Origin of the sequence: Marivirga tractuosa, from assembly GCF_042140215.1 — a bacterium.
In the GTDB taxonomy this organism is placed as follows: Bacteria; Bacteroidota; Bacteroidia; order Cytophagales; family Cyclobacteriaceae; genus Marivirga; species Marivirga tractuosa_A.
Map to the genome: position 1 here is coordinate 2898773 of NZ_CP159478.1, position 230686 is coordinate 3129458.

The 230686-nt window shown below is 33.8% G+C and carries 212 protein-coding genes, 5 tRNA genes and 4 pseudogenes (2 of these 221 cut by a window edge); 130 read left to right on the forward strand and 91 right to left on the reverse strand.

What is annotated here, in order from left to right; translation table 11 throughout:
- On the reverse strand, window positions 1-3296 hold the 5' portion of the coding sequence (locus ABWH96_RS13050) for a S8 family serine peptidase (protein WP_375577971.1). Its footprint begins 910 nt before the window's first position; 3296 of the gene's 4206 nt are visible here — the first part of the coding sequence; its start codon is at window positions 3294-3296; its stop codon lies beyond the left edge, outside the window.
- Window positions 3297-3422: 126 nt separating this feature from the next.
- On the opposite strand from ABWH96_RS13050, the gene paaN reads away from it, so the two are divergent.
- Together paaN and ABWH96_RS13060 are read left to right on the forward strand one after the other, a co-directional pair.
- On the forward strand, window positions 3423-5090 hold the full coding sequence (gene paaN, locus ABWH96_RS13055; protein ID WP_375577972.1) for a phenylacetic acid degradation protein PaaN: 1668 nt from the start codon (window positions 3423-3425) through the stop codon (window positions 5088-5090).
- Between the two features lie 584 nt (window positions 5091-5674).
- Window positions 5675-6097 (forward strand): response regulator, encoded by a 423-nt coding sequence (locus tag ABWH96_RS13060; protein ID WP_375577973.1) that lies wholly within the window; start codon window positions 5675-5677, stop codon window positions 6095-6097.
- A 26-nt stretch (window positions 6098-6123) separates the two neighbouring features.
- Here ABWH96_RS13060 and ABWH96_RS13065 read toward each other — a convergent pair whose 3' ends face one another.
- The 3 genes from ABWH96_RS13065 to ABWH96_RS13075 are packed head-to-tail and all read right to left on the reverse strand — an operon-like array spanning window position 6124 to window position 7541.
- Window positions 6124-6243 carry a Dabb family protein gene (locus ABWH96_RS13065; RefSeq protein WP_375577974.1) on the reverse strand — a complete coding sequence of 40 codons (120 nt, stop codon included), beginning with the start codon at window positions 6241-6243 and terminating at the stop codon, window positions 6124-6126.
- A gap of 34 nt (window positions 6244-6277) precedes the next feature.
- Window positions 6278-6553 (reverse strand): hypothetical protein, encoded by a 276-nt coding sequence (locus ABWH96_RS13070; RefSeq protein WP_375577975.1) that lies wholly within the window; start codon window positions 6551-6553, stop codon window positions 6278-6280.
- 52 nt (window positions 6554-6605) lie between these two features.
- The gene (locus tag ABWH96_RS13075) at window positions 6606-7541 is read right to left on the reverse strand and encodes a mechanosensitive ion channel family protein (protein ID WP_375577976.1); all 936 of its coding nucleotides are present in this window, start codon (window positions 7539-7541) and stop codon (window positions 6606-6608) included.
- A gap of 83 nt (window positions 7542-7624) precedes the next feature.
- On the opposite strand from ABWH96_RS13075, the gene ABWH96_RS13080 reads away from it, so the two are divergent.
- Window positions 7625-8398 (forward strand): SOS response-associated peptidase, encoded by a 774-nt coding sequence (locus tag ABWH96_RS13080; protein WP_375577977.1) that lies wholly within the window; start codon window positions 7625-7627, stop codon window positions 8396-8398.
- 55 nt (window positions 8399-8453) lie between these two features.
- Here the strand turns inward: ABWH96_RS13080 and ABWH96_RS13085 are convergent, their stop codons facing one another.
- Complete coding sequence (locus ABWH96_RS13085; protein ID WP_375577978.1) at window positions 8454-9401, reverse strand: OmpA family protein; 948 nt, start codon at window positions 9399-9401, stop codon at window positions 8454-8456.
- Between the two features lie 77 nt (window positions 9402-9478).
- Here ABWH96_RS13085 and ABWH96_RS13090 point away from each other — a divergent pair, with 77 nt between their 5' ends.
- Complete coding sequence (locus tag ABWH96_RS13090; protein ID WP_375577979.1) at window positions 9479-10174, forward strand: NAD-dependent deacylase; 696 nt, start codon at window positions 9479-9481, stop codon at window positions 10172-10174.
- Window positions 10175-10211: 37 nt separating this feature from the next.
- Here the strand turns inward: ABWH96_RS13090 and ABWH96_RS13095 are convergent, their stop codons facing one another.
- The 3 genes from ABWH96_RS13095 to gyrB all read right to left on the reverse strand — a co-directional run bounded on the left by ABWH96_RS13095 (window position 10212) and on the right by gyrB (window position 14264).
- Complete coding sequence (locus ABWH96_RS13095; protein ID WP_375577980.1) at window positions 10212-11072, reverse strand: prephenate dehydrogenase; 861 nt, start codon at window positions 11070-11072, stop codon at window positions 10212-10214.
- The gene (locus ABWH96_RS13100; protein WP_375577981.1) at window positions 11072-12229 is read right to left on the reverse strand and encodes a pyridoxal phosphate-dependent aminotransferase; all 1158 of its coding nucleotides are present in this window, start codon (window positions 12227-12229) and stop codon (window positions 11072-11074) included. The genes ABWH96_RS13095 and ABWH96_RS13100 overlap by 1 nt, the downstream gene beginning before the upstream one ends.
- Before the next feature lie 73 nt (window positions 12230-12302).
- Complete coding sequence (gene gyrB / locus ABWH96_RS13105; protein ID WP_375577982.1) at window positions 12303-14264, reverse strand: DNA topoisomerase (ATP-hydrolyzing) subunit B; 1962 nt, start codon at window positions 14262-14264, stop codon at window positions 12303-12305.
- Window positions 14265-14428: 164 nt separating this feature from the next.
- Between gyrB and ABWH96_RS13110 the strand changes: the two genes are divergently transcribed.
- Complete coding sequence (locus tag ABWH96_RS13110) at window positions 14429-15880, forward strand: leucine-rich repeat domain-containing protein (protein WP_375577983.1); 1452 nt, start codon at window positions 14429-14431, stop codon at window positions 15878-15880.
- A gap of 23 nt (window positions 15881-15903) precedes the next feature.
- Here ABWH96_RS13110 and ABWH96_RS13115 read toward each other — a convergent pair whose 3' ends face one another.
- The 3 genes from ABWH96_RS13115 to ung all read right to left on the reverse strand — a co-directional run bounded on the left by ABWH96_RS13115 (window position 15904) and on the right by ung (window position 17746).
- Window positions 15904-16371 carry a hypothetical protein gene (locus ABWH96_RS13115; RefSeq protein ID WP_375577984.1) on the reverse strand — a complete coding sequence of 156 codons (468 nt, stop codon included), beginning with the start codon at window positions 16369-16371 and terminating at the stop codon, window positions 15904-15906.
- An 83-nt stretch (window positions 16372-16454) separates the two neighbouring features.
- Window positions 16455-17030, reverse strand: a complete 576-nt coding sequence (locus ABWH96_RS13120) for a Crp/Fnr family transcriptional regulator (RefSeq protein ID WP_375577985.1) — start codon at window positions 17028-17030, stop codon at window positions 16455-16457.
- 53 nt (window positions 17031-17083) lie between these two features.
- Window positions 17084-17746, reverse strand: coding sequence for a uracil-DNA glycosylase (ung, locus tag ABWH96_RS13125; RefSeq protein WP_375577986.1), 663 nt, complete (start codon window positions 17744-17746; stop codon window positions 17084-17086).
- Window positions 17747-17863: 117 nt separating this feature from the next.
- Here ung and apaG point away from each other — a divergent pair, with 117 nt between their 5' ends.
- Window positions 17864-18250 carry a Co2+/Mg2+ efflux protein ApaG gene (gene apaG, locus ABWH96_RS13130; protein ID WP_375577987.1) on the forward strand — a complete coding sequence of 129 codons (387 nt, stop codon included), beginning with the start codon at window positions 17864-17866 and terminating at the stop codon, window positions 18248-18250.
- A 145-nt stretch (window positions 18251-18395) separates the two neighbouring features.
- Window positions 18396-19031, forward strand: a complete 636-nt coding sequence (locus ABWH96_RS13135; protein ID WP_375577988.1) for an O-methyltransferase — start codon at window positions 18396-18398, stop codon at window positions 19029-19031.
- On the opposite strand, the gene ABWH96_RS13140 is transcribed toward ABWH96_RS13135, so the two are convergent.
- Genes ABWH96_RS13140 through ABWH96_RS13150 form a run of 3 tightly spaced genes read right to left on the reverse strand, consistent with a single transcriptional unit; the run spans window position 19013 to window position 20290 of the window.
- A complete protein-coding gene (locus ABWH96_RS13140; RefSeq protein ID WP_375577989.1) occupies window positions 19013-19435 on the reverse strand; it encodes a putative toxin-antitoxin system toxin component, PIN family in 423 nt (140 codons plus the stop codon). The two genes, ABWH96_RS13135 and ABWH96_RS13140, sit on opposite strands and share 19 nt — an antisense overlap.
- Window positions 19436-19439: 4 nt before the next feature.
- Window positions 19440-19652, reverse strand: coding sequence for a hypothetical protein (locus tag ABWH96_RS13145; RefSeq protein ID WP_375577990.1), 213 nt, complete (start codon window positions 19650-19652; stop codon window positions 19440-19442).
- Between the two features lie 53 nt (window positions 19653-19705).
- Window positions 19706-20290: a methyltransferase domain-containing protein gene (locus tag ABWH96_RS13150; RefSeq protein ID WP_375577991.1), complete on the reverse strand. Its 585-nt coding sequence runs from the start codon at window positions 20288-20290 to the stop codon at window positions 19706-19708.
- 115 nt (window positions 20291-20405) lie between these two features.
- Here ABWH96_RS13150 and ABWH96_RS13155 point away from each other — a divergent pair, with 115 nt between their 5' ends.
- Window positions 20406-21338 (forward strand): chromosome segregation protein SMC, encoded by a 933-nt coding sequence (locus tag ABWH96_RS13155; RefSeq protein ID WP_375577992.1) that lies wholly within the window; start codon window positions 20406-20408, stop codon window positions 21336-21338.
- Window positions 21339-21473: 135 nt separating this feature from the next.
- Window positions 21474-22613 carry an acyloxyacyl hydrolase gene (locus ABWH96_RS13160; RefSeq protein ID WP_375577993.1) on the forward strand — a complete coding sequence of 380 codons (1140 nt, stop codon included), beginning with the start codon at window positions 21474-21476 and terminating at the stop codon, window positions 22611-22613.
- On the opposite strand, the gene ABWH96_RS13165 is transcribed toward ABWH96_RS13160, so the two are convergent.
- From ABWH96_RS13165 to ABWH96_RS13175, 3 genes are all read right to left on the reverse strand, one after another.
- Window positions 22614-24464 (reverse strand): PAS domain-containing protein, encoded by a 1851-nt coding sequence (locus ABWH96_RS13165; protein ID WP_375577994.1) that lies wholly within the window; start codon window positions 24462-24464, stop codon window positions 22614-22616.
- Window positions 24465-24558: 94 nt separating this feature from the next.
- A complete protein-coding gene (locus ABWH96_RS13170; RefSeq protein ID WP_375577995.1) occupies window positions 24559-24861 on the reverse strand; it encodes a hypothetical protein in 303 nt (100 codons plus the stop codon).
- 47 nt (window positions 24862-24908) lie between these two features.
- Window positions 24909-25352, reverse strand: coding sequence for a hypothetical protein (locus tag ABWH96_RS13175; protein WP_375577996.1), 444 nt, complete (start codon window positions 25350-25352; stop codon window positions 24909-24911).
- 143 nt (window positions 25353-25495) lie between these two features.
- Between ABWH96_RS13175 and rpsF the strand changes: the two genes are divergently transcribed.
- From rpsF to rplI, 3 genes are read left to right on the forward strand one after another with little or no spacing between them, the layout of a single operon-like run.
- Complete coding sequence (rpsF, locus tag ABWH96_RS13180; RefSeq protein ID WP_085515787.1) at window positions 25496-25867, forward strand: 30S ribosomal protein S6; 372 nt, start codon at window positions 25496-25498, stop codon at window positions 25865-25867.
- Window positions 25864-26121, forward strand: coding sequence for a 30S ribosomal protein S18 (gene rpsR / locus ABWH96_RS13185; RefSeq protein ID WP_013452439.1), 258 nt, complete (start codon window positions 25864-25866; stop codon window positions 26119-26121). Before rpsF ends, rpsR begins: the two co-directional genes overlap by 4 nt.
- Window positions 26122-26144: 23 nt before the next feature.
- The gene (gene rplI, locus ABWH96_RS13190; protein ID WP_375577997.1) at window positions 26145-26588 is read left to right on the forward strand and encodes a 50S ribosomal protein L9; all 444 of its coding nucleotides are present in this window, start codon (window positions 26145-26147) and stop codon (window positions 26586-26588) included.
- Between the two features lie 60 nt (window positions 26589-26648).
- On the opposite strand, the gene ABWH96_RS13195 is transcribed toward rplI, so the two are convergent.
- Together ABWH96_RS13195 and ABWH96_RS13200 are read right to left on the reverse strand one after the other, a co-directional pair.
- Window positions 26649-29090, reverse strand: a complete 2442-nt coding sequence (locus tag ABWH96_RS13195; RefSeq protein ID WP_375577998.1) for a CHAT domain-containing protein — start codon at window positions 29088-29090, stop codon at window positions 26649-26651.
- A gap of 107 nt (window positions 29091-29197) precedes the next feature.
- Window positions 29198-30151, reverse strand: coding sequence for a hypothetical protein (locus ABWH96_RS13200; protein ID WP_375577999.1), 954 nt, complete (start codon window positions 30149-30151; stop codon window positions 29198-29200).
- A 315-nt stretch (window positions 30152-30466) separates the two neighbouring features.
- On the opposite strand from ABWH96_RS13200, the gene ABWH96_RS13205 reads away from it, so the two are divergent.
- Entirely contained in the window at window positions 30467-31831 is a 1365-nt protein-coding gene (locus ABWH96_RS13205) for an ATP-binding protein (RefSeq protein WP_375578000.1), read from the forward strand.
- Here the strand turns inward: ABWH96_RS13205 and ABWH96_RS13210 are convergent.
- Complete coding sequence (locus ABWH96_RS13210) at window positions 31818-32720, reverse strand: DUF2279 domain-containing protein (RefSeq protein ID WP_375578001.1); 903 nt, start codon at window positions 32718-32720, stop codon at window positions 31818-31820. The genes ABWH96_RS13205 and ABWH96_RS13210 overlap by 14 nt on opposite strands.
- Window positions 32721-32861: 141 nt before the next feature.
- Between ABWH96_RS13210 and ABWH96_RS13215 the strand changes: the two genes are divergently transcribed.
- The 6 genes from ABWH96_RS13215 (at window position 32862) to paaD (ending at window position 37254) form a co-directional block, all read left to right on the forward strand.
- Window positions 32862-33425: a DUF4256 domain-containing protein gene (locus ABWH96_RS13215; protein ID WP_375578002.1), complete on the forward strand. Its 564-nt coding sequence runs from the start codon at window positions 32862-32864 to the stop codon at window positions 33423-33425.
- Between the two features lie 70 nt (window positions 33426-33495).
- Window positions 33496-34083, forward strand: a complete 588-nt coding sequence (locus tag ABWH96_RS13220) for a TetR/AcrR family transcriptional regulator (protein WP_375578003.1) — start codon at window positions 33496-33498, stop codon at window positions 34081-34083.
- Between the two features lie 124 nt (window positions 34084-34207).
- Window positions 34208-35206, forward strand: coding sequence for a 1,2-phenylacetyl-CoA epoxidase subunit PaaA (gene paaA / locus ABWH96_RS13225; RefSeq protein ID WP_375578004.1), 999 nt, complete (start codon window positions 34208-34210; stop codon window positions 35204-35206).
- Window positions 35207-35318: 112 nt separating this feature from the next.
- The gene (locus ABWH96_RS13230) at window positions 35319-35960 is read left to right on the forward strand and encodes a phenylacetic acid degradation b (protein WP_375578005.1); all 642 of its coding nucleotides are present in this window, start codon (window positions 35319-35321) and stop codon (window positions 35958-35960) included.
- A gap of 3 nt (window positions 35961-35963) precedes the next feature.
- A complete protein-coding gene (paaC, locus tag ABWH96_RS13235) occupies window positions 35964-36719 on the forward strand; it encodes a 1,2-phenylacetyl-CoA epoxidase subunit PaaC (protein ID WP_375578006.1) in 756 nt (251 codons plus the stop codon).
- A gap of 49 nt (window positions 36720-36768) precedes the next feature.
- Window positions 36769-37254 carry a 1,2-phenylacetyl-CoA epoxidase subunit PaaD gene (gene paaD, locus ABWH96_RS13240; RefSeq protein WP_375578007.1) on the forward strand — a complete coding sequence of 162 codons (486 nt, stop codon included), beginning with the start codon at window positions 36769-36771 and terminating at the stop codon, window positions 37252-37254.
- Window positions 37255-37309: 55 nt separating this feature from the next.
- Here paaD and ABWH96_RS13245 read toward each other — a convergent pair whose 3' ends face one another.
- Window positions 37310-37708 (reverse strand): hypothetical protein, encoded by a 399-nt coding sequence (locus ABWH96_RS13245; protein WP_375578008.1) that lies wholly within the window; start codon window positions 37706-37708, stop codon window positions 37310-37312.
- 172 nt (window positions 37709-37880) lie between these two features.
- Between ABWH96_RS13245 and ABWH96_RS13250 the strand changes: the two genes are divergently transcribed.
- From ABWH96_RS13250 to ABWH96_RS13265, 4 genes are all read left to right on the forward strand, one after another.
- Entirely contained in the window at window positions 37881-38591 is a 711-nt protein-coding gene (locus tag ABWH96_RS13250) for an SDR family NAD(P)-dependent oxidoreductase (protein WP_375578009.1), read from the forward strand.
- Window positions 38592-38683: 92 nt separating this feature from the next.
- Complete coding sequence (locus ABWH96_RS13255) at window positions 38684-39124, forward strand: hypothetical protein (protein WP_375578010.1); 441 nt, start codon at window positions 38684-38686, stop codon at window positions 39122-39124.
- A 9-nt stretch (window positions 39125-39133) separates the two neighbouring features.
- Window positions 39134-39382: a hypothetical protein gene (locus ABWH96_RS13260; RefSeq protein WP_375578011.1), complete on the forward strand. Its 249-nt coding sequence runs from the start codon at window positions 39134-39136 to the stop codon at window positions 39380-39382.
- A gap of 71 nt (window positions 39383-39453) precedes the next feature.
- Complete coding sequence (locus tag ABWH96_RS13265; RefSeq protein WP_375578012.1) at window positions 39454-39708, forward strand: hypothetical protein; 255 nt, start codon at window positions 39454-39456, stop codon at window positions 39706-39708.
- Between the two features lie 166 nt (window positions 39709-39874).
- Here ABWH96_RS13265 and hflC read toward each other — a convergent pair whose 3' ends face one another.
- From hflC to ABWH96_RS13280, 3 genes are all read right to left on the reverse strand, one after another.
- Complete coding sequence (gene hflC, locus ABWH96_RS13270; RefSeq protein ID WP_375578013.1) at window positions 39875-40816, reverse strand: protease modulator HflC; 942 nt, start codon at window positions 40814-40816, stop codon at window positions 39875-39877.
- Between the two features lie 27 nt (window positions 40817-40843).
- Entirely contained in the window at window positions 40844-41833 is a 990-nt protein-coding gene (gene hflK, locus ABWH96_RS13275) for an FtsH protease activity modulator HflK (RefSeq protein WP_375578014.1), read from the reverse strand.
- A gap of 69 nt (window positions 41834-41902) precedes the next feature.
- Entirely contained in the window at window positions 41903-43372 is a 1470-nt protein-coding gene (locus ABWH96_RS13280; protein ID WP_375578015.1) for a M20/M25/M40 family metallo-hydrolase, read from the reverse strand.
- An 81-nt stretch (window positions 43373-43453) separates the two neighbouring features.
- Here ABWH96_RS13280 and ABWH96_RS13285 point away from each other — a divergent pair, with 81 nt between their 5' ends.
- Entirely contained in the window at window positions 43454-43870 is a 417-nt protein-coding gene (locus ABWH96_RS13285; RefSeq protein WP_375578016.1) for a nucleoside deaminase, read from the forward strand.
- A 1-nt stretch (window position 43871) separates the two neighbouring features.
- On the opposite strand, the gene ABWH96_RS13290 is transcribed toward ABWH96_RS13285, so the two are convergent.
- From ABWH96_RS13290 to ABWH96_RS13310, 5 genes are all read right to left on the reverse strand, one after another.
- Window positions 43872-44480: a hypothetical protein gene (locus ABWH96_RS13290; protein WP_375578017.1), complete on the reverse strand. Its 609-nt coding sequence runs from the start codon at window positions 44478-44480 to the stop codon at window positions 43872-43874.
- Window positions 44480-45451 (reverse strand): YheT family hydrolase, encoded by a 972-nt coding sequence (locus tag ABWH96_RS13295; protein WP_375578018.1) that lies wholly within the window; start codon window positions 45449-45451, stop codon window positions 44480-44482. Before ABWH96_RS13295 ends, ABWH96_RS13290 begins: the two co-directional genes overlap by 1 nt.
- A 119-nt stretch (window positions 45452-45570) precedes the next feature.
- Window positions 45571-45963, reverse strand: a complete 393-nt coding sequence (locus ABWH96_RS13300; RefSeq protein WP_375578019.1) for a hypothetical protein — start codon at window positions 45961-45963, stop codon at window positions 45571-45573.
- Window positions 45964-46123: 160 nt separating this feature from the next.
- Window positions 46124-46801 carry a molecular chaperone DnaJ gene (locus tag ABWH96_RS13305; protein ID WP_375578020.1) on the reverse strand — a complete coding sequence of 226 codons (678 nt, stop codon included), beginning with the start codon at window positions 46799-46801 and terminating at the stop codon, window positions 46124-46126.
- Window positions 46802-46891: 90 nt separating this feature from the next.
- Complete coding sequence (locus ABWH96_RS13310) at window positions 46892-47281, reverse strand: START-like domain-containing protein (protein WP_375578021.1); 390 nt, start codon at window positions 47279-47281, stop codon at window positions 46892-46894.
- 166 nt (window positions 47282-47447) lie between these two features.
- Here ABWH96_RS13310 and ABWH96_RS13315 point away from each other — a divergent pair.
- Window positions 47448-47524, forward strand: a tRNA-Met gene (locus ABWH96_RS13315).
- Between the two features lie 305 nt (window positions 47525-47829).
- On the opposite strand, the gene ABWH96_RS13320 is transcribed toward ABWH96_RS13315, so the two are convergent.
- From ABWH96_RS13320 to ABWH96_RS13330, 3 genes are all read right to left on the reverse strand, one after another.
- Window positions 47830-48423 carry a tetratricopeptide repeat protein gene (locus tag ABWH96_RS13320; RefSeq protein WP_375578022.1) on the reverse strand — a complete coding sequence of 198 codons (594 nt, stop codon included), beginning with the start codon at window positions 48421-48423 and terminating at the stop codon, window positions 47830-47832.
- A gap of 74 nt (window positions 48424-48497) precedes the next feature.
- Complete coding sequence (locus tag ABWH96_RS13325) at window positions 48498-49349, reverse strand: DUF3108 domain-containing protein (protein WP_375578023.1); 852 nt, start codon at window positions 49347-49349, stop codon at window positions 48498-48500.
- Window positions 49350-49395: 46 nt separating this feature from the next.
- Window positions 49396-50211, reverse strand: coding sequence for a 2,3,4,5-tetrahydropyridine-2,6-dicarboxylate N-succinyltransferase (locus tag ABWH96_RS13330; RefSeq protein WP_375578024.1), 816 nt, complete (start codon window positions 50209-50211; stop codon window positions 49396-49398).
- A 22-nt stretch (window positions 50212-50233) separates the two neighbouring features.
- Here ABWH96_RS13330 and ABWH96_RS13335 point away from each other — a divergent pair, with 22 nt between their 5' ends.
- The 8 genes and pseudogenes from ABWH96_RS13335 (at window position 50234) to ABWH96_RS13370 (ending at window position 57224) form a co-directional block, all read left to right on the forward strand.
- Window positions 50234-51364, forward strand: coding sequence for a glycosyltransferase (locus ABWH96_RS13335; RefSeq protein WP_375578025.1), 1131 nt, complete (start codon window positions 50234-50236; stop codon window positions 51362-51364).
- A 128-nt stretch (window positions 51365-51492) separates the two neighbouring features.
- Window positions 51493-52155, forward strand: coding sequence for a metal-dependent transcriptional regulator (locus tag ABWH96_RS13340; RefSeq protein WP_308348133.1), 663 nt, complete (start codon window positions 51493-51495; stop codon window positions 52153-52155).
- Window positions 52156-52249: 94 nt separating this feature from the next.
- A pseudogene (locus tag ABWH96_RS13345) lies at window positions 52250-52960 on the forward strand (metal ABC transporter solute-binding protein, Zn/Mn family); the annotation flags it as partial.
- Between the two features lie 111 nt (window positions 52961-53071).
- Entirely contained in the window at window positions 53072-53857 is a 786-nt protein-coding gene (locus ABWH96_RS13350) for a metal ABC transporter ATP-binding protein (protein ID WP_375581485.1), read from the forward strand.
- 1 nt (window position 53858) lies between these two features.
- Window positions 53859-55151 carry an iron chelate uptake ABC transporter family permease subunit gene (locus ABWH96_RS13355; RefSeq protein ID WP_375578026.1) on the forward strand — a complete coding sequence of 431 codons (1293 nt, stop codon included), beginning with the start codon at window positions 53859-53861 and terminating at the stop codon, window positions 55149-55151.
- Window positions 55152-55229: 78 nt separating this feature from the next.
- Complete coding sequence (gene azu, locus ABWH96_RS13360) at window positions 55230-55796, forward strand: azurin (RefSeq protein ID WP_375578027.1); 567 nt, start codon at window positions 55230-55232, stop codon at window positions 55794-55796.
- Between the two features lie 53 nt (window positions 55797-55849).
- Complete coding sequence (locus ABWH96_RS13365; protein ID WP_375578028.1) at window positions 55850-56731, forward strand: metal ABC transporter permease; 882 nt, start codon at window positions 55850-55852, stop codon at window positions 56729-56731.
- 31 nt (window positions 56732-56762) lie between these two features.
- Window positions 56763-57224, forward strand: a complete 462-nt coding sequence (locus ABWH96_RS13370; RefSeq protein WP_375578029.1) for a thioredoxin family protein — start codon at window positions 56763-56765, stop codon at window positions 57222-57224.
- 238 nt (window positions 57225-57462) lie between these two features.
- Here the strand turns inward: ABWH96_RS13370 and ABWH96_RS13375 are convergent, their stop codons facing one another.
- Window positions 57463-59487, reverse strand: coding sequence for an FAD-dependent oxidoreductase (locus ABWH96_RS13375; RefSeq protein ID WP_375578030.1), 2025 nt, complete (start codon window positions 59485-59487; stop codon window positions 57463-57465).
- Window positions 59488-59595: 108 nt separating this feature from the next.
- Here ABWH96_RS13375 and ABWH96_RS13380 point away from each other — a divergent pair, with 108 nt between their 5' ends.
- Entirely contained in the window at window positions 59596-60057 is a 462-nt protein-coding gene (locus tag ABWH96_RS13380) for a DinB family protein (protein ID WP_375578031.1), read from the forward strand.
- Between the two features lie 37 nt (window positions 60058-60094).
- Here ABWH96_RS13380 and ABWH96_RS13385 read toward each other — a convergent pair whose 3' ends face one another.
- From ABWH96_RS13385 to ABWH96_RS13395, 3 genes are all read right to left on the reverse strand, one after another.
- Complete coding sequence (locus ABWH96_RS13385; protein WP_375578032.1) at window positions 60095-60442, reverse strand: hypothetical protein; 348 nt, start codon at window positions 60440-60442, stop codon at window positions 60095-60097.
- Window positions 60415-60675 carry a hypothetical protein gene (locus ABWH96_RS13390; protein ID WP_375578033.1) on the reverse strand — a complete coding sequence of 87 codons (261 nt, stop codon included), beginning with the start codon at window positions 60673-60675 and terminating at the stop codon, window positions 60415-60417. The genes ABWH96_RS13385 and ABWH96_RS13390 overlap by 28 nt, the downstream gene beginning before the upstream one ends.
- 100 nt (window positions 60676-60775) lie before the next feature.
- The gene (locus ABWH96_RS13395; RefSeq protein WP_375578034.1) at window positions 60776-61849 is read right to left on the reverse strand and encodes an o-succinylbenzoate synthase; all 1074 of its coding nucleotides are present in this window, start codon (window positions 61847-61849) and stop codon (window positions 60776-60778) included.
- A 102-nt stretch (window positions 61850-61951) separates the two neighbouring features.
- On the opposite strand from ABWH96_RS13395, the gene ABWH96_RS13400 reads away from it, so the two are divergent.
- From ABWH96_RS13400 to ABWH96_RS13455, 12 genes are all read left to right on the forward strand, one after another.
- Window positions 61952-63172, forward strand: coding sequence for an S-adenosylmethionine:tRNA ribosyltransferase-isomerase (locus tag ABWH96_RS13400; RefSeq protein WP_375578035.1), 1221 nt, complete (start codon window positions 61952-61954; stop codon window positions 63170-63172).
- Window positions 63173-63189: 17 nt separating this feature from the next.
- On the forward strand, window positions 63190-64080 hold the full coding sequence (locus ABWH96_RS13405) for a mechanosensitive ion channel family protein (RefSeq protein WP_375578036.1): 891 nt from the start codon (window positions 63190-63192) through the stop codon (window positions 64078-64080).
- A 126-nt stretch (window positions 64081-64206) separates the two neighbouring features.
- Entirely contained in the window at window positions 64207-66093 is a 1887-nt protein-coding gene (gene serA / locus ABWH96_RS13410) for a phosphoglycerate dehydrogenase (RefSeq protein WP_375578037.1), read from the forward strand.
- Between the two features lie 229 nt (window positions 66094-66322).
- Window positions 66323-67105, forward strand: coding sequence for a hypothetical protein (locus tag ABWH96_RS13415; RefSeq protein ID WP_375578038.1), 783 nt, complete (start codon window positions 66323-66325; stop codon window positions 67103-67105).
- Window positions 67106-67436: 331 nt separating this feature from the next.
- Complete coding sequence (locus ABWH96_RS13420) at window positions 67437-67832, forward strand: YbjN domain-containing protein (RefSeq protein WP_375578039.1); 396 nt, start codon at window positions 67437-67439, stop codon at window positions 67830-67832.
- Window positions 67833-67847: 15 nt separating this feature from the next.
- Window positions 67848-68549: a PspA/IM30 family protein gene (locus tag ABWH96_RS13425; protein WP_375578040.1), complete on the forward strand. Its 702-nt coding sequence runs from the start codon at window positions 67848-67850 to the stop codon at window positions 68547-68549.
- A 22-nt stretch (window positions 68550-68571) separates the two neighbouring features.
- The gene (locus ABWH96_RS13430) at window positions 68572-69129 is read left to right on the forward strand and encodes a DUF4178 domain-containing protein (protein ID WP_375578041.1); all 558 of its coding nucleotides are present in this window, start codon (window positions 68572-68574) and stop codon (window positions 69127-69129) included.
- Between the two features lie 26 nt (window positions 69130-69155).
- Window positions 69156-69920, forward strand: coding sequence for a hypothetical protein (locus tag ABWH96_RS13435; RefSeq protein ID WP_375578042.1), 765 nt, complete (start codon window positions 69156-69158; stop codon window positions 69918-69920).
- Window positions 69921-69946: 26 nt separating this feature from the next.
- A complete protein-coding gene (locus ABWH96_RS13440) occupies window positions 69947-70816 on the forward strand; it encodes a DUF350 domain-containing protein (protein WP_375578043.1) in 870 nt (289 codons plus the stop codon).
- Between the two features lie 62 nt (window positions 70817-70878).
- Window positions 70879-72423 (forward strand): polyamine aminopropyltransferase, encoded by a 1545-nt coding sequence (locus ABWH96_RS13445; RefSeq protein WP_375578044.1) that lies wholly within the window; start codon window positions 70879-70881, stop codon window positions 72421-72423.
- Window positions 72424-72430: 7 nt separating this feature from the next.
- The gene (locus tag ABWH96_RS13450) at window positions 72431-72811 is read left to right on the forward strand and encodes an S-adenosylmethionine decarboxylase family protein (protein WP_375578045.1); all 381 of its coding nucleotides are present in this window, start codon (window positions 72431-72433) and stop codon (window positions 72809-72811) included.
- A gap of 6 nt (window positions 72812-72817) precedes the next feature.
- Window positions 72818-73843, forward strand: a complete 1026-nt coding sequence (locus ABWH96_RS13455) for a potassium channel family protein (protein WP_375578046.1) — start codon at window positions 72818-72820, stop codon at window positions 73841-73843.
- Window positions 73844-74636: 793 nt separating this feature from the next.
- Here the strand turns inward: ABWH96_RS13455 and ABWH96_RS13460 are convergent.
- The 4 genes from ABWH96_RS13460 to ABWH96_RS13475 all read right to left on the reverse strand — a co-directional run bounded on the left by ABWH96_RS13460 (window position 74637) and on the right by ABWH96_RS13475 (window position 77552).
- Window positions 74637-74710, reverse strand: a tRNA-Arg gene (locus tag ABWH96_RS13460).
- Between the two features lie 28 nt (window positions 74711-74738).
- On the reverse strand, window positions 74739-75950 hold the full coding sequence (gene sucC / locus ABWH96_RS13465; RefSeq protein WP_375578047.1) for an ADP-forming succinate--CoA ligase subunit beta: 1212 nt from the start codon (window positions 75948-75950) through the stop codon (window positions 74739-74741).
- 259 nt (window positions 75951-76209) lie between these two features.
- Complete coding sequence (locus tag ABWH96_RS13470; protein ID WP_375577610.1) at window positions 76210-77157, reverse strand: IS3 family transposase; 948 nt, start codon at window positions 77155-77157, stop codon at window positions 76210-76212.
- Window positions 77154-77552, reverse strand: coding sequence for a transposase (locus tag ABWH96_RS13475; RefSeq protein ID WP_375577609.1), 399 nt, complete (start codon window positions 77550-77552; stop codon window positions 77154-77156). Before ABWH96_RS13475 ends, ABWH96_RS13470 begins: the two co-directional genes overlap by 4 nt.
- Window positions 77553-77683: 131 nt before the next feature.
- Between ABWH96_RS13475 and ABWH96_RS13480 the strand changes: the two genes are divergently transcribed.
- The 8 genes and pseudogenes from ABWH96_RS13480 (at window position 77684) to ABWH96_RS13515 (ending at window position 85112) form a co-directional block, all read left to right on the forward strand.
- A complete protein-coding gene (locus ABWH96_RS13480; protein ID WP_375581486.1) occupies window positions 77684-78343 on the forward strand; it encodes an ABC transporter ATP-binding protein in 660 nt (219 codons plus the stop codon).
- Window positions 78344-78602: 259 nt separating this feature from the next.
- Window positions 78603-79580, forward strand: coding sequence for a PorP/SprF family type IX secretion system membrane protein (locus ABWH96_RS13485; protein WP_375578048.1), 978 nt, complete (start codon window positions 78603-78605; stop codon window positions 79578-79580).
- Window positions 79581-79865: 285 nt separating this feature from the next.
- Window positions 79866-81066 (forward strand): annotated as a pseudogene (locus ABWH96_RS13490) (acetyl-CoA C-acyltransferase).
- 5 nt (window positions 81067-81071) lie between these two features.
- Complete coding sequence (locus tag ABWH96_RS13495) at window positions 81072-81317, forward strand: hypothetical protein (protein ID WP_375578049.1); 246 nt, start codon at window positions 81072-81074, stop codon at window positions 81315-81317.
- Between the two features lie 60 nt (window positions 81318-81377).
- The gene (locus ABWH96_RS13500) at window positions 81378-82172 is read left to right on the forward strand and encodes a thymidylate synthase (RefSeq protein ID WP_375578050.1); all 795 of its coding nucleotides are present in this window, start codon (window positions 81378-81380) and stop codon (window positions 82170-82172) included.
- A gap of 11 nt (window positions 82173-82183) precedes the next feature.
- A complete protein-coding gene (locus ABWH96_RS13505) occupies window positions 82184-83269 on the forward strand; it encodes an acyloxyacyl hydrolase (protein ID WP_375578051.1) in 1086 nt (361 codons plus the stop codon).
- Window positions 83257-84009 (forward strand): GIN domain-containing protein, encoded by a 753-nt coding sequence (locus ABWH96_RS13510; RefSeq protein ID WP_375578052.1) that lies wholly within the window; start codon window positions 83257-83259, stop codon window positions 84007-84009. The genes ABWH96_RS13505 and ABWH96_RS13510 overlap by 13 nt, the downstream gene beginning before the upstream one ends.
- A gap of 5 nt (window positions 84010-84014) precedes the next feature.
- Window positions 84015-85112: an alanine racemase gene (locus tag ABWH96_RS13515; RefSeq protein ID WP_375578053.1), complete on the forward strand. Its 1098-nt coding sequence runs from the start codon at window positions 84015-84017 to the stop codon at window positions 85110-85112.
- Window positions 85113-85279: 167 nt separating this feature from the next.
- Here the strand turns inward: ABWH96_RS13515 and ABWH96_RS13520 are convergent, their stop codons facing one another.
- The 20 genes and pseudogenes from ABWH96_RS13520 to ABWH96_RS13615 all read right to left on the reverse strand — a co-directional run bounded on the left by ABWH96_RS13520 (window position 85280) and on the right by ABWH96_RS13615 (window position 103178).
- Window positions 85280-86578 carry an amidohydrolase gene (locus ABWH96_RS13520; protein ID WP_375578054.1) on the reverse strand — a complete coding sequence of 433 codons (1299 nt, stop codon included), beginning with the start codon at window positions 86576-86578 and terminating at the stop codon, window positions 85280-85282.
- A gap of 273 nt (window positions 86579-86851) precedes the next feature.
- Entirely contained in the window at window positions 86852-87619 is a 768-nt protein-coding gene (yaaA, locus tag ABWH96_RS13525; protein ID WP_375578055.1) for a peroxide stress protein YaaA, read from the reverse strand.
- 231 nt (window positions 87620-87850) lie between these two features.
- A complete protein-coding gene (locus tag ABWH96_RS13530) occupies window positions 87851-88243 on the reverse strand; it encodes an acyl-CoA thioesterase (RefSeq protein WP_375578056.1) in 393 nt (130 codons plus the stop codon).
- Entirely contained in the window at window positions 88240-89826 is a 1587-nt protein-coding gene (locus ABWH96_RS13535) for an alpha-amylase family glycosyl hydrolase (RefSeq protein ID WP_375578057.1), read from the reverse strand. The genes ABWH96_RS13530 and ABWH96_RS13535 overlap by 4 nt, the downstream gene beginning before the upstream one ends.
- A 171-nt stretch (window positions 89827-89997) precedes the next feature.
- Window positions 89998-92207: pseudogene (katG, locus tag ABWH96_RS13540) on the reverse strand (catalase/peroxidase HPI).
- 600 nt (window positions 92208-92807) lie between these two features.
- Window positions 92808-93146 carry an arsenate reductase (glutaredoxin) gene (gene arsC, locus ABWH96_RS13545; RefSeq protein WP_375578058.1) on the reverse strand — a complete coding sequence of 113 codons (339 nt, stop codon included), beginning with the start codon at window positions 93144-93146 and terminating at the stop codon, window positions 92808-92810.
- A gap of 58 nt (window positions 93147-93204) precedes the next feature.
- Window positions 93205-93747, reverse strand: coding sequence for an ATP-dependent protease subunit HslV (gene hslV, locus ABWH96_RS13550; RefSeq protein WP_375578059.1), 543 nt, complete (start codon window positions 93745-93747; stop codon window positions 93205-93207).
- Between the two features lie 82 nt (window positions 93748-93829).
- Window positions 93830-95524, reverse strand: a complete 1695-nt coding sequence (locus ABWH96_RS13555) for a pyruvate dehydrogenase complex dihydrolipoamide acetyltransferase (RefSeq protein WP_375578060.1) — start codon at window positions 95522-95524, stop codon at window positions 93830-93832.
- Between the two features lie 173 nt (window positions 95525-95697).
- Window positions 95698-96312 carry an OmpH family outer membrane protein gene (locus ABWH96_RS13560; protein WP_375578061.1) on the reverse strand — a complete coding sequence of 205 codons (615 nt, stop codon included), beginning with the start codon at window positions 96310-96312 and terminating at the stop codon, window positions 95698-95700.
- Between the two features lie 126 nt (window positions 96313-96438).
- Window positions 96439-97158 (reverse strand): rhomboid family intramembrane serine protease, encoded by a 720-nt coding sequence (locus tag ABWH96_RS13565; RefSeq protein WP_375578062.1) that lies wholly within the window; start codon window positions 97156-97158, stop codon window positions 96439-96441.
- Window positions 97159-97198: 40 nt separating this feature from the next.
- On the reverse strand, window positions 97199-98101 hold the full coding sequence (locus ABWH96_RS13570) for a histone deacetylase (protein ID WP_375578063.1): 903 nt from the start codon (window positions 98099-98101) through the stop codon (window positions 97199-97201).
- Window positions 98102-98252: 151 nt separating this feature from the next.
- Window positions 98253-98417 (reverse strand): DUF1328 domain-containing protein, encoded by a 165-nt coding sequence (locus ABWH96_RS13575; protein WP_375578064.1) that lies wholly within the window; start codon window positions 98415-98417, stop codon window positions 98253-98255.
- Between the two features lie 465 nt (window positions 98418-98882).
- Window positions 98883-99449, reverse strand: coding sequence for a hypothetical protein (locus tag ABWH96_RS13580; RefSeq protein WP_375578065.1), 567 nt, complete (start codon window positions 99447-99449; stop codon window positions 98883-98885).
- Window positions 99450-99515: 66 nt separating this feature from the next.
- Complete coding sequence (locus ABWH96_RS13585) at window positions 99516-99860, reverse strand: phage holin family protein (RefSeq protein WP_375578066.1); 345 nt, start codon at window positions 99858-99860, stop codon at window positions 99516-99518.
- 16 nt (window positions 99861-99876) lie between these two features.
- Window positions 99877-100371 (reverse strand): DinB family protein, encoded by a 495-nt coding sequence (locus tag ABWH96_RS13590; protein WP_375578067.1) that lies wholly within the window; start codon window positions 100369-100371, stop codon window positions 99877-99879.
- 10 nt (window positions 100372-100381) lie between these two features.
- A complete protein-coding gene (locus ABWH96_RS13595) occupies window positions 100382-100549 on the reverse strand; it encodes a Lacal_2735 family protein (RefSeq protein WP_375578068.1) in 168 nt (55 codons plus the stop codon).
- A 34-nt stretch (window positions 100550-100583) separates the two neighbouring features.
- Window positions 100584-101180, reverse strand: a complete 597-nt coding sequence (locus ABWH96_RS13600; protein WP_375578069.1) for a hypothetical protein — start codon at window positions 101178-101180, stop codon at window positions 100584-100586.
- Between the two features lie 53 nt (window positions 101181-101233).
- Window positions 101234-101458, reverse strand: a complete 225-nt coding sequence (locus ABWH96_RS13605) for a hypothetical protein (RefSeq protein ID WP_375578070.1) — start codon at window positions 101456-101458, stop codon at window positions 101234-101236.
- Between the two features lie 65 nt (window positions 101459-101523).
- Window positions 101524-102525 carry a 3-oxoacyl-ACP synthase III family protein gene (locus ABWH96_RS13610; RefSeq protein ID WP_375578071.1) on the reverse strand — a complete coding sequence of 334 codons (1002 nt, stop codon included), beginning with the start codon at window positions 102523-102525 and terminating at the stop codon, window positions 101524-101526.
- A 140-nt stretch (window positions 102526-102665) separates the two neighbouring features.
- On the reverse strand, window positions 102666-103178 hold the full coding sequence (locus ABWH96_RS13615) for a gamma carbonic anhydrase family protein (RefSeq protein ID WP_375578072.1): 513 nt from the start codon (window positions 103176-103178) through the stop codon (window positions 102666-102668).
- A 121-nt stretch (window positions 103179-103299) separates the two neighbouring features.
- Here ABWH96_RS13615 and ABWH96_RS13620 point away from each other — a divergent pair, with 121 nt between their 5' ends.
- The 7 genes from ABWH96_RS13620 to secG all read left to right on the forward strand — a co-directional run bounded on the left by ABWH96_RS13620 (window position 103300) and on the right by secG (window position 110412).
- On the forward strand, window positions 103300-104061 hold the full coding sequence (locus tag ABWH96_RS13620) for a YceI family protein (RefSeq protein ID WP_375578073.1): 762 nt from the start codon (window positions 103300-103302) through the stop codon (window positions 104059-104061).
- An 87-nt stretch (window positions 104062-104148) separates the two neighbouring features.
- The gene (gene pabB, locus ABWH96_RS13625; RefSeq protein ID WP_375578074.1) at window positions 104149-105435 is read left to right on the forward strand and encodes an aminodeoxychorismate synthase component I; all 1287 of its coding nucleotides are present in this window, start codon (window positions 104149-104151) and stop codon (window positions 105433-105435) included.
- 120 nt (window positions 105436-105555) lie between these two features.
- Entirely contained in the window at window positions 105556-107022 is a 1467-nt protein-coding gene (gene miaB, locus ABWH96_RS13630) for a tRNA (N6-isopentenyl adenosine(37)-C2)-methylthiotransferase MiaB (protein ID WP_375578075.1), read from the forward strand.
- Between the two features lie 11 nt (window positions 107023-107033).
- Window positions 107034-108299: a sigma-54 interaction domain-containing protein gene (locus tag ABWH96_RS13635; protein WP_375578076.1), complete on the forward strand. Its 1266-nt coding sequence runs from the start codon at window positions 107034-107036 to the stop codon at window positions 108297-108299.
- Window positions 108289-108816 carry an LptE family protein gene (locus tag ABWH96_RS13640; RefSeq protein ID WP_375578077.1) on the forward strand — a complete coding sequence of 176 codons (528 nt, stop codon included), beginning with the start codon at window positions 108289-108291 and terminating at the stop codon, window positions 108814-108816. The genes ABWH96_RS13635 and ABWH96_RS13640 overlap by 11 nt, the downstream gene beginning before the upstream one ends.
- A 35-nt stretch (window positions 108817-108851) precedes the next feature.
- Window positions 108852-109982: a hypothetical protein gene (locus ABWH96_RS13645; RefSeq protein ID WP_375578078.1), complete on the forward strand. Its 1131-nt coding sequence runs from the start codon at window positions 108852-108854 to the stop codon at window positions 109980-109982.
- A 4-nt stretch (window positions 109983-109986) separates the two neighbouring features.
- On the forward strand, window positions 109987-110412 hold the full coding sequence (gene secG, locus ABWH96_RS13650; RefSeq protein WP_375578079.1) for a preprotein translocase subunit SecG: 426 nt from the start codon (window positions 109987-109989) through the stop codon (window positions 110410-110412).
- Window positions 110413-110594: 182 nt separating this feature from the next.
- On the opposite strand, the gene ABWH96_RS13655 is transcribed toward secG, so the two are convergent.
- The 4 genes from ABWH96_RS13655 to hppD form a co-directional block, all read right to left on the reverse strand.
- On the reverse strand, window positions 110595-110747 hold the full coding sequence (locus tag ABWH96_RS13655) for a hypothetical protein (protein WP_375578080.1): 153 nt from the start codon (window positions 110745-110747) through the stop codon (window positions 110595-110597).
- Complete coding sequence (locus ABWH96_RS13660; protein WP_375578081.1) at window positions 110740-111096, reverse strand: metallophosphoesterase family protein; 357 nt, start codon at window positions 111094-111096, stop codon at window positions 110740-110742. The genes ABWH96_RS13655 and ABWH96_RS13660 overlap by 8 nt, the downstream gene beginning before the upstream one ends.
- A gap of 208 nt (window positions 111097-111304) precedes the next feature.
- Window positions 111305-113026: a phospho-sugar mutase gene (locus tag ABWH96_RS13665; RefSeq protein ID WP_375578082.1), complete on the reverse strand. Its 1722-nt coding sequence runs from the start codon at window positions 113024-113026 to the stop codon at window positions 111305-111307.
- Between the two features lie 290 nt (window positions 113027-113316).
- Window positions 113317-114411 carry a 4-hydroxyphenylpyruvate dioxygenase gene (gene hppD / locus ABWH96_RS13670; protein WP_375578083.1) on the reverse strand — a complete coding sequence of 365 codons (1095 nt, stop codon included), beginning with the start codon at window positions 114409-114411 and terminating at the stop codon, window positions 113317-113319.
- Window positions 114412-114571: 160 nt separating this feature from the next.
- On the opposite strand from hppD, the gene ABWH96_RS13675 reads away from it, so the two are divergent.
- The 18 genes from ABWH96_RS13675 to gldC all read left to right on the forward strand — a co-directional run bounded on the left by ABWH96_RS13675 (window position 114572) and on the right by gldC (window position 132773).
- Entirely contained in the window at window positions 114572-114979 is a 408-nt protein-coding gene (locus tag ABWH96_RS13675; protein ID WP_375578084.1) for a hypothetical protein, read from the forward strand.
- 354 nt (window positions 114980-115333) lie between these two features.
- Window positions 115334-117541, forward strand: coding sequence for a sodium-translocating pyrophosphatase (locus tag ABWH96_RS13680; RefSeq protein WP_375578085.1), 2208 nt, complete (start codon window positions 115334-115336; stop codon window positions 117539-117541).
- Between the two features lie 174 nt (window positions 117542-117715).
- The gene (locus ABWH96_RS13685) at window positions 117716-119644 is read left to right on the forward strand and encodes a GAF domain-containing protein (protein WP_375578086.1); all 1929 of its coding nucleotides are present in this window, start codon (window positions 117716-117718) and stop codon (window positions 119642-119644) included.
- A 47-nt stretch (window positions 119645-119691) separates the two neighbouring features.
- The gene (locus ABWH96_RS13690) at window positions 119692-121293 is read left to right on the forward strand and encodes an ATP-dependent DNA ligase (RefSeq protein WP_375578087.1); all 1602 of its coding nucleotides are present in this window, start codon (window positions 119692-119694) and stop codon (window positions 121291-121293) included.
- Window positions 121286-123715, forward strand: a complete 2430-nt coding sequence (locus ABWH96_RS13695) for a ligase-associated DNA damage response DEXH box helicase (protein WP_375578088.1) — start codon at window positions 121286-121288, stop codon at window positions 123713-123715. Before ABWH96_RS13690 ends, ABWH96_RS13695 begins: the two co-directional genes overlap by 8 nt.
- Before the next feature lie 39 nt (window positions 123716-123754).
- The gene (locus tag ABWH96_RS13700) at window positions 123755-124186 is read left to right on the forward strand and encodes a DUF2147 domain-containing protein (RefSeq protein ID WP_375578089.1); all 432 of its coding nucleotides are present in this window, start codon (window positions 123755-123757) and stop codon (window positions 124184-124186) included.
- Between the two features lie 4 nt (window positions 124187-124190).
- Window positions 124191-124838: a ligase-associated DNA damage response endonuclease PdeM gene (gene pdeM, locus ABWH96_RS13705; protein WP_375578090.1), complete on the forward strand. Its 648-nt coding sequence runs from the start codon at window positions 124191-124193 to the stop codon at window positions 124836-124838.
- A 141-nt stretch (window positions 124839-124979) separates the two neighbouring features.
- Window positions 124980-125528 carry an RNA polymerase sigma factor gene (locus ABWH96_RS13710; protein ID WP_375578091.1) on the forward strand — a complete coding sequence of 183 codons (549 nt, stop codon included), beginning with the start codon at window positions 124980-124982 and terminating at the stop codon, window positions 125526-125528.
- 2 nt (window positions 125529-125530) lie between these two features.
- Window positions 125531-126424 carry a hypothetical protein gene (locus tag ABWH96_RS13715; protein WP_375578092.1) on the forward strand — a complete coding sequence of 298 codons (894 nt, stop codon included), beginning with the start codon at window positions 125531-125533 and terminating at the stop codon, window positions 126422-126424.
- A gap of 119 nt (window positions 126425-126543) precedes the next feature.
- Entirely contained in the window at window positions 126544-127440 is an 897-nt protein-coding gene (locus tag ABWH96_RS13720; protein ID WP_375578093.1) for a cell division protein FtsX, read from the forward strand.
- Window positions 127441-127529: 89 nt separating this feature from the next.
- Entirely contained in the window at window positions 127530-127739 is a 210-nt protein-coding gene (locus ABWH96_RS13725) for a DUF3098 domain-containing protein (RefSeq protein ID WP_375578094.1), read from the forward strand.
- A 2-nt stretch (window positions 127740-127741) separates the two neighbouring features.
- Window positions 127742-128539 carry an undecaprenyl-diphosphate phosphatase gene (locus tag ABWH96_RS13730; protein WP_375578095.1) on the forward strand — a complete coding sequence of 266 codons (798 nt, stop codon included), beginning with the start codon at window positions 127742-127744 and terminating at the stop codon, window positions 128537-128539.
- Window positions 128536-129231 carry a tRNA pseudouridine(55) synthase TruB gene (truB, locus tag ABWH96_RS13735; RefSeq protein ID WP_375578096.1) on the forward strand — a complete coding sequence of 232 codons (696 nt, stop codon included), beginning with the start codon at window positions 128536-128538 and terminating at the stop codon, window positions 129229-129231. Before ABWH96_RS13730 ends, truB begins: the two co-directional genes overlap by 4 nt.
- Window positions 129218-130153, forward strand: coding sequence for a bifunctional riboflavin kinase/FAD synthetase (locus ABWH96_RS13740; protein ID WP_375578097.1), 936 nt, complete (start codon window positions 129218-129220; stop codon window positions 130151-130153). The genes truB and ABWH96_RS13740 overlap by 14 nt, the downstream gene beginning before the upstream one ends.
- Before the next feature lie 65 nt (window positions 130154-130218).
- Entirely contained in the window at window positions 130219-130914 is a 696-nt protein-coding gene (locus ABWH96_RS13745) for a CoA transferase subunit A (protein WP_375578098.1), read from the forward strand.
- A 3-nt stretch (window positions 130915-130917) separates the two neighbouring features.
- Window positions 130918-131580, forward strand: a complete 663-nt coding sequence (locus tag ABWH96_RS13750; protein ID WP_375578099.1) for a 3-oxoacid CoA-transferase subunit B — start codon at window positions 130918-130920, stop codon at window positions 131578-131580.
- On the forward strand, window positions 131580-132398 hold the full coding sequence (locus ABWH96_RS13755; RefSeq protein ID WP_375578100.1) for a M48 family metalloprotease: 819 nt from the start codon (window positions 131580-131582) through the stop codon (window positions 132396-132398). Before ABWH96_RS13750 ends, ABWH96_RS13755 begins: the two co-directional genes overlap by 1 nt.
- Before the next feature lie 36 nt (window positions 132399-132434).
- Window positions 132435-132773, forward strand: coding sequence for a gliding motility protein GldC (gldC, locus tag ABWH96_RS13760; RefSeq protein WP_375578101.1), 339 nt, complete (start codon window positions 132435-132437; stop codon window positions 132771-132773).
- 29 nt (window positions 132774-132802) lie between these two features.
- Here gldC and ABWH96_RS13765 read toward each other — a convergent pair whose 3' ends face one another.
- Both ABWH96_RS13765 and ABWH96_RS13770 read right to left on the reverse strand, forming a co-directional pair.
- Window positions 132803-133183: a PH domain-containing protein gene (locus tag ABWH96_RS13765; RefSeq protein ID WP_375578102.1), complete on the reverse strand. Its 381-nt coding sequence runs from the start codon at window positions 133181-133183 to the stop codon at window positions 132803-132805.
- A 93-nt stretch (window positions 133184-133276) separates the two neighbouring features.
- Window positions 133277-134374 (reverse strand): esterase-like activity of phytase family protein, encoded by a 1098-nt coding sequence (locus ABWH96_RS13770; protein WP_375578103.1) that lies wholly within the window; start codon window positions 134372-134374, stop codon window positions 133277-133279.
- Between the two features lie 186 nt (window positions 134375-134560).
- On the opposite strand from ABWH96_RS13770, the gene ABWH96_RS13775 reads away from it, so the two are divergent.
- The 3 genes from ABWH96_RS13775 (at window position 134561) to ABWH96_RS13785 (ending at window position 135718) form a co-directional block, all read left to right on the forward strand.
- Window positions 134561-134752 (forward strand): cold-shock protein, encoded by a 192-nt coding sequence (locus tag ABWH96_RS13775; RefSeq protein ID WP_013452942.1) that lies wholly within the window; start codon window positions 134561-134563, stop codon window positions 134750-134752.
- Between the two features lie 150 nt (window positions 134753-134902).
- Entirely contained in the window at window positions 134903-135343 is a 441-nt protein-coding gene (msrB, locus tag ABWH96_RS13780; RefSeq protein WP_375578104.1) for a peptide-methionine (R)-S-oxide reductase MsrB, read from the forward strand.
- A 57-nt stretch (window positions 135344-135400) separates the two neighbouring features.
- Window positions 135401-135718, forward strand: coding sequence for a lipocalin family protein (locus ABWH96_RS13785; protein WP_375578105.1), 318 nt, complete (start codon window positions 135401-135403; stop codon window positions 135716-135718).
- Window positions 135719-135821: 103 nt separating this feature from the next.
- Here the strand turns inward: ABWH96_RS13785 and ABWH96_RS13790 are convergent, their stop codons facing one another.
- The 4 genes and pseudogenes from ABWH96_RS13790 to ABWH96_RS13805 form a co-directional block, all read right to left on the reverse strand.
- Window positions 135822-136661, reverse strand: coding sequence for a substrate-binding periplasmic protein (locus tag ABWH96_RS13790; protein WP_375578106.1), 840 nt, complete (start codon window positions 136659-136661; stop codon window positions 135822-135824).
- A gap of 60 nt (window positions 136662-136721) precedes the next feature.
- Window positions 136722-137123: pseudogene (locus ABWH96_RS13795) on the reverse strand (hypothetical protein).
- A complete protein-coding gene (gene lipB / locus ABWH96_RS13800) occupies window positions 137107-137847 on the reverse strand; it encodes a lipoyl(octanoyl) transferase LipB (RefSeq protein ID WP_375578107.1) in 741 nt (246 codons plus the stop codon). The pseudogene ABWH96_RS13795 and the gene lipB overlap by 17 nt, the downstream one beginning before the upstream one ends.
- A 3-nt stretch (window positions 137848-137850) precedes the next feature.
- Window positions 137851-138846 (reverse strand): bifunctional phosphoglucose/phosphomannose isomerase, encoded by a 996-nt coding sequence (locus ABWH96_RS13805; protein WP_375578108.1) that lies wholly within the window; start codon window positions 138844-138846, stop codon window positions 137851-137853.
- A gap of 62 nt (window positions 138847-138908) precedes the next feature.
- Between ABWH96_RS13805 and ABWH96_RS13810 the strand changes: the two genes are divergently transcribed.
- Window positions 138909-139256, forward strand: a complete 348-nt coding sequence (locus tag ABWH96_RS13810; protein ID WP_375578109.1) for a YraN family protein — start codon at window positions 138909-138911, stop codon at window positions 139254-139256.
- Between the two features lie 173 nt (window positions 139257-139429).
- On the opposite strand, the gene ABWH96_RS13815 is transcribed toward ABWH96_RS13810, so the two are convergent.
- From ABWH96_RS13815 to ABWH96_RS13825, 3 genes are read right to left on the reverse strand one after another with little or no spacing between them, the layout of a single operon-like run.
- Window positions 139430-140449, reverse strand: a complete 1020-nt coding sequence (locus ABWH96_RS13815; protein WP_375578110.1) for a glycosyltransferase family 9 protein — start codon at window positions 140447-140449, stop codon at window positions 139430-139432.
- Between the two features lie 3 nt (window positions 140450-140452).
- Window positions 140453-141484 (reverse strand): PHP domain-containing protein, encoded by a 1032-nt coding sequence (locus tag ABWH96_RS13820; protein ID WP_375578111.1) that lies wholly within the window; start codon window positions 141482-141484, stop codon window positions 140453-140455.
- A 3-nt stretch (window positions 141485-141487) separates the two neighbouring features.
- Complete coding sequence (locus ABWH96_RS13825) at window positions 141488-142165, reverse strand: helix-hairpin-helix domain-containing protein (RefSeq protein ID WP_375578112.1); 678 nt, start codon at window positions 142163-142165, stop codon at window positions 141488-141490.
- Window positions 142166-142296: 131 nt separating this feature from the next.
- Here ABWH96_RS13825 and ABWH96_RS13830 point away from each other — a divergent pair, with 131 nt between their 5' ends.
- Genes ABWH96_RS13830 through ABWH96_RS13840 form a run of 3 tightly spaced genes read left to right on the forward strand, consistent with a single transcriptional unit; the run spans window position 142297 to window position 145329 of the window.
- Window positions 142297-143823, forward strand: a complete 1527-nt coding sequence (locus ABWH96_RS13830; protein WP_375578113.1) for a hypothetical protein — start codon at window positions 142297-142299, stop codon at window positions 143821-143823.
- Between the two features lie 31 nt (window positions 143824-143854).
- Window positions 143855-144403, forward strand: coding sequence for a bifunctional pyr operon transcriptional regulator/uracil phosphoribosyltransferase PyrR (gene pyrR / locus ABWH96_RS13835; protein WP_375578114.1), 549 nt, complete (start codon window positions 143855-143857; stop codon window positions 144401-144403).
- The gene (locus tag ABWH96_RS13840; protein WP_375578115.1) at window positions 144400-145329 is read left to right on the forward strand and encodes an aspartate carbamoyltransferase catalytic subunit; all 930 of its coding nucleotides are present in this window, start codon (window positions 144400-144402) and stop codon (window positions 145327-145329) included. The genes pyrR and ABWH96_RS13840 overlap by 4 nt, the downstream gene beginning before the upstream one ends.
- Here the strand turns inward: ABWH96_RS13840 and ABWH96_RS13845 are convergent.
- Complete coding sequence (locus ABWH96_RS13845) at window positions 145326-145616, reverse strand: phosphoribosylpyrophosphate synthetase (protein ID WP_375578116.1); 291 nt, start codon at window positions 145614-145616, stop codon at window positions 145326-145328. The two genes, ABWH96_RS13840 and ABWH96_RS13845, sit on opposite strands and share 4 nt — an antisense overlap.
- A 58-nt stretch (window positions 145617-145674) precedes the next feature.
- Window positions 145675-145977 carry a hypothetical protein gene (locus ABWH96_RS13850; protein WP_375578117.1) on the reverse strand — a complete coding sequence of 101 codons (303 nt, stop codon included), beginning with the start codon at window positions 145975-145977 and terminating at the stop codon, window positions 145675-145677.
- Window positions 145978-146116: 139 nt separating this feature from the next.
- On the opposite strand from ABWH96_RS13850, the gene ABWH96_RS13855 reads away from it, so the two are divergent.
- Entirely contained in the window at window positions 146117-147487 is a 1371-nt protein-coding gene (locus ABWH96_RS13855; RefSeq protein ID WP_375578118.1) for a cystathionine beta-synthase, read from the forward strand.
- A 62-nt stretch (window positions 147488-147549) separates the two neighbouring features.
- On the opposite strand, the gene ABWH96_RS13860 is transcribed toward ABWH96_RS13855, so the two are convergent.
- The 3 genes from ABWH96_RS13860 to ABWH96_RS13870 form a co-directional block, all read right to left on the reverse strand.
- Window positions 147550-147633, reverse strand: a tRNA-Leu gene (locus tag ABWH96_RS13860).
- Window positions 147634-147836: 203 nt separating this feature from the next.
- Window positions 147837-147909, reverse strand: a tRNA-Lys gene (locus ABWH96_RS13865).
- Window positions 147910-148109: 200 nt separating this feature from the next.
- Window positions 148110-148182 (reverse strand) — tRNA-Lys (locus ABWH96_RS13870).
- Window positions 148183-148421: 239 nt separating this feature from the next.
- On the opposite strand from ABWH96_RS13870, the gene ABWH96_RS13875 reads away from it, so the two are divergent.
- Together ABWH96_RS13875 and rlmD are read left to right on the forward strand one after the other, a co-directional pair.
- Window positions 148422-149141, forward strand: coding sequence for a tol-pal system YbgF family protein (locus ABWH96_RS13875; RefSeq protein WP_375578119.1), 720 nt, complete (start codon window positions 148422-148424; stop codon window positions 149139-149141).
- Between the two features lie 377 nt (window positions 149142-149518).
- Window positions 149519-150919 (forward strand): 23S rRNA (uracil(1939)-C(5))-methyltransferase RlmD, encoded by a 1401-nt coding sequence (rlmD, locus tag ABWH96_RS13880; protein WP_375581487.1) that lies wholly within the window; start codon window positions 149519-149521, stop codon window positions 150917-150919.
- Here the strand turns inward: rlmD and ABWH96_RS13885 are convergent, their stop codons facing one another.
- Window positions 150920-152872 (reverse strand): OmpA family protein, encoded by a 1953-nt coding sequence (locus ABWH96_RS13885; RefSeq protein WP_375578120.1) that lies wholly within the window; start codon window positions 152870-152872, stop codon window positions 150920-150922.
- Window positions 152873-153069: 197 nt separating this feature from the next.
- On the opposite strand from ABWH96_RS13885, the gene lon reads away from it, so the two are divergent.
- From lon to ABWH96_RS13920, 7 genes are all read left to right on the forward strand, one after another.
- Window positions 153070-155565 carry an endopeptidase La gene (lon, locus tag ABWH96_RS13890; protein WP_375578121.1) on the forward strand — a complete coding sequence of 832 codons (2496 nt, stop codon included), beginning with the start codon at window positions 153070-153072 and terminating at the stop codon, window positions 155563-155565.
- Window positions 155562-156611, forward strand: a complete 1050-nt coding sequence (gene porQ / locus ABWH96_RS13895) for a type IX secretion system protein PorQ (protein WP_375578122.1) — start codon at window positions 155562-155564, stop codon at window positions 156609-156611. Before lon ends, porQ begins: the two co-directional genes overlap by 4 nt.
- On the forward strand, window positions 156608-157996 hold the full coding sequence (hslU, locus tag ABWH96_RS13900; RefSeq protein ID WP_375578123.1) for an ATP-dependent protease ATPase subunit HslU: 1389 nt from the start codon (window positions 156608-156610) through the stop codon (window positions 157994-157996). Before porQ ends, hslU begins: the two co-directional genes overlap by 4 nt.
- 126 nt (window positions 157997-158122) lie before the next feature.
- On the forward strand, window positions 158123-158851 hold the full coding sequence (locus tag ABWH96_RS13905; RefSeq protein WP_375578124.1) for an SDR family NAD(P)-dependent oxidoreductase: 729 nt from the start codon (window positions 158123-158125) through the stop codon (window positions 158849-158851).
- Between the two features lie 140 nt (window positions 158852-158991).
- Complete coding sequence (locus ABWH96_RS13910; protein WP_375578125.1) at window positions 158992-163092, forward strand: hypothetical protein; 4101 nt, start codon at window positions 158992-158994, stop codon at window positions 163090-163092.
- A 239-nt stretch (window positions 163093-163331) separates the two neighbouring features.
- Window positions 163332-165095 carry a UvrD-helicase domain-containing protein gene (locus ABWH96_RS13915; protein ID WP_375578126.1) on the forward strand — a complete coding sequence of 588 codons (1764 nt, stop codon included), beginning with the start codon at window positions 163332-163334 and terminating at the stop codon, window positions 165093-165095.
- 93 nt (window positions 165096-165188) lie between these two features.
- Complete coding sequence (locus tag ABWH96_RS13920; RefSeq protein ID WP_375578127.1) at window positions 165189-167228, forward strand: OmpA family protein; 2040 nt, start codon at window positions 165189-165191, stop codon at window positions 167226-167228.
- Between the two features lie 100 nt (window positions 167229-167328).
- Here ABWH96_RS13920 and dapA read toward each other — a convergent pair whose 3' ends face one another.
- The 3 genes from dapA to ligA are packed head-to-tail and all read right to left on the reverse strand — an operon-like array spanning window position 167329 to window position 170751.
- Entirely contained in the window at window positions 167329-168231 is a 903-nt protein-coding gene (gene dapA, locus ABWH96_RS13925) for a 4-hydroxy-tetrahydrodipicolinate synthase (RefSeq protein WP_375578128.1), read from the reverse strand.
- Window positions 168203-168733: a DUF6913 domain-containing protein gene (locus tag ABWH96_RS13930; RefSeq protein ID WP_375578129.1), complete on the reverse strand. Its 531-nt coding sequence runs from the start codon at window positions 168731-168733 to the stop codon at window positions 168203-168205. Before ABWH96_RS13930 ends, dapA begins: the two co-directional genes overlap by 29 nt.
- A 50-nt stretch (window positions 168734-168783) precedes the next feature.
- Window positions 168784-170751 (reverse strand): NAD-dependent DNA ligase LigA, encoded by a 1968-nt coding sequence (gene ligA / locus ABWH96_RS13935; protein WP_375578130.1) that lies wholly within the window; start codon window positions 170749-170751, stop codon window positions 168784-168786.
- Window positions 170752-171360: 609 nt separating this feature from the next.
- On the opposite strand from ligA, the gene ABWH96_RS13940 reads away from it, so the two are divergent.
- Window positions 171361-173523: a S9 family peptidase gene (locus ABWH96_RS13940; RefSeq protein WP_375578131.1), complete on the forward strand. Its 2163-nt coding sequence runs from the start codon at window positions 171361-171363 to the stop codon at window positions 173521-173523.
- 572 nt (window positions 173524-174095) lie between these two features.
- Here ABWH96_RS13940 and ABWH96_RS13945 read toward each other — a convergent pair.
- Window positions 174096-175766 carry an AMP-binding protein gene (locus tag ABWH96_RS13945; RefSeq protein WP_375578132.1) on the reverse strand — a complete coding sequence of 557 codons (1671 nt, stop codon included), beginning with the start codon at window positions 175764-175766 and terminating at the stop codon, window positions 174096-174098.
- A gap of 993 nt (window positions 175767-176759) precedes the next feature.
- Between ABWH96_RS13945 and sufB the strand changes: the two genes are divergently transcribed.
- The 7 genes from sufB (at window position 176760) to ABWH96_RS13980 (ending at window position 183372) form a co-directional block, all read left to right on the forward strand.
- Complete coding sequence (gene sufB, locus ABWH96_RS13950; protein ID WP_308348527.1) at window positions 176760-178205, forward strand: Fe-S cluster assembly protein SufB; 1446 nt, start codon at window positions 176760-176762, stop codon at window positions 178203-178205.
- Window positions 178206-178255: 50 nt separating this feature from the next.
- Window positions 178256-179011: a Fe-S cluster assembly ATPase SufC gene (gene sufC, locus ABWH96_RS13955; protein ID WP_375578133.1), complete on the forward strand. Its 756-nt coding sequence runs from the start codon at window positions 178256-178258 to the stop codon at window positions 179009-179011.
- 18 nt (window positions 179012-179029) lie between these two features.
- A complete protein-coding gene (gene sufD / locus ABWH96_RS13960; protein WP_375578134.1) occupies window positions 179030-180355 on the forward strand; it encodes a Fe-S cluster assembly protein SufD in 1326 nt (441 codons plus the stop codon).
- A gap of 434 nt (window positions 180356-180789) precedes the next feature.
- Window positions 180790-182028 (forward strand): aminotransferase class V-fold PLP-dependent enzyme, encoded by a 1239-nt coding sequence (locus tag ABWH96_RS13965; protein WP_375578135.1) that lies wholly within the window; start codon window positions 180790-180792, stop codon window positions 182026-182028.
- Between the two features lie 10 nt (window positions 182029-182038).
- A complete protein-coding gene (locus ABWH96_RS13970; protein ID WP_375578136.1) occupies window positions 182039-182482 on the forward strand; it encodes a SufE family protein in 444 nt (147 codons plus the stop codon).
- Window positions 182483-182493: 11 nt separating this feature from the next.
- Window positions 182494-182835: an SUF system Fe-S cluster assembly protein gene (locus ABWH96_RS13975; RefSeq protein WP_375578137.1), complete on the forward strand. Its 342-nt coding sequence runs from the start codon at window positions 182494-182496 to the stop codon at window positions 182833-182835.
- Window positions 182836-182955: 120 nt separating this feature from the next.
- Window positions 182956-183372 (forward strand): BrxA/BrxB family bacilliredoxin, encoded by a 417-nt coding sequence (locus ABWH96_RS13980; protein ID WP_308356366.1) that lies wholly within the window; start codon window positions 182956-182958, stop codon window positions 183370-183372.
- Window positions 183373-183432: 60 nt separating this feature from the next.
- Here the strand turns inward: ABWH96_RS13980 and ABWH96_RS13985 are convergent, their stop codons facing one another.
- The gene (locus ABWH96_RS13985) at window positions 183433-183822 is read right to left on the reverse strand and encodes a DUF1987 domain-containing protein (protein ID WP_375578138.1); all 390 of its coding nucleotides are present in this window, start codon (window positions 183820-183822) and stop codon (window positions 183433-183435) included.
- Between the two features lie 158 nt (window positions 183823-183980).
- On the opposite strand from ABWH96_RS13985, the gene ABWH96_RS13990 reads away from it, so the two are divergent.
- The 13 genes from ABWH96_RS13990 to ABWH96_RS14050 all read left to right on the forward strand — a co-directional run bounded on the left by ABWH96_RS13990 (window position 183981) and on the right by ABWH96_RS14050 (window position 214078).
- Window positions 183981-186515: a hypothetical protein gene (locus ABWH96_RS13990; RefSeq protein ID WP_375578139.1), complete on the forward strand. Its 2535-nt coding sequence runs from the start codon at window positions 183981-183983 to the stop codon at window positions 186513-186515.
- Window positions 186512-189706, forward strand: a complete 3195-nt coding sequence (locus ABWH96_RS13995; RefSeq protein WP_375578140.1) for a SpoIIE family protein phosphatase — start codon at window positions 186512-186514, stop codon at window positions 189704-189706. The genes ABWH96_RS13990 and ABWH96_RS13995 overlap by 4 nt, the downstream gene beginning before the upstream one ends.
- Window positions 189703-191073 carry a hypothetical protein gene (locus ABWH96_RS14000; RefSeq protein ID WP_375578141.1) on the forward strand — a complete coding sequence of 457 codons (1371 nt, stop codon included), beginning with the start codon at window positions 189703-189705 and terminating at the stop codon, window positions 191071-191073. Before ABWH96_RS13995 ends, ABWH96_RS14000 begins: the two co-directional genes overlap by 4 nt.
- A complete protein-coding gene (locus ABWH96_RS14005; protein ID WP_375578142.1) occupies window positions 191074-194178 on the forward strand; it encodes a High-affnity carbon uptake protein Hat/HatR in 3105 nt (1034 codons plus the stop codon).
- Window positions 194175-195218, forward strand: a complete 1044-nt coding sequence (locus ABWH96_RS14010; protein WP_375578143.1) for a hypothetical protein — start codon at window positions 194175-194177, stop codon at window positions 195216-195218. Before ABWH96_RS14005 ends, ABWH96_RS14010 begins: the two co-directional genes overlap by 4 nt.
- The gene (locus ABWH96_RS14015) at window positions 195215-196504 is read left to right on the forward strand and encodes a hypothetical protein (RefSeq protein WP_375578144.1); all 1290 of its coding nucleotides are present in this window, start codon (window positions 195215-195217) and stop codon (window positions 196502-196504) included. Before ABWH96_RS14010 ends, ABWH96_RS14015 begins: the two co-directional genes overlap by 4 nt.
- Before the next feature lie 136 nt (window positions 196505-196640).
- Window positions 196641-208577, forward strand: a complete 11937-nt coding sequence (locus ABWH96_RS14020) for a PKD-like domain-containing protein (RefSeq protein WP_375578145.1) — start codon at window positions 196641-196643, stop codon at window positions 208575-208577.
- Between the two features lie 195 nt (window positions 208578-208772).
- On the forward strand, window positions 208773-210059 hold the full coding sequence (locus ABWH96_RS14025; protein ID WP_375578146.1) for a citrate synthase: 1287 nt from the start codon (window positions 208773-208775) through the stop codon (window positions 210057-210059).
- A gap of 96 nt (window positions 210060-210155) precedes the next feature.
- Window positions 210156-210416 (forward strand): acyl-CoA-binding protein, encoded by a 261-nt coding sequence (locus ABWH96_RS14030; protein WP_375578147.1) that lies wholly within the window; start codon window positions 210156-210158, stop codon window positions 210414-210416.
- Window positions 210417-210421: 5 nt separating this feature from the next.
- Window positions 210422-211615 carry an aspartate aminotransferase family protein gene (locus tag ABWH96_RS14035; RefSeq protein WP_375578148.1) on the forward strand — a complete coding sequence of 398 codons (1194 nt, stop codon included), beginning with the start codon at window positions 210422-210424 and terminating at the stop codon, window positions 211613-211615.
- A gap of 44 nt (window positions 211616-211659) precedes the next feature.
- Window positions 211660-212331 carry a hypothetical protein gene (locus ABWH96_RS14040; RefSeq protein WP_375578149.1) on the forward strand — a complete coding sequence of 224 codons (672 nt, stop codon included), beginning with the start codon at window positions 211660-211662 and terminating at the stop codon, window positions 212329-212331.
- Window positions 212324-212896, forward strand: a complete 573-nt coding sequence (locus tag ABWH96_RS14045; RefSeq protein WP_375578150.1) for a TlpA family protein disulfide reductase — start codon at window positions 212324-212326, stop codon at window positions 212894-212896. The genes ABWH96_RS14040 and ABWH96_RS14045 overlap by 8 nt, the downstream gene beginning before the upstream one ends.
- A 102-nt stretch (window positions 212897-212998) precedes the next feature.
- Entirely contained in the window at window positions 212999-214078 is a 1080-nt protein-coding gene (locus ABWH96_RS14050; protein WP_375578151.1) for an alkane 1-monooxygenase, read from the forward strand.
- A 90-nt stretch (window positions 214079-214168) separates the two neighbouring features.
- Here the strand turns inward: ABWH96_RS14050 and ABWH96_RS14055 are convergent, their stop codons facing one another.
- Both ABWH96_RS14055 and ABWH96_RS14060 read right to left on the reverse strand, forming a co-directional pair.
- Complete coding sequence (locus ABWH96_RS14055; protein WP_375578152.1) at window positions 214169-215239, reverse strand: MFS transporter; 1071 nt, start codon at window positions 215237-215239, stop codon at window positions 214169-214171.
- A 45-nt stretch (window positions 215240-215284) separates the two neighbouring features.
- Window positions 215285-215500 (reverse strand): PspC domain-containing protein, encoded by a 216-nt coding sequence (locus ABWH96_RS14060; RefSeq protein ID WP_375578153.1) that lies wholly within the window; start codon window positions 215498-215500, stop codon window positions 215285-215287.
- A 154-nt stretch (window positions 215501-215654) separates the two neighbouring features.
- Here ABWH96_RS14060 and ABWH96_RS14065 point away from each other — a divergent pair, with 154 nt between their 5' ends.
- The 5 genes from ABWH96_RS14065 (at window position 215655) to ABWH96_RS14085 (ending at window position 220977) form a co-directional block, all read left to right on the forward strand.
- The gene (locus tag ABWH96_RS14065; protein ID WP_375578154.1) at window positions 215655-217451 is read left to right on the forward strand and encodes a hypothetical protein; all 1797 of its coding nucleotides are present in this window, start codon (window positions 215655-215657) and stop codon (window positions 217449-217451) included.
- A gap of 178 nt (window positions 217452-217629) precedes the next feature.
- Window positions 217630-218610, forward strand: a complete 981-nt coding sequence (locus ABWH96_RS14070; protein WP_375578155.1) for a pyruvate dehydrogenase complex E1 component subunit beta — start codon at window positions 217630-217632, stop codon at window positions 218608-218610.
- Window positions 218611-218842: 232 nt separating this feature from the next.
- The gene (locus ABWH96_RS14075; RefSeq protein ID WP_375578156.1) at window positions 218843-219424 is read left to right on the forward strand and encodes an RNA polymerase sigma factor; all 582 of its coding nucleotides are present in this window, start codon (window positions 218843-218845) and stop codon (window positions 219422-219424) included.
- Complete coding sequence (locus ABWH96_RS14080; protein WP_375578157.1) at window positions 219381-219932, forward strand: hypothetical protein; 552 nt, start codon at window positions 219381-219383, stop codon at window positions 219930-219932. Before ABWH96_RS14075 ends, ABWH96_RS14080 begins: the two co-directional genes overlap by 44 nt.
- The gene (locus ABWH96_RS14085) at window positions 219916-220977 is read left to right on the forward strand and encodes a hypothetical protein (protein ID WP_375578158.1); all 1062 of its coding nucleotides are present in this window, start codon (window positions 219916-219918) and stop codon (window positions 220975-220977) included. The genes ABWH96_RS14080 and ABWH96_RS14085 overlap by 17 nt, the downstream gene beginning before the upstream one ends.
- Window positions 220978-221035: 58 nt before the next feature.
- On the opposite strand, the gene ABWH96_RS14090 is transcribed toward ABWH96_RS14085, so the two are convergent.
- The 3 genes from ABWH96_RS14090 to ABWH96_RS14100 form a co-directional block, all read right to left on the reverse strand.
- Window positions 221036-221434, reverse strand: coding sequence for a DUF1573 domain-containing protein (locus ABWH96_RS14090; protein WP_375578159.1), 399 nt, complete (start codon window positions 221432-221434; stop codon window positions 221036-221038).
- Between the two features lie 109 nt (window positions 221435-221543).
- The gene (locus tag ABWH96_RS14095; protein WP_375578160.1) at window positions 221544-222947 is read right to left on the reverse strand and encodes an ATP-dependent RecD-like DNA helicase; all 1404 of its coding nucleotides are present in this window, start codon (window positions 222945-222947) and stop codon (window positions 221544-221546) included.
- Window positions 222940-223401 (reverse strand): PaaI family thioesterase, encoded by a 462-nt coding sequence (locus tag ABWH96_RS14100; protein ID WP_375578161.1) that lies wholly within the window; start codon window positions 223399-223401, stop codon window positions 222940-222942. The genes ABWH96_RS14095 and ABWH96_RS14100 overlap by 8 nt, the downstream gene beginning before the upstream one ends.
- A 40-nt stretch (window positions 223402-223441) precedes the next feature.
- Here ABWH96_RS14100 and ABWH96_RS14105 point away from each other — a divergent pair, with 40 nt between their 5' ends.
- The 5 genes from ABWH96_RS14105 to ABWH96_RS14125 all read left to right on the forward strand — a co-directional run bounded on the left by ABWH96_RS14105 (window position 223442) and on the right by ABWH96_RS14125 (window position 226264).
- Window positions 223442-223948, forward strand: a complete 507-nt coding sequence (locus ABWH96_RS14105) for an NUDIX domain-containing protein (RefSeq protein ID WP_375578162.1) — start codon at window positions 223442-223444, stop codon at window positions 223946-223948.
- A 40-nt stretch (window positions 223949-223988) separates the two neighbouring features.
- Entirely contained in the window at window positions 223989-224561 is a 573-nt protein-coding gene (locus tag ABWH96_RS14110) for a hypothetical protein (protein WP_375578163.1), read from the forward strand.
- 4 nt (window positions 224562-224565) lie between these two features.
- Window positions 224566-225456, forward strand: a complete 891-nt coding sequence (locus tag ABWH96_RS14115) for a DUF3822 family protein (RefSeq protein ID WP_375578164.1) — start codon at window positions 224566-224568, stop codon at window positions 225454-225456.
- Between the two features lie 2 nt (window positions 225457-225458).
- Complete coding sequence (gene coaD / locus ABWH96_RS14120; RefSeq protein ID WP_375578165.1) at window positions 225459-225923, forward strand: pantetheine-phosphate adenylyltransferase; 465 nt, start codon at window positions 225459-225461, stop codon at window positions 225921-225923.
- A gap of 104 nt (window positions 225924-226027) precedes the next feature.
- The gene (locus ABWH96_RS14125) at window positions 226028-226264 is read left to right on the forward strand and encodes a hypothetical protein (protein WP_375578166.1); all 237 of its coding nucleotides are present in this window, start codon (window positions 226028-226030) and stop codon (window positions 226262-226264) included.
- A 434-nt stretch (window positions 226265-226698) separates the two neighbouring features.
- Here ABWH96_RS14125 and ABWH96_RS14130 read toward each other — a convergent pair whose 3' ends face one another.
- Window positions 226699-227571, reverse strand: a complete 873-nt coding sequence (locus ABWH96_RS14130) for a hydroxymethylglutaryl-CoA lyase (protein WP_375578167.1) — start codon at window positions 227569-227571, stop codon at window positions 226699-226701.
- A gap of 140 nt (window positions 227572-227711) precedes the next feature.
- Here ABWH96_RS14130 and ABWH96_RS14135 point away from each other — a divergent pair, with 140 nt between their 5' ends.
- On the forward strand, window positions 227712-227951 hold the full coding sequence (locus ABWH96_RS14135) for a hypothetical protein (protein WP_375578168.1): 240 nt from the start codon (window positions 227712-227714) through the stop codon (window positions 227949-227951).
- Between the two features lie 22 nt (window positions 227952-227973).
- On the forward strand, window positions 227974-229197 hold the full coding sequence (locus ABWH96_RS14140; RefSeq protein WP_375578169.1) for a lipopolysaccharide biosynthesis protein: 1224 nt from the start codon (window positions 227974-227976) through the stop codon (window positions 229195-229197).
- Here the strand turns inward: ABWH96_RS14140 and ABWH96_RS14145 are convergent.
- A complete protein-coding gene (locus ABWH96_RS14145) occupies window positions 229187-230272 on the reverse strand; it encodes a DegT/DnrJ/EryC1/StrS family aminotransferase (RefSeq protein WP_375578170.1) in 1086 nt (361 codons plus the stop codon). The genes ABWH96_RS14140 and ABWH96_RS14145 overlap by 11 nt on opposite strands.
- 179 nt (window positions 230273-230451) lie before the next feature.
- On the opposite strand from ABWH96_RS14145, the gene pfkA reads away from it, so the two are divergent.
- Window positions 230452-230686, forward strand: partial view of a 6-phosphofructokinase gene (gene pfkA, locus ABWH96_RS14150; protein WP_375578171.1) — the beginning only. Its footprint extends 737 nt past the window's final position; only the first 235 of its 972 coding nucleotides appear in the window; its start codon is at window positions 230452-230454; the stop codon falls past the right edge of the window.

Consider the following 230686-nt stretch of genomic DNA (forward strand, 5'->3'; position numbering starts at 1 on the left):
AATTCGCTTGTGCTTTTAGCCAAACCTCGCATCTTGGTATTTTCGGAGGATATATCAAGACTTACCTCCATTTTGGCTCTAAGCGGAATTACTTTTGCCTCTATTTGGATTTTTTCAGAAGGGAAATCACCCGTTTCATTCCTTAAGTAAAGTGTAGAGTCTTTCGTAATATTCTCTATTATAAATGCTGAGCCCTTATATATCTGATTCTCTAATAAACTATCCGAATAAACCGTCAATTCTTCAATATTAGGATCTTCCAAAATCAAATCATCATTCATACAAACCTCTACATTTTCTAACTGAGGCTTTGCTGATCTTTCAAAAACCTTGAAAGATTTTGAAATAGTATCTTGACACCCAATATTTGTACTTATTATCAATTCAGCAGAATAATCACCTACTGAATCAAGTATGATGTTGGGATGTTGCTTGGAGGAAGAAAAACCATTACTGAATTTCCATTGCCAACTAAAAGCATTTTCACTTTCATCTTGAAATCTGAAGGAATTTGTTTCATCAGGATCGATTAAAATAGTATCTGATGGTAAAGAAAAATCTGCCAACGGCTTTTGAATTGAAACAACCAATCGCTTCCTGAGGCCGGAAATACCCAAAGAATCTTTTTCCACTACATAAAAAGTGGTGTCCTTAGCTAAAGCCCCTACTTCAAAGTCCGTGCCTGAATAAAGTACCGTGTCCACAGTTGCTGATGCATAAATATCATACTCATGATTTTCAGGAGCAGATATAATTGGATTATCATTTTTACAAATAAAAACTTGTCTGCCAAAAGGTGGTAAAGTAAAACTTAAAGAGTCTTTTTCTTTAGCTTTTGAAACTAAAGCTTTCAAATCGTTTAAATTATTAGCACGCAAAACTGCTAGAGAAATGGAATGAGTTGAAAAAGCTTGAAATTCTGCTAGCATAATTCCATGAAGGCCTGCTATATTATTCCCTCCTGCCTTCTCTCCTGCCATTTGTTTAGAAAAAGAATTCTGTAATACATTTTGAATTACATTTTGCTTTAAACTGTCATTTTCCAAATCACTGTCATGAGCATTTTCATTTCCTAAATCAAGTGCATAAAAAACAGAGTCTTGATCAGATAATAAACTTAAACCCACATATTCATTTTCTGATTCATCAAAGGCATAAGAAAGTTGGAGAGCACTATCATATTTTAGTGTATTGTTTATTTTATCACCTAAAGCATAGTCAGTAAATAAAGAAAAGTATATGGAATCATAATCATTTTCACTCCTGTTTTCTAATCTATATTGATGAATTAAAAAATCGCCTTCATCATCCCACCCTAAAAACCTTTGATTTACATAAATATCAAGAGCTGACGGAACTTCATCATTTTCTTTAAAAACACTCCTAACATCAAAATCAGCAGTAATATCATCATATCGCTTTAAAGATTGAATACTTTGAAAATCATCTACATATTGAAAAGAATTGGCATTAATTAAAGTATTTCTTACTAGGCTATCTTCTCCAGCAAAAAGAATTAAACCCATATGGTCAATCAGTTTATTTCCATTATGAGTTACTGCATAATTATTGAAAGGTGTTTCACTACTTCTTCCAAAATTTCCAGTTGCCGTAAAACCAAAATTCCAATTATTATAATTGAATAGTTTAATTTTTGGACTACTCTGTATTTGAAATGATTGGTAATCCTCATAAAATTCTCCATCAAATAATACTCTAAAATTTAGTGCTTCATCTTCTGGTAAGTTTTCTGAAAGTACTACTTTAAAAGGATTGCTATCATTACTTACTTTTTCAAAAGTATCTAATGACTCAATAGTATAATCCCCTTGTAAAATAGTGACATAAGGGCTTGATGAGGTCAACTTTGCATTTACATTCTCTGTTATTTCTAAATAATTTGTGAATTCCAAAGTGATTTCCAGTGTGTCGCCAAAGTAAGCCGCTTCTTCCAATCCATTAGTATAATTCACATCACTTATTCTAATGGAAGGTGTATCAAAATCAGCTATAGATTTAAATACATTTAATCTCCCCTTACCAAATTTGTATTGAAAATCGCTATTGTTTCCCACATCACTAATGTCATCACTGCTTACCCTCAATTGTTCCATAACCTGAGAAGCATTCCATTCTGGAAATACAGAACGAATCAGGGCTGCGGCACCTGCCACCATAGGGGCAGCATAAGAAGAGCCACTATCATTGCCATAGGTATCATTATTTTCAGTAGTATAAATTCCCACCCCAGGAGCAACTAAATCAATAAAATCGCTGTAAGTAGCATTGGTATTTCGACTATCATCAGAATTCACATAACCTACAGAAAGTACATTATCATATGAAGCAGGAAAAAAATCTAATTCAGCATCTGTATTTCCAGCAGCTGCAACTACTACCACATCTTTTTCCAAAACTGCATAATTAATAATGTCTTGTGAAAATTGAGAATATCTACCAGTACTTCCCCAAGATAAGTTGATAACATCACAGCCTTGATCAGCCGCGTAAATTATGGCTTCATAACTATTTCTAGAAAAATTATCCTCCGTTTTAAAAATTTTAATGGGCATAAACTTGGTATTAAAGCCTACTCCAGCAATTCCTGTATTGTTATCGGTTGCAGCAGCCGCTATTCCTGTAACACCAGTTCCATGAGTGCTTCCATCTGCTTCAGGAGAGTTATCATTATCGGCAAAATCCCATCCGTAATAATTATCTATGTATCCGTCATTATCATTATCCACACCATCAATTGGGTCATTAACATTCAAATACAAATTCCCTACTAAATCCTCATGATCCAAATCCGCTCCAGTATCTATTACACCAATCACAATATCCTCATCACCTTGTGTGACATTCCAAGCATCATAAATATTGATTTGAGCTAAGTGAAATTGAGCTTGTCCAAATTGTGCCTCTGGATCATTAGGCACATACAAAGGCTTAACATTAGGATATTGCTCGGCATATTCAATATTTTCGAAGCTGTTCAAATAATCAATATACTCAGCTTCTGTAATATCTTCACTAATCTCTAATTTATAAATATTATCTAATCGGCTATCTCCAGCAGTTCTTTGATTATTAGTAGTCCTATTTTTTATAATTTGAATATTCTTAATATTTCCATCCTGTTGCAGTCTATCAAGGCTTAATTCATTAGCTGTATTTTTTCTTGCAGATGAATCTTCCTTTTTGAGTTTCACTACAATTAGTCCAGGAACATAATCTTGTGCTAAACTTTGCTGAAAAATAAAAACAACCAGCAATAGTGGTAAAATGTACTTCATAGGTTGACTTTTAAGGTATTGTTTTTTCTAAAAATTTTTCCTCTTACAGAAAAGCATTTTCTCGCTTCAAATCTTAAATGTATATTTAGGCTTTGAGAATATAACACAAATTTAAAAATATTATCCATGAGTTTATACGAAAAGCACAAAGACACTTTAAAAAAGGCAATAGATGCTGTTCATGATCGCTCTTTTTATGCGCAATATCCTGAGCATCCATCTCCAAAAATATACGGAGAAACTGCTGATAAAGATGGTCAAGACAAATTCAAGGCAAGTTTAGATAAAAAATTTGAAGATTTACTTCAAGCGGATCCAGAAGCATGGGTTGGACAGGAAGAATCTCCTTACTTACAAAAACCATTAGGGATTTTATATCCATCATTCAGTGCTGAAACATTGATTGATAGAAGTCAAAAAGCTTGGACACAATGGAGAAACACTCCTATTGATGATAGAGCAGCTATTTTAGTAGAAAGTTTGGACAGATTTAAAGAACGTTTCTTTGAAAATGCCTATGCAACTATGCATACTACTGGGCAAGGTTATATGATGGCATTTCAAGCATCAGGTCCTCATGCAGCTGACCGAGCTATGGAAGCTGTTGCTTTTGGATATGATGAATTAAAAAGATTTCCTGAAAAGAAATTTTGGGATAAACCAATGGGCAAATTCAATGTACAGTTGAATAAAAGCTGGAAACCTATGCCAAAAGGACTAAGTATGGTGGTAGGTTGCAGCACCTTTCCTACATGGAATTCAGTCCCAGGCTTATATGCTTCATTAATCACAGGAAACCCATGCATAGTGAAGCCACATCCAGGTGCTATTTTACCAATGGCCATTGTAGTTTCTGAAATTCAAAAAGTATTAAAGGAAAATGGAATTGACCCTAATGTTTGTCAATTAGCTCCTGATACTTATGATAAAATGATCACCAAAGACTTGGCAGAAAACAAAGCTATAAAATTGATTGACTATACAGGTAGCTCTGCGTTTGGCAGCTATTTGGAAGGATTAGAAGGCAAAATTGTCTTCACAGAGAAAACAGGGGTTAATTCAGTTATTTTGGATTCTGCTGAAAATATTGACAAAGTAGCTCAAAACTTAGCCTTCTCGGTTTGTTTATATTCAGGTCAGATGTGTACTTGTCCTCAAAACTTCTTCATCCCTGAAGGTGGGATCAATACTCCTGATGGCAAAGTAAGCTTTGAAGACTTTGCACAAAAATTAGTGGACAATATTAATGGATTGGTAGATAATCCTAAGGCAGGACCATTTGTATTAGGAGCGATTCAAAATGCAAATACGCTAAGCCATACTGAAGAAGCTAAGAAAATGGGGGGCAAAGTATGGTTAGAAAGTAGAACGATTGCTAATCCCATGTTTGACAAAGCTAGAACAGCTACTCCGATTGTAGTTGAAATGGATACATCTGATGAAGATAAATTTACCAAAGAGTTGTTTGGCCCTGTAGTTTTATTAATTAAAACTAAAGACACCAATCAATCAGTGGATTTAGCATCAAGCTTAGCGGAAAACCACGGGGCTATTTCTTGTGCAGCTTACACTACAGATGAAACAACTAAAAATTTGATAATGGATAAAATGGGAATGGCCGCTACTTCTGTTAGTTTTAACTTAACTGGTGCTATTCATGTGAATCAAAATGCTGGTTTCTCTGATTTCCATGTTACAGGAGGTAACCCAGCTGGAAATGCTTCATTGACTAATCCTGAATATGTAATTAAAAGATTTACTTGGGTAGGATTTAGAGAGCCTGCTGAAGGGTAAAATATAGAAAAATAATTGTTGAAAACCCGAGCTGAGAGGCTTGGGTTTTTTTATGTCCAAACTGATAAAACTTAATTTGGACAGATATTCAGTTAAAACTGAAATGGTTTAAACCGCAAAGTAACTCTAAGATTTTCACGGAGATTCACAAAGTATATATTAGCTAAAGCTGAAAAGATTAAACCAATACATGTCCCGAAATAATCAGGAAAGGGACAATAGAAAATAAAATATTTTTAACTAAAGCGAAAAAATGAATAAATAATAAAAATACAATTTTACAACACTAAGTAATTCACCTAATAAATTTTAAGTTCATTACTTATTTCATCTAATATATGTTACTCAGGTTCATAAATAGCTTATTAAGTAAAATATTAAATACATTTTGCAACTGATTAAAAATCATGTAGCCTCAATTATTCAATTAATCCAGCAATAGTCTCTCTTCATCGAAAACATGAATCCTTATATAGTTCTATTCAGTTAATAATAATACATTTACAATACATTCATCATTATCCATCTTTTATAATCTAATAGTAGCATCATCATTAGGCCTACATTTTTTAATCCTTAAGGCTATGGATACTTTTGACATTTTATTGGTAGAAGACAATGAGGCCGACATCCTCATCACGCAGGAAATATTGAATCAAGGAGAAGGTTTGAATACGCTTAATTCATTAAGTACAGCAGAGGAAGCAATTCTATATTTAAATAAAAGGGCGCCTTTTCAAAATGTTAAAAAGCCAGACTTAATTCTTTTAGATTTAAACTTACCCAAGAGCAATGGTTTTGCAGTATTGGTTGAAGTAAAAAGTACTCCAGAATTAATGGATATTCCAGTAATTATTTTAACCTCTTCAAGCTGTGATTATGAGAAAGAATTTGCGATGAAAAACCATGCTGATCTTTATATGGAAAAGCCTTTGGATTTAAATCGAATGAAAAGATTTCTAAAAGAAATGGAATACAATAAGGTAAATAAAATTAACAATATTTAAGTCATTAGGTGCATTGGATTAAAAGGTTAATCATCTAATCCTATTATCTCAGAATCATAAACTTTAACGTCTTTCCATAGGTGTTTATATCTTTCTATAAATTTAAGGTGATCAGGATGCTCTGCATAAATTTCGTAATCATCCATAGTTTCAAACCATGTGAAAATTGAATAATTAAATTCATGGTTCAGTCACCTCTCTTGATTTAGTAGAACCAGTAATTCCCACTTCTGATTTATGAACTACTTTAATTGAAAGGAGTTTTTGCAAACCTTTTTCAAATTCCTTTTTATCATCCTCAGAAATACTATCATTTAAATAAAAATAGACATTATGCTGTAACATACCTTCAGTTGATCGGACTTCATTATTGTCTGACCCTTTACTTGAGTCTTGGCAAGACAAGCTTAGGCATGAAACTGATAACAAGACTATAAACTGAAATAACTTCTTCATTTTTTTAAAAATTTAGAGTAATGAAATGACATATAGGATTATTAAGTGGAAATTACTTATTGCCCAAACCATTCTTTGGACCTATGTTCATTTCCGATAACTTCTCCCCTCCTTTTATACCAAAATCCAATGTTCTGATTGGGAATGGTATAGTAATATCTTCTCTATCGAATGCATCTTTAATTGCCATTATAGCTTTAGAACGCATTTCCAAAAATGTTGGGTTATCTGGAAATTTAATCCAAAATTTAATTTCAAAATTTATGGAGCTGTCTCCAAATTCTTTATAAGTAAATATCATATCATCTTTTCGGATTACCCCTTCCATATTTTGAAGTGTTTCCAATACCAAATCATGAACTTTATGAAGGTCATCACCATAAGAAACCCCAACTGCCAAATCAATCCTTCTTTCTCCTAGAACAGAATAATTGGTAATTGAATTTGATAATACGTCTTTATTAGGGATATATACCTCCTGGCCTTGATAAGTCCGGATAACGGTAACTCGTAGATTTGTTCTGCTTACAATACCCATTAAATCATCAACTTGGATAACATCATCTATCAAGAACGGCTTTCTAAAAGCTAGAATAATACCTGAAACAAAATTTGCTGCAATATCCTGAAATGCGAAACCTAATGCCAAACCTACTACCCCTACACCAGCCAATAGAGAGGTTACTGCTTTATCCAGATTCAAAATATCAAGGATAATAAATAGCCCAATACCTAACATAGCATAATAGATAATGGTCGAGAAAAGGTTTTCTAGTGCTTTATTATCTGATGATTTCCTAAATACCTTAATGAATAATTTCCGAACCAAACGAGATAAAACAACAAACAGGATAAATAAAATGACGGAAAGTAACATATTCGGAATCATTTCCACCAAAACTTCCAGCCATGACTCCACCTTGTCTGTCACTGCTTCTATTGGCTTTTCAAATTTATTACTTACTGAATCAATAGTATTATTCTGCATTATTAGGTAGGCTTTTTGTTATGTATAATTTTTAAGTTCTTAATTATTTCGATAAATCCAAAATAATTTCTTTACATTAAAATATGTGTTATGATGTTGCCTATTTAACCCAAAAGAAACAAAAGTATGCTAAACGGCATCCTGATAAGGATATGAGTGCTTTTGAAGATTTATTTGATGAGAATGGTAATCCTGTCAAACCCACTTTTCATGCTATGGGATTTGAACACCCCAAATTACCAATTATTACCAATGAACAGCCAGATGAATTCAATTTATTTCAGTGGGGTTTAATACCTTCTTGGACTAAAGCCGAAAAACAAGCAAACGAAATTCAAAACAAAACTATAAATGCTCGAGGTGAAAGTATGTTTGAAAAACCAGCTTTTAGGAAGGCTGCAGTAGAAAAAAGATGTATTATAATGGTAGATGGTTTTTTTGAACATCATCATCAAAAAAAGCAATTAGTGCCTTATTATATCAGTTTGAAAGATAATACTCCTATTAGCTTGGCTGGGATTTGGGAAAAATGGGAAAATCCTGAAAATGGAAAAGAAATCAATACTGTAAGTGTGGTAACGACTAAGGCTAATCCATTGATGGCAGGAATTCATAACAACCCCAAATTAAAAGAACCAAGAATGCCTTTAATTCTACCAGAGGAACTAGAAATTGAATGGTTATTAAATATTGAAGATAAAGTAAGTGAGGAACAAGTAAAAGCACTCATTCAACCCTTAGATGAAAATTTAATGCAAGCATGGCCAGTTAAACCAATCAGAGGGAGAAAAAATAGAGCACAAACTGCTGATATTTTACAAAAACATGAATTTGGCGAACAGTTGGACTTATTTTGAAAGTCAAAAACTTAAAGTTAGAGATAGATTCCTACCTCTAACTTTAAGCTTTAAATTAATTGCTTTCCAATATTTGAAATAATTCATCCAGTTTAGGAGTAAGTATAATTTCCGTTCTTCTATTTTCTCTTCTACCTTCAGCATTTTCATTCGATGCTTTAGGAGAAAATTCTCCTTTACCAGCAGCTGTTACTCTCTCTGGTGAAGCTCCATTATTAGTCAAAATCTTAACAATTGAAGTAGCTCTTAAAACACTCAAATCCCAATTGTCCTTTAAATACCGATTATTTCCTGAAATAGGCACATCATCTGTATGTCCTTCCACTACAATATTCACATCCTGATTATCCTTCAGAACTTGTGCTAACTTCTTTAAAGCTTCTGCTCCTTTTTCATCCACCACAGTACTTCCAGAGTTAAATAAAAGTTGTTCCGCCAAGGAAACATATACTTTCCCATTTTTAACTTCAACAGTCAAATCATTTTCTTTAAAATTAAGAAGTGCTTCACTTACTTTTTGCTTTAATGCGTTTACAGCAGCCTCTTTATCTGCCAGAATTTTTTCTAACTCAGCAACCCTTTCTTCACGTTCCGCCAAATTAGCAGCTAGTTCATCATTTTTCTGTTTGGAGATTTCCAAATCAGCTTCCATTTGCAAGAGTTGCTTTTCTTTATTACTTAAATCTTTATTGAGCTTTCCACTACTGCTCATCAATTTATCATAATAATCGTTCAGTGTTTCATATTGCTGTTGCAAAGAGTCTAAGCTATTTTGAGAAGCTTGATAAGCTTTCCTAGTTTGTTCTAATTTCTCTTGTTCTTCAGTTAGTTCTGCCTCTAAGGATTCTATGGCATTTTCTTTCATTTTCACTTCATCCTCCAACTCCATTTTTTCTGCATCTAGCTTAACCTTTTCCGCTAAAAGCTCATCATATTTTTTCTGTGTTACGCAGGCTGCACTACTAAAAATTATTAAGGCAATAAAAATTGTTCTTGCTATCATTTTTTCAGGTTTTATTATATTGAAGTCTCTAACGAAACGAATTAAATATTGATTGTATCTATTCAAAATTTAAAGTTATGAAAAAGAAATTAGTAGTCTTAACAGGAGCTGGAATAAGTGCAGAAAGTGGAATCCCAACATTCCGAGGAGCTGATGGATTATGGGAAGGCCATGATGTGATGGAGGTAGCCTCTCCTCAGGGATGGGAAAAAGATCAGTCATTAGTATTGGATTTCTACAACCAAAGAAGAAAGGCTGTTTTGGAGGCTGAACCTAATGACGCACACAAAATACTTGCTGAATTGGAAGAACATTATGATGTTCAGATCATTACCCAAAATATAGATGATTTGCATGAAAGAGGCGGTTCTTCGAATGTTTTGCATTTACACGGTGAAATTAAAAAAGCCAGAAGCTGTGTGGATGAAAATCTAGTTTATGAACTGGACGGTTGGGAAATCAAAGAAGGAGACTTATGTGAAAAAGGCTCTCAGTTACGCCCCCATATCGTTTGGTTTGGTGAAATGGTTCCTATGATAGAACCAGCTGCTAGAATTACCGCTTCCGCAGATATTTTATTAGTTGTGGGTACTTCCCTGCAAGTTTACCCTGCTGCGGGTTTAATTCATGAAGTCGGGCATGATGTGCCCATTTATGTAGTAGATCCCAGCACTCCTGAATATTATGGAAGCAATCAGGTTACAGCTATAGCTAAAAGTGCGGTTGAAGGGATGAGAAAATTAAAGGAGAAATTAAAAGAGCAAAGCCAATAAATCCTCAAAATCATTTTCATTGACTTATAAGTCTTAATTATTTCAGTACTTTTTTAATCTCATTTGCTTTATGCATCAATGCTTTCAATGCAGCACTATCCCCTACTTCCAATTGCTTTTGAAAGTGCTGTAACTGCATAATATATTCATCTAAAGCTTTGCTAAGATGTGTTTTATTCTGCTGAAAAATAGGTGCCCACATATCAGGGGAGCTTTTGGCTAAACGGACAGTACTGGCAAATCCACTTCCTGCCAAATTAAGAATGTTTTCTTCATCTTTTTCAATATTCAATATCGTCAAGCCTAACATAAAAGAACTTATATGCGAAAGATGGGATACATATGCCAGATGCTTATCATGGTTTTCTGCATCCATGAAGATGTTGTTCATTCCAACTGTCTCAAATAACCAATTGGCATATTTCTGTGCAAGATCATTACATAGTTCAAACTCACAAATAATATTTTTCTTACCCTCAAAAAGCTTAGGAAATGCGGCTTCTGGCCCTGAATATTCTGTTCCAGCTATTGGATGTGCAGCGACAAATTGTGCTCTTTTAGAATGTTGGCTCACGCATTGACAAATACTGGCTTTAGTTGAGCCTGTATCAATTACTACAGTTTTATCAGAAATTTTAGTTAATAATTCAGAAAGGATAGCCTGAATAGCACTTACAGGAATGGCTAAGATAATTAAATCTGAACCTAGTACTTCTTTATCATCTGCTGATTTGATTTCATCAATCAAATTCAACTCAAGGGCTTTTGCAGCATGATTATGGTTTTGATCCACTCCAAAAATTTTGATATCTGGAAACTTACTTTTGATGGCTAAAGCAAAACTCCCTCCTATTAATCCTAAACCAAAAACACTGAGGCTATTAATTATTCTGTTCATTATTGATAATTTTGAAGGCGATATAATGCCATCTTAAACTGATTTTCATTGGCGCATAAAGATATTCTGATGAAGCCATGCCCTTGTGTTCCAAATATAAAGCCTGGGCTTAGAAAAACTTTATATTCATAAAGCAAATGATCAATCAATTCCTCCGATGAAGAAATATTAGCAGGCAATTTTGCCCATAAAAATAATCCTTGCTGATTTTTATCAAAAGAACATCTTAATTTATTTAAAATCTGTTCAGCTAGTGATCTTCTTTGTAGATAAACAGCATTTAAGTTTTCAAACCAATTTTCCCCCAATTTTAAGGCTTCCGCAGCTGCTAGCTGTAATGGTTTAAACATACCACTGTCCATATTGCTTTTTACTTTTAGAATAGCATCTATAATATCCTTTTTACCTGCACACCATCCTACTCTCCAGCCTGCCATATTATGCGATTTACTTAAAGAATTAAGTTCGATTGCTACTTCTGAAGCTCCTTCTATTGATAAAATACTTTGATAATCCTGATTTAAAATCATGGAATACGGATTATCATTCACTATCAAAAAATGATGCTTTTTAGCAAGTGCAACCAATTTCTGAAGCATTTCTTCTGGATATTGAACACCTGTTGGCATATGAGGTGAGTTAAGCCAAAATAATTTTACATCATCCAAATCCATTTTTTCAATTGATGCTATATCCAATTGCCAATTATTCTCTTCTTTTAAATCGTAATAATTAATATCTGCTTGAGCTAAATTGGAAACAGCTGCATAAGTTGGATAACCTGGATTAGGAACTAAAACCTTTTCACCAGGATTAACAAATGCTTGGGTTATATGCATGATTCCTTCTTTGGAACCAACTAAGGGTAAAATTTCTGTTTCTGCGTTTAGATCAACTTGAAAATATCGAGTATAGTAATCCGCTATTGCCTTTCTCAATTCAGGAATACCCCTGTATGATTGATAAGCGTGAACATCTGGATGAACTGAAGCTTCATTCAAAGCCCGAATCACAGAAGGATGTGGTGCTAAATCAGGACTCCCTATTCCTAGATTTATTACTGGAAAGTCTGGACTATCCAAACTCCTTACTTCTTGTAATTTTTTACTAAAATAATATTCCTCTACACTCTTAATTCTATTAGCTGTTTCTACCATAATCTAAATTTAGAAAACAAAAAAGCCCGAACATTATGCTCAGGCTTTAATAATAATGATTTATCGAAAATGTTTAAATATCTATTTTAGCATATTTTGCATTTTTTTCTATAAAATCTCTTCTTGGTGGTACCTCATCCCCCATCAACATACTAAATAAATGATCTGCTTCAGCAGCTGATTCCACAGAAACTTGCTTCATTTTTCTAGTATGAGGATCCATGGTAGTACTCCATAATTGCTCAGGATTCATTTCACCTAAACCTTTATATCGTTGCAAGTGAACTGCACCTTCAGTACCGTCCGGAGAAATCTCTTTTACCACTTCTACTCTTTCATCTTCTGTAAAGACATATCGCTCTGTCTTACCTCTTTTGATCAAATAAAGAGGAGGTTGTGCGATATATACATATCCTTTATCAATTAATTCACGCATATAGCGGAAAAATAAAGTCAAAATAAGGGTACGAATGTGAGAACCATCCACATCGGCATCGGTCATGATCACAATTTTGTGGTATCTTAATTTCTCTAAATTAAGAGCTTTTTCATCATCTTCCGTTCCAAAACGAACTCCTAATGCAGTTAAGATATTCTTGATTTCGTCATTATCGTAAATCTTATGTTCCTGCGCTTTTTCTACATTCAAAATTTTACCTTTCAATGGTAGAATAGCTTGGAAGTTACGATCACGTCCTTGCTTTGCAGACCCACCCGCTGAATCTCCCTCCACTAGGTACAATTCACAAATTGATGGGTCTTTTTCAGAGCAATCGGCTAGCTTACCCGGCAATCCAGAACCTGACATCACGTTCTTTCTTTGCACCATTTCCCTAGCTTTCTTGGCTGCATTCCTTGCTTGTGCTGCCAAGATTACTTTTTGCACAATGGTTTTGGCTGCCTTAGGATTTTCCTCCAAGAAATATTGCAAGGTTTCAGAAACACAGCTTTCAACTGCACCCATTACATCTGAATTCCCTAATTTAGTTTTAGTCTGACCTTCAAACTGAGGTTCAGCTACTTTTACGGAAATAATAGCCGTTAACCCTTCACGGAAATCATCACCAGTAATTTCTATTTTCTGTTTTTCTAAAAGCCCTGATTTATCAGCATAACTTTTAAGTGTTCTGGTGAGAGCTCTTCTGAAACCAGAAACGTGAGTACCTCCCTCAATTGTGTTAATATTGTTTACATAAGAAACCACATTTTCACTGTAGGAAGTATTATAATTTAATGCTACTTGAACTGGAACACCATTTTTCTCCCCTTCCATATAAATAGGTTCAGGAATTAATTTTTCGCGACTTACGTCCAAGTATTCAACAAATTCTAAAAGACCACCTTCAGAAAAGAAATTTTCCTCTTTTGAGTTACCTTCTTCATCTTTATCTCTGTGATCTTGTAATTTAATCTTTATTCCAGCATTCAAATAAGCCAATTCCCTCAAACGAGAAGCAACTGTTTCATATTTAAAAACTGACTCAATGAAAATTGATTCATCTGGCTTAAACTGGATTTTAGTACCCGTTACATCAGTCTCACCTACTGGTTTAACAGGTTCTTTCGGAAAACCTTCAGAATATTCTTGTTCGTAGATTTTACCATCACGACTATATACTGTAGCCTTCAACATTGTAGATAGAGCATTCACACAAGAAACCCCTACACCATGTAGACCACCTGAAACTTTATAAGAATCTTTATCGAATTTACCACCAGCATGTAGAACAGTCATTACAACTTCTAAAGCCGACCGACCTTCTTTTTCATGAATATCAACTGGAATACCACGACCATCATCCATTACTGTAACTGAATTATCTTCATTCAATTCTACAGTTATAGTGGTACAATGCCCTGCCATAGCTTCATCTATGGAGTTATCCACCACTTCCCAAATCATATGGTGAAGTCCTTTTACACCAACATCACCAATATACATGGCTGGTCTTTTCCTAACTGCTTCTAAGCCTTCTAAAACGGTAATATTACCCGCTGAATAATCTTTGTTCTTATTATCTTTTTCTGTACTCATAGTGTTTTTACCAAAAGGTCAAAAATAGGTTATTTTAATGGATTTTGATAGCTTTATAATGTGTTTTTTCGACTTTCGAGCATATTCTATTCTTAAAGGAATTTAAAATTAAATTTGTCACTATCATTTAAATACTATATATTTAGTTTTAAATAGATGCTTTTATGAAAAAACTGACTTTTCTAATAATATATATACTGATATTTTGCCAAATATCTGAAGCACAAAAATTTTACAACAAACAAGATTCTATTGATTACCATCATTATTGCATGATTATGTCAGGCGGATATAAAGTCACTGTTGAGAATGGAGTTTTTAAAAGAACGCTAATCGATAGTAGTTATCAAAATACTGATAATTACATAAGTTTCGATTCCGCATATAAACTAATGAAGCAAATTAAAAAGTTTGATTACGAAATTCGAAAACAGAATGAAGATTATACTAAAGGAAGTGATTTGGACATAACTAATAAGTTTGATACCATTACTCACATTTCCTTTAAAGGTAGAGATTTAAAAAGACTACCCATTTTTAAATTATTGAAATGTAAAAACCTAGAAGAGATTGAGTTGGTAAATACCTCGGTTAAAAAAATCCCGTGGTTATTAAACTGGTCAATTTTTGGATTGGATAGTTTAAGGACACTTAGGATTTATAACCATGCGCCAAGTAAAAGCATCAAATTCAAGAAAAACAACAATGTTGAAGAACTAGTTTATAGAGATAGCCCCTATTCTCCTCTTCCAACAAATTTACATAAACTAAAGAATGTAAAGGAGATAGATCTCGCAAGAAATGACTTTCGTGATGATGCTAAGTTCCATCTTGAAAAACTTCAAAACTTAGAGCATCTTAATTTATCACGAAATAATATTGATCTCAGTAATTTAGCTGAGGATACAGTTCATAATTTAAAATACATAGTTCTTTCCTTTAATAATTTAACTGCTATTCCAAAAGAAATTGGCTTATTAAAAAATTTAGTAGACTTACAATTTGCTGAAAATGATATTAAAAGCGATTTGATTCACCCTGCTTTAGGGAGTTTAAAAAGCTTGAAAGTATTGTCTTTTTATAGGAATGATTTGGATAGTATTCCTGCATTCATCTTTAAGCTGAAAAACTTAAAAGAATTGGATTTATATTACAATAGAATCGAAAAACTTCCAGAGGAATTGGGCAATCTAAGGAATTTAGAAAGATTTTATGTGGCCCATAATCGATTCTATAGCATTCGAGAAAGCATTGGAGAATTAAAATCTTTAAAGGAGTTTTATATTCACCATAACAGAATTTCCTATTTACCTGAAAGCATAGCCAAATTAAAGCAAATAACTGATTTCCATATCCAAAACAATTATTTCCAAGGCTTTCCTGAATTTATATTAAATTATGAAAAACTGGTGGATTTGGATATTTCATTCAATGACATTCATAAATTCCCCCCAGAAATAGTTAAACTCAATCAATTGAAATACTTATGGATGCGTGGAATAACTTTTGAAGCATCAGGAAAAGAAGAGGCTGAAGAACTGAAAAATACTTTAGAAACTTTACAGAAAAATGGTGTGAAAGTAAGTATAGAATTAGAGCAAAAGATTAAGCCGTGATCATATTTCGCTCTAATTGAGTTCTAGCTTTTCCACTTAGTCTTTAACAATAATATCAGTCCGCAAACAAAAGCAATCGCTTCACATAGAACTCTTGTCCAATGCCAATTTCCCCATCTAATTAATTCCTTTGAAAGTGCTTCATTTGTAATTGTTTGTTCAGCAAAACTTATATTCGCTTCTTTGAAATAAATGAAATACGTTGAAAAAAACATGATTGCAGAAATAAACATTACCCACAATAAAATATCTGTTTTTGACTTCCCAAGCAGACTATAAAAAAAAGTAATGGTGGGTAAAATTATTGATGCAATTGTGAGTGGTGCATAAAACTGATATAGCCTTTTTCCATAGGTTTTATGAAGTTCAAAAAAAGCATCACTTGATAACTCTTTCCAATAAGGAACAATTAGTACTGCTTCTGCAAGCTGCGTCCCTAAAAAAACACCCATGATGCAAGTAGATAAGAGTAAAAGAATTTTTTGAGCCATTTTTTTATTATTTTAGTATTTACTTGAAAGCATCAAAGTTACTCTACCTAAAAATCAATTCCATTTACATAGGTTGATAAATACTACCCGCGTGAAAGTCTTTTTCTAATTCTACTTAATTGTGTTGGTGTAATGCCCAAATAAGAAGCGATGTGATATTGAGGAATTTGCTGTTCTAATTTCGGAAATTGTTTTTGAAAAATAAGATATCGTTCTTCAGCATCTAATAATACAATTTCAATTTCTCTTTGTTCTTTCTGAACGAAATAATATTCTGCTAAAATTCGTGATGCTCGCTCAATGTCTGGGCAAGTCGAATAAAGTGCTTGCACATCTGTATATTTTGCCACGCGAATAGTACAGTTTGTTAGTGCTTGTTGGTTTATTTTGGTTGGTTTATTAGTTATTAACGAAGAATAACCGCCAATTAAGCAGGGGTTAACGAAAAAATGTTTGTTATACTCAGCCCCTTTGTCGTTTCTGTAAAATACTCTAATAATACCATCCTCTAAAAATCCAAGTTCTTTTGCAATTTTCCCTTCTGATATGAAGTAATCTCCTTTTTTTAGAATTCTAGGTTCAAACAAATCCGAAAATTTGTTCCAACTTTCAGCTGAAACTGAAGTCAAGTCGTTGAAAAAATTTTTTAGATCTATCATTATTTTGTCTGGGAGTGTTATCGATTGTGGCCTAATCGTTTTCTAATTCATAACTACCAATCAATTATCTTTTTATTTTGAGAAACTAAAAATTCATTGCATCTACTAAAGGGCTTAGATCCAAAAAAACCTCGATGTGCCGCAAAGGGGGATGGATGGGGTGATTCGATTATAAAATGTTTGCTTCGGTCAATTACAGCTCCTTTTTTTTGTGCATAAGCACCCCACAAAATAAATACTAAATTCTCCTTTTCATCAGAAAGTTTTTGAATAACGGCATCCGTAAATTCTTCCCAACCCTTCTTTTGATGAGAGCCTGGAGATTTAGCTGCAACAGTTAGCGTTGCATTCAACAAAAGTACTCCTTGCTTTGCCCAGAATGTTAAATCTCCATTTGGGGGCATGGATTTACCCAAATCAGCTTTTCTTTCTTTGAAAATATTGACCAATGAAGGCGGCATGGGAACACCAGGATGAACAGAAAAACACAATCCATTGGCTTGGCCTTGCCCATGATAAGGATCTTGACCTAAGATCACCACTTTAACATCATCAAATGGACAAGCATCAAAAGCTATAAAGATTTCTTTTGCCGGAGGATAAATAGTTTTATTCTGATATTCAGATTTCACAAAACTTGCTAATTCATTAAAATAATCCTGCTTAAATTCATTTGAAAGCTTTATTTTCCAGCTACTTTCGATTCTAACTTCCATTGATATTATTTTTTCCAAAATTATAAAAAGTTCTAAAAAGCCAATAGTTTTATTCGAATGTAATAAAACTATAAACTATTCATGCGGTTGGAGCGTTGATTTGATTATATTTACATTATGGTTCAGTCAATTACTAGAGGTATACACGTTAGCATCGAAACAGAATTTCAGCCGGAATACAGCAGTCCGGTTCAATTTCACTATGTATTTACATATAAGGTAGTGATTGAAAATAAAGGTGATCAAACTGTGCAATTACTCAGAAGACAATGGTTTATCCATGATGCTGGCTTTGAAATAAAAGAAGTTGAAGGTGAAGGAGTAATCGGTCAACAACCTATATTAGAACCTGGACAAAAACATACCTATGTTTCTGGATGTAATTTAAAATCGCCATACGGAAAAATGCATGGCTATTACTTTATGGAAAGAATGTTGGACGGCCAATTAATTGAAGTAAGAATTCCTGAGTTCAACATGATTGTTCCTTATAAACTGAACTAAATTGAATTTCTTTTTAGTAAGAGAATATTTCAAATATTTACACTTAAACACTGACGAGCACTCACTCCACTCCCCTTTTTTCTATCAATTTTATTTAAAGTTTATTAAAAGTAAATCTTATTCAAATGCTTGGGAAAGCATAGAAATGAAAAGAAAAGGTTTATTAAAGGATGAAACTGAAATTAAAATTGTTGATTTAGGAGCAGGTTCAAAAGTAGAAAAATCAAATAAACGAAAAGTAAAATCAATTGCACGACACAGCCTATCAAGTGCAAAATTTTCACGCTTCCTTTTTAGATTGATACAGGATTTCAAATTTGAAAATATAATAGAATTAGGCACAAGCTTAGGCATCAATACCGCTTATTTGGCAACAGCAAATCCAGAAGCTTCCATTTTTACCTTTGAGGCAGATCCAAATGCATTAAAAATAGCAAAGGAAATAAATAAAGAACATGAAAACATACTATTTTATGCAGGAGATATTTCTAACTCACTGCCAAATACGCTTCAAAATTCCAACCCTAAAATTGATTTAGTCTATGCTGATGCAAATCACACAAATGAAGCTAGTATTAACTATTTTAATATAATTTCACCCTATTTAACTTCTCAATCAATTTATATTTTGGATGATATTCATTGGTCAGCCGGTATGCAGAAAGCCTGGGAAGAATTAAAAGGACGAAAAGAAGTCACTTCCAGTATTGATTTATTTGATGCAGGCTTGTTGTTCTTCAATCCTGATTTTGAGAAGCAGCATTATGTATTGGATTTTTGATCTAATAGTAAATCTTTGAATTCTGTAGAAGATAAAATTTTGACTTTTGGAAAACTTATTTCATTCAAAATTTTAAAATCATTATCATGAGTTACAATAAAGTCTGCATTTGCAGCAATCGCACAATCAACAAATTTATTATCATCTTCATCTATCAATAAATTGAATTTATAATAATTGGTGATAAAATTCACATTACTCAAATTTTCAAATACACCAAGTACAGACTCACTTACTTGTTGGTTCATATGGATAGATAATATTTCTGAATATTCCAATAAGATATCTGTTGTAACATATAATTGATATTTATTTTCTATAAGACTATTAAATACCCAATGAAGCTTGGATCTATCTGAAATACTGACTAGCAATACATCGGTATCTAGAACGACTCTTTTCAATATACTATCTAAGTTTTCTATTTAAAAAATCATCCACTTTATCATCATTCCAACCCTTTTCTTCCCAAACACTGTTTGCTGATTTAATAGCCTTTTCAGCAAAATATTTTGCAAGTAAGTTTTTTAATTCTTTTAAATCATCATCTGATAGATCAAAAGAAAATGCTTTCAAAATTTCTAATTGAGCATTTGATAATGGTTGATTAATACTTCCCATAATATTTATATTTAATCTATAACATTTATATCTTAATAAAAGATTCATTTAAGTTAATGAATAGGCTTCAACTTTACAAAAAGCTCACTTCCCTGCCTTTCAGGAATAGAATTATAAGCTATTTCCATTTTTTTTATCATAAAATAATCAGAAAACAATTGCTGATATTCTTCTTGATTCCCTCCAAACGGTGGGCGATCATCGTTTAAGGGGATATTGAAAAGTAATCCAACCAAATGACCATCAGGCTTTAATAACTCTAACATCTTTTTGGCATAATCCCTTCTCAATTCAGGATTTAAAGCACAGAAAAAAGTTTGCTCGATAATAAAATCATATACACCCCTTGCTTCAAAAAAATCAATATTTAATAGTTGGCTTTTAGGAAAATCAGGATTTTCATCTGCAAATTTCTTCAACGGAATTGGAGAATAATCCAACAAATAAACATCTTGAAAACCATTTCCCCATAAATAAGCTGCCTCATAAGCATTTCCACATCCTGGAATCAATATTTTTGCTTTTTTATCCTTTATTTGATCCATAAAATGAGTAATTGCTGGCGAAGGATAACCTATATCCCAACCGAGTTGATTACTATTATATCGTGCTGTCCAATAAGATTCATTTAACTCCATGCGGTAAAATATAATATTTGTTTAAATTTGCAGTTTGTATTTAACGAAGAAAATATACTATTTGTAGTATAATATTATAATTTCATCAGCAAACTTATAAAAAGTTCGACCTATTATGTCAGAGGAATCAAAAAATTCAAGCTATAGTGAATTAGAAAAAGAGAGTAAAAGCTCTAACAGAAAAATCATAATCATTGCATTTTTAGTGGTAATTGTAGCCGTAATTGGTGTTAAATTTTATCTGGATTCAGAAAAAGAAAATGAGCAATTACAGCAAAATTTAGAACAAACTTATGGCGAACTTGACAGTATTAGTACCCAATTAGATCAAAAAATTGCTGAAATTGAGTCATTAGGTGGCGATATTAGTGAACTTCAGCTGATCAGAAAAAACTTGGAGTCTGAAAAAGAAGAACTAAAGCAGTCTAATAATTGGGCTGCCAATCAAATTCAACGATATAAAGATAAGGTAGGAGGATATGAAGAATTATTAAACCTACAAGATGAAAAGATTAAAAAATTGGAGGCCATTAATAAAGAATTACTTTCCGAAAACACCAATCTAAAAACAGAAAAAAATGTCCTTAATGATAGCATTTCAAAGCTGAAAAACAATAGAGAAACCCTTGAAGACAAAGTTGCCATGGCCTCAAGGCTGAAAGCTGAAAACATTAAAATCATTGCCATAAACAAACGAGGGCGTGAAAGAGATGACAAGGAATTTAAACCAAGACATTTAGAAAAATTGAAAATCAAATTCAATTTAGCAGAGAATAGTGTAGCTCAACCTGAGGGAAAAGACATTATATTAAGAGTTATCAATCCAGTGGGCAATGCGCTTTTTGATGTTGCGACAGGTTCCGGATCTTTTATGATTGATGGTAAAGAAATGTTCTATACCGCTAAGCAAGAAATCCTTTTTGACAACACACAGCAAGAACTTTCTTTTATTTATGATAGAGGAGAAGAATATGAAGAAGGCGTTTATCAACTTGAGCTTTATGCCGATGATTATGTGATCGGCAAAGAGAAATTTGTTATAAACTAACCAAATTTTTCAAACCTATTAATTTATCACTGAATAAGTAACTCTATAGGATTTTATAAACTTTGTAAAACCTAATGACTAGAGATTACAATACTTACTTCATTAATTAAATAAAATAATTATTCTCTACGGCTCATGAGGCATATTTATCTATTGCTGTTAGTATCCATTATTGTAGTTTTTGAGTCATATGGACAGGAAGACAATCATTATTTTATACCTGAACTATCAGTAGGTTCCATAGTACCAAACTATTTAAACTCCCCTAAGATTGGTTTAAAAGTTGGGACAACCCTTACTTACTACAAAAGCACAAATTCTGAAAACCTAACGAATCAATATTACAATAATCCTCTTCTTGGCATCCAAGCTGGATTATATCATTTAGGTAATCCTTCTGTTTATGGCAATGAATTCAATCTTATGCCAGTTTTGGGTTTAAGAATGAAGAGAGGTATGTTCCAATGGGGAATTGGGGCTTCTTATCATACCAAAACACATAGACAAAATGAATTAAACCAATCTATTGGGAGTCATTTAAACTGGGCTTTTCAATGGATGTATTACCGTTCATTTTCAATATTCGATAACAGAAATTTTAGAGTTGGATTTGGCTATAGACATTCATCCAATGGCCATACTCAATTACCCAACTACGGTTTAAATTCTGCAGTTATTTCGCTAGCAGTTACTCCACAGGAACTCAAGACTAGTACTCCAAAAAAATCAAGTGTTCCAAAAAGCAGAAGTCCTTTTATTTTAGCAAGATCAGGCGTTGGAATTCATGAGTTAGGAAGTACCACTAATCCAGTGGGTGGTGAAAAGAAATTAGTTTTTAGCCAGAGTATTGGCTTCGGTTTTACATTTAAAGAACATTTTAGATGGTATGCAGGCTTTGGCACTCGCCACTATCAGCATTATGCAGACTCCATTAAGAATAGTGTTAAATTACAGGAATTAAATGTGCACCCTAATAATCATTTTTTCATGATGGGTATTGAATATTTAGTATACCATGTTGGAATTTCTATCGAGGGGGGAATTAATTTATCAAAACCTTTTTATTATCATTTTGCCGAAGAATATGAAAATACTGAAAGTTTGAAATATACACTGAAAAAGATCTTTCCAAGTAGAATGGGATTAAAATTATATTTGATCAACACCGCAAAAAAGCCGAAACATAATGTATATATTTCGGCTCATATTAATGCAAATTTTGGTCAAGCAGACTTTTCAGAAGCAAGTTTAGGCTATGTTTTTAATATTAAATAATTATTTCAAGCCTAATCTTTCTAATTGCTCATTAAATAATTTTTGTGCAACTTCTTCTTGTTCAATCACATACCTTACCCCAATATATTTCTCAGGCTTTCCATCGGCATCCAAAATAGGTGATATAGTAGCATCTACCCAATAAATCGAACCATCTTTTGCTCTATTTTTTATTACACCTCTAAATATTTTTCCTGACTGGATGGTATCCCACATTAACTTATATATCTCAGATGACATATCAGGATGACGAAATAAATTATGCCCCTTCCCTATCATTTCTTCCCTAGAGTACTTAGCGGTATCAATTAATTTCTGATTTACATAAATGATTGTCCCGTGTAAATCTGCTTCGGAAACAATGGTAGTTTCATCTAGAATTTCTTCTCGTGCCTTCATCTCAGCCTGCATTTTCTCCATATCTTTCATCTGTCTTTCCATCTCATCAGCCTGAGCGCTCATTTCCTCCATATTCTGTCGAAGTTCTTCTTCTTGTTGCTGAAGTTGTTGATTTTGTTCTTCAGTCTCTTTATTCTTACGCTCCATTTCCTCCTGAGTGGCTTGCAATTCTTCCATGTTTTGATGCAACTCCTCAGCTTGCGAACGCATTTGCTCCTCTTGCTCTTGTGAAAGCTCTAATAACCGTTTTGTATTAGCATTTATCTTATTCATGCTAAAAGAAGTAGCCAAGCTTTCTCCTAATTTCTTTAGGTAATCCACCTTATAATCTGGTAAAACTTGAAAAGAAGCTACTTCTAGAATCCCCTCAATTTTTTCATTCGTCATTAAAGGCATAATGACAATATTCTTAGGAGGAGCATCACCTAAGCCACTTTTAATCCGAACAAAGTCATCTGGAACTTCTGTCAAGAAAATCATATCTTTCTCGAGGTAGCACTGTCCAATTAAACCTTCTCCGGGCTTTACTTTATCTTTAATTGTTTTTTTTCTTCCAAATGCAAAAGCCGCTTTCATTTCCATGAAAGGCTCATCATTTTCTTCCTCCTTTTCAACCAAATAAATTGCGCCCTGATTGCCATCAACATATTTCACAATCTCACTAATCACTTCTTTTGATAAGGCGGCAAGATCATCATATTGACGCGTTAAATTATTTATTCGGCCTAAACCTTCTGTCACCCAAGCTCTATTCTTCTCTTCCTCCTGCGCTTTTTGTACCTCTTCCAAATTTTTCTTTAAAACATCTTCGGATTCATGCAAATCACGGGTTTGCTTTTCATTATTTTCTATTAGTTTCTGGCTTTTCAATTCAGAACGGTAATTAATATAAGCCAACATGAAAACTATGGTATAAGTCAATAAAATGGACACCACATAGTTCATTTCAAATAAAAAGCCTTCAGTAATGAAACTAATATCCGTATTCTCTATCCAGTAAAATGGTAAATACTCAACCCCAATAAAAACAACCAAATTAAAAATAACCGAAAATATTAAATAATTTTTCTCTCGGATATCAAACACTAAAAAAGGTAAAATTGAGAATGCAATCATAATTAAAAACAATACGATTGGTAATTCATCATTACCCTGAATGAGGTTAGAAGTAAAAACTGCTGTTAGTAATAATGGCGTAAGAGCTGATAATATCCTCGCGAGATATATGAGAGAAATTTTATTCAATACCCATACCAAAATCATACTCACTATCCCTAAAACAGGAATAGCAATTAGTTCAGGAACATAAAGGAAAGAAATTATGGTAAAGGGAAGCGCTACAAACAAAATATTAAATAATGCCACTCCATTACTTAAACGGATTTTAGCATTTACATAATCTGGTAATTTTTTATTTACTCCGGTATTTTGTAGGCGGGAAAAAAAATTCATAAAATAAAAGTGTAAAAAATTTAAAATTATTAGAATTCAATGATAATTAAAAAAACAGTGAATATAAAATGGCGAATTGATATTAATTTGGCACTTAAACTGTGATTTGAGGACTTTTCTGTTCTTTATATACAGATTTTTCAAAAATTATAAAAGTTAAAAACCCATAATAAGAAACCGATATATTACCGAATTGATATTCAAAATGACTATATAGCAAGCGGTTATGATATTCAAATGAACCAAGTTCTTTTAAATCATCTGAACTTAATTTCGAACTTTGATGAATATCTCCATAGTCATTAGCTACTCTTTGAAAATAGGCATCTTGCTTTGGTGCTAGTAAAACTAAAAGAAAAAGCAGTAGAATAAAAAACAGTAAAACTTTTCTAGTCATATTAGAAAAACTGATCTAATTTAAAAAAGTTAATACTAATTCAATATTTATAGGTTTTTGCATTCACCAGAATAATCTTCCACAAATTGAAGATACAATTCATTGTTCGATTCTTCTTTATAAATCTCTAGAACGTAAACTCCAGAAGTAAGAATTTTAGCTTTTTGTTGCATCCATAAAGTGTCGGATTGAAAAACTATATCATCGGAAATTCCTCGAGCGAGAAAATAGTCTGTTTTTAGCGTGTCCAAATTAATCCAACAGGTATATTGCTTTAAGGGGAAAAAGCCTACTGAATCATTCTGACCACCTATATCATAATATAAAGCATCAAAATCTACTCCACTGTCATTATATAAAGCTAAATTCACATCATTATTCTCTAATTTACCACATACAACAGGTATGCACAAATCTTGACTTGTCAATTCCATATCGGAACAAGAAAATGATATTAAAATCAACACTAAAAGAGATAAAATATATTTCATAGTAATTCGCATCAATGATTAAGACAGCCGATAATCAAGAAAGGTTGCAAGGAAATTATAAATAATAAATAAACTTTACGTCTGGATTTGCTCAATATAAAGATTATCACTATTTTTGCGCTTCAAATTTAAATAATTATACAATGCAATTGAAAAATTACGAGACGGTATTCATACTTACTCCCGTTTTATCTGATGCTCAGATGAAGGATGCTGTCGACAAGTTCAGAAAAGTCTTAGAAGACAAAAAGGCTGAAATCATTAATGTTGAACAGTGGGGCTTAAAAAAATTAGCTTACCCAATTCAGCATAAAAGCACTGGTTTCTATAACCTAATTGAATTCAAAGCAACCCCTGAAATTGTTGCTGCACTGGAGTTGGAGTATAGAAGAGACGAGAAAATCATGAGATTCTTAACAGTAGCTTTAGATAAGCATGCTATAGAATACGGAGAAAGACGCAGAAAAGGCGCATTTAATAAACCTAAAGAACAAAAAGAGGAGGTAGCGAAATGACACTTCATAACGAGCCAATTAACCAGAAAAAGCAGGATAATCAAAAGAAATATTGTCGATTCAAAAGATACGGCATCAAATATATTGATTACAAAGATCCTAACTTCTTATTGAAGTTTGTAAATGAGCAAGGTAAATTATTGCCAAGCAGAATTACAGGAACAAGTGCAAAATATCAGAAAAAAGTGGCGCAAGCAGTAAAAAGAGCAAGACACATTGCTTTATTACCTTATGTTACTGATTCATTAAAATAATTAACCCAAAAATATTTATAAAAATGGAAGTAATCTTAACACAAGATATAAATGGATTGGGCTATAAAAATGATACAGTAAATGTTAAGCCCGGATATGGTAGAAATTATCTAATCCCTCAAGGATTTGCTATAATTGCTAACAATTCAAACGCAAAAAAAATTGCCGAAAATATTCGTCAGGCAGCTCATAAAGCAGCAAAATTGAAAAATGATGCTGAAGAATTAGCTAACAAGATTGGTGATTTAACTTTGAACATTAAAACTAAAGCTGGAGAAAGCGGTAAAATATTTGGTGCAGTAACTACTGTTCAAATTGCTGATGCTTTAAGAGTGAAAGGTTTTGATATCGATAGGAAGAAAATTGCTATCTCAGGAGATATTAAGCAATTAGGAGAGTATAAAGCAAATATCGACCTACATAAAGAAGTGAAAAAAGAAATTTCACTTGTAGTTGAAGCTGACTAATATAGCCAAAAAGATAAATTAAAAGCCTTTTGTAGCAATGCAAAAGGCTTTTTTTATGCTCTACTTTCCCCACAAAATGAAAGGAGCCCAATAATAAGGAGCACTATAATCAGAGTTAATCATGGATAGTTTTGCCTCTCTTAGTCCACTTGAAAATGAATGAGTCTCATTTCCCAATTCTTCTTGATAAAATGATTGCATTAAAAGAGAAGTAGATTCATCCGCAACCTTCCATAAAGAAAGTATTAAATTATCTGCCCCTGAATAAGCAAAAGCTTGACCTAAACCCATTACACCTTCCCCCCTATTAATTTTACCCAATCCTGTTTCACAAGCTGATAAAACTACTAATTCTGCATTTATGCTTAATCCATAAATCTCTCCAACATATAAAATATTATTATTTGGCTCCTTATCATCTTGCTTAAAATATACACCTGATAAATCTGGAGATTGTAAATCAACAGTTCCATGAGTTGCCAAATGAATAAATCGATATTCATCTAGAGCAGAATTTTTAAACCGCGCTTTGGTGGCATCGGATTTCACTAAAGATTCAATTGACATAGCACGCTGATCACACCATGATTTGAAATGCTCGCTTTCTTGTTCTGAAGCTGGCAACATTGCAATTCCTTGCCCAAACTCTATAGGAGAAATCAATAAGGCTTCATTACCATATCGAGCATTATCATTCGATTGATATAAAGAAGCTGAATAAGAATAATGGATGTCAAATGATTTGACCAAATAATCCAAGTTATAAAAAGCTGAATTATCGTTTTGGGTTTTTACTAATGCCTCAAATGGAATAGTTGCTAATTCACCATCAGGAATAAGCACTAATTTATTGATATCCTTATTTAACTTAATAGGAAATAAATAATCGTATAAGTTATGAGCAATAGATTGAAAGCTACCTTGTAGATTATATATTAATGTATTTCTGTAGGCTCTTAAAAACCTTAAAACATCATCCAGTTCATAAATCCTATGATAGGATAAACCATCCTTTGTAATCAAATAAAGAATGATTTGATTACTCTTGGGTGCCATTGAATACTCAATAATTGCCTCATCATTTTTTAATTTATCTTGAATATCTCTTAAGCTTACAAATGAATCCTTGTGTTTCAAGTTAAAATACTCCGGATATTCCCGTTCTAATTTTTCAATAAATTGCTGATGTTTTTGTTTTAACTGAAAATATTGATCGCGAAGCAAGTTTAATTTTGATATTTCAGATTCTAAGGAAATTTGAGTATTCAGATATGCTAACTCACTGGATAGTGCTTTCTCTTGTTCTAATACTTCAGCTGGAATTCCCGCAAAACTTTGGGCTTCAGACTCCACTACAGCAGTCTTTAATAAGGAAGATTTTGATATTTCAGCATATTGAAAGGCTTTTTCCAAAAATCCAGTTCCTAATAAGGTTACCTTTTGTAGTTGTAGTGCTATTCTTTGACCATCCTCATAAAGCTCAGAAGCTAAATCACTCAATTCCAATAAATCTTTTTTATTGGTTGTTCCTGCCCTAATATTTTCTAATATGCTGTCTGCTTCATCTATAGTGGCTAAGGCTAACTCCAAATGTGATTTCTTAAGTGAATATCCAAAATAGAACGACTCAAGGATTATGGCTTTACGCATCAAAAGTGTAAGCTGAATATTGAGCTTATTTGCGTCATCTGCAGTAGGATTTTTAGTAAAATCTGTAGCATCAAATTCAAAACTGTTTGCTTTTAAAGCCTTTTGTATGAATTCTAAAGATTTTACGTAAGAACCAGATTTTAATTCCAGTTCAGATAATTGGGCAAAAACATTAGCTAACTCTGAATTTCTTTGCCCGTAGTTTTGAAGATAAATAATTCTAGCCTCATTCAAATAATCATTTGCTAATACCAACTGATCAGTTGCTAAATAAACATTACCAATATTGGCTTTAATAAAAGCTTCAGTTGGTAATCCAGCTTCATGACTTCTCTTCCATTTGCTTAAGGCTTCATTTAAAATTCTTAATGCATTAATTTGATTTCCTTGATTAATTTCTGCTAAGCTTGTGTTAATAGAAATCTGAATAATTTTATCTAAATTCTCAGCTTCTGATTCTGAATAAATATCCAATGCTTTTTCATAATAGCTTACTGCTATTGCAGGTTCATTCCTTACATAAACTAATCCAATATTATTTAATAGGTCAGCAATATTACTTTGATTTAATCCATCAATCTCTTGGTAATTCGCTAATGATTGCTGTAAAAATTCTAAAGCCTGATCGGTTTTCCCTTGATTCCATAGAATAAGACCACGATTTTTCAACCATCTAGCATAGAGCTCGGGCTTAGGATGGGTTTGTATATTTTCATCATTGGCTAATAAATCTAAATATTCACTTGCTTTATCATTTCTACCTTTTAAAAAGTATAATTCAGCAAGCAATAGTTTATTCTCATTTGAGGAAGTATCAGTTAATGCATTTCCAATAACAACATCAATATTCATATTCCTACTTTGAAATATAGAAGTATGATATTCTTCTGATAATAGTTGCCCCAACCCAAAAAATGGTAAAAAAATCAGGCCTGAAAAAATGAAAAATCTGAACATAATTAAAAATTATAAGTGTAGTTTAGATTAATCACATGTTTTCTAGTAAGCCCGTCTGGGTTAAAATCTCTATCTGTTATTCTTTGACCATAGATTAAATTAAGGCTTGAGAAAACATTAAATTTATAATTTAAGCCAAATAAAGCTGATAGCGCTAATCCCGTAGTACCGTCTAGTTTTTCATATTCATTATTTTCATTCAAGGCTCGATCTTTAGTAATTCTATAAATAGGCAATAGCCCAACATTAAAACTTAGTCTGGACATTCTGAAATTTCGCTCAAAACGCATCATAACATCTGTCCCTCTTTTTAAATTACGCCCAACATCATGTTCTCTCACATAGTCCATTCCACCTTCATACCAGCTCCATGAATTAACGGAAGCATCAAAGGTATTTTCATTTTGATGAATTAAAGGCTGTTGGTATCCTACAGAAATCAACCATGTATCATTTATAAAAGAAGCTCCTGCTACAATATCATAAGTACCCAAGGAAGTCTGATAGTACATTGGAAAAACTGCATCGCGTCCTGGAACCTGCGCATCAGATCTGTTAGTAGGAATCTTGGCACCTAAAGTTCCCATAATATCAAATTCTGGATTAGTAAATAGGTTTTTAGTTAAGCTTAAAGAAATGTCTCCAATACCTGAATTGCTACCAAAATTACCATTTATGAACATGAAGGGGATTTTTACTTGCAAGTCATATTGACCATTAATAGACAAACCGAAATCTAAAATACCTGCCCGTATGACTGCAGAAGTATTACTTTGGCCTTCATAAAAACCTACTGAAATTGAACGAAGCTTTATTGGAATATTTTTATTAAAATCCTGACTTGGTTTCATTGCACCCATAGTACAAAAACCAGCATCACTACAGCCCTGTCCAGTAAGAAAAAAAGGAATTAATAAAAATGCAAAAATCAATAATAGGTTTTGATTTATGATCATAAACTTGATAGTTTATAAATATAAACTTAGATTTAATAAGTGAAAATGTAATAAAAACTTATGTAATAATAAAGATTTATTTAGATAAAATAGGATTTTGCTATTATATTTTTTTCTTACAAAAACTACATTTAGCGTAAATTAGAATTGATTTTGAAGAATTTATTTTAGAAAATGACCATTTAATGACATCTATTATAACAATTTAAATATCATATATTACATTTACACTTTTATGATTAAAGTAACTTCTTAAAGAAAATTTTTTAAACTATATTCATACAATATTTTTTATCATCTTTTTAAATTTTTCTGATGAAGTACTGGGGGGAGTATAAAATTAGATTGGCCAAAACTATTTTAGGACAAAATGAGGCTATTCAGAATTTATCATATTATCGTAATCAATTATTTTTCTATCTAATATTATATACTTTAGCCTTTTCACCATTAGCTATCTTACCTGGTATAATAGCCTCCTATTTAACAGGCTTTATTTATCTTCTTATTTTAAATATTATAACCTTTTTAGTTTTAATATTCTTAGCATTTATCAAGCCACTCCAAATCGCAATCAGAAAAATGATTTTCGTTTCCCTATTGTTCATTATTGCTTGGGTACTGCTTTTTAATTTGAAACTGGAGGGGCCAGGATTAATGTATCTATTTTCTGTTACAATAGTGACCTGTCTTATTCATTCAGCTAAATTTGCTTATGTATTAATATTTATAAACTCAGTGCTTTTAGGTCTTTTAGGATTAAACATTGAACTTCAATGGTTTACACTTTCTTTAACTGAAAACCAAAGCACAACCACTTGGTTTGGCATAGTAGTTAATCTTATCTTTTTGAGTATCATTATTGTAGCATGTTTTGAAATAATATTTAAAAAGTTAGAAAAAATCATTATTCAGCAGAGACAATTAAATGAAATTGTTAATCAGGATAATTTAAAAATGTTAGACACCCAAAAAGTTTTAAAAGAGAAAAATGAAGAGTTGAATCAATTTGCTCATACAATAGCACATGATTTAAAAGAACCTTTACGCTCTATGCAAGCATTTGCAAGTTTAACTGTTAGTAAATATAAAGAAGCAATACCTGAAAAGGGTCAGGAATTTTTAGGTCATATTCAAACTTCTTCTGAGCGCATGGCATTATTATTAGATTCACTTCTTGAATATGCTCAATTGGGTAAAGGAAAAGAAAAATCTGTTTTTTCTGTGAAAGAATTGGTGAAAGAATTAGAAAAAGACCTAAGTCAATTAATTAAAGAAAATGATGCACGAATACATTATAATGGCTTACCTCAAATAACAGGATATGAAATTGAATTTAAACAACTACTTCAAAACTTAATTGCAAATGCTATTAAATTTAAAAGAGATGAAGAAAAAGTAGAGGTTAAAATTAAATCAAAAGAAACGGATGATCATTGGGAATTCTTAGTTGCAGACAACGGAATTGGAATAGATTCAAAACACCAAAAAAAGATATTTACAATCTTTCACCGGTTGCATAAGAATAAATTTCCAGGGACGGGATTAGGGTTAGCCAATTGTAAAAAAATAGTAGAAATCCATGGTGGTAACATTTGGGTGGACTCAATACCAGAAAAAGGAAGCACTTTTTACTTTACTATCAGTAAAAATTTAGAGAAAACTACTACAAGTGAATAAAGTGAAACACCCAACCATATTCAGTATTATACTCTACTGCCGGTGCGGGAAATTTCGTTAAATTCAAAGCTTCAAACAAGCCATTTAGAAAAGTACTTCTAGTTTTAATCTTTCCAAAATCAATATCTGGAGATAAGAAAAACTGACGATATCTATTAATCTCAGCTACTCTCTCTCCTCCTATCCTTATGGGATTCTCAAATTCTGAAAGCATTCCTCCCCCACTATATCCTACAGCCAAATTCAACCAATTTGGAAATCTTTGATTTGGCATAATTCTGTTAAGATTGAAACTTAGCCAATAAGTTTGAGCATTATAATCAGTAAAAAGACTTTCGAGAGCATTTTCACCTAAAATCCGCGGATTAATCTTAGAATAGGGGCTTGGAAAATATGAAAATTTAAATTTTATAATTTGTTCATCTGCAAATTTCTGCTGAAACATAAATAATAAAGTTCCTGCTGTATTAGCATAAACATCTCCCCAAGAAAAGCCATATCCTTCATAAAGTCCATCAAAAATCTCAATTGGAAGCTGAAAAATAAAGCCCAAACTTCCCCCAAGAAAAATAGCAGTATTTTCTTTTACCCCACTCCATTTTAACATTTCATAGCCAGCCCTGCTTTGATGATATGCTATATAAGCATGCGCTACTTTATCCATTTGCATCCAGCCAGCATTATCATTATAGAAATGCATGGGTACTCGATCATGATCTTTGTACCAAACTTCTGATAAGTATAATATTCCAGCGGTATAAGTTGTGGCCATTAAACCAACAGAAATGCTTAAGCGCTTTTTATTTAGTTGCGTTGAATCTGATTGTCCAAAAATATTAATTGATAGAAAAACAGATAAAATAAGGATAAAAATGAATCTCCTTTTCATATAGTATAAAATTACTGTAAAAAGACACAGGAAATGTTCAAAAGGATTGAAAAAACGAATTCAAATTTATGGTCTGAACCATGCATATCAATTTAAGAAAATAAATTTGTATATTAATTTCAGAAATCTAGACATTAAAAAATGGGGACTCAAAATACATTAAGTAAAGAAGAACAATCTGATTTACTGGAAAAGCTGAGAGCACGATTTGAAAAAAACATGCATAGACACCCAACTATCAGTTGGCTTGAAGTGAAAACCCGAATAGAATCTATTCCTGAAAAATTATGGACACTAAATAAGATGGAAGTTTCCGGAGGCGAACCTGATGTAGTAGGGAAAGATAAAGAAACTGCTGAGTACTTCTTTTATGATTGTTCCAAAGAAAGCCCTAAAGGCAGAAGAAGTATCTGCTATGACAGAGCCGCACAACTTGGTCGAAAAAAATACCCGCCAGAAAATAATGTGGAAGACATGGCTAAAGAAATAGGAATCGAACTGTTGACAGAAACCCAATATCGGTTTTTACAATCACTAGAAAGTTTTGATATGAAAACCTCAAGCTGGATTAAAACTCCGGATACTATCCGAAAATTAGGAGGTGCCCTATTTGGAGATTACCGTTATGAAACCGTTTTCATTTACCACAATGGAGCTGATTCATACTATGGAGCTAGAGGATTTAGGGGATGTCTTAAAGTATAATCAATAATGTCTATCGAAAATTATTTGAACTATATTTCCCTAACGAACGTTTGTTTATTATATTTGGAAAATGATTACTAAGACTAAAGTAAATAGAAAACAACAAATAATAGAAAAAGCAACTGAACTTTTTCAAAAGCAAGGCTATGCAGCAACTAGTATGCGTGATTTAGCTGGATATATTGGAATTGAAGCAGCAAGTTTATATTCCCATATAAAGTCAAAGGAAGAAATTTTACAAACCATTTGTTTTCAGATGGCAAATGATTTTTTTCAGTCATTAGAGAAAATTGAGCTGGAAAAATTAAGTGCAGATGAAAAGTTAAAAAAGGCAGTAGTTTCTCATGTTGAAGTACTTACAAAAGATAGTGCTGCAAGTGCAGTGTTTTTTTCAGAGTGGAGGCACTTAAGTGAGTCTTATTTGAAGGATTTTTTAGCCATGCGCAACAATTACGAAAACAAATTTATTCAAATATTGATTGATGGGCATAAAGAAGGTGTTTTTAAGAAAATGGATGCAAAATTTACTGTATTAGCATTGCTTTCTTCTATTAACTGGATGCCTTCATGGTATAAGCCTGAAGGTAAATTAACACCTGAAGAAATAGCTGAAAATGTAACAGATGTTTTTATCAACGGACTAAAAATTAGATCTTAAATAGATCCTATTGGGCAATAACATGAGTAATTGTAATCTCGATAACTATAGGGACTGATAATCAGTACCAAATGACAATCTTTTGTGTTTTATAAATTTAGAAATTATAAAAAATTAAAAAATTATGTACGGAGGCGGACAAGTATTTGAATCTTCATCAGTTAACAATGAATTATTAAAAGATGAAGACCCACAAAAATTAGCAGAATTTGAAGCTCGCATTGCAAGAGGTGAAAAAATAGAGCCTAATGATTGGATGCCAAAGCTATACAGAAAGCAATTAATCAGAATGATTGAGCAACATGGTCATTCGGAAATTATTGGGGCTTTGCCAGAAGGAACTTGGATAACAAGAGCTCCTGGTTTCAAAAGAAAATTAGCTTTAATGGCAAAAGTTCAGGATGAAGTAGGTCATGCTCAATTACTCTATGGTGCTGCCGAAACATTAGGCAAAAGCCGTGAGCAAATGATCGAAGATTTGATCACTGGAAAATCAAAATATTCCAATATCTTCAATTACCCTACTTTCACTTGGGCAGATTCATGCTTTATTTCTTGGCTAGTAGATGCTGGAGCTATAGTAAACCAATTAGCGAATGCAAGAGGTAGTTATGGCCCATATTGCCGTGCCTTAGATAGAATTTGTGCGGAAGAATCATTCCACTTAAAATATGGTCACCACTGTGTAATTCACTTGGCTACAGGAACTCCAAAGCAAAGAGAAATGATGCAGGAAGCAGTAGATAGATGGTGGGCTCCAATGATGCACTTCTTTGGCCCTTCTGATAAAATGTCAACGCATACTCAAATTTTGACCAAATGGAAAGTTAAAATGGCGACTAATGACGAATGCCGTCAGCAGTTCTTGGATATGTATGTTCCAAAAATCTGGGAATTAGGATTAACTATTCCTGATGAAAATTTGAAAAAGAATTCTGAAACAGGAGAATGGGAATTTACTGAACCAGATTGGGAAGAATTCAAAAGAGTAATTAATGGTGACGGTCCTTGTAATAAAGAGCGTTTAGCAGTTAGAAGAACAGCAGAAGAAAGAGGCGCTTGGGTTAGAAGAGCATTAACTGCTAAAACAAAAGGCGAAGAATACGTAGCACCCTTGGCTTAATTGCGAATTAGTTACCACCTTCGTCATTCCCGCGAAGGCGGGAATCTTACTTAATTGAAAGAAGAGCAGTACCTAATTATTAATCTTTAATTACTAATTATTAATTAAAAAAATGTCTGATTTTTTAAACTCATTAGATCCAAGGATCAATAGATTAAATATTCCTGCTGAATTTGGAACTACTTTCCCTTCAAAAGAAAACAAAGATCAATTTGTAACTTTTGAGGTATTCGTTCAGCCTAAGGAAAATAAACCTTTTCAGCATGAAGGTATAGTGCATGCGCCAACTATCGATATGGCATTTTTATTTGCTAAAGAGCAATTTAGTCGTAGGGGTATGAGTTGCACTGGTGTTTGGGTTGTGAATACTAATAATGTTCAAGTTTCACCTATCACTGAAAATGATGAAGACATTTATGATTTCATTCATGAAGAAATAATGGAGGGTGCTGAAAAAGGGGATTCCGAGGAATACGAAATTTTCCACTTGAAAAAAAGAGGGAAGCAACATGCACATGTAGGTAGTTTAGATGCCACTTGTTTTGAAGAGGCTCTTTTTAAAGCTAAGGATAAATTCCAAGAAGAAAAATCAGTCCTAAATATTTGGGTAGCAAAATCTGAAGATTTCATGAAAATTGATGGGGAAGATTTTGCAGATATTTGGGAAACGTTGCCTGAGAAGAAGTATCGTGATGCCATGGATTATAAGGCTACTGATAAAATCAAGAAATTTAAAGCAGAACAAAACGCATAAGTCATGACTGAAGAAGCATTAAAAGATTTATTATATAAAATAGCAGATGATTTATTGATTTTAGGTCATAGAAACTCTGAGTGGACAGGAGTTGGCCCATTATTGGAAGAAGATATTGCATTCTCCTCCATGGCACAAGACAAAGTAGGTCAGAGTTTAGCTTTTTACAAATTATTGCATGAATTAGGTGAACAAGAGCCTGACACAGTAGCTTTCACAAGAAATGCTGATCAGTTTCACAATAGTCAATTTGTTGAATTGCCAATTGGAGAATACGATTTCAGTTTAATCCGTCATTTCTTATTTGACCATGCGGATTATATCAGATTTAGTACATTAGCGGATTGCCCTATTGAAGAAGTTGCCCAAGTAGCTAGAAAACTGAAAGGTGAAATCAAATATCATGTAATGCATGCCAATACTTGGATTAAGCAATTGGCAACAGCAAATGAAGAGGCTCATGATAGACTTCAAAATAGTTTGAATGAAGCACTTCCTTACGCTTTGGGTATTTTCGAACCTTCTAAGTTTGAGCAAGAAATTATTGATGCTGGAGTGTACCCTGGCGAAAAAGCGATAGAAGAGCAATGGAAAGAAAATATTGCCATCGTTTTAGAAGAAGCTAGTCTTAAATTACCAGATTGGGATACTGTTAAACCAGTTTATGGAGGAAGATATGGAAAACATACGGAGCACCTTCAGCCTTTAGTTGAGGAAATGAGTGAAGTATTTAGAGTAGATCCAACTGCAGATTGGTAATCAACGATTCATTGAATAAAGGAGCATTTGAATTATAACCATTTTAGAAATGACATTAACTGAGGATAAAATATTAGAATTATTGAAGGAAGTTAAAGATCCTGAAATCCCTGTTATATCATTGGTAGATTTAGGGGTGATAACAGGTATAGAGATCGAAAAGAATCATGTGACTGTCAATATGACCCCTACATTCATTGGTTGTCCTGCTATGGATTATATGAAGCAAGATGTAGTGGATGTGCTCAATAAAAATGGAATTGAGAACCACACAGTAAACCTAAACTTAAAAACCACCTGGAGTTCTGATTTGATATCAGACGAAGGCAAAAGAGCGCTAAAGAAATTTGGGCTTGCTCCTCCCCCAGTGCATAATAATGTAATCGAGGATTTGGACATCATTGAGCATGCAGAATGTCCGAATTGCGACAGTACCAATACTAGTCTAAAATCTCCATTTGGCCCTACGCTTTGCAGGTCTTTACACCATTGCAATAGTTGCGGAGAAGCATTTGAGAGTTTTAAGCCGATATAATATGAAACAAAAAGGATATCTATTTAGCAAAACAGAGAATAATTACATCATAAAACTAATAAATAGCTAATTGAGTGATGCTATAAGTCACGAAAGCAAAAGCTGAAGTTACCAGAAGTTTTATTATTCTTATCTTCTTAATTTTCATAATTACTTCTCTATGTCCACTTAAGTTAATTTGTTCCATAGAAGTGTTAAAAAGAAATGGAACTCTATTAATAGTATTTAATCCTAGATAAATCACCATCCCAATTATTGGAAATAACCAAAGTAATACAAACCCATTAAAGAAATCATCTACTAATTTTCCTTCAGTAAATATTGAAATTTCATTTGGAAGCTTATAGTAGTAAAAAAGAGGCATTCCTATTAAAAATATTAGCATTATACTTGAAATAAATTCAATAAATCTATCAAAAGGGCTAAGGTGTATTTTTAAGGCTTTTAGGTTCATATAATTGATTTTTTATCATTGGTTTAATAAATTAGTTAAAAGAAATTAAAATAACAACTATCCCGTCATTATCATTTTAACTCAAAAAAAACTTACAACACAATTCCTTATTAAAAATAATAAACATTAGATCTTGTTTAATGTTAGTATAAATAAATTTAAACAAGTGATTATGTCATTTAAAAATAAAAATATTTTAATAGTAGGTGCAAGTTCAGGAATTGGGCTGAGTTTAGCTAAAAAATTACAAAAACAAGAAGCTAATTTGATTTTAGCCTCTAGAAATAAACCCGATTTATCAGGTGATTTTCAATACATAAAATTAGATGTATTAGATATGAAAGATGAATTGAAAGAGTTGCCTGATACACTTCACGGATTAGCGTATTGCCCTGGAAGTATAAATTTAAAACCCTTTCAAAGCATAAAAGAAAACGATTATATCAATGATTTTAGATTAAATACTGTAGGTGCTGCTATGGTAATTCAACAATCATTGAAAGCGCTTAAAAACGCAAAAGGTGCTAGTATAGTATTGTTTAGTACAGTAGCAGCCAACACTGGCTTATCTTTTCATGCGTCTATTGCTTCAGCTAAAGGTGCACTACAAGGATTTGGTTTAAGTTTAGCAGCGGAATTAGCATCCAAGCAGATAAGAGTCAATATGGTAGCTCCCAGTTTAACGGATACCCCTTTGGCAGAAAATTTATTATCTTCTGATGATAAAAAAGAAGCTTCTAATAAAAGACATCCAATTGGAAGGTATGGTAAAGCTGAAGATATTTCAAATGCTGCTACATTTCTTTTAGATAGTGAAAATAGCTGGATTACAGGACAAATACTAGGCGTAGATGGTGGAATGGAGAGAATTAGAAATATTTAATTATAAGTTAAACAATTGACTCAATAGTATGTTAAAATCTTAACTTTTTAAAGCATAAATATTTTTTTTTAACAAATACAATTTTTAAAATTATGAGTAACGAAACACAGTCATTAAAAGACAATTTGGTATCACACCATGAAGGTTCACATGCAAAAATTTCTTTCGTTGAAGGTAAACCAGTAGCAGTAGTAGAGGCTACTAGTACATACATTCCTATTGAAGAATTCAAAAATATTTTTAATGAAATAGGTAAGTTGGTGGATTCAAAGAAAATCACAAAACTAATTTTTGACAAAAGAAAGTTAACAGTTTTTCATCAACCGTCTATGGAGTGGTATTTCACCGAGTGGAAAGAACAGATGTGGCATAAAGGTTTGAAAACACACAGAAAAATTTTGCCTGATAATAAAGTTTTTCAGCAAAGTGTGAAAATTGGTAGAGAAAAAATTAAAGAAGAGCATCCAAATTTAAAATTTAATGAAATGGACATTCAGTATAAAGAATCATTACAGGATGCTATTGACAATTAATAAATATTTATGACAAAAAGTACTGTAGAAGAGTTAAAGTTAGAATTAGAAAAGTCTAACAAAGAAATTAGACTTTTAAAATCAAAATATGAAAACCAAGTTGGGGAGCTAAAAAAAGAGGTTTCTTATTTGAAGGAACAATTAATGGCTCAACAAGATATGCTTAAGATGGCAGTAGAATATGCTGATAAGCTAGGAAAAGAGTTAAAAGGATTAAAAAAGAGAATAGACTCAGGTAATTTTCAAAGCATTCATTAACTGTTTTAAATGTTGCTCTAAAAATGTTACATTTCTTCAAACAATTTTGATAAACGGTAGATTACTATTTCATGAGTAAAATTCCAGAATCTTATTACTTTTATAAAGATCAATTAAGGAGAGCTAAAGAAGAAAAAGATAAACTTAAAAAAGAATATGAATCAAAAATTAATAGTTTAAATGATGAAATTTCTTTTTTAAAAGAACAAATACAATCTCAGCATACCATGATTGAACAATCAATTGAATATGTTATGAGACTTGAGCAACAAGTTAAAACTTTTGATTTAGAGCTTTCTACTGAAAAAAAAGATAAGCTTGATTAAATAAATAATATTTTACGGTTTATGACTAAAGCATCCATCAAAAGTGGATGCTTTTTTTTGTAGAATGAAATTGATTAAAATTAAGAGGAAATAAAAAGGCATCTGCAATAAAACATATGCCTTTTAAATATTAATATTTTGCTCCAAATAATTTTGGATATAAAATTTAATTCATCGATTTCAAATATTTATACAGATCACTATCAGTAGATAAAATGACTGTTGTCTGATCATTAAAAGTATTTTGAAAAGTTTCCATAGATTTTAGAAAAGAATAAAGTTCCCTTGATGCACTATTCTTATTATAAGCATTGGCGTAAATTGCTGCAGCTTCTGCATCAGCTTTACCTTTTATCTGTTCAGCCACTTTAAAAGCTTCAGATTGTATGCTTTTCAATTCTCTTTCTTTCTCACCATTAATACGTGAGGCTTCCCCCTGCCCTTCTGAACGAAATTTATCGGCTATTCTAAAACGCTCAGATTTCATTCTTTCATAAACTTGAGTTCTAACTTCCTCTACATAATTGATTCTTTTGAATCGAAAATCCAATATTTCAATTCCTAAATCCTGGGTCTGTAAATTAGCAGATTTTTGAATGTATTCCTGAATACTATCACGACCAACATTGATCTGGACTAAACTATCCTCTACGATTTCGCTTATTGCACCACTCGAGATTGGCGTTCTATTACTTGTTCTTACTGCTTCTTCCAAATAATTATTAGCAATAAAATCACGTGTTTCTCCATCTAAAATATCATCTAAACGAGACTGGGCACCACGCTCATTGGTCAAACGTTTAAAAAATTGAAGGGGATCTGTAATTTGCCAACGAGCATAAGTATCTACGAAAATAAACTTTTTATCTTTTGTTGGCACTTGATTAGGATCACCATCCCATTCTAAATATCGCTTATCAAAGAAATTGGCTGTTTGCACAAATGGGACTTTAAAATGAATTCCAGCATCTTTTACAGCCTCACCCACAGGCTTTCCAAATTGGGTAATGATAACTTGTTCCGATTCACGAACTATATATGCACTCTGAGCAATTACTATTAAAGCAACTACTACTATGACTAATATGGTTATTAATGATTTTTTCATATCTACTATTTCAATATTTTAAAATAATTACTGATTAATTTTTTTACCTGATTTTGTAGCCATATTTAACAATGGCAATACATTTCCTCCCTTTTCATCAGTAATGATTTTTTCTCCTAATTTAGGCACTACTTCCTGCATAGTTTCTAGATAAATCCTAGTTTTAGTAACACCTGGCGCTTTAATGTACTCAGTATAAAGCTCATTAAATCTAGCTACTTCCCCTTCAGAATTATTGACCCTTTCGGTTGCATAACCTTCTGCTTTTTGAATAGTCTCTTCGGCCTGTCCTCTTGCTTTAGGAATCACTTTATTATACTCAGATTTAGCTTGGTTAATCAAGGTTTCTTTTTCCTGCTGTGCTTCGTTAACAGCATTAAAAGCACCTCTAACTGGCTCAGGCGGAGTTACATCCTGCAATACCACTTGCTCAATCCTTACACCCAATTCGTAGTCGTTGGAAATCTCTTGAATTAATACCTTCAATTTTCCTGCAATCTCTGCTCTACCAACAGTTAGAACTTCATTTACTGTTCTATCCCCCACAATTTGCCTCATGCCAGATTCAGAAATATCTCTTAAAGTTTCTTCTGGGTTTCGTACCTTAAACAAGAAGTTATAAGGGTTATCAATTCTATATTGAACCACCCATTCTACATCTGCCAAGTTTAAGTCACCTGTTAGCATTAAGGACTCTCCTTCTGCACCACGCTTGCTAAAAGTAGATTGCACCCCAGCACTGGTTGTTCTAAAACCAAATTCTTGTTTTTGCTGACGCTCAACAGGAACTTTAGTCACTGATTCCACAAAAGGAATCTTAAAATTTAATCCAGACTCAAGGGTTCTGTTGTAAGCTCCTAATCGAGTTACCACCCCAACCTCTTCTGCCCCAACCTGAAAGAAAGTACTGATAACAGCTGTTAAAACTACTACCACCACTACGATCAAACGTATGTTTTTTACTATTTTTTGAAAGGACTCTTTGGCTTTGTCCCCATCAAATTCAAATTCTGCCATATTTTTGCTATTTTATTGGTTAATTGTTTTCTACTATATTATTAATTATTAATTACTAATTTTTAATTATCACTCTCCCCATTTCCACTCATTACCTAATTCTAGTTCTTCTCTAAGCCCTTGTTCAATCAAAAATTGTTTGGTTTGCTCGAAATCTAATTTTTTTGCTGGAATTTCTTCCTGATTAGCCAATTCCCATAAAAACATACCCCCGAAACGTACTGTGTTCTTCAAATGTTCTTCATTTACTAAATCAAAATCATCCCCATTAGAATGATAATAGCTGTAAACTTTCCTTTCAAGATTCCCAACTAATCCTACTACGGGAACACCTTCCATCATAAATGATTGATGATCACTATGAAGTCCCGCTCTATTCGCATTAGAATTTTCATAGCTAGAATCCACAGCTTTTATTTTATCACCTATTGCGTCAAACACTGGCATCATTTCTTCCCTACCAGTCGAATTAAATCCTTTTGGATTGCCGCTCATATCTATATTCATCATATAAGCTACATTGCCAAGTTCATCTTTATCAGCCAACATCTTTACCATTTCTTTAGACCCAAGTAGCCCTTGCTCCTCTCCCATGAACATTACAAACTTAATATTTCTCTTTGGTTGTAAATCAAGTGCTTTATATGTTCTTGCGATATCAAGTATAGCTGCTATTCCAATTCCATTATCAATAGCGCCAGTTGAAAGATCCCAGCTATCTAAATGGCCCCCTATAATTATATTTTCTTCTGTTTTTTCTTTAGCAGGAAGTGTAGCTATTACATTTCTTGATTTAATCATTTCACTGGTATTACTCATTTGAATATGAGAAACAATTTTTTCACCCTCTTTCAATTGATTTTTAAGCTCCATTCCTTTTTCATAACTAATGCAAATAGCAGGAATATCAATCAAGCTTCCAGTTACTGATGCTGTTCCCGTTAATAATACTCCACCAGGAACTTGATTTGTGATAATGATACCTTTAGCACCATATTCAATAGCTAAAGCTGTTTTTTCAGAACGATGGATATTTTTTAATCCTTCTGGACTTCCATCTAAAATCCCGATATATACTAATGCGATTTTACCTTTAACTTCATTCTTCAAACTATCGAAATCTGCTCTTAATCCATTATTCACATCAATAACCTCATGCTCTACATCTGCTGTAACAGGGGAATGCCCTAAAGAAACGACTTCTTCAACCTCTTCATTATTGATTTCTAGATGAACTGAATCACGAGCCCAAGCTTCTACCTCAAATTCATGATATTCCACATCTTCATAGCCATAAGATTTAAATAGCTCATAAGTATACTCTTCTGCTTCTGCCCCATTCTCAGAACCAGTTAAACGATGGCCTATTTCGGTAGTCATTTTTTCTAAGGTTGAATAAGCTTCACTATTCTTTTGAACTTCTTGGTTTATTGCACTTAAAACATTTTGATCCTCCTTTTGATTAGTATCACATGATATAATAAGGAAAATAGGTAAGATAAAAAATAGTAGTTTAATGGTTTTCTGTGTATTTTTCATTGTTATCGTTTTTGAAAATTGAAGTTAAGCAAATCTAAGCACAATATTGAAATTCTAATACTTGATATAAAATAAAAGCTTATGGATACGGAATTTTGGATGAAAATGGCGATTGATTTAGCCAAAGAAAGTAAAACACCTTTTGGTGCAGTATTGGTTGATCCTGAAGGTCAACATGTAAGTGGATATAATACTACTATTTTAGATGGAGCTGTAGCACATGCAGAAATAAATGCTCTTAATAAAATCAAGCAGTTGGATTATGATAGAGCGGAAGAATTAACACTAATCACCACAGTAGAACCTTGCCCAATGTGCATGTCAGCAATAATTTGGGCAGGTATTGGTGAGGTCATTTACGGATGCGATATTCCAACTGCCTCAAAATATGGGAATCAAATTAAAATTAGGGCAAAGGAAGTAGCCGCTGAATCTTGGTATGCACCCATAATAAATGGTGGATTTTTAGCTAAAGAATGTGAGGAATTGTTTAATTAGATTAAGGTTTAAGATAGTTTTTAAATCCTAAGAACTCTTCTAATTGATGTTCAGGCACCTTGTGGAGTTGTAATTGTTCGTAATAATCATAAAAAACAGCTTCCGTAACCTTCTCGCCCAATAAAAGCTTTAATAGATAACTCCTTTGGCAGAGCTTAAATAAATTAGGTGGTTTTTGAACCCTATTAAATATTACGTTAGTCAAATGATTTGACAAACTATTCAAATTAGATAACTCATCCAACCAACTAAATCCTTCCTTAACAAGAGCATTTTCTATTTCGGGTAAAATTTTTGAAAGCTCTATTTTATTTTGAATAAAATTCCTTTTTGGCATTCCTGAATAAATTTGGGATAAAGTTTCCCAATAGGTTAAACTGAGTTTTTCAGAATTCTGATTATGAAAACCAAATACAATTTCTTCAATCCTATCAATTTTGATTGCCAATTGAATTTCCAACATTAATCCATCTTCATAAGGTGTACTATTTAGTACAACTAATTTCCATCCTTCCTTGAAGGCTTGATGAAATGCATCATATCCCTCAATTTTAAAATACTGAAAGTCATTTAAAAAATTCTCTAAATTTCGAATGACTCTCTGCTTCATTAGGATCTATTTAAAATTTCATTAAAAAATGAGAAGGCTCTTTCCTCAGCATATGTATAGGCTTTTCCTTTTTGAATAAAACCTACATGTCCTCCATAATTTGTTAATTCTAATTCAATATTTTGATTACGCTCAGCTTCAGATTCAGGATAACAATCTCCAGTCAGCATTGGATCGTTTAACGCATTTAAAATGTAAGTAGGTATTTTAATATTTTTCAAATGCGGATAACATTGAACACTATCGTAAAAATCTTGAGCATCCTTATAACCAAATATTTTTGCACTGTAATGGGTATCAAATTCATGGAAATTAGAAAAACTTTGCCAGGGCTTAATCTCAATTAGATTCGGGTATTGTTCCTCTTTCTCTCTTAATTTGATATCCAGTTTTCGCATAAACCGATTTTGGTAAAATTTATTTTTCTTGAGCGCTAACATTCGGGAACTACTAGATAAATTGCATGGGACACTTACTGCCATTGCTGCTTTAATTTCAGTAGGTAGCTTATTTCCATTTTCACCGACATACTTTAAAGTGAGACTTCCGCCCATACTAAAACCAATCATCACAATTTCTTTATAACCTTCTTTTAGAGCTTTAGCTACCACTTCTTCTACATCTTGAGTAAATCCATGATGATAAAGAAACTCTCTGCGATTCATTTCTCCGCTACAGCTCCTACAATTCCATGCCAGGACATCCCAATTATTTTGACTAAATAATTTAGCTATACCCAAAATATAAGGTCGATCTGAACTTCCTTCCAATCCGTGAGAAGCTATAATAATTCTGGAATTATTATTTTTTACCCAATCAATATCCAAAAAATCACCATCTCTGGTTTCTATTCTTTCACGAGAATATTGAACCCCTTTTACTTTTCTTAAGGCACTTGGAAATATGGTTTCCATATGCTGATTAAATAAATAAAAAGGAGGCTTATATTGATTATTTTTGATTACTGGCATTCTAAATTATTTAATAAAAACGAAGATAATAAACACTTTCTTCCGCTTTATTTAAAAAGCATAAAAAAACCCGATTGTTTCCAATCGGGTAGTTAATATATTTTGCAAAGCTTTTAATTTTAAGCAGTAGCTGATTGCTTTGAAGTACTCATTTCATATTCATACAACCATTCTTGTCCAGCTTCTACTGAATCAAATAATTTCATTTTTCTACCTGTAGCGGCAATAATTGAATTTAAAATCAAAGTTGATAATTTACTTAGTCCACAAACAACAGTTGCTTTTGATTTAGGGTTATTCTTTTTTACGGTTTCTTTTATTTTGGACAAAAGCTCTTTGTTAAATCTAGCATTCGTAGCATTAACACAAGACAAAACTGATTTATCAGGAAATTCTGCAACCAATTTTTGAACAGCATCAAAGGTAGGGATGGCTTCTCCACCATTTGTGTTTTCTATATCGGTATAAACCATTTTAACCCCTTTATAATTAATAACTTTGCAATATGACATAATGAATTAATTTAATATTTTTTATCACTTATTTAATTTTTATTCAATTAAGTAATTATTTCATAAATAAAGAAATTTTAAGGATAATGAATTTTAAAAAAATAAAAAATTTAGATAAACAGCATAAAAATAAGGATAAAGACACTTAAAATATTAAGTATTAATTATGCTCAGTATGATTACAGATTACTTGAGTGCTTGTACGGCCTCCTCCCAAACAATTTGGGCAGTAAGTATATAATTCTTTTTCTCCTTCACATACAGGGCATTCATTAATACCTTTTCCATCACACTGATGACAGGTTTTATAACTTCGATTCCCCATAGCACCTAATTGAATTAAGACTCCATCGCCACTACAAGCAGTACATCCAACTTTACCTTTAGCTTCGCAATAATCACATTTCTTGAGTAGTTGCTTTTCACCATTACAGGTAGTACAAGTTTCTAACCTATATCCACTTAAATCACAGTATTGGCATGAAAGGCTTTTGTTTAGTTGAAGCTCTAATAGTTTTTTTAGTTCTTCAGCATTCTCATAATAGGTACCTGCTTTACCCATTATTTCAAAATATTTATCTAAAAAACTTTGGCTATTCTGGTACTGTCCTATCTCATATAAAGTTTTGGAAAACAAATAAGGCATCTCAGAAGGTAACTTAACACCTAATTTTAGAATTTTACGAAATTGGATATTAGCACTCTCATAATCTCCTTTTTGCATTGCGGACTGTGCATTTTCATAGTAGAAATTGAGCGTCTCCTTCTGGTTTTGGGCAAATGAAAATTCAAGTTTGAAGAGAGAAAAAGTAAATAGAATTAAGAAGAAATATTTCATTATATAATCAACAATAAATAAATTGGAGTAGTGGTAAATCTCTTACCTAAACGCACAAAAATAATAAAGATTCCTTAAAAATTAGAAATATTACCCTCCAACTATTTCTTTTAAATTATTAATTAACCCTTCCCATACTTCATACTGTTCTTGTTCATCTTCAAAATCTGAATAATCAACCACTTTTATGTACATAGATTGAGTGATTTCATTTTCATCCAAATGAATTTCAATGTAAGCTGGATCATCTTCCTCTCCTTCTTCAGGAAATTCAAATTTCACAAACTGATTAACTCGATGCCCCGCCATAATTGCTGGATGATCTTCTTCATCATAGATGAAATTATATTCTTTATCCTCATTTATATTTACATCATCAGCAAACCATTGAGACAAGCCGCTAGCAGTACTTATATAAGGATAAAGCATCTTTTTGGATGCGTTAATTTCGAAATCCCCTGTAAATTTTTTCAAACCCATAATCGCTTCTTTTTAATGGTTGATAAGTTATGATTAAAAATGATATATCACAATAAATTCTTTTTCATTTTTTTTGGAATATGAAATCATAATTCATTATGTTTGCACTCCAATTTCGGATACGCTATTAAATCAAACGGATTTAAAGCACTAAAAATTGTTTTATGGCGAGGTAGCTCAGTTGGTTAGAGCGCAGGATTCATAACCCTGAGGTCGGCAGTTCAAATCTGCTTCTCGCTACCATTTAAAGGCAACTTCGGTTGCCTTTTTTGTTACTACTTTTTTAGAATTTATTTAACTAGAACTATATAATTAAATAGATTTAAATTTATCATTTAATTAAAGAAATTCACTGAGTTGCTCAGTTGGTTAGAGCGCAGAATTCATATCCGCTAGCTACCGGACGGCATCAGCTGGTAAGCTGACAGGTAAATCTACTTCTTACCACTCTTTAATGGCAAGCAAAATTTTCTTTTTTGTTACTGCTTAAGCATAAAAAAAGGTGCTGAACTTATATCCAAAACCTTTTTCAAAATTATGATTTATAATCAATTACAATATTGATTATAAAAATCATCTGCTCCCTCATATCCTATATTTTTAGCCATTTGAATATCATTGCAAGCACCTGATTGACTTAAATGTAACTTCAATGCGCCTCTATAAAAAAATGCTTCAGCATTTTCCCTATCAGTATTTATGGCTATATTATAATATTCCATCGCCTCTTCTACCTTTCCTGATTTGTGAAAAGCTCTCGCCAAAAGAGTAGCAGACTTTGATGAATTTGTGTTTAGTTTATAGGCTTTTTCAAATTGAAAAGCTGCATTTTCGTAGTCTTTTTCTCTGTAATACTGCTTTCCATAGCTTAAATATGCACCTATATTTCTAGGGTTAATTTCAATAACTTTCTGAAAATCTTTTAAAGCTTTTTCATATTGGCCCGTTTCTTCATAAGCTCTTCCACGATTATAAATTGCAATTTCATGAGATGGCTTCATCTCCAAATGCTCATTATAAGCCTGAATTGCCTTTTTATATTCTCCCGAATTATAAAATTGATTTGCTTTTTCTAATTCATCCTGTTCTTCACAAGAAAATAAACAAATAGAAAATACAATTAGAATAGATAAATACTTCATTATTGGTTAATAAAAAATTAAAAATTCGAAATTAATTGAATTGGTCTGAAATAGCTAAATTTTAAGAAACATGATTAATTACTCATGTCAAAATTTATAGGATATTTGATATTGCGAAAAGAAGTGATTTCCAGCCCTCCTGAACCAACAGTAAGATCCGCATTGATTTTTAAAGGGATCTTATTTCCATCAGCCGAAAACCATGCTGATATCGAATTCTCACCGTCAAATATTTTTGTTTTAGGCATCACTGGAGTTACCTTATGCGCTCTTACTTTACCTATTGGAAGTTCAATTGTTTCATCTCCCAAATAAACAATTTCAAGATTGTAAAAAGTATCTTCGAAAAAAGCAGGAACTTTAATAGTATCATTTGGCATTAAAGTATCAAAATCAACTGATCTGAAATAAGCAAACCCACTAATCAGATCTCTAATTTGAGGTGGAAATTCATAATACATAGGTTCTCCATAGCTATCATCATTTTTACCTTTGCTTTTTACCTCAAGCATTTGGGAATTATGATCATAATTTACGAATTCGTTTTTCCTATAACCACCTTCTTTTATAAATCTATAAGCTTGATGAGGTACTAAAGAGGCTGTATCTATGTAACCACCCCAATGATCATCAATTTTAGCAACCCAATCTACCATTCCGGTAGTCTTCGCCCTTACATCTACTTTATAGGCTCCTCTATTATTTATTCTATAAGGATTCTTATGAACCTTAATTTGACCTTTCCCTACTGTTATAAAACTGTAATAGATTTTATATTCGATTTCCTCTCCTGCTTCAAAAGGAATATTTTCTATTACAGGAAAATCCTCTCGGGGAATTTCAGAATATAAATCCTCATAATTTTTCTGGCAAAAGGCAGATCCAATCAATAAACTGGAAAGGAAAAATAATATCAACTTCTTCATAAATAGACTTCTTCTCAAATAAAATGCCAAAACATTTTCTTAACGATTAAACCGCAACATTATTCTCTCTGAGTGCTGCATTTAAAGAGGTCTTTTTATCTGTACTTTCCTTACGTTTTCCAATTATTAAAGCACAAGGAACTTGGTATTCGCCAGCAGGAAATTTCTTAGTAAAAGATCCAGGAATCACAACAGATCTTTCAGGTACATAGCCAATATGTTCAACAGGTTTTTCACCCGTAACATCTATAATTTTTGAGCTTGCAGTTAAAGTAACATTAGCTCCTAAAACAGCTTCTTTTCCTATACGAACTCCTTCAACAATTATACATCTTGAACCTATAAAAGCATTGTCTTCAACTATAACAGGAGCGGCTTGTACTGGTTCCAAAACTCCACCAATTCCTACACCCCCACTTAGGTGAACATTCTTACCAATTTGTGCACAACTTCCTACCGTTGCCCAAGTATCAACCATTGTTCCGCTATCTACATAGGCTCCGATGTTTACGTAAGATGGCATCATTACAACCCCAGTATTTACGAAAGAACCATACCTTGCGATAGCATGTGGAACTACTCGAACTCCCAGTTTTTCATAACCTTTTTTAAGCTTTATTTTATCATGGAACTCAAAAGGGCCAACACTTATAGATTGCATTTTTTGAAGAGGGAAGTATAAAATCACTGCCTTCTTGATCCACTCATTCACTTTCCAATTTCCTTCACCATCTGGTTCAGCAACTCTAATTTTTCCATGGTCTAATTCTTCCACTACAGTCTTTACTGCAATCTGAGTATCTTTATCTTTTAACAATTCTCTATTGTCCCAAGCCTTTTCAATAAATTCTTTAAATTCCATTTTCTGTTTATATCTTTAATCTGTGGATGATAAAATAAAAATCTTAATTGCATCGGTTCTTAAACCAGCAGATGATGTTCGTTCTTGTTATAAGATTGGACAAACATTAGCGCAAACAAATAAATATGAGGTAAATATCATAGGCTTTGAATCAAAAAAGAAAGTTGAGAGTGAAAATATTTTTCTCCATCCGCTCTTTAAATTCAAAAGAAATTCATTTAAGAGATTAAAAGCTCCCTTTATTGTATTAAAAAAATACTTTGAATTAAAACCTCAACTCATTATAGTTAATACACCTGAATTACTGTGGGTTATGCATATAATCAAAATATTATTTGGCACTAAAATTATCTATGATATACAGGAAAATTATAATTTAAATATAAAGCAAAATCAAATATACAGTGTAATATCAAAATCACTAGCCTTATTCTATATTAGCATAAATGAAAGTCTTTCAAAACATCTTATAGATGGGTTTATTCTTGCAGAAGATATATATGAAAAACAGCTCAAATTCATACATAAAAAACCCTGTATCAAACTTTTAAACAAATCTTTAGAAGAAATTAAAAAGGGAATTAATTCTATTAAATTGACCAAATATGATTCTTTAAAATTCATATACAGTGGGACGATAGGAAAGGAATATGGAACACTAGAAGCAATTCAATTCTGTAAAAAGCTGTATAATATCAATTCAAAAATCACTTTAATAATTATCGGCTATTCACCTAATATTCAGTATCTTAAATTAGTTAAAGAAGCAATACGTAATGTTGAATATATTCAATTAAAAACTGATGGTAAGCCAATTCCACAGTCTGAAATTATTGCTGAAATCAATAATTCTGATATTGCATTACTACCCTATCAGTTAAATCCTAACATTTCTGGACGCTTCCCTACCAAGATATATGATTATCTGGCTTTGGGAATACCTATGGTTATCCCACCTCACGCTCAATGGAAAACATATCTTGATCAATATCAGGCTGGAATCTGTACAGAATTCAATAATCCAGATATTGAAAATTTTGTACAAGAATTATCATCGACAACTTTTTACACAGAAAGTCCTACAGATGAAATTCAATGGAAAAGCCAAGAGATGCTTTTAATAGAATTTACCAGAAAAATCATATCTAAATAATTATTTAGACTAATCTAATTTCAATAAAAAAGATTATTTAAAGTAAAATAATAGGCTTTTAAATAATTGTGAAAAATATTTTTAGATTAACCTAATTTTATTTTACCTTGCAGTAAATTTCAATATAAATGAAGAAACTTAGTTTTGCTGAGGAAAATTATTTAAAGGCAGTATACCATCTTTCCAATGCAGGGGAATTGGATGTTACCACCAACTCCATAGCAGAGGAAATGGATACAAAAGCTGCTTCAGTTTCGGATATGTTGAGGAGACTTTCCGAAAAAGAAATGGTGGTTTATAGAAAATACCAGGGAGTGAAAATTTCTGAAACAGGAAAAACTGCTGCCTTACAGGTGATCCGAAAACACAGACTTTGGGAAGTTTTTTTAGTAGAAAAATTAAAGTTTAACTGGGATCAAGTTCATGAAATAGCCGAGCAATTAGAACACATAAAGTCCCCCCTACTCATCCAAAGATTAGATGATTTTTTAGGGCATCCAAAATTCGATCCGCATGGTGATCCCATACCAGACGAAAATGGATTATTCAAAGAAAAGCCTCAAGTGCCTTTGGCCGAAGTTGAGGTTTCAGGTGACGGAATTGTAGTCGCAGTGAAAGATACCAACTCCATGTTTTTACAACATTTAGATCGTATCGGAATTTACCTTGGAGCCAAAACTAAAGTCACCGAAAAAGTTGAGTTTGACGGTTCGATGGAAATCCTCGTTGACGGAAAAAATAAATTATTCATCAGTAAAGAAGTAGCAGAAAATGTACTGGTCACACACTAAATTATTACTCTTCCTTTCTCTAATTATTTTCAGCTTTTCTTGCACAACAAAAGAAAAGAAAGAAGGGCAAACTTATATAGTTTGTACCACTGGTATGATCAAAGATGCGGTGGAAAATATAGTTGGAAATAAAGCCAATATTGAAGCCTTGATGGAACCGGGAGTTGACCCCCATTTATACAAGGCAACTCAAGGTGATTTGAAAAAATTACAGCAAGCTGATATCATCGTTTATAATGGTCTTTTCTTAGAAGGAAAAATGGGAGATGTGCTCCAAAAATTAAGCAATAAAAAAACGGTAATTGCCATGGCAGAATTACTCCCAAAAAATTCCTATATCAATAACACTGAATTTCAAGGAGCATTCGATCCTCACATTTGGTTTGATGTTAATTTATGGAAAAAAGCAGTTCAATTATTAAGCAAGGAATTAATAAAAAATGACAGCTTAAACCAATCTTTCTATAATCAGAATGCAAATAAATTTTCAGCTCAATTAGATAGTCTACATAAAGCAGTTCAATCTCAAATCAATTTAATCCCGGAAGATAAAAAAGTATTAGTAACTGCCCATGATGCTTTCGCCTATTTCGGCAGGGCTTATGTTGTTGATGTTAGAGGTCTACAAGGAATCTCTACCCTATCGGAATTTGGATTAAGAGATGTGAGTAATCTAGTAGACTTTATAGTTCAAAATGAAATTCCAGCTATTTATACCGAGACTTCCGTTTCAGAAAAGGCGATTAATGCCGTTTTGGAAGGATGTAAAAGTAAAGGACATGATGTAGTGATCGGTGGTAGCTTATATTCCGATGCTATGGGTGAAGAAGGAACATTTGAAGGCACCTACATTGGCATGGTTCGATTCCAATGTGGAAAAAATAGTAAGTGGGTTATCAAAAAACACAAAAGAGAAATGAATAGACAAGTAGATAATCCAATAATTGAAATTCATGACCTATCAGTAGCTTATGAGCGAAAACCTGTGTTATGGGACGTGGACTTAAGTTTACCTGAAGGGCAACTTATTGGCATAATTGGTCCAAATGGCGCTGGAAAATCCACTTTATTAAAAGCAATAATGGGGCTATTACCTCTCAATAGTGGCTACATACAAATTAATGGCAAGCCCCTGGAAGAAATGCGTCACAAAATCAGTTATGTACCCCAAAGAGAAAGTGTAGATTGGGACTTCCCTACTTCAGTTTATGAGGTAGTGATGATGGGTAGATATGGTCAGCTGGGATTATTCAATAGACCTAAAAAAGCGGATAAAGAAATTGTGATGGACAGTTTGAGAAAAGTTGGCATGGAGGATTTTAAAAACCGCCAAATTTCTCAACTTTCTGGAGGTCAGCAGCAAAGAGTTTTCCTGGCACGTGCCTTAGCTCAGCAAGCGGATATTTATTTTATGGACGAACCTTTTGCTGGAGTTGATGCAGCCACTGAAAAAGCCATTATCAAATTATTGGGAGAAATGTCTGAACAAAATAAAACGGTAATTGTAGTGCATCATGATTTGCAATCTGTTGCTAAATATTTTGATTGGATTATTCTTTTGAATATGCGATTAGTGGCTTCTGGGCCAATCAATGAAGCCTTTACTCCTGAACTCCTTCAAGAAACCTATGGTGGAAAATTGACTTTATTGACCGAAATAAGTGATTTAATTCAAAAACATAGATTTCCAAACCGAGAATAATATGTGGGAAAATGCGCTTAGTTTTTTTGATTTTAATGATGCCAATGTAATCTACGTTTCATTAGGCACAATTATATTAGGTGCTGGTGCTGCAGTGGTAGGTGCTTTTACATTCTTTAGAAAAAAAGCTTTGATTGGAGATGCAATTGCTCATTCAATTTTACCAGGGGTTTGTCTTGCTTTTATTCTAAGTGGTACAAAAAACTACTTTCTACTCATAACTGGTGCCTTTTTTACAGGCTGGCTTTCAATCATAGCAGTTGACTACATAGTTAAGAAATCAAAAATAAAAGAAGACACTGCCATTGGGCTAATTCTATCAGTCTTTTTTGGTGTCGGAATAATGCTATTGACCTACATACAACAGACGGGAAATGCTGCTCAAACAGGATTAGATTCATTTCTATTTGGCAAAGCGGCTAGCATGTTAGCTCAAGATGTTATTATATTTTCTGCAATCAGTATTTTGCTGATGATAATGATTTTCCTTTTCTATAAAGAATTAAAACTCATCACTTATGATAAAGACTTTGCACAATCAATTGGCTTACCTGTAAAATGGATTGAGTTTTTATTAAGCTCTTTGACTGTTTTGGCTGTAGTTACCGGTATTCAAGCAGTAGGAGTTGTTTTGATGGCTGCTCTCTTAATAACCCCTACAGCAGCTGCAAAATACTGGTCAGGAAGTCTATCTATCATTTTAATACTAGCCGCATTAATAGGTGGGTTTTCAGGTGTTTCGGGAGCATTCATTAGCTACATAGCACCCAATATGCCGACTGGCCCTTGGGTGGTGATGGTATTATCAATATGCGCTATATTCTCTATACTTTTTGCTCCAAGAAAAGGATATTTCTCTCGCTTATGGCAACAATTAAAAAATAGAAGGCAAATCCAAGATGAAAATATCCTAAAAGCATTTCATCAAATAGCAGAAAATGAAAACTCTTTTGGTGAATCAAAATCAATCGAGAAATTAAGGGAAAAACGTTATTACACCATCCGATTAATGAAAAGGATTCTAAAACGCTTGAAAAGACAAGGCTACCTCAAAAGCACAAAGGGAGGATATTTTTTATCAGATTATGGACAAAGAAAAGCAGCCCGTTTGGTTAAATTACATAGATTATGGGAATTATACCTTACGGAATATTTAAGAATAGCTCCTGACCACGTACATGAGGATGCCGATACTATAGAACATTTGATAACACCCGAGCTAGAGAAAAAATTAGAAGAAAAATTGGGATATCCAGAAGTGGATCCCCATAATTCAAAAATACCCTATAATTAATTGATTAAAACAAAACATATATGCTAATCATACGATTGTATAATATAAGTATAAGTTAAATTTTTAAACATAAAAACCATGAGATTACTAAAATTAACACTCAGCATTTTAAGCATAAGTTTATTCATTGCTTGCGGTGGAAACGATTCAAAACAGGAATCAAGTTCAGAAGAAAAAGCCATGACCTCCAAAGAAATCATGCAACAAAAAGCACAAGAAAAAGAAAATGCACCTAAAGAGACTGCTTCAACTGAGAACAGTGAATCCGAAGTTGTAGAATTGACCATTGAAGGAAATGACCAAATGCAATTCAATTTGGATGAGATGAAAGTTAAGGCAGGTTCAACTGTAAAATTAACGTTAAAGCATGTTGGAAAAATGACAAAACAACAAATGGGGCATAATTGGGTGCTTTTAAAACAAGGGACTGATATTATGGAATTTGGACAAAAAGCGGCTGGAGCAGCTGAAAGTGATTATATTCCTCAAGATGAGGCAAATAAAGTAATCGCTAATACAAAGACTTTAGGTGGTGGTGAAGAAACTACCATTACTTTTGAAGCACCTGCAAAAGGTACTTATGATTTCATTTGCTCATTTCCAGGTCATGTAGCCTTAATGAAAGGTAAATTTATAGTAGAGTAAATTTTAATTAGGCATCATCTTATTAAGGTGATGCCTTTTATTTTAAATAATCCATGTCCGATTTTTATATAATTCTAACAGGAACATTAGTAGCCATTGCATGTGGAATTTTAGGCTGTTTTTTGATTTTAAGGAAAATGGCAATGGTTGGAGACGCCATTTCTCATGCAGTACTCCCTGGTATAGTGATGGCATTCTTATGGTCGGGCAGTAGAGATTCTGTTACCATGCTCATCGGTGCTGGTACACTTGGCGTATTAACCACCATAATTATTGAATTTTTACATAAAAAAGGAAAACTTCAGACCGATGCCTCTATAGGGGTAACCTTTACTTGGCTATTTGCATTAGGCGTCATTTTAATTTCAGCTTATACTGGTCAGGTAGATTTAGATCAAGAATGTGTACTTTATGGTGAAATAGCTTATGTTCCTTTAGATACTATCATATTATCATCAGGAACTGATATTGGACCTAAAGCACTTTATTTAATTGGGAGCGTATTGGTCTTCGTTATTCTTTTTGTAACCATCGGATTTAAGCAATTGAAAATCACTTCTTTTGATCCAGAATATGCGGTGGCTTTAGGTATTTCTGCCACACTTTGGAATTATTTATTAATGGCTTTTGTCTCCTTCACCACGGTGGCATCTTTCGAATCTGTAGGAGCTATTTTGGTGGTAGCATTTTTAATAGCCCCGGCAGCAACTGCATATCTAATAAGTAAAAAGCTTAAAACCATGATTTGGCTAACCTGCTTAATCGGCTTTATCAGTGCTATACTAGGTTATTATTTAGCTGCAGCACTTAATGCTTCCATTGCGGGAGCAATGGCAACAGTTTGTGGATTAATATTTGCTATAGTTTTTACATACGTAAGAATTATGAGCAAAAAAGTCACAAAGGTTACAAATTTTGAATCTGCAAAGGCTTAAATTTGTTATTAGTTTACTTAATAAAATAAAGATGAAAACCACAATATTCAGCATAGGAGTTATATCACTTTTCACCTTGTTTTCTTTCATTTCTAAGCCTGAAAAAGCTGAAAAGAAAGAAATTAACTGGCTTACTATTACCGAAGCCTATAAAATGAACCAAAAAGAGCCTAGGAAAATTTTTGTAGACGTTTATACCAATTGGTGTGGCTGGTGTAAAAAAATGGATAAGGAAACCTTTTCAGATCCTGAAATAGTGGATATGGTGAATGAAAAGTTTTATGCTGTTAAATTAAATGCTGAGAATACTGAGCCTATTACCATGGCAGGCGATACCACTACAGCGCAAATGATTGCTAGATCGATGGGCGTTACAGGCTACCCTACTATAGTTTATATCAAAGAAGATTTTAAAACCATTCAACCTGTTCCTGGCTATCAAAATGCCAAAAAATTTAAAGATACGTTGGAGAAGATATTGGAGTGGGAATAAATAAGTTGGCAGGTTTTCTGGTTGTCGAGTTGACAGGTTTGATGTGCTAATGAATTGATTATTTGATATGCTGATAATTTCAATATTAATCTTGTTGATAACAATTACTATGTTTCTATTATAGAAAGAAATATAATTGATTTATTGGGATTCCGATTCCAAAACCATTCTAAACCCTTTATTAAATCTAGATTATCAGAAATTTTAAATCTTGATTCTTGTATCTTTATTCTTTGTATCAAATTTCCAAAGCCAGCTCAGTTGCTTGCTTAATGGCTTTTTTAGCATCCAATTCAGCTGCTTCGTAAGCGCCACCTATCAAATGTGTTTTAATTCCTTTTTCAGTTAACTCATTAAAAAGACTTTTTTCAGGTAATTGACCAGCACAAAGGATGATATTATCTACCTCTAATAATTCTTGTTTTCCGTCCTTTGAAATATATAAACCTTTATCATCAATTTTTTCATATTGAATATTGGTTACCATTCTCACCTGACGATTTCGTAATGAATTTCTATGTACCCATCCAGTGGTTTTACCAAGCTTTGCTCCCATTTTGCCTTCAGAGCGCTGTAGCATAATGATCTCTCTTGGGGCAGCAATTTTAATAGGTTTTCCTTCTACTCCTCCCCTTTTTTCAAAATCCATATCTACTCCCCACTCTTTGAAAAAAGCCTGTAAATCATCATGGTTTTCTTCCTCTGGATGAGTCAAGTATTCGGCAACATCGAAACCTATTCCTCCAGCACCAACTATGGCTACTTTGTTACCCACTGGCTTATGAGCTTTTAATACATCAATATAGGAAAGTACTTTTTCATTTTCCTGTCCCGGTATTTTAGGATCTCTTGGATTGACTCCTGTAGCTACCACAACTTCATCGAAATCTTTCAATTCCGCAGCGGAAACTTTCTTACCTAAATGTAATTTTACACCAGTTAATTCAATTTGCTTTTTAAAATACCTTAGCGTTTCATAAAACTCCTCTTTACCCGGTATTTGCTTAGCCATATTAAATTGACCGCCAATTTCTTTAGCCCCATCAAATAAAGCGACATGATGTCCTCTTCTAGCTGCTTCTGTACTAAATGCTAAACCAGCTGAACCAGCGCCTACCACAGCAATATTTTTGGCTTTTTGAAATGGTTGTGCAACTAATTCAGTTTCATGACAAGCTTTTGGGTTTACAAGACAACTACTGGTTATATTTTTAAAAACATGATCGAGACAAGCTTGATTACAAGCAATACAAGTATTAATCTCATCTTCCCTGCCTTGCTCTGATTTGTTAATTATTTCAGGGTCTGCTAAGAATGGACGTGCCATAGATACCATATCTGCCTGACCTGAAGACAAAATCTCTTCAGCTGTTTCTGGCATGTTAATTCGGTTTGTGGTAATTAAAGGAATTTTCACTTCCTTTTTCATTCTTTCCGTTACCCAAGTAAAAGCCGCCCGCGGTACACTCGTTACAATTGTTGGAACTCTAGCTTCATGCCATCCAATTCCAGTATTGATAATGGTAACTCCAGCCTTTTCTAATTCCTTGGCTAATTGCACCACTTCTTCCCAAGTGCTTCCATTAGGAATTAAATCAAGCATAGATAAACGGAAAATAATGATAAATTCTTTCCCAACTGCTTCTCTAACTGCTTTGGCTATTTCAATCGGAAATTTAATTCTGTTTTCATAGCTTCCGCCCCATTCGTCAGTTCTTTTATTGGTATGCTTTACTATAAATTGATTAATCAGATAACCTTCAGAGCCCATAATTTCTACTCCATCATAACCTGCTTCTTTAGCTAATTGTGCTGACTTTGCATAATCCTTAATGGTGGATTTTATCCTCCTTCCAGACATCTTCCAAGGTTTAAAAGGATTAATGGGTGCTTTTATAGCTGAAGGAGCTAAACTAAATGGGTGATAACCGTATCTGCCAGCATGTAAAATCTGCATACATATTTTGCCACCAGCTTCATGTACTGCATCTGTGATGATCCTATGCTTTTTTGCATGGCTTTTTTTGGTCATTTGAATTGAAAAAGGTTTCAACCAACCTTGCCAGTTGGGAGAAACTCCACCTGTCACAATCAATCCAGCTCCACCTTTAGCTCTTTCAGCATAAAAAGCAGCCATTTTCTCAAAGCCATTTTTAGCTTCTTCTAAGCCAGTATGCATAGAGCCCATTAAAACTCTGTTTTTCAATTGAGTAAAACCTAAGTCTAAAGGTTCAAATAAATTCGGATAAGTTGAATGTGCCATAAGTAAATTTAGTATGCATGCAGAACAAATAGCAATTTATATAATCTTTTTTAAAAGCCTTAAAATATCGTGATTTTATCTGTATTTTCGTCACAAAATTGAAAGAATATGCAAGTCATCACCAATCATAAGGTTATCAGAAATAATTTTGAAAAGGCAGTAGAAAAGGTAAATGAGGCAGATCTAGTTATGATTCCTGCGGGTTTTAATAATCATATTATTTGGAATATAGGCCATGCAATTGTTACACAGAATGTTCTCCTTTATGGAATGTCAGGTCTGGATTTCACACTTCCTACTGATTTTATAAAACGATATAAAAAAGGAAGCTTTCCATCTGAGATAGAAAATCCTAAAACTGAATTGGAGAATATTTTTGAATTAGGCAAAATTGCAGATGAGCAATTGAGCTATGACATAAGAGAAATGAGATTTGGTGATTATCAAAAATATGAAACCAGCTTTGGCATTACTTTAAGTAGCTTTAATGATGCTTTGCAATTTAATAATATTCATGAAGCGGTGCATTTAGGGTATGTGATGGCTATTAAGAGGGCTTTGGGCTACTGAGTTTAACCACAAAGTTCACGGTGGTTTTCACAGAGAATCAAAAATTTCTTTTTTCAATTTTTTTATCATCCATTTCAGTTCCAAAGAAATCAGTGACGATTACTTTTTTCTGATTTTCATTAACAGTGTAGATGATTTTTACTTCCTTTCTATTGGTGATTTTGTACAAAATAAAACGATGTTCTATTTCATGAAAGTTTAGCTTTGATTCAATTCTTCCTCTAGATGGATTCTTATCCAAAGTGTATACTAAATTCATTATTTCAATGGATTTCATATCCGCTTTTTCAGGACTATGTGTTTTATAGAGATATTCTAATAATTCAAAATAATAAAACTTTGCTTCAGGGGTAATTTCTACTTTGTACTTCTTTTCTTTTTCCAATTTTCAATTTCGGTTTTGAAATCTGAAATTTTTATAGTTCTGCCTTTTTCAATAGATTCAATTGACGCTTTTGCTCTATTTATTAATTGTTGTTCAGTGTTTTGAAAAAAATCAGAAGATTCAGTATGTGAAACTTCTTTTTGTAATAGTCTCATATAAATTTCTAAGAGTTCTTCATCCTCTATCCTGTCAATCAGTTCATGAATTGTATTTTTAACAACATTTGTCTTCATTTCATTAAATTAATTAAATTTCATTAAACATAAAATTAGATATTGCATTTTAAACCGAATCTTAAATAAATTAGTTTAACCATCCATTTAAATTAATAAATCATAATTCCTCCCATTTCTTTTCAACATCATAATAAGTCTCTCCATTTGCTATGCTGATGGGTGATGCAATATTGTTATGATACAACTGACCAGTACCCAAGCCTTGTGGCATTTTTACTTTTAAATAAGATGCTAATTGGCAAATAGCATTTAAGCCGACATTGGATTCTAGCATACTAGTCATCCACCAGCTTATATTCAATGATTTAGCAATCTTAATCCATTCCAAAGTAGACTTAATTCCACCAATCAAACTCGGCTTTAAAATAATATATTGCGGTTGGATTTGCTTTAATAGATTTACTTTATCCTTATAAGCATTTACTCCTATCAGCTCCTCATCTAAAGCGATAGGCAAAGGAGTTGAAGCACAAAGTTTTGCCATTTCAATTAACTGACCTGCTTTTATAGGTTGTTCTATAGAATGCAAATCCAATGCAGCCAATTGAGTTAGTTTACTCATGGCTTCATCAGGAGAAAAAGCCCCATTAGCATCCACTCTTAAAGTGATATCATTTTTGCTATATTTATCACGAATGGATTTCAAAAGTTTCAATTCAGTTCCAAAATCAATTGCTCCAATCTTCATTTTAATGCAATCAAAACCTTCCTTTAATTTTTCCTGAATTTGCTTTTGCATAAAATCCTCACTTCCCATCCATATTAATCCATTGATTGGAATTCTTTCTTTTCCATGATAAAATGGGGTATCAAAGATCATTTTTTTACCTCCATACAAAGCATCCAGTAAAGCGGTTTCGACTGCAAATCGAATAGATGGAAAGCCTTCAGGTGAAACATCTTGAGCAATTTCGAATGCTTCTTCTATAGATTTCGGAACTTGCATGCCAATCAGTTGCTCGCAAACCTTTTCTAATTCAGTCTCCATTTGATCTAATGGCTCTACACTTAGTCCTTTCAATGGTCCCGCCTCCCCTATTCCAATTAACTGATTTTCTGAAAACAGCTTTAAATACCAGGTGTCTTTTTCCTTTAGAGTACCGCGAGAAGTGCCAGCTTCAAATTTGAATTGGAGGGTGTGGTGTTGGATGGAAGCGGTGGTTATTTTCATGTTGAATTAATATTTATGCTAATTTATAAAGGTTTTCTCTGTCATTTTAACTGAATTTGAAAAATATGCCCACTATCTTTGTGCTGAAATCCAGTGGTGAAAATGAATTTACTTGAAAAAGCATCTCAAATCGACTTAAAAAAATATCAATACGAACTTCCCGAGGAACGAATTGCAAAATTTCCTTTAGAAAAAAGAGACTATTCTCAATTATTGGTTTACCAAAAAGGAAATGTTCAGCATCAGCATTTTTATGATATAAAATCACATTTACCTGAAAACAGCAGTCTGATTTTCAATAATACTAAAGTAATCCCTGCTCGAATTCATTTTCAGAAGCAAAGCGGAGCTAAAATCGAGATATTCTTGCTTTCTCCATTGCAACCAACCCCGGAAGTGGCACAAGCTATGTTGGTGAAAAATAAGTGCGTTTGGCATTGCATGGTGGGCAATCGTAAAAGGTGGAAAATCCAAGACCAGCTAGAAAGATTTTTTGAGACAGATTACGGCAAAATCAAAGTTACGGCTACTTATGCCGATTATGATCAAAACCATATCCAATTTGAATGGGATAATGATGCAGTGCCATTTGTGGAGATAGTGGAATTGATGGGAACTACTCCTCTTCCGCCCTATTTGAATCGTACTGCTACGGAAGAAGATAAACCGCGCTATCAAACGGTTTACTCTAAAAATGAAGGTGCTGTTGCAGCACCAACAGCTGGTTTACATTTTACTGATGCTATACTAAATGATATTCAACAATCACATCCTATTCATGAACTTACTCTGCATGTTGGAGCAGGAACTTTTCAACCCATAAAAGCAGAAAATGTATTGGAACATGATATGCATTGCGAGCAAATTCAAATTGAAAAATCCACTATTGAATTTCTAGCCCAAAGTGATACTCCAATTATTGCTGTGGGTACTACTTCTATTAGAAGTTTGGAAAGTGCCTATTGGTTCGGGGTGCAATTAATTAATAATGAAGCTAATACCTTTCATATTAAAAAGCTATATCCTTATGAAAGGGGATTTGAACAGCTAACTAGCAGAAAAGAAAGTTTCCAAGCCATTTTAGATTTCATGGAATCAGAGAATCTGGAAAGTTTACATGGCGATACTGAAATCTTTATTTTTCCAGGCTACGAATTTAAGGTAGTCAATGGTTTAATCACCAACTTCCATCAGCCGGAATCCACTTTGATTTTATTGATAGCTGCTTTTATAGGAGATGATTGGCAAAAAGTTTATAGTGAAGCCTTAAAAAATGACTATAGGTTTCTCTCTTATGGAGATTCTTCCTTATTATTACCTTAAATCATTATATTCGGTTTATGGAATCATTTACAAATGGAATTAAAGAGTTTTGGGCAAAATTTAATGAGTTACTAAATGTAGTGATATTTGATATCAAGGGGAGTGATTTCACATTGCTCACACTTCTATTTATTATAATATCTAGTATTCTATTAGTCTTTCTATCTAAAAGGCTTAGTAAATTATTAGTCAGAAGAGTTTTAAATAGATATATAAAAGACACTGGCGTCTCTGATTCAATCGGCACCATTTTCAGATATTCGGTTATTGTTATTGGGTTCATTACCATTTTTCAATCTGCCGGATTTGACTTAAGCACTTTAGGATTATTAGCTGGTGCATTAGGTGTTGGTATTGGTTTTGGTTTGCAGAACGTTACTAATAACTTTATTTCAGGGATTATCATTCTTTTTGAGCGGCCAATTAAGGTAGGAGATAGAATTGAAGTAGGTGACATCAATGGAGATGTGTATTCCATTTCCATGCGGTCTACCACCGTCATCACCAATGATAATATTTCCGTGATAGTTCCCAATTCAGAATTTATCAATAGTCAGGTAATCAACTGGAGCCATAATGACAGAAGGGTTCGCTTTAAGTTTCCATTAGGAGTCTCCTATAATGAAGATCCGGAAAGAGTACGAAAACTAGTTCTGGAAGTATTACATGATCATTCAGGTGTTTTGGATGAGCCCAAGCCAGATTTATGGTTCGAAGGTTATGGAGATTCATCATTGGATTTCAATTTGGCGGTTTGGACATCCGATTATATACAGAGACCAGGGGTTTTTAAAAGTGAATTGTACTATGCTATTTTCAAGAAATTCGGAGAACACAATATCGAAATTCCATTTCCACAACGAGATTTACATTTGAAATCGGGCTGGAAGGATAAAATAGACAATTAAGAAAACATAAGTTAATATAGTATTAGTATGAGTTAATTTAAGCATATTATTAACCTAATAAAGTCCTCAATATTGATAACTGAAATTGCGTAACAATAATTAGAATTTAATACCAATAAGCTCACCATGGATAAATATTTCATCATCGATTTTGACAGTACGCTTACCCGAGTAGAAGCAATGGATTTGTTGGCTTCCATTTCCCTTCAGGGCTTACCTCAAAAAGCTGCTGCAGAAGCACGTATCAAGGAATTAACCGATTTGGGAATGAATGGTGAGATTTCATTTCGAGATTCTTTAAAAGAAAGATTATTGCTATTAGAAGCAAAGGAATCTCACATCCCTCCTTTGATTGAATTATTGAAAAAACAAGTATCCCCTTCTTTTCTAAGAAATAAAGACTTCTTTGAAAAATATGCTGATTCCATTTTTGTGATTTCTAATGGATTTAAAGAGTATATCACTCCTATAGTGACCGAATTAGGCGTTAAAGAAGAGCACATCTATGCTAATGAGTTACTTTTTGGTGATAACGGTAAAGTGGTTGGATTTAGTGAAGATAATCCATTGTCAAAAGATGGAGGTAAAGCCGAAGTTATACGTAAATTGGATTTAGATGGCGATATTTATGTAATCGGTGACGGGCATAATGATTATGAAATTAAGGCTGCCGGCTTAGCCAATAAATTTTATGCCTTTACAGAAAATGTGAGTCGAGAAAAAGTAATGGAGAAAGCCGACCACATTGCTCCATCATTAGAAGAAGTACTATTTGAAAATAAAATTATGTCAGCATTTTCATATCCAAAAAACAGAATTAAAGTTTTGCTATTGGAAAACGTACATCCAATTGGTGTAGATCTTCTAGAAAAAGAAGGTTTTACAGTAGAAGAATATCCAGCGGGATTAGATGAAGCCGAATTAGCTGAGAAGATAAAAGGAGTTTCCATCCTGGGTATCAGATCTAAAACTCAGGTGACTGCAAAAGTACTAGAGAATGCTGATCGCTTAATGGCGATCGGTGCTTTTTGCATTGGTACCAATCAAATTGACCTTGAAGCTGCTCAGGAAAAAGGAGTTGCAGTATTTAATGCACCATTTAGCAATACTCGCTCAGTAGTGGAATTGGCCATAGGCGAAATCATTATGCTGACTAGAAATATCTTTGATAAAGCTGTTTTAATGCACCAAGGGAAATGGGATAAATCTGCATCAGGCAGTAAAGAGATAAGAGGTAAAAAACTTGGAATTATTGGTTATGGAAATATTGGCGCCCAGCTTTCAGTAGTTGCAGAAAGCATTGGACTGGATGTATATTATTATGATTTGGAAGAAAAGCTTGCTTTAGGAAATTCCACTAAAGTTGATAGTCTAAAAGAACTATTACAAACAGCAGATATCATCAGCTTACATGTTGATGGAAGACCTGAAAACAAAAATGTGATTGGAGAAGCTGAGTTTAAATTGATGAAGGATAACGTAATCTTTATCAACTTAAGTCGTGGTCATGTGGTGGATATTCCAACTTTAAAAGCTAATATTGAATCAGGTAAAATTAAAGGTTGTGCAGTAGATGTTTTTCCTCAAGAACCGAAAAGCAATAAAGATCCATTTGAATCTGAATTAAAAGGTTTGCCTAATACTATTTTATCTCCTCATATTGGAGGAAGCACTGAAGAAGCCCAGGAAAATATTGGAAATTTCGTTCCGAACAGAATCATGGAATACATCAATACCGGAACTACCACTAATAGTGTGAATTTTCCTAATTTGACTTTACCTAGGTTACAAAATGCTCATAGATTAATCCATATTCATAAAAATGTTCCGGGCATCATTGCCAAAATCAATCAGTTGTTTGCCAAACATGAGATTAATATTTCAGGTCAATACCTAAAAACCAATGAAAAAATCGGGTATGTTATTACAGATATTGATAAAGCCTATTCTAAGGATTTAATTAAAGAGTTGAGAGCAATTGAACATACCATTAAGTTTAGGGTGTTATATTAAGTTAGCAGGTTGACGGGTTTTCAGATTACCAAGTTAGGTAAAATAGGTCAGTACCGAAGGTCAGACCGTCAATGGATTTGAAATAGAAACAAGGTTGAACTAAGTAGATATAATTGGTGAAGTCAGGGAATCCTAGGTCAGACGATAGTCAGACTGGCTTAAAGTCGTTAAACTAGACTCTAACTAAACTTTTTCCCTTAGCACAAGTATAATTCCTAAAACCTTTACCATGAAAAAACTTATCGGAATCATCAACCTCCTCTCAGTTCTTGCTATTGTTTATTGGAATTATTATGTGAGTACCGGAGCCATTAACGGTAATAAAATGGGGCAATTGAGCGATGAAATTAATAGCCTCCTCACTCCTGCTGGATATGCTTTTTCGATTTGGGGAATTATTTATTTGGGATTGTTCATTAATGCCATCTGGTATTTAATTCAAGCTTTCAAAAATAAGCATCAAGAAACTTTAGCACAACAAGGCATTTGGTTAACAGTTGCTAATATAGCTTCAGGATTTTGGCTTTGGTTTTGGTTAAATGAGCAATTTTTGGTTTCAGTTAATTTTATGCTGATAATTTTAGCTGCTTTAATGATTGCGGTTGTCCGATTAAAAATGGAGAAATGGGATGCTCCAAAAGAGATCATAGGTTTTGTTTGGTGGCCTATCTGTTTATACAGCGGATGGATAACCGTAGCCACGGTAACTAATATTGCAGCTTATTTAAAAACCGAAAATCTCAATCTCTTCTTCTCAGAAGAAGTATGGACTATCATCATGATCTTGATTACTACAGTTCTATTTCTGTATTTTCTATATACACGCTATATGCGAGAGTTCAATGCCGTTGCTGTTTGGGCTTTAATTGCTATTGCTGTTCGGCATTGGGAAAATATTCCGTCCATTTCTATTACTGCTATTCTTTGTGCTGCTGTCCTACTCATTTTATCACTTTTTCAAGGATTTAAGTATAGAAAAAGTAACCCTTTTATGCCTGGGTTTTTGAAATAATAACCATAAAGCAATTACTACAGATATCACATTTTTAATAGTAAACGATTTTTTAGAAAAAGAGCAACAAGTAAATAAACACTCGTCAAATATCCTTGTACCCGCATCAAGTACAAAAATTGATTGATGCTTAATAATTTTAGTAGTAAACTATCTCCATATCAAAAGCCTGGAAATAATAATTTGTATATAAAAAAGTATAAATTAGCAAATTGAAAAAGAAAAAGTGATTGAGCTTAAACTTCAATTCATATTTCAATTTTTTTTTATTATAATTGAACTATCAATTAATACAAATTTTTCACCAAAATATATAATTAATAAAAATACAATGAGCGAACATTTCGAAAAGGTAAAAAATTTCCTGATAGAATTAGAATATACTATTTTAAAGGAAGATCCAAACGAAGAACTTTTTATAGTTGAAAAAGAAGACACGGGTATAACCAATTTAATCATTGATTGCGAAGATCCGATATTGATAATTGAGGGAGTACTATTTGAAATAAAAAACAAACAGTCGACTGTATTTGAAGAACTTCTTGCTAAAAACCGAGAAATAATACACGGTGCTTTTGTACTTGACGAAAACAGGACTAAAGTTTTGTTTAGAGATACCTTGCAACTAGAAAACCTAGACCTTAACGAAATAGAGGCAACACTCAATTCATTGGAGTTGTTGCTAAGCGAGTATTCAACGCAAATAATTGAATTTTCTAATCAATAATTTTAATTTAAAAAAATGGGAATATTTTCAAGACTTTTTACTGTAGGCAAAGCTGAAACCAATGCAGCTATTGATAAATTAGAAGATCCAATTAAAATGACCGAACAGGGCATTAGAGATCTTAAAAAAGATTTGGACAAAAGCTTACAAGCACTTGCAGAGGTAAAAGCAATGGCAATTAGAAGCAAGAGACAATTAAATGAGTCGAAATCTTCTGCTCAAACTTATGAGCAAAAAGCAATGATGTTGCTTCAAAAAGCAGAAAAGGGTGAGCTTGACGCCAATGAGGCGGACAGATTGGCTACTGAAGCACTTAGTCGTAAAGAAGACGCTACCTCAGATGCAAACAGGGCACAGGAAGAAGTAAACCGATTTGACAATAACATAGCTCAGTTGGACAATAATGTTAAGAAGTTAAAGTCTACTATTAACCGATATGAGAATGAGTTAAAAACATTAAAAGCTCGCTCTAGAGTGAGTAGTGCAAGTGCTAAAATAAACAAACAATTATCTGGAATTGACAGCTCAAGTACTGTGGGGATGTTGGAAAAGATGAAGGAAAAAGTTGATCAGCAGGAAGCTATGGCAGAAGCCTATGGAGATATTGCATCTGAAAGTAGAAGTATTGACGATGAAATTGATTCCGTATTAGGTGAAAAATCTGTTTCAGCAAGTTCTTCCTTAGAGGCTCTTAAAGAAAAGATGAAGAAAAAATAATCATTTAAACTAATCTCTCTTTATGGGACTTTTCGATAATTTTTTTTCAAAGAAAAAAGATGAACCGCAATATGACAGTACTAATATCAGAGTACAGGATTTAGATGTAGGTTTTGTTTTTGAATATGATCTTTCTACCTGGGAAGTTCAAGCTGTTTATGAATATGATTGGGGAGATGATTATTTCACCCATGAATTCAAAATAAGTAATGGAGAGAAAACCCTCTTCCTTTCTTTGGAAGAAGACGATGAAGTTATTCTTTCATTGTCAAATAAAATAAAGGTTAAAGCCTTAGGAGATGAAGTGCTTCAAAAATTAATGTCAACACAAAAGCCACCTGAAAAATTAACATTTGAAGGTTCGGAATATTTATTAGAAGAAGAGTCTCCAGGTTACTTTAATGATTTATCAAAAGGTAGTGAAGCATGGGAAGAATTTATTGCCTGGGATTACACAGACCAATCAGGAGATAAACTCATTACTATTGAGCAATGGGGTGAAAAAGAATTTGAAGCATCTTCTGGTAAATTTATTAATGTCTATGAAATTTCTAGTATTCTTCCGGCAAGTAAAGACTAACATTCTGTAGAAATAAATGAATTATTATGAGTCGTAACACAATTAAATTTATCATTGCTGCCATAATTTTATTTATGGTTATAAAAACCTGTTCAAGTAGCAGCAGTGAAACATCCGGATGGGAAAAATCTCCTGTCGATAACATTGTACAAGAATATTCCGACAAATCCGATTTCTCAATCATTTTAGCTGATATGGATGCGGAAGGAACTGGTTCCTCTACGATCTACAAACACAAATACAAGGTTTTAATACCTGAACAAGACACAGTGCTTGTGAAAGAAACTCCATGGAAAACGGTTTCTGATGTGTTTTTTGATCAGCACATTAATGATTTGGGGATGGAGATAGTGTATAAGAAAAATGGCGAATTGCATAAAGAGACCGCACCTGCCGGCTACAGTAACTTTATTGGCAATGATAAATATGGTAGATGGCAGCAGCGTGACGGTGGCTCTTTTTGGCAGTTCTATGGCCAATATGCATTCATGTCTAGTTTGTTTAATTTAGCTGCCTATCCTGTCAGAAGACCTTATTATGACAATTACCGTGGAGGATTTTATGGATCTGGCAGATCATATTATGGAGGAAATGGTGGACCAAGTTACGGTACTCAAACCTATGGAAAGACTGGTAGAAACACCACTTGGGGATCAAAACCTTCAACTTTTAAAAGTGATGTTATAAGCAGGGTTTCACGTTCGGCTACAACAACAAAAAGAGCACGAAGTGCCTCAAGATCATCTAGTAGATCATCTTACAGATCCAGAAGCGGTGGGTCAGGTAAATAATAACTTCTCAATCTGAATATAAAATTATGACAATTTCTGAATTCTCAAATGTAATTTACAATGCCATCGCTTATATGGCATTGGCATTCGTGTTGTTTTTCATTGGTAAGCTGGTATATCAGTTGGTACATAAGGATATCAGTATTAAAGAAGAACTCGTAAAGAAAGACAACCTTGCTTTTAGTATGGCTCATACTGGGTATCTTATAGGTTTATTAATTGCTATAGGAAGTGCTATTATAGGACCCTCTGAAGGATTGATCAATGATATTATTGATATTTCTATATATGGCGCTCTTGCTATTGTCCTTTTAAATATTTCTGTAATTATTACAGATAAAGTTATTCTCACTAAATTCTCAGTAAGGAAAGAAATTATTGAAGACCAGAATGTAGGCACTGGAGTTATTGAAGCAGCCGTTTCCATTTCATCAGGTTTAATTATTTTCGGAGCTATCACAGGTGAAAGTGACAGCCTGAGCGCAGGTTTAATTTCTGCTATAGCATTTTGGGCAATCGGTCAATTTGCTCTTATTCTTGTTGCTAAGATATATAATATTATTACTCCATATGATATACATGAACATATTGAGAAGGATAATGTAGCAGTAGGAATTGGTTTTGCTGGAGCCATAGTAGCTATGGGTAACCTCATTAGATTTGGTATTTCCGGGGAGTTTTACGGTTGGGCTTCAAAATTATCAGAAGCTGGTCTTGAAATTGGAGCAGGATTGATTTTACTACCTGTTTTACGCTATTTAACAGATAAGATTTTATTACCTGGGGAAAAACTTACCGATGAAATCATAAATCAAGAACATCCTAATTGTGGAGCAGCAATAATTGAAGCTTTTGCTTATATCGGAGGTTCAGTTTTAATTACTTGGTGTTTATAATCTAAAAACCAATCTTATTTTTATTGCCCGATTACTAAATTGAATGGAAAGAAGTAGATTTTATGGATATTAAAAGGTCGACACTTTTAAAGGCTGCTATTTTTGCAACAGGTTTTTCAGGTGTAGTTGCGGAGTATATCCTTTCTACATTGGCAACCTATTTTTTAGGTGATTCCATTTTTCAATGGATTATAATCATTTCACTGATGCTGTTTTCTATGGGAGTAGGGAGTAGAATTAGTAAATCATTTGAAAAAAACCTTCTGAAACGGTTTCTACTTGTAGAGTTCACCCTATCATTTCTTGTTTCCTTTTCACCGCTGATAGTTTATACGGCATCAGCTTATACCTCCGCAATTGCAGCATTAATATATTCGCTTGCTATTATTATAGGCTTGCTGATAGGTATGGAAGTGCCTTTGGTTATTCGAATGAACAATAAATTTGAAAAACTGAGATATAACATTTCAAGTATTTTGGAAAACGACTATTATGGAAGTTTGCTTGGAGGAGTTTTTTTCGCTTTTATAGGATTACCACTACTTGGGCTTATCTACACTCCATTCATTCTTGGTTTTGTAAACTTAATTGTAGCAACAGCTTTAATCGTTGGATTATGGAGCGAGCTCAAAATGAAAGAACGCAAAACCATTTCGACTTCAGGTTCTTTTATTTTAGCAACTTTAATTATTGGCTTATTTATAGCCAAACCCATCATTCTATTTGGAGAACAAAGCAAATATCTTGATAAAGTAGTATATAGCGAGCAGACAGCCTATCAACGCATAGTACTTACGCAGTGGAAGGAAGATTATTGGCTTTACCTTAATGGAAATCAACAATTATGTACTAAAGACGAGGTCATGTACCATGAACCACTAGTACATCCTGCCATGAAGCTTCATCCTCATCCTGTAAACGTATTGGTATTAGGCGGTGGAGATGGCTGTGCGGTTCGTGAGATATTAAAATATCCATCTGTAGAATCTATTAAACTAGTGGATTTAGATCCTGCCATGACTGATCTTGGGAAAACCCATCCTGTTCTAACCAATTTAAATAAAAACTCATTACTGAATGATAAGGTTGAAATAATTAATGATGATGGCTACAAACTCATACAAAATGATAAAGATTATTATGATGTTATTATCATAGACCTACCTGATCCGCGCTCCGTTGAGCTGGGAAGATTGTATAGCTACGAATTTTACCGTAGTTGTTATAGACAATTAAGACCGCAGGGAGTTATCATCACGCAAGCTGGAAGTCCTTATTTTGCCACTAAAGCCTTTTTATGTATTGGAAAGACAATGAAAAAAGCAGGGTTTCTTACGCAAGCCATGCACAATCAAGTAATTACCATGGGTGAATGGGGATGGAGTTTGGGGCAGAAAAAGTCTCCCTATGAATCTTTAAAAGAGCCTATGTTAAAACTAGATTTTAGTGATATTGAAACCACTTGGATCAATAATGAAGCGATGAGTTTATTGACCTCATTTGGTAAAAATACTTATATGTGGGAACAAGATAGTGTAGAAGTTAATCAAATACATAATCCTGTTTTATACAAATATTATTTAAAAGGAAATTGGGACTTATACTAATCACCTTATGTCAAAAACTTTAGAATATAAATCAATATTGCCAAAAATATTCAGCTTAAGGTGTTGGGCTAAAAATGTTGATTCCGAATATCTAAAAAGCAGATTCAATCAGCTATTGAGTGATACGGGCTTCACAGTGTTAAACTTTTCAGAGCACCATTTTCCGGTTCAGGGATATACCTCAATTTGGCTCTTGGCAGAATCACATTTAGCTATACATACTTTTCCGCAAAATGGGTGGAGTTATGTAGAACTTAGTGGTTGTAATGAAGAAAAAACATTGCAATTTAAAAAATTGCTAAAAGAAACAAATCTAGAGATCTCTTTTGAAGAAGATAAGATGGCCGTAAGTCATCCAGAAAATAATAATACAAAAAGTATTAAATAATCAGGTATGAGGAAATTAAAATATCTGTTTATCGGATTAATTTTTTATGTGATTGTTATTGGTCTGATTGGTCATATTGAATCACTATCTCCAACTAGCAATATCAAAGACATCTATGATGCGTTTTGGTTTGCCATAGTTACACTTACAACTGTAGGTTATGGAGACCTTTACCCTACCACCCCACTCGGCAAAATTTTAGGACTTTTATTAATTCTAGGTAGCATAGGAGTGTTAGGATTTATTATTGGAGAAATAACAACTAAAATCAATCAGTATATGGAAAAGAAAAAAAATGGTTTTTACGGTACAGATTTCGAAAACCACTATATAGTTGTAGGCTGGAATGATTTTGGCCGTCAGGTAGCAGAACAAATCTACAATACAGGTCACAAAATCGCTTTTGTGGTAGATTCAAAAAATGATATTGACCTTATCAAATCTGTTTTCCCTTCGGATAATTGCTTTTGCCTATTTACTGATTATAAAAACCGAGAAGTTTTTAAAAAAGTAAATATTGAGAAATCCAGGGCTTTATATGTGAATTTTAATGAAGATACTGAAAACCTTGTTTTCGTATTGAATTTGAAAAAGAGATATCCTGATGTTAATATTGTTGTAACTTGTAAAAACCCAAGCTTAGTAGAAACTTTTAAAAGTGCAGGTATCACCAAGGTAATAGCTCACTCAGTTGTAGCTTCAAAATTAGTAGCCAGTTATATATTTGAACCTCAAGTAGCAACTTATACGGAAGACTTGATGACTACTAGTGTTTCTGAAGCAGACTACGACATTCAACAATATAAAATATTGGATTCTAACCCCTATATTGGTTCAATGTATATAAATGCATTTATGAAGCTTAAGGAAAATTACAATGCAGTAGCCATCGGTTTAGTAATAGATGATAAATTGGTGAAAAGCCCCAAATCTGATTATAAATTAAAGTCAGGTGATTACTTTATTTTGATTTCAGACGGTGTAAATAAAATGAAATTAGAAAAAGACTTTGGGGTAAAAGAAGGTGCTTAGGAAAGTTAACAATTAAAAACTAATCATCTATTTTGAAATCCGTTTGTCACATATCATTCAAATAAATACTTAATCCTTTGATAGGTAAAGTTCTTAAGGGTACCCCCATATATTCAGCCAACAATGTTGTGACTGGACAATAAAAAATTATTCCACAACGGCAATTATTGGTGCTTATCTCCTACTCCTCTTATCTTTTCGTAGACCTTCTGACGTAGTTTTGTGCCGGAAGCAATGAAAATATAGGGAATTTTGTTTTATCGAAAGTTTTTGAGGGTTTATTTATTTGCAAAATAGATCTTGCCAAATCTAATATTTTCAACCACCACCCTGCGAAGCATGGCGGGAACGGGGAAGCACTAAAAGGAAAAATACCTGATAAAATGACGATTTTCAGACAAGATCAACAAGGAGGTCTGGATAAGACCGGAAACCAATGAGCAAAATACCTGCAAAGCTTGCAGTTGATGCAACATAACGAACATCACAAGGAATCATGTACAGAAGAAATCCCTCCAAAAATCAACTCCCAAACTACCCCGCTACAATAAATTGTATATCAATTACTTTTATTGATAATCCCAATATCAGGAAACGCAAGTACCATTTTTTGTGGTTGTTACAAGGGTGAAAAACGTATCGTTTTTCCATTACAGACTGTCAAAATCTATACTTGAAAAATACACCTTCCCAGGTTTCCAGATTGATCCGTTTGTTGTGTAGCTCTTTGATAATAAAAAAACCTCTCAAATGTCCTTTGAGAGGTTTTAAAGTCTTTTGAAGAATTAATAAGTGCACCTGAAGGGAGTCGAACCCCTAACCCTCGGAGCCGAAATCCGATACTCTATCCAATTGAGCTACAGGTGCCTATTAATTAGTAATTAATAATTATTAATTACGAAAGTGCTTCTTTCACTCGTTCTGCTGCATCTTTCAATACAATAGCAGAAGTTACTTTCAAGCCTGACTCTTCTATGATTTTCGCACCTTCTTCAGCGTTTGTTCCTTGTAAACGAACGATGATTGGCACTTTTATATCTCCTATGTTTTTATAAGCTTCTACAACTCCTTTGGCAACTCTATCGCAACGAACGATACCACCAAAAATATTGATTAAGATAGCCTCTACTTTAGGGTCTTTCAAAATGATTCTGAAACCAGCTTCAACTGTCTGAGCATTTGCGCTACCTCCAACATCCAAGAAATTAGCTGGATCACCGCCTGATAATTTGATGATATCCATAGTAGCCATTGCTAACCCTGCACCGTTTACCATACAGCCAACATTACCATCCAACTTCACATAATTTAAACCTGATTCAGCTGCTTCTACTTCAGCAGGATCTTCCTCAGATTTATCACGCATTTCTGCTAAATCTTTATGACGGAACAATGCAGAATCATCTAAATTTACTTTAGCATCTACTGCTAAGATTTTGTTATCAGATGTTTTCAATACAGGATTGATTTCAAACATTGAAGAATCCGTAGCATCGTAAGCATTGTAAAGAGAATGGATGAATTTCACCATATTTTTGAAAGCATCACCTTCCAAACCTAATTTGAAAGCTACTTTTCTAGCTTGAAATCCTTGTAATCCAACGCGAGGATCTATCCACTCTTTGATAATTTTATCTGGTGTATTTTCAGCAACATCTTCAATATCAACTCCACCTTCAGTAGAAGCCATAATTACATTGCATCCTTTTGCTCTATCCAATAAGATTCCAACATAATATTCTTTAGGCTCATGTTCGCCTGGATAATATACATCCTGAGCTACTAATAACTTGCTCACTAATTTACCTTCTTCACCAGTTTGATGCGTCACTAAAGTACCTCCTAAAATAGCTTTAGATTTTGGTGCTACATCCTCTAAGCTTTTGGCCAATACTACTCCATTTGAGTCTGTCTCTTTCACTTTTCCTTTTCCTCTTCCTCCTGCATGGATTTGCGCTTTTAGCACATACCACTCGGTTCCAGTCTCTTGATTGAGCTTTTTAGCAGCTTCAGTAGCTTCTTCAGGTGTATCGGCAACGATTCCTTTTTGAATGGTTACTCCGTACTTTTCAAGTATTCCTTTGGCTTGATATTCGTGTATGTTCATTCTTGGATAATTTTTGTGCGAATGTACGGCATTTAATATTATTATTCAACCTGTAAGGCTAATTACGAATTACAAATTTAAAATTATGTGTGTAAGTGTCGAGGTATTTAGGTGAGGATGTATTGATGTTGAGACACATTCCATATTTAACTAAATTGAAAGTAAGGCATGAAACTAAAGTAGAAATAAGGTTGAAATATGAAGTTAGGAGTTAGAAGCTTGAAGTATGTCGATCCCTAAATAGCATTGACCGTTTTGGTTAAACATTCATTTTATAATCCCACGGGCAATTATGAGCCTGAGGTTCTTTTCTTGGGCAAACTTCTAAGGGGCTCGATGCCCCTTGGAAGTTTTTCCTTCCCTCGGTGTAAATAATCACCTTCGGTCTATCTTGGGCATTTAAAGTTAATAAATTCTCTTTAAATTCATTAGGAGAATGTTCCATTTTAAATGCTCTGTGTTTCCTAGATTGATTATAATGATCAACAGCATTTTTTGTTTTCCTTTTTAAATCGTTAAAACTCCTTATTTCCCATTTTTTCAAGTATTCATTTTTAATTGTTCCGTTGACCCTTTCAGCATAGGCATTATCGGTGGCATATTCACCCATGCTAATGTGCATGCCGTTTTTTCTCAGCTCACCGGTGTAGGTTAAGCTGCTGTATTGAGCCCCTCTGTCCGAATGGTGTATGCTATCTCTTAAATCAGCACCCGTTGATTTCAATACCATTTGCAGTGCCTTTAAGTTTGCCTCTTTTCTCATATGGTCACTGACCCTGTAACCTAATATTATTCTGGTATAGACATCTACGATAAATATCAAGTAGTAAAACCTTTCATGGAGATAAAAATAGGTTATATCGCTCTGAAGCACTTGATAGGGCCTTGTTATCTGCATGCCTTCTATTAAATTAGGATAGCTTATAACACCTCTTATCGTAGTTCTACGGTGGTTTCTCTCAGGATTTACTCCATAACCCAGTGAAATAAATATCTCGCAAAATTTATCCCTGCCCATAAACTTAGGTTTAAGCGTATAGTACATCTTTTCAACCCCACAACCCGGATGAACCTTCTTGATTTGATCCGCCAACTTTACCAACTCTTCCAGTTCTTTATCAAAAGAAAACTGTCTTTGCTTGGCTTGATGGACTGATTGCTTGCTTGTCCCAACTGCCCTGTAAAGTTTGTTTAGGCTATAGCTCATTCTTTCCCTGTTCTTTTGGAACCACCAGAGTGTGGGGTATTGAAGTTTTTTTTGATATCGATATCATATTGCTCTTTCGCCAACTCTATCATCTTCTCTAAATAGTCAATATTTATCTGCTTTTGACCTACTGCCTGCTCCAGCTCTTTAACTTTTTCTTCAAGCTCCTTGACCTTATTGAATTGACTGTCTTTCATCTCAACTATCCTGACATTTCTCTCATTATAAGAAGAAAATTTATAAATCCATTTGTAAATAGTGACATTTGATATATTATAATGTCTCTCCATTTGACAGACACTCATAATGCCTTTTTCAAAATCACCTACGATTTTACGCTTGAATTCCTCAGAAAATCTCTTCCTGGCTTTGATACGTTTTCCCGTTTTTATCATAACTTTATTCGATTAAAAACGGTCAACTTATTTCAGAGAATGACAGTAATATAGATATTTAATAATAGATTCCAGATATTTCAACTTTCATATTTCATATTTCACCTTTTCATTATCTTTGAGCCATGAGCATATTGAGAGCTAAAAATATTCAAAAGCATTACGGTGATCTAAAAGTTTTAGATGGCATTGATTTTCAGTTGGATGCCGCTAAGATCAGTGCAATTGTAGGCCCTAGTGGAGCTGGAAAAAGTACTTTATTGCATATATTAGGAACTCTAGACCAAGCCGACAGTGGCGAGCTATTTTTTAATGATAAAGATATCAGTCAACTAAAAGGAAGCCGACTATCCAGTTTCAGAAACAGTGCGATTGGCTTTATCTTTCAATTTCATAACCTATTGCCTGAGTTTACAGCCGAGGAAAATATTCTAATTCCAGCCTACATTTCCAAAAAAGACGAAAAAGCATCTTTGGAAAGAGCAAAAGAATTAATGAAGATTTTGGGCATAGAAGAAAGATCTCATCACAAACCAGGTCAGCTCAGTGGTGGTGAACAACAAAGAGTAGCCGTAGCCAGAGCCTTAATGAATAACCCTTCCATTGTATTTGCGGATGAGCCAAGTGGAAATTTAGATTCCAAAAATGCCGAAGAGCTCCATTCCTTATTCCTAAAATTAAGAGATGAATTAGGTCAAGCCTTTATAATAGTGACCCACAATAAAGAATTAGCAGCCCTTTCTGATGAAAGACATGAGATGAAGGATGGGAAACTGGGTAGATTGGATTAAGTTAGCAAGTTTTCAATTTGACATGTTGGCAAGTTGAGAGATGCATAATTTTCTAGATACTAGCTACTTGATACTCTATACTAGCAAGTTAGAAGTCAGAAGCTCGAAGTTTTTGGCTTGTCTATTGTCAACTGTCTTTTGTCTACTTCATCTAGGTTCTTCTAAGTATTTCCCCTAGCTGGAAATTCCGTTTTCTGCTGATTTATAGGATGATGATGTCCCCCATATTTGTAATATCATTCATCAAAATGAAATCATCATGAAACAATTATTCATCATTCCAGCGATCTTGGCAATTCTGCTAAGCTTTAATATGGAATCAAAGGGACAAGACGTTTATTTTTCTCAATTCTATGCTAATCCTATTTATTTAAATAGCGCATTAGCAGGTTCTGAAGGAAATCCAAGATTAACTTTGGCTCATAGGCAACAATGGAGCAACCTCCAAGCTTATAATGCTTCCTATTTTTCATTTGACACACCTCTTGGTAAACAATCTGGTTTAGCCATTCATGCATTAAATGATCAGCAAATGGATGGCGTTATCAATAACAATGCAATTGGTACTACATTATCTCACCGAATTGAATTAAATAATAGAGCTGTAATTGGTGGTGGAATTACTTTGAATTATTTTCAAAAATCATTTGACTGGAATAAATTAACTTTTGAAGATCAAATGAGAGCAGGAAGCAGCAATCGTTATCCTACTGCTGAAAGATTTGGTCAATCCAGAACCAATATGGTAGATGTTGGGGTTGGATTTGTTTATGCTGCTGAAAACTTGATTGCAGGATTAAATGTTTCCCACATCAATACCCCTAAAGAAAGATTCAATCCGGAATCAGATGCCGTATTACCTAGTAGATACACAGCCCATATAGCTTATCGATTCCAAAAATACGCATACAGTAAGGAAGCCTATTCCATTACACCATCTATTGTATATGAAAATCAAGCTGGTAATGATTATTTAAATCTCGGAGGATATTGGAATAATAACTTTTTGACTTTAGGTACTTGGTACAGAGTAAAGCATGCCATGGTTTTTACAATTGGACTTTCCTACCAACAATTCAATTTAGGCTATAGCTACGACCACAGTTTACAAAATGCTCAGATAAATTATGGTGCTACCAATGAATTTACTTTATCTTACAGGTTTCAATGGAAAGGAAAAGACCCGAGCAAAAACTACAAAGGGAAATGTCCTGATTTGTATAAAAGCTTAAGGTAAAGCAATGTATAATAGATCAGCATAAGGTTTAATTTGGTACATATTTCATAAGTACCTTTTAAACATCTCAATAAATGCCTAATAGGCACTATTTAAAATATTTGAGGAGTGATGACCTCAAATGATGGATGATGATGAATAGGGCGGATTGCAAATGCAATCTGCCCTTTCTGTTTTAAAGCGTAACAGAAACAAAAAACCATAAACAAGATTAACATTTTGCTCTGCCATTTTCAGCTTGAATTTAAAAAGCTTAATTTCGCTTTTATAAAATTTATGGAAATGATTAATACCGCATACATAGTAGATATAGCAAGAACTCCTGTTGGAAAATTCGGAGGCACTTTAAGCAGCGTAAGACCCGATGATTTAGCTGCTCATATTATTAAAAGCATATTAGAAAGACAGCCTGATTTTGACAAATCACTTTTGGAAGATGTGATTTTTGGGGCTGCCAACCAAGCCGGTGAAGATAACAGAAATGTAGCCCGTATGGCTGGATTAATGGCTGGTTTACCGATTGAAGTTGGCGGAATTACTGTTAATAGATTATGTGCTTCAGGTTTACAATCCATAATGGATGCTAGTCGCGCAACCATGTTGGGTGATGGAGAAGCTTTTATTGCAGGCGGTGTTGAAAGCATGACTAGAGCTCCTTTTGTGATGGCTAAAGCAGAAACTGCTTACTCTAGGAAACCAGAAGTTTATGACACCACCATTGGTTGGAGATTTATAAATCCAAAATTAGCAGAAATGCACTATCCATTCGCTATGGGAGAAACAGCTGAGAATGTGGCTGAAAAATGGAAAATAAGCAGAGAAGCTCAAGATGAATTTGCTCATAACTCGCAGCTGAAATATGATGCTGCTCATAAAGCAGGAAAATTCAATAATGAATTGGTTCCAGTTTCTATCCCTCAAAGAAAAACAGATGATATCATTTTCGATAAAGATGAGCATCCAAGGCTTTCTTCTATCGAAAAATTAGGTTCTCTTAAACCTGCTTTCAAAAAAGATGGCTCTGTGACAGCAGGAAACGCCAGTGGAGTAAATGATGGATCAGCAGCTAGCTTAATAGTGAATGAAGAAACCTTAAAGAAATTCAATTTAAAGCCGATGGCTCGAGTTGTAAGCATGGCTATTGCGGGTGTAGGTCACTGAAACCATGGGGATTGGGCATGTACCAGCTACTAGAAAAGCATTGAAAAGAGCTGGTTTGAAAGTTGCAGATTTAGATTTAATTGAGCTGAATGAAGCCTTTGCTTCACAATCGATTGCCTGTATTCAGGATCTTGATTTAAATCCTGAAATAATCAATGTGAATGGTGGCTCTATAGCCATTGGTCATCCATTGGGCGCAAGTGGGACAAGAATATCAGCCACTCTTTTACATGAAATGCAAAAAAGAGAAAATGTAAAATATGGTTTGGCTACCATGTGTGTTGGTGTTGGGCAAGGCGCAGCAATTATTTATGAAAAACTTTAAAAAAAATGGATTTAGAAAAAGCGAAAAGATTTTCAGCATTTATATATTACTTACCAGCAATCATTATAATAATGGGCAGATTACCCATTCCAGAAATTGCTTTTATTGCTTTACCTATACCTTATTACGCTGTTTTTTATTATCTATATACTAAAACTGAAAAATCAGAGCGAAATAGAATAGAATTTGCGCGCTTAGCATTAGTGACAATTGCTCACATAGTATTATATTATATGATGTTTCATGGATAGTATTTTTCCAATTATTAACTTTAAATTTAATTTCCTTTAGGACAATAAAATCATAGCAAGATGAAGCAGTATCATGAATTAATGAAGCATATTTTAGACAATGGCGTTCAAAAAGGTGACAGAACGGGGACTGGCACAATTAGTGTTTTCGGCTATCAAATGCGATTTGATCTATCTGAAGGGTTTCCGGTTGTGACAACAAAAAAGCTACATTTAAGGTCTATCATTCATGAATTGCTTTGGTTTTTGAAAGGGGAAACCAATATCAAATATTTAAAAGATAACGGTGTTTCCATTTGGGATGAATGGGCAGATGAAAATGGTGAGTTAGGGCCAGTATATGGTTCTCAATGGAGAAATTGGCCTACACCTGAAGGGCAACATATTGACCAGATAAGCCAAATAATTGATCAGATTAAAAACACACCTAATTCGAGAAGAATAATGGTAAGTGCATGGAATGTAGCAGATGTTCCGAATATGGCTTTGCCTCCTTGTCATGCATTATTTCAATTCTATGTAGCAGATGGTAAATTAAGTTGTCAGCTTTATCAGCGTTCCGCAGATGTGTTTTTAGGAGTACCATTCAATATTGCATCTTATGCTTTATTGACCATGATGGTAGCACAGGTTTGTGATTTAGAGCCAGGCGAATTCATCCATACATTTGGTGATGCCCATCTTTATTCCAATCATTTGGAACAAACTCAATTGCAACTATCAAGAGAGCATTATCCTCTTCCTAAAATGAAAATCAATCCTGAAGTGAAAAACATTTTTGATTTCAAATTTGAGGATTTTGAATTAGTTGATTATCAATACCACCCTCATATAAAAGCTCCTGTTGCGGTTTAAATTAAAAAGATTTGAAAAAGATTAGTCTTGCAATTATTTTCCTGTTTTTAAGCCTATCTGGTTATGCTCAGCAATATGATTGGTTTTTAAATGGGCAAGCCATAAAAGGATTTATTTTAAAGCATAATGAACATGTTGGGCATTTGGCTAACTCCCATCCTAAAGGTATTGAGTTGAGTTTACAGCAGAAATTAAATGGTAAACGGGAATGGGAAAATTTATATAAAAAGCCTTTAGTGAGCTATGGTTTATCTTATTACAATTTACAAAATCCGAAATTAGGGCATTTGATAATAGGCTCAGTAGCCATGGATCTGCCCCTGAAAAGAACTGAAAACACTGCTTTGTACTTCCGAATCGGAACAGGTTTAGTTTACAGCACAAATCCTTATGATAGGGAAACCAATAATCAAAATAACATGGTGACAAGCACCATAACTTACTTATTGCAAACTCGCTTAACCTATGAAATCAAATTAAATGAGCAAATTAGCTTAACACCAAATTTAAATATTACACATGCGAGTAATGGTGCGCAGAGGGCTCCTAACAGAGGTGTTAATATAGTTACAGCTAACATGGGAATGTCCTATAAAATCAAAAGCCAAGAAGAAAAGGAAATAAGGGATATTACTCCATTGGACAAGACCCCGTATCAAGTATATTTATTGTTGACTGGTGGGAGAAATACACGTACTTTACAAGTAAGAGAACCATTACCCTTCTTTAATTTACTTTTATATGGTCAAAAATATGTAAATCCTAAAAGTGATTGGGGCGTTGGACTAGAATATTTTCACAGCTATTCTTTAAAAGAACAAATAGCAACCAATTGGTACCGATTATTTGATGAAGAGGAAATCACTGACTTCAGAAGGTTAGGACTATTGATTGGGCACGAGTTAAAATTTGGTAAACTAGGCTTTATCACTCAAGTAGGTGTATATATTTACAACCCAAGCAAATCGAATATGCCTGTTTATCAGCGTTTCGGATTGCGTTATCAATTTCATGAAAACATTATGGCACAAGTTGCATTAAAAACTCATGCCGCAACAGCAGAACAAGCAGAAATAGGATTTGGATGGAGGTTCTAAATAAAAATATAAAATGTATCTTTTTACTATTGGCTTCTTTTTCTTATCAGGCTTGTGATTCAGAAGATGCCTTCGATTGCATTAAAAAATCAGGAGAAGAAACCACAGTCATAATTGATGATTTTCCAGATTTCGCTGAATTATTAATCCATGATGATATAGAATTGGAAATAGTGGAAAACGATGAGGAATATTTTGAACTGACTTATGGGAAAAACCTGATTCCAAAAATTGTTATGGATCATGAAAATGACTCACTGAGCTTCTTTAATCAAAACTTTTGCGGTTGGACCCGTGATTTTGAAAAACCAAAATTAAAATGGTTTACTGATAAAAGCACAATAAGAGTAAACTGCCTTAGTAATGGTGAGATTACTTCTGCTGATACAATTAGAAATGATTTTGTAATTCGTATTCAAAGCGCCACTAATGAAGTAAATCTGAAAATCAATAATAACAACACCAGTCTTTTAAGCAATTCATCTACATATTTTAATGTAGCAGGTAAATGTAATGGTTTACGAATTGCAGCCTATTTCAATGATGGAAAATATGATTGCGGTGATTTAATAAGTAATAGAGCCAATGTATTACAAAGAGGATATAATGATATAATTGTAAATGTAAAAGATAGCCTGATTGGCAATATAGAAAATGCAGGAAGAATCCTGTATAAAGGAAATCCTGGAGTAGATGTAGCCGTTAGTAATGGAGGAGAACTCATTCATTTGGATCAATAACAGTTATGAATATCACGAAACCTACCTTATTAATAGATGAAAATATTGTTCGCAAAAACATAAAGCGAATGACTGAAAGAGCTAAAAGGTTCAATTGTGAACTACGTCCTCATTTTAAAACTCATCAATCACAAAGGATAGGAGAATGGTTTAGAGATTATGAGATTGACAAATGCGCAGTATCCTCATTAGAAATGGCCAAGTATTTTTTTAATGCTGGTTGGGTAGATATAACTGTTGCATTTCCTCTGAATATTTTAGAACACACCACGGTTAATGACTTAGCTGGAAAAATAAAATTAAACTTATGCGTTGAATCCATTGAAACAGTTAAAGCTTTAAATGATTTTTTGGAGCACCCGGTTGGTGTATTCTTAAAAATAGATGCAGGTTATCATAGAACTGGGCTTGCTGCTGAAAATTATGCTGAAATACAATCTATTCTTGAAGCTTTAGAAAGCAATCATCTTATTACAATCAAAGGCTTTTTACAACATGCCGGTCATACATACGGAGCAAAAGGAAAGGCTGAAATTGATGAGATTCATGCCTATACAACCGAAAAAATGATCAAACTGAAGGATTATTTCATAAAGAAATATCCTGATATCATTATTTCAAATGGCGATACTCCAACTTGTAGCGTTTCCGAAAATTTTGAGCATATTGACGAAATGCGTCCTGGAAATTTCGTTTTTTATGACGTAATGCAAGCGGAAATCAGTTCTTGTCAATATGAAGATATTGGAGTTGCCATGTCTTGTCCGGTGGTAGCAAAACATGCAGATAGAAATGAAGTGATTGTTTATGGGGGTGCAGTACATTTCTCTAAAGACAGGATAGAAAAAGACGGCAAAACCATTTATGGATTAATAGCTGAGGAAAAAGAAAATGGATGGGGAGATCCTATTTCAGGTTGGTATGTTAAAAAACTATCTCAGGAACATGGCACTATCCATGTTCCTGATGAAGCTTTTGATCAAATTAAAATTGGTGATCTACTTTATATTCTTCCAATTCATTCTTGCCTCACTGGCAATTTAATGAGTAAATATTATACGCTGGATGGAGAGGAGATTGAGATGTTTAGATACAATAGTTAGAAATTGGAAGCTCAAAGTTGGAAGTCCCAGTACCTCCGGTCTGACGGTTTTCCACCGTCTGACCGATAAATGAAACCGCAAGAACTAAAGATTAGCGAATAGACGGTTCTAACCGTCAAACCGCACTCAATATTCCTCGTGTAGCCATTTTGGGGCAAATAATCCAACTACTCTGCCTCCATATAATCCAAAGTCAAATTAATAAAAGCTTTTACTCCTGTTATCATTCCACTTTCGTCTATATAAAAATCAGGTGTATGATGTCCTCCTAAAGCTTGTCCTTCCACTTCTGTTTCAGGTTTCCCACCTATGAAGAAATATAAGCCAGGGATTTCGTTCTGGAAATAAGAAAAATCTTCCGCTCCAGTAATAGCTTTCATTAAATGCAATTTTTCTTCGCCTACTGTTTTTTGCAAGGAAGATACCATTTTATTGGTCAAATCAATGTCATTATAAGTTAAAGGAGCATTTTCTACTATTTCCACTTCCGCAGTTGCTCCTGCTATTTCTGCAATATTAGTTGCAGTTAATTTAATCTTTTCATGAATCATTTCCCTCATACTTTCATCTAATGTTCTGATCGTTCCTTCCAACATGGCTGATTCAGGTATGATATTAAAACGATTACCCCCTTGCATAATTCCTACAGTCACTACAGCTGCCTCTTTGGTTAATTCTGAATTTCTTGAAACAATGTATTGCAGACTATTGATGATTTGAGCAGAAACCGCAATGGGATCAACGCTAGCCCAAGGAGTAGAACCATGTGCTTGCTTACCTTTGATATTGATGGTAAATCTATCAGAAGCCGCCATAATGCCTTCTGTTTTGTATTTGATATGCCCAACTGTGGTTCCAGCATTGATATGCAAACCAAAAATAGCTTCCACATCAGGATTTTTCAACACACCCTCTTCTACCATCATTTTAGCTCCTCCCCTTTCTCCTGCTGGAACTCCTTCCTCAGCAGGTTGAAATATAAATTTGATAGTACCCGGAATGTCTTCTTTCATTTCACTAAAAACTTCGGCAACTCCCATCATGATTGCAATGTGGGTATCATGACCACAAGCATGCATTACGCCTGTTTCCTGACCATTATATTCAGTTACCACTTCAGATTTGAAAGGCAAATCATTTCGCTCTGTTACAGGCAATGCATCAATATCGGCTCTTAAACCTACAACTGGACCTGGTTTTCCTCCTTTTAAAATAGCCACCACTCCGGTATGTGCAATGCCAGTTTCCACCTCTAAGCCTAAGCCTTTCAAGTGCTCCGCAATTTTCTCAGCAGTTTTAAATTCCCTGTTAGATAATTCAGGATTTTCATGAAAATGCCTTCTCCACTCAATTACCTTTTCTTCAATATCTTCTGCTTTTTCCAAAGCAATTTTGTGTAAATCCTGTGAGAAGGAAAGTGAAGGAACAATAAATAAGGCAATTAGAATTGTATATAGCTTTTTCATAGAGTTTAAATTTTATTCAGACTTAAATATATTGAAATAATTTAAAGAATTAGAGGAAGAATTAACAACCTAAAAACAAACTTTAAAATAGGCAAAAAAATAAAATTAAGTCCTATGATCTATGGTTAGCTATTCGCATACATTAGATTGCTTCGTTCCTCGCAATGACGGTTATTACTATCAATATCAGTTAATAACAAACTCTGATTAATTTTATCGTCATTGCGAATCCCTTTAGGGTGAAGCAATCTTAAGCTCGCACTAGCATTTAATTCAACCTCTTTTAAAAGCCAACTTTGCTTCATTAGAATTCTCTGCATCAAAAGAGTATCCATCCAAGTCAAAGCCTTTTAAATCCTCCACTTTCTCGATTTGATTTTTGACAATATAGCGAGCCATTAAGCCTCTTGCCTTTTTGGCAAAAAATGAAACTATTTTATACTTTCCGTTATTGAAATCCTTAAACTCAATATCGATAATTTGGAAATCCTTCTTTAATTCTTTCTTGTTGACAGATTTGAAATATTCATTGGAAGCTAAGTTTACCAATATTTTATCTCCCTGAGATTTAATATCTTTCTTAAGTTGCTCGGTAATTTTATCTCCCCAAAACTCATACAAATTATTGCCTTTGTCTGTTTCGAGTTTAGTGCCCATTTCCAATCTGTAAGGCTGGATTAAATCCAATGGTCTGAGTAAACCATACAAACCAGATAAAATTCGGATATGCTGTTGGGCATAATCATGTTCTTCCTGAGTGAAATCCTCTGCTTCCATGCCTTGGTAAACATCGCCCTGAAAAGCTAAGACTGCTTGTTTGGCATATTTTGGAGTACGCTTTTTGAAATTATCGTAGCGCTCCACATTCAATTGTGCTAATTTATCACTAATCCTCATCAGCTCTTGAACCTCTTCTTCCGATTTGGTTTTAAGAACCTCAATTAGATGGTTAGTTTCCTCATTAAAACGTGTTTTTGTACTCCTTAAATCAAATTGTTTCTCAAAGTCCAGACTTTTAGCCGGTGACAATATTGCAATCATAGTTTTTTCTTATTTTGAAATATAAACTTAGCACTTATTAAAATGTTACAAATTAGAGCCTAGAACCTAGAATCAAGACCTATTTCAATTACCCTATTTTCAACTCGAGATAAATTTCAACTGGAGACAAATCAATGGTATCTAGTATCAAGTATTATGATTTTTGATTTGCTGTTCTGACCTCTAGTACTAACCTAACTCTGTGCTTCCAGTTCCCCGCCAGCTGGCGGGCTAGGGGCTATACTTTCTTTTCATCTCCTCCGGAATCCGCTTCGGCCTCTTGCTTTTAGCATCCAATAAGCACCAAAAAGTACGAGCTTCAGCTTTGGTTTGATCTGTTTCCGAATTGAATATTCTGGTCATCCTTTCAGATTTTACGCCTTCCATCGAAGCCACCCAAGTTTCAGCCACAATCTTTTCTTCTGGTGTAATCTCCTTTTTATAATCTATTTCGTGCCTTAAAGCGACCCATAAATTAATTTTATCATCGTCCTGACCGGATATATGCTTCCAATGAGCTTCTGCAACATCCTGAACCCATTGCAAATAAACCACATTATTGACATGTCCCATAGCATCAAAAGCGGAGGCTTTGGGTTCTATTTTGAGTTGGAATTTATTCATTTGAAAATGATTGAAGTATTCGCTTTAAGATTCCCATTCTCCAAATTTCCCTCACCAAAAACAATTTCTTTTGGAGTAACTTTTAAAGCTTGTGATTTGGATGATAAATTATGGATTACATGCAACTTTTCTTCTCCTAAAACCCGAGTAAATGCCAATAGATTAGCATTTTGATTATCAAATTGCTCAATTCCTCCTTTTGTCAGGATTTCATTGTGATTTCTCAATTGAATCCACTTTTCATAGTGATTGAATAATGAATTAGGATTATCTATTTGCTGGCTTAATGGATTTACCGTTTTATCCAAAGTAAATTCAGGATCCATCCAAGTCGTTCTCAAACTATCACTTTCAGCATCAGCCCATAAAAAAGGCTCTCTGATATTCGGGTCGGGCTTTTTGCCTAACATGCCGATTTCTTCACCATAATAAATATAAGGCGTTCCAGGCAAAGTCAATAAAATAGAAGCTGCCATTTTAGCTTTTTTAACTTCTCCTTTAAAATTACTCATCACTCGGTTTTGATCATGATTGCTGAGAAAAATGGCATCTTGATAATCATCCGTAGCCGATTTAAAAACTTCTCTTTGTTTAATCAAACGACTTATTAAATCCTCATTTTCTAGATTCACCCATTTTGGTCCTTCAATAGTTGCCGCAACATTTTTGCCTTGAATAACAGATTGCTGAATGCTACCCGCTAAATCGAAATTAAATAAAGCTGGCAATCCTTTTGCAAACTCCTTAACAATCTCAGATGAAGCCCAAACCTCTCCTACTAAATAAACATCAGGCTTAATTTTTCGCATTTCATCTCTGTACTTTTGCCAAAATTCATAGGAATCTTTTAATCTATCATCTGGAAAGATATGTTTGGCAGCATCTAATCGAAATCCATCAACTCCTATATCATCCAACCAAAATTTACCGATATCATATATTTCTTGTCTCACCTTTGGATTATCGAAATTCAAATCCGGCATTCCACCCCAAAAGAAGCCGTAATAATGTTCTTCCTCCTTTTTATCATCCACTGCATGCCATTGGGTAATATTATCTGAATCCTGCGTGACTTCCTTTTTGGCAATTTGACCGGCTATGCTATCTCGATCAGCCCACACATAATAATCTCTGTATGGATTATCTTTACCTTTTTTAGCTTCTTCAAACCATGGATGATAAGCTGCAGTATGATTGATGATCATATCAATCACCACTTTGATATTTCGTTTATGTGCCTCTGCAAGAAAGGTTTTAAAATCGTCCATAGTCCCATAATCAGGATGGATGGCTTTGTAATCCGTGACATCATATTTATGATAACTAAGGGAAGGCATAATGGGCATCAGCCAAACTGCAGAAACTCCTAGTTCTTCCAAATAATCCAGTTTTTGAGTTGCTCCCTTGAAATCCCCTATTCCATCTCCATTACCATCTGCCCAAGATTGAATGAAAATTTCATAAGCTACCCCATCAGGAAAATCTGCTATTGATTTACTCTCATTTTCTTTCATTTCTTGAGGATTACAGGCATTTAAGATTAGTAAAAAGATAAGATATAAAAAGCTATTAATGGGTTTCATAAAAAGTGTAATAAAAAATGTGATTTGAGTATTTCTTAAAATGTAAAAATAACTTTTATTCAATACTAGTCATATTAAACAACTATCATTTTTTCCTTTTTATAATGAGTAATTAAACAAAAAAAGACAACTCATATGGGTTGTCTTTTTAATATTATTAAACCTTTATTATTATTTCAAATCGAATCTATCTAAGTTCATCACTTTATCCCATGCTTTAACGAAATCCTTTACAAATTTCTCTTTAGCATCGTTTTGAGCGTAAACTTCAGATATCGCTCTCAATTGAGAATTAGAACCAAATACTAAATCTACTCTAGTCCCAGTCCATTTAACGTCTCCACTATTTCTGTCTTTACCTTCAAAAATATCATCTTCCTTTGCAGGCGCCCAAGTGGTATTGATATCGGTAATATTCACAAAGAAATCATTCGTTAATTTACCAGGGCTATTAGTTAAAACACCATGCTTAGAGTTATTATAATTTGCATCTAAAGCTCTTAGCCCTCCAACTAAAACAGTCATTTCAGGAGCACTTAACTCTAATAATTGTGCTTTATCGATCAACATTTCCTCATCTGGAACTATGAATGCCGCTCTTCTATAGTTTCTGAATCCATCAGCTTCTGGCTTCAACCATTCGAATGAATCAGCATCCGTTAATTCCTGAGTTGTGTCAGCTCTACCTGGTGTGAAAGGAACTTCCACCTTATGACCAGCATCTTTTGCTGCTTTCTCAACTGCTGCACAACCTCCTAAGACAATTAAATCAGCCAAAGAAACTTTCTTGTTTCCAGATTGAGCATCATTGAATTTATTCTGAATATCGGTAAGCGCATTCAATACTTTAGATAATTGAGCCGGCTGATTTACTTCCCAATCTTTTTGAGGTGTCAATGCTATTCTAGCACCATTTGCTCCACCTTTTTTGTCAGAACCTCTGAAAGTGGAAGCAGAAGACCATGCAGTATATACCAATTCAGAAACAGAAAGACCTGTTTCTAAAATCTGAGCTTTTAATTCTTTTACATCCCCATCATTGATTATTTCATAATCAACTGCAGGAATTGGATCTTGCCAATCTAAATCTTCTTCTGGAACTTCTGACCCTAAATATCTTACTTTAGGCCCCATATCTCTATGTGTTAATTTAAACCAGGCTCTTGCAAATGCATCTGCAAATTCTTCTGGGTTTTTATGAAAATGCTCGCATATTTTGCGATAATCAGGGTCTACTTTCATGGCCATATCAGCAGTAGACATCATAATACCTACCTTCATGGAAGCATCTTCTGCGTCAGGTGCTTTATCTTTATCTGCCAAATTCTTAGGTACCCATTGATGTGCACCAGCAGGACTTTTTGATAACTCCCAATCATAACCGAAAAGAACATCAAAATAACTCATATCCCATTGGGTTGGAGTTGGAGTCCATGCACCTTCCAAGCCACTAGTAATAGTGTCTCTACCTTTACCACTCTTATGACTGCTAATCCAGCCTAAGCCCATTTGCTCCATTGGCGCTGCCTCTGGCTCTGGACCTACTAATGCAGCGTCACCTGCACCATGAGTTTTACCAAATGTATGACCACCAGCAGTTAATGCCGCTGTTTCATAATCATTCATGGCCATTCGTTTAAAAGTCTCACGGATATCGTGAGCAGATTTCTGTGGATCAGGATTCCCATGGCAGATTCAGGATTAACATAAATCAACCCCATTTGAACAGCAGCTAAAGGATTTTCTAAATCTCTTTCACCTGTATAGCGGTTATTTCCTAACCAGGTTTCTTCTGCTCCCCAGTAAATATCTTCTTCTGGCTGGAAAATGTCTTCACGTCCACCACCAAAACCGAAAGTTTTGAATCCCATTGATTCAAGTGCAACATTTCCAGTTAATATAAACAAATCTGCCCATGAAACGCTATTTCCATATTTTTGCTTGATAGGCCAAAGTAATCTTCTAGCCTTGTCTAAATTACCATTATCAGGCCAGCTGTTAATGGGTGCAAATCTTTGATTACCTGTTCCTGCACCACCACGACCGTCACCAGTTCTATATGTTCCGGCACTATGCCAGGCCATTCTGATCATAAATGGTCCATAATGACCGTAGTCAGCTGGCCACCAATCTTGAGAAGTTGTTAATACCTTTTCAATATCTTTCTTAAGCTCTGGTAGATTTACCTTTTTAAATGCCTCAGCATAATCAAAATCTTCTCCTAATGGATTTGACTTTGAAGAATGTTGATGTAGAATTCCCAAATTTAATTGGTTTGGCCACCAATCTTTGTTTAAAGTACCATTCCCGCCTATTTTAGTATTTCCACCATGCATTACGGGGCACTTTCCTACATCTCCGAGATTATTCATATGTTCCATAATAATTTTGTTTTAGTTATAGTTGTAATATACGATTTACCTTTCGATTATTTTTATCTATATTATTTATGATATTATAGATAATACCAATACTTAATAATTCTTGAATTCTTATAATTTAGAGAATTATTCTAAAATTTAAAAGCAATGATTACAGAAGTGGTAAATTCAATTTATGAACCTATGAAATAAGTTATTGTTTTAATGTAGAATATTATAAACCTGAGTTCGATTCTAATTTAGGATTCAGACCGCCGTATAAATAGTGAGTTTCAACTAAAAATTCTGAAGCAATAGCTGGCTATTGTAAAGAATTTTTAGGAAGAAAATCGGTGTTTAGAGGTGGAATAGGAAAAGCTTTTCCATATAATCCAATATACTGAGTTGTCTTCCCTCGATATAGCTTGCTATATCTTCTAAAAGACGCCTTGTCTATTGAATGGATGCCAGCCATAGGCTGGTCACCCCTTGGGTGAAAAATCTGAATTTACAAATTAGAGTCGAACTCAGGTTAAAACTTAGGAAATGGTTATACGATAGCAAAAAAAAGTGACAAGCATTAAATACCTATCACCTTTCTAAAATCTTTAGTAATAAATTCTAAAGTAATTCTAATACTTTTTCAGGTGGCCTACCTACCACTGCTTTATCTCCATTAATGAAAATAGGTCTTTCAATTAATTTTGGTTCAGCAATCATTGCCTCTATCCATTTTGAATCAGATAGATCTTTTCCTTTATACATTTCTTTGAAAACTTTCTCATTTTTACGAAGTAGATCTTCAGCTTTCATGTCCAGTTTCTTAAGGACATCTTCTAATTCTGCATGAGTGGGTATATTCTTTAAATATTCCACGATCTCAGGCTCAATTCCTTTCTCTTGTAGTATTTTTAAAGCTTCCCTGCTTTTCCCGCATCTAGGATTATGATAAAATCTCATAGTACTTGAATTTAAAAGTCTCTTTTTAAAAATAATAAAAAGGCTAAATCTTAAAAAATTACCCTATTGTTTCAACAACCAAATTATGGTTGGTATAAATACAGATATCAGCTGCAATATGTAAGCTTTCTCTTACAATATCTTCTGCTGATAAATTTTCACCTGCATGTTTCTTCAAAGCAGTTGCTGCTGATTGTGCATACATACTTCCAGAACCGATGGTAGCAATTTGATTATCCGGTTCTAAAACATCACCTGTTCCAGATATAATCAGAACTTCTTCTTTGTCCGCCACAATCATCATAGCTTCCAGCTTTCTTAAATAGCGATCTGTCCTCCATTCCTTTGCTAATTCAATAGCTGCTCGCTTCATATTGCCTCCAAAAGCATTGAGTTTTTCATCAAACTTTTCTAATAGATTGAAAGCATCTGCTGTAGAACCGGCAAAGCCAGTTACTATTTTTCCATCTTGTAATTTTCTGATTTTCTTTACATTGCTTTTAGCAACAGTATTTCCCATTGTAGCTTGTCCATCAGCTCCAATGGCTACTTGCCCTTTATGTACAACCGCACATACGGTAGTTGATTTTATTTTTGACATCTTAATATATTGGCTTAAATATTAGTAATAAAAAAGTCTCGTTTAAAACAACGAGACTTTATAATACAAGTTAATATAATTTTTAAATCAGTATTCTCACTGGGTCTTCTAACAATCCTTTTAAGGTTTGTAAGAATGCAGAACCAACCGCTCCATCGACTACTCTATGATCGCAAGAAAGAGTTACTTTCATTACGTTACCTGGAACTAATTGACCATCTTTCACAACAGCTGTTTGTTTAATTCCTCCTACTGCCAAAATACAAGCATCAGGTGGATTAATAATTGCAGTGAATTCTTCTACACCAAACATACCTAAGTTAGAAACTGTGAAAGTATTACCTTCCCAATCTTTTGGCTCTAATTCTTTATTTTTTGCTTTTTTAGCAAAATCCTTAGCTTCAGTTGCTATGTGCGATAGTGATTTATTATCAGCAAAACGAATTACAGGAACTAATAAACCTTCCTCAACCGCTACTGCCATTCCCACATGAACGTGATTATTTCTTCTGATTTTATCTCCCATCCATGAGCTGTTCACCTTAGGATGCTGACGCAATGATGCCGCAACCGCTTTAATCACCATGTCATTAAAAGATATCTTAACTGGACTCACTTCATTGATGCTCTTACGGGCCTCCATTGCTTTATCCATATTAATTTCCATGGTCACATAGAAATGTGGAGCTGTAAACTTGCTTTCAGAAAGTCTTTTAGCAACCGTTTTTCTCATCTGAGAAACCTTAACCTCTTCATAGCTTTCTTCGCCCACAACTTGAGGAATACTCATAGCCTGATCTGAAGAAGAGTCTTGCTTAGCTGATTCCTGAGATTTCTGCTTAGGCGTGAAGTTTTCAACATCAGATTTGATGATTCTACCATTACCACCTGAACCATTTACTTCTGCTAAATCAATTCCTTTATCTTTAGCAATTTTCTTAGCTAATGGGCTGGCAAATATTCTTCCACCATCTTTTCCATTTTTCTGCTTATTAGCAGCTTCAGCAGGTGGTGTTGGTTTAGGACTTCCTGAATCAGATTTGCTTTCAGATGATTTATCTTCAGATTTTTCGTTCTTTTCCTCTTTGTCCTCTTTCTTGCTTTCTCCTCCACCTGAAGATTTTTGCTCATGTGCTTTTAATAATTTCTCATAATCAGCACCCTCTTCACCAACAACAGCAATTACACCATCTATTGGAGCAGCATCTCCTTCTTTAATTCCAATATATAATAAGGTTCCGTCTTCGTAAGCTTCCAGTTCCATAGTGGCCTTATCAGTTTCTACTTCAGCCAATATATCCCCAGCTTCCACTTTATCGCCTTCTTTCTTCAACCATGAAGCAATCACGCCTTCTTCCATGGTATCACTCATTTTAGGCATGGTGATTAGGCTTGCATTCACATCCGAAGCATCAATTTCTTCTCCACTGTCTTTATCTGAGCCTTTATCTTCTTTTTTATCTTCATCTTCAGATTTTTCAGACTTATCAGAACCTCCACCGTTTTCGATTTCTTTCAGTAAGTCCTTAATATCTTCATCTTTTTCACCTATGATAGCTATTACACCATCAACGGGAACTGCATCTCCTTCTTTAATTCCGATGTGTAAAATCACTCCGTCTTCGTAAGACTCTAATTCCATTGTGGCTTTATCGGTTTCAACCTCAGCCAATATATCTCCTGATGATACCTCATCGCCCTCTTTAACTAACCATGAGGCTATTACACCTTCCTCCATGGTGTCACTCATTTTGGGCATTTTTATTACTTCAGCCATATATGTCGATTTCTATTAAACTTGTCAAAAATAATGGGAATTCAACCTTAATTCAAATTAATTGAAGTAAAGTATTAAGAATACCCTAAAACTTTCCTAATGTTTTAAATTTAGGTAAAATTAAAAAGCCCGCACCATTTAAGGAACGGGCCAAACAATAAATTTAAATTCTTTTATTCAGAAACTTCTGAAGTTTCTTTTTCATTATACGCTTTATTTAATCCAGCAATTACTTCATTCGTAATTTCCAATCCGTCATTTGCATATAAAACGTCACTTCCTCTTGAATAAGTTAAAACCAATTGAAGATTATTATCATCTCCATATTCTTTCAGATAATCACTGATGGTTTTATATAATTCATTGTTCAACTCTGCCTCTTTCTGACGTAATTTCATTGATAAATCTTCTTGATAAACCCTTAAATTCTGCTGCTTTTTCATCAAGTTTTCTTCCAATGCCTTTCCTTGCGCAACGGTTAAGTTTTGAGCAGTTCTTTGGAAGTCATTTATTTCATTTTGTAATCCTTGCGCTCTATTTTGATATTCTTTCTCGTATTTCTGAGATAGCTCACCTAACTCAGATTCAATTTCTTGCATGAAATCGTATTTTGCTAATAAAGAATCGGAATGAACATAAGCGATGGCTACATTTTGATATATTTTATCATCTTTTTGTTCAGTTGATGTATTCTCTTCTGCTTCTTCGCTTCCACTGAATTTGTCAATGAATAAATAGGCAACTGCAACGATTAAAATGATATTAAGTACTAATGATAAGTTTTTCATGTGTTTTTAAGTATTTTTAAAGATCACGTAAATTTCATCTTACGCGTGATTAAGATAAATTAGGTTTTACAAACGCTTGCAAAGTTAATCAAACAAATTAAAGTGCAAAGCTTATAAAAAGCAGATTCAAGCTAATTTATCATCTTTATTCTTATCCTCTTTTTTTGATTCTTTATATTCATATAAAAATTGATGATCAGGGTTGGTAAAATTATAATGTTCACCATCATCCTCAAACTCCTCTTCTTCCCAATCTTTTTCAAAATATAGTTTCAATTCAGCTTGTCCTGCAAATTCATTTTTCATCCATAAAGCCACTAGAAGTCCAGTTAATAAGCCCATTAAGTGAGACTCCCAAGAAATATGTCCATCCTGCGGCAAAACCCCGTAAAACATTCCACCATATAAAAGTAAAACAACAAATGAAAGTGCTAAAGAGGATTGATTTTTACGAAGTAACCCACTAAATAGAATAAAGGAAGCAATCCCGTAAATCACTCCACTTGCGCCAATATGATAGGCTTCACGAGCTATAATCCATACGAAAACACCCGTTACTATATAAATATAAAGCAAAGCCTTGAGGGCAATTTTATCATAGAAGAAAAAGAGAATGATAATCAATAGCATCAAAGAAAAGCTATTGGATAGCAAATGCAAAAAGTCACCATGGATAAAAGGGGAAGTAAAAATCCCGATAGTGCCCAATAAATGGCGAGGCATAATGCCAAAATGAGCAAAATTAGTTGCAAAACCCCATTCGGCAGCTTTCACCAACCAAAGGATTAAGATAATGTAGCTACCAAAGACTACACTCTGCCGAAAAAGAGATTTTTCTTTAGACATACATTAAAGATACGAATTTCCTGAAAAAAGGTCACAATTTTCAGAAGTAGATGTCTTGAGCAAGACGATAGGTATTGGCATGAGCCTCAATAATATGAGCAATTTTTTCAGAATAGCCACCTCCCATGCTTGCTACAACGGGAATTTCATTTTTATAACAATGTTCAAATACTACCTTATCCCTTTCTTTGCAACCGCCAATACTCATTCCCAACCTACCCAATTTATCCGTTGCCAAAACATCTACTCCAGATTGAAAAAAGATAAAATCAGGTTGTTGTTCATCAATTAATCGAGGTAGATTTTCTCTTAAGATTTTGAGGTAGGTTTTATCATCTGTCTTATCTTCCAATTCAATATCCAAATCCGATTTTTCTTTATGCATTGGATAGTTGCCTTTACCATGCATACTAAAAGTAAAAACATTTGGATTGTGTTGAAAAATTTCTGCTGTTCCATTGCCCTGATGCACATCCAAATCGACTACTAAAATCTTTTGGGCTTTATTATTTTTCAATAAATAATGAGCAGCTATCGCAATGTCATTTAACAAACAAAAACCCTCTCCCTTGTCTGTAAAAGCATGATGTGTTCCACCTGCAATGTTCATAGCTACACCGTATTGCAAAGCAAAATTAGCAGCATCAATAGTACCCTGATTAATTATTCTTTCCCTCTCCACCAAGGCTGCAGACAATGGAAAGCCAGTCCTTCTTTCTTCTTTCCTGCTTAAAGCTAAATTTTTGAGTTTCTGCCAATATTCTTCCTTATGAATAGCTAAAATATCTTCTTCAGACAATAATTCAGGCGAATAGAAATTGTTTTCCGTTACTGTTCCCTCATAAATCAATTGTTGGGGAAGCAATTCATACTTCTCCATCGGAAAGCGATGATTTTCAGGAAGAGGGTGTGCGTATTCTTTTCTGTAGGCGATTTTCAGCATCTAATTAAAAATATGTAAAGGTAACCCTAGATAGGTCTGTCTGTTTAATATTTGAATAATTAAATCGAAATTATAGTAAAAAAAGAACAAAAAAAATGCCGACCCTCTCGAATCAGCATTATATTATTTTATTGGACTATCTCATAACTTGTCATCTGCCCCTTGCCAATCTAGCAATTACAGATATGACCAGTAATACCAAAAATATATAAAAAATTATTTTTGCTATTCCCGCGGCTCCAGCGGCTATGCCTCCAAATCCTAATACAGCTGCAACTAGTGCAATAACTAGGAAAATTAAAATCCATCGTAACATAGTGTAGATTTAAGGTTAAAAAATGATTGTTAATCGAATTTATATTCTTTTGTACGAAATTGATTCAATAAAGATGTGAATTTTTATTTAACCTTCTATAATTCAAGTATTTACTCTCTACACTAAATAAGGTAACTAATCTAAATACCAATTTTTAGGATATCTTTAGGATCAAACATTTTTTTCAAAAAATGGTAAAAAAACAATCAATCTTATAGATCAATTCGCTGTTTTGGAATTAAATTTTGATATAGTCAATATTGAAATACCTACTCCGAACAAAAGTCCACTGAGGAAACCAATGCCTTCATTTTTAAATAAAAAACTTAAGGAAATACCTACTATTATCAATAGTATACTAATGATGTTTTTATTGCTCATATTAAGTAAATTAAAACTAAAATATTTTTTGAAATTAGTAGGTTTTAATACCTCTTTGAAGTCAATAGGATGGAATTATTAAATTTAATCAACATCATATTCTTCCTCATCAGACACAAAGGAGTAAAGCGTATCATCGAGTTTAAGATTATCCTCATTAAAGTCGGCAACAAATTTATTCATCACCTCATCATCCACTTCGTCTACATTCAGACCTATATCTAATCCTATCCCGTATTCTCCGCCATTGTCCATATCCACATGCTCCTGAACTTTCACCAATTCCTCATCTTCAATATCATCTATCATCTCAGCAATGTAAAGACCAATTTCTTCCTCTACATTATCCAATGTTCTTAAATCTCCATTTTCATCCTCTTGAAACTTGATTGGCTTAAAATTGGGGAATTTTTGTGCGGCTTTATGTTCCGCTAATTCATATACCTCACTAGCATGATGCAAGCGCAACGTATATATAACTGCATCATAAATTACTTCCTTCCCTTCATACATTCCTGTAAAACGGAAATGCTTATATTCATCATTATTATCTTCCGTATCAACTAAGACAAAGCTGTTTTTCTGTTGAGCAATTTTTTGCTTCAATTTGTCAATTTCTGCGGCATCGAAGCCAGGATTTTGAGCACTCATAATTTAATGGTTTGTATTTGGAAAATAAATTACATTATTTTTTCAGAAAACGCAATAAATTAAAATTTATTCACTCTTTTTACTGACACTTTCAAAAATACCATTAACAATTGCTAAAATTATCCCAAATAACAAGGCCCACCAAAAGCCTTCTACATAAAAACCATCAACCAAATAATCTGCTAACATAATCATTAAAGCATTGATTACCAGCAAGAAAAATCCTAGTGTGAATACTGTCACAGGAATTGTTAAAATAACTAATAAAGGCTTTAGCGTAGCACTGAAAAGTGCTAAAAATAAGGATACTACAAGGGCATCAAAAAAACCTTCAACATGGACTCCTGGAAGAATATAAGAAGCCACAATAACAGCTAATGAGGATAAAAGTAATTTGATTAAAAAATTCATTTACAGAAGTTTACATTTAAAAATATCTTTCTTCCAACACCTTTTGGTGATGTTTCCAATGTCCGACAATGATATACCATAAACTCAAAATTGAAATGGGCTTTCCATCTGCCTCCCCTTCCTTCTTGAGGATTTTATCGGGCATTGATTTAAATAAAGATAAGTGACTTTTTCTTAAATGATAAAATTCTTCCGCCATTTTTGATTTATCCTGACGGGAATATTCTGAGGCATCAGCATAATCATTTTCAGAAAACCCTGGAAGAGAAGCTTTTTCATCCCTAGCGAGAGAAAGTGCCCGAAAAGCCATAATACGCTCAGTGTCGATACAATGTTGCATTAACTGAGCCACACTCCATTTTCCCTTTTCGTATCTATATTTCCATTTATCATCTGGAATATTATTGATTAAAACAGATATTTCACTGATTTGATGCTTTAGTTCAGTTTCAATATCATCTTTTACTAAATCAACATATCCCTGGTAAAAAGGAGCGTGTACTAAGTTCATAAAATTTTATTTATTTTTTTATGGCATCCATTTTTTTGGCTACCTCTTCAGCTTCTGCCATTTTCAAGTCTGCCTTCTTTCTGTCAATACTGCTCAATTTATGATATTCCGCTAGAAGTTTTTTATATTCTTCATTTAACTTCTCTTTTTCTGACTTCTTTTTAAATAATCCAAACATAGTTTTATCTTTAGCAATGAGAACAGTCCCTTTTTCAATTTGTTTGAATTACTTTCAATCCATTCAAAAGGAATTTAATTAAATCCTGCTTTCTTTCAGGCATTTCATCCACAGGGAATTTAATACTAAGTTTTATGAAATCAGTATTTTGAAGATAATCTTCCAATTCCTCAATATTGATCTCATTAAGAAGTACGTAATTATTTGATTTATAATCGTAATTCCAAGGAGAATTATTAACACAAAAGAATACCTCTTTATGATTTTTGAAGTTTTCAATTAAAGCCTTTCCATATTTCTTTAAGAATTGACCTTGTAGATGAAAAGTAGAAGAAATGAAATTCCCCCAATAGAACATGGTTCGAAAAGCTAAAATATCATCTTTGGTGAAAAAAGCTGGAAAATCCAGCATCATGAATGGTAAGCGCTTATAATTTTCGCCTTTGGATATTTTCCCATGAACTAGATTTAATTCTTTTGGCAATTTACCTGTAAAAGGCTCCAGTTCTTTACGGATTTCCTCTTGCATTTCTTCTAAAAAATCCCATACTTTTTCCATCATCCTATATTTAATCAATAGTATAGTGGGGTCAGAAGCTAAATCTAATTCTTGGGTGGTGAATTTTGACATAAATAAAAAGGGTAGATTTTTAAACCTACCCTGTAAAGTTTTAATTCTAATTTCTAAACCTGATCAGGCTTTTGAATGATTTTTAAAACCACCTCATGCTGATCGTTATCCTTGTCCGTTAATTTAACTCTGACCATAGGATTATCCGCTTTAATTTTATCCTCTACATTAATAATTTTAAATTGACTTAACTTAGCCTCTATTTCTGGAGCCAATTCTTTAATTGCTTTTGCAAATTCCACTTCAAGCTGGCTAGGATTATATTGTTGAGTTATCATAATTCTTTTCTGTTTTTGTTAAATCTAATAATTTAAATAGAAAAATAATATCTATTATAAGATAATTACCATCTTATCAGGGCTGAACCCCAGGTAAATCCACTACCAAAAGCAGCTAAACATACCAAATCTCCCTCTTTTACCTTTCCTTCATGCCAGGCTTCACTTAATGCTATTGGAATAGAGGCAGCAGTTGTATTTCCATATTTTTGGATGTTATTATAGACCTTATCGTCTGATAATCCCATTTTGGATTGAATAAATTTAGAGATACGAAGATTAGCCTGATGTGGCACTAACATATTAATATCAGATGGTTTCAAATTATTGGCCTCTAATGCTTCGTTTATAACTTCCTGAAAGCGAACAACCGCATGTTTAAAAACCATATTTCCATTCATATAAACCTTATAACCCGAAGTATCCAATATTTGCTCTGGTTGTCTTTCCTCTCTTGGACGACTACTACCAGGATCTTTTACATATAATTCTTCAGCATAAGTTCCTTCGGCATGTAAGTGAGTGGATAGAACACCTTGCTCATCAGTCGCACTCATAATTGCTACTCCTACCCCATCACCAAAAATAACGGCAGTTGAACGACCTCTATCTGACATATCAATGGCTGTGGATTGGATTTCACCACCAACTACCATAATATTTTTATACATTCCTGTCTTAATAAATTGGTCTGCCACCGATAAACTATACACAAAACCTGAGCATGCATTTCTAATATCTAAACAACCTATTGTTCCCATTCCCATTTCACGCTGGAGTAAAACACTTGATCCTGGAAAGAAATAATCAGGTGTGATACTGGCAAAAATGATAAAATCGATATCATCATTTTTCATTTTTGCATTTTCCAAAGCCATATCAGCAGCTTTTTTAGCCATTTTTGCTAAGGATTCCTCTATCTCTGGATCAAAAAAGCGCCTTTCTTTTATGCCTGTTCTTTCAGTAATCCATTCATCAGTGGTATCAATCCACTTCGCTATATCATCATTGGTCACCACTGTTTGAGGTACGGCATGACCTAGGCCTACTATTTTCGAATTTTTCATATATAATTACTCGTTTCCGTTTCCTTTTACATTTGAAATAAAATATATTCCAAAATGCGACCCAATATAGAGCAATATTGAATTCTAATCAAAAATAGTAGTCATGCAGAGTATTTGTTGATACTTTGATTGACTATTGCTTATTCTTCAAACCAAGTTTTATAAAGCATATAATTTTTAGCTGTTCTTTCAAAAATCTCTTGCATCTCTCCTTCAATCTTCTTGACTTTTTTGGCGGGTACTCCTGCATAAATATACCCTGACTCAACTATAGTATTTTCCAGAACCACAGCTCCAGCAGCTACCATAGCACCAGACTGAACAATGGCATTATCCATCACAATTGCGCCCATTCCAACTAAGGCAGAATCTTCAATAGTACATCCATGAACAATGGCTTTATGTCCAATGGAAACCTTATTTCCAATTTTGGTGGATGCTTTTTTGTAGGTACAATGAATTACTGCACCATCTTGTATATTGGTTTTATCTCCAATGGTAATGCTATTAACATCACCTCTAACCACAGCACTCCACCAAATACTACATTCTTTCCCAATTTTAACATCACCTACAATTACGGCATTATCAGCTATATAAGTATTTTTCCCAATTTCTGGAGCAATACCATCACATTTTTTAATTATTCCCATTTTAAATTATTTTAAAATTATATATGTACCAACATTTTATATTAATGTATATTTTTAAGATTTTTATAAACTTTATGAAAGTTCAGTCGTTATTCGTGTGAATCAATAAAACCACTAATCTATGAAAATTTTAAAAACAACAAGCGCATTAGCACTAGCCGTAATTATGGCTGTGGCATGTACCTCCAATCCAAAGGGAGATGAAGCAAAGGTAAGCGAAGCAGAAGAAGTAACTGAATCTGAAGGCATGGAAATATCAGTATCTTCTGATGAAGCTGATATGGAATTTGTAGGTACAAAACCTACAGGTAGACATTATGGAAACATTGCTTTAAGTGATGGGTCAATAAAAGTTAAAGATGGAGAAATAACAGGTGGAAAATTCGTTTTCGATTTGAATGAAATCACCATTACTGATTTAAAAGATGACGAAGAAAATCATCAAAAATTGGTGGGGCATTTACAATCAGATGATTTCTTTGATGCTGAAAATCATCCTCAAGTTACATTTGAGCTAGTTTCTTTAAAATCTTTAAATCCAGACAAAACAGCTGAGAGCTATGATTCTTATCAAAACGATATGGAACAGCCAGCTGAAGATGAAAAAATTATGGAATTACCAGAATTTGAATTAGAAGGTGCAACTCACGAGGTTACTGGAAACTTAACTATGAGAGGTAAAACGCTAGCCATTACAGTTCCAGCAAAAGTTGAGGTGACTGATAATAGCGTTAAAGCTTTTACTAATTTCAGCATTGACAGAACGAAATGGGGCTTAATGTATGGTGATGAATCAAAAGCGACTGATAAGGCAAAAGATCAATTCATTTACAATAAAGTTGGAGTTGGATTTAATATTAATGCAAAAGCAAAAAATATGTAATTCTGATTCTTCTCAAGAAAAACTGAAGGTTGCTATTATTTTTTAGCAACCTTTTTTTATGCAATTTTGCCTGTAAATACATCGCTTTTGAAATCCATTAAAATCGACATATCAGCATTTCCTAATTATTGGGATTCATTATTAAATTGGACTGCTCAATTTCAATATGTGGCTATTTTCCATCCACAGCAAGTTGAACAATATCCTTTTGGTGCATTTCCTAAATGCATAGCAGTTGGAAATAAAAAATTAAACCTGAATGCTCCGTATTTCCAATCTCTTAAATCCCATATTCAAGAAAATCCGAACAATAAGCTTTTTGGGTATTTGGGTTATGACTTGAAAAATGAATTAGAAAAATTAGCTAGTGAAAACCTCTCCACAATCAATTGGAATCCAATAAATTTCTTCACACCAGAATGTATCATTTCATTTGAGGGAAAACATCTAATTATTCAGAGTGAGGATTCAAAACATTTTCAAAATGAAATTGAAAATACCCTTTCAAATAGCATCAATAAAATTGATGAAAAAACATCAGTTAATAACTTAAAGAAGTGGACAAGTAAAGATGAATACATTGATACAGTAAATACCTTAAGAAACCATATAGAAGAAGGTGATATTTATGAAATCAATTATTGCATCAATTTTTCTGCAAAAGCCAAAAACCTAAATCCTTTTAATGTATTTCAAAAGCTATGCGAGAACTCCCCTTCCCCCTTCGCCTCCTTCTTAAAAATGGATAAAAAATATATTATCTCTGCTTCTCCTGAACGCTTTATAAAGCTTAAAGATAATAAAATTATAAGTCAGCCAATTAAGGGCACTGCCCGTAGAGGTGAAACGTATTTAGAAGATGAAGAAAATAAAAAGCAATTGTCGGAAAGTGAAAAAGAACGAGCTGAAAACATGATGATAGTAGATTTGGTGAGAAATGATTTAGCCAAATCTGCCAAAAGCGGAAGTGTGAAAGTAGAAGAAATGTTTGGCATCTATAGTTTTCAACAAGTACATCAAATGATCAGTACAATCTCGGCCAATAAACGAGATGATATTCACTCAAGTGACATTATTCAAAATGCATTTCCAATGGGAAGTATGACAGGTGCACCCAAAATTAGGGCCATGCAGTTGATTGAAGAATATGAAAATTGTAAAAGAAACGTATTTTCAGGGAGCATAGGCTATTTCAATGGAGAAAATGAATTTGACTTCAATGTCCTCATCCGAAGTATTTATTATGATGAAGAAACTCAGTCCATAAATTATCAAGTAGGCAGTGCCATCACTTATGATTCCGATGCAGAAGCTGAATATGAAGAATGCCTTTTAAAAGCTAAAGCAATAGAAAAAACGCTAGGAATCATTTAATCCCAGAAATCTTAAAATTCCACAGGAAAATCTACTGCCATAATGTCATTTTCAATAATTATTGGCTACCTTTGCTTGTTATAAATTAAAACAACACAAAGCACTTTATAACTACCAAATATGAGTGAATTGATTAAAGATTTGGACATCATTGCCGAAGAAACCAAAACGGATGAATCTTGCGCTGTTCAGGTATCAAAAGAAGAAAATACAGGCAAAAGCCGAAAATTATATATTGAAAGCTATGGTTGTCAGATGAATTTCTCCGATAGTGAAATCGTCACTTCCATTATGAAGGAAAATGGTTTTGACACCACCAATGATTTCAATAATGCAGATGTGATTTTTCTAAACACTTGCTCCATCAGGGAAAAAGCTGAGCTAACAGTTAGGAAAAGATTGACGGACTTCAATAAAGTAAAAAAGAGTAAGCCAGAAATGCAAATAGGCGTTTTAGGCTGTATGGCTGAGCGATTAAAAACCAAGCTTTTAGAAGAAGAGAAAATCGTTGACATCGTAGCTGGCCCAGACTCTTACCGTGATTTACCGAATTTGGTAAAAACTGTAGACGATGGTGAAAAAGCAGTCAATACTTTCTTAAGCAGGGAAGAAACTTATGCGGATATCAGCCCAGTTCGATTAAATTCTAATGGCGTAACTGCATTTATTTCCATCATGCGCGGTTGTGACAATATGTGTTCATTCTGTGTCGTACCATTCACCAGAGGAAGGGAAAGAAGCCGTGATCCTTTTTCAATCGTAAAAGAAGCACAAGATTTATTTGACAAGGGCTATAGAGAAGTAACTCTTCTAGGCCAGAATGTAGATTCTTACAAATGGTCTGAGGAAATCAACAATAAAGCTAGGTTAGAGAAAATCGAGAAAAAAGAAGAAGTTGAGGTGATCAATTTTGCCAATTTGATAGAAATGGTAGCCAATGTTTCTCCTGACTTGAGAGTAAGGTTCTCAACTTCTCATCCAAAAGACATTACGGATGAAGTATTACATACTATGAAAAAGTATGACAACATCTGTAAATACATCCATTTACCTGCTCAAAGTGGTAACTCACGTATTTTAAAAATGATGAACCGAACTTATGACAGAGATTGGTACATCAACAGAGTGGATGCTATTCGTGATATTTTAGGTCCAGAATGTGGGATTTCCTCCGATATGATTTCTGGATTCTGTTCCGAATCGGAAGAAGAACATCAGGACACTTTGACCTTGATGGACTATGTGAAATATGATTTCTCCTACATGTTCTTTTATTCGGAAAGACCAGGCACTTTAGCTGAGAAAAAATATGAGGATGATATTCCTTTAGAAACCAAAAAAAGAAGATTACAAGAAATCATTAATAAGCAAAGAGCTCATTCTTCTGAAAGAAATCATTTAGTGCTGAATAAAATCCACAGAGTTTTAGTAGAAGGCACTTCGAAGAGGTCTGAAGAACAACTACAAGGAAGAAATTCAGAAAATAAAGTAGTAATCTTTCCAAGAGAAAATTATAAAAAGGGGGATTATGTTGATGTGTATGTAGAAGAATGCACAGGTGCAACATTAATAGGTAAAGCGGTATAATATTTTTTGCTTTGGATATACAAACTATCAAAAATAGATTCGGCATAATCGGAAATTCCGATCATTTAAACTTTGCCATTAAAGTAGCCATGCAGGTTGCTCCTACTGATATGACGGTGCTCATTACGGGTGAAAGTGGTGTTGGTAAGGAATCATTCTCCAAAATTATTCATCAATTAAGTGCCAGAAAGCATGGACAGTTTATAGCTGTAAACTGTGGCGCAATTCCTGAAGGGACTATTGATTCAGAACTTTTTGGACACGAAAAAGGCTCCTTTACAGGTGCTTACGATGCCAGAAAAGGTTACTTTGAAGTAACTGATAGCGGAACAATCTTCTTAGATGAAATAGGTGAAATGCCCCTCCCAACACAATCTAGATTATTAAGAGTGTTGGAGAATGGTGAATTCATAAGAGTTGGTTCTTCAAAAGTAATGAAAACCGATGTTCGGGTAGTTGCAGCAACGAATGTAAACCTTATTCAAGCAGTTGAGAAAGGAAAATTCAGAGAAGATTTATATTACCGCTTGAATACGGTCCCTATTTATGTTCCTCCATTAAGGGACAGAGGAGAAGATATTGAATTATTGTTCAGGAAATTTACCTCTGATTTTGCGGAAAAGCATCATGTAAATTCCATCAAACTAACTGAAGATGCTAAGCAAGCGTTGATGGCTTACCGCTACCCAGGCAATATACGTCAACTAAAAAATATAGCAGAACAAATTTCCCTTCTAGAAATGGAGCGGGAAATCGATAAGGATATATTATTAAAATATTTACCTCAGGAGGGCAACATGATGCCTGCTCTCTACAGAAGCCAAGGTAGTAATGGTGGTGATAAAGATAATTTCTCAGAAAGGGATATATTATATAAAATTCTTTTTGACATGCGTAATGATGTGGAAGAATTGAAAAAACTTGTCCATAATGTGTTGAAAAATGAAAATTATGGAGAGGAAATCATTAAGGATAATGAAGGCTTGTTTGAAGTAAAGCAAAATGAATTCAAAGAAAATGCTGAAGGAATCAGAACCCCATATTTATTAGACAGCCGAAAAGAGCAGGAAGATGATGTCAATGAAAGTTTTGATTTAGAAGATTATCAAGATGCAGAACATGAAGTAGAAGAGGAATCTTTATCCCTGGAAAAGAAAGAAAAAGAGATGATTGAACGGGCACTTTCCAAAAATCAGAACAAAAGAAAATATGCGGCACGGGATTTGGGTATTTCCGAGCGTACATTATACAGAAAAATTAAACAGTATGACCTTTAGAAGTATTTTAGCCTTTATATTTTTAGCGGTATTCACAAGTTCTTGTGGTGTTTACAGCTTCACAGGAGCTTCCATTTCTCCAGATATAAAAACTATGTCTATTCAATATTTTTATAATGATTCAGGAAATGGCCCGCCCAATTTACAACAAACTTTCACGGAAGAAATCAGGGATTATTATCAGCAAAACACTAGTTTAGAATTAATAGAATCGAGTGGAGATTTACAATTAGAAGGATCTATTACGGGCTACAGAGTTCAACCAATTGCCGTAACTTCTTCTGGAAATCCAAATTTGGCGGATGCTGCCGGAGCTCAAAGATTAACTATAACAGTCAAAGTGAGTTATGTAAATACAAAAGATGAGGTTTTTAATTTCGATAATAAGTCATTTTCCTTTTATGAAGATTTTGATGCAACTTCAACTACTTTAACAGCAGTGGAAGATCAATTGATTGAAACCATTACAGATCAAATAATTTTAGATATATTTAATGCATCAGTAGCAAATTGGTAAAATTTTGTAACTTTAATTCTTAAAAAAAGAACCAAGTGGACAAACAAAGGCTTACAACCCTCATAAATCAACCAGAAAAAATAGAAGAAACCGACTTCAGAGAGCTTTCTAAGCTGAAACAAGAATACCCCTATTTCCAAGCCATATCACCATTAATCACTATTGGTTCTAAAAATTATTCCCCTTCAAGTGAGAAAAAACTTTTGCAATCTGCTGCTATTTATGCTTTAGATAGAAAACATCTCAAAGAGATATTAACAAAAGACTATGAATCTTCATCTACTGAAAAAGTTGACGGTCAGCCTCAAGAACAGGAAATAAAAGTAGAGGAAAAAAATAATTTAGATAATCGAATTCAACAAGGACAAAATAGACCAGAAGATTATAAAGAAACCAGTTCTTATTCTCAAATTGAAGTGACCCCAGCTTCCTCCTCTCATTTACCAGCTTCCTTTTTTGATGAATTATTTAAAGAAATGGAAGCTTTAAAAGCTGAAAAAGAAAATTATAAGAAAACATTAGATAGGTTCGAAGCAAAAAAATCTAAGGAAGAAAAACCGAAAACTAAAGCTAAAACTACAAGTAAAACAGCTTCAAAAGCTACAAGCAAAAAAACTACTGCTACAAAAACTTCAACAACTAAAAAGACCACTCCAAAACCCAAAACGAGCAGCGCTAAAAAAACAAGTACAAGCACAACAACAGCTAAATCAACCACTAAAAAATCAACTGCTGCTAAGCCTAAGGAAAGTGCTAAGAAAACTTCAAGTGCAAAAGCTAAGAAAACAACCAAAACTGCTGAAAAAAAACCGAAAAAGGATGAGCATGATATAATTGAAGAAATAACTTCAAGAAAAGAATTGAAAATTAATGATGCTCATAAAAAAGAACAATTAAATATCATCAACAACTTTATAGAGAAAGAACCTGTTCTTACTAAAAGAATAGACCCTGATAATCAGCCGAATAAGCAAGAAGCTGAAGATCTTTCGGCAAGTAGTACAAATCTTTCTGATGATGTAGTTTCGGAAACTTTGGCAAAATTGATGATAAAACAAGGAAGAAAGCAAAAAGCCATTGATATTTACAAGAAATTAATTTGGAAATTTCCACAAAAAAAGACGTACTTTGTCGAAATTATAGATGAGTTAAAAAAAGAATCATAAATACATGTTAACATTATTAATTACTTTAATCATTTTAGTTGCCATTTTATTGGTGTTGGTAGTATTAGCTCAAAATTCTAAAGGCGGTGGTTTATCCAGCCAATTTGGAGGTTCTGGAGCTAGTCAGGTAGTAGGTGTAAAAAGAACAGGTGATATTCTAGAGAAAATCACTTGGGTATTGGCTATTAGTTTAGTGGTATTAAGCTTAGCTTCATCTTTTGTAATCAAAACTACAACAGTTGATACAGGTTTTACCAGTCCTAACATTGAAAAGGCTCAAGATGAAACTTTACTTCCTGGCATGGAAGGTGGAGAAGAAGGTTTATTACCTTCAACAGAAGGTGAAGGAAATACACAAGATCAAGAAGGTGGAAATCAGGAATTGATTGAAGGACTTGAAGAATCAGAAGAAGATAATTCTGAAGAGTAGTCTTTAAACTAAGTATAGATATTATTAAAGAAGGGAATCCGAAAGGTTTCCCTTTTTTCTTTACATCCTTTTTTATATGAATCTATGAGCAGATCAGCTTTTATACTCTAAATAAATTTCAACCAAAATACTATTTTAGGAGGAGTCACTTAAATACATATTCACCTAAATACCGCATCACTTCAGCCTCTTTTCCCCAACTCAATCACTTCCAACTTTTCTACTTTTCCCTTATTAATTTCAAATCTCATCATTGTTCTCATTTTATGAAAACCTTGATTTCCTGCTGCACCTGGATTTAGATAAAGCAAATTACCATGTTTAGGATCAGGCATAGCTTCTGAGGATATGAGAATGCCCACATATAAACACATCCGGCTTTTCAGATTCAATTAATTTCCTAACTCTTGGATTGTAAGAAGATGGCCTCCCTCCTATGTGCGTCATAAATATTTTCACTCCTTCCCTCTCAATAAATAAATTCTCTGGATAAGACCTTTGAAATTCAGGTGTATCGATATTTCCATAAACCACTAAAGTTGGGGCAATCTGATTTAGGTTCTCCATTATTTGACCTGCCTCGCCCACATCACCAGCATGCCATATTTCATCGCAATCTTTGAAGTATTTAGGGATAGTTTCATCCCAAAAGCCGTGAGTATCGGATATTAAGCCTATTTTCATTTAATTATTGAATGATTTTCTATTGACACATACCAAGGACCGGATAAGTATTTTAACCTTTGGTTAAAATGGATAGATTCCTTTCTTCAAAGGAATGACGCACGGAATTTAATTAGTAGGTTACGATATATTTTATGATTCGGTCTAAGATCAGTGCGTCATTCCTGCGAAGGCAGGAATCTTTTCTTATTGAAACGAAGTTTCAATACTACAAATCCAGCCCATCCAAATAAGACTTTATGATATCCCCCAATTCAGCAAAATCCTCTTCAAAGCTTTCTTTGCTCCTCAATTTTCCTTTTACGCTTACATAGAACTTAATTTTGGGCTCTGTGCCAGAAGGTCTGGCGGAAATCTTACTTCCATCCTCCAGGAAGAATTGCAATACATTAGAAGAATCAAAATTTAACTTTGTTTTAACTCCGCTTTCCATATTTAAAATAGTAGATTTCTGATAATCTCTTACCTCCACTACTTTAGTTCCTGCTAATTTTTTTGGTGGATCTTCACGGAAGCGAGTCATCATGGATTTTATCTCTTCACTACCAGATTTCCCTTTTTTAGTAATAGATACCAAATCCTCACGATAGAAACCAAATTTCATATACATCTCAATAAGATAATCGTAAAGTGTTTTACCTTGAGATTTTACATAAGCCGTCATTTCTGCTATCATTGCAACGGAAGCTATTGCATCTTTATCGCGTACATAATCACCAATCATATAACCATAGCTTTCTTCACCCCCGCCAATAAAGGTCTTCTTGCCTTCAAGATCTCGGATAACCGCTGCGATGTTTTTAAAACCCGTTAAAGTATCAAAACTTTCAACCTGATAAGCATCAGCTATATTTTTAAAAAGCTCAGTGGTAACAATAGTTTTTACGATATATTGATTGCCATCTAGCTTTCCAAGCTCACCCCATCTACTCAATAAATAATAGATCAATAATGAACCTGTTTGATTTCCATTCAGAAGTTCGAATTCATTTTTAGCATTTTTGATCGCAATCCCCACTCTGTCAGCATCCGGGTCAGTGGCCATAACGATGTCTGCATTTACTTCTTTTCCTTTAGCCAAAGCCATAGACATTGCTTCCTTTTCCTCAGGATTAGGATAAACTACAGTAGGAAAATTGCCATTTGGCTCAGCTTGTTCTTCAACAATATGTACATTCTTGAAACCATACATTTCAAGAGCTTTAGGTACTAAGGTGATACCTGTTCCGTGGATAGAGGAAAAAACAATATTAATGGATTTATCAGCTTCTGTTGCATTAGGAAAAAGCGAAATTTTCTTCACCTCTTCCAAATAGGCTTCATCAATATCCTCGCCAATGGTTTCAATCAATGCTTCTTTACCTTCAAATTGCACATCATCAATTGATGTAATGGACTGCACTTCATTCATCACATTCAAATCATGTGGGGCAACCATTTGAGCCCCATCAGTCCAGTAAGCTTTATAACCATTATATTCCTTAGGATTATGAGAAGCCGTCAAAACTACTCCGCTTTTGCATCCCAGGTGACGAATTGCAAATGATAATTCAGGAGTTGGTCTGAGACTATCGAAGAAGAATACTTTAATATTATTAGCAGTAAAAACATCTGCTACAACTTTAGCAAACTCTTCTGCATTGTTTCGACAATCGTGAGCTATAGCTACAGAAACTCCCTGTTCTTTAAAGGTTTTGTTCAAATAATTACTCAAGCCTTGAGTAGCCATACCTAAAGTATATTTATTCATTCGATTACTGCCAACTCCCATTATTCCACGTAAGCCACCAGTACCGAATTCTAAATCTCTATAAAAAGATTCTTCAAATTCCTCTTTATTGTTTTCCTGAAGGTCTTTGATTTGTTTTTTAGTGGCATCATCTACCAATTTACTATCTAACCATTGTTGGGCTTTTTCCTGACTTGTCATATTGGTTCTATATTTTTAATGATTTAAGATCTAATTTTCAAAAGCTTAATACTTGAAAACATGGTTTTCTCTTGTTTTACAAGGCTTAAATTACAGAATAATCAATTAGCAAAAAATAAATACTGTTTGAAAAGTGCCTAAAAAGAAAAAACCATAGAAAATGATTCCTATGGTTTTTAAAATTTTCAATTGGTTTTCTTTAGCGCAAGCGTCCGCTTGTGCTTTATTAATTATTATAATTACTATAATAAGTATGCTGGCGCACGCGTATCGCGTGTGCTATTTATAAATCACAAATTACCTCTCAGCTCTTGCTCTCTCTCAATCGCCTCAAACAAAGCTTTGAAGTTTCCTTTTCCGAAAGATTTAGCACCTTTTCTCTGAATTATTTCATAGAAAACGGTTGGTCTATCCTGAACAGGCTTAGTGAAAATTTGAAGTAAATAGCCTTCATCATCTCTATCCACCAAAATATTATTCTCTTTTATAGGCTCAATATCTTCATCTATTTCACCTACCCTTTCAAACAAATCATCATAATAAACCTCGGGGACACGCAAAAACTCTACTCCTCTTCTACGCATTTCGGATACAGTATCTACTATATCATCCGTGGCAATAGCGATATGCTGAACACCTGCACCTTTATAAAAATCAATATATTCTTCAATTTGAGATTTCTTTTTCCCTTCTGCTGGTTCGTTAATTGGGAATTTAATGAAACCATTCCCATTAGAAACTACTTTAGACATTAAGGCAGTATAATCCGTAGAAATATCCTTATCATCAAAAGTAATTAACAAGTTAAAGCCCATCACATCTCTATAGAAATCAACCCATTTGTTCATTTCACCCCATCCAACATTACCTACACAATGGTTCACATACTTCAAGCCTATTGGACTAGCGGGTAACTCACTTGTTTTTTCTACGAATCCTGGCAAAAACACGCCATTGTAGTTATGTCTATTCACGAAAGTATGAAGCGTATCTCCATATGTGTGAATTGATGCTACTGTTACTTCACCATGCTCATCTTTAATGGTTTTAGGTGAAGTATGTGATTTCGCTCCTCTTTTGGTAGTTTCATTGTAAGACAATTCAGCATCATCTACCCAAAGGGCTAAAACTTTTACGCCATCTCCGTGAAGATTTACATGTTGTGCTACCTCAGTGTCAGGTGCTAAAGAAGAGGTCAAAACCAAGCGGATTTTTCCCTGCTGCAACATATAAGAACACCTATCCTTAATTCCCGTTTCTGGTCCTGCATAGGCTTTCAACTCAAATCCAAAAGCTGTTTGGTAATACATAGCCGATTGCTTTGCATTCCCCACATAAAATTCGATGTAATCGGTGCCATTAATAGGCAAAAAATCCTGTTCCATAGTAGTTTAAATCGATTGCATTATTATTTCTTACTCAAAATTATGTTTTTTAGGCGGTATTTGAAATAAATCTCAAACTATTCCTAAATAGTTTTCCGTTTACTTGGAAGTTATTGGCAATCTAAAGAATTTTACGTTCAGAAAATAACAGCATTTAAGCATGATAGATATTAAAAGTTTAGACAAGGATTTGACAGCATTAGTAAAAGCAAAAATTGCTTTGAGCAAACTTACTTACGCTGACCAAGACTATGACAAAATTGAAGAAGAGCTTCACGATATGGAAGACGACTTTCAGGAAAATTATGGAGAGTATTTAGAAGAAGCATTAGCAGAGGTTCACGATGAATTCTGCCCAGATAATGATGTTTTACTTCCAATTGCCTATTTAGCTGATGAGTATATCGTTAAAGAAGATACAATTGACGTAGCTCCAGGACAAGGTGTTTTAGTTGAAGCAGATGATTTTGCAAGTTCAAAGGTAACCTTGGCTTTGGCTCCGCAGCCAACTAGAATTGTTCTTCAAGCTGGAAACGACCACAAAGAAGTGGTTTGGAGAGCTGAATAATTAAGTTTTTTGAATTTTAATACTCAAGGCACACGCGACACGCATGCGCCAACCAACTATTTTTATTAAAATAAAACGATCTTAAGAAATCCTTTTCTAATGCAGAGAAGGATTTTTCTTTTTACTAAAAGCAGATAGAAAGCTAGTGCACGCGTTTCGCGTGTGTCTTGTGTCCTTCATAAGCTTAAAGCTTTTCAATCTCAAATTAAAATCCTTCTCTAACCTATTTATCATTAGACCAAATGAAGTATTGCAAACGGTCATTTAAGCAATTCATCATTTTCTTTTATTAATTATTTCCATTTACCAATCATCCCTCTATATTTGCAGCGTTTCAAAAAATAAATAAAACTTATGAGCAATATTATCTGGATTGTCCCGATTCTCGGGATTGTGGGACTGATTGTTATGGCTATTAAATCCGCTTGGGTTTCGAAACAAGATGCCGGAGATGAAAGGATGACAGAATTAGCCGGCTACATAGCCAAAGGCGCTATGGCTTTTTTAAGAGCTGAATGGAAAGTGATGTTCTACTTTGTGGTAATTGCTGGTATTTTGCTAGCTTATTCAGGAACATTGGTTGAAACTTCCTCTCCTGTTATAGCAATTTCATTTATCATAGGAGCAGTATTTTCTGCATTTGCGGGTTATGTAGGAATGAATATCGCTACCAAAGCGAATGTTAGAACCACCCAAGCTGCAAAAACAAGCTTAGCTAAAGCCTTAAAAGTATCTTTCTCAGGAGGAACTGTAATGGGATTAGGTGTTGCAGGTCTTGCTGTTTTTGGAATGGGTATATTGTTTATCTTCTTATATAACATGTATGTAATCCAAACTGGTGGTGATGTAAACGGCTTGGAAATGGAAAAAGCACTAGAAGTATTGGCTGGTTTCTCTTTAGGAGCTGAGTCCATTGCCCTATTTGCTCGTGTTGGAGGTGGTATTTATACAAAAGCTGCTGATGTTGGAGCTGATTTAGTTGGAAAAGTAGAAGCAGGAATTCCTGAAGACGACCCAAGAAACCCTGCTACCATTGCAGATAATGTTGGTGATAACGTAGGTGATGTTGCAGGTATGGGTGCCGATTTATTTGGTTCTTATGTGGCTACTATTTTAGCTTCAATGGTTTTAGGAAGAGAAATTATCTCTGAAGATCAATTTGGCGGAATTGCCCCTATCCTTCTTCCAATGATAATTGCAGGTTTAGGATTAGTATTTTCTATAATAGGAACTTTGTTCGTGAAAGTTAAAAACGAAACGGACAGCGTTCAAAAAGCCCTTAATTGGGGAAACTGGTCTTCCATCATTTTGACTGTAGTAGCTTCATTCTTCTTAGTAGAATATATGCTTCCTGAAACTATGATCATTAGAGATTACTCTTTTACAAGTATGGATGTTTTCTGGGCTATTTTCACAGGTTTGATTGTAGGAGCCTTGATGAGTATCATTACAGAATATTATACTGCTATGGGCAGAAAGCCTGTTTTATCAATCGTTAAACAATCTAGCACAGGTGCTGCTACCAACATTATTGGCGGATTAGCAGTGGGTATGCAATCAACTGTTTTACCGATTTTAGTTTTGGCAACAGGCATTGTAGTTTCTTATTCTTTTGCTGGTCTTTATGGTGTGGCAATTGCTGCAGCAGGTATGATGGCCACAACTGCTATGCAATTAGCCATCGATGCATTCGGGCCAATTGCTGATAACGCTGGTGGTATAGCTGAAATGAGTGGTTTACCAGAAGAAGTAAGAGACAGAACAGATAATTTGGATGCTGTAGGAAATACAACTGCTGCAACGGGTAAAGGATTTGCCATCGCTTCTGCTGCCTTAACTGCATTAGCACTTTTTGCTGCTTTCGTTGGTATTTCTGGTATTGATTCAATCGATATCTATAAAGCACCAGTATTAGCTGCCCTATTTGTGGGTGGCATGATTCCATTTATCTTCTCTTCTTTAGCTATTGCAGCAGTGGGTAGAGCTGCCATGGACATGGTTCAGGAAGTAAGAAGACAATTCAAAGAAATGCCGGGTATTATGGAAGGTACCACTAAGCCTGAATATGAAAAATGCGTTGACATTTCTACCAAAGCTTCTATTCGTGAAATGATTTTGCCAGGAGCTATTGCTTTAATCACTCCATTACTGGTAGGATTTGGACTGAAAGGTGTTTTTGCTGATACTTCATCAGCCGAAATTCTTGGTGGTTTATTAGCTGGGGTTACCGTATCAGGTGTTTTGATGGGTATTTTCCAAAACAATGCTGGTGGTGCTTGGGATAACGCTAAGAAATCATTTGAAAAAGGTGTAGAAATCAACGGAAAGATGGAGTATAAAGGTTCTGAAGCTCATAAAGCGTCAGTTACTGGTGATACTGTAGGTGATCCTTTCAAAGATACTTCAGGTCCTTCAATGAATATTTTGATTAAATTAATGTCGATTGTGGCATTAGTAATCGCTCCTCATATTTCTGTTAAAGATCATAGCACTGCAGAAGTGCAGAAAGAATCTAAAGAAATAGTAGTTGAAAAAAGCGAAGTGATTCAAGCTGAGAAATAATTTCAATTTCAAATAAATTAATAATTTAAGGTTAGTCAGGTTTCTGGCTAACCTTTTTTACTTTTAATAAGTCTCAAAAATATTCTCCCACCAATTCCCAAAGCTTTTATTGTATTTACAGCAAATCATTTATATTTTGCTGTTACTTTTATAAGCATTACAACACTAATCCTAATGGCTGAAAAAAATTCTCAAGAAAATAGACCAAAAAAGAAGTTCTCGATTAAGAAATATATTCGTATAGATTTTAAAACCCTTCAAGGTAGAATTACCATCGGTTTTCTTTTGATGGGAGCATTTGCCATCATAATGTTAATTAACAGTAATTACTCATGGAATAATCAAGTAAACAAGAGTAAGGAATTAATTGCACTTAATAAAAATAGTAGTAGGCTAGCTGCTGAAGTTCAACAATTGGTAGACTTAACCACTATTTTATCTTTCAGATACATTAGCACAGAGGATGAGTTCTTTAAAAATGATATTGAGAACCGCTGGTTTAATGATATTTATCCTAAAGTGGATGAATTAGATAGTTTAGTTAGAGAATTTGGTAATGAAGAAGTAATTACATTCACAGAGGAACTAAATGCACATTTACCTAATATTAAAAGCAAACAAGGTGAAGCTATTTCAGATCTCAGTTATGAAAAGTTAAATAATGAGGAAGTTATTGATGATATTATGCATTTAACCTTTCTCATCAATAATATTAAAGATGAATTAGCAAATGCCGAGCAAGAATCCCTTCAAAGCATTAAAGAGGCTGAAAGTAATATCCCACTAATGCTTACCATAGAATTTATAATTGCTTTTATTATCAGTACAATAATTGCGCTCTATATCATACGAACTGTTTTACTGAGAATTAAATATTTGAAAGTAAATATTCGTGAATTAGCGCACGGTAATCTACCAGAGGAAATGAAAGAGTCAGAGGATGAATTGAACTCTATCATCAAAGCCTTAAATGAATTAACTACAAACCTTAAAGGGATCACAAGATTTGCTGATGAAGTCGGGAAAGGTGATTTCAGCAGTAATATTACTGTTTTTGATAATCAAGGGCATTTAGGTCAATCTCTTGCTGAAATGCGCAATAAACTTCAAAATGTAGCGGAGCAAGATAAAAGAAGAGTTTGGTTTAATGAAGGTATAGCCCAATTTGGAGATATTCTTCGTAAAAATGATGATAATATTGAGGATTTATCGGCTAAGCTTATCTCTGAGCTAGTTGAATATACAGACTCTATTCAAGGCTCTCTTTTCATTGTAAATAAAGAAGATGAAAAGAATGTAAAAATAGTGTTAAAAGGAGCTTATGCTTATCACAGACAGAAATTCCTAGAAAAGGAAATTGCTCCTGGACAAGGACTTGTCGGGCAATGTTATTTAGAAAAGGAATATATCTATTTATCTGAAATTCCAGAGAATTATGTTTCCATCCGTTCTGGTTTAGGACAGGCGAACCCAACCCACATTTTAATAAGTCCAATGAAATTGAACGAGGAAATATTCGGTATTATTGAACTGGCCTCATTCCACCCTTATGAAGATTACCATACTGAATTCATAGAGAAAGTTGGAGAAAGCATTGCTTCCACCATTCAAGGATTGCAAGTTTCTTTAGAGACCAAGAAACTCCTTGAAGAATCTCAAATGAGAGCCGAACAATTGCAGGCTCAAGAAGAAGAAATGCGTCAAAATGCAGAAGAATTAGAAGCTACGCAAGAAGAAATGGAAAGACAAAGCCGTGAAATGGGTGCTTTCAATCAAGCAGTTAGCATTTCAACCATGGTAGCTGAATTTGATAAAAATGGTAAAATCCTAGAGATCAACAGCCAATTAGAACTTCAAACTGGATGGGATAGTGAATACTTAATTGGTTTAGACAGAAAAAAACTATTCCTAGATGAGGAGGATAAAGATTGGAATCAAACATGGACTGAAATCACAGATAATATGTCGATGAGTAAATCAGCTAAATTGATTAATAAACAAGGGCAAGATATACCCGTGGTTGCGCATTGCATGCCTGTATCTGATGAACATGGAAATGCAGTAAAAATTGCTTGTATATTTATTAGGAAAGAAAAATTTTAAGAACATAATAAATTTAGCGCTGTTATAGAATTCTTAAAGCTTCCGACTTGAAAGAATTTGCACACCTTATAACATCAATAGATCAAAGCAATAAAACCAATGATAAGGTCAATGCTTTAAAAAGCTATTTTCATTTAGCCAATGACCAAGATAAAATCTGGACGTTGGCACTATTCACCCATCGGAAACCTAAAAGAACTGTTAATACAAGTTTGCTCAAAGAATGGGTAACTGAATGGACCCAAATACCAGAATGGCTTTTTGAGGAATCTTATCACGTAGTGGGTGATTTAGCGGAAACCATTGCACTTTTGTTAACTTCCAATGGTGTAGAGAACAAAGAAGTTGATAATCCTCTCTCCTACTATATAGAAACTTTAATTAGCCTTAGAGAAAAAAGTATTGAAGAGAAAAAACAGCAGCTTCAAATCATTTATGAAGAATTAGACTCACAAGAAAGATTCGTATTCACTAAAATCATGACTAGTGGATGGCGAGTAGGTGTTTCACAAAACCTGATCACCAAGGCTTTGAGCGAAGCATTTGAAATTGATAAAGCAATTATTGCCCATCGATTAATGGGTGATTGGAGCCCTGAAAACTATACATTCCAAGAACTTATATTAGAAGAAAGCCAAAATGATTTAGCTTCTCGCCCCTATCCTTTTTATTTAGCCCATCCAATAAAAACAGAGGATATCCAGAAAGATTTAAACCCAATTGAATGGCAAGCAGAATGGAAATGGGATGGAATCCGAGGACAAATTATTAAAAGAAATGATGAGGTTTTCATCTGGAGCCGAGGTGAAGAATTAGTAACTGAAAAATTCCCTGAGCTTGCAGAAATGGCTGAAAAACTACCCAATGGAACAGTCTTAGATGGAGAAATCACCGCTTATGAAAATGGTGAACCCCTTTCCTTTGGAGTGTTACAAACCAGAATTGGAAGAAAAAACATTACCAAAAACTTATTAAAAAAAGCTCCAGTAGTATTTATTTGCTATGATTTAATTGAAAACCAAGGGAAAGATATAAGGACTGAAGCCTTATCATTTAGAAACCATCTTTTAAAGGAGCTTTTATCAGAAATTAATAATCCAATTCTTTTAGCTTCTGAAAGCATTGAGTTTTCTGATTGGAAAAAATTAATTGAAATTCGTAAAAAATCCAGAAGCCTAAAAACAGAAGGCTTAATGCTTAAGAAAAAGGATTCCGTTTATGAAGCTGGGAGGAAAAGAGGAAGTTGGTGGAAATGGAAAATTGCACCCCTCACCATTGATGGCGTCATGATTTATGCCCAAAAAGGCCACGGAAGAAGAGCTGATTTATATTCTGATTATACGCTGGCAGTTTGGAATGAAGAGGAACTGATACCATTTGCCAAGGCTTATTCCGGTTTAACCGATGCAGAAATGAAAAAAGTGGATGCCTTTGTGAAGAAAAATACCAAAGAGAAATTTGGTCCCGTAAGAACCGTTAAGCCTGAACTAGTTTTTGAAATAGCATTTGAAGGCATTCAAGCTTCTAATAGGCACAAATCTGGCATAGCACTTCGATTTCCACGTATAAAAAGATGGAGACAAGATAAACCTATCTCTGAAGCCAATAAATTAAGTGACCTGCAAGAACTCTTAGAAAAATATGGATAAGCGTATAAAAGCAGGTGTCAATTGGTTTGAAAAAAGGGATTGGAAACCATTTCCCTTTCAAATTGAAACTTGGGAGAATTTCCTACAAGGCCATTCTGGCTTACTTAATGCGCCAACAGGTAGCGGAAAAACTTATGCACTTTGGATTGGCTATTTGATTTCCAAACTCAATCAAAAACCAGAAAAGGGATTAAAGTTCTTATGGATATTACCCTTAAGAGCATTGTCAAAAGATATTCAATCCGCCATGCAGGAGGCTGCTCATGATTTTGGCTTCGATTGGAAAATTGAAATCAGAACGGGAGATACATCCACAAAAGACCGTCAAAGACAAAAGAGAACACCTCCAGATTGCCTAATTACCACTCCCGAAAGTTTACACTTGATGTTAAGCCAGAAAAACTCAACGGATTATTTCAAAAATCTGGAAGCCGTGGTGGTAGATGAATGGCATGAACTTTTAGGTAGTAAAAGAGGAATTCAAGTAGAATTAGTACTTTCTTCTTTTAAAGAATTAAGTGAAAACCAATTGAAAATATGGGGCATTTCAGCTACGATTGGGAATTTGCCAGAAGCTCAAAAAGTATTACTGGGTTCAGATGAAAGGGACGGAAAATTCATCAGTGCCAATCTGGATAAAGAAATCAAAATTGAATCTATTTTACCTGATGAAGTGGAAAAATATCCCTGGGCTGGGCATTTAGGAATTAAGCTAATAGATAAAGTTCTACCTATCATTCACGCCAATAAAACCACATTAATCTTTACGAATACCCGTTCTCAAACAGAAATATGGTATCAGCAATTATTGAATAAAGACCCTGAATTAGCCGGAGCCATTGCCATGCATCATGGTTCCTTGAATAATCAAATTAGGACTTGGGTTGAGGAAGCACTTCATAGCGGACAAATTAAAGTAGTCGTTTGTACTTCCAGTTTAGATTTAGGAGTGGATTTTCGTCCTGTTGATACTATTATTCAAGTTGGCGGTTCCAAAGGAGTGGCTCGATTTGCGCAAAGAGCCGGAAGAAGTGGCCACCGACCTGGGGAAATAAGCAAGATTTATTTCTTGCCTACACATTCATTAGAATTAATAGAAGGAGCTGCTTTAAGAACTGCAATTCAGGAAAAGGATTTTGAAGCCAGAATCCCAATTCAAATGGCTTTAGATGTGTTGTTACAATTTATGGTAACCTTGGCCGTGGGTGATGGATTTGAGCCAGATAAACTCTATAATCAAATAAAGAACACATTTTGCTATCAAAAATTAACTAAAAAGGAATGGGACTGGCTTTTAAGCTTTTTGAAAACTGGTGGTGAAAGTCTATCAGCATATGATGAATACCACAAAACCATTGCAGAAGATGGAAAAGTAAAAGTCTTCAACAAAAGAATGGCTATGCGGCACCGCTTATCCATTGGCACAATCGTGGGTGATCAGGTATTGAATGTAAAATATGTAAAAGGAGGACATCTTGGAACCATCGAAGAATATTTCATTAGCAAATTAAAGCCTGGTGATGTGTTTTGGTTTTCAGGTAAAGCTTTAGAATATGTCAGGTTAAAAGACATGACCGTTCAGGTTAAGAAAAGTAACAGAAAAACTGGTCAGATTCCACAATGGATGGGTGGAAGAATGCCTCTCTCCTCTCAATTATCTTTTCACATTAGGCAAAAGCTTGAGAAGCTGAGAAAGAATGTATTAGATGAAATTGAACTTCTTAAAATCCAGCCTTTAATTGAAAGACAAATGCAACTTTCAATAGTACCTAAAGCTGATGAATTATTAATAGAATCAGTTATTTCAAAAGAAGGTTTCCATATTTTCATATTCCCTTTTGAAGGTCGATTCATTCATGAAGTACTTGCAGGCTTAATTGCTTATAGGATTAGCGTTTCCCAACCTATCACATTCTCCATTGCCATGAATGACTATGGCTTTGAACTCTTAACAGATGATGTTTTCGATTTTGAAGAAATATTATCACTAGATTTATTCTCTCTAAAAAATTTAAAAGATGATATCTTATTGGGAATTAACGAAACCGAAATGGCGAAACGAAAATTTAGAGACATAGCTTCCATTTCTGGCTTGATTTTTAGAGGATTTCCTGGAAAAAACATAAAAGAAAAACATATTCAAGCTTCTTCATCTATTTTATTTGATGTATTCTCTGAATATGAACCACAAAATTTATTGTTAAAGCAAGCGCATAGAGAAGTAATTCAACAACAATTGGAAGAAGAAAGGTTATTAAAATCATTAAGGAAAATTAACAATCAAAAAATTATTTATAATAAAACCAGTAAACCCACTCCTTTTGCATTTCCTATCATGGTAGATAGGTTAAGAGAAAAGTTTTCTACAGAAACAATAGAAGAAAGAGTGGCAAAAATGCAGTTACAATTAGAAAGTTTATAATTTTAATTTTACATTTGACATTAAACCATTTTATAAAAGATGAAAAAAATAAGTTTATTAGTACTATTTATCGGTATTAGTTTTGGTGTACTAGCGCAGTCAGAGGTTACAGGGAAATGGAAAACCATTGATGACGAAACAGGCAAAGAAAAGAGTATAGTAGATATTTATGAAAAAGATGGAAAGATTTATGGTAAAATCACCAAACTTTTCAGAGGGCCAGATGAGGAGCAAGATCCAATTTGTGATGTTTGCCCAGGAGACAGAAAAGACAAAAAAATCATAGGTATGGAAATCATCCGTGGAATGGAATGGGATGATAGCGATGATAGGTATGAAGATGGTGAAATCATGGATCCAAAAGATGGTGAAACTTATGATTGTGTGATCTGGAGAGAAGGTGAGGAATTGAAAGTAAGAGGTTATGTTGCCTTTTTCTACAGAACTCAAACTTGGGAAAAAGTAAATTGATCAATTGGAAATCCAATTAGCAGGAGAAAAATTACTGCTTTCAGAAGATAAAATCATTTATTGGTCAAAACAGCAAACGGCATTTATTGCTGATTTCCATTTAGGAAAAACTACGCATTTCAGGAAATCTGGTATTGCTGTCCCTATGGCTATTATAACAGCAGAAATTGACCGGATTGAAAATATCATATCAAAATTTCGCCCGAAAAGAATTTTCTTTTTGGGCGATTTATTTCATAGTGACCTGAATCATGAATGGAATATCTTCAATGAATTCTTAGAACAACATCCAACAATTGAATTCATTCTTATTAAAGGAAATCATGATATCTTAAATGATGCGGTTTATAAACTTAGCCATCTTAAAATTGAAGAGGAACCATTTAACCTAACGCCTTTTGTTTTAAGTCATCATCCATTGGATAAAAAAGAACTAAAGCAAGAAGACTTAAATATTTGCGGGCATATCCATCCTGGTATCAGCATAAAAGGAAAAGGAAGATCCTATTTAAAACTTCCCTGCTTTTATCTGGAAGGTAATCAATTGGTCTTACCTGCATTTGGAAGATTTACAGGATTGGCAAAAATAAAACCTAGTAAAGCAAGTAGTATTTTTGCTGTTTTGAATGAATCTGTAAAAAAAGTTGGTTGAAGAAATTGCTTCATTCATAAACTACTTATTGCTTTGTAAGAAATCAAAGCCTTTTACATTCGAATATTTATAATTTTTTGCGTATTATTATAATAATTTTCAAGTCAGGGGTTACCAAATCACTCTGAGTAGTATTAACAAATGAAATTAACAGACAGTCAAATTATACAACGCATCAAACTGGGTGATGAATCTGCTCTAGATTACCTCTATGAGCAAAACTACAAGATGATGTTGCGAATGATTTTGAGGAATAACGGCACAGAGCAAGAGGCTTTGGATGTTTTTCAAGATGCTTTGATAGTTTTTTGGCAAAAAGCTATGGATGTTAATTTCGAACTGACCTCAAAAATCAGCACTTACCTTTATAGTGTTTGTAAAAACTTATGGAGAAAAGAACTGGATCGTAAAAAGAAATTTGAGGACAGTGATAAAGAAGAAAGTGAATATAACCAATTAGAAAATCAAGAGATGGTGAAAATCATCCATGATTGCATAAATGAATTGGGAGATTCATGTAAGCAAATATTAAGTTACCATTATTTTGATGGGCTATCAATGGATCAGATAGCTAAAAAAATGGGACTTGCTAATAGCGATACAGCTAAAACAAAAAGATATAAATGTAAAAAAAGGCTGGATGATCTAATTCGTTCAAGATACAAAGCCAGCGATTTTTTAGACCAATAATTATGAGTGAAACCAATTATTTTCGCTTAATAGAAGCATATTTTGAGGGGAACATCTCCCCTGCTGATAAAGCTATGCTTGATGCTAAAATCAACTCAGATCCATTAGTGAAAGCTGAATTCGATTTACAACAAAACATTGTTACTGGAATTTCTAATGCCAGAAAACTAGAACTAAAATCAAGATTAGCCTCAATTGACCTCCCTACGCATACAGGATTTTTAACTGGTAGTGCTGTGAAATGGCTAGCAGGTACAGTTGCAGGTGTAACCATATTTGGAAGTGTTTTATATTGGTCATTAATTTCATTTGATAATAATATCAAACCTGTAGACATTAGCTTAAATGATGAAATAGTATTTAACCATCCATCTTTAATTAGTTTCCCTGAATTAGCTGAAAAAGAAATGGTTGTCAAAGTGGAAAAGGATTTAAATACAAATTCTGCAAAAACCATAAAAGAAGAGAATACGAAACTTGAAGTAGCTGAAAATGAAACTGATGCAACTGCTAAAGTTCAGCCTCAAGCTTTGATGTCATATGAAGATGATATACTCTTCACCAATCAAAACAATGATGAAGAGTTAGAGAATCTAGAAAGTCGTGAAGTAGCTCATAATAGAGCTGATAAAACAGAAATAGAATTCTTAGATGCTATAGAAGATAAGGGTAACTTCCATTATCGTTACTTTAACTCAAAGTTATATCTTTATGGTGATTTTGATGAAATGCCTTATCAAATTATAGAATTGAATGATAAAGGCAAAAAGCAATTATTCTTAAGCCATAATGATGAAGTATATAGCATAAAAGATAATACGACAGAAGTAACCGAATTAAGAAAAATTCAAAACGAAATGCTGAAAATGGAAATTCAGCTTATAGTGGAAGAATAAATTCAATCCTAAGGATAAAAATACTAAAAAGCTTTTCATGAAAATGGAAAGCTTTTTTTGGTTTTTTACCAATTTAATAAGCTAAGCATAAATAAATTCTTATTTTTGAACTTTCAAATATGAGCAAAGAGAAAAAATATAGAAAGAAGAAGAAATTAGGGCACTATCCCTTCATTAGTGTTATTTTAAGTATGACATTAGCCCTTTTTATTTTGGGTTTATTTGCTCTCCTAATTACTACAACTACTTCCCTTACAAAAGTTATTCAACAAAATGTTGAAATGCAGGTTTATCTGCAATCAAATCTCTCTGAACCTCAGCAACTAAGGGTCAGTAAATCTTTAGCTTCAAGGGAATATGTTCTCAATGAAGAAAATATAGAACCCATTCGATTCATTTCTAAAAAAGAAGCTGCAGAAAAATTCATAGAAGAAACTGGAGAGGATTTTATGCAATTTTTAGGAGACAATCCATTAAAGGATGCTTATATCGTGAAAATTTCTCCAGAATATCATTCCTCTGAAAAAATGGCAGCGGTACAAAAAGACATTGAAAATATAAATGGTGTTTTTGAAGTAATTTATACCGATAATATGGTTCAAAGTATAAATGAAAATATTACCAAAATAAGTATCGTTCTTTTAAGTATATCCATTCTGTTATTTATAGTGATTGGAATTCTTATCAATAATACTATCAAATTAGCTCTATTTTCTCAAAGATTTTTGATTAGAAGCATGCAATTGGTAGGTGCTACTAAAGCATTTATCAGAAAGCCATTTATTTATCGTTCGATATTACACGGGATTATTTCTGCATTTATTGCAGGAGGATTGCTATTTGGATTATTGACTTACGGAAGTCAAAAACTTGAAGGATTAGCTGAATTACAAAATCAAGAAATGCTATTGATTATTTTAGGTGGTTTATTAATCACAGGTATTTTTATTGCAAGTTTTAGTACATATAGAGCCATGCAAAAATATATGGCAATGTCTTTAGATGAGTTATATTAAATTAAACCATTTATTAAAAGTTGTAAAAAGTATCTGATAATCTTTATTATTTTGTTTAAATATATTTTTGGTACCATATAAATACTTTTATGTCAGAAAAAAAGAAATTAGCATTCGGGAAAAGCAATTATATTTTGATGATTGCAGGAATACTAACACTGATCATAGGTTTCATTATCATGACCCTAGATAAAGAGCAATACGGCTTTGGGTTTTTAGGATTAACACTTGGACCTATTATCGTCTTCATAGGCTTCATGATTGAAATATTTGCTATCCTAAAGAAGCCTAAGCAGTAAAAATGGGATTATTAGAAGCTATTATCCTAGGTATAATCCAGGGTTTATCTGAATTTTTACCAGTTAGCAGTAGTGGACACCTTGAAATTGGTGCAGTTCTATTAAATGCTCATACTTCCGAAAGTTTATTATTTTCAGTATTGGTTCATGCCGCTACTGCCCTATCTACCATAATAGTTTTTAGAAAAGACATAGCTAATATCTTCAAAGGAATATTCACATTCAAATGGAATGAATCCTACGATTTTGCTGCGAAAATTGCCCTGTCAATGATCCCTATTGCAATAATCGGTGTTTTCTTTGAAGAGCAAGTAGAAAGCTTTTTTACGGGTAATTTATTATTGGTGGGATGTATGTTACTGGTAACGGCTATCTTACTAGCCTTTACTCAAACTGTTAAAGACAAACAAGGAGGGCCTGTTAAATATTGGCAAGCCATCATAATTGGCTTAGCTCAATCTATTGCTATTCTACCAGGTATTTCACGTTCAGGTGCTACTATTGCTACTGCTTTGCTGATAGGAGTGAATAAAGAAAAAGCAGCCAGATTTTCGTTTTTAATGGTCTTAATCCCAATTTTAGGTGCATCCTTTCTTAAAGTATTAGATTATATTGAAGCACCTGCAGCAGCAAATCAAACAGGTGGATTTGTGTTATTTATGGGCTTTCTAATGGCTTTTATTGCTGGTTTATTCGCTTGTAAAGCCATGATCAAAATTGTAAAAGAAGGAAAATTGATCTATTTCGCAATCTATTGCGCTATTATAGGAAGTATAGCCATTATAAGTCAATTAATATGAGTGAAATTATTAATGATTACAATGAGGGAAAGGTTCTGTTGATTGATAAGCCACTTAATTGGACTTCCTTTGATGTGGTGAAAAAACTAAAATTTGCTCTAAAAGTAAAAAAAATCGGACATGCGGGTACTTTGGATCCGCTGGCAACAGGATTGCTTATTCTGTGTACCGGTAAAATGACCAAATCAATTGAAAAATATCAGGCCCAAGAAAAAGAATATACCGGAGAATTCACCTTAGGCTATACCACCCCTTCTTACGATTTAGAAACCGAACCTGAGTTTCAAAGTAAAACTAACCATCTAAAGCTAGAAGACGTAAATAAAGCAACACAGCATTTTGTTGGAGAAATAGAACAAACTCCCCCTATTTTTTCAGCTGTTAAAACCGGAGGGAAAAGAGCCTATTCTTTGGCAAGAGAAGGAAAAGAAGTTAAATTAAAATCAAGAGTTGTAACTATCAGTGAATTTGAAATTACTGATTTTGATGAGAATCGCGTTTCTTTTAGAGTTCGTTGCTCTAAAGGAACTTATATTCGAAGTTTAGCTCATGATTATGGAGAAAAATTAGGTGTAGGTGCCTATTTATCAGCATTAAAAAGAACAAAAATCGGTGATTTTTCCGTTGATGATGCTGAAAACTTAAATGAATTTGTGAAAAATAATAAAGTCAACACAAATGATCGTCCATGACGGATTTGAAAATTTAGAAGGCATCAAAAATGCAGTGGTAACAATCGGTACTTTCGATGGTATCCATCTTGGGCATCAAGAAATAATCAGCCGTATAATAGAATTAGCCAAATCAGTAGATGGTGAAACTGCCCTAGTTACTTTCTGGCCACATCCACGGTATGTTTTGAGTTCAAATCATGAGGATATGAAACTGCTCACCACTTTTGATGAGAAAGCAGAAATTCTTGCTCAACTTGGTTTAGACCATATTGTTAGAATTAACTTTACAAAAGAATTTTCTCAATGGACTTCAGAACAGTTTATTCAAAGAATTATCATTTCTGCTCTTCATACCAAAAGATTAGTGATTGGATATGATCATAGATTCGGGAAAGACAGAGAAGGAGGATTTGAGCATTTAAAAAAACATTCTGATAGATACGGTTTTCAAGTGGAAGAAATATCCAAACAAACCATTGATGATGTAGGTATTAGTTCTACAAAAATAAGAAATGCAGTTGATGCAGGAAAAGTAGAGTTAGCCCATGATTTTTTAGGCAGGTTTTATGAAATCAATGGTGAAGTAGTGAGTGGCGATAAAATAGGTAAAACGCTAGGTTTTGCTACTGCTAATATTAAAATAGAAGAGTCTTACAAATTAGTACCTGCTGATGGTGCTTATGCCGTTATAGCCGAGATAAAAAGTAAGCAATATAAAGCAATGCTCAATATTGGCTACAGACCAACAGTTGATGGTAAGTCAAAGAAAATTGAAGCCAATTTATTTGATTTTAGTGATGAGATTTATGGAGAAAAAATCAAAATCAGCTTTATCAAAAGATTGAGGGACGAGATAAAATTTGATTCAAAAGATGAATTGAGCAATCAATTACAGAAGGATAAAGAAAAAGCAATGCAAATCCTTAATCAACATCATTGAAACAATTAAATTAGTTAACTTAGAGTTAGATTATATGTAATCAGCTTGGTATTAAACATAAAAATATGATTAATAAAGTAGTTAAAAATGCAAATGAAGCAGTAAAAGACGTACCAGATAATGCCGTCTTAATGTTAGGAGGCTTTGGATTATGTGGTATTCCGGAAAACAGTATCCAGGGACTTTTAGATACTAAAGTGAAAGGGCTTACTTGTATCTCTAATAATGCTGGGGTAGATGATTTCGGGATAGGCTTATTGCTAAAAACTCATCAAGTAAAAAAAATGATTTCCTCCTATGTAGGTGAAAATGCTGAGTTTGAAAGACAGCTATTGTCAGGAGAACTGGATGTTGAGCTTATTCCTCAAGGAACTTTAGCAGAACGCGTTAGAGCTGGTGGAGCTGGAATTCCTGCATTTTATACGCCAGCAGGATTTGGAACTGAAGTGGCTGAAGGGAAAGAAACCCGCGAATTTGACGGCAAAATGTATTTGTTAGAAAAAGGCTTAGTTGCAGATTTTGCTTTGGTGAAAGCCTGGAAAGGTGACACAGCAGGAAACTTGATTTTTAAAGGTACTGCAAGGAATTTTAATCCAATGATGGCAGCCGCAGGTAAAATCACAATTGCTGAAGTTGAGGAGTTAGTTCCTGCAGGAGAACTTAACCCAAATGAGATTCATACCCCGGGAATCTACGTTCAGCGTATTTTTGAAGGTAAGAATTACGAAAAAAGAATTGAACAAAGAACTGTAAGATCTTAAGATATGGCACTAGATAAAATAGGAATAGCAAAAAGAATAGCTCAGGAGGTTCAGGATGGAATGTATATCAATCTAGGAATTGGCATCCCTACCCTAGTGGCCAATTATATTCCTGATGCATTGGATGTTGTATTACAATCTGAAAATGGTCTTCTAGGTATTGGCCAATTCCCTACCGAAGATGAAGTAGATGCCGACTTAATAAATGCTGGAAAGCAAACCATCACTATGAGAGATGGCTCTGTTTTATTTGACTCATCTGAAAGTTTTGCCATGATTAGAGGTGGACATGTAGACTTAACCATTTTGGGTGCGATGGAAGTTTCTGAAAATGGTGATATTTCAAACTGGAAAATTCCAGGCAAAATGGTGAAAGGAATGGGTGGAGCAATGGATTTAGTGGCCTCAGCCAAAAATATTATTGTAGCCATGCAACACACTAGTAGAAGCGGTGAATCAAAGCTTTTAAAAGAATGTAGCTTGCCTATTACAGGATTGCAATGTGTCAGAAAAATTGTGACAAATTTAGCTGTATTAGAAGTACAAGATGGTGGTGGATTTAAGTTGCTGGAAAGAGCACCTGGAGTTTCAGTAGATGAAATTAAAGAGGCAACTGCAGGAAAATTGATAGTAGAAGGTGACGTAGCAGAAATGAAAATTGATTAATGATGAACAGATTTAATTTATTAAATATAATATTAGTATGTGGGGTATTGGTATTCAATTCATGTAAGGATAAAAATGACAATTTTGTATTACCATCCATTGAAGAAGATGTTGAATTAGGAGCTCAAGTAGCAGAAGAAATTGAAAATGACCCTGATCAATTCCCTATTTTAGATGAAGCTGAATATTCAGAAGCTTATACTTATTTAAACAAGCTTCTTGATTACATTTTAACATCTGGAGAAGTACAGTATAAAGATGAGTTTGTCTGGGATATTCATATTATAGAAAATGATTCTGTATTAAATGCATTTGCTACGCCTGGTGGTTATTTATATGTCTATACAGGTTTAATTAAATATTTAGATCAGGAAGATGATTTAATGGGTGTTTTGGGTCATGAAGTTGCTCATTCTGATTTAAGGCATACTACTAGAAATATCCAAAGGCAATACGGCATAAATGTTATTTTACAATTAATAACGGGAGAAAATCCAAGTCAACTTGAACAGATTGCAGGTCAAATTGCGGGTACTGCAGCAGGTTTAAGTTTCTCAAGAGCTTTTGAAGAAGAAGCAGATGAAAGGTCAGTAGAATATTTGGCTAATACTCCTTATGCATGTAATGGTGCATATTCTTTCTTTCAAAAGTTGTTAGATGAAGGTCAAACAGGAGGCACACCTGAGTTTTTAAGCACGCATCCTGACCCTGAAGATAGAGTGGAAGATATAAATGTAAAAGCAGATGAAATAGATTGTGATACCACTCCCCTAGCACCTGCATCATATGAGGATTTCAAAAACATGTTACCTCAATAATTAAAGTTTTATAAATAACAGATTGAAATAGTAATAATGAAAAAATCGAACATTAATTTCGAAATAGACTTAGATAAAGATAATGTCCCTGAAAAAATTCATTGGAGCGCTACTGATGCCGGTGAGGAATTAACGGAAACAAAAAGTATTAGCATTTCACTTTGGGATCATGTACAGAAAAATTCCATGAGAATTGATTTATGGACCAATGACATGCCTGTAGATGAAATGAAAAGGTTTTATATAGATTGTCTTGGTGGAATGGCACAAAGTGTCTTAAATTCAACAGGAGATGAATTTATGGCAGAAGAAATGAATATGCTCTGTGAGAAACTCGTGAAACATCTTGAAAAAGAGATGAGAGAACAAAAATAATAGCAAGGTGGCCTACTAGGTCACCTTTTTTACTTCAAAACATGTCCTGCCAAAATCTTTTGTACTTCATAAACATCGACTGACTTATTGAATTCTGTTTCAACAATCGGATATTGCTGACCATTAATCCAAACCTTTAAAGTTGCTTTTGAATCAAATGATTTTTTGGAATCCACACCAAAGCTAGCTATTTGAGAATAAGGTAAAGAGGTATATTCAATGCCACTGTCTTCTCCTTTCCTCACTTCAATATAAATTAAGCGCTTATTTGTAAAAATAAAGGTATCTTCTTTAATTTTGAAGCCTACTTCAATTTCTTCAGAATTCAAAAGTATCCTGTTGTAGTCCTCTGCTAATTTAACGGATTCGATAACTCCCGAATTCGAAGTAAAAGCTGAAAAAAGTCCCATATTATTATATTTAAATAGATTCAATATTTAATACGAGGAAATCAATAAAGGGTATGACTTATGTAGAATTATCTCTCTCCAGCAATTTGATTTTTATAATCCATTAACAGAAAAAAGCCAAAACTGAGTCTCCTGACCTTCATTAAAATTATCATCGGATACAAATAATAAACTTTTTCTCCCATCAGGAAAATCTGGACCGAAGGTCATGCCTTCAATATTATCTATTTTTTGACTGTAATCAGAAAAATCTATTATTTGCTTTTTTGAAACAGGAGAATATTTCTGATTGGCCAATGAACCAATATGCTTGATATCAGTAGCATTAATAATTTCTATTTCAAATATTTTAATAAAATTCCCGACTCCAGTAGTATAGGATCTTTCCATTATCCAAAGTTTATTCTGCTCTATAAATAATATTTCAGGCACTGAATTTATGTAAAAAGCATCTTCAGGATCAGGTTTTTGGTTTAAAGGACTGATATTATAAGCATATTGATTGAGAACAACATCATTTTTGATGTCATGACGTACTAACCGAACAGGATACTTTCCTTCTTCAAAACCCGGAACCTCACCATCTTCTTTCAGAGGTAATTCATTAGCATACCAAATAATGGTATCATTCTCAAAGCTGACACTTTCAAAACCTCCATTTACTCTTAACCCCTTATTATCATTAAAATTGAAAATATCAGGAACATTTACCTCAGAAAGAAATTCACCATTTCTATTTATTTCCCAGATAAAAGGATCGATCCATGATTTAGTTCTGCCACCTTCGCTAGTATAAACAAAGGAGTTGCTTGAAGGTCTATATCTTATGGATTCAGGGTCAAGTTCATTTTCTTCAAATACTTCACCTTCTTTATTTTTTAAAAAGATGGTTTCTTTAAATTCATATTGATTTATTCCCGAAGTATCAAAATCAATTTCTACTTCATACATCCTAGCGGATGAATACTCAGATCGATCATCAGAAATAATTATATAACGACTGTCACCTAAAAAATCAATAGAAGAAAAACCTCCTATGTAAGTGCTGTCAATCATCTTATCATTTTCAACTACAATTTTATCAATAAATTGAATTGAAACCTTAGAATTTATTTGTTTGCTATCAGTTGTTGTGCAAGAAAAGTTTAAAATCAAAAATGACATTAAACCATAAAATAAGTACTTTAACATAAAATTAAATAGAACTTAAAAAATATTTGAACAAAATTAATATAAAATAAATGCTTTAAGCCTTTTTAAAGACACTTTTTAAATAGTATTCAATATTTTAATAGATAGAATTATTAAAATTAAAATAGGAAAGCCATAGTTATTGAAAATAAAAGAATTAGCTTTGTAAAAATTAAAATTATTATAATGAATAAAGGAACAGTAAAATTCTTTAATGATTCAAAAGGATTTGGATTTATTATTGACGAAAGCACACAACAAGATTATTTCGTACATGTATCAGGTCTAATTGATGACATTAGAGAAAATGATGAAGTTGTTTATGAACTTCAAGACGGAAAAAAAGGTTTAAATGCAGTGAATGTGAAATTAGCTTAATTGATAAATATACATTTTTAGATCATTTAATTGAATCAAGGTTTCTCAAATTTGAGAAACCTTTTTTTTTGCCCAATAATTATTAATTTGAATTTCAACTAAACATAGATCTATTCTTTAAGTTTAAAGAAGTAAATCAAAAGTATTTTTATGAATTGGAATGACGTAATCAAATTTGCAAATAATGGGAGCCCTCAGCCTCCAAAAAGAGTAGAAAAAACCGATAAAGAGTGGAAATCTTTATTGACACCAGAGGAGTATCAGGTAACTAGAAAAAAAGGAACTGAAAGAGCTTTTTCTGGAGAATATTGTGAAGCTCATGAAGCAGGACAGTATGCCTGCAGATGTTGTGGCATAACGCTGTTTGATTCTACACTTAAATTCGATTCAAGCTCAGGTTGGCCAAGCTTTACTGAACCCTTTGAAAATAATGTGATAAATTATGAAAAGGATGAAACTTTTGGAATGGTGAGAGTTGAAGTTTTATGCAATATTTGTGATGCTCATCTCGGACACGTTTTCCCAGACGGCCCTGAACCCACAGGTTTAAGATATTGTATTAATTCAGCATCTATCAAACTAGTGAAATAACACCTTAAAATTAGGCTGCTAATCCTCTCTATTACGTATTAATAATAAAACATAAAGATGAATTATATAAAACAACTTTTTACTTACGTTTTACTATTTACCTCATTTCTTTTTCTTGTTTCATGCACTTTAGAAAAGAAAATTATTGGCACTTGGCAAATAGAATCTTATTCAGAAGAATCTGGGGATGGCAGTAACGCAAATGCAAAAAACATTGGGACAATCCATCTTGATAAAAAAGGAACAGGTTCAAATGATTTATCTTATAGAATTTTAGGTAATGAGAGAATTGAAAATTCTGATTTTACTTACAACATAAGCGATGAAAACATTACCATTAAAACCGATGGAGAAAGTGAATTAGCAAAATCCTAGATTATAATTGAAGGTAAAAGAAACTATCAAAAGTGGAAATCCACTGATGGAAAAGGAAATGTTCAAACCTTAATTTTGAAAAAAGATTAATCCAAAGAGTAAATTATCGAATAAGGTTAACAAAGGAAGTTCCTAAGTTATCAGCTACAATTTTCTTGTATTTCACACTTTCTTTAAACTCAGGAGTAAGAAATTCTTCCCAAGCAGATGTCCAGTCGCTTCCTTTGGGGAAAATAAAACCTAGCTGATCTTCTAATTCATTTAACGGAACTGGATGTCTAGTGACATTCATTTTCTTTCTTACAGCATCAAAATATTCAGTAAAATCAATCAATGTAAAATACTTATCATTACCTCTTAGCTTTGTATTGACCTCACTGCCAGAATTAGCATACTCAATTGTTAAATCAGGGAAATACTGATCCGCTATCTTTTTCAAATATTTCTCATGAGTAGAGCCTTTTATAATAACAGCTTTATAGCCCTCAAAATTAGACGCCATGCTAGAAAAGTCACTTAGTTTTCCTGCCTCCTGATTTGACAACAAAACTGACGGATTATTCATATAGGCTGGGCTAAAATCTATATATTTTTTACGGTCACTAGTGATACTGGTATTACATACTCCCATTATATTTTTACTATTTTTCACAGTACTTATGAAATTCGTAAAAACAGGGACTTTCTTTTCAAAATTAAAATTGAGCGTAACATTATGTTTTTCATTAACATAATTCTTGAACTCTTCCATAATATCAATGCAAACTCCTTGCATTTTACCATTTTCCTCATATACCAGCCCAGGGGTTTGATAATATACACAGGTCAATTCACCTTTACCAGATTTTTTTACATCAGCCCAACTGCTACCAGTTAGTTGGCTAAAGCCCATAGAAATATTAATACCAATTAAAAAAGTAAGGCAAAAAGAGTAAAATTTCATAGCAATGTAGTTTACAAAAAACTAATATAATGAAATGTTAATATATTAACAATCTTTAGCTTAAGCATGTCTAACGCCCATCAAATCTAACTCTGGGATATATTGCAGATTTTCATTCTGAATGGCATCTGGAACAAATACGAATTTTTTGTCGAAAATTTGATCTAGAATATAATAGCTCACCCAGTACTCATTGTTGAGTTGAAATAATTATGGTTGTATAGGTTCAATTCTTGCGTAGCTCTGTTCCTCCACCTTTCCGATCATATGCCGCAATATTGAGGTTTCTTTTGCTTTTCCATCTATCGTACCATAGCCTTTGGAAGTGATTAAAACGGTCTCCAACTCAATCAAATTTTTATTAATCAAATAAACATCCCATTGAGCATCTCCATCTTTTTTAGATTGGGTAATCACCAATTCTACACCTGTTACTGGTGAAAAATCAATATCCTTTTTCATTCTTGTCTAATAGTTTCATTTCAAACAATTCTGCAATATGTTGCTTCAACTTATTGCTTACTTCCTGCATATCTTGCTTCTTACCTAGTTCTGCTTCCATAGAAGTAACGGCTTTATCATCTATACCACATGGGATGATATTCTTAAAGTAATTAAGATCAGTATTTACATTGAATGCAAAACCATGCATTGTCACCCATCTACTGGATTTCACTCCTAAAGCACATATCTTTCGTGGATTTTTAGCTCCTTCTTCAAAATCAATCCAAACACCTGTTAATCCTTTTATTCTTCCTGATTCTATTCCATATTCTCTTAAAGTTAAGATCACCGCCTCCTCTAATAATCTTAGATATTTATGTATATCAGTAAAGAAGTTATCTAAATCTAATATTGGATATCCAACAATCTGCCCTGGGCCATGGTAGGTAATATCTCCTCCCCTATTTATTTTATAATAGGTGGCCTTCTTTTCTTTTAAACCAATTTCATCTAACAATAGGTTTTCTTCAGAACCGCTTTTACCTAAGGTATAAACATGAGGATGTTCTAAGAAAATAAGGTAATTAGGAGTAATTTGATGATTATCCTCCTCTATTTTCCTGTTAGAGGTTTTTATTTCGATGGTATTTAAAAATAATTCTTCTTGGTAATCCCAAGCTTCCTTATAATCCATCATGCCCAAAGAAAGGAACTGAGTATCTTTATTAAGCTTAAAATTCACTATTTATTCTGCTAATTTATTTTTTAAATAATTTATAGTTTCAACCGGAAATGGGTCAATTTGGTTTTCCTCTGCCAAATAAAAACTGATCCAATCTATCAAATGTATAAAATAATACAATTGCTGAGTAAAGCTTTTACCCTTAGCTATCAATTCTATAACTTCCGCTTTATCAGCCAAGATTGTTTTGCTAATATCCATTCTTTTTTGATTTCGGCCGTGCTCAAAATTTGATCTTAATAAAATCGCTTTAGATTTTTTGATATGCTCTTCAGGAAAGACCCATCCAACTAATTCATTATGATTTAATTCAGGAAAAACGTGGCTATGAGAAACCTGTTTACTATTTTCTGCTAGCTGTTGCTGAAACCGTAAAGTGGCAGGATAAAACTTTTGATCTGAGTATATAAATGTGAAATACCCTTGAACTTTCTTAGCTATGGATCTTGCTTCAGATTGTATGCCCTCTTGCTCTTCGGTTAATAAATTAATACTTGATTTTAGTTCTGCCTCTATATCAAGATTAGAACAGAAACCTAATTTATAAAGTAACATTAAAACAGCTACTGAAGGATAAGCCAAACCTGCTCTAGGACAAGCCGCTTCTCCTGAGAAATTATATTGTGGGTAATTTTCCTTATCTGATATCTCCTTCAATTTACCTCCAGTTGTAACTGAAAAAATATGTTTAGTTTCTTCCCTAGCTAATTCTAATATGGTTAAAGTTTCTTCCGTATTTCCACTGTAGGAACAGGCAATAAATAAAGTTTTACTATTGACCCACAGCGGAAGGTTATAACCTTGAATCAAAGTAATTGGTAATTTACAGTAATCTTCCACTATACTTTTCACAAGGTGAGCACCAATTCCTGAACCACCCATTCCGCTAATCACTATATGTTGAATTTCACCTTTTGAAATTTCGGAAGCGTTGATTTGTTTTGTTAATTCCAGTGCTTCTTCTAATTGCGCTGGAAAAGTTTTTATTAAATTTATCACAATATATTTTTTAGTTCGTTTTTATTCATTTACAAATATAATATTAGATCGATAGCATAAGCGTGAATACAAAAAAAATAGGCGACAAAGGTGAAGATTTAGCCATAAATATTTTAGAATCTAAAGGCTACGAGATTTTGGAACGAAATTATAGATTCAAAAGAGCGGAAATAGACATTATAGCTTTGCATCATAATTCCTTGATTTTTGTTGAAGTAAAATCTTTACATTCTTTTCAACATGGCTATCCTGAAGAAAGTGTAAACCAAGCAAAGATAGATAAGTTAATGGAAGCTGCCGAAAATTACATTTATGCTATCAACTGGCAGAAAGATATCCGCTTTGATATTCTCAGCATTAAATTAAATGAGCCAGATCAATTTCTCCATATTGAAGATGCATTTTATTAAATAAATGTCAGACGACAAATAATTTTCAAAACAAAAGCACCTAATTCCCTTGTGAGTACTAATAACACTTCCTACGCCCACCCCCTATTTTTTACGCTCAACTATACTAACTTGAAAACCTAATAACCTAAACACTTAGCTAACCTCAACACCTATTCACTTAAACACTTAAATTAAGGCAGCCAAAAATCAAATATTATTTTATTCATACAATCAAAATGCCCTTTTGGACATTTCTGAAAGCCTATTTTAGAACATGGTCTGCAGTTTACTTTTGTGTTTTCTAAAATTGTGAATTTAGTTTTATAAGGATACATACCAAACATCGGAATAGTATTACCCCAAATACAGAAAATATTCTTTTTGAATGCCGCAGCAATATGCATCAAACCAGTATCGTGAGAAAAAACATAAGTTGCATTTTTCACTAATGAAGCCGATTGACTTAAATTGAATTTTCCACAGGCATTGAAGATTCTTGCCTTCTTACCCATCTCCGTTAGCTTTTCTTCGTAAGGAGCAGAATTTTCTGTTTGTTCAAAAAATTGCGCTACCTTCTCCCCCATTTCTACATCATCAGGACCACCAATTAAAATTATAGGCTTATTGATTTTATCACATAACTCGACCATGCGTTTAAAAGGAAGCTTTTTAGTATTATGTTGAGCCCCTATAACGTAAGCTACATATTCCTTTTGATGAGTTTCTGGTAGCCACTCCCTCTCTACCTCATCCTTTTCAGGAATAAAGTAATCAAGCCCAAATTGATCCTTTTTCACACCTAATTCAGAGGCTGCCTCCATATAACGATCTACTATATGCTGATTAGGCAATTTATTGACTTTCATATTCACCATCAGCCACTTCTCCCAATTCAATTTATCAAAAGTTTTGGAAGGCAAATTCAATCTTAATTTGATGATTTTTGTCCTTAAATTATTATGAAGATCAACTATATAATCAAACTTTTCAGCCTTCAGATTGGTCACTAAATCACTCAGATTTTCTTCCAATATATGTACCTTACCAACATAAGGATTACTTTCCAGTATATTAGCAAAAGATTTTTTAGTGGCATAGTGCACTTCAACATCAGAAAGCTGTAATTTAATTGCTCTGATTACTGGAGTTGTCAATACAATATCTCCTATAGAGGAAAATCTTAAAATGAGGACTTTTTTTACTTTTTTCAAATTTTATACTTTAGAAAGTGCTGACTTCTTACGGTCACTAAAATATTGAGATAATTCTTCTAAACTTTTAGCATTGAAAGTTTCACTAGCGGTTAAGCCTGCTTTTCTTCCAACACAGAGTCCATAGTACATATCATGATAGCCATTTGTTTCGTGAGCGTCTGGATTTATTGAAATTTGCACTCCTTTATCGAGTGCATATCGAACATATCTCCAATCTAAATCCAATCGCCAGGGATGAGCATTAATTTCAATTACAACACCATATTCAGCACAAGCATCAATCACAGCTTTATGATTTATAGGATATCCCTTTCTTTGCAATAACAACCTTCCTGTTGGATGTCCTAAAATGGTGGTAAAGGGATTGGCAACGGCATTTAATAATCTGTTTGTAGCCGTTTTTTTATCCATGCTTAATGGAGAATGAATGGATGAAACCACAAAATCAAAGCTTTCCAGCACATCATTGGCATAATCTAATGAGCCATCATTCAAAATATCAGATTCAATTCCTTTAAAGATTTTAAAAGGAGCTAATTTTTCATTCAGTGCATCTATTTCTTCATGTTGCTTTTTAATCCTGAATTCTTGTAAGCCATTAGCATAAGTGGCTGTTTTACTATGATCGCTAATCCCTAAATATTCATAACCAAGGACTTTACAATATTGTGCCATTTGCTCCAACGAATTTTTACCATCGCTATAGGTACTGTGATTATGCAAAATTCCTTTCAAATCGCTCATTTCAACTAAATCTGGAAAAGCATTTTCTTTTGCCCAATCCATTTCCCACATACCTTCCCTTAATTCAGGGACAATAAAAGGAAAGCCAGCTATTTCGTAAATCTCTTCTTCAGAACTAAATTGTTTTTCTTTTAGAATTTTACTGAAAGAATCACCCTTTTCCAATTCAGCATTCAAATGTTTAGGATGGGCAGTCGTCTTAAATAAATCATTTACAAACTGATCCTTAGTAGTGAAAATCAAATTGATTTCAGCTTTCAAAGGCTTATAGATGAATTTCAGGCTCAATGGTCATGAGTTTTTCTTATCGAGATCAAATTCATCATTTTTGGCTATGTATTGGATGATTTTTGCTTTATTATCAGCTGCAACTAAAATTTCCAAAGGTTTAATAACCTCCATTTTTCTTCTCACATCAGAGGTAACGGAAACTTCTTGTATTCCATCCAAGGCTTTTAGCTCTTCAATGATTTTTTCAGCTAATTTTTCGGCCTCTCTATAATGTATATATCCTCTCCAGCTTAATTTAAACTCAACAGCTTCTTGAAGCTTAATCTGAGTTTTCGCACCAAACCCTTTTAAAGCTGCTATTTTATTTTCTTTGCATGCAATTAATAAATCTTCGAGATTATCAATTTCAAGTTTCTCCCAGATGAGCTTTATTTTCTTCGGACCAAACCCGCTTAACTGCATCATCTCTAATATTCCATCTGGAGTTTTAGCACTTAAATCATCAAAAAGCTCAAAAGAGCCTTGCTCATTAATTTGATAAATAGACTGAGCCAGACTTTTCCCAACACCTTCAATACTTTGAAGATCTTCTACGGACATCACCGATAGACTTTTATTATGTCGCTCCAAACTATTAACTGCAGACTGATAACTTTTTACCTTAAAATCATTCTCGCCATGCAGCTCCATGAGCTTAGCTGTATTCTTTAAAATTTTAATGATTTGTTTATTTTCCAAAGCTTCTTGATTTTTTGTAAAATTAAAGGATATATTGAGAAGGATAATGGATAGAATATCTATTTTTTTGTGTTTAACAAAACATAAGTAGTTATGTTATAATTGATCGTATATTAAAATTGACTTTTTCTATGAAAATTAAATTTCTACTAAACCTTATCTTATTTTTTATAAGCTTTTCTATTTATGGTCAAATATCACAGCCATTAAGATATGAAATTGAGATTGATAATTTTAATGACGATTACTATATCGTTTCAGCAAAAGAAGATGGCTTGTTTTTATTTAAGGAGTTAGAAGAAAAAACAGATAATAATGAATATATCTGGGAAATAATCAGGCTAGATACAAGTCTACAGGAAATAAACAGACAAGAAGTCATAATTGATGATAAATTCTCATTTAAAGGTTATAGTTATGATAATGGGAAATTCGTTATGCTTTTTCAGGAAGGGTATGAATATGCTAAAGATATGCTATTTCTAACATTTTCGCTCAATGGAGATGCTTTTCAATCTTATGTTTATGAAAATCTTGTACCAATAAAATTGACGGAATTTGAAGTTAAGAATGATGCAGTCGTTTTTGGTGGTAATGTTAATATGAGAACAGTTGTTATGATGTATAACTTCACTGCGAAAAAAGGGGTTGTATTGCCTGGATTTTACAATGACAGAAGCACTTTATTACAAATTGTCACTAAAACAGATGATGAATGGGTGCGAATCATCACTTCAGATAGATTAGCAAGTAAAAGATATGGAATTACGATAAGGGCTTTTAATACAATGGGAGAACGTATTTTCACTGAATCATTAGAAGCAAAAGAAGATTTAAGCCTTACAGATGGAAGAGTGGTTAATAGTAGTGAAGGTGGAAATTTATTAGCAGGTACTTATTCAATCAAAAGAAGAACTGAAACCTCCAGAGGGATTTATATTGCAGATTTCGAAAGGGAAAACCAAGAAAAAATTCGTTATTACAATTACGCCAATTTGGAAAATTTCTTCAATTACATGAAGGAGAGGCGTAAAAACAGGATCATGAAACGAATTGCCAGAAAAAAAATTAAAGGAAAAAAACTTAAATTTAGTTATCGGTTATTTGTTCAAGACATAGTAAAACAGGACGATCAAAATATTTTAATTGGAGAAGCTTATTTCCCTACCTATTCCAATAGATCTTCGGGTTATGGGTATTCCGCTTATACTTATGATCCATTTTTAAGTAATCGCTCATCTCAGGTTTTTGATGGTTATAAATATACGCATGCAGTAATTATCGCCTTTGATAATGATGGTAAATTACTATGGGATAATAGCTTTGAAGTCAATGACTTAAAGAGTTTTCAATTAGAAGAACATATTCATCTCGCATTTCTGGAAAATGAAATTGTTATGCTTTATTTATATAATCAAGAGCTTAAAATTAAAGTTATTAAAGGAAGTGAAATAGTGGAAGGCAAATTTACTGAAAGCTTGAAGCTAATGTACGAGAGCGATGAAATGAAAAGTAATAGTGAGGAATTAGAAGGCTTAGAGCAGTGGTATGGTAATAATTTTTATGCTTATGGCGTAAATAAAGTAAAAAACATGAAAGACGAAAATATTAAATTGAACAGAAAAGTATTTTTTATCAATAAAATCGTGGTCGAATAAATCTTCAGTTTACTATCTTTGCCCCTGCGCCATGGAAAAACGTCTGATTTTAGATACCGACCTCTTGCAAATCACCATTAATAGGTTAGTGGAAGAACTGATTGAAAACCATAAGGATTTTCAAGACACGGTTTTAATAGGGCTTCAACCAAGGGGAGTATTCTTAGCTCAAAGAATACAAAAAAGATTGAATGAAAGATTGAATAAAGAACTACCCCTAGGTTTGCTTGATACTACTTTCTACCGCGATGACTTCAGAAGAAGAGACACTCCATTGAAAGCAAATGCAACCAAAATTCCATTTATTATTGAGGACAAAAAAGTTATTTTAATTGATGATGTGCTTTTTACTGGAAGAACCGTAAGGGCTGCTTTAGATGCTATGATTGCTTTTGGTCGACCTAGATTGGTAGAACTCCTTACCTTTATAGACAGAAAATACACAAGGGATTTACCAATTCAACCTGATTATGTAGGAAGAAGAGTAAATACTATTAAAACTCAAAGGGTTTTGGTAGAATGGACAGACCAAGGTGCCGAGAATGATAAAATCTGGTTAGTGACAAACGAAGAAAAATGACAAATTTAAGTGTAAATCATTTATTGGGTATCAAAGACTTGACAGCAGATGATATTCAATTGATTTTTCAAACTGCCGACCATTTTAAAGAAGTTATTAATAGACCCATTAAAAAAGTCCCCTCCCTTAGAGATATTACTATCGCCAATATATTTTTCGAAAATTCTACCAGAACCAAATTATCATTTGAATTAGCTGAAAAAAGGTTATCTGCGGATGTAGTGAATTTTTCATCTTCCAATAGCTCTGTTAAAAAAGGGGAAACTCTACTTGATACGGTCAATAATATTCTGTCCATGAAAGTAGATATGGTAGTTATGCGACATTCTAGCCCTGGTGCTGCCCATTTTTTATCAAGACATATTGAGGCTAATATTGTAAATGCGGGTGATGGCACACATGAACACCCTACCCAAGCTTTATTAGATACATATTCCATTAGGGAACAAATTCAAGAGCTTAAAGGAAAGAAAGTAGCAATCATTGGGGACATCTTACACTCAAGAGTCGCATTATCCAATATTTACGCGCTGAAAAAACTAGGTGCAGAAGTGATGGTTTGCGGCCCAGCTACGCTTTTACCAAAATATATTGCTGATCTTGGAGTAGAAATCAGTTGGGATGTTAAAGAAGCTCTAGAATGGTGCGATGTGGCTAACATATTAAGAATCCAGCTGGAAAGGCAACAATTGAAATACTTCCCCTCATTGAGAGAATATTCACTTTATTATGGAGTAAATAAAAAATTACTAGATAGTATAGGAAAAGAAATCATTGTGATGCATCCAGGCCCCATAAATAGAGGTGTGGAAATCAGCAGTGATGTAGCGGACTCAAAGCAATCTATTATTCTAAATCAAGTTGAAAATGGTGTTGCTATTAGAATGGCTGTACTTTACTTATTAGCACAAAAAAGGCAGAATTAAGATTCTGCCTCTAATATAAATTCTGTTAATTCTTGATTAGCATTAGGCCCAAAACCATCTGCTATTGTTCCTTTTTTTCCAGATGAAGTGGTGATTTGATATAATATTGATAAATCATCAGGATTTGATTTTCCCTCAAACCTGTATTCTTTTACTTCTGAGATATCATTTTTCTCAAATGAGTTATCTTCCGTTTTGAGTTTCCCATCTTCAAAGAAAAAATCCTCAGTATATCCTTCTTTTTTTAAATTTTCAATTTTCTCAGCTAATGTGTTCATTGAATCCATAAACTTCTTTTTTGTTTATTGGATTTAACGGAATGAAAGGAAGATTGTTAAACAAAAATTAATCTTCAATAGCCTCAAAATAATTAATTAAAGGAAATTCGCCCTTTACATTCATAGTGTCAATTGCATAACCTAATTCACCATCATTAGTCATGAAAGTGATTAAAGCAGCACCATTTTCCTCATAAAGGTATTCTGCCTCAACAGACACTTGCTCTGCAACATAGTGTTTTTCAATTTGTTGATCCTCTTCTTCTCTCCTTAAAATTAACTCACCATTTTCAAATTGAAAATTATTCTTATATCCATAATCGGATAACTCATTAATTTTAAATGCGATTTGTGCGTTAAGGTTTTGCATAGCTTTAAATTTTAAATACAATACAAATAACGCCACTCTACATATGACAGTTCTCCTTAAAAGATTATGAATATTACATACGTCACATTTCAATGATGATTATAAATAACTAACTTTGCAAAAAGCAAAATAACAAAAAATGTACTACAACTCTATTATAGAGACCATTGGTAATACTCCATTGGTGAAATTAAACAAAGTCAACAAAGGAATACCAGGCACTATACTGGTAAAAGTTGAATATTTCAATCCTGGCAATTCCATGAAAGATCGGATGGCGATCAAGATGGTAGAGGATGCTGAAAAAGAAGGTAAACTTAAACCTGGAGGAACCATCATTGAAGGAACATCCGGAAATACTGGGATGGGACTAGCTTTAGCTGCCATTTCTAAAGGTTATAAGTGTGTATTCACCTTGGCCGACAAACAATCAAAAGAGAAAATGGACATCCTTCGTGCTATGGGTGCGGAAGTAATTGTTTGTCCTACCAATGTTAGCCCAGATGATCCTCGCTCTTATTATTCTGTAGCTAAAAAGATCCACGAAGAAACTCCTAATTCTATTTATCCTAATCAGTATGATAATATGTCAAACAGCAAGGCGCATTATGAAACTACGGGGCCTGAGATTTGGGAACAAACAGAAGGAAAAATAACGCATTGGGCTGCAGGCGTTGGAACAGGCGGTTCTATGTGCGGTACTTCAAGATTTTTGAAAGAACAAAATCCTGAAATAAGGAGCGTAGGAATTGATTCATATGGTTCTGTTTTCAAAAAATATAAAGAAACAGGTGTTTTTGATGAAAAAGAAATCTACCCTTATTTAACCGAAGGAATTGGTGAAGACATTTTACCAAAAAATGTGGATTTCGCTATGATTGATCATTTTGTTAAGGTAACGGATAAAGATGGTGCCATCATGACCAGAAGATTAGCCAGAGAAGAAGGTTTATTCTGCGGATGGTCTTGTGGTTCTGCTGTTCATGGTGCACTTGAATATGCAGAAGAACATTTGAAAGAAGATGATGTGATGGTAATTATCCTTCCTGATCATGGTACTCGTTACCTAGGCAAAATTTACAACGATGATTGGATGAAAGATCACGGCTTCATTGAAAATAATGATTATGCAACTGCTAAAAATATCGTTAAGAAAAGAAGTAGCAATTATAAATTAATCAGTATCGATAGCGATCAGAAGATTGGTGAGGTAGTAAAATTATTAGATGAGTTATCTATTTCACAATTGCCAGTAACCAAATCAGGCGAATTTGTAGGAAGTATTTCAGATACACAATTATTAAACAAATTGGTAGAGAATCCTGAACTAAAGGCTAAGCCTATTTCAGAGATAATGGACAAACCATTCAAATTTATTGCTTTAAACACTACTGTTGATACTATTTCTTCCATGATGAATCATGGTGATAAGGCATTAATGGTCTTAGATGAAAAAAATGATGCACACATTATCACCAAACAAGATTTATTAATGGCGTTTGCTGATTAGAATCACACCCACGCTAAAGCAAAAAGGCTGTGAAATCTGGTTTCACAGCCTTTTTTTATTTGTGCGCACGAGAAGATTCGAACTTCCACACCAGTTAAGGCACCACCCCCTCAAGGTGGCGTGTCTACCAATTTCACCACGTGCGCATTACCAGATAGCAAATATACATGCTAAAACTAAAAAACCTATCCATTTTCCAATAGATAGGTTTAGTAATTTGTGACCCGCTTGGAGTTCTACCCAAGACTCTCCCGACTTTAAAAGTCGGGATGCTCTACCAGCTGAACTAGCAAGTCATATTTTTTAAATTAAAAAACTCTGATTCGCTTTATCAGAGCATTAAAAGAAGTGACCCGCTTGGGGTTCGAACCCAAGACCCCATCCTTAAAAGGGATGTGCTCTACCAGCTGAGCTAGCGAGTCATAAAATTGTATTAAGCAAATGCTTTGAGCTTGAGTTCGGAACCCAAGACCCTCCCGATTCGCTTAATCGGGATACTCTATCATCCCGATCAGTCGGAATATAGAGTCAAAATTTTAAAGAAAAAAAATGCTCTAATTCAATTAATCGGAGCTTTCAAAATAGTTTGTATAATAAAATTGTTTTCACAATTTTAAAAAAGTGACCCGCTTGGGGTTCGAACCCAAGACCCCATCCTTAAAAGGGATGTGCTCTACCAGCTGAGCTAGCGAGTCATTTAAATTGTATTAAGAATTCTTTTCAGTTTGGGTTCAGAACCCAAGACCCTCCCGATTCGCTCAATCGGGATACTCTACTAGCTGAGCTAGCGAGTCAATTAATCTAAAATTTCTCTCCAGTTAATCCGTTTGATTAACAAACTCAATTTTCATGAGTAAAGAGTGTTTTTATTGCTTTTAAGGAGTCGTTTTCCTTAATTGCGTTGCAAAGGTAAGTACTAATTAATAAAATGCAAATGCTAAAGTTCAAATTTCTGATTTCTTCTCTTATTCTTATGCTTGTGATCTCCACTAGTGGTTTTACGCAGTCCCTTGAAAAGGAATTAGTTAAGGCTGATTCTCTGTACGAAAAGAAGCAATACATAAGTGCAATAAAAATTTATGAGAAAATTTATAAAGCAGGAAATTCAAGCCCAGCTATGCTTTTAAAGTTAGCAAGAATTGAAGAAGGCATGGAGAATCCTGGTCAATCAATGTATTATTTAGAAAAATACTATCAATTCACTAAAGATGAAAAAGTCATCGATTATTTAAAAGAAACTGCAGAGACAAAAGAAGCTATTGGTTTTGATTATGGATTAGCTTATCAAGCTGATTTATTTTATAAAGAGTGGAAAATATACTTCCAATTATTCTTTTCAGTTATCATCTTTTTAGGGCTTGGCTTGATGATTAAGAATAGAAATGCAATTTATAAAAAAAGAAATTATTTTGCACTTGCTTTTATACCTCTACTAATTGTAGCCTTCCTGAATAACTATAATGGAAAATCAGAAGCCATAATTACAAACACTCCTAGTTACCTATTGGAAGGGCCTTCATCAGGAGCCAACCTTGTAGAAAAAGTAAACTCACCGGCAAAAATCCAAGTCAAAGATCAAATCGATGTTTGGAGTAAAGTTATTATTGAGGAGAAGGAAGCATATATTAAAACTTCTCAGATTAGGAAGCTTTGATTTTTGCTAGCAAATACCCTGAAAACTGTTAGGTTTATTCCTGACAATTTAGAACCATTTGACCACACAAAACGGTCAGACGGGGTTAGAGCATAGTTTAAAGAGTAATTTCTATACGGGAAACTTACCATTCTTAAAAGTTATTTCAGAACCCGTCAGACTGTGTGAACGCAAACCATTTGCCCTGTGTCTGACGGTTCTAACCGTCTGACGCATACACGAAACCCGTTAGCTTAGTGTCTGACATTAGCATTTAAGAAAACTAATACTCGATATTAGACAAATGTCCGACATTTTCAATGTCTGACATAAGCAGCAATCATAAATTCAATGCACTAGCTTTTCCCTTCGAAAATATTAGCCTAATTTTGCAGGCTATGGGAAGAAAACCACATCCAATAATAGAGGAATTAGAGATTGAAAAAATAGCTTCAGAAGGTAAGGCTTTGGGCTATTATAAAGATAAAGTAGTATTTGTTGCAGGCACTGCTCCAGGCGATATTATTGACGTTAGAGTTCATAAGAAAAAGAAAAGCTTTCTTGAAGGAAGCGCTATTAAATTCCATAAAAAATCTGATTTAAGAATAGAGGCTTTCTGTAGCCATTATGGTGTTTGTGGAGGGTGTAAATGGCAACATTTAAGCTATGATGATCAATTAGGTTTTAAAACCGAGCAAGTGAAGGATTCCCTAGAGCGCATTGCTAAAGTTGAATTACCTGAAATCAACCCTATTCTAGGCTCTGAAAACACTAGGTTCTATCGAAATAAAATGGAATATACTTTCTCCAATAATAGGTGGTTAACTACCGAAGAAATTGAATCTGGAAAAGAGTTTGAATCAGATGCTTTAGGTTTCCATATCCCAAAGAGATTTGATAAAATCGTACAAATCGAGAAATGTTATTTACAAGCAGATCCGTCAAATGCAATTCGTAATTCAGTTGATCGATTTGCGAAGGATAATAATATCACCTATTTCAATTTGATTAAACAAGTTGGCTTTCTTAGGAATTTAATCATTCGTACTTCAACTACAGGTCAGACCATGGTCATTTTGCAAGTTGCAGAAGACAATGAAGAGTGGTTGAGCATGATGTTGAATCATATAAAAGAACACTTTCCTGAATTAACTTCTCTGCTTTACATTCTAAATCAAAAAGGAAATGAAACTTTCCATGATTTAGATGTGAATGTTTTTTATGGAAAAGACCATATCATTGAAGAAATGGAAGGTTTGCAGTTTAAGATAGGTCCAAAATCTTTCTATCAAACCAATTCAGATCAAGCATATGAGTTATATAAAGTAGCCAGAGACTTTGCCAATTTGAAAGGAGATGAAACGGTTTACGATCTTTATACCGGAACTGGAACTATAGCTAATTTCATTGCAAAAAGTGCTAAAAAAGTAATTGGCGTTGAATATGTGCCAGAAGCCATTGAAGACGCCAAAGTAAATTCTCAGCTGAATAAGATAGAGAATACAGACTTCTTTGCTGGCGATATGAAAGATGTATTCAATGATGAGTTTTTAGCTCAACATGGCAAAGCAGATGTGATAATCACCGATCCGCCCAGAGCAGGTATGCATCCAGATGTTATTAAAACATTGCTAAATATAGCTGCTAACAAAATAGTTTATGTAAGTTGTAATCCAGCTACTCAAGCTCGGGATTTAGCTTTACTTGACGAAAAATATAAAGTCACTAAAGTTCAACCTGTTGATATGTTTCCACAAACACATCATGTTGAAAATGTTGTTTTATTAGAATTGAAGTAATCATTCATCCTTAGGACGGTAGATTTCAAACTCTACCCTCCTATTCAACCTTCTGTCATCATCTGTCTCTTCATCATTGACAACGGGTTTACTATTACCAAAACCTTCTGCTGTAACCCTATCCTCTTCAATTGGGTGCAACAAAATAATGTATTCTCGGATGGCATCAGCTCTTTCTTGAGATAAAGATTTATTCCTCATTTCATCCCCTGAAGAATCGGTATGCCCAGTGATTCTCAGTTTAAATTCAGGGTAGTCTAGCAAAAAGTCTACAACTTTATCCAGATCACTGTACATATCAGGCCTTAGTTTAGCAGAATTTTTTTCAAACTCAATGGACTTAAATCTAATCTTACTTGATATAGGATCAATATTTCTGTTCATCACAGTATCGCCAGATAGAAAAAACATTTCCTCTATTCTGAAAAGTTTATCAGATTGAACAACCATTACATAATTAGCATTATTTAAAAGATTAAATTCAAAGCTACCGTCCTCTCTAGTGAATTTTGGGGCTATTTCTATTCCATTTTCAATATCCACTATAGATACAATACCCCTGAATGGTTCACCTTTCACGGTGTCCGTTACCACACCTGAAACTTTCGTATCTGCTCCTGGCATTGCTTCCATAGGTAAGGGAAATGAAAATAAATCTAAATTATGACTTCGCATGGAAGAAGAGCCTGCGTAAAATAAATCCTGTGATTCAGAATCAATTGTAAAATAGTACTCATCCCCTTCAGTATTTATCAAAGGTCCTATATTTTGGGGTTCATCCCATAAAAATGATTTTGCGTTTGATTTATAAATATCGAATCCACCAAAATTCAATAAGTGTCCATTGGAACTAAAATATAAAATCTTATAACGAGGATGAATAAATGGGCTTACCTCATTGCCTCTTGTGTTTACTACTGGTCCAAGATTTCTAGCTCTTGTCCAATTACCGTTTTCATCTCTTACAGAAAAATAAATATCTGACAATCCAAACCCACCAATTCTGTCAGATGCAAAAAAAAGCGTATCTCCTGTCACGGATAGTGTAGGATGAGAATCCCAAGCTTTAGAGTTTAGATTTGCACCTAAATTAACTGCTTTACTCCATGTGCTATCTTCTTCAAGATGGGTCTCATATAAGTCACAATTTCCAAATCCATCTGGTGCACCACATCTGGCAAAGATAATCTCATTCCCTTCCGCATTTAATGTAGCCGATCCTTCATTATACCGACTGTTGATATCTCTTAACTGAACTGCATCCTGCCACATACCATCCTCTTGTTTAGCGATATATAAATCTTCATTCGAATTATTTGACAAAATACTACCGCTCAAACTTCGTTTAGATGTGAAAATCATGGTTTTATTATCCAGTGTGAGAGCGGGTGCATAGTCGGCCATATTAGAATTAATTTGCTTTCCCATACTCAGGAGAACACCACGAGGTGGAACTAGAGTATCAATAGATTGTCTGAAGTCTACTAACTCATAATAATAATCTATAGGGACATAATCATCTGTTTGCTCCAATTGAACAGAGTCCATGAAAATCTCCATTTGCCTTAAATCAATTTTACTTTGATGATGTTTTAAAGCAAGCCTATAAAGACTTTTGGATTTTTCGAAATCGCCATAAAGCTCCTCCATTTTTGCTAACTGCCAAATTAAACGAGTATCTTTATAGAAATTTTCAGTGGCAAATTTCTTTACATAATCCTCCAATAAATCTTTAAATCGTTCCCAATTTTTCCCTTCCTGAGCTTTATTAATTTTATTTAATGCATTTTCATCTTTGTAAAAATTAATCTGATTAACATTAGGAAAGTAAAAAGGAAACAATTCTTCTGTTTCTTTTTTAGATAAATCAACTTGAGGATTATATTGCCCCAACAGATTTAATGAAAAGCTGAAAAACGATAGTAAAATGAAATATTTAAAAGCTTGCTTCAAGACAATTTGATAGTTTTACGGTAAATATGTCAGTATATTAAACTTTAATATCCGAAAAATGTCGGAATTACATTTAAATTAAATCTAAAATTAGTCAATATTTTATTGGCATAACAATTGAATTAGGCAAGCACCCAATTAAATGGGATAAAAAAGAGATTTCCAATGCCAAATTGGCTGAAATATTAAAAATATATATGGATTCAATATTTAAGCATCAACAAGTTTTTTCAGATATAAATGATGATGAGACAGGTGAGTTAATACAGCTCATATCTACTGATGAGGAAAACAGTATGCGTGAGGAAGAATTACCTGATCAACTTCCAATCTTACCAATTAGAAATACTGTACTGTTTCCCGGAGTAGTAATTCCTATTACTGTAGGGCGTCAAAAATCAATTAAGCTTGTAAAAAAAGCATATAAAGGTGATAGAATAATAGGTGTAGTAGCACAATCTAATGGAAAGGTTGAAGATCCGGGTAAAGATGATATTTATAGTATTGGTACTGTAGCCCGAATTCTGAAAATGATTGTATTGCCTGATGGTAATACGACCATCATCATTCAGGGGAAGCAAAAATTTGAAGTAAAAGAGATTGTTCAGGAAGATCCATTCTTAGTTTCTACTTACCAGGAATTAGATGATGAAGAGCTTGACCCTAAGTTAAAATCAAATAAGGCAGTTATTCAGTCTTTAAAAGATGCCGCCAGCAAAATCTTAAAACTTAATCCTGAAATTCCGCAGGAAGCTCAGGTAGCATTAGATAATATAGAAAATCCTAATTTTCTAACTCATTTCCTATCTTCAAACATCAATTCTGAAGTAGCCGAAAAACAAAAGCTATTGGAAAAAACCAATGCCAAAGAACGCGCTACTTTGCTTTTGGAATTCATGTTGAAAGACATTCAGATGTTGGAACTTAAAAATGAAATTCATAAAAAGGTTCATACTGACATTGACCAACAGCAAAGAGACTATTTCCTAAGGCAGCAAATCAGAGTTTTGCAAGATGAATTAGGGCAAGATAGCCCTGACCAAGAACTAGACAATTTTAGACTAAGAGCTCAAGAAAAAAATTGGTCAGAAACAGTTCAGAAACATTTTGACAAAGAAATTGATAAACTTTCTCGCATAAACCCTCAAGCAGCAGAATATCCTGTTGCCATGAATTATGTAGAGTTATTATTAGAATTACCTTGGGGAGACCTGACTAAGGATAATTTTGACTTAAAAAGAGCTAAGAAGATATTAGATCGTGACCATTATGGTTTAGAAAAAGTAAAGGAAAGAATTATAGAATATCTTGCTGTTTTAAAACTTAAGCAGGATATGAAAGCTCCTATTTTGTGTCTTTACGGACCTCCGGGTGTGGGTAAAACCTCATTAGGAAAATCCATTTCCGATGCTTTAGGTAGAAAATATGTAAGAATGTCCTTAGGTGGGGTTCATGATGAAGCAGAGATTCGTGGACATAGAAAAACTTATGTAGGCGCCATGCCAGGAAAAATCGTTCAAAACATGAAAAAAGCAGGAAAGTCTAATCCTGTTTATATTTTGGATGAGATCGATAAAGTTAATTCCGATTTCCGAGGTGATCCTTCATCTGCTTTATTAGAGGTATTGGATCCAGAGCAAAACGAGACTTTCCAAGACAATTATTTAGAGGTTGAATACGATTTATCAAACGTTTTATTCATCGCAACCGCAAACTCTTTAGATACTATTCATCCTGCTTTAAGGGACAGAATGGAGATAATTGAGGTTACTGGATATACCTTGGAAGAAAAAGTGGAAATTGCTAAAAAGCACTTGATTCCAAAGCAGAAAAAAGAGCATGGTTTAAAAGCCAAAGATGTTACCTTTAGTAGAAAAGCTATTGCTAAGATCATCGAGGATTATACTCGTGAGTCAGGTGTGAGAGGTTTGGAAAGAACGATCGGAAAAGTCGTGAGAAACATTGCCAAATCCATTGCGATGGAAGAAGAATTCAACAGCAAAATTGAAACAGAAGATGTAATAAGAATTTTAGGAGCTGAAGCTTTTGAAAAAGAAATTTATCAGGACAATGAAACCGCTGGTTTAGTTACTGGATTAGCCTGGACTTCGGTCGGTGGTGAAATTTTATTCATAGAATCAAGCTTAAGCAGAGGTAAAGGGAAATTGACTCTTTCTGGTCAGCTGGGAGATGTTATGAAAGAATCCGCTATGACGGCTCTCTCCTATTTGCGATCTCATGCAGACGAATTAGGAATTCATCATAAAATATTTGATCATTATGATTTACATATCCACGTTCCAGCGGGAGCTGTGCCGAAAGACGGGCCTTCGGCTGGTATTGCGATGATCACTTCATTGGCATCAATTTTCACACAGCGAAAAGTGAAATCAAGATTAGCTATGACGGGTGAAATTACTTTGAGAGGAAAAGTATTGCCAATAGGTGGGTTGAAAGAGAAAATTCTAGCTGCACGAAGAGCAGGAATTAAAGATGTGATTTTATGTCAGCGAAATAAGAAAGATATAGATGAAATTGATTCACGCTACATCAAAGGCTTAGATATTCATTTTGTTGACCAAGTAAGTGAAGTATTAGAAATTGCTTTATTGAAAGAGAAAATCAAAAATCCGATTGATTTTGTGATTCCTGAAGATGACAATAAAAAAACAGTTCCAGCTTATCTCTCATGATATGGCAAAAGGTCATAGCAAGCCTTTTCTTTATCTGTTTGACTATTACAACAGCATATAGTCAAATAGGCGGATTGCGTGCCTTTTCCTTTCTGGAAACACCAAATCATGCTAGAGTCGCTGGATTGGGAACGGTAAATGTGAGTTCAAATGCAGGAGATGTCAATATGAGTTGGCAAAATCCTGCATTGCTTAATTCGGATATGGCAGGACAAATTTCCTTTAGTGTAAATCCTTACTTAGCTGATATCTACAATAGCCAAATCACTTATGCTGAAGATTTTGAAAATCTAGGAATTTTCAGTTTTGGCATAAGTTATTTTCATTACGGACAGTTTGAAGGATTTGACAATACAGGAGGAAGTACTGAAAATTTCAATGCTTCCGATTACGCTATACAAGTTAGTCATTCCAGGGAAGATGGAGTTTTCAGATATGGGGCAAGTTTGAAATTTGTTGCCAATCAAATCAGCGGTTTTAATCAATCGGCTTTATTAACTGATTTAGGAGGTTCTTTTGTACATCCTGAGGAGGAATTAAGTTTGGGTTTAGTGATCAAAAATTTAGGCTTTTTCACCTCAAAATATGCAGCAGAAGAAAGGAATTTACCTTTTGATGTACAATTAGGCGGAACTTATAAACCCGAGTTTATGCCTTTCCGTTTCTCCTTAACATTGAATCGGCTCTATCAATATGATTTAAGCTATTTTGATGAAAGTTTACTTAGTGATGACGATAATGTGGTTTTTACAGATGTGAACAATAATCCACCATCTACTTTTGATAAAATTTTTCAGCATGTAACTATCGGAACTGAAGTGATTTTAGGAAAAAATGTAAATCTACGAGCTGGTTATAATTACCTTATCCGTCAATCATTAAGGGCTGAACAAGTAGGCGGTGCAGGCGGTTTTACATTTGGAGTATATTTTCAAACCAAAAAATTTAATATGGCCTATTCAAGTGCCATTTACCAAGCGGGTGGTTTTGCCCATTTTATAACGCTAGGAAGTAATTTAAAAGAATTTGTAAAGAAGAAATCATGAACAATAATTTATTTTTGACACCAAAAGAGATCGTTGCAGAACTCGATAAATATATCATAGGACAGAATGACGCCAAGCGTAATGTTGCTATTGCCTTGCGAAACCGATGGAGAAGAATGAATACTCCTATCGAAATCCAAGGTGAGATTGTTCCCAATAATATTTTAATGATTGGGCCAACTGGTGTAGGTAAAACAGAAATTGCCCGAAGATTGGCTAAAATCGCTGATGCCCCATTTACGAAAGTGGAAGCTTCCAAATTTACTGAAGTGGGTTATGTAGGACGAGATGTAGAAAGCATGGTACGTGACTTGGTTGAGCAATCTGTAAACCTAGTAAAAGCTTCCAAAAAAGAGGAGGTGAAAGAAAAAGCATCTCAAGCTGTAGAAGATATTATTTTGGATGCTTTAATTCCACCTATGAAATCAACTAATCAGCGGCCTGTTAGCACAACAGCTGACAATCAAGTGCCTGAAAATGATTATGAATTGAACCAAAAGACCCGTGAGCGTTTCAGAGAGAAATTACGAAACGGGGAATTGGAAGATCGTAAGATTGACATCAATGTTAAAACGCCTGCCAACAATGGCATGGGCATGGTAGGTGGAGGAATGATGGATGAAACTTCCATGATAAACCTGCAAGACATGCTCAGTAACATGATGCCAAAAAAGAATAAGAAGCGTAAAGTCACGATTGAAGAAGCTAGAAAAATCTTAATAGATGAAGAGGTTTCCAAGCTTATTGACATGGATGAAGTGAAGGAAGAAGCCATCAAAAAGGCAGAAAACACTGGTATGATCTTCATAGATGAGATTGATAAAATAGCAAAAGGCAGTGGTAATTCAAGTGGTGGAGATGTAAGCCGTGAGGGTGTACAAAGAGATTTACTACCGATAGTAGAAGGAAGTGCTGTTAACACCAAATATGGAATTATACATACTGATCATATTTTATTTGTGGCAGCTGGTGCTTTCCATGTAAGCAAACCATCTGATTTAATTCCTGAATTGCAAGGTCGTTTCCCAATCAGAGTGGAATTGGATAGCTTGACAAAAGCAGATTTCTTAAGAATCTTGAAAGAGCCGAAAAATGCGCTTACAAAGCAGTATACTGCTTTACTTAAAGCAGAAGAAGTAGACTTACAATTTGATGATGATGCGCTTGAAGAGTTAGCTGAAATAGCTTTCCAAGTAAATTCAGAAGTTGAAAATATAGGAGCTAGAAGATTGCAAACTGTGATGAGTAAATTGCTGAATGAATTATTATTCGATATTCCTGATAAAATTGGAGCCAACGCCAAAGTGGTGATTACTAAACAAATGGTAGGCGAAAAATTAGATGGATTAGTAAAGGATAAAGATTTGAGTCAGTATATACTTTAAGCCTTGTTTAAATCTTAATTTAAGCCCGAAATTCTCCTTGGAATTTCGGGCTTTTGTTTTTGTATCAAGTACTGAAAACCTAAAACCATCTCATTCGATTATATAGAAAACATTCAAATTTAGATCATGAAAAAATCATTATTCATCATTACAGGAGCAAGCAAGGGTATAGGAAAAGGATTAGCAGAAAAAGCCTTGTCTACAGGTGCTGATGTTTGGGGAATTAATAGAACTCACTCCATTGAGCATCAAAATTACAAAGCCTTAACTTATGATTTAGCTGACATACCCAATCTCCTGAAAAAATTACCTCAATTTTTCTCCGAGGCTACAGACTACGAGAGAATTGTCCTGATTAATAACGCAGGGACTTTGGGCGATATTGGTCACTTAGGAAACATTGAAAATGATAGCATTCCACATTTATTTGATTTGAATGTTAGTGCCCCTATCCTATTGATGAATCAGTTTATGAATGATTTTAAAGATCTCAAAGGAGAAAAAATCATCATTAATATAAGTTCAGGAGCAGGCAAAAATGCAGTGGATGGATGGTCAGGATATTGCGCTTCAAAAGCTGCTTTGGATATGGCATCAAAAGTAGCGGCCAAAGAGGCTGAAATGGATGGAAATGGATTTATCATAAAAGCAATCGCTCCTGGAGTGGTAGATACTGAAATGCAAACCCAAATCCGCAGCACTAATAAAAAATCATTTAGTGGGGTAGATAAATTTAAAAATTTAAAGGCTGAGAATCAGCTAAGCTGTGAAAAGGAAGTTGCCGAAAAGTATTTTCACTTTCTTGACAATTTGGAAAAATATCCTGATTTAATTTTGGATGTGAGGGATGTTTAATGTTTCACATCCCAAAAATTTATTAAAACAACAGATCTAATTATAGTAATAATAATGAAAATGATAAAATCCTTTTAGTTTTCGTTTTCAATCTTCCACTATTTCATCCAAAAAGCTTATCTTAAGCTTTTAGAAGTTATATGAACCGAAAAAGAAAAAGATTATACCGTACTATCGGATTTGCTATTCTCATAATATCAGTTGGTTATATAATAAATGACCAGTTGAAAAGAATGGGTAACAGAATTTCAGGAGAATATCTTCAGGAATTAATTAATAAGGAAAGCAAAGGGCTTTATCAATTAGAGTTTGAAGCTATTGACTTAAATATCCTGAGGAAATCAGTCAGCATCAAAAATATTGAGCTATATGCCACACCTGAAAATAGAGAAGATTCCATTAATGCAAAAAATATCTATGAGGCAGAAGTAAGTGAGGTCAATATTTCGCTGGAATCGGTTATTAGGATTTATACTAACAAAGAATTGGTGGTAGATGGAATTGAAGTCATCGACCCTTTGGTATTTATGACCAAAATAAATCCTGAAAAAAAACCACTTAAATTCGGTCGTGAAACAGGTGAACTTTATGAGGTCATTTCACAATATTTAGAATTATTGCAAATTAATTTCCTGAAAGTGAGAAGCGGAACAGTTGATCACTCACCGAGTAATTTTAGATTAAAAGCCATTAATTTTAATGTGGAAAATTTTGAAGTTTCTCAAAATCAAAAAAAGAAGAAAATTTTCTATTCTGAAGCTATAAATCTGGGGGTTAATCAACAATCTATTTTATTGCCCGACAGCATACATGAATTGAGTTTTGAAGGCTTTGAACTTTCCACTAAAGATTCTATTCTCAATTTTAATAATTTCAAAATCAATGCTCGGAAAGATATAGACGCTAGAAATGTGTTTCAGCAAGAAAATCAAAATGTTTATGATATTGACATTCCTACTTTAGAGTTAAAAGGAATAAACTATTTAAAAGCTTATGAAGATAACTTCTTAGTAGTAGAACAAGTGAATATCCCTAAGCCAAAAATCAAAATTCAATCTGTTCTGAAATCAAAAAAACAAAATACGGAACAGGCTGAAAATAGCATTGGCGCCTCTCTTTTGGCTCTTTTTGATTTAATTAAAATCAATGATTTAAAAATTGAAGAAGGTGGGTTAAACTTGACCTTAAAAGGCGATAACCAACAAAGATTTTTATCCGACAATATTAGTATTGACCTCTTTAATATCGAATTGGATTCCACTCAGCGAGATATTCAAAATATCATTCATTACTTTGAAAATGCCTCAATTGAAATCAATGACTATGATTATTTATTACCAGACAATTTACATAATATCAAATTCAAAAAACTGAATTTCAATACTATAGACTCCACCTTATTAGTCCGAAATCTGGAAGTTAAACCATCCAGAAGCCTAGATGATAGCACTTTAACACAATTTAACCTAAACCTCCCATTATTGGAGATGGGTGGAATAGCTCATCGGGATATTTATGATAATGATCGAATTGATTTAAAAAATCTGGCGCTAAGTAATTCTAAAATCACCATAACGCCTCCCTACTTAAAGAATTCAGAAGAACAAAAAGCAATTATCACTCCTGAAGGTTTATTTAATATTCTAAATAAATATTTTAATGAAATAAAGCTGGGTGAATTTTCGGTACTTAATACGGATTTAGATGTTGGTGATATTTTTATAGGCAAATCACTAAATGTGCATGCACAAAAGATAAAAATTGACTCTTCTCTACATTCATGGCACAAAATAGCTGATAGCACTTTAATAAACGGCCAGGAATTAGTTTACAAGCTAGATAAAGGGCAGGTTCAAGTCAGTACTTTCCAATCTGAAAACAATCTGCATTCATTAGATTTAACCAAATTGAATTTCACTTATGAAGATTTGAGAGATCAAATTACAGTAGATTACTTAAGTTTTAGAGGGGTTGAATTTGATAGCATTCTCAATAGGAAGAAACTCGATATTGACAGCATTACACTTTTCAAACCTAAAATTGATATCAGCTATAAGGACTTAAAACAAAAAAATACAAAGAATAACGAATGGAGCTTCTCGAATAGGCCTATAAATATATTATTAAAGGAAGGTGCTTTAAACTATCAAATAGATGAATTTAAAAGCCTAAGTATAGCTGATTTTGATATAGATTTAAATTACCAATATGAACTCAAATTATTTCAGGTATTTGCAAAAGAGCTAAAACTAGAAGATAACAAACTAAATCACCACATAAGTGTATCAAGTCTAACACTACCTAAAAATCATAATAATCTATCATTTCAAAACATACGCATTAAGCCCAATGAAATCAATGATACTTTATCCATTTCAATTAAAATCCCTGAAATAAACTTTACTAATTTCAATAAAGATGCGTTAATTCAAAACAAACGATTTGAAGCAGACAGCTTACGTAGTCATATAACTCAATTCAATTATACAGGTTTTACGGACTTAAAGAAATATTTCAAATTTTCAAATGCAGTAGAAAACGAATTCACATTTGCTGTTAAAAATAGTGAGATAAAATTAACAGGATCGAGCATAGTTTTACTTAATATTCAAAAAGAAACTAGTCAATTGCTGAGCTCCAATGCTAAGCTAACATTGCAAAATCTGCGCTTTCCAAAAACTAAAGATCAAAATCTATTTTTTGCTGACAATTTCACTATCAGTAATGAAAGTTTCAACTTTTACTCTCCTAAAAATGACTCCATTTCAATTCAAAACTTGAATTATAGCAGCTTAAGTGAAAGAGGTGACATAAAAGAATTTGATTATCATGATTCTGATCGTAATACTGCCTTAAACATCAAAGGAATAAAATTAAAAAATGCTAAAATTACAGATTATGTTCAAAATAATAGAGTGGATATTGCAGAATTAAGTAGTGAAGAAACTTCTCTAGATTTTAGAATTAAAAAGCAAGAAAAGGAATCGCTCCCTAAAAGAATTACTTTGCCTTTCAAATCTTTGAAAATTGAAAAACTACTTTCAAATGACATCAACATAAAGGTTTACCATGAAGAAAAGGAACGTAATTATTTTGTTCGTAAAGCAGATCTACTCATCAACTCATTAGCTTTTGACTCTACTATAAATCCAACGAATATTCATCATAATTTGAAGTCATTGGTTTTTAGCGGAAAAAACTACAGAGAAAATTTTGGAAAGCATTATACCATCACAGCAAAAGATTACAGCTTCCAATATCCAGAATCGAATTTTTATGCAAGTGATCTTAAAATGCGTTCTAAATATGATCGCTTTGAATATAGCGAGCATATTGAAAATCAGAATGATTGGTTTAAACTTGATGTAGCCTCTATTAAGCTTAAAAAACTCAATATTGACAGTTTATTAATGAGTGAAAAATTTATCTCAAATAAGATTGAAATAGATAAGGGAGATTTTATAGTATTCCGTGATTTAAATGTTCCCCATAATGACAAGCGAAAAGTTCCTATGCCCCAAAAAGTGCTTTCTGAATCAAATTTTGCATTTAGCATAGATACATTATTTGTGAATTCTGATATTCACATACACATTATGCCTAAAGAGACTTCAGGAATAGGCACAATGACCATAAACATTGAAAGCGGTTACCTTTTTAATACTCGTACCCATCACTTTAAAAATAATACTCCAATTATATTAAAAGCGCAAGGAAAACTCAATGAGAAAGCAAATTTCAGCACTAAAGTTGAATTTCCTATGCCTTCAGAAAAGGGAGAGTTTCATTTCATAGGAAATGTTGGTAGTCTTGATTTAACAGCATTAAATGAAATGCTTATTCCATTAGGAGCAATTGAAGTCCGCTCTGGATTTAACGAGGAAGTTAATATTAATTTTAAAGGGAATGATGATTATGCTGAAGGATTAATGGCATTCCGATACAATAATTTAAAAATTGATATACTTGATAGAGAAACTTATCAATCCAAGGGCTTTGGAAATAATTTAAAAACCATTTTCGCGAACAGTTTTGTTGTAAGCTCCAAAAACCCCAGGTGGTTTAGTTTGCAAGAAGGCAATATTTTCTTTGAGCGAATTAAGAGTCGTTCTATATTCAACTTATGGGCAAAATCATTATTAAGTGGGGCGGTGAGTAGCATTGGCATCAAAAGAAGTAAAGAAGAGGCCAAAGCTTACTATAAGGAAAATAAGGATGAAACAGAAGATAGCGACAATTGATTAAACTACACTACTTAAGATCAACATCTCGCCTTCAAGAGGATATCCAATCTTTATATTTTCTGCAAAGCCTATAAAAAGCTATTGTCATAAAATCTCCTTTTCATATCCATCACACTACAAAACCACTCAAGTTTTTAGATTAGCAAATTTTTAATAATTTTATAGCCAGTAGCTTATCAGATAAAAAACTTGATTAGTTTACATAAAAGAAAGGATTAGCTTAAAATTATCAACCAATGCAGTTAACCAAAGAACAATCCTCCATTATTCAATCGGATGGCAACATTAAAATTAATGCAGTTGCTGGTTCTGGAAAAACAACAACTTTAATTGCTTATGCTGAAAGCAGACCCAAAAACAGCAGAATTCTTTATCTGGCTTTTAATAAATCTGTAAAGTTAGAAGCCACTAAAAAATTTAAATCCAAAAAGCTTTTTAATGTTGATGTACAAACGGCTCATTCCCTAGCTTTTAAACATATAGTAATCGGCAATAATCTGGAAATCAACAGCAACGGCTATAAAAATCATGATTTGGCAGATATTTTAAATATTCAAATTAAAAGTGAGCCTATGGCAGAAATGATTATGGCCAATCATGTCAATAAATTCACTTCTTATTTTTGTAATAGTAGTGCTTTAAAAGTAGAAGAGTTAAATTATACAGTTACCATATCCGACAAAAAAGCATTGGCTTTTGTAAAGAGTAATTACTCCTATATCAAAAAGAAAACCCGTGAGTTTTTGGCTAAAATGAACAAAGGTGAAATTGCCATCACCCATGATTTTTACTTAAAGAAATTCCAACTGCAAAATCCTCCGCTTAATTACGATTATATTCTCTTTGATGAGGGACAAGACGCCTCCCCTGCCATGCTAGATGTATTTCTCAATCAAAAAGCTACTAAAGTGATAGTGGGCGATACGCATCAGCAAATTTATTCCTGGCGATATGCCGTAAATTCACTGGAAATGGTGGATTTCAAATCTTTTGATTTATCGAGCAGTTTCAGGTTTAATGATAAAATTGCCCAATTGGCTCAAGCCATAGTAGAAAGAAAAAAGCACCTTCAGCCTGAGCTGAATTTCCAAATAAAAGGAGAAGCTCAACCTTCAAAAGGAGAGCAAAAAGCAGTTTTAGCGCGTACTAACCTTGGACTTTTAACAAAAGCAATTGATTACATATCCGAGAAGAAAAATCTGGATGGTATCTATTTCGAAGGTAATATCAATTCCTATACCTATGCCGATGACGGTACTTCATTATACGATGTTTTAAACCTCTTTAATGGCAAAAGAAAATTTATCAGAGATCCTTTAATTAAAAAAATGAATACATTGGAGGACTTAGAAGAGTATATCGAGAAAACCGAAGATATGCAATTGGGCATGATGGTAGAATTGGTAAGGGAGTATGGAAATGAAATTCCAGAGTACATCAAGCAGCTAAAGGAAAAGCATGTTGAAAATGAAGAGCGAGATAAAGCCCACATCATTTTCTCCACAGTCCACAGATGCAAGGGAATGGAGTATGACTCTGTTCAGCTGGTCAATGATTTCCTCACTGAAGAGAAATTAAAGAAATTGGCACAACAGAAAAACCTTTCTGATTTGATAAAGCAAAAACTCAATGAGGAAATCAATTTGTTGTACGTAGCCGTGACCCGAACTCAAAACAAGCTTTTTATAGAAGAAGAATTACTCCCTGAAAATTGGGCAAAAAATGAGCAAATAGTTTTACTAAAACGCAAAGAGGAGGAAGATAATACTAGCATTAAAGATTTAAAATTGAACAGCTTTGAAGAAAAGGCTTATGACCTTGCAGAGGTTAGAAAGAAACATAAATCTGCCTATGCTCCATGGAATGATGAACTGGACAGAGAATTGAAATTCATGTTTGAAGAAGGGCTAAGCACCAAAGATTTGGCCAATCATTTTGGCAGAACAAAGGGAGCTATTAGAGCAAGGATTCAGAAGCTATATTCCTTTGAAGATTTGTAATATGTATCAAAATATTACAGACGAATTGATATTATTAATCGATAAATAGCTATTTTTCTTCTTTTTAATAATATTTATGGCAAATTTCTAAAAATGAAAAAGTTTTTTATCATCCTTTTCCACATTCCATTCTTTGCATTAAGTCAAAATGAGCAGGTATTATATCAACTAGTTGAACTCAATGAGGAAGTCAACTCAAGATATCATGAAAGTGCGCCTATTGTTACTCCTGATAATCAAAGGCTTTACTTTACGATTACAGATCATCCTGAAAATAATGAGGGTAGGGATAATTCTCAAGACATTTGGTATTCCGATAAACAAGCAGATGGAACATGGGGTAAAGCAGTCCATATGGAATCTCCATTTAATAAAAGAAAGTTTAATCAAGTATTTACGATACTCGATGATGGGAATTCACTTTTTATCAGAGGTGGAAATAATAAAAGAAAAAAAGGATTCTCCATAGTTACAAAAGACGAAAAAGGCTGGAATAGACCTGATGAGCTTGAAATTGAAGGTTACGAAGACATGAGCAAAGGAATTTTCTCAGGAGCCACCATAAGTCAAGACCGAAGTGCTATAATCATTTACATGAATGAAAGAGCAAAAAAACCTTATAGTGATCTCTATTTAAGCAAACGGCAACCTGATGGCTCTTATACAAAACCAGTAATGATTGAATCTTTAAGTACTTACAAAGATGAATTTGGTCCTTATTTAGCTGAAGATGATCAAGTAATGTATTATGCCAGTAATCGTGAAGGTACAATTGGTGGCGTAGATGTTTGGAAAGTGAAAAGGTTAGATGATAGCTGGCTAAAATGGAGTGAGCCTGAAAACATTGGCCCTCCTATAAATACCGATGGTTTTGACTCCTATTTTTCAGTTGACGAAACAGGGAATAATGCCTTTACAACCAGGACTTATGTAAGTGCAGATGGTAGTAATATGAATATTTACGGACTTGTTCCTAAAGCAAAAATCATAGTAAAAGGTAAGGTGCTGAATAAAGAAACAAATAAGCCACTTGCATTGTATTTAACTGCAGAACCGCTAAAGGATAAACCTTTAAATCTTGAAGTAAAAGAAGATGGAAACTATTCTTTTACTACTTATAAAAACAAACCTTTCAATTTTATAGCCGCTAAAATTGGTTATGAACAATTGAACGAATCCATCGACTTATCAGATATCAAGAAAGATACTGTCATTCAGAAAGACTTATTTCTTACTCCCGTAAAAACGAAGGTTAAACTTAGTGGCTTAATTACTGATGCGAGAACATTAAATCCTGTAAATGCTCGTGTTTATGTAAAAAATGATAATTTTTCAGACTCTGCAAGAACTGCTTTTGAAGATGGTGGCTATAAATTAGAATTACAAGGGGCAGGTCAGTATCAAATAGAAATTCTATCTGATGATTACGATGATATCATAGAAAATTTTACCGTAGAAATACCAGAAGGAGAATATGAGCATTACGTTCGTAAAGATTACCAAATGAACAAAACTGTTAAGCCTTATATAGTTTCAGGTGTGGTGATTGACGAAAAGACAAAAGCTCCGTTAAAAGCAAAACTAAGTTTTGAGATTCAGGATTCCGTTATAAATCGAATAGAGAGTAATGAAGATGGAACGTTTGAAATTAAGGTACCTACAGCAGGTGAACTAATTATTCGAGGTGAAAAAGTTAACTACCTCAATTTGGAACGTAAGCTTACGATCAGTAATAATCAAGATTTTAGGCAGTATAGTGAAACATTAGAAATGTCCCCAATTGAAGTAGGCAAAACCGTTATTATTGATAATATCTATTTCAACTTTGATAAAACAACTCTAAAGGAAGCTTCCTTCCCAGAATTGGATCGATTGACTGATTTAATGACACAAAATCCAGGAATCAAAATAGAAATACTTGGTCATACAGACAGCAAAGGAAGTGATGATTATAACTTAACCTTAAGTGAAGGTCGGGCGGAATCAGTAATGCAATATTTATTGGATAAAGGCATCTCAGAAGATAGAATGAAGGCAAAAGGTTTAGGAGAAACATCACCTATCAGCAGTAATGATACCGAAGAAGGAAGAGCCGAAAACAGAAGGGTAGAATTTACAATTGTGGAGAAATGATTATTTGAAATATTAATCCTGGTCAGTCTGTCAACAACCAGATAAACAGGATTTTTTAATTGTAGAAACAGGGCATGCCCTGTTTCTACAATTAAAAAATCTATTTCAACCCAAATTCCTTAATTTTCTCCGCAATTCTTTTAGACAAACCTTCCGTTGCAGGTAATAAAGGCATTCTTACATAATTTTCGCAAACTCCTTGTTGGCGTAATGCTTCTTTTGCTCCTACTGGATTGCTTTCCTCATACATCAAAGAATTGATTGGCAATAATTTGAAAAGGCTTTTATTTGATTTAGCAAAATCTCCTTTCAAAGCATTCTGTACCATATCAGCAAATACCTCTGGGAATGGATTTGCCAAAACGGAAATCACTCCTACTGCTCCTAAAGTAATCATGGAATTAGTCAACAAATCATCTCCTGAAATCAACAAAAATTCCTCAGGCTTATTTGCCATGATTTCCATGCATTGTCCTAAATCACCTGAAGCTTCTTTTATGCCAATAATATTTTCATGCTGAGCCAATCTTAAAGTGGTTTCAGCTGTCAAATTGGAAGCTGTTCTTCCAGGTACATTATATAAAATTACAGGTACAGGAGATGCATCTGCAATTTTAACAAAATGCTGATAAATTCCCTCTTGAGATGGTTTATTGTAATGAGGAGATGCTGATAAAATAGCATCAACTCCAGATAAATCAATCTGACCTATAAAATCAATGACAGCTTGTGTATTATTTCCACCCGCTCCAAAAACTATGGGTAAGTTTTTAGGATTATGTGTTTTTACAAGAGCCAAAATCTCTTGCTTTTCTTTTAAGGTTGTAGTGGCTGATTCACCTGTAGTTCCTTGCACTACGAAGTAATCTGCTCCTTTGGCAGTATGTACCAATAGCTTTTCTAAAGCTTCTCTATCTACTGTTAAATCTTCTTTAAATGGGGTAATTAATGCGGTGCCCACTCCCGTAAATTTCTTAGTTGTTTCCTGAAATTTTTCTGACATAATGAATAATCTCTTCTGTTAAAATATTTGTATCTCCACTTTCTCTTGGCTTTATCATCAATTCAAAAAATGAGGCTTCTGCTTCAGTGGACTGATAGGCTCCGATTCTTGCATCGGTTTTTGAATGCACTAACAAATATTGCATATACAAGTTTAGCTTTTCATCTAAACAAAATAAATACTCCAATTTTTGGTTCAAAAAGCTCAGGAAATACGGATTATCTATTTTCCCGAAAAAACCAAAATCTTTATCTTCAAAAAAATCAAAATAGAATTCGAAATTCTGTGTATCTTTTGGTTTATAAGCCAAAGTAGTTACTTCAATCCCATCAGCTTTTAGCGTTTTAATAAATTTCTTGACCGCCTCATGCTTTTTCAAATCATCGAAGGAAAATATAACTCCCACCTTCTTAAGCTTATTGTAAGGATAAGCCTGATGTAAAAAATCAATTTTCTTCTGTCCTCTTCTTACTTTGTATGATAAAATTTTGTGTTTAATCACTTTTTAGTTTTCTTTTATCAGGCTACGAAATTCAGTTTCATCAATGATTTTCACTCCCAGTATTTCTGCTTTCTGCCTTTTGGCAGGGCCATATTTTCTCCAGCCACTAATATATCTACTTTTCCTGAAATAGCCGAAACTACTTTTCCGCCATATTGCTTTATTACTTCCTTAATTTCATCTCTTCCGTAATGCTCAAATACTCCAGATACCACCAAAGACTTGCCTTCCAGCGCATTACCTTTTTGTTCTATTATGGTTTCCTTAATCTCAAATTGAAGACCTGCGGATTTCAAACGCTCAATCAATTCGATATTATCTTGATCTTGGAAATATTCTACTACACTTTGTGCAATTCGCTCGCCAATTTCAGGAACTTCTATCAATTCTTCAAAGGAAGCTTTAGACAAATTGTCAATATTTTTAAAATGAGCGCCTAATTTCTCTGCTACGGTCTTCCCTACAAATCGAATTCCCAAGCCAAAAAGAATATTCTCAAAAGGAATTTGCTTTGATTCTTCAATTCCCTTTAAAAGGTTTTGGGTACTCAAATCCTTAAAACCTTCTAGTTCAAAAACATCCTCATATTTCAAATCATAAAGATCGGCTACATTCTTAACCAATCCTTTTTCATACAATAAATGAATGGTACGCTCGCCCATTGAATCTATATCAGCTGCTTTTCGCTGAATATAATGTTCAATTGAACCTTTGATTTGTGGTGGACACCCCTTTTTGTTCAGACAATAATGAACGGCTTCACCTTCCGCTCTCACTAATTTCGTTCCGCACTCAGGACAGTTTTTTAAATATTCCACCTCAGTACTTCCTAAATCTCTTTTGGTCAAATCCACTCCTGTGATTTTTGGAATAATTTCGCCTCCTTTCTCCACATGAACTGTATCTCCCACTCTCAAATCCAATCGAGCTATCTCATTAGCATTATGTAAAGAGGCTCTTTTCACGGTTGTTCCAGCCAAAGAAACAGGTTCTAGATTGGCAACAGGAGTTACTGCTCCTGTCCTTCCTACCTGATAAGTAATTTCTTTTAAAATGGTAGTAGAGCTTTCCGCTTTGTATTTATAAGCAATCGCCCATCGTGGACTTTTGGCTGTGAAACCCAATTGCTCTTGCTGAGCTAGGCTATTGACCTTTATCACTATCCCATCCGTATCAACTGGCAGAGAATGTCTTTTCTCCTCCCATTCATTGATGAAATCGAATACCTCATTGATGTTTTGGCACTTTTTATAAGTTTGAGAAACATTAAAACCGAATTTCTCCAATTGCTTAATGCCTTCTTCATGGGAATCTATAGGCAAATCTTCACCAGCATAGGAATATAAATAACAATCGAGTTTTCGTTTAGCCACAACTCCTGAATCCTGCATTTTTAATGTGCCTGATGCTGCATTTCTTGGATTGGCTAAGAGTGCTTCTCCATTTTCTTCTCTTTCTCTATTAATTTCATTGAAACCTTCTCTGGGTAAAAACACCTCACCTCGGGCTTCAAAATACTCTGGGAATTTATCCCCTCTAACTTTTAGAGGAATTGTTCGGATGGTTTTGGCATTATTAGTAATATCATCGCCCTTGCTTCCATCACCACGAGTTACTCCTCTGATTAATTTACCATTTTCATAATGCAAACTTATGGCTACACCATCGAATTTCAGCTCACAGAAATATTCATACTCTTCATCGCCCAAGCCCCTTTTTACTCTACCGTCAAAATCATCCAGCTCTTCTTTGGAATAAGTATTACCCAATGAAAGCATTGGAATTTTATGATCAACTGTTTCAAAATTTTTGGTGATATCACCTCCCACTCGCTGACTTGGGGAATCGGAAGTTTTTAAATCAGGAAATTGCTCTTCCAAATCCATGAGCTCTTTCAACATCATATCAAACTCATAATCAGAAATTTCAGAAACACTTTCCTGATAGTATTTATAATTATAATAATGAAGCTTTTCGCTTAATTCTTGAATTTTGTGTTCGGCTGCTTTTTTATCCATTTTACTTCTGAAGGCTTAAATCACAAATCTAATGATTTGCCTATTTGTTTGGCTAAAAAGTAACTAAAATTTGATATTGGAGAGAAAGGTTCTCAGACTTGGCTCGGTGCGTCATTCTGACGAAGGTGGGAATCTATTGATTTTAACCAAAGGTTAAAATATTTACTTCCCAAGATATCAGTTTACTTATTTGAGTATTTCATATCCATTATTTCTTGGCTAAAATAATTAAAACTTCGTTTTAATAAGACAAGATTCCCACCTTCGTGGGAATGACGCACGGAACGACTGGTATCAAAACGATTATTAAATTATAAATCAATTATCAGCATATCGAAAAATCAGCACATCAAAGAATTAGCACATCTAAAACCTGTAAACAAGCCAACTTGAAAACCTGCCAACCTAATCTACCACTCAACCTCTCCTAGTTCCTTTAAATCCATTTCAAGCTTTCACTTCAAGAAATACTTCCTATTTTAGATTTTGAAATAATTATTTTAATGAAATCAACATTAAAAATTTAGCTTCGAATTTTACACCAACCGAAGATAAATTTTTAATCAAAGATTCCATGTGACCGTAACAAACAATTATATACGCATGAATATGAAAAACTTATTATTTATTCTATGTTTTCTAAGTACGAGCTTAGTTTTCGCTCAAAAAGAAATTACCGTTTCAGATATCTATGAGAAAGGGACTTTCAGACAAGAATCAGTTTACAATGTCAACTGGATGAATGACGGAAAGTATTATTCCGCATTGGATGAGAATAAAGTCCAGAAAATTGATGTGGAGAATGGAAAGGTTGTAGAGACTTTAGTAGATGGAGATAAACTAGATCCTGAACTTGACATAAAAAACTATTCATTCAGTAAGGATGAGCAAAAATTATTACTGGCGACTGATGTGAATTATATCTACAGACGTTCATTCACTGCTCAGTATTATGTTTATAATTTAGAAGATGAAAGTTTAAAACCACTTTCCGAAAACCCTCAAATGTTTGCTACTTTCTCACCTGATGCAAAAAAGATGGCTTATGTATTTAAAAACAATATTTACATCTTCGATTTAGCATCTGGAAACACTACTCAAGTAACCTCAGATGGTAAAATCAATGAAATCATTAATGGTGGTTCTGATTGGGTTTATGAAGAAGAGTTTTACGTTACTAAAACTTTTTATTGGTCACCTGACAGCAAAAAATTGGCATTCTATACCATGGACGAAAGCCATGTAAAAGAATATACCTTACAGAAATGGAATGATGGAGAATTGTATCCAGAAAATTATGTCTATAAATATCCCAAAGCAGGTGAAGAAAATTCTCATATATGGATTTCAGTGTATGATTTAGCGTCTGAAGACACAAAACAAATGGATATTGGCGAGGAAAAAGACCAATATATCCCACGAGTTCAATGGACAAAAGACTCAAATCTATTGAGCATTATCAGAATGAATCGAAGACAAAACATTCTGGAAATTTTACATGCTAATGCTACTACTGGAGAAAGTAAAGTAGTTTTAAAAGAAGAATCAGACACTTATGTGGGGTTGAACTACTGTGATGATTTAACTTACACCAACGATGGCAAATACTTCATTCAATCAAGTGAGCAAGATGGTTACAAGCATCTTTATCTTTACACTTTGGATGGTAAATTAGTAAGACAAATCACTAAAGGAAATTGGGAAGTGGTAAGCATAGTGGGTATTGACCAAAAAGACAGCAAAATCTACTATATCAGTACTGAGAATTCTCCTTTAGATCGTACTTTCTATTCCATCGGGTTGAATGGAAAAAGAAAGAAATTGATGGGGGAAGAAATGGGAAATACTCGCATCAATATGAGCAATGACTTCCAGTACTATTTGAAATATTATAGCAATCCAACTAATCCAAATCAAGTAAGCTTGCACCAAACAAAAGGCAATAAGCAACTAACTACTTTAAAGGATAATGCCAGCTATAAATCCATCACAGAAGAGTTCGGTTTTGTAGATAAAGAGTATTTTCAGTTTACAACTTCGGAAGATGTTAGCTTAAATGGTTATTTCTTAAAACCAGCTAATTTTGATGAGTCAAAAGAATATCCAGTAATCGTTTACCAATACAGTGGGCCAGGTAGTCAGCAGGTGCAAAATGGCTGGGGTGGTAGTCAATTCGACTGGCATCAAATGATGACGCAAAAAGGGTATATCGTTGCAGTAGTTGACCCAAGAGGAACTGGCGGAAGAGGAGAAGCCTTTAAAAAAATGACTTACAGGCAATTGGGTAAATACGAAACCTTGGATATGATTGAAACAGGTAAATATTTAGGTAATCTGAATTATGTGGATGCTGAAAGAATCGGCATTTGGGGATGGTCTTATGGTGGTTATATGGCTGGAAATGCCATTTTAGATGGAGCAGATGTTTTTAATGCTGCAGTTTCAGTGGCTATGGTTTCCAACTGGAGATATTATGACACCATTTATACTGAGCGATATATGGACTTACCACAAGACAATGCTGAAGGCTATGATGATAATTCTCCATTAAGCAAGATTGATAAATTAGAAGACCCATATTTGATTGTCCATGGAACAGGAGATGACAATGTGCATGTACAACACACTATTGTTTATCAGGATACACTATTGGAAGCAGGAAAGCAATTTGATCTATTCTACTACCCGGACAGAACTCATGGCATAGGCGAACAAGGGGCAAGACCTCACCTATTCAGAATGATGACCAATTGGTGGTTAGAGAATTTATAAAAGCGAAAAGCCTGGTTGAAAAAATCGGGCTTTTTATTTAGTTTAAAATCATAGCCTCAAAATCCTTCAATTCTCATACAGAATTAAAAATATGGCTAGGCTGACCTAAATAGGCCTCTCATGATTAATACTACCAATCTTCAAAACCAAATAATATCCCGATAAATGCGGGACAGGTCTTGCTCGAAGAGGGCGGGCAGGAGGACAAAAGGCGGGCCAGCGATGGTATGTAGCGATGAAGCATCTTTTTGTTCCCGAGCGTTCGGGACAAAAAGGAAAAGTAGAAACTACAAAATATAATTTTGGGTATAAATCTAGATTTAATATCTAAAACCTCAGGTTTCCTCTAAATCAAAGCTTTTTGAGGTTTTAGATATGATAAAATTTCAAAAAATGAGACTTTATATTTGCTTTGAATGATAATTAGAGTCACGTTTTAATTTTCAAGAGAACCCTAAATACTAACCTCATCATTCTGTGCCGTGCGCCTTCCCCCATTGGGGGAATTGCAGGGGGCTAAAAAAAGGCCTCTCATTCCTGAGAAGCCTTTTCAATTACTAATTACTCAAATATTAATTATTCTCACGAAGGTGCCTCCTAATAATCTTACCTACATTAGACTTTGGTAATTCTTTCTCAAAAGAAACTGCTTTCGGACATTTATAGGCAGTTAAATTTTCCTTGCAATAATCGATTACCTCTTGCTCAGTTAAACTTTCATCCTTCTTCACCACAAACGCTTTCACCACTTCGGTAGATTTCTCATCCGGAACACCAATTACGGCTACTTCCAAGACTTTTTCCATACCGGCAATTACATCTTCAATTTCATTTGGATAAACATTAAATCCGGACACATTAATCATATCCTTAATTCTATCCACTATTTTAAAGAAGCCGTCAGCATCTTGAACTCCGACATCTCCTGTACGGAACCATTCCTTATTAAAGAAAGTAGTTTCGTTTAATTCTGGTTTATTCCAATATCCTGACATCACCTGTGGTCCTTTACCACAAATTTCTCCTGGCTCACCTAGTTCCACCTCTTTTCCTTCTTCATCTAATATCTTCATATCAGTACTTGGAGTAGGCATTCCTATAGTGCCGATTCTTTCAGTTCCATCCAAAGGATTTACACTTAATACAGGGGAGGTTTCACTTAAACCATAACCTTCTACTAAAGGCCCTCCTGTTAAATCCTTCCATTTCTCAGCGACAGATCTTTGCACTGCCATTCCACCACCAATTGAGCCTTTCAAATGTGAAAAATCAACTTCTTTAATATTCGGTTGATTTAATAAGCCATTGAACAATGTGTTCACTCCTGTCATCAAAGTAAATGGATGCTTCTTCAATTCCTTAATAAATGCAGGCATATCTCTTGGGTTGGTAATCAAAATACTTTTAGCACCAATGCTAAACATTAAGATTCCATTTACGGCAAGGGCGAAAATATGATAAAGCGGAAGAGCTGTAATCATTTGCTCTTGAAGTCCATCTGTAAACAATGGCTTAAACCATTCTTTTGTTTGCATAGTATGCGCCACCAAATTTCGGTGAGATAATTGTGCACCCTTACTTACACCAGTTGTACCTCCTGTATATTGTAAAAATGCCAAATCAGAAGGCTCTATTTCAGGCTTTTTAAAAGTGTGATTCTTGCCTTTCTTTAAAACTTCTTTCCATTTAATAGCGGTAGGCAAATTATAACTTGGAACCATCTTTTTGATGTTTTTCACCACAAAATTGACAATACCGCCTTTCAATCCGCCTAACATATCTCCCAATTGAGTAACGATAACGGTTTTGATCTCCGTTTCATCTAATACCTTCTCTAAATTGCTGGCAAAATTTGCTACAATCACGATAGCTTTAGCCCCAGAATCTTTAAACTGATGGGCCATCTCACGCGCAGTATAAAGTGGATTGGTTCCCACTACAATTACACCAGCTTTCAAAGCACCTATCATGGCAATAGGATATTGTAAGCAGTTTGGCATTTGAATAGCCATTCTATCACCCTTTTTCAAACCTGCTTCATTTTGCAAATAAGCAGCAAAATTATTTGACAATTCATCCACTTCAGCGTAAGTCAGCACTTTACCCATGTTCTCATAGGCTTCGTTGCTTCCATGCTTCTGGAAAATCTCTTCAAATAATTCGGGGAGGTTTTTATATTGGTCAGGGTTTATCTCTCTCGGTACTCCTTTCGGATAATGATTGTACCATGGAAAATCGCTCATAGTCGTATATTTAAATTCAATTTTTTCGTTTCGGATTGGAAATTAATAAAAAATATTATTCTTCCATAGAGCTATTTGATACAACATTCATACAGGTGTGTTTATTTTAGGAAAATTATCTGTAAATCAATGGATTAGAATTTTATGTTTTAGGTAGTAAGTTTTATGTTATGAGCATTAAAGAGTAATGAGCGCAATCCACACTAAAATACACCACTGGTTCAAGCGTCCGCTTGAACCACTCTTTGCTATAAAATACAAGCTTCTTTTATCTAGTTGAGTTTCAATGCCAAGTAAGCCGAACTTTATTCGTTTGCTGAATAAGCACAAGCGGACGCTTGCGCTATTGCAAGGGTGGTAATTACTTGTTCATCTTGAACATTTACAAGCCTGGATTTTAGGGCTTTTTGTAATTTAAAATAGGCATAACCCGGATTATTCATTCCACTAGTTCTAGATATAGCTCCAAAAGAGCCTACTTATGGTAAACTAAAATCTGTTTAACCAAGCCCAAGCTCCGAAGGAGTGACCATATCGCCTACCATGTTTCAATAAACCTCTAATTATAAGGTCATTCCTACGGAACTTTGGCGATTTACATTGATATCATAGTTACCATAAGGTTGTTCCGCTGAAACTAAAGCTAATTCTTAATTTTCAACAAGAAAAAGGCAACCATATTCTATCATACTCAAACTTCGAGGTGTAGACTTCCAACCTCCGGCAAATGTCCGACCTTCGGTACTGACATGGCTCACGCATCAAACATCATCCATCACCCACCTTCCTACTTCTCACCCCACAACTTACCAACAGGTCAACCCGAAAACTTACCAACATAAAACCCCAACACTTCCCTGCTTCCAGACGTACACAAAATCAATAGCAAATATCTATAATTCTATAACTAAAAAATATAGGATTTTGATAACATAAGCGCACAAATTATGTTAGCTTTGTAGCTTAATTGAAATTAGTCTAAATAATTCATATATGAGTAAAGACGATCAAATACTGGAAGAATTTGCCTCTAAGGAATATGAGCATGGATGGACAGTAGATTTTGAAGCAGACTCAGCGCCTCCGGGGCTAAACGAAGATATAGTACGTTTTATTTCTGCCAAAAAAGAAGAGCCAGAATGGCTTTTAGAATGGAGATTGAAAGCATACAGGAATTGGAGAAAAATGGCAGAGCCTAAATGGGCTAATGTTCATTACCCAAAACCCGATTTCGAAAATATAATATACTACTCTGCCCCTAAAGCAAAGGATAAGCCTAAAAGCTTGGATGAAGTAGATCCTGAAATGAGAAAAACCTTCGAAAGATTAGGTATTTCTCTTACAGAACAGAAAAGATTGACTGGAGTTGCGGTAGATGCCGTAATGGATTCAGTTTCTGTTGGAACTACCTTCAAAAAGCAATTAGGGGAATTAGGAATCATTTTTTGTTCATTCAGTGAGGCTGTAAAAGAGCATCCTGAATTGGTTAAAAAATACATTGGTTCAGTTGTTCCTTCTAACGACAACTTTTATGCAGCTTTAAATTCAGCTGTATTCTCTGATGGTTCATTTTGCTATATTCCGAAAGGAGTAAGATGCCCTGTTGAACTTTCAACTTATTTTAGAATAAATGCTGCCAACACAGGTCAGTTCGAAAGAACCTTGATCGTGGCGGAAGATGATTCTTATGTAAGTTACTTAGAAGGTTGTACTGCACCTATGCGTGATGAAAATCAATTGCATGCGGCAGTAGTAGAGATTTATGCAGCTAAAAATGCTGAGGTGAAATACTCTACTGTACAGAACTGGTATCCTGGTGATAAAAACGGTAAAGGTGGTATTTACAACTTCGTAACCAAAAGAGGAATTTGCGCTGGTGATTATGCTAAAATTGCATGGACACAAGTTGAAACTGGTTCTGCCGTTACTTGGAAATATCCAAGCTGTATCTTAAAAGGAGATTATTCTCAAGGAGAATTTTACTCTGTTGCAGTAACAAACAACATGCAACAAGCCGATACAGGAACCAAAATGATCCACATTGGTAAAAATACCAAAAGCAGAATCGTTTCCAAAGGAGTTTCTGGCGGAAAAAGTCAAAACTCCTACAGAGGGTTGGTGGAAATCCACAAAAGAGCAGAAAATTCAAGAAACTTCTCTCAATGTGACTCTTTATTAATGGGTGACAAATGTGGAGCTCACACATTCCCTTATATAGAAATCAAAAACAAATCTGCGCAAGTAGAACACGAAGCAACAACTTCAAAGATTGGTGAAGATCAAATTTTCTACTGTCAGCAGAGAGGAATTGATGAGGAAAGTGCAGTTGCATTGATTGTGAATGGTTACTGTAAAGAAGTATTGAACAATTTACCAATGGAGTTCGCTGTTGAGGCACAGAAATTATTAGCCTTGACTTTGGAAGGTTCAGTTGGATAAACAATACAAAGAAATAGAAGAATAATTTTTTGAAATAAGCATATATCATAATGTTATCAATTAAAGATTTACATGCCTCAATTGAAGGCAAAGAAATATTAAAAGGCATCAACTTGGAAGTGAAGCCAGGTGAAGTTCATGCTATTATGGGACCAAATGGTTCTGGAAAAAGTACTTTAGCTTCTGTTTTAGCAGGTAGAGAAGATTATACAGTTGATTCTGGTGAAATTACTTTCAAAGGAAATGATTTATTGGAATTGGAAGCTGATGAAAGAGCCAAAGAAGGTGTTTTCTTAGCTTTTCAATATCCTATAGAAATTCCTGGAGTATCGACCACCAATTTTATGAAAACGGCTTTGAACAAAATCCGTGAGCATAAAGGTTTGGAGCCATTAGATGCTGTTTCTTTCCTTAGCAGAATGAAAGAAAAAATGAAGTTGGTTGAAATCGACCAAGCTTTATTGAGTCGTTCTTTAAATGAAGGCTTCTCTGGTGGGGAAAAGAAAAGAAATGAAATTTTCCAAATGGCAATGTTAGAGCCAACTCTTTCTGTTTTGGATGAAACTGATTCAGGTTTAGATATTGATGCCTTGCGCATTGTAGCTAATGGCGTTAACAAATTAAAAAATGATGACAATGCAACGATAGTGGTAACTCATTATCAAAGACTATTGGATTATATCGTACCAGATTTTGTTCATGTTTTATTCGATGGTAAAATCGTTAAAACTGGCGGAAAAGAGCTAGCGCATAAGCTGGAGGAAAAAGGCTACGATTGGATTAAGGAAGAAGCAAGCATTGCATAATTTTAATCAGCAATACATATGAGTAAATTGATTAAAGAAGATATAGATAAATTTTTCATCGGGCAATTCGATGCTTTTGAAAACTCTTTAAATGGAGAAAGCAAAAAGCCATTGCACGCAAAAAGGAAACAAGCCATCGATAATTTCAAAGCACTTGGTTTTCCTCACGCAAAGCATGAAGAATATAAATACAGTAATATAGCCAAAATTTTTGGCAAGCTTTTTAATGTTGAAAACCTGTCAGATGATAGCTTTTCATTAAGTTTAGATGAAGCCTCTAAGTACTTTATTCCTGAGTTGGACGCCATTCGTTTGGTGTTTGTAAATGGAGTGTTGGATAATAAATTATCTGATATGGAAACACTTCCGAAAGGAGTCCTTATCCAAGCTATCAAAACTGCAGCGGATGATTATGCTGAAGATTTTGAGAAACATTTCAATACACATGAAATAGAAGGTGCTGATAATTTTTCTGAATTGAATACCGCTTTCACTAACGGTGGAGTTTTCGTTAAGATAGATGCTAATGCAGTAGTGGAAACACCTATTGCTTGCTATTATTTTAATGACGCAAAAAATGCAGATGTCATTAGCCAGCCAAGGAATTTGATTATTGCTGAGAAAAATAGTCAAGCTTCATTGATTGAATCTTATGTTACTTTAGGTGAAAATACAAGTTTCACCAATGCAGTGACTGAAATTGTGGTAGAAGATGATTGTGTTTTCAATTACTACAAATACGAGAATGAATCCAATCAGGCTATTCAAGTTGGGGCTACTATGGTGCACCAATTAGGAAAATCTGTTTTCAATGGCGTGACTTTAAGTTTAAATGGAGCTATGCTTCGGAATAACTTAAATATTGCCATTCATAAAGAGCATTCAGAAACCAATATGTACGGATTGTATTTATTGGATGGTAAAACTCATGTTGATAACCATACTGTAGTCGATCATAAAGTACCAAATTGCGAAAGCAATGAGATGTACAAAGGCATTTTGGATGGTCAATCAAGGGGAGTTTTCAATGGTAAAATATTTGTAAGGCAAGATGCTCAGAAAACGAATGCATTTCAATCGAATAGAAATGTAGTACTTTCTGATGATGCTGAGGTAGATACTAAACCACAATTAGAGATTTGGGCAGATGATGTTCAATGTTCTCATGGTGCTACAGTAGGTCAATTGGATGTAGACCAGTTATTTTACTTAAGAGCAAGAGGAATTGACAAGCATACGGCAAAATCTATGTTATTAAATGCTTTTGCCTCAGATGTTTTAAGCAATATTAAAATTGAAGCTTTCAGAACATTAATAGAAAGTAAAATTAACGAAAGATTGTAAACACTTTATTAAGTAAAAATACCCCATTTTTTAGAGGGTAATATAGCTTGATTAGGTTAAGGATTTTTTGCAGGAATTGATTATAAATAAGGTCGCTCCTACAGAGCTTGGTTAGCCGTTTTGCATGATAATTACCATAATATAGCCCCTCTGGGGCTGAATTAAAGTAAGTAAAGATTTATAAAATGAACTTAATCTAAACCTGTTATTTTACCTTTTAGTATAATTTAAAATACAATAATATTGTAAGTCCCATAGGGACGAACTTATGGTAACAAAAATATAAACATATATGAACAAGCTCCATAGGAGCGACCTTATATCCTAACCTAAACATTTTAGGACTTGAAAATATGTGTAACCACAAATGATAGGTTTATAGGAATGTAAACCTAGTCTTTGTTGTTTAAGACAATATTATAAATATAAAGAATATGAGCACAGCAGTAGCACCAAAATTAGATATTCAAAAAATCAGAAAAGACTTCCCTATCCTTGAGCAAAAGGTGAATGGGAAGCCTTTGATATATTTTGATAATGCTGCTACCACTCAAAAACCTAAGCAGGTAATTGATGCTATATCCGAATATTATGAAGGTTATAACGCCAATATTCATAGAGGTTTACATTCCTTAGCTGAAAAAGCTACAACTGCTTTCGAAGACAGTCGAAAGGTTTTTCAAAATTTCATCAATGCTGCGGAGGTAGAAGAAGTGATTTTCACCAAAGGCACAACAGATGGAATAAATTTAATAGCCAATGCTTACGGTAGAAAATTTCTTCAAGAAGGTGATGAAATTTTAATCACCGCTATGGAGCATCATTCAAATATTGTGCCTTGGCAAATGATAGCTGAAGAAAAAGGAGCGGTTTTAAAAGTTGTTCCTGTAAATGCTAAAGGTGAAATTTCACTTGATGATGTCGAGAATATAATTACCGACAAAACTAAAATTGTGTCGGTAGTTTATGCTTCCAACTCATTGGGTACAGTCAACCCTGTTAAAGAAATTGCAAAATTAGCGCATGCTAAAAATGCAGTGATGGTAGTGGATGGGGCGCAAGCTTCTTCTCATTGCGTAGTAGATGTACAAGAATTAGATTGTGATTTTTATGCTACTTCAGGCCATAAAATGTACGGACCAACTGGCTGTGGAATTCTTTATGGTAAAAGAGCCATTTTAGAAGAAATGACGCCTTATCAAGGTGGTGGCGAAATGATCAATAATGTAAGTTTTGAGAAAACCACCTATAACGATATTCCTTATAAATTTGAAGCAGGAACTCCTAATATTGCCGATGTTGTGGCATTGAAACATGCCGCAGAATACATTGACAGTATTGGGAAAGCAAACATTATGGCGCATGAACAAGCTTTAACGCAGCATGCACATGATCGACTTTCAGAGGTACCGGGGATAAATTTCTACGGGACTGCAGATAATAAGGTGAGTGTAGTTTCCTTTACGATTGATAATGTACATCCGTACGATGCTGGTATGATGCTGGATGCAAAAGGCATTGCTGTAAGAACAGGACATCATTGTACGCAGCCTTTAATGGATCATTTCGGCATCGAAGGAACGATTAGGGCTTCCTTTTCTGTTTATAATACAATAGAAGAAATTGATTTTTTTGCTGATTCTTTAAAAGATATAGTGGCAAAATTTAGTTAAAAATTAGTCAATGACTGAAAATACAATCAACGCAAAACAAGACGAAATAATTGAACAGTTCTCCATGTTGGACGGTGACATGGAAATGATGATAGGCTATTTGATGGAGCTAGGTGAAAAGTTACCTGAAATGCCTGAATCACTAAAAACTGAAGATAATATAGTGAAAGGTTGCCAATCAAAAGTATGGCTAACTGCAGATGAAAATGATGGAAAACTTCATTTTCAAGCAGATAGTAATACTGCTATCACTAAAGGATTGGTGAGTTTATTGGTTTCTATTTTGAACAATGGTAAAATAGATGATGTCTTAAATGCCGATTTATATTTTGTTCATAAAATAGGAATGAACCGTTTTATCGGAACGCAAAGATCAAATGGATTTTTATCCATGATCAAACAAATCAAAATGTATGCGTTAGCGTATAAAACAAAATTAGAAAACGAAGCTTAAATTGATGCATTATGGCAGAAGAAACAAAATTTGAAAAGAAAACAGAAGTTCCCAATTTAAGAGATAAAGTGCTGGAAGCCATTAAGTCAGTTTATGACCCAGAAATTCCAGTTGATATTTACGAGTTGGGCTTGATATATGAAGTGAATGTATATCCAGTGAACAATGTGTATATCCTGATGACTTTGACTTCTCCCTCCTGTCCTGCTGCGGAAGAAATTCCAAGCGAGGTAGAAATGAAAGTAAAGGCTATTGAAGGGGTAAGCGATGTGAAAGTGGAACTTACCTTTGATCCACCATACTCTCAGGAAATGATGAGTGAGGCAGCGAAGCTGGAATTAGGCTTTATGTAGCAGAAAGTTGGAAGTTGGAAGTTGGAAGAAAATAAAAGTGTACAATAAATTAAAATAGAAATGGTGAGTGTTTACAGTTTAGTATAAAATCTCATCATCATAAATCTTAAATATATAAATATGTATCCTGAAGAATTAGTAGCACCAATGCGTGCAGATTTAACAGAAGTTGGTTTTGAAGAATTCAAAACAGCTGATCAGGTGGTTGAACACCTAAAGGACCATAAAGGAACTTCTTTAATGGTGATAAATTCAGTTTGTGGTTGTGCTGCTGGAGCGGCTAGACCAGGTGTTAAGTGGGCGGTACAACAAAGCCCGAAGAAGCCTGATAATTTAACAACTGTTTTTGCTGGCGTTGACCAAGAAGCAGTAGCAAAAGCTAGAGAGTTAACTGCTCCGTATCCGCCATCTTCTCCTTCTATTGCTTTATTTAAAGACGGTGAACTGGTTCACTTTGTAGAAAGACACCACATAGAAGGAAGGACTGCTGAGATGATTGGAAATCATTTGGTACAGGTTTTTGAAGAATATTGTTAATTGATATTCTGGAATATAAAAGTTAAAAAAGGAGGTCTTATTAATTTAAGCCTCCTTTTTTTATGCTAAATCATCTGCTAATGGCTCAATATTAAATTTCATATCAAGTGAATCTCTAAAATCTTCAATCTCCTCGCCCATTTCTTCATCACCCTCCACAAAATTCCACATAATATTTAATTCAGTACCATTTTCATTAAGTTCTTTTAAGTCCAAAAGTAAATCAAATAAACATTTAGATGATGATGTATTAAAATATTTTAAATATATATTAACGTCTAATTTTTCTGGATTATTAGTTCCAAATGCTTTCAACTTGGATCTTAACATATTAAAAAGCATCACCACATCATCATCATATGATTTGCCTTTTATTTGTAAGGTTCCATTTTCTTCATCAAATCGAACGTAAGGGGCAGCCTCCTTGGCTGGAATTTCTAATACACTCATTAAGAAGTTGTTTTTAGTTTATTTAACAATAATAGGCAATATCCTATTCATTTCTTCAAAAAATATTTTTCATGTAATAAAATTTCGATTAATTTAACTTATTTATCGATTATTATAAAAATGTTGTGTAAACAATTATTTAAGTTTAGATTTAAATTATGAATGCAAACCAGCACATTAACAATAACTTATACAAAAGTAAGGTTCAAAAGTATAGTACTATTCTATACATTTTGAATCTATTGTGCTTCGGTTGCCTTACATCAATATTTCTTTACGGTGCATATAGTGTATTCAACCCAGATACCTCCTATCTGCTTGGTATTCTAACACTTGTTGTGGTTTCTGTTCTTAATAGCAAGTTGCTTCAAAAGCCCTATTGGTATTTAAGGCCTAAAATAACACAAGTATTATTTTCGAACTTATTTAATATTTCAAATCTACTTTTTTCATTGTTATGTTTAATCCTTCTGTTTTTCAATTACCAGACTGGTGGAAATGAAATGGAATTTGGGATTTTAGGTTCTATCATCTTTGTAGTAGGATTACCTTTGTCTTATTATGTATGGATGATTTTCTCACAAACAAATGAAAAAAGTATTGTTAAAATAATTAAAAGTAAAGCCTTCATAAATTTTAAAAGTTATGAGTTTTATTTTGTCTTAATTTTTATCGCCCTCTTTGGGTTAATTTATGATTACCTTCCTCAGAAAGTAGAAACTTTGCTTTACTCCCCCATAGTATTACTTATAATATTCTCACTAGTCATTTTTATAATAAATAAAGCAATCCATGGTTCTTTGACTAATTATTTCAGACAAATAAAAACAAATCAACATACTGAAAACAAATTAATCAATACCGTAGGTCTATATGAAAAATATCCTTACAAATTAATTGGAGCATTAAATAATGATTTTTTTAAAAAAACTTTTAAAGAACAAAAATATTTACTCTTTACTTTAAAAAGAATATCAGCCGTTGATGCAATAGCGGAATTAGATAAACTTATTAAACAGTGTGATTCAAAAAACCCTATTTTCAATACGCTTACTGAGATTCATCAATACTTATCCAACATAAATAGAAAACTTGAAGAAATTAAAAACCCCTATGAGTTTATAGAACAATCAAACGATATTGTTCAAATTAAAGCTCTAGTAAGAAATCAGATATCAAATAATGATAAAAATTTAACGATTAAGCTTTTAAACGATAATAGGATTTCTGTCAACAAACCTGCATGTATAGTAGCAGGATATTATGATGACATAAATATAATTTCAACTTTAATTGTGCATTTAGGAAATCCTGATTTAAGTCATTGGGCTCAATTGGCATTAAGTAAAATAGGTGAAAAGTCAATTAAATACATTGAAATTGAATTTTCAAAAAGAAAAGAAAACTTATTATTTGTAGAATCATGTTTTAGCTTGATATGCCATGTAGGTAGTGAAGAAGGGTACAAATTACTCTTTAAAGCATTAAATGAAACAAATAGTAATATTAGAAAAATTGCAGCTAAAAAAATTATCATAAATGATGTTAGAGTAACTGAAGTACATAGAAGGTATTTCAAAAAACTATTTGATGATTTAATCCTAACCTTGTTAAGCAATGGTTATTTGATGGGGCAATTAGAACTTAAAAATGAAAATTTCAAATCCCTGAAAAATGCTATTGAAAATGAAAATAAAGAATCTCTTTATCTCATAATCAATATCATAAAATTATATTATAACTCAGAAGTAACAGAACAAATATTCAAGAATTACAGAAAAAATTCGATGAGTCTTCATGCTGCATCAAATTTATTAATTGATTTATTTGTGAATGACGATATGTCTGTCAGAAATAAATTAAAAGTTTTATTCTCACCTAAAGAAAAGTTACTTTTAGAGTCATTAGAAGAGGAATTCCCTTCAGTAAATCTGAAGCCTACATTCAAAAGCGAAGAAGACTTAATTTGGATCATTCTTAAAAAAGAATATGATCAAATTAATAGTTGGACAAGAACCTGTGCACTTAATATCTTACAATATGCTTTTAAGGATGACATCCCTTTTGAGCTTGCTTCTGAATTTCTAAATAAAAATCAGCTTTTAAAAGAAACAGCAGCTGCCAATATTTACAAAAATTTACCTGAGTTTTATACAATTTTCCTTTCAAGACTATCTGATAATGAATCAACACAAATTGATTACTTAATCAGATCTAATTTAGATGTTGCAAATCCTAAACAAATCCATCAGGATAATTTATTACTCTCTGATAAAATTAACTTTTTAATAAGCACCCCTTATTTAAACAATTTATCAATATCTGAAATCATCAATTTCCACACCTATTTCAAACCAAAAGTATTAAAGGCAGGAGACCATCAGATTTCATTGCTGGAAGAATTTAATTTAGGATTCTGGTTAATCGAAACAGGTAGTATTTCCTTTTCAAAAAATGGAATTGATTTCTTCGATTATAAAAAAAGAGACATCCTTAAAGTATCAGATCATGAAAGTCCATCTGAAAATATTTTTATTCACTGTGATCAGGATGTACGTTTCTTAATTGTTGAAGAAATTATTCTTATGAATATTATTAAGGATTATGATGAGATAATGCAAAAATATATCGATATCTTGCCAGATAAAAGCCCAAGAAAAATTATTACTCAATTAAATCAGAACGCTGCTTGAAATCTAAATTTTACTATATAATTATTTTAATATTACTGTTTTGTGTAAACTTCTCATCAGTTGCTCAAATACAAAAAACAGAACAATTTAGTATAAATGACTTTCTGGGGGAAAGAATTTTCATATCAGCTACACAAAATGATGATTTGACTATTTACTTCCATACTTCAAAAGGTATTTTATCATATAATGGAAATGAATTTCAATCAATTGACTTAAAGGATGAAAATACAAAAATAAATGGAATTCAGTTTTTCGATCAGAATCTTTTTATTGCTACTTCAAATTCTCTAATAAAGTATTTCCCTTCTAAAGATTCAGTTACTAAAATTTCTGAAAAGAAAATCTTTCACTTAAAGAAAATCAATAATCAGCTTTGGCTATTATCAAAAAACGAACTGTTTACGCTGGAAAACGGGAAATTGAAAAGCGTGTATCAAGCCAAAGAAAATGAGGTTTTTCAATGTTTAGAAATTAATAATGGTAATACCATAATTGGACATAATAATGGTATTACCATATTAAAAAAAGGTGAAGAACTCAGGACTTTTGGAACCTATTTAAATCCATCCAAATTAATTTCATATGATTCTTCAACCTTCATTTTAAGTGAAGATGCTATTTTCAAACTTTCAAACAACAATATTTCAAGAGATTTCAAATACGGATCCAGAATAAAGGATTTCTATGTTGATGAAGTTGGGAAAACTTGGTTTATTGATAATCAAAATATAGTAAGATTAAGGTTAAATGATCTAACAACTGCAAAACCGCTCTATCAAGAAGCAGGTGAAAAGTTATTAAAAGGAAAGAAATTATTTCAAGATAAAGAAAATAATTTATGGGTTCTTGGAGATAATCGTTTGTTCAAAATCACACAAAACAATCCATTTTCTAAATTATTTGAAGAGAATACACTAGGAGTATTCTCAGGTGAGAATAGTAACCTAATTATTAAACCAGATGAAATAATAGATTATAATTTAATATCAGAAACTAAAAGAATAAAGATTCCAAAATCAATAAATTCTATTCAACAGTTCCATGCTTTTCAAAATGATAATGATTGGATTATAACCCTCAATGAATCGATTTACTTACTTTCCTCAATTGAGGATAAATTATCGCTGTTGAAAAAAGAAAGTAAGTTCTTACCAATAAAAAAAATTAGTGATGAAAAATACTTAGCAAAAAATAATTCTGGAGAGCTGTTTATTATCAACACAAAATTTGATCCAATAGAAAAGATTGATAATATATTTTCATCCGATAAATCCATTGTGACTAAGGAAAACACATACCTATACAGTAAAAACAATACAGTATCAGTATTAGATAGTTTGGGAAGTGTTGAATATAAATTATCACTAGCTGATTCGATTGAATTAGAAAATATAATTCCATCAAAAATCGGTTTTTGGTACTTTAACAACCATAACATTTATAAAATCAATCCTGAGGGTTCAATAACTAAAATAAATGCTCACTTAAATAAGAATGAAAAAATTCTTAATGTATTTGATGATCAGGAGGAAAATTTATGGGTTTCTTCTAAAAACAACCTCATGAGATTCCCTACAGTACGAAAAGATGGAGAAATAACTCTTCAAAACGCAATTTTATATAATAAAAACGATTTCCTATTTTCAAGTTATTTCCAATCTGCCGTTAAAGATGATTCAGGACTCATATGGTTTATAAATGAAAGTGGTATTTCTATTTACAATCCGTTAAAAGAAATCCCTAATTTGGTAGCTCCAAGTATTGAAATACATAATGCTTTCGCCTATAATTTAGACAACTTTAATAACCCTACAGATACAGTATTTTTATTAGAAGGTAATAAAAAGGTTAATGATAATTCAATTGTAGTAATAGAACCAAAAATCATCAACCATTTCAATTCTGATAAATCTTCAATTGGGTATAGAAACTTAAGTGTAAATCAATCTGAAAGAAAAATCAAAATAGGCGAAAAGATAATTTTGACTGGATTACCTGACGGTTTAAACACCATCAATTTAAAAGCCTATAACAGTAATGGAATCGAAAGTAGCAATGAGTCAAATGTTAACATATTTGTAAGCCCTCCGGTATGGAAGCAAGATTGGTTTTATATAACAAGTGCCCTATCCCTCCTTTTGATTGGCTTTATTGGCTATAGAACGGTAATAAGTATTAAAAATAGTAGGGCTAGAGAATTGGAAGATGAATTACAAAAGGGATTAGAGGATTTAGAGAAAAAATCTCATTTGCAAGTACTGAAGGCAGAAAGGTTAAAACAATTAAATGAACTTATTACATCTCAAAAAAGTGAACTGGAAAAGAAAAACAAGCAAATTGAATCTCAGAAGTATGAGTTATCATTAACGAACCAGCAAATTAAAAAACAAAAAGATTTACTAGAAGAAACTAGTAGTAAGTTAGGTTCAAGTATTAATTACGCTAAGAGAATTCAAAATGCTTTGATGAGTACGGAAGTTGAAATTAAGAAAGCATTTAAAGAAAGTTTTGTCTACTTCCTACCTAGAGATGTTGTAAGCGGTGATTTCTTTTGGTTTAATAAAGCCACTAATGAAAAAGGGGAAGAGCTACTAATATTAGCTGCAGTTGATTGCACTGGTCATGGTGTACCTGGCGCAATTGTAAGTGTAGTTGGAATGAACTTGTTAAATAACATTACCAAACTCAAAAAAATATACGATCCTGGCGAAATTTTGACAGAAATGAACCATGATATTATTTCTGATCTAAGACAAGACGAAACACAGGTGAACGATGGTATGGATATGACAATTGTAACCTTCAATACTGTTACAAAACAATTATATTTTGCAGGTGCTAAAAACCCTTTGATGTATGTAGAAGATGGTGAACTTACAAGAATTAAAGGTGATAAACATGCTATTGGAGGTCAGCAAAGAGGAGAAGATAGATCATTTAATACACATCAATTAGATTTAAGTGAAGATAAAAAAAGAACATTCTATCTTTTCTCTGATGGATATCAGGATCAATTTGGTGGAGAAAAGGGATTTAAGTATTTGGTTGGCAATTTTAAAAAATTATTAGTCTCCATACACGATAAAGATGTATTGGATCAAAAGACTATTCTACATGAAGAAATAGAAGACTGGAAAGATGGATATGCACAAACTGATGATATACTTGTAATTGGATTCAAATTATGAAAAAAAGGCATAACCATATAATCATAAAATTTACCCCTAACGATAACATTGCTAGTGCAAATCAAGAATTAGGTTGGGTAGATTACTTTGCTACTTTTTTGAAAACTGGATTATCTTATAAACTAGATGTAGATGTTGATATCACTTATAAAAATGAACTTGACTTAATCAGAGAAGAAGATTTTGAAAACGCAGATTTGATATTTTACATCCTCTCTCCTGCCATGGTTTTTTCTTCAAATATTAATCAAGATTCCAACGAACTAGAACAAGCTTTTAATTTCGATATCCCTTTAATTAATTCAAAAATAAAGAAGGTATTTAAAGCACCAGTGAAAATTGAAGATCTGCCTTTAGCACTTTCTACCCCTACATATTATAGGTTTTATGACAATAGCTTAATTAATGAAGAAAATTATGAAACTTTTGAAGGGTGGAATCAATTTCAGGAAAATGAAAATTATTGGAAAGTTTTCGCTGATGTATTACTAGATACCTTGTCCATCTTAGATGATGAAAAAATAGAAATCAATAACAGGATTTTTATCTCTGATAAAAATAAAAGTTATTACCATCATAGAAATATAATTAAAAGAGAATTAAAAGCATTTAACTCGGAAATTTTCCCTGATGAAGATTTCTCTATCGAAGCAAATTATATGGAAGACCCTGAAGAGTTTTTCATGAAAAAATGTGATATGGCTATTCATTTTCCAGATGAATTTATTGGACTGACTAGCGAAAAACGTAAAAAAGCATTTGATAAGCTTCCAGAAATAAAAAGGTTAATTTGGTTTAGTCCTTCTGAAAGTCAGAAACCTGAAAAGAAGGCTCAATACAATGAATTAAAGGTTCAATTAAAACCATATCCAAATATTGAAGCGGTTGAATCGACCATTGAAGAGTTAAAAGAAATTATTAAAGAAAATTTAAGCAAATTAAAAGAAAAGAGTATTGTAGAGAAACAGTCTTCTAAAGAAATTATTTATATAATTTCGGATAGTAAGTTAACTAAAAGTAGTTTGGAACAACTTCATAATGAGAAAGTCATTTCACATAAATTTGAATTAAAACTAATTGACAATGTGGAAAATGTTACAGATTATAGACATTTACATTATGAGTTATTAAGAAAAGCAGACTATTTCTTCATACTATTCTTTAAAAACAATATACCTTGGCTCAATTCTATATCATCCGAAATAAAGAAAGCACCAGGTTTTAGAAATGAAAAAGAAATTTTAGGTAAATATATTTTATACAGCGATAATACTATATTGAATGATGAAAAATTACAAGATTTCCAATTAGTTAAAAAGAATGAACCGGATCAAATAGTAGAACTTGTAAAAAAATTAGCGGTTTAAGTGCAAGAAAACAACATTAATAATAGGGGGAATAAGTTTAATCCATTTCCAGGACTAAGGCCATTTGGCATAGAGGAAAGCTATCTTTATTTTGGTCGTGAGGGCCAAAGTGATGAGGTATTGGCTATACTTGAAAAAAATAGGTTTGTTAATATCCTAGGTTCATCAGGAACGGGAAAATCCTCATTGATGTTTTCTGGAGTTATCCCTACCCTTCATGGTGGTTTTATATCCAATGCAGGTAATGAATGGGAGATTATTACTGCTAAACCTGGATTGAACCCAATTAAAAACCTAGCCATTGGTTTCAAAAAACATATTGAAAGTAAAAGTAAAGAAGGTGAAATTGATTCTACTCATAGCTTAATAAATGAATATTTATTTGAAGCTGTTTTACATAAAAGTACAAAAGGGCTAAGTGATCTATTTAAACTAAATAAGCATTTAAAAGGCAAAAACTTATTATTATATCTCGATCAGTTTGAGGAAATATTCAGATTTAGAAAGTTAGGAGAAACTATTCACATTAATGAATCCTTAGCTTATGTCAATTTGATTTTAGAGGCAATAAAGCAAACGGAGGTACCCATTTATATTGCCTTATCCATGAGATCAGATTTCCTGGGTGACTGTGAACAATTCCCTGAATTAACAAATAAAATCAATGATAGCCACTACTTGATCCCACAAATGACTCGTGAGCAAAAGAAACTAGTCATAACGGGGCCAGTAGCCGTTGGAAATGCCAAAATATCTAATAGGTTGGTGCAAAGATTGCTTAATGATATGGGTGATCGATATGATCAATTACCCGTTTTGCAGCATGCTCTAATGAGAACCTGGGACTATTGGAGAGAAAGTGGTAATAAGGATGATCAACTTGATTTTATTCATTATGAAGCTATAGGCGGAGTAAATGAAGCGCTTTCACGTCATGCCGATGAGGCTTTTTACGAATTAAATGATGAGGAGAAAGAAATCTGTGAAAAGCTTTTCAAAACAATAACTGAAAAAAGAAGCGACAATGATGGTATAAGAAGACCAACTCCTCTAAAAGAGATTTCGCAGATAGTAGATGAAGAGGAATATACACTAATCAAAATTATTGATAAATTTAGAATAGCAGGTAGAGCTCTATTAACTCCACGCGAAGAAATACAATTGACGAGTGAATCTGTTATTGACATTAGTCATGAGGCTTTAATGAGGGTTTGGTATAGGCTCAGAAACTGGGTGCAAGAAGAGTCGCAATCTGCACAAATCTATTTACGATTATCAGAAGCAGCCAATAAATATCAACAAGGCAGTGGTGGCTTATGGAGGCCACCTGATTTACAATTGGCAATTGAATGGAGAAATACCACCAAGCCTACATTGAAATGGGCACTTCAATATGAAAATAATTTCGAAGCTGTAATCTTATTCTTAGAAAAGAGTGAAGATTCTTATAAAAAAGAATTAGAAACAAAAGAATTACTTCAAAGAAGAAGATTAAGAAGATCTAAATTAATTGCTACAGTTTTAGGTACTGCAGCTGTGCTTTCCATTATATTTCTATTTTATGCTTTTAATCAAAGTAGATTAGCTGAAAGACAAAGAGAAATTGCCGAATTAAAGTCTGAGGAAGCTCAAAGAGAATCTGAAAGAGCCAAAGACAGTGAATTAAAAGCACAGAGACGTCAAATTGAAGCTAATAAATCTAGTATTAGAGCCAACATTGAAAGGGAAAGAGCTGTTTTAAGCTCACTTTTAGCACAAGAAGCTAGAGAGGTAGAAAGACAAGCTAGACAGGATTTGGCTATTAAAGCTAAACAAGAAATTGAAGCCAATAAAAAATTACAGGAGCAACAAAAACAATTAGAAGAAACGAATATTCGATTGTCAGACGAGCAAAAAAATTCAAGACAATTAAGTTTAAGAGCAATTGCTTCATCACTAGCTGTGAAATCATTACAGCAAGAAGATGACCAATTAAGATCCCATTTAGCCTATCTAGGATTTAGATATAATATCAATAATGCAGGTTATGAAAACAATAATGATGTTTACAATGGCCTATTTTATGCTATTAAAACTTTTGACCCTGATTATTATAATGCTTTTAAAAGTAAATCAACTGATGTTAGATCTTTACAATTCGTAAAAAATAAATATTTATATACCACGGGTACTTCCGGGAGAATTAATGCTTGGGAAGTTGAAAACAAGAACGCAAGTAGAAGTATAGTTATATTCGATGAAGAAGGGGTTTTTGTAAAAAAAATATTTGTAGATGAAGAAAATCAAATGCTCGTTGCTCTCACAGATGGACATGATTTCTATGTTATTGATGTTTCTGGTAGAATAAGAGATATTAAAAAATATTCTCTTCCAAATAGTTATGCATTTGATATAAGTTTCATTGAAGGAACTACAGATTTCTATTTATCTGCTTCAGATAATTACATTTACAAGTTTGAGAACAATAATTTAAAGCCCTATATTAATACCAATAACAGAATTTATGATATAGAGCTCATAAATGATGATTTGCTTGCCACAGGTAATAATGATGGTAAAATTGAATTATGGGACTTGAAAAAAAGGCAACTCAAGAGCACTATTAGAGAAGCCAATAATAAATATATACATTCCATTTCTTATGCAAATAATGTTTTAGCTTCTGGTGATAACTCAGGGCAGGTAAATTTATTTTATTTGGATGACAATTATAATGTTAGTAATGCTATTACGCTAAGAGGAAGTGATGGCGAAATCATGACGGATTTAACATTCAATGAAACAGAAAACCAGATAATAGCAGCAAGTACAAAAGGAACTATAAGAATCTGGAATTTGAATGATCCTGATGAATTTCCAATGATAATCAATGAACCTGGTTCATGGGTAAATGATATCGCCCTTATGGATGATTCTCATATTTTTGCGGGTTGTAGAGATCAAGTTTTTAGGTTATACCCTATCAAAAGTGAATTATTGGCTGAAACTTTAAAGCAAAAAATGAAAAGAGACATCACAAAAGAAGAATGGGACAGATATATTGGTGATGACCTTGAATATAATCCTGTTTTTGAAGAAAGTAAATTTATTGATCAATCACGATGAGTAAAAATTTTATCATATTATTTTTCCTTTTAGTAACCACAACAATTAATTTGTTCGCACAATCAAATTGTGAGAGAAGCTTGAATGAAGCAAGAACAGATTATTCTAATGGTAATCTTTATGCAGTTCCTGGAAAAATAGGAGATTGTTTAGAGGAAGGATTTTCAAAAACAGAAAAAGTGGAAGCTTTAAGGTTGCTTACATTAACTTATATAAATATTAACCAACAAGAAAAGGCAAGAGAAACTTTAATTAGATTATTGAACCTTAAGACTGATTATCAGGCAATTAAAAATGAGGACCCTTCTGAACTTTATTCTCTTTACAATGATATAGATACTGATATCAAATATTTTATTGGGATTACTTTTGGCCTAAACCTTAATAGCATGAGAGTCATTACAGATAGGAATGCACATCCATTAGAAAATAATATATCAAATTACACTCCAAAAGTTTCAATTCCTCAAGTTGGTTTACAATTTCTATACCCTATCAAAAAAAGTTTAATTGCAGGAATAGAGGTTCAATATCAAAATCATAAATATTTTTATAAAGAAGAAAATGATAATGGAGTTGGGGATATTAATATTATAGAATATAGCAGTAATAATGATGGTATAAATATTAATTTAATGCTTCGATATATGAAAGATTATTATAACTGGAAACCTTTTGTAGAAATCGGAAGCACTGGAAGGGCTAATTTTACTTATGACATCATTAATTATACAAATAATTCTGATCAAACACCAGATGAAGAAAATATAACCGAACCACAAGATATCTTATCAAATAGGTCAGTTTTCAATTTATCTTTAAACGCCAATCTGGGAACCATGATAAAACTTGGTGAAAATTATGGTGAAATAAAATTTGGTGTTAGCAATTATTTTAGAAATCATTTAAATAAACAATCAAGATCCGAAGTATATGAAACTACAATACTTGATGGAATGGTTCTTATGGAAGATGACCTTGTAAATATAGTTTATCAATTAAACTTTACATTTAATATACCTTTTTTCAATTTCAAATGAACCGTAACTACTTTATACATATAGTTTATATTATTCTATTCTCTCTGGTTTCTTGTAATTTAGAGCCCTTGCCTGCTGACCAACTACCCAGCTTTAATAAACTCTATAGGGTATCAGAAGATATTGAAGCTGTAGATTTTATTTGTAAACCAGATCAAAGTGGATACATTATTATTGGAAACCTAAAATCAAATGATGATTCAGATATTATTATAATTGATGTAGGAATAGATGGAATGCAAAAAAATTTATATAGAGTAAATACAGAAGAATACGATGAAGCAGTAAGTATAAAACTTAATGAAGACGACAATTCAGCATTAATTTTAGCTCATAGAATTCGATCAAACCAAATACAAGATGGTATCGATCAAAATATAATATTGAAAACCAATTTGGATGGTATACCTTTTGGAGGAAACAACGAAATCCCTGAAGATTCAAGTTCAGCTATAATTAAAATTCTAAAATCTGAAAATGAAAATTCAATTATTCAATTACATGATTTTTTAATTTCAGGTCAGAATATTATTGGTGTAGGTCAAATCAGAGAAACTAATAACGGTAATACTAGTAGGGTTACGCAAATTTTTGATGTAAGCTCTGTTGATTTTAACAACACTATCGATTCAACTATTTTAGCATTTCGTCAAAAGCCTGACAACCCGATTTATAATAATAGTAAACTCATTAAAATCAAAGAAGGAAATGTGCCTTCTGCTGTCTATGAAGTATTCGGTCAAAATGAAAGTGAAAATCCTGATGGTGAAGAAAGAGAACCATCGTTAAACATAAGTTGGGATGCTTATACTGATTTGGAATCAAGCGCAGGCGAACCAATATTCATAGGAACGGATAGAAATGATGTCTTTGGAGATATACTGTTCCATTCTAATGGTAAAAATTATATTGCAGGAAATTACGAAAACAGCGATACGATTTTCATAATAACTAAGGATTATACTGGATTTAATAATAATAGAGGACAAGAAATATATTCTTTGACTGGATATGGCAATCAAGTAACAAGCTTGTCAGAAGACAGTGATGGTAATATAATTATGTCAACAATAGTAGAGTCGGAAATACAAAATACTTCACACATTTTGAAGTTTTCTCAATCAGGACAACCTATTGAAGGTCAAGATTTTGAATTTAAAAGTACTGGCTTAAATAATACCGTAAAAAAAATTGAAAGTGAGCCTGGAAATATACTTGTGATCCTTTCTCAAAAGACCTTTGACAATAATTCGACAGCCATAGGATTAATGAAGATAAAATTTTAGTAAAATTCTATTATTAGATATAAATTTGTCAGTCACTCCCCAATTTATTATATTGTAAGTTACACTAAACGATAAGGTTACGAAACACTTTTACACTTATATAAGGTTTGTTTTTCTTTTGGGCTCATTATTGGTGATGAGTAAGATAGGTTATGGTCAAGTTACAATCGGGTCTGTAACCCTTGGTAACCTTTGCCCTGATGGATCTTACAATCTAATTCCAGTTAATTACTTTGCTGGCACTGTTCAGTTTTATTTAGAAGAAAATAACCCTAGTGAAATTCAGGGTGTAAACGGTACTGATCAAGTTTTAAGGTTATCCGCACCAACTGGTTTCGAATTTAGACCAGGAGTAGGTTCACTTGATTACAATTCATCAGGTGACATGAGTAATGCAGTTTTAAATGTTACAGCAACTGAAATAACCGTAACAGTAACATATCCCCCAACTGGAGATGTAAATGACGATATAGATTATTTAGATTTCAATAATATTGAGGTAAGAGCCATAACAGCAAATACTTCTGGAAATATTGCTAGGTCAGGTTTAACTGCTTATAATATTAACGGTTTTCCTGATGGAACTGCAATTGCATCCTTATCAAGCGCAGAATTAATATCCATCACTTCACCTCCTGAAAACACTACTGTATGCGAAACTTCACCTGCATCTTTTAGTGTTGTTGCGTCTGGAGGAACCCTAAACTATCAGTGGCAAGAAAATGATGGGACAGGCTATGTAAATGTCTTTAATGGTGGGATTTATTCAGGTGCTAATTCAGCTACATTGGACATATCTTCCTCAGATGCTTCCATGGATGGGTATTCGTATCGGGTTTCAATTGAAAACACTAATAATTGCTCGGAAACATCAACAGCAGCAACATTAAATGTAGATACCAATACCCCCACAATAAATTCTGAACCCGGAAACGAAACATTATGTGAAGGTGATAATGCTACATTTATTGTTGGTGCCTCTGGAGATGGGCTTTCGTATCAATGGCAGGAGGACGATGGAAGTGGTTTTACTAATTTATCAGATGGTGGGTTATATTCTGGTGTAAACACTACTTCTCTTACAATTACCAATGCCACTACCACTTTGGACAATTATGATTATCAGGTTATCATCAATGGTACTTGTGGTAGCCTAACATCAAATTCAGCAAGTTTAGAAGTTAATCCAACACCTACTACACCTACAATCTCATTCACTAAAGGTTCTAATGTTGTTTGTGATGGCGCAAATCCTGATGTAACCTTAAGTAGTTCTCCAGCACCTAACAGCGGGACATACGAATGGTTTAAAGATGGTACCTCTACAGGTATAACAACACAAGAAATCAATATATCAGATCCAGGAGCTAGCGATGATTACTCAGTTCAGGTTACAGATGGAACTACATTTTGTGTAAGTGAAACTTCAATTGCCGAAACTATCACCATTTACCCACTCCCAAACAATATCTTAACTGTAACACCTTCTACTACGGCTGTCTGTGATGGAGAAATAATTACCTTTACCATTAACGGATCACAACCAGGAGTGAACTATCAGTTGATTGATGAATCTAATACTGCCCTTAGCGGAATAATTGGGGGAAATGGTTCCAGTATATCCATTACTTCTGACCCTTTTGACTTTGCTACATTTGGAGCTAATCAAACCATTACAGTAAGGGCTACTAATGCAACTACTGGATGTACTGCCGATCTAACCGATACTGAATCTATTACTATTAATGAATTGCCTGAAGGCACATCGACTAATGAAAGTGCCATATGTAGTAATGAAGCAACTAATTATACTCTTTCGGCCACAGATGCGGATACCTACAACATTTCAATCAACAGCAATGGATTAACGGCCTCAGCAGGAAACCCAGTGAATGGTTCTGGAAAAACCGCTACTGAGATAAGCGATGATGCATGGACTAACACCACAGGATCTACCGTAAATGTTGAATATGAGGTCACTCCTGTAAGTTCAGCTAATTGTCTTGGCAGTACTTACACAATCACCTTCCCTGTTCTGCCTGAACCGATTATAGCCAATAATATCAATGCAACTATCTGCTCTGGTGATGCTATTGGGGTAACACTTCCTATCGAGGATGATAATAACAACACTATCGATACCTATGACATTACTGCCGCTATCAGTGGTACTGTGACCGGGACTCCTACTACCGCCACTGGAACTGCGGATGAAAACATTATCGCTGGGGATGTTTTCTCTAATACCTCTGGCACAAACGCTACCGTTACCTATACCATCACCCCTTATGATGGAACTTGTTCTGGTAATTCTTTTGATATCATTGTGACTGTGTATCCAGAACCAGTGGTCGCTGCCAATATCAGTACTACCATCTGCTCTGGAGATAATGTGGGAATTGCCCTACCTGCTACTGATGATAATGGTGATGCTATCTCTAAATTTGATATCAGCGCTTCTTTAAGCGGTGTTTCTGGTACAGCTTCCACTCCTAATGGAACTTCTAACCAGAATGCTATTCTTAATGATAACTTTACCAATACTAGCAATGTAAATGGAAACGTTACTTATACCATTACACCTTATGCAGCTGGGTGCCCTGGTACTACTTTCGATATTATTGTAACCGTAGAACCTGAACCAGTAGTGGCTGCAGACATTAATGCTACGGTATGTTCTGGCGATGCAATAGGTACTAACCTCCCTGCCACTGATGATGATGGAGGCAATATCTCTAGTTACGATATTACTGCTTCTACTACGGCTGGAATAGCAGGTACTCCTACCACTGCAACCGGTACTACAGTTGCATCCATTATTGCTGGAGATATTTTCTCTAACACTTCCGGGGCGAACGCTACCGTTACCTATACCATCACTCCTTACTTTGATACTTGTCCGGGGGCTTCCTTCGATGTCATTGTAACGGTAGAGCCTGAACCAATTGTGGCGGCAGACATTAATGCTAATGCCTGCTCTGGTGATGCTATTGGGATCACACTTCCTATCGAGGATGATAATAACAACACTATCGATACCTATGACATTACTGCCGCTATCAGTGGTACTGTGACCGGTACTCCTACTACCGCCACTGGAACTGCGGATGAAAACATTATCGCTGGGGATGTTTTCTCTAATACCTCTGGCGCCAACGCTACCGTTACCTATACCATCACCCCTTACGATGGAACTTGTTCTGGCAATTCTTTTGATATCATTGTGACTGTGTATCCAGAACCAGTGGTCGCTGCCAATATCAGTACTACCATCTGCTCTGGAGATAATGTGGGAATTGCCCTGCCTGCTACTGATGATAATGGTGATGCTATCTCTAAATTTGATATCAGCGCTTCTTTAAGCGGTGTTTCTGGTACAGCTTCCACTCCTAATGGAACTTCTAACCAGAATGCTATTCTTAATGATAACTTTACCAATACTAGCAATGTAAATGGAAACGTTACTTATACCATTACACCTTATGCAGCTGGGTGCCCTGGTACTACTTTCGATATTATTGTAACCGTAGAACCTGAACCAGTAGTGGCTGCAGACATTAATGCTACGGTATGTTCTGGCGATGCAATAGGTACTAACCTCCCTGCCACTGATGATGATGGAGGCAATATCTCTAGTTACGATATTACTGCTTCTACTACGGCTGGAATAGCAGGTACTCCTACCACTGCAACCGGTACTACAGATGCAACCATTATTGCTGGAGATATTTTCTCTAACACTTCCGGGGCGAACGCTACCGTTACCTATACCATCACTCCTTACTTTGATACTTGTCCGGGGGCTTCCTTCGATGTCATTGTAACGGTAGAGCCTGAACCAATTGTGGCGGCAGACATTAATGCTAATGCCTGCTCTGGTGATGCTATTGGGGTCACGCTTCCTATCGAGGATGATAATAACAACACTATCGATACCTATGACATTACTGCCGCTATCAGTGGTACTGTGACCGGTACTCCTACTACCGCCACTGGAACTGCGGATGAAAACATTATCGCTGGGGATATTTTCTCTAATACCTCTGGCGCCAACGCTACCGTTACCTATACCATCACCCCTTACGATGGAACTTGTTCTGGCAATTCTTTTGATATCATTGTGACTGTGTATCCAGAACCAGTGGTCGCTGCCAATATCAGTACTATCATCTGCTCTGGAGATAATGTGGGAATTGCTCTGCCTGCTACTGATGATAATAGCAATGCTATCGATACCTATGACATTACTGCCGCTATCAGTGGTACTGTGACCGGTACTCCTACTAACGCTACAGGTACTGCGGATGAAAACATTATTGCTGGGGATATTTTCTCTAATACCTCTGGCACCAACGCTACCGTTACTTATACCATCACTCCTTATGATGGAGCATGTCCGGGGGCTTCTTTCGATGTCATTGTAACGGTAGAGCCTGAACCTATTGTGGCAGCAGACATTAATGCCACTGTTTGCTCTGGTGATGCTATTGGGGTCACGCTTCCTAGCAATGATGATAATAGCAATCCTATCGATACCTATGACATTACTGCCGCTATCAGTGGTACTGTGACCGGTACTCCTACTAACGCTACAGGTACTGCGGATGAAAACATTATTGCTGGGGATATTTTCTCTAATACCTCTGGCACCAATGCTACCGTTACCTATACCATCACTCCTTATGATGGAGCATGTCCGGGGGCTTCTTTCGATGTCATTGTAACGGTAGAGCCTGAACCTATTGTGGCAGCAGACATTAATGCCACTGTTTGTTCTGGTGATGCTATTGGGGTCACGCTTCCTAGCAATGATGATAATAGCAATGCTATCGATACCTATGACATTACTGCCGCTATCAGTGGTACTGTGACCGGTACTCCTACTAACGCTACAGGTACTGCGGATGAAAACATTATCGCTGGGGATATTTTCTCTAATACCTCTGGCACCAATGCTATCGTTACCTATACCATCACTCCTTATGATGGAGCATGCCCAGGGGCTTCATTCGATGTCATTGTAACGGTAGAGCCTGAACCTATTGTGGCAGCAGACATTAATGCCACTGTTTGCTCTGGTGATGCTATTGGGGTCACGCTTCCTAGCAATGATGATAATAGCAATGCTATCGATACCTATGACATTACTGCCGCTATCAGTGGTACTGTGACCGGTACTCCTACTACCGCTACAGGTACTGCGGATGAAAACATTATTGCTGGGGATATTTTCTCTAATACCTCTGGCACCAATGCTACCGTTACCTATACCATCACTCCTTATGATGGAGCATGCCCAGGGGCTTCTTTCGATGTCATTGTAACGGTAGAGCCTGAACCTATTGTGGCAGCAGACATTAATGCCACTGTTTGCTCTGGTGATGCTATTGGGGTCACGCTTCCTAGCAATGATGATAATAGCAATCCTATCGATACCTATGACATTACTGCCGCTATCAGTGGTACTGTGACCGGTACTCCTACTAACGCTACAGGTACTGCGGATGAAAACATTATTGCTGGGGATATTTTCTCTAATACCTCTGGCACCAATGCTACCGTTACCTATACCATCACTCCTTATGATGGAGCATGTCCGGGGGCTTCTTTCGATGTCATTGTAACGGTAGAGCCTGAACCTATTGTGGCAGCAGACATTAATGCCACTGTTTGCTCTGGTGATGCTATTGGGGTCACGCTTCCTAGCAATGATGATAATAGCAATCCTATCGATACCTATGACATTACTGCCGCTATCAGTGGTACTGTGACCGGTACTCCTACTACCGCTACAGGTACTGCGGATGAAAACATTATCGCTGGGGATATTTTCTCTAATACCTCTGGCACCAATGCTACCGTTACCTATACCATCACTCCTTATGATGGAGCATGCCCGGGGGCTTCTTTCGATGTCATTGTAACGGTAGAGCCTGAACCTATTGTGGCAGCAGACATTAATGCCACTGTTTGCTCTGGTGATGCTATTGGGGTCACGCTTCCTAGCAATGATGATAATAGCAATCCTATCGATACCTATGACATTACTGCCGCTATCAGTGGTACTGTGACCGGTACTCCTACTACCGCTACAGGTACTGCGGATGAAAACATTATCGCTGGGGATATTTTCTCTAATACCTCTGGCACCAATGCTACCGTTACCTATACCATCACTCCTTATGATGGAGCATGCCCAGGGGCTTCTTTCGATGTCATTGTAACGGTAGAGCCTGAACCTATTGTGGCAGCAGACATTAATGCCACTGTTTGCTCTGGTGATGCTATTGGGGTCACGCTTCCTAGCAATGATGATAATAGCAATCCTATCGATACCTATGACATTACTGCCGCTATCAGTGGTACTGTGACCGGTACTCCTACTACCGCTACAGGTACTGCGGATGAAAACATTATCGCTGGGGATATTTTCTCTAATACCTCTGGCACCAATGCTACCGTTACCTATACCATCACTCCTTATGATGGAGCATGCCCAGGGGCTTCTTTCGATGTCATTGTAACGGTAGAGCCTGAACCTATTGTGGCAGCAGACATTAATGCCACTGTTTGCTCTGGTGATGCTATTGGGGTCACGCTTCCTAGCAATGATGATAATAGCAATCCTATCGATACCTATGACATTACTGCCGCTATCAGTGGTACTGTGACCGGTACTCCTACCAACGCTACAGGTACTGCGGATGAAAACATTATCGCTGGGGATATTTTCTCTAATACCTCTGGCACCAATGCTACCGTTACCTATACCATCACTCCTTATGATGGAGCATGCCCGGGGGCTTCTTTCGATGTCATTGTAACGGTAGAGCCTGAACCTATTGTGGCAGCAGACATTAATGCCACTGTTTGCTCTGGTGATGCTATTGGGGTCACGCTTCCTAGCAATGATGATAATAGCAATCCTATCGATACCTATGACATTACTGCCGCTATCAGTGGTACTGTGACCGGTACTCCTACTACCGCTACAGGTACTGCGGATGAAAACATTATCGCTGGGGATATTTTCTCTAATACCTCTGGCACCAATGCTACCGTTACCTATACCATCACTCCTTATGATGGAGCATGCCCAGGGGCTTCTTTCGATGTCATTGTAACGGTAGAGCCTGAACCTATTGTGGCAGCAGACATTAATGCCACTGTTTGCTCTGGTGATGCTATTGGGGTCACGCTTCCTAGCAATGATGATAATAGCAATCCTATCGATACCTATGACATTACTGCCGCTATCAGTGGTACCGTGACCGGTACTCCTACTACCGCTACAGGTACTGCGGATGAAAACATTATCGCTGGGGATATTTTCTCTAATACCTCTGACACCAATGCTACCGTTACCTATACCATCACTCCTTATGATGGAGCATGCCCGGGGGCTTCTTTCGATGTCATTGTAACGGTAGAGCCTGAACCTATTTCTTCCATAAGCACAACAGCTACTGAAGTTTGTGAATCTGATCCTTTTACCCTAACTGGTACAATCGCTGGAGGGGCTGATACAGGTGAATGGAGATTTAAACCAGGTCAATCTACTGATGCATTAAATTCTGGTACTCTTTCATCCACTTCAAATAATGGAGGAAATTGGGAAGCAGTATTTACACCAAATAATTCCCATACAGGTAGTGATGTTACATTTGAATTTATTGCATCGGGTTCTGCGACCTGCCCAAATGATATAAAAGAATATACTCTGAATATCAGGTCACTGCCAGATGTAATGAATCAATCTTATTCACTATGTGAGGATGTTGAAGGTGACGGTCTATCAAATGTAAACCTCACTGATTATAATGAATTTATTACAAGTGAACCAGAGGGAAATATCACTATAGAATGGTTTACTAACAGTACTTTGACAAATACGGTGAGTGATGAAACGGATGAAAATGTAAGTAATGGTTCAAACTACTATGCTAAAATCACATTCTTATCAACTAACTGTTTTAATGTAGCTGAGGTCGATTTTATTGTTGATCCGCTCCCAACTGCTAATACTGTAAGCAAATCTTATTGCGAAAATAATGTTGGAGATGGACAAGCGACTGTGAACTTAACATTCATTCATCCTGAAATTAATAACCAAACTGGTAATTTTACATTTGAATGGTTTACTGCTTCCAACTTTGATCCAACTAGCAAAATCAATGATTTATCTAGCTACACAGTAGCCGACAGCGAAACATTATACGTAAATGTAATTAATGATGATACAGGGTGTGAGAACAATACAACTGTTGATTTTCAAGTGCTTCCGGAACCTGATTTACAAAAACCTAATGATATTACTGTATGCTCATTTGATAATATTATTACGAATTTCTCAACACCAAATGTAAGTACGGTAAGTTATTCCTGGACAAATGATAATACAGCCACAGGAATAGCAGCTACAGGTAATGGAAATTTAAATGTTCAAGCAGCAGAGAATACAACAGGTGTGGATATAGTTAGTAATATTACTGTTACCGCAACAAGTAACGGCTGTGTAAGTGATGTGGAAACCTTTATTGTAACTGTTAAACCTAAACCTGTTATAGGTAGTAAATCAGATTTAGAAATATGTTCTGGAGATAATATTGCTTCTATAGACTTAACTGATGATTCTGGAGGTGTAAGCACCATTTCTTGGACAGCTACAAATGCATCAGCTATAGGTTTACCAGCTAGCTCAGGGACAGGTGATATTCCTGCTTTTACTGCAAATAATAACAATTCAACTTCTACTATTACTTCAAATGTGACAGTAACCAGTAATTGGAATGGTTGCGTGAGTGATCAGATGAATTTTCAAATCAGATTAAAGCCAACACCATTAATAAATGCTGTTCCAGATGAAAATTTATGTGCAGGTGAAAACTATACCGTTAATTTTAGTAACAGTTTACCATCTGGAACAGACTATAATTGGGTGAACGATAATACTAATATAGGACTACCAGCTTCTGGATCTGGAGATATTAGCTTTACAACAGCATCTAATACTACAGGGAGTAGTATAATCGCAAATATAATTGTGACACCTATCAATAATTTATGTGAAGGCCCACAAGAAGAGTTCACTCTAACTTTAAATCCTACTCCAGTTATAACAACAATAGACGATGTTGAAATCTGCTCTGAAGAAACAGCTTCTATTCCAATTTCGACAGATTTGACAAATGTCAATTTCAGTCTAAACGTTTCAGACAACTCAATCTTCACAAGTGGGCCAACTCTTAATGGTCAAAATATTGAATTCACGACTTCAATAAATACAAGTGGTACCGATAAAACCTCTGAAATTACACTTACAGCTGAAAAAGATGGATGTGAAAGTAATGAAGAATTTACAGTAACCTTAATAAACAGGGCAATTGTTAGTTCTGAGCCTGATGAGCCAGAACTATGTTCAAATGATTTTGTGAGTAATAGAACCTTTACACATGATTCAGGAATAGGTTCATTTAGTTGGGAAATTACTAATGCTGATTTAATAGGTGATGGAACCTCTACATCAGGAAATGGAAATTTCCCTGGTTTTGAATTAGCAGAAAATTTAACAGGATCTGAAATAGTTGGCTATGTAAAGTATTTAAGTGAAGACAGGGGTTGCTTAAGCATAGAAGATTCTTTTAAAATAACCTTAAAACCTTCTCCTGTAACCTTAACTGAAGATGTTGTCTTTTATTCTGGTGATGAAGCAAACGTACAATTTTTTGCTAACCTCTCAGATGAAACTGATTTTTATTGGAGCAATAATAACACTTCTATCGGTATTAATAATGTTGAAGGAAATACTGAAAACATAAGTGATAACACTATAACTCCAAATGGATTTATTGCAACTAATCCTTTTGCTTCTGATGACAACATAGCTACTATTACCGTTTATGGTTTAACTGATGGGTGTAGGGGACCTGATAAACAATTTAGAATAATAGTAAAACCAAATCCTATAGTTAATATAAAGTATGAGAATATTTGCGATATTGAAAATGGGGTTAAACTTGATTTTGTAACTAGTTTTAATGAATTAGAGTCAGATAGTATAGTTGCATACAATTGGAGTATCCCAAATAACCTTGAAATCCAAGTTGAAAACGATACAGTTATTTTCAATTCTTCAGGAAGAAAGAATGTAACTCTAGAGGTAGAAACAGCCTTAGGTCGAACTTTTAGTTCAAATTATACAATCGAGGTTTGGAATGTAAGAGATATTAGTTTTACAACCACCAATGTATCAACCAGTCCTGCAGGTAGTCCTAGTGGTACTCAGTTTTCTCCTAATGTTGATCTTGATCCAGCAGTTTCCAGTAATCTAGTTGAATATAGTTATGAGTGGGACTTCGGAGATCCACAAAGTGGAGCTAATAATACTTCAACAAATAGAGAACCAACTCATAATTACGAAAATCCAGGTACTTACAATGTTACATTAAATGTGATAACGAAAGGTATATCAGAAGGAGCAAATGATTCATGCGTAAACACGCAAATTAATATTATAAACATTGTAGAATCTATCAACACATTCCCTTACTTTGAAGATTTTGAAGATGGGCCTTCAGGTTGGGGGTCAAATCCAGCCAATGGTACCATTGCATCATCTTGGACCTATATTCAAAATAATAATCCTAACTATTTTGGAAATGAAAAAAATAGTAGCAATGCTTGGGGAACAGTGCTCAATAGAGAAGCTGGATTTAATAGAGATGAAAACTCTTATTTAAATGCACCTAATTTTGATTTATCTTCTTTGGATAAACCAATGATTGCTTTTGATATGTGGTTAGATGTAGAAGATCAAAATCGAGCAGGTGCAATTCTGGAATATTCTCTTGATGATAAGAATTGGCAAGTTCTAGGTAAAATTGATGATCCATTAAATTGGTATAATACGAATACTTTAAATGCCATAGGTGAAGAATCCAATGTGGATCAAGTAGCTTGGTCTTTCTATCAGGATGAAGAATGGCAATGGAAAAGAGTTGCCTACCCTCTTGATGTTTTAAAATCTATATCCAGTACTATCTTTTTCAGAATAAATTTCAAAGGAAATGAAAACGAAAACTCTAAAGGTATGGCAATAGATAATTTCTATGTCGGTGAGAGACAAAAACTGGTTCTTTTGGAGAATTTTACAAATCTTAATTCAACTAACTTCAATACTAACAGGAATAAAATTGAAAGTTTAAAAACTTCGGATTTAAGAAGAGATATTTTACCATTAAATTTCCATATTTCAGTTCCATCGCCTGATTCAATAAATATGAGAAATTCAGTTCAAATGGATGCAAGAGCAAGTATTTACAGTATAGATGAAAGTCCTAAATTAGTTATTGACGGTGAAATATTTAATGAGGGCGAAGATGATCAAAATACTGCAATTGAAAATATAATTACTCGAAGATCCTTACTTGAAACTAGCAACTTTATAGATGTATCGATCGATACAAGTGCAAATGAAAATACAATCAGATTTGATGCTACAATGGAACCAAATACTGATGCTAGCAATCCTTTGATTTCTTATTTCTTTATTATTGAAAAATCTACCTCACAAGAAAGTGAATTAAATAATGTAGTAAGGAAAATTTTACCTGATATAAATGGTGTGAACCTTAATAATCTTTCCGAAACGACCATTGTGAATTATGAATGGGAAGTGAATTCAATCTACACAAGTGATGAATTAGCGATAGTTTCAATTGTTCAAGAAAGAAATACTAATAGCATAATCGAAATAAAGATTGATGATATTAATCAATCAAAAGTTGATGATAAAGTACTTAGTTCAAAAGAGGGTTTTGAATCTATTGGTATAAATCTTTACCCTAATCCAAGTAGAGGGAATGTTAATTTAAAATTCACCAGAAGATTAGATTCAGATTTAAAAATCATGATTTTAGATTCTAACGGAAAAATTATAAAAACATCAGTTATTCAAAAAGACACAGAAGAAACTGAACTTGATTTAAAAGGAATAGCATCAGGAGTTTATCATATTATCACCAAAAGTTCTGAAGGTAAACTAAACAGAAAAAAATTAGTGATACTAGATTAATTAGCATTTTAAAGCTGATTTAGAAAAATACAGAAAATTTCAAACCATATTTAACTAGTGGCGTTATTTGACTTAAACAACTTATAATATCACTAAGTTGTGATAATACAATCACAGTTTTATTAAAACAATTTTTTACTTAATTTCGTGAATTATTAAACCATTGTTTCAACATTTAATATAATTAGATTATACATGTCAGATCACGCAAAATTATCATACGCAGGAAAAGATTACGATTTACCAGTAATTGAAGGTAGCGAAAAGGAAATAGCTGTTGATATTAGTAAACTTAGAGCTGATAGTGGACTTATTACTATCGATCCAGGCTTTAAAAATACCGGTTCAACCAAAAGTGCTATTACTTTCTTGAATGGTGAAGAAGGAATCTTGAGATACAGAGGATATTCTATAGAAGAACTAGCAGAGAAATCATCATTTCTGGAAGTTTCTTATTTGTTGATATATGGTGAATTACCAACTAAATCTCAATTAGAGCATTTTCAAAATGAGATTACAACTCATACTCTAGTTCATGAAGACATCAAAAAAATATTAGATGGATTCCCTTCTAATGCTCATCCAATGGGCGTATTATCTTCTTTGGTTTGTTCATTAACTGCTTTTTATCCTGAATCTTTAGATCCTAACAGATCTGCTAAAGAAGTTGATTTAAGTATAATCAGAATTTTATCCAAGATGCCGACTTTTGCAGCTTGGGCTTTTAAAAATCAAATCGGTCATCCTGTGAATTACCCTGATAATGAATTAGATTATCAGTCCAATTTCCTTAAAATGATGTTCGCTTTACCAGCAGAAAAATATAAGGTAAACCCAGTTGTGGCGAAAGCACTAAATACTTTATTGATTCTACATGCTGATCACGAACAAAATTGTTCTACTTCAACTGTAAGAGTTGTTGGAAGTTCACAAGCAAGTTTGTACGCTTCCATTTCTGCAGGAATCAATGCCCTTTGGGGTCCTTTACATGGTGGTGCTAATCAAGCAGTACTGGAAATGTTAGAGCAAATCGAAGAAGCTGGTGGAGATACTGCTAAATTTATTGCTAAAGCCAAAGATAAAAATGATCCTTTCCGCTTGATGGGATTTGGGCACAGGGTTTATAAGAACTTTGATCCTAGAGCTAAAATTATCAAAAAAGCAGCTGATGATGTTTTAGATCAGCTTGGTGTTGATGATCCATTATTAAATATTGCTAAAGAGTTGGAACAAATTGCATTAAAAGATGAGTATTTCGTTGAGAAAAAACTTTATCCTAATGTTGATTTCTATTCTGGTATCATTTATAGAGCAATGGGAATTCCAACTGAAATGTTTACCGTGATGTTTGCCTTAGGACGTCTACCTGGTTGGATCGCTCAGTGGAAAGAAATGAGAGAAAACAATGAACCTATCGGAAGACCAAGACAGGTTTATACTGGTGAAAACTTAAGACCTTACGTTGACGTAAGCAAAAGATAAATAGAATTATTTGATTATTTTTCTAAAGTCAATCTATAATTATAGGTTGACTTTTTTAATTTTACAGGAATTTTAAAAATTATTCAAAATACAATTATGAGTTTACAAGAAGATTTCAAAAAAGCAGCAGAACGATCAAAAACTGACATTAAAGATAGACCTTCAAATGAAGATTTATTAAAGTTATATGCTTTATATAAACAAGGTGATGAAGGCGATATAACAGGCGATAAACCAGGTGGTTTTGACTTTAAGGCAATTGCTAAATACAATGCTTGGGAAGAATTGAAAGGAAAACCATCCGAAGAAGCGATGAAAGAATATATTGATCTTGTTAACAAACTTGCAAACGCATAATTGAATTGCAACGATCTGAAAAAGACATATTTCTAAATAACATCGCACAGACATCACCATTTCCATTTCTACTGGAAGTGGAAAGTGCTAGTGGAATTTATTTGAATACTTCAGATGGTAAATCCTATATGGATCTTATTTCAGGTGTTGCTGTCAGTAACTTGGGACATCAACACCCAAAAGTGATTGATGCAGTAAAAAAACAATTGGAGAAACACATGCACATCATGGTTTATGGTGAGTATGTGCAATCTTCTGTTAATGAATTATCAAAAATATTAACCGATAATCTTCCCCAACATCTCAATAGTGTATATTTCTGCAATAGCGGAGCTGAATCAATTGAAGGTGCTTTAAAACTAGCCAAAAGAGTTACAGGGAGAACAGAAATGCTTTCATTTCGAGGAGCTTATCATGGCAGTACACATGGTGCATTAAGCATATCCTCTAATGAAAAGAAAAAATACAGATTTAGACCCCTCCTACCCGATGTCGGATTCTTAAGATTAAATAATTTTGAGGATCTAAACTTAATTACTGATAAAACAGCTTGTGTTGTGATTGAGACAATTCAAGGTGATGCAGGAATTAGAATACCAGAACAAAATTTCCTAGAAGCACTACGCAAAAAATGTGATGAGACCGGTGCAATGCTGATTATGGATGAAATCCAATCAGGTATCGGTAGAACTGGAAAGTTATTCGCCTTTGAACATTTTGGAGTTGAACCCGATATATTATGTACTGCAAAAGCACTGGGCGGAGGATTGCCTTTAGGGGCTTTTATTTCTAAAAAAGACCATATGGATTTGTTTACCAAAAACCCGATGTTAGGCCACATTAATACTTTTGGTGGAAATCCCATGAGCTGTGCTGCAGCTGTAGCTACCATAAAAGTGATTTTGGAGGATGGTTTCTTGAATGAAGTAGAAAGAAAAGGTGCCAAAATCGAAAAACTAATAAGTCATTCTGCTATAGTTGAAGTCAGAAGGAAAGGCATGATGTTCGCCTTTGAATTTGAAAATGAAGAAATTGTAAGCAAGATAGTTCAAGAATGCTTAAATAATGGCGTAATCTGTTTTTGGTTTTTATCATGCCCTGATAGTTTTAGAATTGCTCCTCCCCTTACAATAAATGATGAAGAGATTGAAAAAGCTTGTGCGATTATCAATGATGCCATAGAAAAAGCTTTTAACTGAGTGGGGCAATTATAACCATCATAAATTATCATTAACTTTAATGTATGGCTGAAAAAAGCATTCTTAAATCATTTGATGAGGAACAAATTGAACAATTATTAGTAAGTCTTCATCATCATTATGGCAGTTCAGATTATGATATTTCAAAACATCAGCTTTTATTCCCTGAAAAACAATCAATCTCAATCCGCTTACCTTTATGCTTTACCTATCTCAATGATAATCTCCTCTCTTCAAATTTTATGATAATTTTAATCCACTCGGGTGAAGCTGCTTTGGCTTACTCTGAAGAGGATCAAATTGTAGAACACAAAATTGAAAAGGCCTATATGGTTCGCCAAAAGCAAGGAAAAAGTCAGATCAAATACCTCAAAACCAGAGGAAAATCAAAAGCAGGTTCTAGAGTTAGGCTAGCTGGAACTGACCATTTCTTTGAAGAAATCAATGAAAAATTAGCGGAATGGGATGAATATTATGAGATTGACAAAATAGCCATTAGCTGCAATAAAACTTTACAACCTTACTTTTTCAATAGAACTAATGCCGCATTACAAAAAGATGACGACAGACTCTTTAAAATTCCAAAACATATACAAGAAGCGAACTTTGAAAATTTAACTTTCATACACAACTATCTTATCTCAACGGAGTTAAAATTTGATGATTCTGATAAAGAATTAATCAATACTATAATTTTTGAAATAGATAATGAGTAAAAAAATAAATTGGAAGAAAGAGGCTATAAGCTGGGGCGTAATGATCGCCATATTTGGAACTTTATATCTTACAGGCTGGCATACTCCTGTGATGGGAAAAATTCAATCATGGTTTTTGGCTACCCATATATTCACTCCTTCCATTGAAGAAGAAAATAAAACAATATTCAATTTTGATGGCATGTTGATCACTCCAGAAGGAAAAAGAATTAATTATAGCGAACTAAAAGACAAAACAATCTTTATCAATTACTGGGCAACCTGGTGCCCTCCTTGTTTAGGCGAAATGCCTCATATTGAAAAGCTTTACCTACAATTAAAAGACAATCCTGATGTGGTCTTTTTAATGGTTTCAAAAGACAATGAATTTAATAAAGCCATCAAATTCAAAGCAAAAAAGGAGTATGAACTGCCCATTTTTCAAGAATTGAAAAGTCCTGCTCAGCTACAATCGCAAATATTACCGACAACTTTTGTGATTAAAAATGGTGAAATCGCCTTTCGTAAAGAAGGGATGAGTAACTTTAATACAGAAGATTTTAAGAATTTTTTGATAGAGAATTAGATTTTCAAAAAGTTCAGAATTAATTCAACTCCAAATTGGTTTATAGGGGTGAACACCTTATTTTAGGAAGAATATTATAAAATCATATAAATCAGTTTGGAGATGAGTTGGCTAAAGAAAATCGGTTATTTTAGTGCATTTATAATTCCAGCTTTAACAATTCTTGGATTCTATCTAGGCGGAATAGCCAATTTATCAACCTTGATCTTTGTATATGCATTGATTCCTGCAATTGATGCTACAATAGGCAGAGACCATAGTAATGTTCCTAAAGAAGCAGTAAAATCGGTTGCTAATGATTTCTATTATAGATTTATCACCTATTGCTGGACATATTTTCAATTAGCTTTTTTAATCTGGGCAGTTTGGGTAGCTTCTACGAATACCTTATCAATCTTTGAATGGATTACATTTACTATTGCAGTTTCTCTTTCTACGGGAGGTATTGGAATTACCGTTGCACATGAACTAGGTCATAAAAAATCCAAACTTGAGCGCTTTTACAGTAAAGTGCTACTCATGACAGTGAGTTATATGCATTTCTACATAGAGCATAATAAAGGTCATCATGTGCGTGTTTCCACTCCAGAAGACCCTGCTACTAGCCGAGAAAACGAAAACTTCTATGCTTTTTGGTGGAGATCGATCACTAAAGGTTATTTGAGTGCTTGGGAAATTGAAAATAAAGGACTGGAAAGAAAAGGTAAAGCAATATTCTCTATCCATAACCAAATGATTTGGTTTACTCTCCTACCCTTTATTTTTGCTGCTGCCTTAACTTTAGGAGTAAGTCTAGTAATTGGTCAATTTACATGGATTCCTTTCGCCTTCTTTTTTGCACAAAGCTTTCTAGCTTTCTCACTTTTAGAAGCTGTTAATTATGTAGAACATTATGGTTTAAGAAGAAAGAAAATTGATGGAAACCGATATGAAAGAGTAGAGCCTCATCATTCATGGAATGCCAACCATATGATAAGTAATTTCTTTTTATTTCAGTTGCAAAGGCATTCAGACCATCATTTTAATGCGATAAAACGATATCAGGTGTTAGATGATTATGAAAATGCACCTCAACTTCCTGCAGGCTATCCAACCATGATTTTATTAGCCCACATTCCCCCATTGTGGTTCAAAGTGATGAATCCAAAATTACAACAATGGAATAATCTTAAATCAGCTTAAACTTAGGAATTAGAGGTACTCTTAATCTGAGTAGCCAAAATGGTTACGCATAAAGCCATAATTGCTATAAAGGAAAATGAAGCCTGAAGGTTAAACCAAGCTGCCAAATAACCAATTAAGGGAAGAACCTAAAAGAAAACCAAAAAAGCCCATAGTAGAAACAGCAGCAAGAGCAACACTGGAGCTCATGGTTTTGGTTTTCCCAGCCAAACTAAATACTAAAGGGATCACGGATGAAACCCCAGCTCCTACTATAAAAAAAGCAATTAATGAAATGATTTTACCAGGGAAGATTATTAAAATTAAAAGTCCGGTAAAATTTAGCAAACCACTAAAGAAAACTACTTTCCTAACACCAAATTTAGTTGTAAAATAATCCGCAATAAACCTTGTTCCTGCCATACTGACCATAAAAAATGTGTAAGCTAAGCCAAGTATATCTTTTGGAGCATTTACTACTTTTTTATAATAAACACCGCTCCAGTCAAACATAGTGCCCTCACACATCATAGAACAAAAAGCAATAATACCTAATAGCAATAAAGATTTATCAGGAATCACAAAAATAGGTTTATCTTGATCTTCATCTAAATCTTGTTTAATCAGGAATTTGAAACTTATTAAGGCGGCAATTATACTAGCCGAAAATATAATGGTGTAATGATATTGAAGTAAAATTTCTTTACCAATCATGAATGCACCAATGATGGCACCAAAAAATCCAGCTAAGCTCCACATTCCGTGAAAACTTGCCATTATATTTTTCTTATATTCTTTTTCTAAACTGACTGCCTGAGTATTTATGGCAATATTGACCATATTCCCCATTAACCCAAAAAGAAATAATACTAAACCCAGTAGATATATATTTTCCGAAAATGAAATAGCCACTAAAGAAATAAGATAAAGTACAATAGAAAGACGAGTTACTAAAAAACTGTTCCATTTGGCTACTAATATCCCTGCAATTGGTAGGGATATAAAAGAACCAATTGGCAACATTAAAAGCAAAGTACCTAGCTCAGCCTCTGAAAGGGAAAATTTCTCTTGTATACTAGGAATTCTGGATGCCCAACTTGCAAATGTTAGGCCATAACAAAAAAATACTGTACTAATTGCCCATCTAGCCTTTACTAAAGGGCTTTTAAAAAATTGAGTCATTCGAAAATATTAGCTAATTATTTAATGATAATAATTAGATGTTATCTAATAATACCATTTTGACCGACCTCTTCTCAACATTTTTCGTACATCACGTATAAAAGCTAAGGCTAGGTACAATAAAATCGGAGAGCCAAAAGCTAAAAACGAGGAATAAATAAAAAATATTCTAATATGGGAAGTAGGAAGATCCATCATTTCACCCAGTCGGGTGCAGACGCCAAAGGCTTGATTTTCGATGAATTGTTGAACTTTTTTCATAATATCCCTTAAATTTAAACAAATAAGGCAAAAGCCTCGTTGATAATTCGATAAATTTAGAATTCTTTTCTTAAATTTACTAAATACATTGGAATAGTTCCAATATAAATATAATTTCGCATTAACTTCCAAACATAATCAAATAATGAATCAAATGAGACAATTATTTTACGCAGCTGTTCTCTTAGGAACAATGACTTTTTCAGGTTGTGCATTAAACAAGATGATGCAAGCCGCTGAAGAGCAAGCTATCGATGTAACTCCAAATCCTCTTGAGCTTCATGGCGAAGAGGTAGCATTTACTGTAGATTTCCAATTACCATCTAAAATGCTTAAAGATGGAATTACTTACACAGTAAATCCTTATTATGTATATGGTGACAAAGAAATTGCTTTAGATGCAGTTGACTTTGTATATGCTGATTTTCCTAATAGTGACACAGAACCTGTTAGAACTAGTCAAGAATTTACATTCGATTATGAAGATGATATGAATGTAAATGGCGAATTAGTAATGCAAGGTACTGCTACTATTGAAAAAAACGGCAAGACTGCTTCTACTGATAGACAAACCTATGCGACTGGTATAATTACTACTTCGCAAATGGTTGAGGCTTCTTACCATGCAGCTTATGCTGATCATGGATACAACAACAAAGAAGAGTTGGTGCCAACAAATGTTAACTTCTTTTTCGATCAAGGTAGATCTGTACTTAAATCTTCTGAGTTAAGAAGTGATAGAGGTCAACAATTCAATGCATTTATTGCTGACAAAAACGTAACAAGAACTGTTACTATAACTGGTACTCACTCTCCAGAAGGTCCTGAAAGAATCAATAGCAACTTATCTGAAGACAGAGCAAAAGCTATTGAAAACTACTACACAAGACAAATGAAACGCTATGACTATAAAGGAATGGCAGATTCAATTGAATTTATCTTAAAGCCAGTAGTTGAAGATTGGACTGATTTCAAAAAAGCATTAGCTGAATACGATGGCATCACTGATGCTCAAAAAAGCGAATATACTGAAATCGTGAATGGATCAGGAAGCTTTGAAGAAAAAGAAGATAGATTACAAAAATTATCTACTTATAAAAAAGTATTTAAAGATGTTTATCCTGACTTAAGAGCAGCTAAAACTGAAGTGCTTACTGTAAAAGAGAAAAAATCAGATGCAGAAATATCTGTTTTATCTAAGCAAGTTGCAGCAGGAACAGCATCTGCTGATACTTTATCTCTTGAAGAGTTAATGTATGCTGCAAGCATGACACCTTCTTTAGAAGAAAAAGCTTCAATTCTTAAAGCAGCTACTAAGAAAAATGATGATAGCCCAGTTGCTCATAACAACTATGGTGCTGTTCACTTAGAATTAGCAATGGATGCTGAAGGTAACGAAATGACTACTTTAGTAGAGCAAGCGGTTACTCAGTTCGAAATTTCTAACAAGAAATCTGAAAATGCTGAAGCTTATGCTAACTTAGCTACTGCTTACACTATGCAAGGAAACTATGAAAAAGCTTATGATGCAGCTTCTAAGGCTAACGAAATGACTTTAAGTAGTGAAAACGAAAGAGGTTTAATGGGCGTTAAAGGTGCTTTAGAAATCATGATGGGTGATTATAGCGAAGCTTCTACTTCTTTGAAAAACACTTCAGATTCTGAAGTTAACATGTTCAACAAAGGATTAGCTTTAATTCTTCAAGGAAATTATGAGAATGCAGTTAGCACTTTAGAAGAAGTTGCAGGAAAAACTTCTGGAAAAGGTGTACATGCAAAAGCTCATTACTTAGCTGCTGTTGCAAGCGCTAGATTAGGAAAAGAAGGTGATGTAATCAGTCATTTAAAAGATGCAGTTACTGCTGATGCTGATTTAAAATCAAAAGCATTAAATGACCTTGAATTCTCTAATTACTCTGCAAACGAAAATTTTAGAGATGCATTGAAGTAAGATTCAATACATCCATATTGAAAAGCATCTGCCAATAGGCGGATGCTTTTTTTTTGCTTACTTTAAAATATACTCTTTTAAAACCATTGGATTAAAAGAAAAGTTAAGGAACTATTAAGATAGAGTTGGTAATTGACTGTTGAATAACTATTTTTACCCTGTAAAATTTACAAGATAGATGAGAGAAATACAGTTTAGAGAAGCACTAAATGAAGCTATGTCCGAAGAAATGAGACGTGATGAGAACGTTTTCATTATGGGTGAGGAAGTAGCGGAATACAATGGTGCATATAAAGTAACCCAAGGAATGTTGGACGAATTCGGTCCTAAAAGAGTAATTGACACTCCAATTACAGAGTTAGGATTTTCTGGTATTGGTGTTGGAGCTGCCATGAATGGTACCAGGCCAATTATTGAATTCATGACTTTCAACTTTTCATTAGTAGCAATTGATCAGGTCATTAATTCAGCTGCTAAAATGATGAACATGTCTGGTGGACAGTTTAATGTTCCTATCGTTTTTAGAGGAGCTACTGGTAATGCAGGTCAATTGGCTTCACAGCATTCTCAAAATTTTGAAAATTGGTATGCAAATACTCCTGGGCTCAAAGTTGTAGTTCCTTCAAATCCTTATGATGCTAAAGGATTACTAAAATCGGCCATCAGAGATGACGATCCAGTAATTTTCATGGAATCGGAATTGATGTATGGAGATAAAGGTGAGGTACCAGAATCAGAATATCTTGAACCAATAGGAAAAGCTAAAATTACCAGAGAAGGAAGTGATGCTACTTTGGTGTCCTTCGGGAAAATGATGAAAGTAGCCCATGCTGCAGCTGAGGAAATGGAAAAAGAAGGTCACTCAATAGAAGTGATAGACTTAAGGACTGTAAGACCAATAGATTATGCTACTATATTCGAATCTGTAAAGAAAACCAACAGATGCGTAGTAGTTGAAGAAGCTTGGCCATTGGCGTCTATTTCAGGAGATTTAGCATTTAATATACAAAAAACAGTTTTTGACTTTTTAGATGCTCCAATATTAAGAGTTAATAGTTTAGATGTACCCGTTTCTTATGCCCCTACCCTTTTAGAGGCTGTTTTACCTAATAAAGAAAGAACAGTAAAAGCATTAAGAAAAGTAATGTACTTAGATTAATAATCATTTTATAAAATGAAATTGAAAGGCTAATCTTTTTAAGGTTAGCCTTTTTTTGTACTTTAAATATAAATAACTTCCCCATTTTGTCTTTACTCAAGTCTTATCTAAAGGCTCGCATTTAAGTATCTCCTAATTTTTTCAATAAATATTAAAATTAATTTCTAACTTATTTCATTACTTCATGCAACTACTCAAAAATTTCTGAGTCTTTGATATAGATTTAAGAAGGTTGGAAAAAAATAGCATATACATTCATCAGGATTTGATTATCAGCTGTAAAAACGGCAATCATAAGGCATTTAGAGATTTGTATATGCTTTATGCGAAATCAATGTTCAACATTGCATTTAGAATCTTAAAGAATAAAGATGAGGCTGAAGATATCATTCAAGAAGCTTTTATTAAGGCTTATAATAAAATGGATCAATTTGACTTTCAGGCAACATTTGGCGCTTGGATGAAAAAAATAGTAGTCAACCAAGCTTTGGATTATCTGAGGAAAGAAAGTAAATGGCAAATGGATGACATTGAAGATGAAAATATTAAAGATGAGAAAGATATTGATTGGGAAGATATTGATTTAAAGGTTGATCTGGTCAAAAAAGCAATCCTTAATCTTCCTACAGGTTTTAGAGCAGTGGCGAGTTTATATTTATTTGAAGGATATGAGCATAAAGAAATTGCAGAGATACTCTCCATTTCAAAAAACACCTCTAAATCTCAATTTCACAGGGCAAAGAAGAAAATAAAAGAATTCATAAAGCATTATGAGGAAGGAAACAGACAAACTGGAGCAATTTATCAAGGTTAATAAAAAGGATTTTGATTCAGATTTTAATCCGGAAAATAGCTGGAGCAAAATAGAATCTAAAATATCGAAGAAAAAGAGCAGTAGCAATACAGTTTGGATGGTTGCTGCATCAATTATACTTCTACTTTCCTTGGGGTGGTTAATTTATGATAGAGGCCAATTAACCGACAAAATAAATGAATTGGAAAGTCTATCTGTTAATGATAAGCCCTATTCGGAAATAGAATCATATTATCAACAAAGCATAGAGGAAAAAACTGCGCTAGTAAATGATATATCAACGGAAAAAAACATCACTATTAATTCTGATTTAAAAACATTAAACAAGAAATACGAAGAACTTAAGGCTAAAGTAAAAGAACAAGGAGGACACCCACAATTGGTTAATGCTATGATTCAAAACTTACAAAAGCAAATAGAAGTCCTTGAACAACAACTGAGCATCTTGCAAGATATACAGGAATATAGTCAAAACGATAAACAAGAAAACAATGCAATATCTATCTAAAATAATAATTGCTGTATCCCTTTTGTACAGCTCCATTTCAATTGCCCAAAATGCGCAATATGAAATATTGGACAAATCTTTTAATCCATCGAATAAAGGAACTAAGTTGGAAATATCTAATAACTTTGGGAATATCAATCTCGCAGTCTGGGACAAGAACACAATTGCAGTGAAGGTTACTTTGGAAGTTGAAGGCTATGATGAAAAAGAATCAAAAGAAATTTTGGATAAAATTGATTTGAAGACAAATGAAACCTCTAGCTTAATTTCTGTTTTAACAAACTTAAAATCGCATAGTAACACCTCATTTCGTAAAAAAATCTTTAAAATTAATTATGAAATTAATATGCCAGATGGCCATCCGCTATCATTAAGCAATGAATTCGGAAATATTTTCATAAGTGATTATTCAGGAAACATTAACTTAAACCTGGAATATGGTAATTTAACAGCGGGAAATTTAGGAGAATTGAAACTATCACATGAATTTGGTAAAGGAGAAATTGAATCAATTTCCAAGGGAGTATTTGACATGAGTTATGTGGATTCCTTTATGTTATCAGAAGGTGATGAACTAAAGTTAACATCAGAATTCTCTCAGATTGAAATTAAAACTATTCATAATCTCAATTTTGATGTAGAGTATGGGAAGTTAAAAATCGGAGATGTGAAAAATTATAGAGGAAATGCAGAATTCTCAGGCTTAAGTATCGATAATCTCTATGATAATTTCAAATTGTATGCGGAATATGCAAGTGGTACTATTCAATTGAATAATGTAAGCAAAGAAATAAAATCTTTTCAGCTCAACACCGAATTTTCAAAGTCTGAAATTACAATTGAAAAAGGTGCTAATCTAAGCTTTGACACAAGCCACTCATTCGGAAAATTAAAGACTGAAGGAAATAATTTTAATTTCACACAAAAAATCAAAGACATGTCTGATGAGGAATACCGTGGTACAATTGGTCAACAAGCTAATGAATATAGTACTATGTTAAAGATTCAAACAGAATATGGCGGGTGTACTATAATAGCTCAATAAAAAAAATGCTGTCCCAATTGATTTGGAACAGCATTTTTATTTACCTAAATCCCTTAAATTAAGAATCGCTAGGTAAAACATTAGTAGTGATCCTTACGCTTCTTTCTTCTCCTATATTGGAAACAATTCTTACCACTTTATTTTGTCTTCCCATTTTCCCTCTACTATTAAATTTAACAGTAATTTCTCCTGTTTCACCTGGAGCTATTGCTTCCCCTTTAGGGTAGCTAGGCACCGTACAACCACAAGTTGTTTTAACATTTGAAATAATTAGAGGTTGTTTTCCAGTATTTTCAAACTTAAACACATGCTCTACAACGTCCCCTTGGGTAATATCTCCAAAATCATGGCTGCTTTCTTCAAATGTGATCTCAGGACCATTGGTACTCTCAGTACTTTGCGCTATAGCAGTACCTAAAATAAAAAATGATGCGAAAAATAATATTGCCTTCTTCATAATTGAAATATTTGTTTTAAACGATTAGTAAAGTTACGAAATTTCAAGAAAAATGATACCAAAAAGAAAGATTAAGAAATTGTAATGTTTTTTAACTTTATGTTTTTACCTAAAAAAATTTCGGATGGAAATTAACCAAGAATAATTCATTGGTTGCCCTAGTGATAGCCGTATAAAGCCAACGGATATATTCTTTATTGACCATTTCATCGGTCAAATATCCTTGATCAACAAATACAGCACTCCATTGACCACCCTGTGACTTATGACAAGTTAATGCATAAGCAAATTTAATCTGCAAAGCATTTAAATAGGGATCCTTTTTAATGGCTGCTTTCCGTTCTGCTTTTGTGGCTAAATCCATATAATCTTCCGCCACTTGATGATATAATTCACGATATTCGTCATTATTTAAAGAAGGTCCATTGGAATGCAAAGTATCAAGAATAACTTTAACTTGTAGGTTTGGATGGTCTTCATAATCAGTCAGTCTGATTTCCAAATCTGCAAAACGCAAACCGTACATTTCTTCAAAATTAATGACTTTAACCACTTCCATAAAGTCACCATTTGCTAAAAAGCCACCGGGAGTATCTTCAGTTTGATAAACATAATTATTTTTAACAATCATCAGAAAATCACCCGCTTCCAACTCCCCTTCCATAAAATGGATTTGCCGCCTGATATATTCATTATATTGAACAGCCATCTTATTAGACCTGCAAATGATTGCTGTATTCTCAATACCGTATTTATCATAGGCATAGCGCAATCCATCTTCTAGCCTTTCTCCAGTCATTCTGAATATATCTTTGTAGGAATTGGTGTTAAAATGTATGCTAAAATCTTTTTTAGATAATTCACTTCTTAGTACGGTGGCATTAAAAAGTATTCCAGAATCTTGTGCTTGACGCATCACTTCCGTTAATACTGTCTCAATAACTTCAGATCGGTAATTGCTTTTTAAAAAATTAGCATCTAAACCTGCGCTATTTAATTTTCCTACTGGTGGAAGCTGTGCATCATCTCCTATAAATAAAATTTTATTCCCCTCATTCTGAAAAACATAACTGATAATATCATCTAGTAAACTACTATTACCAAAGCCTTTTTCATCAGAAAGCATACTAGCTTCATCAATAATAAAAAGCGTTTTTTCATGATAATTTTTCTGAAGGGAAAAATTAGGCTCACCACTACCTGCCTCTGAGGTCTGTCGATAGATTTTTTTATGGATTGTAAGCGCCAATCTTTTTGAATAATTACTCATCACTTTAGCAGCCCTTCCAGTTGGAGCCATCAAAACATATTTATAATTAAACAATGGTAAAAATTTCACCAAAGCGCTTACTATTGTAGTCTTTCCGGTACCTGCATATCCCTTCAATAGCAATATAGGTCTATCGGCATCCTCCAATTCAAAAAAAGGATCTAGTACCTTAAAAAATTGAGATTGACCTGGAGTAGGCTCAAATGGAAATTTGGACCTTATAATACTTGAAGCACTAGGCATTCATTTTATGATTGATGTCTTGGGGAGTTATAACTGCCATGGTGGTAGTGGCCTTTGCGATTAAGTTACGATTTTCACCATCAACAGACCAAATTTCAGCTTCACAAAAATTCAATTTCCTCCCTTTTTTGATCACATAACCAATGGCATGTAGTTTTTCACCCATCCCAGCTTTAAAATATGAAATTTTAATTTCTGCTGTTACGACATGACAATCCATAGGAACAGTAGTATAAGCAGCAAAACCAGCAACAATATCCGCTATAGTGGCTGTCACACCTCCATGTACTAACCCTTTTTGTTGTTTGTGTATAGTTTGTATATCGAGCCAACCTTCCGTTCTTCCTTCTTCAATTACGGATAAATCAAAACCAATATGTTTCATGAACTCTTGACGCTCCAAAAATTTCTCTACTCTTAACTTAAAATCGTTTGTTGCTGTTTTTTCCTGCATTTTGTGTAATTTCAAATAATTTACAAATATAAGCATATTGATGACTGTAAATGCAAAGGAAAGTATCAATCAAAAATTTGGTGGGAAAGTTAGAGTAAGAGTTGGCGGAATTTTAATAGAAGAAAATGAAATCCTACTTCTAAAACATGAGGGAGTTGGTAAAAAAGAATTTATTTGGTCTCCCCCAGGAGGAGGAATGGAATTTGGTGGGGATGCAGAAAAAAATTTAAAAAGAGAATTTGAGGAAGAAACAGGATTAAATATACAGGTTCATGAATTATTATTTGTAAATGAATTTATGAATAATAAAATTCATGCTATTGAATTGTTTTTTAGAGTAGAAAAAACCGGAGGAATTCTTAAATTGGGAAATGATCCAGAAATGGGAAATCAACAAATTTTAAGTGAATTTGCATTTTTTGATGAAATAAAATTAATAAACACAGATAGGGACTACTTACACAACATGTTTATTGGAATAAATAAACCTCAAGAAGTTTTAAATCTTAAAGGATATTTTAAATTTGTGAATAATTCCATAAAATAGCATTTTAAAATAATTTCTAAATAGAGAAAAAAAGAAAAAGATGAGTAAAACAAAGATTTTTTCAATAGTTTTCTTCGTTGCAGCAGTAATCATAGGCTACTTTTTTGTAGATAGTATTGCTTACGATATCCAACAAGAAAAAAAGATTGAGCGAGAAGAAGCTCGAGTAATTAAAAAATTAAAACAAATCCGTTCTGGAATGATTGCCTACCAAAGAGTGAATGGGCAATATACTAGCGACTGGGATAAATTAATCAATTTTATTGATACAGGCGATTTTTATCTTACGGAAAGATCTGAGCAAATTATTCAGCGTGAATACGGTGGTGATAGTGTAGTTATTAATGTGGACACGCTCGGAACTATTCCTGTCTATGATTCCTTGTATGCTGATATTGAAAATTTCAACTTACAGAAGTTACCTTTCAAGCCAGGTACTAAAAAGAAATTTGAAATCTTTGCTGATAAAATTGTAAAGGGTTCGGTAAAAGTTGATGTTTTTGAAGTAAAAGACCCAGACCCAATTAATCCTAAAAGGCGAAAGGATAATAATGATAAAGCATTAAGAGTAGGTTCTAGATCAGAAGTTACAACATCAGGAAACTGGGAATAATATTTTGGATATAGCAAAAGAAAAAGTTTTTAAACCTATTAAGAAGGTCAAGGATGATAAATTCTCTATTGATAAAATTGAGCAATACTGCTTAATTTTAGAAGTTGGAGAAAGAGACCTTCAGGTATCTGTTATTGACATTAAGTCAAACAGAGTATTAATCCTTGAAGATTATAGTTTAAATAAAACTTCGGATGAACATCAAAAAGTGCAGGTATTAAAAGCACTTTTTGATGAACATCACTTATTAATGGTAGGATTTTGGAAGGAAGTTGTCCTTTGTTTTAAAACACCAAAATACTGCCTAGCTCCTCTTTCCTATTTTTCTAAAGATAATGCCAGAGCAATTCTAAAAATGAATTGTGAGGTAGATAAAACTGATTCTGTTGGTTATTATAAAGTAAATAGCAATGATTCAGTTAATATCTTTACATACCAAAAAGAGGTACTTAAGTTTGTTCGCTCAATTTATGTGAATAGCAAAATAAAGGTAACTCATCAGAGTGGTATGTTAGTGAATGCTGTTTTATATAATCCTCCATTCGTAAATGAAGAAAATGAGCTATCCTTATATATTGATAGATTCTATCTACATGCTGCAGTCACAAATAAGGGTAAACTACTCTACTTTAATTCTTTCAAAATTCAGAAATTTGAAGAATACACTAGATATATAAACTTAATTTGCCATGAGTTTAAAATCTTGAAAAAAGAAGGAACAATAAACCTTTGGGGCTACATTAAAAAGGATTCCTCACATTTTAATGCCTTGAAAAAGGACTTTCCTACTATAGAGATTGGAAATAGAACTAAAAAGTTAAATTTTGGCTTTAAATTTGACGAGATACCAGAGCATCATTATTTTGATGTATTTGGCAATTATTTCAATTTATAATTATGCCTAAAAGAATTGCGATTTTTCCAGGATCATTTGATCCTTTCACAAAAGGTCATTACGATATAGTACAAAGGGGTCTTAAGATTTTTGATGAAATTGTGATAGCGATTGGCTATAATTCCAAAAAGCAAAACCGATATTTTGATATTGATTTGATGGTTAATAAATTAGAGGAAACCTTTAAAAATGACCCTCAAGTATCCATTATTGTTTATAATAAATTAACCTCCAATTTAGCTAAAGACCTGGGAGCAGGTTTTTTATTAAGAGGATTAAGAAATACTACAGATTTTGAATATGAAAATAGTATTGCACAAGTCAATAAATATTTAAATGAAGGCCTTGAATCTGTTTTTCTTATCACATCTCCTGAATATGCTGCTGTAAGCTCCACCATCATCCGTGAAGTTCACAAATTCCGTGGAAATGTCGATGAATTCCTCCCTTATAAGATTGAAAATTAGACCACTTCCAACACCGCAAAAAAACTTAAAAATTATTTCATACTAATTTCATACAACTTATTTAAAAATACGTTAGATTTCGCCATATAAAATCATATAATAAAATGGCACTTAATGAAGCATCAGATTTCGCTCAGTTTGACGAATACGATGACAAGGACTACGATGAGCTCGAAGATGATTTTTTTGATGACGACTCAGACGACATCAAATTAAACGATGACGAGGACGAGGACACTTGGCGATTTAAAATCGATGATAACTTAGAAGATGAGGATGAAGGAGATGGTGATTTCGATTTTGATGATGACGATCTTAGAAAAGATTTAGACGATTATTAAAACAAATGGGTGTGTAAATTAAATTACCACCCATTTTTATTGAGCTATTTATTAACCTGAGTTCGATTATTAATTTGGAAATTCAGATTTTCATAAAATTCAATAGACAGGGCGTCTTTTTGAAGATATAGCGAGCTATATCGAAGAAAGACAACACAGTATATTGGATTTTATGGGAAAGTTTTTCTAATTCCGCTTGTAAACAGCGATTTTCTTCCTAAAAATTTCTTACAATAGCCCGCTATTGCTTCAAAATTTTTAGTTGAATCTCACTATTTACAAACGGTCTGAATCCTAAATTAATAATCGAATTCAGGTTATAACTTCTTTTCTCCCAGCTGGGGTGTTTTCACCACAGTTTTCCGTACTACTGTCATAAAGATCACATCACTTTTAGGTGAAAACACCTAAAAATTGGAGCGCGAAAATTCAGCTTACTTAGCAGGAAATACATCCAACGCCATTCTTTGAGCTTCTGCAAAAGCTTCTTGATCAATCCCTAATTCAATATTATTTTGGTTGAAATAAGCCACCATATCCTCAGTTACCATATTTCCTACCAAATCATCCTCAGCCATGGGACAACCACCAAACCCCTTTATAGCTCCATCAAATCTTCTACAACCAGCTTTATAAGCTGCTTCTACTTTCTCCCAAATTGTAGCAGGGTTACTGTGTAGATGAGCTCCAAACTCTATATGCGAATATTCAGGAATCAACTGCTCAAAAATCCATGAAATATTTTCTGGATTAGAGACCCCTATAGTATCGGAAAGTGAAATTACCTTTACATCAATTTTATTTAATTTCTCTACAAATTCCTGAACAAATCCTGCATCGTATGGATCCCCATATGGATTCCCAAATCCCATAGAAAGGTAAACCACCAAAGTTTTTCCATGTGCAACCGTGAGCCCTTGAATTTCAGATAAATCTTCCAATGCCGTGGAAATAGAACGCTTGGTATTGCGTTGCTGAAATGTTTCAGACAAAGATAGAGGATATCCCAAATAAGAAATCTGCTCGAACTTCACTGCATCTGAAGCCCCTCTTTGATTTGCTATTATGGCTAATAATTTTGAACTAGATTTTTGCCAGTCAATTTTATCAAAAACTTCAGCGCTGTCTCGCATTTGCGGAATAGCTTTGGGCGAAACAAAACTTCCTGCATCAATAGTATCAAAACCTACTTTCAGTAATTGGTTTATATAATTTATTTTTTGTTCAGTAGGGATAAAATCATGTAAACCTTGCATGGCATCCCGTGGGCATTCTATTAGCTTAACGTTTTGATTTTTTGTTTCCATAATCCAAAACTAAGCAATAGGAACTTTAGCTGAAAGAAATATTTCTTTGGATTGAATTTCCATTAAAGATAAATCATAAGTATAATAGCAGTTTATTAAATGCATCTTATTAAATTTCAGCTTAGTCTTAAATAATATCAGTGGGAGTTATCATCAAACAAAGTGCTTATGCCTCTATTATCAACTACATTGGAGTTGCTATAGGGGCTGTGAATATGATATTTCTTTTCCCTGAATTCTTGAGCAAAGAAGAATTAGGCCTCACCAAAGCAATGATTTCTATGGCGGTAATATTATCTCCATTTGCTCAAGTAGGACTTGCTAGAAGCACTCTAAGATATTTCCCACGATTTAATAAAGCTGCCGAATTCATCAGGTAGGTTTTTCACTTTTATTCTGATAATGGCCTTCTTCACCATTGCTTTATTTATTGGTCTTTTTCAATTCTTTGATCAGTGGGTTTTTGGTTTTTTTGAAAAAAATGCACCTGAACTTATTGATCAATACTGGTTAATCATCATTTTGGCAGCAGTTTTGGTTTATATATCCATATTTGAGGCTTATTATAAAACGCAACTCAATGTAGTTATCCCAACTTTCATGAGGGAATTTTTACTCAAGTTCTTAAGTGGTTTATTGGCACTATTTTATTTTTTAAACTTCATTTCTTTTGAATGGTTCTTGAGATATACTGTAGCAACTTATGCAATAAGTTTATTATTATTAATCGTGATCTTAATGTTTAAAGGAAAAATGAAATTCAACTTTTCAATTTTCCAACTCGAAAAGCCTTTCATCAAAGAAATGATGAAGTATATGGTTTTTATAATGGCGGGTGCCGTAGGTTCTGTAATTGTATTACGCGTTGATCAATTAATGGTAACAGGCTATTTAGGAACAGGGATAAATGCAATTTATGTTATTGCATTTTTTATGGGAACAGTGATTGAAATCCCTAAACGAAGTATATCTCAAATGTCTGATGCCATAATCGCAAATGCCTTTGAAAATGAAAGGCTTGATGAAATCAAAAAAATATATAAACAAAGTAGTATCAACCAAATGATCTTAGGAAGTTTTGTATTCATTTTAGTTGTCATCAACTTAGATAACATTTACGCCATAATGCCCAAGGGAGATGAATATTCTAGTGGGAAATGGGTAGTTATAATTATAGGGTTGAGCAAATTATTGGATATGGCATTTGGCGTGAATTCTGAAATTATCATATCATCTAAACACTATAAAAGCAATATATATTTTGTATTGATTTTAGCGACCCTAACTGTTGTTCTTAATATGTTGATGATTCCCGTGTACGGACTAGTAGGAGCTGCTTTGGCTACTTTTGTTTCTTTGTTTTTGTTCAACCTAATTAAGATGATTTACATCTACTACAAATTACAATTTCAACCTTTTTCAATTCACACATTGAGTACTCTGTTTCTATCGGCATTATGCTTTTTCATATTAACTATTGTACCTCAATTCTCTAACCCAATTATAAATGGAGCTTATTTATCAATGCTCACGGTTATAATTTTCGGCTTATTAATGCTGTTTTTTAAACCTTCAAAAGAAATCACTAAAATAATCCAGCCGATTAGAGATAAGTTTAACCTTTAAAAAAGGTTATAATGTTTTTAGCAACATATTCTATTTCTTCTTCTGAGTGATTAGGGTGAATAGGAAGTGATAAAACTGTTTTGGAAGCTTTGGTAGCATTGTAGAAATTTTCTTTTGTTTCAAACACTTCCATATCTGAAAGTGCAGTTGGATAATGAATATCAGTTTCAATACCTTTTTCTAATAGAAACTTCTGAAGTTCCTCTCTCCTATCAGTTCTTATTACAAACTGATGGTAAACATGACCATCTTTTTTATGGGGTAGAATACAATCGGTATCAGCCAAATTATTGTAATAAATAGCGGTTAACTTTTGTCTTTTGTCATTATCAAAAGAAAGGAAAGGGAGATTAGCACATAAAATAGCTGCTTGAATTTCATCCATTCTGCTATTTCTTCCTAATTGTAGATGTTTATTACGAGTTTGTTGACCATGATTAGCCCACAGAAGGCACTTTTTAGCCAGTTTTTCATCATTTGTTGCAATAGCTCCTGCATCACCCAAAGCGGCTAAATTTTTAGTAGGATAAAAACTGAAGACTGTAACGTCTCCAAATGTCCCAGCCAGTTTTCCATTTAAAGATGCCCCATGAGCTTGTGCACAATCTTCTATCAGTACAATATCATGCTTGACGCAGACAGAAGTAATCTTTTCAATTTCAGGATGAACCAATCCAAATAAGTGAGGTAGAATTAATGCTTTGGTGTTAGATGTAATTCTACTTTCAAATTCCGATACAGATAACCCAAAATCATTTATATCAATATCACAAAACACTAATTTTGCACCCACCAACTTGATAACAGAAGCATCAGAAAACCAGCTAAATGCACTGGTAATCACTTCATCATTATTACTGATTTCAAGACTCCTCAATATTATTTCCAAAGCATCTGTGCAATTAGCAGTAGGTACAATATGATTGAGATTAAGGTATTTTGAAAATTCGAATTTGAATCTATCCCAATATGATCCGTTCATAAAAACACCTTTTTCGTAGACATCAGTTATAGCAGTTTTAACTTCTTGCCGAATAGGTGCTAGTCTTAAAAAAGGAACTGATTCAATTTTCATATCGTAGTTTAATATTGTGAGTGTTCTACAAATATATAATGATTTTTATTTGCATTAACAGCATCGCTTTTCCAACTTTAAATTTGTTTTTGAAGGGATTGAGCAATAAAATTTATTAAATTGAATTTATATCATTAATACTTCAAAGATTGAAATTTTTACTTAAAAATAAGTCATAAATGAAGAAAGTAGCAATAATGACCTCTGGTGGTGATGCCCCTGGTATGAATGCATGTCTTAGGGCAGCTGTCAGAGGTGCAGTATATCATGGTGTAGAAATTTACGGAATATATAGAGGTTATGACGGGATGATAGAGGGGGATATTATTAAAATGAATTCACACTCTGTTAGTAATATTATTCAAAAAGGGGGTACTATCCTGAAATCTGCCAGAAGTGAAGAATTTAAAACCA

Bases quoted from the DNA above. Each gene is read 5' to 3' on its own strand.
- paaN (WP_375577972.1), top strand. From the start codon at position 3,423: ATGAGTTTATACGAAAAGCACAAAGACACTTTAAAAAAGGCAATAGAT.
- ABWH96_RS13060 (WP_375577973.1), top strand. From the start codon at position 5,675: ATGGATACTTTTGACATTTTATTGGTAGAAGACAATGAGGCCGACATC.
- ABWH96_RS13065 (WP_375577974.1), bottom strand. From the start codon at position 6,243: ATGGATGATTACGAAATTTATGCAGAGCATCCTGATCACCTTAAATTT.
- ABWH96_RS13070 (WP_375577975.1), bottom strand. From the start codon at position 6,553: ATGAAGAAGTTATTTCAGTTTATAGTCTTGTTATCAGTTTCATGCCTA.
- ABWH96_RS13075 (WP_375577976.1), bottom strand. From the start codon at position 7,541: ATGCAGAATAATACTATTGATTCAGTAAGTAATAAATTTGAAAAGCCA.
- ABWH96_RS13080 (WP_375577977.1), top strand. From the start codon at position 7,625: ATGTGTTATGATGTTGCCTATTTAACCCAAAAGAAACAAAAGTATGCT.
- ABWH96_RS13085 (WP_375577978.1), bottom strand. From the start codon at position 9,401: ATGATAGCAAGAACAATTTTTATTGCCTTAATAATTTTTAGTAGTGCA.
- ABWH96_RS13090 (WP_375577979.1), top strand. From the start codon at position 9,479: ATGAAAAAGAAATTAGTAGTCTTAACAGGAGCTGGAATAAGTGCAGAA.
- ABWH96_RS13095 (WP_375577980.1), bottom strand. From the start codon at position 11,072: ATGAACAGAATAATTAATAGCCTCAGTGTTTTTGGTTTAGGATTAATA.
- ABWH96_RS13100 (WP_375577981.1), bottom strand. From the start codon at position 12,229: ATGGTAGAAACAGCTAATAGAATTAAGAGTGTAGAGGAATATTATTTT.
- gyrB (WP_375577982.1), bottom strand. From the start codon at position 14,264: ATGAGTACAGAAAAAGATAATAAGAACAAAGATTATTCAGCGGGTAAT.
- ABWH96_RS13110 (WP_375577983.1), top strand. From the start codon at position 14,429: ATGAAAAAACTGACTTTTCTAATAATATATATACTGATATTTTGCCAA.
- ABWH96_RS13115 (WP_375577984.1), bottom strand. From the start codon at position 16,371: ATGGCTCAAAAAATTCTTTTACTCTTATCTACTTGCATCATGGGTGTT.
- ABWH96_RS13120 (WP_375577985.1), bottom strand. From the start codon at position 17,030: ATGATAGATCTAAAAAATTTTTTCAACGACTTGACTTCAGTTTCAGCT.
- ung (WP_375577986.1), bottom strand. From the start codon at position 17,746: ATGGAAGTTAGAATCGAAAGTAGCTGGAAAATAAAGCTTTCAAATGAA.
- apaG (WP_375577987.1), top strand. From the start codon at position 17,864: ATGGTTCAGTCAATTACTAGAGGTATACACGTTAGCATCGAAACAGAA.
- ABWH96_RS13135 (WP_375577988.1), top strand. From the start codon at position 18,396: ATGAAAAGAAAAGGTTTATTAAAGGATGAAACTGAAATTAAAATTGTT.
- ABWH96_RS13145 (WP_375577990.1), bottom strand. From the start codon at position 19,652: ATGGGAAGTATTAATCAACCATTATCAAATGCTCAATTAGAAATTTTG.
- ABWH96_RS13150 (WP_375577991.1), bottom strand. From the start codon at position 20,290: ATGGAGTTAAATGAATCTTATTGGACAGCACGATATAATAGTAATCAA.
- ABWH96_RS13155 (WP_375577992.1), top strand. From the start codon at position 20,406: ATGTCAGAGGAATCAAAAAATTCAAGCTATAGTGAATTAGAAAAAGAG.
- ABWH96_RS13160 (WP_375577993.1), top strand. From the start codon at position 21,474: ATGAGGCATATTTATCTATTGCTGTTAGTATCCATTATTGTAGTTTTT.
- ABWH96_RS13165 (WP_375577994.1), bottom strand. From the start codon at position 24,464: ATGAATTTTTTTTCCCGCCTACAAAATACCGGAGTAAATAAAAAATTA.
- ABWH96_RS13170 (WP_375577995.1), bottom strand. From the start codon at position 24,861: ATGACTAGAAAAGTTTTACTGTTTTTTATTCTACTGCTTTTTCTTTTA.
- ABWH96_RS13175 (WP_375577996.1), bottom strand. From the start codon at position 25,352: ATGAAATATATTTTATCTCTTTTAGTGTTGATTTTAATATCATTTTCT.
- rpsF (WP_085515787.1), top strand. From the start codon at position 25,496: ATGCAATTGAAAAATTACGAGACGGTATTCATACTTACTCCCGTTTTA.
- rpsR (WP_013452439.1), top strand. From the start codon at position 25,864: ATGACACTTCATAACGAGCCAATTAACCAGAAAAAGCAGGATAATCAA.
- rplI (WP_375577997.1), top strand. From the start codon at position 26,145: ATGGAAGTAATCTTAACACAAGATATAAATGGATTGGGCTATAAAAAT.
- ABWH96_RS13195 (WP_375577998.1), bottom strand. From the start codon at position 29,090: ATGAATATTGATGTTGTTATTGGAAATGCATTAACTGATACTTCCTCA.
- ABWH96_RS13200 (WP_375577999.1), bottom strand. From the start codon at position 30,151: ATGATCATAAATCAAAACCTATTATTGATTTTTGCATTTTTATTAATT.
- ABWH96_RS13205 (WP_375578000.1), top strand. From the start codon at position 30,467: ATGAAGTACTGGGGGGAGTATAAAATTAGATTGGCCAAAACTATTTTA.
- ABWH96_RS13210 (WP_375578001.1), bottom strand. From the start codon at position 32,720: ATGAAAAGGAGATTCATTTTTATCCTTATTTTATCTGTTTTTCTATCA.
- ABWH96_RS13215 (WP_375578002.1), top strand. From the start codon at position 32,862: ATGGGGACTCAAAATACATTAAGTAAAGAAGAACAATCTGATTTACTG.
- ABWH96_RS13220 (WP_375578003.1), top strand. From the start codon at position 33,496: ATGATTACTAAGACTAAAGTAAATAGAAAACAACAAATAATAGAAAAA.
- paaA (WP_375578004.1), top strand. From the start codon at position 34,208: ATGTACGGAGGCGGACAAGTATTTGAATCTTCATCAGTTAACAATGAA.
- ABWH96_RS13230 (WP_375578005.1), top strand. From the start codon at position 35,319: ATGTCTGATTTTTTAAACTCATTAGATCCAAGGATCAATAGATTAAAT.
- paaC (WP_375578006.1), top strand. From the start codon at position 35,964: ATGACTGAAGAAGCATTAAAAGATTTATTATATAAAATAGCAGATGAT.
- paaD (WP_375578007.1), top strand. From the start codon at position 36,769: ATGACATTAACTGAGGATAAAATATTAGAATTATTGAAGGAAGTTAAA.
- ABWH96_RS13245 (WP_375578008.1), bottom strand. From the start codon at position 37,708: ATGAACCTAAAAGCCTTAAAAATACACCTTAGCCCTTTTGATAGATTT.
- ABWH96_RS13250 (WP_375578009.1), top strand. From the start codon at position 37,881: ATGTCATTTAAAAATAAAAATATTTTAATAGTAGGTGCAAGTTCAGGA.
- ABWH96_RS13255 (WP_375578010.1), top strand. From the start codon at position 38,684: ATGAGTAACGAAACACAGTCATTAAAAGACAATTTGGTATCACACCAT.
- ABWH96_RS13260 (WP_375578011.1), top strand. From the start codon at position 39,134: ATGACAAAAAGTACTGTAGAAGAGTTAAAGTTAGAATTAGAAAAGTCT.
- ABWH96_RS13265 (WP_375578012.1), top strand. From the start codon at position 39,454: ATGAGTAAAATTCCAGAATCTTATTACTTTTATAAAGATCAATTAAGG.
- hflC (WP_375578013.1), bottom strand. From the start codon at position 40,816: ATGAAAAAATCATTAATAACCATATTAGTCATAGTAGTAGTTGCTTTA.
- hflK (WP_375578014.1), bottom strand. From the start codon at position 41,833: ATGGCAGAATTTGAATTTGATGGGGACAAAGCCAAAGAGTCCTTTCAA.
- ABWH96_RS13280 (WP_375578015.1), bottom strand. From the start codon at position 43,372: ATGAAAAATACACAGAAAACCATTAAACTACTATTTTTTATCTTACCT.
- ABWH96_RS13285 (WP_375578016.1), top strand. From the start codon at position 43,454: ATGGATACGGAATTTTGGATGAAAATGGCGATTGATTTAGCCAAAGAA.
- ABWH96_RS13290 (WP_375578017.1), bottom strand. From the start codon at position 44,480: ATGAAGCAGAGAGTCATTCGAAATTTAGAGAATTTTTTAAATGACTTT.
- ABWH96_RS13295 (WP_375578018.1), bottom strand. From the start codon at position 45,451: ATGCCAGTAATCAAAAATAATCAATATAAGCCTCCTTTTTATTTATTT.
- ABWH96_RS13300 (WP_375578019.1), bottom strand. From the start codon at position 45,963: ATGTCATATTGCAAAGTTATTAATTATAAAGGGGTTAAAATGGTTTAT.
- ABWH96_RS13305 (WP_375578020.1), bottom strand. From the start codon at position 46,801: ATGAAATATTTCTTCTTAATTCTATTTACTTTTTCTCTCTTCAAACTT.
- ABWH96_RS13310 (WP_375578021.1), bottom strand. From the start codon at position 47,281: ATGGGTTTGAAAAAATTTACAGGGGATTTCGAAATTAACGCATCCAAA.
- ABWH96_RS13320 (WP_375578022.1), bottom strand. From the start codon at position 48,423: ATGAAGTATTTATCTATTCTAATTGTATTTTCTATTTGTTTATTTTCT.
- ABWH96_RS13325 (WP_375578023.1), bottom strand. From the start codon at position 49,349: ATGAAGAAGTTGATATTATTTTTCCTTTCCAGTTTATTGATTGGATCT.
- ABWH96_RS13330 (WP_375578024.1), bottom strand. From the start codon at position 50,211: ATGGAATTTAAAGAATTTATTGAAAAGGCTTGGGACAATAGAGAATTG.
- ABWH96_RS13340 (WP_308348133.1), top strand. From the start codon at position 51,493: ATGAAGAAACTTAGTTTTGCTGAGGAAAATTATTTAAAGGCAGTATAC.
- ABWH96_RS13350 (WP_375581485.1), top strand. From the start codon at position 53,072: ATGAATAGACAAGTAGATAATCCAATAATTGAAATTCATGACCTATCA.
- ABWH96_RS13355 (WP_375578026.1), top strand. From the start codon at position 53,859: ATGTGGGAAAATGCGCTTAGTTTTTTTGATTTTAATGATGCCAATGTA.
- azu (WP_375578027.1), top strand. From the start codon at position 55,230: ATGAGATTACTAAAATTAACACTCAGCATTTTAAGCATAAGTTTATTC.
- ABWH96_RS13365 (WP_375578028.1), top strand. From the start codon at position 55,850: ATGTCCGATTTTTATATAATTCTAACAGGAACATTAGTAGCCATTGCA.
- ABWH96_RS13370 (WP_375578029.1), top strand. From the start codon at position 56,763: ATGAAAACCACAATATTCAGCATAGGAGTTATATCACTTTTCACCTTG.
- ABWH96_RS13375 (WP_375578030.1), bottom strand. From the start codon at position 59,487: ATGGCACATTCAACTTATCCGAATTTATTTGAACCTTTAGACTTAGGT.
- ABWH96_RS13380 (WP_375578031.1), top strand. From the start codon at position 59,596: ATGCAAGTCATCACCAATCATAAGGTTATCAGAAATAATTTTGAAAAG.
- ABWH96_RS13390 (WP_375578033.1), bottom strand. From the start codon at position 60,675: ATGAAGACAAATGTTGTTAAAAATACAATTCATGAACTGATTGACAGG.
- ABWH96_RS13395 (WP_375578034.1), bottom strand. From the start codon at position 61,849: ATGAAAATAACCACCGCTTCCATCCAACACCACACCCTCCAATTCAAA.
- ABWH96_RS13400 (WP_375578035.1), top strand. From the start codon at position 61,952: ATGAATTTACTTGAAAAAGCATCTCAAATCGACTTAAAAAAATATCAA.
- ABWH96_RS13405 (WP_375578036.1), top strand. From the start codon at position 63,190: ATGGAATCATTTACAAATGGAATTAAAGAGTTTTGGGCAAAATTTAAT.
- serA (WP_375578037.1), top strand. From the start codon at position 64,207: ATGGATAAATATTTCATCATCGATTTTGACAGTACGCTTACCCGAGTA.
- ABWH96_RS13415 (WP_375578038.1), top strand. From the start codon at position 66,323: ATGAAAAAACTTATCGGAATCATCAACCTCCTCTCAGTTCTTGCTATT.
- ABWH96_RS13420 (WP_375578039.1), top strand. From the start codon at position 67,437: ATGAGCGAACATTTCGAAAAGGTAAAAAATTTCCTGATAGAATTAGAA.
- ABWH96_RS13425 (WP_375578040.1), top strand. From the start codon at position 67,848: ATGGGAATATTTTCAAGACTTTTTACTGTAGGCAAAGCTGAAACCAAT.
- ABWH96_RS13430 (WP_375578041.1), top strand. From the start codon at position 68,572: ATGGGACTTTTCGATAATTTTTTTTCAAAGAAAAAAGATGAACCGCAA.
- ABWH96_RS13435 (WP_375578042.1), top strand. From the start codon at position 69,156: ATGAGTCGTAACACAATTAAATTTATCATTGCTGCCATAATTTTATTT.
- ABWH96_RS13440 (WP_375578043.1), top strand. From the start codon at position 69,947: ATGACAATTTCTGAATTCTCAAATGTAATTTACAATGCCATCGCTTAT.
- ABWH96_RS13445 (WP_375578044.1), top strand. From the start codon at position 70,879: ATGGATATTAAAAGGTCGACACTTTTAAAGGCTGCTATTTTTGCAACA.
- ABWH96_RS13450 (WP_375578045.1), top strand. From the start codon at position 72,431: ATGTCAAAAACTTTAGAATATAAATCAATATTGCCAAAAATATTCAGC.
- ABWH96_RS13455 (WP_375578046.1), top strand. From the start codon at position 72,818: ATGAGGAAATTAAAATATCTGTTTATCGGATTAATTTTTTATGTGATT.
- sucC (WP_375578047.1), bottom strand. From the start codon at position 75,950: ATGAACATACACGAATATCAAGCCAAAGGAATACTTGAAAAGTACGGA.
- ABWH96_RS13470 (WP_375577610.1), bottom strand. From the start codon at position 77,157: ATGAGCTATAGCCTAAACAAACTTTACAGGGCAGTTGGGACAAGCAAG.
- ABWH96_RS13475 (WP_375577609.1), bottom strand. From the start codon at position 77,552: ATGATAAAAACGGGAAAACGTATCAAAGCCAGGAAGAGATTTTCTGAG.
- ABWH96_RS13485 (WP_375578048.1), top strand. From the start codon at position 78,603: ATGAAACAATTATTCATCATTCCAGCGATCTTGGCAATTCTGCTAAGC.
- ABWH96_RS13495 (WP_375578049.1), top strand. From the start codon at position 81,072: ATGGATTTAGAAAAAGCGAAAAGATTTTCAGCATTTATATATTACTTA.
- ABWH96_RS13500 (WP_375578050.1), top strand. From the start codon at position 81,378: ATGAAGCAGTATCATGAATTAATGAAGCATATTTTAGACAATGGCGTT.
- ABWH96_RS13510 (WP_375578052.1), top strand. From the start codon at position 83,257: ATGGAGGTTCTAAATAAAAATATAAAATGTATCTTTTTACTATTGGCT.
- ABWH96_RS13515 (WP_375578053.1), top strand. From the start codon at position 84,015: ATGAATATCACGAAACCTACCTTATTAATAGATGAAAATATTGTTCGC.
- ABWH96_RS13520 (WP_375578054.1), bottom strand. From the start codon at position 86,578: ATGAAAAAGCTATATACAATTCTAATTGCCTTATTTATTGTTCCTTCA.
- yaaA (WP_375578055.1), bottom strand. From the start codon at position 87,619: ATGATTGCAATATTGTCACCGGCTAAAAGTCTGGACTTTGAGAAACAA.
- ABWH96_RS13530 (WP_375578056.1), bottom strand. From the start codon at position 88,243: ATGAATAAATTCCAACTCAAAATAGAACCCAAAGCCTCCGCTTTTGAT.
- ABWH96_RS13535 (WP_375578057.1), bottom strand. From the start codon at position 89,826: ATGAAACCCATTAATAGCTTTTTATATCTTATCTTTTTACTAATCTTA.
- arsC (WP_375578058.1), bottom strand. From the start codon at position 93,146: ATGAGATTTTATCATAATCCTAGATGCGGGAAAAGCAGGGAAGCTTTA.
- hslV (WP_375578059.1), bottom strand. From the start codon at position 93,747: ATGTCAAAAATAAAATCAACTACCGTATGTGCGGTTGTACATAAAGGG.
- ABWH96_RS13555 (WP_375578060.1), bottom strand. From the start codon at position 95,524: ATGGCTGAAGTAATAAAAATGCCCAAAATGAGTGACACCATGGAGGAA.
- ABWH96_RS13560 (WP_375578061.1), bottom strand. From the start codon at position 96,312: ATGAAAAACTTATCATTAGTACTTAATATCATTTTAATCGTTGCAGTT.
- ABWH96_RS13565 (WP_375578062.1), bottom strand. From the start codon at position 97,158: ATGTCTAAAGAAAAATCTCTTTTTCGGCAGAGTGTAGTCTTTGGTAGC.
- ABWH96_RS13570 (WP_375578063.1), bottom strand. From the start codon at position 98,101: ATGCTGAAAATCGCCTACAGAAAAGAATACGCACACCCTCTTCCTGAA.
- ABWH96_RS13575 (WP_375578064.1), bottom strand. From the start codon at position 98,417: ATGTTACGATGGATTTTAATTTTCCTAGTTATTGCACTAGTTGCAGCT.
- ABWH96_RS13580 (WP_375578065.1), bottom strand. From the start codon at position 99,449: ATGAGTGCTCAAAATCCTGGCTTCGATGCCGCAGAAATTGACAAATTG.
- ABWH96_RS13585 (WP_375578066.1), bottom strand. From the start codon at position 99,860: ATGAATTTTTTAATCAAATTACTTTTATCCTCATTAGCTGTTATTGTG.
- ABWH96_RS13590 (WP_375578067.1), bottom strand. From the start codon at position 100,371: ATGAACTTAGTACACGCTCCTTTTTACCAGGGATATGTTGATTTAGTA.
- ABWH96_RS13595 (WP_375578068.1), bottom strand. From the start codon at position 100,549: ATGTTTGGATTATTTAAAAAGAAGTCAGAAAAAGAGAAGTTAAATGAA.
- ABWH96_RS13600 (WP_375578069.1), bottom strand. From the start codon at position 101,180: ATGTCAAAATTCACCACCCAAGAATTAGATTTAGCTTCTGACCCCACT.
- ABWH96_RS13605 (WP_375578070.1), bottom strand. From the start codon at position 101,458: ATGATAACTCAACAATATAATCCTAGCCAGCTTGAAGTGGAATTTGCA.
- ABWH96_RS13610 (WP_375578071.1), bottom strand. From the start codon at position 102,525: ATGAAAAATTCGAAAATAGTAGGCCTAGGTCATGCCGTACCTCAAACA.
- ABWH96_RS13615 (WP_375578072.1), bottom strand. From the start codon at position 103,178: ATGGGAATAATTAAAAAATGTGATGGTATTGCTCCAGAAATTGGGAAA.
- ABWH96_RS13620 (WP_375578073.1), top strand. From the start codon at position 103,300: ATGAAAATTTTAAAAACAACAAGCGCATTAGCACTAGCCGTAATTATG.
- miaB (WP_375578075.1), top strand. From the start codon at position 105,556: ATGAGTGAATTGATTAAAGATTTGGACATCATTGCCGAAGAAACCAAA.
- ABWH96_RS13640 (WP_375578077.1), top strand. From the start codon at position 108,289: ATGACCTTTAGAAGTATTTTAGCCTTTATATTTTTAGCGGTATTCACA.
- secG (WP_375578079.1), top strand. From the start codon at position 109,987: ATGTTAACATTATTAATTACTTTAATCATTTTAGTTGCCATTTTATTG.
- ABWH96_RS13655 (WP_375578080.1), bottom strand. From the start codon at position 110,747: ATGCCTGATCCTAAACATGGTAATTTGCTTTATCTAAATCCAGGTGCA.
- ABWH96_RS13660 (WP_375578081.1), bottom strand. From the start codon at position 111,096: ATGAAAATAGGCTTAATATCCGATACTCACGGCTTTTGGGATGAAACT.
- ABWH96_RS13665 (WP_375578082.1), bottom strand. From the start codon at position 113,026: ATGACAAGTCAGGAAAAAGCCCAACAATGGTTAGATAGTAAATTGGTA.
- hppD (WP_375578083.1), bottom strand. From the start codon at position 114,411: ATGGAACAGGATTTTTTGCCTATTAATGGCACCGATTACATCGAATTT.
- ABWH96_RS13675 (WP_375578084.1), top strand. From the start codon at position 114,572: ATGATAGATATTAAAAGTTTAGACAAGGATTTGACAGCATTAGTAAAA.
- ABWH96_RS13680 (WP_375578085.1), top strand. From the start codon at position 115,334: ATGAGCAATATTATCTGGATTGTCCCGATTCTCGGGATTGTGGGACTG.
- ABWH96_RS13685 (WP_375578086.1), top strand. From the start codon at position 117,716: ATGGCTGAAAAAAATTCTCAAGAAAATAGACCAAAAAAGAAGTTCTCG.
- ABWH96_RS13695 (WP_375578088.1), top strand. From the start codon at position 121,286: ATGGATAAGCGTATAAAAGCAGGTGTCAATTGGTTTGAAAAAAGGGAT.
- ABWH96_RS13700 (WP_375578089.1), top strand. From the start codon at position 123,755: ATGAAAAAAATAAGTTTATTAGTACTATTTATCGGTATTAGTTTTGGT.
- ABWH96_RS13710 (WP_375578091.1), top strand. From the start codon at position 124,980: ATGAAATTAACAGACAGTCAAATTATACAACGCATCAAACTGGGTGAT.
- ABWH96_RS13715 (WP_375578092.1), top strand. From the start codon at position 125,531: ATGAGTGAAACCAATTATTTTCGCTTAATAGAAGCATATTTTGAGGGG.
- ABWH96_RS13720 (WP_375578093.1), top strand. From the start codon at position 126,544: ATGAGCAAAGAGAAAAAATATAGAAAGAAGAAGAAATTAGGGCACTAT.
- ABWH96_RS13725 (WP_375578094.1), top strand. From the start codon at position 127,530: ATGTCAGAAAAAAAGAAATTAGCATTCGGGAAAAGCAATTATATTTTG.
- ABWH96_RS13730 (WP_375578095.1), top strand. From the start codon at position 127,742: ATGGGATTATTAGAAGCTATTATCCTAGGTATAATCCAGGGTTTATCT.
- truB (WP_375578096.1), top strand. From the start codon at position 128,536: ATGAGTGAAATTATTAATGATTACAATGAGGGAAAGGTTCTGTTGATT.
- ABWH96_RS13740 (WP_375578097.1), top strand. From the start codon at position 129,218: ATGATCGTCCATGACGGATTTGAAAATTTAGAAGGCATCAAAAATGCA.
- ABWH96_RS13745 (WP_375578098.1), top strand. From the start codon at position 130,219: ATGATTAATAAAGTAGTTAAAAATGCAAATGAAGCAGTAAAAGACGTA.
- ABWH96_RS13750 (WP_375578099.1), top strand. From the start codon at position 130,918: ATGGCACTAGATAAAATAGGAATAGCAAAAAGAATAGCTCAGGAGGTT.
- ABWH96_RS13755 (WP_375578100.1), top strand. From the start codon at position 131,580: ATGATGAACAGATTTAATTTATTAAATATAATATTAGTATGTGGGGTA.
- gldC (WP_375578101.1), top strand. From the start codon at position 132,435: ATGAAAAAATCGAACATTAATTTCGAAATAGACTTAGATAAAGATAAT.
- ABWH96_RS13765 (WP_375578102.1), bottom strand. From the start codon at position 133,183: ATGGGACTTTTTTCAGCTTTTACTTCGAATTCGGGAGTTATCGAATCC.
- ABWH96_RS13770 (WP_375578103.1), bottom strand. From the start codon at position 134,374: ATGTTAAAGTACTTATTTTATGGTTTAATGTCATTTTTGATTTTAAAC.
- ABWH96_RS13775 (WP_013452942.1), top strand. From the start codon at position 134,561: ATGAATAAAGGAACAGTAAAATTCTTTAATGATTCAAAAGGATTTGGA.
- msrB (WP_375578104.1), top strand. From the start codon at position 134,903: ATGAATTGGAATGACGTAATCAAATTTGCAAATAATGGGAGCCCTCAG.
- ABWH96_RS13785 (WP_375578105.1), top strand. From the start codon at position 135,401: ATGAATTATATAAAACAACTTTTTACTTACGTTTTACTATTTACCTCA.
- ABWH96_RS13790 (WP_375578106.1), bottom strand. From the start codon at position 136,661: ATGAAATTTTACTCTTTTTGCCTTACTTTTTTAATTGGTATTAATATT.
- ABWH96_RS13830 (WP_375578113.1), top strand. From the start codon at position 142,297: ATGAAAATTAAATTTCTACTAAACCTTATCTTATTTTTTATAAGCTTT.
- pyrR (WP_375578114.1), top strand. From the start codon at position 143,855: ATGGAAAAACGTCTGATTTTAGATACCGACCTCTTGCAAATCACCATT.
- ABWH96_RS13840 (WP_375578115.1), top strand. From the start codon at position 144,400: ATGACAAATTTAAGTGTAAATCATTTATTGGGTATCAAAGACTTGACA.
- ABWH96_RS13845 (WP_375578116.1), bottom strand. From the start codon at position 145,616: ATGGATTCAATGAACACATTAGCTGAGAAAATTGAAAATTTAAAAAAA.
- ABWH96_RS13850 (WP_375578117.1), bottom strand. From the start codon at position 145,977: ATGCAAAACCTTAACGCACAAATCGCATTTAAAATTAATGAGTTATCC.
- ABWH96_RS13855 (WP_375578118.1), top strand. From the start codon at position 146,117: ATGTACTACAACTCTATTATAGAGACCATTGGTAATACTCCATTGGTG.
- ABWH96_RS13875 (WP_375578119.1), top strand. From the start codon at position 148,422: ATGCTAAAGTTCAAATTTCTGATTTCTTCTCTTATTCTTATGCTTGTG.
- rlmD (WP_375581487.1), top strand. From the start codon at position 149,519: ATGGGAAGAAAACCACATCCAATAATAGAGGAATTAGAGATTGAAAAA.
- lon (WP_375578121.1), top strand. From the start codon at position 153,070: ATGGATTCAATATTTAAGCATCAACAAGTTTTTTCAGATATAAATGAT.
- porQ (WP_375578122.1), top strand. From the start codon at position 155,562: ATGATATGGCAAAAGGTCATAGCAAGCCTTTTCTTTATCTGTTTGACT.
- hslU (WP_375578123.1), top strand. From the start codon at position 156,608: ATGAACAATAATTTATTTTTGACACCAAAAGAGATCGTTGCAGAACTC.
- ABWH96_RS13905 (WP_375578124.1), top strand. From the start codon at position 158,123: ATGAAAAAATCATTATTCATCATTACAGGAGCAAGCAAGGGTATAGGA.
- ABWH96_RS13910 (WP_375578125.1), top strand. From the start codon at position 158,992: ATGAACCGAAAAAGAAAAAGATTATACCGTACTATCGGATTTGCTATT.
- ABWH96_RS13915 (WP_375578126.1), top strand. From the start codon at position 163,332: ATGCAGTTAACCAAAGAACAATCCTCCATTATTCAATCGGATGGCAAC.
- ABWH96_RS13920 (WP_375578127.1), top strand. From the start codon at position 165,189: ATGAAAAAGTTTTTTATCATCCTTTTCCACATTCCATTCTTTGCATTA.
- dapA (WP_375578128.1), bottom strand. From the start codon at position 168,231: ATGTCAGAAAAATTTCAGGAAACAACTAAGAAATTTACGGGAGTGGGC.
- ligA (WP_375578130.1), bottom strand. From the start codon at position 170,751: ATGGATAAAAAAGCAGCCGAACACAAAATTCAAGAATTAAGCGAAAAG.
- ABWH96_RS13940 (WP_375578131.1), top strand. From the start codon at position 171,361: ATGAAAAACTTATTATTTATTCTATGTTTTCTAAGTACGAGCTTAGTT.
- ABWH96_RS13945 (WP_375578132.1), bottom strand. From the start codon at position 175,766: ATGAGCGATTTTCCATGGTACAATCATTATCCGAAAGGAGTACCGAGA.
- sufB (WP_308348527.1), top strand. From the start codon at position 176,760: ATGAGTAAAGACGATCAAATACTGGAAGAATTTGCCTCTAAGGAATAT.
- sufC (WP_375578133.1), top strand. From the start codon at position 178,256: ATGTTATCAATTAAAGATTTACATGCCTCAATTGAAGGCAAAGAAATA.
- sufD (WP_375578134.1), top strand. From the start codon at position 179,030: ATGAGTAAATTGATTAAAGAAGATATAGATAAATTTTTCATCGGGCAA.
- ABWH96_RS13965 (WP_375578135.1), top strand. From the start codon at position 180,790: ATGAGCACAGCAGTAGCACCAAAATTAGATATTCAAAAAATCAGAAAA.
- ABWH96_RS13970 (WP_375578136.1), top strand. From the start codon at position 182,039: ATGACTGAAAATACAATCAACGCAAAACAAGACGAAATAATTGAACAG.
- ABWH96_RS13975 (WP_375578137.1), top strand. From the start codon at position 182,494: ATGGCAGAAGAAACAAAATTTGAAAAGAAAACAGAAGTTCCCAATTTA.
- ABWH96_RS13980 (WP_308356366.1), top strand. From the start codon at position 182,956: ATGTATCCTGAAGAATTAGTAGCACCAATGCGTGCAGATTTAACAGAA.
- ABWH96_RS13985 (WP_375578138.1), bottom strand. From the start codon at position 183,822: ATGAGTGTATTAGAAATTCCAGCCAAGGAGGCTGCCCCTTACGTTCGA.
- ABWH96_RS13990 (WP_375578139.1), top strand. From the start codon at position 183,981: ATGAATGCAAACCAGCACATTAACAATAACTTATACAAAAGTAAGGTT.
- ABWH96_RS14000 (WP_375578141.1), top strand. From the start codon at position 189,703: ATGAAAAAAAGGCATAACCATATAATCATAAAATTTACCCCTAACGAT.
- ABWH96_RS14010 (WP_375578143.1), top strand. From the start codon at position 194,175: ATGAGTAAAAATTTTATCATATTATTTTTCCTTTTAGTAACCACAACA.
- ABWH96_RS14015 (WP_375578144.1), top strand. From the start codon at position 195,215: ATGAACCGTAACTACTTTATACATATAGTTTATATTATTCTATTCTCT.
- ABWH96_RS14020 (WP_375578145.1), top strand. From the start codon at position 196,641: ATGAGTAAGATAGGTTATGGTCAAGTTACAATCGGGTCTGTAACCCTT.
- ABWH96_RS14025 (WP_375578146.1), top strand. From the start codon at position 208,773: ATGTCAGATCACGCAAAATTATCATACGCAGGAAAAGATTACGATTTA.
- ABWH96_RS14030 (WP_375578147.1), top strand. From the start codon at position 210,156: ATGAGTTTACAAGAAGATTTCAAAAAAGCAGCAGAACGATCAAAAACT.
- ABWH96_RS14040 (WP_375578149.1), top strand. From the start codon at position 211,660: ATGGCTGAAAAAAGCATTCTTAAATCATTTGATGAGGAACAAATTGAA.
- ABWH96_RS14045 (WP_375578150.1), top strand. From the start codon at position 212,324: ATGAGTAAAAAAATAAATTGGAAGAAAGAGGCTATAAGCTGGGGCGTA.
- ABWH96_RS14050 (WP_375578151.1), top strand. From the start codon at position 212,999: ATGAGTTGGCTAAAGAAAATCGGTTATTTTAGTGCATTTATAATTCCA.
- ABWH96_RS14055 (WP_375578152.1), bottom strand. From the start codon at position 215,239: ATGACTCAATTTTTTAAAAGCCCTTTAGTAAAGGCTAGATGGGCAATT.
- ABWH96_RS14060 (WP_375578153.1), bottom strand. From the start codon at position 215,500: ATGAAAAAAGTTCAACAATTCATCGAAAATCAAGCCTTTGGCGTCTGC.
- ABWH96_RS14065 (WP_375578154.1), top strand. From the start codon at position 215,655: ATGAGACAATTATTTTACGCAGCTGTTCTCTTAGGAACAATGACTTTT.
- ABWH96_RS14070 (WP_375578155.1), top strand. From the start codon at position 217,630: ATGAGAGAAATACAGTTTAGAGAAGCACTAAATGAAGCTATGTCCGAA.
- ABWH96_RS14080 (WP_375578157.1), top strand. From the start codon at position 219,381: ATGAGGAAGGAAACAGACAAACTGGAGCAATTTATCAAGGTTAATAAA.
- ABWH96_RS14085 (WP_375578158.1), top strand. From the start codon at position 219,916: ATGCAATATCTATCTAAAATAATAATTGCTGTATCCCTTTTGTACAGC.
- ABWH96_RS14090 (WP_375578159.1), bottom strand. From the start codon at position 221,434: ATGAAGAAGGCAATATTATTTTTCGCATCATTTTTTATTTTAGGTACT.
- ABWH96_RS14095 (WP_375578160.1), bottom strand. From the start codon at position 222,947: ATGCCTAGTGCTTCAAGTATTATAAGGTCCAAATTTCCATTTGAGCCT.
- ABWH96_RS14100 (WP_375578161.1), bottom strand. From the start codon at position 223,401: ATGCAGGAAAAAACAGCAACAAACGATTTTAAGTTAAGAGTAGAGAAA.
- ABWH96_RS14105 (WP_375578162.1), top strand. From the start codon at position 223,442: ATGACTGTAAATGCAAAGGAAAGTATCAATCAAAAATTTGGTGGGAAA.
- ABWH96_RS14110 (WP_375578163.1), top strand. From the start codon at position 223,989: ATGAGTAAAACAAAGATTTTTTCAATAGTTTTCTTCGTTGCAGCAGTA.
- coaD (WP_375578165.1), top strand. From the start codon at position 225,459: ATGCCTAAAAGAATTGCGATTTTTCCAGGATCATTTGATCCTTTCACA.
- ABWH96_RS14125 (WP_375578166.1), top strand. From the start codon at position 226,028: ATGGCACTTAATGAAGCATCAGATTTCGCTCAGTTTGACGAATACGAT.
- ABWH96_RS14130 (WP_375578167.1), bottom strand. From the start codon at position 227,571: ATGGAAACAAAAAATCAAAACGTTAAGCTAATAGAATGCCCACGGGAT.
- ABWH96_RS14140 (WP_375578169.1), top strand. From the start codon at position 227,974: ATGGCCTTCTTCACCATTGCTTTATTTATTGGTCTTTTTCAATTCTTT.
- ABWH96_RS14145 (WP_375578170.1), bottom strand. From the start codon at position 230,272: ATGAAAATTGAATCAGTTCCTTTTTTAAGACTAGCACCTATTCGGCAA.